Consider the following 226,579-nt stretch of genomic DNA (forward strand, 5'->3'; position numbering starts at 1 on the left):
CCGGACTCAGCGGGGCGTCATTCGTCGAGGTCACGGAGGAGCTCCTCGCCGGAGATCACTGTGTCGGCGAAGTGCCGGTGCATCCAGGCCAGGTGGTCGGCCCGGGACCGGACCAGGCGCAGGGTGTCCCAGTTGGGGAAGGTCTGCTGCGTCACATGCTCGGCCATGAGGCCGGGCTCGACCTCGTAGACGTGCTCGAACCGGGTGATCGCCACGTCGCTCACCCGCTGGGCCGGCGGAGGCGACATTTCCTCTTGATAGCGATATTTCATGATTTCTCCGCGTACGCCTGGTCCAGCAGGTACTTGCCGGGATTCATGATGTTGTTCGGATCGATGGCCCGTTTGATGGCGAGCATCACGTCGTACCCGCCGCCGAGTTCGGCGGGGACCAGGTCCACCTCGCCCTCGCGGCACGAGCCATGACACGCGCTGATCGAGCCGCCGTAGGCCAGCGACACGGCGGCGAGGTCGCGCTTGGCCCGCACCCACGCCGCCCAGGCGGCGTCGTCGAGCCGCTGCTCCCAGATGCCGATGTCGATCTCGGTGAGGTAGTCGGCGCCGGTCGCGCCGTTGGTGTAGGCGAACATGCCCCAGTCGTCGAACACGTCGCTCTCACGCCGCAGCCGGTCGGCGATCTCGTGCCAGGCCAGTCGTACGGCGGGCAGGTTCGTGTAGTTGATCGAGGCGTCCTCGCAGTGCCAGCTCATCGGGGCGACCTGGCCCGATCGGGTGCGGCCGTGCAGCGGCGTGGCGTACCTGTCGTGCCTGGCCGCCCAGTCGCCCTGCGAGATCTCGTCGCCCAGGTAGCGGGCGCCGAGCGAGCGGGCGATGCGCAGCAGCCTCCTGCCGCCGGCTCGGACCTCGTCCTCGTAGCCGTACATCGCGGCGCACACCAGCGCCTTCACCGACGACGGCTGCGGGATGTAGGCCTCGTCGTCGCGCCGCAGGTAGTCGACCTTCCACTCGTCGAACAGCACCGCGCCGGCGAACGTGGCCACGCCCGCCCGCGCCAGCGCGCCGACCGCACGGTAGGCGCTGTCGTAGTCCTCGAACGCCCAGAACGGCGAGAACTCCGCCTCCGGCTTGGGGAACAGCTTGAGCGTCGCCTCGGTGGCGATGCCGAGGGTGCCCTGATGGCCCATGAACAGGTGCTTGAGCTGGTATCCGCTGGAGCTCTTGGTGATCTTGCGGCCGATGCCGTCGCCGACGTGGATGACGCGGCCGGACGGCAGGACGTGGTCGAAGCTGAGCACCAGGTCGCGGCTGTGGCCGTAGCGGGAGCCGATCAGTGACCAGCCGCTGGTGCCGATCCGGCCGCCGACGAGTGAGCACGGATAGGACGCCGGATCGTCCGGATATATCAGGCCATGTTTGGCTAACACCTCGTTGAGCTTGAGCGCATTGATGCCGGTGCCGACCGTACAGGTGCGGTTGTCGAGGTCGATCTCCCTGATCTGGTCGATCCGCTTGACGTCCACCACGATGCCGCCGCGCAGCGGCACCGCGCCGTCGGTCAGCCCGGTGCCGCCGTCGCGCGGCACCACCGGGATCCGCAGGCTGTCGGCCAGCCTGAGCACCTCCGCGACCTCTTCCGTGGAGCCCGGCAGCACGACCAGGTCGGGCATCCGCTCCGCCCACCGGTGCACCGGGAACGGCGCGGGCACGCGCGCCCGGTTGAGCCGGTCGGCCTTGCCGGTCAGCACATGCTCGCCGCCGAGGATCCCCCGCAGCTCCGCCAGCACGGGATCCCCGATCACGACGCTCATGACGCCGCCTCCGGCCCGCGACCGCCGAACCACCCGCTCATGGCGCCACCCCCAGCGACTCGGCCAGCAGCTCGTGCAGGTCCACGACGTCGATCGAGCGTGCCTCACCGGCCTCCGACAGCGGCCGCTCCGACCACGGGCAGGCGCTGACCAGCGTGTCCACGCCCAGCTCGGCGGCCTTGCCGATCCGCTGCTCGCTGATCTTCGCGGTCAGCTCCGGCTTCTCCACGGGCAGCCCGCCACCGCCGCCCGAGCAGTACGACCACTGCGTCACCCGGTCCACGTCATGGAAGGTCAGACCGGGAATCGCCCGCAGGATCTCCCGCGGCTCCCGCCAGACGCCCTTGCGCTTGTTGAGCCGGCACGGGTCGTGGTAGGTCACCGTACGCTCGACCGGCACGTGCGGCGTCAGCCTGCCCTCCCTGATCAGCTCCGCCAGCAGCTCCACGACCAGCACGATCTCGATGTCGTACGCGTCGCCGAAGTATTTCGGATAGTCCTCGGTGAACGTGATGTAGTCGTGCGGGTCCAGCACCAGCACCCGGCGCACCCCGGCCGCCCGCCAGTCGTCCAGGTTGTGCCGGGCGAACCGCCGCGCCTGCTCCTCATAGCCCATCTCGGCCGCCGGGCCGCCGCAGCACCACTGCTCGTTCATCAGCCCGAACTCATACCCGGCGAGCCGCAGGATCCGGGCCACCGAGCGCGGCACCGAGGTGCGGTAGAAGGCCGCCTCGCAGTCGACGAACAGGATGGTCTCCCCGCCGATCGGCAGGTCCAGCCCGTCGGCCCAGTCACGCACCCGCGCCTGGTCGACCGGTGTGCCGTTGAGCACCGGCTCGTGCCCGCGCTCGTCGGTGAGCAGGTTCCAGCGCTGCCAGCCCGGCTGGTGCACGCCCTGCGAGACGGCCAACCCGCGCACGGCCTTGACCAGGTCGACCGTACGGGTGCGGAAGCGGTAGAAGTCGCCGGTGAACAGTGAGTTGGGGCAGCGCAGCTCGCACGCGCCGCATCCGGTGCAGTTGACGTAGTCGGCCGCGACGTCCGCGACCTCGAGCTCGCCCTTCTCCATCGCCACGACGTTGGCGTGGAAGGCGGTGGGACTCCAGGACTCGTTGCGCGTGACCTGCATGACGGGACAGACCTCGCGGCAGAACTTGTGGCCTGAGGAGAAACAGTTGTAGGCGGCATCGCGCCACTCCTCGGCGAACTCCTTCTCGGGATCCGGCATGTGGCCTCCCTAAGGCGGGTTGCGGTTAAAACTATGAGTTCATATTTCAAATGGCAATATGCTGGAGCGTGTGAGTCAGCTCCCCAAGGCGGCGATCTTCGCCCCGCTCGACGACGGTTCCGGCCGGGTGGAGGTCGTGGCGCGCCGGCTGGCCGAGGCGATCGCGCTCGGCCTGATCGCCGACGGTGACCAGCTCCCCGCCGAGCTGGAGCTGGCCAACGCGCTCAACGTCTCCACCGTGACGCTGCGCGCGGCCCTGGCCGCGCTGCGCGAGCGCGGGCTGGTCGAGACCCGCAGGGGGCGCGGCGGCGGCACGTTCGTGCTCGCGCCCGCCGCCCCGTCCACGGCCCGGCTGCGCCGCCGCCTGCGCGAGCTCAGCACCTCGGAGCTCCGCGAGATCGGCGACTACCGCTCCGCGATCGCAGGCACCGCCGCCCGGCTGGCCGCCCTGCGGGCCTCCGCCGACAACGTCACGCGGCTGCGTCAGATCCTCGGCCGCCTTGAGGCGGCCACCTCGGTGGACGAGCGCCGCCGCGCCGACGGCCGCTTCCACATCGAGGTCGCCGCCGCCGCCCAGTCCGTACGGCTGACGCGCGCCGAGATCGACATCCAGGCCGAGGTGGGCGAGCTGCTCTGGCTCCCGTACGGAGAGGCGGTCGACCCCCGGGACACGGCGCGCAGCCACGCCCAGGTGATCGACGCCATCGAGGCCCGCGACCCGGCGCGCGCCAGGTCGATCACCGAGGAACTCATCGACAAGGGGATAGAACGTCTGATGGAGTTCCATTGGCGGCTCGTCGCATCCGAGTGAGGAGGCCACGATGAGTGATCGGCACGTCGGTCAGGTGGCGGACCGGGTCCACACGATCGTCGCGGACATCTTCGGCTCGCTGGATCGCATCCTGGCGAGCGTCGTGACCTGTTATCGCGCCTCCGGGTCGTTCGCCTGCGCCGACCTGGCCACGGTCCGGCCGGAGATCTTCGCCTGCCTGAGCAGGACGAACGAGGTGGTGGCCGGGGCCGGCGTGATCGTCGCGCCCGGTGTGCTGGCCGACCGCAGGCGGTGGCTGGAGTGGTGGCAGGCGCCGCCCGAGCAGGATCCGATCTTCCTCGACGTGGACCTCGACCCGGACAGCCTCGGCTTCTACGACTACACGGCCGCCGCCTGGTTCGCGGTGCCGGAGCGCACCCGCCGCCGCCACATCGTCGGCCCGTACGTCGACTACGGCGGCACCGACACGTACATGCTGACCTTCACGGCGCCCGCCGAGGTGGACGGCCGCTTCCTCGGTGTGGTGGGCGCCGACGTGCGGGTGGCCAGGTTCGAGGCGCTGCTGCTCGGCGTGCTGGCGGCGAGCCCCACGCAGATCACGCTGGTGAACGGCGAGGGCAGGGTGGTGGCGACCAACTCCCCGCGCCTGCCCGCCGGCTCCCTGCTCCCGGACCCGGGATCGGATCGGCTTCCGTTACCGGAGTTGCCGTGGAGCATCGTCACGTCCGTCAGGGACCGCGCGATCAGCCCCCTGTGAACTGTTTCTGGTCCGGCTCCTACTTCGCCGGGTCGGTCGGCGGGGCCCCGCCGACCGTGGTCCAGGAGTACATCCAGCAGGTGCGTCGGCCAGGTGTCATGGAGTGAAGCGGTAGCCCATGCCCGGCTCGGTGATGAGGTGGGCCGGGCGTGCCGGGTCGCGTTCGAGTTTCTTGCGCAGCTGGGCCATGTACTGGCGCAGGTAGTGGGTCTCCTTGACGTGCTTACTGCCCCACACCTCGGCGAGCAGGTGGCTCCGGGGGATGAGTTTGCCGGGGTTGCGCAGCAGGATCTCCAGGATGTGCCATTCGGTGGGGGTGAGCCGCACGTCCCCCGAGACGGTCTTGCCGGTCAGGTCCACCGTGTGGTCGCCGATCCGCACGTCGGCCAGGCCGCCGGGCTCGTGGACGACGGTGCGGCGGGAGACGGCGCGGATGCGGGCCAGGAGCTCCTCGATGCTGAACGGCTTGGTCACGTAGTCGTCGGCGCCCGCGTCCAGAGCGTCGATCTTGTCCTGGTTCCCGGCCCGGCCGGACAGGACGACGATGGGGATCCGGGTCCAGCCGCGCAACCCCTGGATGACGTCGACGCCGTCGAGGTCGGGCAGGCCGAGGTCGAGGACGACCAGGTCGGGCTGCCACCGGGCGGCCTCGCGCAGCGCGGCGGCGCCGTCGGGGGCGACGGCGACCTCGTAGTGGCGGGCGGCCAGGTTGATGCGGAGCGCGCGCAGGATCTGCGGTTCGTCGTCGACGACGAGGATCTTGGTCATGGCGTGTGGATGGGCAGGTTGACGATCATGGTGAGGCCTCCTCCTGGTGTCTCCTCGGGTACGAGCGTGCCGCCCATGGCCTCGGTCAGCCCTCGCGACAGCGCGAGCCCGAGCCCGACGCCGGTGTCGTTGTCCCGGTCGCCGAGCCGCTGGAACGGCAGGAAGACCCGGTCGTGGGCCTCGCGCGGGATGCCGGGCCCACGGTCGATGACGCGGATCTCGACGTGGTCGTCATGCCAGCTCGCGGTGACGATGACCTTCCGCTCGGGCGGGCTGTGACGTACGGCGTTGCTCATCAGGTTGACCAGCACCCGCTCCAGCAGGGCCGGGTCGGCCAGGACCTCGGGCAGCTCGATGGAGACGTCGCCCTCGACGCGGTCGCGCAGCGGCCCGAGGTCGCCGATGGCGTGGGGGACGATCTCGTCCAGGGCGATGGGCTGGAGTGACAGGCCGAGCACGCCGGCCTGCAGGCGGCTCATGTCGAGCAGGTTCTCCACCAGCCGGTCCAGGCGGGCGAGCGACTCGTCGGCGGTGGCCAGCAGTTCGTCGCGGTCCTGCGGGGTCCAGTCGATCTCGCGGCTGCGCAGGCTCTCCACGGCGGCCTTGGCGGCCGACAGCGGGCTGCGCAGGTCGTGGCTGACGGCGGCGAGCAGCGCGGTGCGCATCCGGTCGGCCTCGGCCAGCGGCCTGGCCTGCTCGGCCTCCCGCTGAAGGCGTTCCTGGCGCAGCGCGACGGCCGCTTCGGCGGCGAACGCCTCCAGCACCCGCCGGTCGCTGGCGTCCAGCAGCCGGCCACGGGCGGCGAGCACCAGCCTGTCGTCGATCACGACGTCGGTGTCGGCGACGGCCGGGTTGGCGCACGGGGCCGTGCCGGAGGTGGAGACGATCCGCCAGGCGGCGGGCTCGGCCTGGTCGTCCGGGGCGGGCTCGCCGAGGCGTTCGAGCAGCGTGACCGAGTCCAGCGCGAAGGTCTCACGCAGTCGGCCGAGGAGCGACGGCAGCGCGGCCTCGCCGCGCAGGACGTGCCCGGCCAGGGTGGAGAGCACCTCCGCGTCGGCGCGGGCGCGGGCCGCCTCCCTGGTCCGGCGGGCGGCCAGGTCGACGATCGCGCTGACCGCGGCCGCGACCAGGACGAACACCGTCAAGGCGAAGAAGTTCTCCGGGTCGTGGATCGTCCAGGTGTACAGGGGCGGCGTGAAGAACCAGTTGAGCAGCAGGAACCCGCCCACGGCCGTGACGAGCGCGGGCCAGGTCCCGCCGACGAGCGCGACGGCGATCACCAGGCTCAGGAACAGCAGGATCTCGCTGGGCAGCGAGATCACGTCCCGGAACGGGGCGAGCGCCGTGGTCAGCAGCGGCAGGCCCGCCGCCGCCACCGCCCACCCGAACAGCCGGCGTTTCCTGGTCAGCGCCGCCCGGGAACGTTCGAGCCGGCGGCGGCCCTGCTTGGCCGCCTCGTGGGTGACGAGGTGGACGTCGATGGAGCCGGACCGCGCGGTGGTCTCCACGCCCACGCCCCGCGAGAGCAGCTGGGCGAACCGGCCCCGGCGGGAGGCGCCCAGCACCAGCTGGGTGGCGTTGACCCCCTGGGCGAAGTCGAGCAGGGCGCGCGGGATGTCGTCGCCGACCACCTGGTGGTAGGTGCCGCCCAGGCTCTCGGCCAGGGCGCGCTGGCGGGCCAGGTTGGCCGGGTCGGCTCCGGCCAGCCCGTCGGCGCTGGTCACGTGGACCGCCAGCAGGTCGGCGCCCTTGGTACGGGCGGCGATGCGGGCGGCCCGGCGTACCAGCGTTTCCCCCTCGGGGCCGCCGGTCAGGGCTACCACGATGCGTTCGCGGGCCTCCCAGGTGCCTTCGATGCCGTGGTCGGCGCGGTAGCGGTCGAGCTGCTCGTCCACCTTCCCCGCCACCCACAGCAGCGCCAGCTCGCGCAGCGCGGTCAGGTTGCCGACGCGGAAGTAGTTCGCCATCGCCGCGCTGACCTTCTCGGGCGCGTAGACGTTGCCGTGCGCCATCCGCCGCCGCAGCGCCTCGGGAGACATGTCGACGAGCTCGATCTGGTCGGCCCGCCGCACCACCTCGTCGGGGACCGTCTCCCGCTGTGGGATGCCGGTGATCTGATGGACGACGTCGTTGAGCGACTCCAGATGCTGGATGTTGACGGTGGAGACGACGTCGATGCCGGCGTCGAGGATCTCGTCGATGTCCTGCCAGCGCTTGACGTTGCGCGAGCCGGGCACGTTGGTGTGGGCCAGCTCGTCGATCAGCGCGACCTTGGGTGCGCGTTCGATGACCGCGTCGACGTCCAGCTCGGTGAAGGTGGCCCCGCGGTAGACCAGCGTCCTGCGCGAGATCACCTCCATGCCCTCCAGCAGGGCGGCGGTCCGCGGCCGGTCGTGGGTCTCGACGAGGCCCACGACCACGTCCCGGCCGCGGTCCCGGCCGCGGCGGCCCTCGCCGAGCATGGCGTAGGTCTTGCCGACCCCGGGGGCCGCGCCCAGGTAGACCCGTAGCCGCCCTCTCATGTCAGGCCTTGTCCAGGGCCAGGTTGAGTTCGAGTACGCGCACCGCCGGCTCGCCCATGAAGCCGAGCGCCCGGCCGGTGGTGTGCTCCTGGATGAGCCGCTCGACTGTGGCCGGGTCGAGGCCGCGCTCCCTGGCCACCCGCGGCGCCTGTAGCTCGGCGTAGGCGACGGAGATGTGCGGGTCCAGGCCGGAGCCGCTCGCCGTGACCGCGTCGGCGGGCACCTGGACGGCGGTCACGGCTCCGCGCACGGGCACGGTCTCGCCCGCCGCGTGGTCCTCCCCCGGCTTGGCGCACTCCACCGTCCTGCCCTGGTAGGCGGCGATGAACGGGGTGGCGGGGCAGGCCTGGTTGACGCTGACCACGCGGTCGGGGAACACCTTGAGCACCGCGCCGACCCCGTCCGGGGTGCAGTACGGCCGGGCGCCGCTGACGCCCTCCAGCTCGCCGACCGCCTTGGAGCGGGCGCAGACCTGGGTGAGCAGCGACTGCCGGCCCTCCGGCAGGGCGTCCACGACGTCCTCGGGCCCGAGGTTGCTCGCGCTGGTCGAGGTCGGGTCGTAGCCGTCGCCGGCGGCCGACGGGCGGGACTGGAAGTACCCGCGTACGGGCTCCCCGTCGGCGTCGGTGAAGGACTGGCCGATGAGCGCGCTGCCCACCGCCTTGCCGTCCTTGTGCACGATCGAGCCGTTGGCGTTGGCGTTGAACAGCGCCTGGGCGACGCCGGTGGTGACCAGTGGGTAGATGACGCCGGTGACCACCGTGAGCACGAGCAGCGCGCGCAGCGCGGCGACATGCCGGCGGATCCAGCTTGGCATGCGGTCCATTTACGACATCCCCGGAAGGAACTGGATGATGAGATCGATGACTTTGATGCCGAGGAACGGGGCGATGATCCCGCCCAGGCCGTAGACGTACAGGTTGCGTGACAGCAGCTTGGCGGCGCCGGACGGCCGGTAGCGCACGCCGCGCAGGGCCAGGGGGATCAGCGCGACGATGACCAGGGCGTTGAAGATGACCGCCGCCAGGATCGCCGACTGGGGGCTGGCCAGGCGCATGATGTTCAGCGTGTCCAGGCCCGGGTAGACGGCCGCGAACATGGCCGGGATGATCGCGAAATACTTGGCGATGTCGTTCGCGATGGAGAACGTCGTCAGCGCGCCCCGGGTGATGAGCAGCTGCTTGCCGATCTCGACGATCTCGATGAGCTTGGTCGGGTCGGAGTCCAGGTCGACCATGTTCCCGGCCTCCTTGGCGGCGCTGGTGCCGGTGTTCATGGCCACCCCCACGTCCGCCTGGGCCAGGGCGGGGGCGTCGTTGGTGCCGTCGCCGGTCATCGCGACCAGCCGGCCGCCCGCCTGCTCCTTCCTGATCAGCGTGAGCTTGTCCTCGGGGGTGGCCTCGGCCAGGAAGTCGTCCACGCCGGCCTCGTCGGCGATGGCCTTGGCGGTCAGCGGGTTGTCGCCGGTGATCATGACGGTGCGGATGCCCATCCGGCGCATCTCGTCGAAGCGTTCGCGCATGCCTTCCTTGACGACGTCCTTGAGGTGGATGACGCCGAGCACCCTGCCCTTCTCGGCGACGACCAGCGGGGTGCCGCCGGAGCCGGAGATGCCGTCCACGATCTGGGCGGCGTCGTCGGCCGGGTGGCCGCCGTGCTCGCGTACCCATGTCAGCACCGCCGTCGCGGCGCCCTTGCGCACCTCACGGCCGGCGCCGTCCGCTGCAGCACCGAATACGCCCGGGTCCGGCGTATTCGATACGCCCGGGTCCGGCGTCAGGTTCACCCCGGACATGCGGGTCTGGGCGGTGAACGGCACCCATTCCGCGTGGGCCAGCTCGCCCGGCCGCCGCTCGCGCAGGCCGTAACGCTGCTTGGCGAACACCACGATCGAGCGGCCCTCGGGCGTCTCGTCGGCCAGGCTCGACAGCTGGGCGGCCTCGGCCAGCTCCTGCTCGGTGACACCGGCCACGGGCACGAACTCCGCCGCCTGCCGGTTGCCGAGCGTGATGGTGCCGGTCTTGTCCAGCAGCAGCGTGGACACGTCCCCGGCCGCCTCGACCGCGCGGCCGGACAGGGCCAGGACGTTGCGCTGGACGAGGCGGTCCATGCCGGCGATGCCGATGGCCGACAGCAGCGCGCCGATCGTGGTCGGGATCAGGCAGACGATCAGCGACACCAGGACGATGCCGGTGACGCCGTCGGAGGTGAGCGCGAGCGAGTCGGCCACGCCCGGATTGATGGACTTGGTGTAGATGGCCAGCGGCTGCATGGTGGCGGTGGCGATCAGGAAGATGATCGTCAGCGCGGCCAGCAGGATGTTGAGCGCGATCTCGTTCGGCGTCTTCTGCCGGTTCGCGCCCTCCACCAGAGCGATCATCCGGTCGACGAAGCTCTCGCCGGGCTTCTGCGTGATCTGGACGACGATCCGGTCGGACAGCACCTTCGTGCCGCCGGTCACCGCCGAGCGGTCGCCGCCGGACTCGCGGATCACCGGCGCGGACTCGCCGGTGATCGCCGACTCGTCCACCGAGGCGATGCCCTCCACCACGTCGCCGTCACCGGGGATGGTCTCCCCCGCCTCGACGATGACGAAGTCGCCCTGCCTGAGCTCGGGCGCGCCGACCGCGTCCCAGTCGGAGGAGTCCCAGTCGGAGGAGGTCCGGCTGCTGAGGCGGCGCGCGGTGGTGTCGTGCTTGGCCGCGCGCAGGGTGGCGGCCTGGGCCTTGCCCCGGCCTTCGGCGACGGCCTCGGCCAGGTTGGCGAAGACGACGGTCAGCCACAGCCACACGACGGTGGCCCAGGCGAACCACGAGGGGTCGCCGATCGCCAGCACGGTGGTGAACACCGCGCCGATCTCGACGATGAGCATGACCGGGTTGCGCCACATGGTGGCCGGGTTGAGCTTGCGCAGCGCGTCCGGCAGTGACCGGATCATCTGCTTGGGGTCGAGCAGGCCGCCGCCGACCTTGTCGTTCTTCGGGGCCGGCGCTTGGCTCGGTGTCTCGAGCACGTGCGTTGACATGTCTAGGAAAGTCCTTCTGCGAGCGGTCCGAGCGCCAGCGCCGGGAGGAAGGTGAGGGCGACCAGGATGATCGTCACGCCGACGACCATGCCGACGAACTGCGGCCGGTGGGTGGGCAGCGTGCCCACGCCGGCCGGCACGGGCGCCTGCTGGGCCAGCCCTCCGGCCAGCGCCAGGGCGAGCACGATCGGCAGGAACCGGCCGAAGGCCATGCACAGGCCCAGCGTGGTGTTGTGGAACGTGGTGTTCACGCTGACGCCGGCGAAGGCGGAGCCGTTGTTGTTGGACGCGCTGGTGTAGGCGTACAGGATCTCCGACAGTCCGTGCGGGCCGCCGTTGAGCATCGCCGCGCGGCCCGTCTCGGTGGCCATCGCCACCGCCGTGCCCACCAGCACCAGCGCCGGCGTGACCAGGAAGTACATCGAGGCGAGCTTGATCTCGCGGGCGCCGATCTTCTTGCCCAGGTATTCGGGCGTGCGGCCGACCATCAGGCCCGCCACGAACACCGTGATCACGGCCAGGATGAGCATGCCGTACAGGCCCGCGCCGACACCGCCGGGCGCCACCTCGCCGAGCAGCATGTTGAAGATCAGCATGCCGCCGCCGAGTGCCGTGTAGGAGTCGTGGAAGGAGTTGACCGCGCCCGTGGAGGTCAGGGTGGTGGCGGAGGCGAACAGGGCCGAGTTGGAGGTGCCGAAGCGGGCCTCGCGGCCCTCCATCGCCGCGCCGACGGCCTGCGGCACGGTGCCGCTCGCGCTCAGCTCGGCCCAGTTCGTCACACCGATGCTGATGACGGCGATGACGGCCATCACGCTCACGATGGCGTAGCCCTGGCGGTTGTCGCCCACCATGCGGCCGAACGTGCGCGGCAGGCAGGAGGCGATCACCGTCAGCAGGAAGATGGTCAGCCAGTTGGTCCAGGCGGTGGGGTTCTCGAACGGGTGGGCGGAGTTGACGTTGAAGATGCCGCCGCCGTTGGTGCCCAGGTCCTTGATGGCCTCCTGACTGGCCACCGTGCCCGGGGTGAACGTCTGCTCGCCGCCGGTCAGCGTCGTCCAGGTGCCGTGTCCGGCGAACGTCTGGACGGCGCCGCCCGCCACCAGCAGCACGGCCGCGACGAACGCGATCGGCAGCAGGATGCGCAGCGTGCCGCGGACCAGGTCCACCCAGAAGTTGCCCAGCGTGTCGCTCTTCGCGCGGGCGAACCCGCGCACCAGGGCCATGGCCACCGCCATGCCGACCGCCGCGGAGACGAAGTTCTGTACGGCCAGGCCCGCGGTCTGCACCACGTGGCCCATGGTCGACTCACCCGCGTACGCCTGCCAGTTGGTGTTGGTGACGAAGCTGACCGCGGTGTTCCAGGCCAGCGCGGGCTCGACCGGCGGCATGCCCAGGGACAGGAACAGGTGACTCTGCAGCCGCTGCAGGCCGTACAGGAACAGGATCGACAGCACCGAGAACGCCAGCACCGCGCGCGCGTAGACGCCCCAGCGCTGCTCGCTGTCCGGTCGTACGCCGAGCAGCCGGTAGACGACCCGCTCGACGCGGGAGTGCTTCGTGCCGGTGTAGACGCGGTACATGTAGTCGCCCAGCGGGCGGTAGCAGAGGGCCAGGGCCAGCAGTAGGGACGCGATGAACATGATCCCGGCCAGGGCCGGGGACATCAGAACCGCTCCGGGAACAGCAGTGCCGCGACCATGAGGACCACGAGGCCGGCGACCACGACGAGACCGGCGGCGTTGACGGCGCTCACAGTCTCTCCACCGCCTTCACGACCAGCCCCAGGACCACGAACACCGTGATCGTCAGGGCGACGAAGATGACGTCTGCCATCCCCACTCCTTAGCTCCGTTGTGCGGGTACGAGTCGCCCTCGCAGGGCGTCTGTGGGCCCAGCAAATCCCGGAAAATGAGTGGTTTTGTCGTTCTTGACGGGTTTCATACGGCTATGGCGTGAATATTGACGCCATCCCTACGCCGGCGACGCCATCCGGGTGGCGCGGGCGGGTCACGCGCCACCCGGATGTGTCGGTGCGGCCTGCTTTGCTGATCGCCATAGCCGGAAGGCAGACTCGGAAAGGCGGCGAACATGGCGGACCAGTGGCTCCCGGCGGGGGACGAGGATCGTTTCTGGGACCTGGTGGAGGCGGCCTGGGCGCCGCTCGGCCCGGAGGCCGGTCAGGCGCGCCAGGCGCTCGTCAGCCGCACCCCCGACCCGGACGTGGACCCCTGGGAGGATCCGGCGCTCAGCCTGGTGCAAGCCGCGCTGCCCCGCTTCCTGGACAGTCTCGCCGCCCTTGGCCGGGAGCTCTCCGCGGCAGAGCTGGCGAGCCACGACCGGGTGGCCGAGCGCAAGCTCTACGACATCGACCGGGCTGACGTCCATGCCGCGACCGGCGGCTCCGATGACGGCTTCCTCTACGCGCGCGGCTTCATCGTCGCGCTGGGCCGCGATTTCTACGAAGCGGTGGCCCGCGACCCGGAGATGGCGGTGTACGACGCCGAGTGCGAGGAGATGTGCTATTTCTTCGCCCACCTTCATGACAAGCACTTCGGCTACTTCCCCGACACGGGCTCGGCGATCTCCAGGGAGTCGTGCAACAACCCCGCCGGCTGGCCGTCCTGACCTCCCGGCCTTGCCGAACGGAAGTCCCGCGTCTCAGATCGTGAAGCGGGCTTACAAGTACCGCTTCCATCCGACTCCCGAGCAGGCGGTTTTGCTGAACCGCACGTTCGGGTGCGTCCGGCTGGTCTGGAACAAGGCGCTCGCCGAGCGCAATCGCCGCTACACCGACGAGCACGCCTCGACCTCGTACGTGGACACCGCCAAGTGGCTGACCGCGTGGAAGCGGGACCCGGAGCTGGAGTTCCTGCGCGAGGTGTCGAACGTCCCGTTGCAGCAGGCGCTCCGCCAGCAACAGGTGGTGTTCGGCAACTTCTTCGCCAAGCGGGCCAAGTACCCGCGCTTCAAGTCCAAGCACAAGTCGCGGGCGTCGGCGACTTTCCAGAACAACGCCTTCTCGTTGCGAGAGGGCGCGCTGAAGCTGGCGAAGATGGATGCTCCGCTGGCGATCGTGTGGTCGCGCCCGTTGCCCGAGGGTGCGGAGCCGTCCACGGTGACCGTGTCGAAGGACGCGGCCGGCCGCTGGTTCGTGTCCCTGCTGTGCGAGGAGAAGATCGCGCCGTTGCCGCCGGTCGCGGCGAATGTGGGGATCGACGCCGGACTGAACCACTTGCTGACCCTCTCGACCGGGGAGAAGATCTCCAACCCGCGCCACGAACGCCGCGACCGTCGCAAGCTGGCCGAAGCCCAGCGGGCGCTCGCCCGCAAGGAGAAGGGCTCGGCGAACCGGGTCAAGGCGAAGGCGAAGGTGGCCCGCGCCCATGCCCGCATCACGGACCGGCGGCGGGACTTCCTGCACAAGGTCACCACTCGATTGGTGCGCGAGAACCAAACGCTCGCGATCGAGGACCTGACCGTCCGCAACATGGTCAAGAACCACTCGCTGGCCCGCGCCATCTCCGACGCCTCCTGGCGGGAGATGCGCTCCATGCTGGAGTACAAGGCCCAGTGGTACGGGCGCAGGCTGGTGGCCGTGGACCGCTGGTTCCCCTCCTCCAAGCTGTGCTCGGCGCGGGGCTGCGGGCACATGAACGACACCATGCCGCTGAACGTCCGGACCTGGACCTGTCCCTCTTGCGGGACCGTCCACGACCGCGACGTGAACGCGGCGAGGAATATCCTCGCGGCCGGGCTGGCCGAGAGGTAAAACGCCTGCGGAGGGCTGGTAAGACCGGCCCCGGAGTCTTCCGGGGAGGCGCGGCCCGATGAAACAGGAAATCCCTGGGGCGACCCCGGGAATCCCCTCCCTTCGGGGAGGGGGGAAGTCAAGTGCTTGCTGACGGCCTTCTCGGTGACGGTCAGCAGGCCGGCGATCGCGCCGTTGGTCTTGCCCTGCGCCATCAGGGCCAGCACCTCCCACTCCCGTGGGGTCAGCCGGGCCAGCGGCTCGGCGTGGGCGGGCCGGGCCAGCAGCCTGCCGACCACCTGCGGGTCCATCACCATGCCGTCCGCGGCGACCTGCCGCACCGAGTCGACGAACTGCTCGACGTCCCCGACCCGGTCCTTGAGCAGGTAGCCCCTTCACGGCACCTTCAGTGTGCCGCACTTCTGCTCGGGGTCGATCTTCATGCCGGCCGGCCCGGCGGGACAGTCGCCCCACACGATCGGCCCGGATGTGCCCGATGGCACGTCCGCCCCGGCCGGGGACGCGTACCCGGCGGTGAGCACCGCCACGAGGGAGAGCGCAGCCGACGTGAGCGCCTGTCGTTTGATCATGTGATCACGCTATGCAGCGGCGCGGGTACGATCGATGGTGCTGCCATGTGGATCCGATGGTGGTGCAGGCACCACCTCGGATCCGGGGGCGTTTGTGCGATCCCCCCAACTCCGGCGGCGAAACACGCTTAGCCCCCGCCATTTCGGGAGCCAGGGCCACCCGAGAGTATGGATCGGGTCAGGGGCGGGACGACCGCCGTGTTCACCGACTTCGAAGGGCCCGCTCAGTGTTCAGTCGTGTCGCCATCGTCAACCGTGGTGAAGCCGCCATGCGGCTCATCCACGCCGTCCGTGACCTAGCCGCGGAGACGGGGACACAGATCGAGACCGTCGCTCTGTACACGGACTCCGACCGTACGGCCACGTTCGTGCGCGAGGCGGACATCGCCTACGATTTGGGGCCCGCCGCGAAGCGCCCGTACCTGGACCACGCGGTCCTCAGGAGGGCTCTGGTCGAGACGGGCGCGGACGCGGCCTGGGTCGGGTGGGGCTTCGTGGCGGAGGATCCGGCGTTCGCCGAGCTGTGCGCCGAGATCGGCGTGACGTTCGTCGGGCCGAGCGCCGAGGCCATGCGCAAGCTGGGCGACAAGATCGGCTCGAAGCTGATCGCCGAAGAGGTCGGCGTGCCCGTCGCGCCGTGGAGCCGCGGTCCGGTGGACACGCTGGCGGCGGCGAAGGCGGCGGCGGACCGGATCGGCTACCCACTGATGCTGAAGGCGACCGCGGGCGGCGGCGGCCGTGGCATCCGGATGGTCTCCGACGCCGACGAGCTGACCCACGCGTACGAGCTGACGCGTCAGGAGGCCGCGCGCGCGTTCGGCAGCGGCGTCGTGTTCCTGGAGCGCCTGGTGACGGGCGCCCGGCACGTCGAGGTGCAGGTCATCGCCGACGGGCAGGGCACGGCGTGGGCGCTGGGCGTACGCGACTGCTCGGTGCAGCGGCGCAACCAGAAGATCATCGAAGAGTCCGCCTCCCCCGTCCTCGACGCCGGGCAGGTCGCCGAGCTGAAGGCGTCGGCCGAGCGGCTCGTGCTCGCGGTCGGCTACCAGGGCGCGGGCACCGTCGAGTTCCTCTACCACCCCGGTGAGCGGCTGTTCGCCTTCCTTGAGGTGAACACCCGTCTGCAGGTCGAGCACCCGATCACCGAGATCACCACCGGCGTCGACCTGGTGAAGGCGCAGCTGCACGTCGCGGCGGGCGGCAAGCTCGAAGGGGACGCGCCCGAGGAGTGGGGGCACGCCGTCGAGGCGCGGCTCAACGGCGAGGACCCCGACCGGGACTTCGCCCCCTCCCCCGGCCGGATCGCCCGGCTGGCGCTGCCCAGCGGCCCCGGCATCCGGGTGGACACCGGGTTCAGCGAGGGTGACACGATCCCGGCGGACTTCGACTCGATGATCGCCAAGATCATCGCGCACGGCCGTGACCGCGCGGAGGCGCTGGCCCGGCTGCGCCGCGCGATGACGCAGACCACCGTCATCATCGAGGGCGGCGCGACGAACAAGGGCTTCGTCCGCATGCTGCTCGACGAGCCCGCGGTGATCGACGGGTCCGCCGACACCGGCTGGATCGACCGTGTGCGCGCCCAGGGCGCCCTCGTGTCGCACCAGCACTCCGCGATCGCGCTGATCGTCGCCGCCATCGAGGCGTACGAAGACGAGGAGGCCGTGACGCGGCAGCGTTTCCTGGCCACCGCGCACGGCGGCCGTCCGCAGTCGCAGCACGAGAGCGGCCGCGCGCTGGAGCTCAAGCTCCGCGACGTGGGCTACCGCGTCCAGGTCGCCCGCACCGGCGGCCACCGGTTCCGCGCCGGTATCTCGGCGGGCGGCCCGGAGCACGCGGTCGACGTCGACCTCGAGCGTTTCGACGAGCACACCGGTCAGATCACCGTGAACGGCGTCCGCTTCAAGGTCGTCACGAGCACGCACGGCCCGATCCACCTGGTCGAGGTCGACGGCGTCACCCACCGGGTCAGCCGTGACGAGGGCGGCATCGTGCGCTCGCCCGTGCCCGCGCTGGTGGTGGCCACGCCGCTGCAGGCGGGCGACGAGGTCGAGGCCGGGGCGCCGCTGCTCGTGGTGGAGAGCATGAAGATGGAGACGGTGCTGCGCGCGCCGTTCCGGGGCCGGGTGCGGGAGCTCGCGGTGTCGGTCGGCAGCCAGGTGGAGGCGGGCGCCCGCCTGCTCCGCCTGGAGCCGCTGGCCGACGGTGACGAGGCGGCCGGTCCCGCGGTCGCGGCGAAGGAGGTCGAGCTGGACCTGCCGGCCGAGCCGGCGAACGTGCCCGCGGCCGAGCGGGCGGCGCGTGGCCTGCAGGATCTGCGCAGCCTCCTGCTGGGCTTCGACATCGACTCTCAGGACGAGAAGCGCCTGCTCACCAACTACCTGGCCGCGCGGGCCGAGCTCGTCGCGGCGGGCGAGCACGAGCTGGCCGGCGAGGTCGAGCTGCTGCGCCTGTTCGCCGACCTGAGCGAGCTGAGCCGTAACCGGCCCGTCGGCGAGGACTCCAAGTCCGACTCCGCGGTACACAGCCCGCGCGAGTACTTCCACACCTACCTGCGGTTCCTCGATCCGGACCGGTCCGGGCTGTCGAAGGGCTTCCAGCAGCGGCTCACGCAGGTGCTGTCCCATTACGGCGTCGACGGCCTGGACCGCACGCCGGAGCTGGAGGACGCCGTCTTCCGGATCTTCCTGGCCCAGCGGCGCGCGTCCGCCGACGTCGCCGTGGTGACGACCCTGCTGCGCCAGTGGGTGGCGGAGGCCCCGCCCGCCGAGGCGGACCGCCTCACCGTCGGCCTGGCGCTGGAGCACCTGGTCGCCGCCACCCAGGTCCGCTTCCCGGCCGTCGCGGACCTGGCGCGCGGTGTCGTGTTCGCCTGGTTCGCCCAGCCGGTGCTGCGCCGCACCCGCGCCAAGGTCTACACGACCGTACGCAAGCACCTGCGCTACCTCGACGAGCACCCCGACGCGCCCGACCGGGCCGAGCGGATCTCCGCGATGGTCGCCAGCCCCGAGCCGCTCGTCCGGCTGGTCGGCCAGCGGATCGGCCGCGCAGGCGTGGACCCGCTGCCGCTGCTGGAGGTGCTGAGCCGCCGATACTACGGCAACCGCGCGCTGCACGACATCCGGGCGAGCAAGATGGTCGGCTGCACGTTCGTCGTCGCCGACCACCGCACCGCGGCCGGCGACGGCCGGGTCGTGACCACCGCGGTCGACTTCCAGGCGCTGCCCGAGGCGGTCAAGGCGGTCGACGAGTTCGCCCGTGACGGCGAGCTGGTGGCGGACGTCTACCTGTCCTGGCCGGACGGCCCGAGCGACCCCGACGAGATGGCCACGCGCCTGCGCGAGGTGCTGGTCGCGCAGCAGCCGTCGAACCGGGTCAGCCGCATCACCACGACCGTCGCGGGCAACAGCGGCGCCGTGATGCACCACCACTTCACCTTCCGCCCGTCCCCGGACGGCTTCGCGGAGGAACGGCTGCTGCGCGGCCTGCACCCGCGCATCGCCGAGCGGATGCAGCTGGAACGGTTGCGCGCCTTCGACCTCACCCGGCTGCCCTCGCCCGACGAGGAGGTCTACCTCTTCCGGGCCCAGGCACGGCAGAACCCGTCCGACGAGCGGCTCGTCGCCCTGGGCCAGGTCCGCGACCTGACCCCGTTGCGTGACGACGAGGGCAGGCTCGTCGCGCTGCCCGCCGCCGAGGACACCCTGACCACCTGCCTCGACGCCATCCGCCGGGCCAAGCAGCCCGGCGCGAAGACGTCCGCCACGAACCGGATCGTCATCTACGTGTGGCCGCCGACCGACTTCTCGCCTGACGACCTGAACACCGTGGCCAAGCGCGTGCTGCCGGCCACGGCGGGCGCGGGCCTGGAGGAGGTGCTGTTCCTCGGCAGGCGCCGCGACAGCGCCACCGGTGAGCTCGTCGACATCGCCGTCCGGATCGGCTACGACGTCGGCTCCGGCGTGCAGCTGTCCGTCGTGCCGCCGCCGACCGAGCCCATCGAGCCGCTGGACGACTACCGCCAGGAAGTGCTGCGCGCGCACAGCCGGGGCACCCACTACCCGTACGAGCTGACCGGCATGCTCGCCGGGCCGTTCGGCTCGTTCACCGAGTACGACCTGGACGAGCGGTCGACGCTGGTGCCGGTCAACCGGCCCAAGGGGCGCAACACCGCCGCGCTCGTCGCCGGTGTGATCAGCACGCCCACCCCGCGCCACCCGGAGGGCATGACCCGCGTCGTGCTGCTGGGCGACCCGACGAAGGCGCTCGGCGCGCTGTCCGAGCCCGAGTGCGCGCGGGTGATCGCCGCGCTCGACCTGGCCGAGCGGATGCGGGTGCCGCTGGAGTGGTTCGCGCTGTCAGCGGGCGCCCGTATCTCGATGTCGTCCGGCACCGAGAACATGGACTGGGTGGCGGCCGCGCTGAAGCGGATCGTGACCTTCACCCAGGACGGCGGCGAGATCAACATCGTGGTGGCGGGCATCAACGTCGGTGCCCAGCCCTACTGGAACGCCGAGGCCACGATGCTCATGCACACCAAGGGCATCCTGGTGATGACGCCGGACTCGGCGATGGTGCTGACCGGCAAGCAGTCGCTCGACTTCTCCGGCGGTGTGTCGGCCGAGGACAACCACGGCATCGGCGGCTACGACCGGATCATGGGCCCGAACGGCCAGGCGCAGTACTGGGCGCCGGACATCCGCGGCGCGCTGGACGTCCTGATGTCCCACTACGAGCACAGCTACGTCGCGCCGGGCGAGAGCCGGCCGCGTAAGACGGTCACCAGCGACCCGGTGGACCGGGACGTGTCGGCGTTCCCGCACGCCGTCCCGGACAGCGACTTCACCACGGTGGGGGAGATCTTCTCCGTGGAGTCCAACCCGGACCGCAAGAAGCCGTTCGACATCCGTACGGTCATGCGCGCGCTGTCCGATCAGGACCATCCGGTGCTGGAGCGGTGGGCGGGCATGGCCGACGCGGACACCGCCGCGGTCCAGGACGTCCACCTCGGCGGGCAGCCGGTGTGCCTGCTCGGCATCGAGTCCCGGTCGGTGCCGAGGCGCGGGTTCCCGCCCACCGACGGGCCGGACACCTACACCGCGGGCACCCTGTTCCCGCAGTCGTCCAAGAAGGCCGCCCGTGCCATCAACGCCGCCAGCGGCAATCGTCCGCTGGTCGTGCTGGCCAACTTGTCAGGGTTCGACGGGTCTCCCGAGTCGATGCGCAAGCTGCAGCTGGAGTACGGCGCGGAGATCGGCCGCGCGGTGGTGAACTTCAAGGGCCCCATCGTGTTCTGCGTGATCTCGCGCTACCACGGCGGCGCCTTCGTGGTGTTCTCCAAGGCGCTCAACCCGAACATGACCGTGCTCGCGGTCGAGGGCTCGTTCGCCTCGGTGCTCGGCGGCGCGCCGGCCGCCGCGGTGGTCTTCGCGCGCGACGTCGACAAGCGGACCGGCAACGACCCCCGCGTGCTGGCGCTCGCCGCCCGGCTGGCGGAGGCGCCGGCCGCCACGCGCGCCGCGCTGGCCGCCGAGCTGGCCGAGCTCCGGTCGTCCGTACGGTCGGAGAAGCTCACCGAGGTGGCCACCGAGTTCGACCGCGTGCACAGCATCCAGCGAGCGGTCGACGTGGGCTCGGTGGACGCGATCATCAGCTGCGCCGAGCTGCGGCCCCGGATCATCGAGGCGGTCGAGAAGGGCCTCGCCCGGGACGGTCAGTCGGCGATGTAGCTGATCGAGCGCACCTCGTAGCCGGCGGCCTTGGAGCCGCGTACGTGCATGAACATCGCGCCGCCGTCGTAGGAGTAGGCGCAGGAGTAGCCCTTGGGTTCCTTGCCGCAGCCCTGGAAGTGGTGGGTGACGCCGTGCGGGTCGTACCTGACCTTGAACAGCGTCCGCACCGCGCCCGTGCCGCCGACCTCCAGGGCGCCGTACCTGTCCGCCCGCTTCCAGGCGGCGAGCAGGTGCGCGGCCACGGCGGACGGCTTGGCGAGGTGCCGCGACAGGTGGACCTTGGTGACCTTCGAGCCGGTCACCACCATCGCGATGCCGTCGAGCCCGCCGGGCACCCGCACGCTGGTGTGGACGTACCGGCACACGTTGCCGGCGCAGCCGGCGAAGCGGTCGGGCGCGCGGTAGGCGTAGGTGAAGATCGCGCGGGCCGCGGCGGGGGTGGCCACCTTGGCGGCGGCCGTGCGGTCGCCGGCCAGCCAGGCGCGGAACAACCTGCCCGCCACCTCGCCGGGAGCGGCGGCGGCGGAGATCGGGGAAGCGGAGGCGGTGGGGGCGAGCGTCAGCGTCGCGGCCACCGCGAGGGCGGTGCCGCCCAGAGCCAGTCGTTGGAACACACTCCGACGCTAGGCGCGGCCCCTTGCGCGGTGATTGCCCCCGGCTTGCACTGCTCTGACGTCCTCGTAAGCCCTCGAAGTGGGCCGGTGAAAACGCGGTCAAGGGTCGGGCCGAAACCTGCGAAGAGAGGATTCCGAGAAAGTCGCCGTGGGGAGGGTGGAGCGGACGAAGCAGAGGAGGGAACACCATGTCAGTACTGCGCTATCTGTACCCAGCGACGCTTCGGTCACCGGACCCGTTCGATGACCTGAACCCCGAGAACACCAGCACCTCGCGGCGCCGTAGACGCAGCCGTCGCCGCTGAGGGGAGGTCGAACACGAAGGTCAGCTCGGCGAGCACGCTCGCCGAGCCGCCCGTTCTGTGGGCCGCCGTTGCCGGTGCTCCCGGTCAGGAGCCCGCGTCGACGAGATTGAAGATCGTGTACGGATCGCGCCCGCCGAACAGCAGGGAGATCACGATCGCGGCCATTTTCAGACGAGCGCGTGGTGCCGCGTGGACGGCGGGGACGATTCGCTCACCGAGCCGCGGCCGGTTCATGAATCCGTGGCCGCCGTCGTCGCACGGGCGTGTCGCGCAGGCGGTGGCGAGATCGATGGCACGTATTCGCCACATATTTGTGGTCGAACAGCATGCATAGCAAGAGAATTGTAGGTATTTTCCCCTATAGTCAGCGCCTAATCTAGAGCGAATTTCCTTATAAACTTGGATATTGCAGTAAATGACACCGGACTGGACGAAATTGCGAAGGGAATGCGAAAGTCAGCAATGTGCCGTAGCAAGCCAACCGAAAGGAAACACATGAAAAGCTATGAGAAGCCCCGGCTGATGGCGGCCGGGTCCTTCCGCAAGGTCACCGGTCTCCTGGGGCATCACGGCAACGACCGCCTGATTCTCAGCAAGAACTGAAAGCCGCGATCCTTGGCCCGGCACATGCCCGACGGCATGCTGAGCCGGCCCCGCCACGGCGAGGCGTACTTCGTGGTCCTTCCGGATCGCGAGCCCGCGCCCGCCGTGGCGGTGGCTCTGCGTACTGCGACTGCCCGCGTCATCACGCACGCCTCCGGACTGCCCTGGGTGGTCGGGCACTGGTCCGACGAGGAGATGGCGGTGGCCGAGGCGGGCGCCACCAGGCTGGCGCTGATCGGCTGCTGCTCGATCGACGCCGAGCGGCTGGCCGCCGAAGCGGGCCGGCTGCGTGATCTGACGCACCTGGACCGGCTGGTCCGCGACCTACCCGGCAGCTTCCACCTGATCGCCGCGCTGGACGGCCGGTCGCGTGTCCAGGGCACCGCGTCCGGGCTCCGGCTGGTGTTTCACGCGCGGGTGAACGGACTCACCGTCGCCTCCGACCGCGCCGACGTGCTGGCCGCCGCCACCGGCGCGACGCCGGACCGGCGGCGCCTGGCCATGCGGCTGCTCTGGCCGATGCCACACCCCGTGCCGCACCTCCCGCTCTGGACAGAGGTGACCGCCGTCGAACCCGGCCATCATCTGATCATCGAGGCGGACGGGGCGACCGTCAGGCATCGCCGCTGGTGGACGCACCCTGAACCCGTCCGTTCTCTGTCCGACGCCGCCGAGGACGTCCGGCGGACGCTCGACGACTCCGTCGGCGCGCGTACCAGGGCCGGCGGTACGGTGAGTTTCGACCTGTCCGGCGGGCTGGACTCCACGTCCCTGTGCTTCCTGGGCGCCGCCCGCCAGGAAGCACATCTCATCGCCTCCACCTGGCCGGGGCGCGACCCCGCCGACGACGACCTGGTGTGGGCCCAGCGCGCCGCCGCCCATCTGCCCGGAATCGACCACCAGGTCTGGCCGGCCGAGGAGTCCCCGCTGGTCTATGAGGACCTGCTGGAGATCGACGACACTCTGGACGAGCCCACCATCGGCGTCATGGACCGCGCCCGGGTGCTGTCACACCTGCCGCGACTGGCCGCCATGGGCAGCAGGCTGCACGTGACCGGTATCGGCGGTGATCACGTCACCTGGTGCTCGGAGGCGAGCTACCACGGGCTGCTGCGCAGGCGTCCGCTGCTGGCGATCGGGCGGTTACGTGGGTTCCGGGCGCTGTTCCACTGGCCGTACGGACCGATGCTCCGGACGTTGGCCAACCGTCACTCCTATCGTCGCTGGCTGACCGGCTCGCTCACCGACCTGCGCGCCCCGGTGCCGCCGCCGGTGGTCAACGCACTGGGCTGGGGGGCGCCGCCACGACTCTTCCCGTGGATCACTCCAGACGCGGCCCGCATGGTCGCCGAGGCGCTCGCCGAAATCGTCCCGTACGCCGAGCCGCTGGGGCCCGATCGGGGACGGCACGCAGACCTGCGCGCCATCCATGACACCTGCCGGATCATCCGGCAGTGGGACCAGATGAGCGCCCGCGCGGGCCTGCCGATGACCTCCCCCTTCCTCGATGACCGGGTGATCGAGGCGTGCCTGTCGGTGCGTCCAGAGGACCGGGTCACGCCGTGGCACTACAAACCCCTCCTGACGGCCGCGATGCGTGGCGTCGTGCCCGACGAGTGCCTGCGACGGACCAGCAAGGCGGAGGCCGCGCTCGACGCCGCCGAAGGACTTCGCCGCCACAACTCCGACCTGCACGCGCTCTGGGCGGACTCCCGGCTGGCCGAGCTCGGGTTGGTGGACACCGCCCTGCTCAAGGACATCACCGCCCGCCCCGACAGCCCGGACCTACGCGAAGCGGTCCTGTACTCGACCATCGGCTGCGAGGTCTGGCTACGGACCCTGGAGCCACCCGGGAAGGAGACCCGCCCATGAGCCTACGGCTGCGCGCCGATGTGTCCACCGCCGAAACCGACTACGGAACCGTGCTGCTCGACCAGCGCAACGGCGCCTACTGGCAGCTCAATCCCAGCGGGGCACTGGCCGTACGCCGGCTGTTGGACGGGGACACTCCCGCCCAGGCCGCCACGGTCCTGGCCGGGGAGTTCGAGGTCGGATACGACGACGCGCTGGAGGACGTGCGAGCACTGCTGGAGCAGCTGCGGGATGCCGGGCTGGTGGCGTCGTGACCGTTCCGAGTGCGCTGAACCGGCCGCAAGGGGTTCCGTGGCGCGCCAGGCTGGCGGCGCGGATCGCGGTAGGAGCGGCGTTTCCTCTGGCCCTGCTGCCGCCCCGACGTCTGCGCACCGTACTCACCCTGCTGAGCCGGCGCGCGAAGCCCGCTACGTACGCCGAGGCCAAGGCGGCCAAGGACGCGGTGCTGGCGGTGAGCCTGACCTGCCTGGGCGTGCACGGCTGCCTTCCTCGGTCGCTGGCCACCGCCCTGCTGTGCCGGATGCGGGGTGCGTGGCCGACGTGGCGAACCGGTGCCCGGGTGCGGCCTCCGTTCGGGGCGCACGCCTGGGTCGAGGCGGAGGGGAGACCGGTGGAGGAGCCCACGCCGGAGGGGTACCTCGCCCCCTTGATCACCGTTCCGGCACACCGATCGATGGAATGACGTACCTCGACCACGGGCCGCCGGCGATGCCGTACCCCAACGACGACAATCAGCTATGCGGCATAGGTCGCCCTTATGGCCGATCACGCCATGTGCGCAGATCGGTGGTCAACGTCAAGCTAAGTAAGCCGGTAACGCACGCGTTTGTCAGGTGTTCGCCTGACACGCCCGCGTTCCGCTGTCTGTAGGCTCGCCACCGGGCTGCGTGCATGCACAGGGGCCATGCATGCCTCGCCGCGCCGGCGAACCGTTCTGAGGGGTCACTGAATGTCCAACCCATTCCCGCCACCGCACGGGCAGGTTCCCGGCCCGCAGCCGCACGGACATGGTTGGATCCCGGCGCAGGCGCCCAACGGTCCCGGAGGGCAGCCGAACGGTCCAGGAGGGCAGTGGCCGCCTCCTGGTCCCGGAGGGCAGTGGCCGCCTCCTCCCCCGCGCAGGCGCGGCGGCGGCGGGAAGGGCCCGCTGATCGCCGTCGTCGCCGTCGTCGGCGTCATCGTCCTGATCGGCGCACTGGCCGGGGGCTGGCTGCTGCTCCGCCCCGGCGGTGACGAACCGGCGCTGTCGCTGAGCCCCATCGAGGACCGGCGCGGTTCGGCGGGGTCGCGGTCGCCTGTCGCCAAGGCGGTGAAGCTGCGGCCGATCACCGGCGACCAGCTCTGCGCCGCCGTTCCGGACGCCTTCCGCAAGAGTCTGGTCACCGACGGCAGGTACGGCGGCAAGGAAGCGGCCACCGGGGCCGCCACCGAGAGCGAGAAGCGGGCGAACTGCTCGTGGGACAACAACAAGATGGACGTCGGCGGCGGCGTCATCGGCCATCGCGGCCTCAGCATCTCGGTGGAGGCCCGGAGCACCGAGAGGCAGAACGCGCTCGCGCACGCGAAGGAGCGGTTCGACAGCGACAAGAAGCAGCATGAGCGGCGGATCAACGTACGCGGCGGCAAGCGGATCGACGGGAGGACCTCCGGCTCGGCGTTCGGCGAGCTCAGGGAGCTGAAGTACGGCGACGCGTCGTACAGTCAGAGCTCGGTCGGGCACAGCGGGCTCAAGGCGAGTGTGTTCGTGCGGCAGGGGCCGTGGCTGATCGAGATCGTGTACGGCGGCAGCAACCGGACCGGCGTCAAGTATCCCTCCGGCGACGAGGTACGGGCCGCGGCCGGCAAGGTCGCCGAGCACATCACCGCGGAGATGGCCCAGAGCGCCGGCAAGGTGAAGCTCGACGGGCCGTGCGCGACGCTCACCGTCAAGGACATCCAGTCGGCGTTCTTCCCCGCCGTCCAGGGGCCGTCCGTCGACGGCAGGGACGGCCGGATCCAGCAGACCACCTGCACCTGGACCATCCGCGAGCCGGTCGAGCACGAGCCCGGCCAGGAGTTCACCGCGCGGGGCGGCGAACTGCGCGCGCACCTGGTCGACTGGGGCAGCGACGGGCTCGGATCGAAGTTCCAGTTCGACCGGGACGCCAAGAAGTACGACCGCTACCGCGCCAAGGGCGGCATCGGCGACGACGTCACCCACACCGCGTACGAGCCGCGCCAGGAGCTGTCCGGGCTCGGTGAGAAGGCGTTCGCCGTGGTCTCCACCACGACCAGGCCGAACCGGCCGGACGACGCGCCCATGCGGGAGATTCTGATCAAGGTCCTGATCGGCGACCGGACGGTCGACTTCACTTTCAGGGGGACGACGGCCGGCGGCGGCATCGTCGGCGCCGGCGACTACCAGGAGCCGGTCTTCAAGTCCTCAGCCGCGCGACCGGCCGTGGAGAAGCTGGCCAGGACCTTCCTCGCCGGCCTGAAATGATCGCCCACCGCCTGCTCATCGCCTGACTTCACCGCCTTTCTTGCCAGAGCCGCGACGACCGGCCGGTGCGAGTCGTTAAGCTGCCTCACAGCAAGATCACGGGCGGCTGGATGAGGTGACGGGGTGGCTGCGGAGGCGGCACGGCTGCCGGTGCGGCCCCTGCCGCGACTCCCGGCCCGGCTGCCGTCAATGGTCGGCGTCGCGGCGGCCTGGACCTGCAGCTACGCGTGGTGGCTGAGCACGGGCCAAGGGGCCGTAGAGCCAAGCGGCCGTACCCAGACTCGGGACCGTACCCAGACGCGGGGCCGTACCGGGCGCCTTCGACGTGCCCGGCCTGCTGGGGCTGTCCGCGAGCTTCTTCTGGACCGGCGCGCCCGAGGACACCGACACCGGGTGGTCACGGCCGCTGATCGCCTTCGCCTGTGTGACGTGCCAGTGGCACACCTCGCCGCTGGCGGGCGGCATCGCGGCGTCGCCCATGCGCTCCAGGCGGCCCGCATGCCGGGGTGCATTCCCGTCTGCTTTGGCCGGAGGCTGCCCGGTCGTCATCATCGCCGTGGCCGAGGCCCACGCCGTAGAGGCCGACGAGGGGCAGTGGTGAGGTGGTGCGGCCGTGCTCGGCGGCATCGGGTGTGCATGTCGAGATGGTGAACAGCGACGCTACGGTACGGAAGGAGGCTCCATGGCAGCCGACAAGCTGATCACCGCGGTGATCGTCGACGATCACGCGGCCATCACCGCGGGCGTCCGGTTCTGGTGCGAGCAGGCGGTCCCGCCGATCGAGCTCATCGACGCGGGAGAGCGGCTCGCCGACGTCTGGACCGGGCCGGGCGCCGCCGCCGATGTGGTGATCTTCGATTTGGAGCTGGTGGCGCGCAGGCCGGACTTCGGCGAGTTGCGCAGGCTGGTGGACAGCGGCCGGCGCGTGATCGTCTACTCCCAGCACACCGAGGACGCGACCGTGATCAAATGCATCGACCTCGGCGCGCTGGCGTACCTGACCAAGCGCGAGGGGCCCGAGCATCTGGTGCCCGCCATCCGGGCGGCCGCGCGGGGCGAGCCCTACACCGCGCCGTCGCTGTCCGGAGTGCTCGTCGCCAACGACTCCCCCGGCTGGCCACGCCTGTCCCAGCGTGAGACCGAGGTGCTGCGTGCGTGGTTCGTGTCCTCGTCCAAGGACCTCGTCGCCGCCAAGCTCAACATCACCGTCAAGACCGTCGACACCTACATCGCACGCGTACGGGTGAAGTACGCCAACGTGGGGCGGGCCGCCCGTACCAAGAGCGAGCTCGTCGGCCGTGCGCTCGACGACGGGCTCATCACGCTCGCCGAGCTCAACCAGCCGGAGACCTTGCAGTGAGGACGTGCCGACGGCGCTGTTGACAACGATCCTGACAAGTCAGGCAAACCGCGATATGCCCTGCTGTACTCTCGGGCGGTGATCTACGACGCCCGTGTCCGGCCGTCTGGTTGTGGAGGCGTGTATGTCGGCCCACGATGACGGGGGCCGACGGGGGGCGGCCGCTCGGTGGAACGTGTCGGCCCGTGCCCGCACCACCGTGGACGCGCTGGAGCATCTGGTCGGCGGGTTCGGCACCGGGATCCTGGCGATGGTGGCGCTGCTGTCGTTGCTCGTCACGGCGGTGGCCTGCCTGATCGGGGTGGGGTTGGTGCTGGTGCCCACCGTCCTGCGGGCGGTGCGCGCCATCGCCGACCGGGAACGCGCCCGGCTCTCGTCCTGGAGCCCGGAGACCACAAGCCCGGAGTTCGAAGGCCCGGAGTGCAAAGGCCCGGTGAGCATCAGCCCGAAGTTCATCAGCCCGGAGTTCATCAGCCCGGAGCCGGTGCCGGACGAGGTGCGCGCCGCGCTCGCCGACCGGTCCGTGCGGCGGGAGCTGGCCTGGGTGGCGACCCACGCCAGTTTCGGGCTGCTCCTCGGCGCGCTCGGTCTCACGCTGCCCGTGCACGCCGTACAGGACGCCACGTTCTGGTCGTGGTGGTGGTTGTTGCCGCCGGAGGAGGCCGCGACCGGGGCCTTGGGGCTCTGGGCCGTGCAGGACCTCCCCACCGCTCTAGGCGTCGCCCTGTTCGCCCCGGTGTGGCTCGCCCTCACCTGTCTCCTCGCCCCGGTCATGGCCTGGCTGCAGGCGTGGCCCGGACGGCGGCTCCTCGCGCCCGCCGCTGACAGCGACCTGACCCTGCGGGTGGCGCAGCTGACCGCGACCCGCGCCGCCGCACTCGACGCGCATGCCACCGAGTTACGGCGGATCGAGCGGTCACTGCATGACGGGACGCAGAACCGGCTGGTGGCGGTCAACGTGCTCGTCGGGGCGGCGCGGCGCGCGCTGGCCCGCGATCCGTCCACCGCCGAGGAGATCCTCGATCGGGCGCAGGGCGCCACCGAGCAGGCGCTGAGTGAGCTGCGCGGGGTCGTTCGCAGCATTCTGCCGCCGGTGCTGACCGACCGGAGCCTCGCCGACGCGCTCACCGGCCTGGCCACGGACTGCCCGGTGCCCTGCCGGGTCGACACCGACATCCCGGTCAGGGGCGCCGCGTCCGTCGAGGCCACCGCCTACTTCGTGGTGGCCGAGGCGCTGACCAACATCACCAAGCACAGCCAGGCCCGGCACGCCGCCGTCAAGGTCCGCAGGCACGCCGACCGCCTCCAGGTCCAGGTCACCGACGACGGCCGGGGCGGGGCGGACGAGTGCGGCGGATCCGGGCTGGTCGGCATCCGCCGCCGCATCGAGGCGCACGACGGGACGTTCACCTTGCACAGCCCACCCGGCGGCCCGACCACCCTGTACGTGAGCCTGCCCTGCGGATGACGGTCGCCGCACCCGAGCCGTTACGGCCCTCCTGCGGTCGCGACGGGAATCCCCGCAGGAGAGCCGCGCGCGTGGCAGGCGCAGGCGATGGAGCCGGTGCGACAGCGACACGGATCCGGGCTTCGGCACGAGGGTGGTCCGGGGCCGGGCCGCCGACGTGTCCTTCGTCCTCGACCGGCTGCCCGGAGGTCAAGGTGTGCGCCCCGGGCAGCGGGACCTGCGCCTAGCGCATCGTCGACCTGGTCAGCGTGGCCGCCTGCCGCGCGTGTCGCGCTCGCGGCGGACGGTCGGCCGCCTGCCCTTGATCGTGGCTCGCCGGAGGGCCTCGATCACCTCGTCGGCCGCCTCCTGCGGCACCTCCACCAGCGAGAACCGGTCGGCGATCTCGATCGCGCCGATGTCGCGCCCGCTCAGGCTCGACTCGCCGGCGATCGCGCCGACCAGGTCCTGCGGCCGGATTCCGGCGCTGCGCCCCACGCTGAAGAACAGGCGCGCCATGCCGCTCGCCGGGCCGCGGCCGTACCGCTCGCGGTCCGGGCCGCCCTCCCGCTGCCCGCGCCGCTGGTCCACCGAACGCGGGGCCACCTCGGGGATCTCCTGCTCGTCGAGCGCGGCCCCGCTGGCCTCGTGCGCCAGCTTGACCGCGGCGAGCGCCACCTCCATGAGGTCGAACTCGTCGGCGAGCGACTCCACCACGACGTGGAAGGGCTCCAGGTCGTCCTGGAGGAGGCATTCCTCCAGCGCGGCCCTGGTCAGCTCCATCCGGCGCGCGTGCAGGTCGGCGACGCTCGGCAGCCTCTCCACCTGGATCCGCTGCTTGGTCACCCGCTCGATCGCCTTGAGCATGCGGTGCTCGCGCGGTTCCACCAGGGTCAGGGCGACCCCTTCGCGGCCGGCTCGGCCCACCCTGCCGATGCGGTGCACGTACGCCTCGGGCGCGGACGGGACGTTGTAGTTGACGACGTGGGTGAGCTGCTCGATGTCCAGGCCGCGCGCCGCCACGTCGGTCGCGATGAGCAGGTCGGCGGTGCCGCCGCGCAGCCGCGACATCACCCGGTCGCGCTGCTCCTGCTCCATCCCGCCGTGCAGTGCCTCGGCACGGTAGCCGCGCCCGTTCATCGCCTCGGTGAGCTGGTCGACCTCGTCTCGGGTGCGGCAGAAGATGATCGCCGCCGTCGGCGCCTCGATGTCGAGGAGGCGGCCGAGCGCCGCGGGCTTGTGCGCCCTGGCGACCAGGTACGCGCTCTGCTCCACCAGCGGCGTCGACTCGCGCTCCGCCGCCGTGCGCCCCATCTCGATCCGTACCGGATCGCGCAGGTGACGGCGGGCGATCCCGTCGATGCGCGGCGGCAGCGTCGCGGAGAACAGCACGGTCTGCCGGTCCTCGGGGGTCGCCGCGAGGATGGCCTCGATGTCGTCGGCGAAGCCCATGTCGAGCATCTCGTCCGCCTCGTCCAGCACGACGGTGCGCAGGCCCACCAGGTCCAGCGTCCCCCGGCCGATGTGATCGAGGGCCCGGCCCGGTGTCGCCACCACGACGTCCACCCCGCGCTTGAGCGCCTGCAACTGCCGGCCGATGGGCGCGCCGCCGTAGATCGGCAGGACGCGGGCGCCCATGATGCGGCCGTACCGGTGGAACGCCTCCGACACCTGGATGGCCAGCTCGCGCGTGGGCACGAGCACCAGCGTCGTGGGCCCGCCGTCGCCGCCGGCGTGGAGCATGCGCTGCAGCACGGGCAGCGCGAACGCCGCCGTCTTGCCGGTGCCCGTCGCCGCCTGCCCGAGCAGGTCGTGCCCCTCGATCAGCGGGGGGATCGTCTCTCTCTGGATCGGGGTGGGCTCTTCGTACCCCAGCCCGGACAGCACGTCCAGGATCTCGGCTCGGAGCCCCAGATCGGCGAAGCTGAGCTCACCGCCGGTCGCGTTCATCGCCATCGCCGACTCATCAGGAACTCCCATACCTACGTCCATACTCCCTGCTACCGGTTCTACTTCTGGGAAGGACTCCCCGTACGGCCCGGTGCGGGGAGCGTCATCGTGCGAACTCACCCGGCACGGCGGTCGTCGCCGTCCCACCGTGCGCACCGCAGCTCTACCCTTGCACAGAGCCGGGGAACGTCTCGCCCCAGCCCGCGACGGTGGCGTCGCCCTGCGCTGGGTGCGAGCCCGAATCGCCGGACCCATTCCGGCGAACTACAACGATCTCACGAACGGACGACCCGCCGCGACGCGAGCGCTCAGCCGACCACGACGCCGCCGCTCGGCAGACCCGCGCGGTCGGGCACCACCTTGGGCAGGCCGCGCAGCCACGCCTCCAGGTCGGCGGGCCACCAGCGGCCCGCCGCCAGCCGTCCCAGCACCTCCGTGACGGCGGCCGCGGAGGCGTGCACCGGCACGACCCGGACGGGCGCGGCCCCCGCCAGCACGCCGAGCCACCAGTGCCGCCAGGTCTCCGTCATGCCGTCGGGATCGAGCACCAGGTAGTAGTCGGGCAGCACCAGCCGGTCGACGCGCAGCTCGCCCAGCGCGGCCTCGATGGCCACCTCCAGGCCGCCGACGACGCCGGTGCCGTCGAAGAAGCGCGTCCACGCCGTGGCCACGCCGGCCAGCGGGTCGGCGTCGTGCACCGTGTACGTCGCCGCCGACCGGCCCACGGCCGCCATCACCTCGGCAGGGTCGCGCTCGCCGCGCGGGATCGCCCGTACGTTGTGCAGCCCGTCCAGGCCCGCGACCACGTCTCCGGCGTCATCCCCCGCCACCACGACCACCGTACTGGTCAATCGCCGCATACCGGACAGTCTAGAACGCGAGCGGCCCACAGGACGCCCGCGCTCGCCCCGGGGGCGACCTCACCCGGCGGGGCGGCGCCGGAGGATGCGGACCTGGCCGGGGGTCAAGGTCGTGTGCTGGGCCAGGGAAGGGCCGGGGAGGGGGTCGCCGGAGACGGCGGAGAGGTCGGCGTCGTGGTCGCCGCGGTTGGTCAGGAACCAGTAGTCGTCCGTCCCGTCGGTGCGGACGGCCAGGTCGACCAGGCCACGGACCTCGGCCGGCAGCTCCGAGGCGACCCCGCTGACGTTCAGGAGATCAGGGAGGACGGCGGCCAGGCCGTCCGGGCCGAGCCGGGTGGAGACGTACGACGCCGAGCCCGCGGGGGTGCGGCGCAGGGTGATGGCGGGGCGGCCCGCGTGGTCCCCCGTCTTGTAGACGGCCAGGGCCTCGGTCGCCGGGTCGGTGAGGTCGATCCGGTCGGTCCAGAGGGTGCCGGTGACGCCGATGTCCAGGTCGACGGTGTCGCCGTCCAGGAGGGGGCCGAACTCCTCGATGCGGATGCCGAGCAGGTCGCGCAGGGCTCCGGGGTAGCCGCCGAGCCACACGTGGTCGTTCTCGTCGACGATTCCGGAGAAGTAGGTGGTGACGAGATGACCGCCGGAGGCCACGTACTCCTCCAGCCGTCGTGCCAGCTCGCCGGGCACGACGTGCAGGATCGGCGCCACCAGCAGGTCGTAGCCGGTGAGGTCGTCGGCCACCCCGATCACGTCGGCGCGGACGCCGGCGGCCAGGAAGGCGGAATACCAGTCGAGGGCCTCCTGCCGGTAGCGCAGCCGGGAGGAGGGGTGGGAGTCGAGCTCGCCGGCCCACCACGACTCCCAGTCGAACACGATCGCGGCGGCGGCGCGCCGCCGGACCGTGCCGGCGATCGGCGCGAGGGCCGCCAGGGTCGCGCCCAGCTCGGTGACCGACCGGAACACGTCGCTGTCCTCGCCCGCGTGCGGGACCATCGCCGAGTGGTACTTCTCGGCGCCGCCCGCCGACTGCCGCCACTGGAAGAAGCAGACCGCGTCCGCGCCGTACGCGACGTGCGTGAGGGAGTCACGGGCCAGGCCGCCGGGCTTCTTGGCCAGGTTGACCGGCTGCCAGTTGACGGCGCTGGTCGAGTGCTCCATCAGGTACCACGGCCGGCCACCTGCGAGCGAGCCGGTGAGGTTGGCCGAGAACGACAGCTCGTCCTGGGCCTGGGGGCCGGTCAGCAGATAGTGGTCGTTGGAGACGAAGTCAACCTCGCCGGCCCAGTCGGCGTAGTTCATGCCCTTGGTCTCACCCATGACCATGAAGTTGGTGGTGATGGGGATGCCGGGGGTGAGCTCGCGCAGAATGTCGCTTTCGGCGCGCAGATGGTCCTTGAGCGCGTCGGAGGAGAACCGTTTGAAGTCCAGTTGCTGGGTCGGGTTGGGGTAGGACGCCGCCAGGCGCGGCGGCAGGATCTGCGCCCAGTCGCCGTACCGCTGGGACCAGAACGTCGTCGCCCAGGCGCGGTTCAGCTCCGCCACGGTGCCGTAGCGCGAGCGCAGCCACTCCCGGAAGGCGGCTGCCGCGTCGTCGGAGTAGTCGTAGACGTTGTGGCAGCCGAGCTCGTTGGAGACGTGCCAGGCGGCGAGGGCCGGGTGGCTGCCGTAGCGCTCCGCCAGCGCCCGGGTCAGGCGCAGCGCGTGCGCGCGGAAGACCGGGGAGGTGGGCCGCCAGTGCTGCCGCGCGCCGGGCCACACCGTGTGGCCGTCCGCGTCGACGGGCAGGATCTCCGGGTGCTTCGTCGTCAGCCAGGGCGGTGGCGAGGCGGTCGCGGTGGCCAGGTTGACCGCGACGCCGTGGGCGTGCAGGAGGTCCATCGCCTCGTCGAGCCAGTCGAAGTCCCAGACGTCCTCGCGCGGCTGGATCCGCGCCCAGGAGAAGATCGCCAGCGCGACGATGTTGACCCCGGCCGCCCGCATCGCGCGCACGTCCTCGTCCCACACCTCGCGGGGCCACTGCTCGGGGTTGTAGTCGGCGCCGAACGCCAGCCGCGCCCGCTCCGGCTCGGACGGCCAGCGCAGCCACCGGCGACCGTTCTCAGCTTCCACCATGATTCCTGCTCTCAGACGTCGCCCCCGCCCTCCCCGAGGGCGGGGGCGTCCGGACCGCTACTTGATGGTGAAGCCCTGCTCCTGGCCGTACTTGACGGAGACGTCCTGCCAGGCCTTCAGTCCGTCCTGCAGCGGAGTGGAGGTGGAGGTGTAGGCCTTGCCGACGGTGTCGTTGAAGACGCTGTTGGCGTACACCTGGAAGGGCAGGTACGACCAGCCGCCGACGACCTGGGCGGCGGACTCGGCGAGCACCTGGTTGGCCTTCTGGCCGTCGAAGTAGGGAAACTCCTTGTCCAGGAACGCGGAGTCCTGCAGCTGGGCGGTCGTGGCGGGGAAGGCTCCGGCGTCGATCCGGGTCCGCACCCCTTCGTCGACGTTGGCGTACTTGAGGAAGGCGTAGGCGAGGTTCTTGCCGGCGGCGGCCTCGGGGATCGCCAGGGAGCTGCCGCCGTTCTCGGCGGTCGCCTTGCCGCCGGCCTCCCACTGCGGCATGGGGGCGACCCGCCACTTGCCGGCGCCCGCCTTGACGCCGGATTCGAGGTTGGCGGGCATCCAGGCGCCGATGACCAGGGTCGCGATGGTGCCGTCGCCGAGGCCCTTGTACCAGGCGTCGCTCCAGCTCCCGACGGGCGCCAGCAGCTTGCCGTCGATGAGCTTCTGCCAGGTGGCGGCGAACTTCTGGGTGCCCGGGTCGGCGAAGTTCACGCTGACCGTGGTGCCGTCGACCGTGTAGGGCTTGCCGCCCGCCTGCCAGATCATGCTGGTGGCGAAGCCGGCGTCGCCGATGTCGTTGGTGATGTACGCCTTCGGGTTCGCCTCGTGCAGCTTCGCGGCGGCGGCGATGTACTCGTCCCAGGTGGCCGGAACCTTGAGGTCGTACTTGTCGAAGACCTCCTTGTTGTAGAACAGCGCCATCGGCCCGGAGTCCATGGGCAGCCCGTAGATGGCCTGGCCGGCGTGGACGGAGTTCCACGGGCCGGGGGTGAAGGTGCCCTCCAGCTTCCCGGCGCCGAAGGCGGTCAGGTCGGTGACGGACTTGGCCAGGGCGAACTGCGGCAGGGCGTAGTACTCCACCTGGGCGACGTCCGGGACGCCGGAGCCCGCCTTGATCGCGTTCTGCAGGGCGGTGTACTGGTCGTTGCCGGTGCCGGCGTTGACCAGGTTCACCTTCACCTTGGGGTACTTCGCCTGGAAGTCGGCGGCCACCTGCTTGAGGGTCGGCTCCCAGGCCCAGACGGTGATGCTGCCGCCGGCGTCCAGGGCCTTCTGCAGGTCGGCGTCAGAGACGGCCGCCGACGTGGGCGCGGCCGACTCGCCGGCGGGCTCGGGGCCGGCGGGTGAGCCGCACCCGGCGGCCACGAGCGACACGGACAGGGCGGCGGCGCCCAGCAGGAGGGCGCGACGACGGGTTATCGCCATGGGGACACGGCCTTTCTGATCTTCATGGTGGGTCATTCCTTGACGCTTCCGGCGGCCAGGCCCGACTGCCAGTACCGCTGGAGCAGCAGGAACGCCGCGATCAGCGGGATGATCGTGAGCAGTGATCCGGTGATCACGAGGTTGAAGACGGCGTCGCCGCCCGCGCTGGCCGCCTGCTCGTTCCAGCTGTAGAGGCCGAGGGTGAGCGGATACCAGTCGGGGTCCTTCAGCATGATCAGCGGCAGGAAGAAGTTGTTCCAGGTGGCGACCACGTTGAACAGCAGGACCGTGACGAAGCCGGGCGCCAGCAGCGGCAGGCTGATCCGGAAGAAGGTGCGGAACTCGCCGGCCCCGTCCACCCGCGCCGACTCCAGGATCTCCCTCGGGACGGCGTCGGCGGAGTAGGTCCACATCAGGTAGAGGCCGAACGGGGAGACCAGCGACGGGATGATGATCGCCCACGGGGTGTTGGTCAGGCCCATGCCGGCGAACATCAGGAAGGTGGGGACGGCCAGCGCGGTGCCGGGCACCGCCACGGCGCCGATCACGGTGGCGAACACCGCCTTCTTGCCGGGGAAGTCGAACTTCGCCAGCCCGTAACCGCCGAGCGTGGCCAGCAGGGTCGCGCCGCCCGCGCCCACGACCACGTACAGCAGCGTGTTCAGCAGCCAGCGGGTGAAGGCGCCGTCGGCGTAGGCGAAGGTCTGGGCGATGTTGTCGAACAGGGCGAAGTCGCCGGCGAACCACAGGCCGAAGGAGCCCAGCAGCCCTTCCTGCGTCTTGGTGGCGTTGATCACCAGCCAGGCCAGGGGCAGCAGGGTGTAGACCAGCATGAGCGTGGTCAGGAGGGTCAGCAGCGAGCTGCGCCGGCGGCGCTTGATCACCAGAGGGCGGGCGGCCATCGTTCAGCTCCCCTTCCGCATGCCGCGAAGCTGGACCACGTAGGCGATGATCATGGTGATGACGCCCATGACGATGGCGACGGTCGCGGAGTAGTTGTACTGCTGGCCCTCGAAGGACAGCGAGTAGGCGTACAGGTTCGGCGTGAAGTAGGTGGTGATCGCGTTGGGCGCCAGGGTCTTGAGGACGTTCGGCTCGTTGAACAGCTGGAAGCTGCCGATGATCGAGAAGATCGTCGCGATGACGAGCGCGCCGCGCAACGCCGGGAGCTTGATCGCCCAGATGATCCGCAGCTGGCCGGCGCCGTCGATCTCCGCGGCCTCGTACAGCGAGGGGTTCACCACCCGGAGCGCCGAGTAGATGATCAGCATGTTGTAGCCCACGAACTCCCAGGTCACGATGTTGCCGATGGAGGCGAGGACGAGGTCGGCCGACAGCGGATCGGGCAGTGACACGCCGAATGCCTCGTTGATGTTGCCGATGAGGCCGAACTGCGTCCCGTACATGAAGCCCCACATCAGCGTGGCGACGACGGCGGGCACCGCGTAGGGCAGGAAGACCGCGATCCGGAAGAACGCCGCCCCGTACAGCCGCCCGCTGTCGATCGCGAGCGCGACCAGCAGCGCGAGAAACAGCATGATCGGCACCTGGACGGCGAGGAAGACCGCCACCCGCCCGAACGCCGCCCAGAACTGCGGGTCCTGCAGCGCCTTCAGGTAGTTCTCGGCGCCGACGAAGGCCGTCCCGCCGATCAGGCGGGTGCGGAAGAGGCTCAGGTAGATCGAGTAGGCGATCGGCGCCAGGAAGACGAGCGCGAACACCACCATGAACGGACCGACGAACCGCCAGCCGAGCCAGGACCGCCCATGCCCATGACGTCGCGAGACCACTGGGCCACCCCTCTCCGCGACCAACAATGTTAACGTAAACATCAGCTGCTGGATGTTTACGTAAACTTCTGCTGCGGATGGTGGCAGCCGGTGCACCCCGAGGTCAAGAGCCGCCTGTCACGTTGACAGCCGATCACGGCTCAGCGCAGGATTCGCGACGACGGGGAACAAAGCAGACAGGAGCGACACCACCATGGATCTGGACCGCCCGGCTCAGCAGGCTCCGGCGTCGATCGGCGGCGCGCAACGGGGCGGCTCGGGCATTCCGGGCGGGCGCCGCAAGCAGCGGGTCTCCATGGCCGACGTGGCCAAGCTCGCGGGCGTCTCCTCCCAGACGGTCTCCAGAGTCGCCAACGGGCACGCCGGCGTCATCGGCACGACCCGCGAGCAGGTGCTCGCCGCCATGCGCGAGCTGGGCTACCGGCCCAACAGCGCCGCGCGGGCCCTGCGGTACGGGCAGTTCAACACGATCGGCGTGATCCTCTTCAGCCTGGCCTCGACCGGCAACAGCCGCACCGTGGAGGCCATCGCCACCCACGCCGCCTCCGAGGGCTACGCGATCACCCTGATCCCCATCGACGTCCCGACCCAGGACAACGTCCTGGGTGCCTTCACCCGGATGGGCGAGCTGGCCGTCGACGCCGTCATCGTCATCATGGAGGTCCACCTCCTGGACGCCGGCACGGTGACCCTGCCGCCCGGCGTCCACGTCGTCGTCGTGGACTCCGACGCCGGGGACCGCTACAGCGTCGTCGACACCGACCAGGCCGAGGGCACCCGCCTCGCCGTCCGCCACCTGCTCGACCTGGGGCACCGCACCGTCTGGCACGTCACCGGCCCGCGCACCTCCTTCGCGAGCCAGCGCCGCGCCCAGGCCTGGCGGCTGGAGCTGGAGCAGGACGGCCGGCCGGTCCCGCCGCCGCTGCACGGCGACTGGTCCGCCGAGTCGGGCTACACCGCCGGGCTGACCCTCGCCGACCTGCCGGACTGCACCGCGGTGTTCGCCTCCAACGACCAGATGGCCCTCGGCCTGCTCCGCGCCTTCCACGAGCGGGGGCGCGCGGTGCCGGCCGAGATCAGCGTCGTCGGCTTCGACGACATCCCCGACGCCGCCTGCTTCGTCCCCCCGCTGACGACCGTCCACCAGGACTTCGCCGAGGTCGGCCGCCGCTGCGTCCAGGGCGCCCTGCGGCAGATCCGCGAAGGCGGATCCCACGGCCCCGGCACCGACCTGGTCCCCACCCGCCTGGTCGTCCGCGCCAGCACGGCCCCACCACACTGAGCGACGGATCGGCAACTCAGAGTAAAGTGTGGGCAGACATCCCCCCATGTCATGGAGCTCGCATGGAACGAACGGTCCTCGCCGCGGTCACGGAACGCCCCGACGCCGACACGGCACTCGCCGAGCAACTCCGCCGCGTCGCCGCGGCCCTGGACGACCTCGGCGTCCAGCTGCGCTGGACGCACCGCACGCAGGACGCGCTCGCCGTGATCGGCTCCGACGCCTCGCTGGCCGGGATGCTGGCCGACTGGGACGCGCCCGGCGCCGAGCAGGTGCTGAGCGCGGTCACCCACCGCTTCCGCGGCCTGCCGGTCTTCCTCATGACCACCGAGCAGGAGCTCCCCCTGTGGGTGTACGAAGTCATCCAGGGCTATGTGTTCCCCCTGGAGGACACCCCCGACTTCATCGCCGGCCGCATCGAGCACGCCACCGAGGAATACTCCGAGCGCATCCTCCCGCCGTTCTTCCGCGCGCTGCGCAAGCTGCAGGACCACCACCAGTACTCCTGGCACACCCCCGCGCACGCCGGCGGCGTCGCGTTCCTCAAGTCGCCGGTCGGGCGGGCGTTCTTCGACTTCTACGGCGAGCGCCTGCTCCGCACCGACCTGTCCATCTCCGTCCCCGAGCTCGGCTCGCCGCTGGACCACACCGGCCCCATCGGCGACGCCGAACGCAACGCCGCCCGCGTCTTCGGCGCCGACCGCACCTTCTTCGTGATGAACGGCAACGCCACCGCCAACCGCATCGTCGGCCACCACGCCATCGCCCGCGACGAGACCGCCCTGGTGGACCGCAACTGCCACAAGTCGCTCCAGCACGCGGTGACCATCAGCGGCGCACGCCCCGTCTACCTGGTGCCCGAGCGCAACGGCCTCGGCCTGGCGGGCCCCATCCCACCCGCCGCGCTGCGGGCCGACACCCTGCGCGCCCGCCTGTCCGGCCACCCCCTGGCGAAGACCGAGCCGACCTACGCCGTGATCACCAACTCCACCTACGACGGGCTCTGCTACGACGCCGTACGCGTCGCCGAGCTGCTCAGCGAGAGCGTCCCCCGGGTGCACTTCGACGAGGCGTGGTTCGCCTACGCCTGCTTCAACCCGCTCTACGCCCGCCGCTACGGCATGGCCGTGGACGAGCGGACGCTGCCGGGGCCGGAGCGCCCCACCGTGTTCGCCACCCAGTCCACGCACAAGCTCCTGGCGGCGTTGTCGCAGGCGGCGATGCTGCACGTCCGGTCGGCCGAGCGCGCCCCGGTGGACTACGAGCGGCTCAACGAGACCTACCTGATGCACTGCTCCACCTCGCCCCTCTACCCGATGATCGCCTCGCTGGACGTGGCGGCCGGGATGATGGACGGCCCGTCCGGGCCCCACCTGACGGGCGAGGCGGTCATCGAGGCCGTACGGTTCCGCCAGGCCATGGTCAGGCTGGCCGCCCGCATCCGGGAGGACGACCGGCGGCCCGACTGGTACTTCGGCGTCTGGCAGCCCACGCATGTCCCGGACCCCGCCACCGGCCTGCCCATCCCCTTCGCCGACGCCGACCCGGCGCTGCTGAGCACCGACCCGGCCTGCTGGACCCTGGAGCCCGGCGCCGCCTGGCACGGCTTCCATGGTCTGGCCGACGGCTACTGCCTGCTCGACCCGATCAAGGTGACGATCACCTGCCCCGGCGCCGACGCCACCGAAGGCACGCTGGAGTGGGGCATCCCCGCCCGCGTCGTCGCCGCCTACCTGCGGCGGCGCGGCATCGCCGTGGAGAAGACCGGCGACCACACGCTGCTGGTGCTGTTCTCCATGGGCATCACCAAGGGCAAGTGGGGAACGCTGATCGACGCGCTCACCGACTTCAAGCGCGCCTACGACGACGACCTGCCCCTGGCCGAGGTGCTGCCAGGCTTCGGCCCGCCGGCCACCACGCTGCGCCGCTTCTGCACCGACGTGCACGACAAGCTCCACGCCCTGGGCCTGGGCGCGCTCCTCGACGAGATCTTCACCACCCTGCCCGAGCCCGTCCACACCCCCGCCGACACCTACCAGGCCCTGATCCGCTCCCGCACCGAACGCGTCCCGCTCGCCGACCTGCCCGGCCGCATCTCCGCCGCCACCGTCGTCGTCACCCCGCCGGGGATCCCGATGCTCATGCCGGGGGAGGCGACGGGCCCCGCCGACGGCCCGCTGATGACGTACCTGCACGGCCTGGAGGACTTCGACCGCACCTTCCCCGACCTGGCCACCGACATCCACGGCGCCCACCGCGACGCCGACGGCGGCTACCACGTCGAGGTCGAACGCTGAGGAGCATCGGCGCGCGGACCCCGCCGGGCGGCTAGCGGCACGCCGGCTCGGCGGGCGTCCCGGGGAAGTACTGGGACCACTCCTCGTCACTGACCGGCGGCCCGGCGAGCGCGCAGATCCGGGCCGCCACCCGCTCCGGGCCCGTCTCCCACAGCTTGGCCGTCCAGTCCTCCCCCGCCGTGGCCAGCGTGTGACCGTCAGGGGCGTAGGCGACGGCGTCGACCGGCTTGCCGTGGCCGGTCAGCGTCGCCAGCCTGCTCCGGCCGGCCACGTCCCACAGCACGGCGGTCTTGTCCGAGCTCGCGGTGGCGAGCGTACGGCCGTCCGAGCTGAACGCGACCGACTTCACCGCGTCGGTGTAGCCGTCGAACACCGCGACGCGGGCGGGTTCGGCCGGTTCGGAGACGTCCCACAGGACGACGCTGCGGTCGGAGCCCGCGCTGGCCAGCAGGCGGCCGTCGGGGCTGAAGGCCACCGACTTCACCGCGTCGGTGTGACCGGCGGCGACCGCGAGCGGCCGGCCGCCGGCGTCCCACAGCCGCACGGTGTGGTCGGCGCTCGCCGTGGCGACGACGCGGCCGGTCAGCGCCACGTCATTGATCGGCCCGGTGTGCCCGCGCAGCGTGACCAGCCTGGTGCGGGTCGGCACGTCCCACAGGACGGCGGTCCGGTCGGCGCTCGCGGTGGCCAGGGTGCCGCCGTTGAACGCCACCGACTCGACCGTGTCACCGTGCTCGGCGAGGACGGTCGAGGTGCGGTCCCTGACGTTCCACAGCCGGGCCGTCCCGTCCGCGCTCGCGCTGGCCAGCGTGGCGCCGTCGGCGCTGAAGGCCACCGCGTTGACCGGGCCGGCGTGCCCGTCCAAGACCGTCGAGGTGTGATCCGCCAGTTTCCACAGCCGGATGTCGCGGTCGTAGCCGGACGTCGCCAGTGATCGGCCGTCCGGGCTGAACGCCGCCCCGTAGATGGAGCTGCGATGGCCGATGAGCGTGTCGCCCGGCACGTCCCACAACCGGGTCGTGTGGTCGGCGCCGGCCGTGGCCAGCGTGCGCCCGGCGAACACGGCGGCGTTGACCGTGCCGGTGTGCCCGGCGAACGCGGCCAGCTCGTGGAGTTCGTGCGCGTCGTCCACGTCCCACACCCGCACCGACGCGTCGGCGCCGCCGGAGACGAGCGCGCCGCCCATGAACGTCAGCGCGCGCACGGCGTCGGTGTGGCCCTCCCCCACCGACAACCGGTCGCCCTCCAGATCCCAGAGCCGGACGGTACGGTCCTCCCCCGCGGTGGCGAGCACCGACGTGCCGAACACCGCCGCGTTCACCGCGCCGGTGTGCCCGGCCAGCACCTTCGACGTCCGGCTCGTGAGGTCCCACAGCCTGGCCGTGCCGTCGGCGCTCGCGGACACCAGGGAGCGCCCGTCCGCGCTGAACGCCACCGACCTCACTCCGCCCGTGTGCCCGGTGAGCAGGATGGATCCCTCACCGTCCAGGTCCCAGAGCCGGATCGTGTGGTCCGCGCCCGCGCTCGCCAGCGTGCGGCCGTCGGGGCTGAAGGCGACCGCGTCGACCACGCCCGTGTGCCCGGCGCGGCGCGGCAGCCGTACGGGATGGGCGGGGTCGGCGACGTCCCACAGCAGCACCGCACCATCCGCACCATCAGCGCCACCCGCACCGTCTCCGTCTGCGCCGGCGGCCAGCGTGCGGCCGTCCGGGCTCAGCGCCGCCGAGCGGGCGTCCACCGTCACCGTCCCCAGCGCACGCGGGTGGTGCGGGTCGGCGACGCCGGTCAGCGCGAGCGTGCCGTCCGCGCTCGCCGTTGCGAGCAGCCGTCCGTCGCGGCTGAGCGCCGCGGCGACCACGTCGTCACGGTGGCCCGTCAGGCGGGTGGCGTACGGCGTGCCGAACGCGCTGAGCAGACCGCCCCGGGCCACCTCGTTGCCGGACAGCCGGTAGGCGGCCAGGCTGAGCCGGGCGGCGAGGGCGGGGTCGGTGACCCGTAGCGCTGCCGCGCGTTCGGCGACGCGCTGCGAGGTGGCGGTGTTGCGCGCCCGGGTCGCCTGGCGCTCGGCGTGCACCGCGACGGCGCTCGCGGCGACGGCCAGCGCCAGCAGCACGCTCAGCAGCGCGACCAACCGGCGCAGGCGCCGGGTGCCGCGCCGCGCCGCCTCCTCCTCGGCGGCCTCGGCGGCCTCACTGGCGGCCAGGAACTCCCGCTCCAGACCGCTCAGCCTGCCCGTCAGCTCGCGTGCCATCGCCAGCCGGACGCCCCGGTAGAGAGCGCTGTCGTCCCGCTCCAGCTCCTGCCACGCCTGCGCGGCCTCGGTGAGCCGGCGGTGGGTGCGCAGCGCCTCGCGGTCCTCGGTCAGCCACCCGTGCAGGCGGGGCCAGGAGCGGATCAACGCCTCATGAGTGAGCTGTACGGTGTCGCCGTCGACGGTGATCAGCCGTCGCGCGGCGAGGCGTTCGAGCACCACCTCGGTGTCGGGGTCGGCGGTGTCCAGCTCGGCGCGGGAGATGCGGCGCTTGGTGTCCTCGGTGCCCTCACCGAGCGCGGTGAGCCGCTGGAACAGGTCCCTGGCCAGCCGCTGCCGCGCCGGCCCGAGGTCGGCGTGAACTCGTTCGGCGGTGTGCGCGAGCGCGCCGTCGATCCCGCCCGCCGCCTGGAAGCCGGACAGCGTGAGGGTGTTGCCGCGTCTGCGCCGCCACGTCTCCAGCAGCGCGTGCGACAGCAGCGGCAGGACGCCCGCCCGGCCGGCGGCGTGGGCCACCAGCTCGACCAGCAGCGCCTGCTCGACCGCGCAGCCGGCGCGCGCGGCGGGTGCGCCGATGGCGCGCCGCAGCTCGTCGGTGGTCATCGGGCCGACCACGAGCCGGTCGGTCAGCTCGTCGCGCAGCTGCGGGTGCCCGGCGCAGTGGGCGTAGAAGTCGGAGCGGACGCCCAGCACGACGTGGCACCGGGAGTTCTCCGCCCGCGCCGCCGTGACCAGCGCCTCGGCGAACCGGCTGCGCTCGGCGTCGTCGCGGCACAGCGCGAAGACCTCCTCGAACTGGTCCACCACGACCAGCAGACCGCCCGGCGCGTCCCCGGCCACCTGGCGCGCGAACAGGTGCAGCGAGCGCGGGTCGGCGGCCAGCTCGGCCCGGACCCGCCCCGGCGGCATGCCGGTCAGGCGGGCCAGCTGGACACCGCACTCCTCCAGCGGATGCGCGCCCGGCGTGAAGATCAGGGCCGGGTACGGCCAGCGCGCGAGCAGTCCGGCCCGCAGCAGCGAGGACTTCCCCGCGCCCGAGGCGCCGAAGACCGCGACGAGCCGGTCGGCCGCCAGCCGTTCGACCAGCTCGTCGGCCAGGCGTTCGCGGCCGAAGAACAGGTCGGCGTCCTCCTGCCGGAACGCCGACAGGCCGACGTACGGCGCCCGCCCGTCCGGTTCGGGGTCACCGCCGGCGGCCAGCTCGGCCGCGACGGCGTGCCAGCGCTTCTCCCACTCCTCGGTGTCACCGCCGCACACCTTCACATACGCCAAGGTGACCGCGAGGCTGGGCAGCTTCTGCCCGCTCGCCGCCCCTGACAGCGTCGCCAGGGAGTAGTGGGCCCGTTTCACCATTTCCCTATAGGTCGGGCTGCCCGCGCCCCGCCGCAGCTCCCGGAGGTCCGCGGCGAACCTGGTCAGCGGGTCATCACCGGGAGGAAGCGGTAACTCCCGTCTTGACAACGCATGCACCCCCACAGTTGCCGGTCCCACCATTTTGCCCGGCGAACGTATGTTCGTCATCTGTTTGTTCACCGCCGCGCTCCGACAGCGAACAAGCGAACGTGAGATAGACAGGCTGCCGAACACGCCATCAGCAGGAGGAATCATGCGAATCGGCAGGTCCGTCATTTCCACATCGGCGATCGCGGTCCTTTCGGCCGCCGCCCTGACATTGAGCGCACTACCAGCGTCGGCAGCGGCCGACCCGGAGCCAAAGGCGCAGTTCAAGTGCGGCTTCCACGTAGGCGACAACCTCGACGCCCTTTACGGGCACTGCGACGCACCCCCTCGGACGGACATCGTCATCAACGTCGAACTCGGCTGGGGCGGTGACGGCGGCAATTACGACATGTGCGTGAAACCCGGCGTGACCCGGCTCGGGACATACCCCTCGGTCTGGGACGCGACCTACACCGGCAGGCTGTGCTCGGCCGGGTGAACACCGGCGAGAACTTCGCGCCGAAAGAACGGGATCGAATGATACGGCGTATCGGGACGGCGCTCGCGGCGACAGTGACGGCGACGGCGGCCGGATTCGCCCTCGCCCCGCCGGCGCAGGCCGGACGGTAGCGGCGGCGGGCTCCCGGTCGCCGACTTCATCGCCGCCGCCCCCGCCCAGGCGTCGGCCGCCGTACTGGCCGATTACTGCGGCGGGAACCCGCCGGGAGCCGGCTCGGTGCCCGGCGACAGGTTCGCGGGCACGCGATCGGTCGCCTGCAACAAGTGCCGTGAAATGGGGCTTTATATGCGGGCGAAGGGGCAGATCTCGCAATTCTGGTGTGAGTATTAAGCTCCCCTCGGATACGCGAGGATGTACGTGAAGTAACGCGCGCCCCGGGTCCGGGTCCTTCGATCCGGGCCCCAGCGCATGGGGATCGCCTGAGCCACTGAATGCCCGCACGTCCTGACATTTGCCGACCGGCAGGGTCGGCGCCGTGTATGGTCGCGATCATGAAAAATTCTTTCATCCTGCGGATCGGCCGGTCGGCGCTGGTGACGGCGATGGCCGGAGGGGTGGCGCTGGCCGCCGTCACACCCGCGGCGTCCGCCACTTCGACCGCCACCGAACAGAGGATGACGATAGGGCCGTCAGGGTACGGAAACCTGAGGCTCGGGATGTCCGCCACCAAGGCCAGAGCCACCGGGAAGATCGTCCGCAAGTCCATCGGCGCCCCTCGCACCTGCACGACCTGGGACCTCAAGGAGAAGCGCTACGGCGGCGACCGCGCCGGGGTCTTCATCTCGAAGAGACACGGCCTGGCCGTGATCGTCGCCCCCGGCCAGACCCGGACTCCTCAGGGCATCGGCCGAGGCTCCAGCAACGCCCGACTGCAGGCCGCCTACCCCAGGCTGAAGAGGAGCCCGCTCGGGCTCACCACCAGCGTGCCGGGCAACCGGCAGGCGTCCTACGTCTTCAACGTGACCAAGAACGGGGTCATCGCGGTGATCCTCGTGATGAACAAGCAGGACTGCCTCAGGTAGCGGCCCCACCCACCCCGGCGAAATGTCCGGGTGGCCGTAGCGCCTCCCATCCACCATCATGACAGTCGGCGATCACCCGATCGCGGATCGTCATGGACGAGAGGGAGTGGGCGCGTGGCGCTTGAGCCGACCGTCAAGCATGAAAGCCAGCCGGGCGCGTCCCCCGACGCACGCATGGACGACCTGCCAGATCAGGACGGTCGGGGTGCGTACGATCTGCCGCGGCTGGACTGCGGCCACGACGCGTGGCGGTTCGTCACCGGGCTGTGCGACGGGGGTGGGGTGGAGCGTCGGCTGATGATCGAGTTCGTCGCCCACCGCACCACCAGGCCGGACGGCGGCCGGTTGGTCTCCCATGGCTGCGGCTGGACGTACAGCGTGCCGGAGAGCTCGACGTACCGGGAACAGACGTGGCGCGACGCCGGCGCGGTGGAGCTGATCTGTCTCGACACCTCCAGAGGATGGGACCCGTCGGTCGGTGAGGCGGTGCGGGAGGCGTGCGCGAGCGGGAGGCCGATCGGTCCCGACCGGCTGCTGCCCGGACCGGTCGCCCTGGCGGCCGATCGGCTGTGCCTCGACTTCGGCGGCGTCGCGGAGCTGTCCGCGCCCGCCGAGGGCGCCTACCACGTCGTGCTGCGCGGCGACGACGAGACATGGGAGCTACGGCTGCGGGCGCTGAAACCCGCCGTGCGGGAGTCGCTGTACCAGGGGGCGCCGCTCGGCGTCGACGAGTCGCGCTGCTCCTTCCTCATGCCCCGCCTGGCGGCCGACGCCACCTGGAGCAGGCCGGGGCACCCGCCGGTCCGGATGAGCGGCCTGGCGCTCTACCAGCGGGCCTTCGGCGCCGCCGAGCTGCCGCAGGACGGCGGCCGGCCACCGGTCGACCGCGAACGAACCTGGATCGCGCTGCACCTGGACAACGGCTGGGACGTGGTGGCCTGCCAGTCCGGCTCCGTCGACGTCGCGAGCGGGATGACGGCCAGGCGGCCCGCGTCCGTGGTGCTGGTGGCACCGGACGGCACCCGCCAGGAAGCCCCGGCCCGGCTCGACCCCGGCGAGTCCTGGACGTCCATCGTCACGCTCGCCTCCTACCCCACCGTCTGGCGCGTCGACGCACCCGAGGCGGGTCTGTCGCTGCGGGTGGCCGCTCGCTTCGCCGAGCAGGAGCGGCCCACGGTCATCGGGCCGGGAGCCCTGCTGGCGGCCGCCGCCACCGCCGAGGGAGAGCTGCACGGCAGGCCGGTTCACGGCGACGGCCTGTTGGAGGTGCTGCCGGTAAACCGGATCCTCGACTTCGAGGGCCACCTGGAGGGCTTGCGCGCGATCACCCATGCCGAGGTCGTACGCCTCTACCCCGACGCCCCCGAGCCTGAGGCCATCACCGTGCTCGCCGGACTCGCCCCCGGCTCTCGCTGGCCGGTCGACGTCGTCGCAGAGTCGTTGCACCGTTCGCTGGTGGCGCCGGTCCGGCACCTGGCCGACGCCATGGGCAGGGGCTGGCGCAGCTACGCGGCGATCGCCGCGATGGAGATGCAGGGCGTCAGCAGCCGCCCGTACCGGGCGCTGACGGCGCTGGCCGAGCTGCTGCACACGGCCAGCCTCATCGTCGACGACGTCGAGGACAACGCGCCGACGCGCCGGGGACGGCCCGCCGTCCACCAGGTGTTCGGCCAGGCCACCGCCATCAACACCGGCACGCACGCCTACCTCGTCTTCGACCAGGTCGTACGGCACCTGCTGCCCGACGACCCGGAGCGGCGGCTACGCCTCTACCAGGCGTATCTGGACGGCATGCGCCGCAATCACGCCGGCCAGGCGCTCGACATCCTCGGTCACCACGAGGCCATGGAGGCCGCCGTGGTCTCGGGCGACGCCGCCGCCGTGCTGGAGCGGGTGCGCACCACGCACCGGCTCAAGACCGGCGGCGTGGTGCGCGGAATCGGCGAGTTCGGGGCGATACTCGCTGGCGCCAACGGCGAACTGCTGGCCGCGATCAGCGCCTACTACGAGACCGTGGGGCTGGCGTACCAGATCAGTGACGACGTCGCCGACCTGCGCGCCCTGCTGGCCCGTCCCGGAGATCCCGGCTCCCGCGTCGCCAAACTGCCCGGCGAGGACATCCGCGAGGGCAAGGTCACCTACCCCCTGGCGCACGCCGTCCCGCTCCTGCCGCGGGCCCGGCTGCGGGAGGTCTGGGACGTCGTCCGCGCGGGAAACGCCGCCCCGGCCGCCGCGCGGGAGATCGTCGGCGCCCTGGAGGACTGCGGCGCCACCGCGGCCTCGCTGGCGGACGCCCGCCAGGCCATCGACCAGGCATGGCGGCCCCTGCAGGAGCTCCTGCCCGTCAACCGGCACACGGTCATGGTCCGTGCCCTCGGCCTTTACGCCGCCCAGCGCCATCTGGACGAATGACCCCGCAGCAGGCGGGCCAGCGGCTTGGGAAGCCACCAGTTGCGGGTGCCGAGCAGGCGCATCAGCGCCGGGACGAGCGCGAGCCTGATGACCGTCGCGTCCAGGGTGATCGCGATGGCGACGGCGAGGCCGAGCTGGACCAGGTGGTAGCGGTGCGCGGTGAGCAACGCGGCGAACGTGACGACCATGACGGCGGCGGCCATGGTAATGGGGCGAGCGGTGTGCCGCAGGCCGTGGACGACGGCGGCGGTGTTGTCCCCGATGGCGTGGTAGTGCTCGCCGATGCGGTGGATGAGGAAGATCTCGTAGTCGATCGACAGGCCGAAGACCAGGGTGAACGCCAGCAGCGGGATCAGCGTGTTGACCTGGCTGCCGACCAGGTGCGGCAGGTGGCGGGTGGCCAGGGTCAGCAGGCCGAACGCGGCGGTGACGGCCAGCACGTTCATCAGCACGGCCTTGATCGGCAGCAGGATGCTGCGGAAGGTCACCAGGAGGAAGATCAGCGAGCAGCCCAGCACCAGCAGGACCACCGTGCCGAGCTGGGTGGTGGTCTCCTCCATGAGGTCGGAAAAGATCACGTTCGGTCCGGTCACGAAAGCGTCCTGGCCGGGGGGCAGCGCCGCCGGGACGAGCTCCCGGGTGATCTGCCTGGCCAGCGCCGTGGTGGCGGGCTCGTCGATGTGCGTACGGATGATGACGACGACGATGGTCAGGTCCCTGCCGTTGTCGACCGAGGTCGTGAAGGCCACCCTGGCGTCCCGTTCGAGCGCGGCGACCAGGGCGGTGGTGTCGGCGGGCGGCGCGCCCGCCGGGTGGGGCAGCACCACGCCCAGGGCCGAGGAGATCTGGTCGGCCTCCATGTACGCCAGGCCCCGGCCGAAGTCGGTCTCGGCGATCGAGGCGCGGTCCAGGTCGAAGCCCAGCCGTAGCTCGGTCACCGGCGCGGCGGCGACGAGCAGCGTCCCGGCGCAGGCCAGCGTGTAGGCGACGGGATGCCGCATGAGGTGCCGCGCCCACCGGCCCCACCCCCCGGCCTGCCCCCGGCGCCGGGCCCAGGGGCGCGGACCTGATCGCCGGGCTTCCGCGCGCAAGCGCGAGGGCCGGGCTTCCGCGCGCGGGTGGGGGCCCCGGCGGAGGAGCCAGCGGTCGGCGGCGACGAGGACGGCCGGGAGCAGCGTGACGGCCGCCGCCGCGGCGACCACGGCCGACAGGCTCGCCGCCGCGCCCATGGCGCGGATCATGGGGGTGCGCACCACCAGCAACGTCGCCGCCGTCAGCGCGACGCCCACGGCGCACCAGCTCGCGGTCCGTCCGGCCGTGGTCACGGCGATGGCGGCGGCCTGGTGCGGGGCATGCCCGGCGGTCCGGGAGTGGCGGTAGCGGAAGAGGGTCAGCAGGGCGTAGTCCAGGCCCAGCGCCAGCCCGACGGTGGCCGCCACGGCCAGCATGAACGTGTCGGCCGGCATGCCGAGCAGGCTCCCCAGCGCCAGCACGCCGAGGGTGGTCACGGTGACCGTCCCGGCCACGCCCATGACGGCCAGGGCGGCCCCGGCCGATCTGAGCCCGACCAGCAGCACCAGCAGGGACAGGGGGACGGCCAGGAGCTCGGCGCGGCGCAGGTCGGCCAGGTCGGTGCGCTTCTCCTCGGCCAGCAGGGCGCTCTCGCCGACCAGATGGACGTCCACGCGCGAGCCTGACGCCCGGCTCGCGGCCTGCTTCGCGGCGCTGAGCAGCAGCGGCAGCGTCGCCTGACGGGCCCGCTGGTCGCCGTTGACCCCCACGATCGCGTACGCGTGCCGCCGGTCCTGGCCCGGCAGGACGGGCAGCAATCGCACGCCGCCCACCTGAGGCACGGCGGACGCGGCCCGCACCGTGTCGTGGAGCGCTCGCTGGTAGGGCTCGTCGGCGTCGGAGAGCGTCGCCGAGGCGAAGATCATCATCATCTGCTCGGCGCCCAGCTGCGGGAACCCCTGCTCCACCAGGCGCGCCCCCGCGAGGGAGGTGGCGCCCTCGACCCGTACGGCAGGGGCGATGGCGCGCTCGACCAGGCCGGGGATCAAGACGGCCGATCCGGCCGCCAGCGCCAGCCACACGGCGAGGACCGCCCGATGACGGCGCGCGGCCAGGTCACCGAGGCGCCACCAGAGGGGGCGGCGGCCCGCGCCGGGAAGTGGCCGCAGCCCGCCGGCCGACGTGCGCGATGACAGCGTCATGCGGCCGCCTCCTGTTCAAAGGTCAGGCAATCATGTTACAAAGAGTCGCCAACCGCTGACCCATGGTAATCGCTTCTCGGAGGACTCGATGATTCGTCAGTCATGTCTCAGCCGCACCCGTGGGCTCGCCCTCGCCGCCGTGACGGCCGCTCTCGCGGTGCCGTTCCTGGCGTCCACGGGCTCTGCTCAGTCCACGCCCGGCGCGACGGCAGCGGTGTCGGCGTTCGTCGCCCCGGCGCCGGCTCCGGCCAGGCTGACCTGCGCCGCGCGCACCGCCCCCAACCACCCCATCACCCTCACCCCGGCGCTGCGCGACGCGGCGCCGCAGCAGACCAACGGGCAGGGGGTCATCCTGCTGGAGAACTGCACCTCGCCCAACGGGGCGATCACCGACATCGCCTCGGGCAGGGCGGAGGTCAGCGGCACGGCCCTGGCCAGCTGCCGGAGTATCGCCGACCTGAAGGCCAGCGCCACGATCACCTGGCGCAACGCGCAGGGCCAGGCGGTCGGCACCTCAAACCTCTCCGCCCAGCACGCGGGCAGCGCCACCCTGGCCGACAACCTGCTGCAGGGCGACGTCGTCTCCGGCCGGCTCAACGGCCGTCAGTTCAGCGGCACCGGGACCCTGACGTCCGACCTGCGGCAGTGCACCGCGCCCTCCGGTTTCACCCAGGTGACCGGATCGGGCCGGATCTCCTTCACCTGAGCGCCCGGGGTGGCGTGGCGGTGACGCCACCCCAGGGGGAGCCGGTCGCCCCCTCCCATCGCCTGGGAGGGGGCGACCGGTGTCTCACTGGGGGTCGTTGGAGGCCATCTGCTCGGCCCTGAGCTCCGCGTGCATCTCCCACGGCGCCTGCGGGAGGACGTGGCCGGTCTCCAGGAGGGACTTGAGGTTGGCCAGGATGGCCGGCCATCCGGCGGAGATCACGTCGTAGTCCTCCTGGGTGGCGAGATTCTCGTGGGTGACGGTGAGCCTGACGATCTGACCGTGGGGCTCGATGTCGAAGGTGACCTGGGACGGCTCGCCGAAGGTGATCACCAGCCGCTTGGGCGGCACGGTCTCCAGAACCGTGCCGACGACATCGGCGATCCCCGAGCCGTCGGTGCGCAGGTGCTGCCAGGTGGAGCCGACCTGCCAGTCCGAGACGTTGCTGTGGCCCCAGTATTCGGCGGAGAGGTCGGCGTCGGTCAGCGCGTGCCAGACCTTCTCCGGTGTGCTCTCGATATAGGTGACGTACACGAAAGTCGGCTTGTCGGCCATGTTCTGCTCCTCTGCTCGTCGCTTCAGGTCGCTCAGCGCCCGGAGACGCGGCGTCTCGTACTTGTCGATCCAGCGTTCCTGGATCTCGTGCAGGGGGACGGGATTGAGGTAGTGCAGCTTCTCCCGCCCCCGCCGGACCGTGCTGATCAGGTTGGCGGCCTCCAGGACGGCCACATGCTGGGTCACCGATTGGCGCGCCATGTCCACGTGCGCGCACAACTCGCCCAGCGTCTGCCCGTTGCGCTCGTGCAGTCTGTCCAGGAGGTGGCGCCGGGTCCGGTCGGCCAGCGCCTTGAAGACCTTGTCCGTGTCTGCGGCCACGGCCTCATTATGCAGGTATTTGCCTGCATAATGTCAACACGGACTTCCGAAACGCGGCCGAATGTTTCGGTGAAGACTTGAAAGTTTCATCCGCATCGCCCGCCCAGATCGATCCAGTCGGTGTGCCGACCAGGGCGGACAGCGAAGCCGAAAATTTCTCACACAGAAGATCTTCGCGTTCGCACGGGCGTCGTTGACAGCCTGTCAAAGCCGGACGAACACTGGCGCCATCGACAGCCCACCCACTGTCGAACCGGGTCGTATCCCGCTTCCTGGCCCGCCAGCCTTCACCGAGGAGGAAGCACGCACATGAACCCCGCCCACCCGAGGAGTCGCAGACGCGGCCGCACGTGGCTGTTCCTCGCCCGTGCCTGCGTCGTGGCGCTGGCCGCCGCCCTCGCGATGCTGCCCGGCATCGCGCACGCGGCCATCACCACGAACCAGACCGGCACCAACAACGGCTACTTCTACTCCTTCTGGACCGACAGCCAGGGCACGGTCTCCATGGAACTGGGGTCCGGAGGCAACTACAGCACCTCATGGAGGAACACCGGGAATTTCGTCGCCGGTAAAGGCTGGAGCACCGGCGGACGCCGGTCGGTGAATTACTCGGGCAGCTTCAATCCGTCCGGCAACGCGTATCTGACCCTCTACGGCTGGACGCGCAACCCGCTCGTCGAGTATTACATCGTCGACAACTGGGGCACCTATCGTCCCACCGGCACGTACAAGGGCACGGTCACCAGCGACGGCGGGACGTACGACATCTACCAGACGATGCGGTACGACGCTCCCTCCATTGAAGGCACCCGGACATTCCCCCAGTTCTGGAGCGTTCGCCAGTCAAAGAAAACGGGCGGCACGATAACGTCCGGCAACCATTTCGACGCATGGGCCAGAAATGGCATGAATCTCGGCAACCATGACTACATGATCCTCGCCACCGAGGGTTACCAGAGCAGCGGGAACTCCAACATCACGGTGGGCGGCACCCCCGGCGGCGGCGACCCCGGCAACCCGGGGAACCCCGGTGGCGGCTGCACCGCCTCCCTGTCCGCGGGTTCGCAGTGGAGCGACCGGTACAACCTGAACGTCTCGGTGAGCGGTTCCAGCAACTGGACCGTGACGATGAACGTGCCGTCCCCAGCGCGGGTCCTGTCCACGTGGAACATCAGCGCCAGCTATCCCAGCTCGCAGGTGCTGACCGCCAGGCCCAACGGCAACGGCAACAACTGGGGCGTGACGATCGAGCACAACGGCAACTGGACCTGGCCGACGGTCTCCTGCAGCGCGGGCTGACCTCGGCGAACCCCACCCGGACACTCCGGACACCCGGTGGCGCGGCGGCCCCTGACCGCCGCGCCACACTGCCGCACTCGGTCCATATGCGGATTCGTACGGGAATCTCCCTGGATTATGGTGAACGCATCCCGGCGTGATCCTCTGGATTCCGGGGTGTGCATGTCCAGACGGGTGGGCCGGTCGCTGAGGGTGCGGCTGGCACTGTTCGCCAGCATCGCCATGCTGCTGCTGAGCATCGTGGTCAATGCCATCGTGCTGTACAGCATCCACAACCAGGCCATCAGCATCCGGGCGCACGAATCGTTCGGCAAGGCCGTGCCGGTGCTCCTCACGATCAAGCGTGATCGGTTGCCCAAGGTGCTGGACGCCCGCGGCCTCGACGGCGTCCAGGTGGTGGACGCCGCCGGGCGGGTGGCCGCCTCGACGCCGAACCTCGCGGGCCTGCCCCGGCTGACCTCGGCGATCCCCCTTCCGGGCCAGGCCAACGGAGTCGCCGAGCTCTGCGACCTGCCCGGGCTGCCCGGCCGGTGTCACGTCGTGACCGTCATGACGGCGTACCAGCCCGACGGCACCTGGCTCGTCTACGCCCTCGCCCCGGACGTGCCCTGGTACGTCAGCCCCGAGGTGCTGATGTTCCAGATCGGCGTGACGGCGGCGCTGATCGCCCTGACCTGGTTGGGGGTGTCGCATGTGGTGGCCGAGACCCTCGCGCCCGTCAACAGCATCACCAGGCACCTGGCCGAGATCACCGCGGACGGAGGCGGGATGCGCCTGCCCGTCCCGGAGAACCTGGACGACGAGATCAGGACCCTGGCCGAGACCGCCAACCAGACACTGGAACGGCTGGAAGCCGCGAGGGCGAAGCAGGAGGCGGCGATGGAGCAGCAGCGCAGGTTCGCCGGGGACGCCTCGCACGACCTGCGCAGCCCCATCACGGCGATGCGCACCCAGGTCGAGGAGGCCATGCTCCACCCCGACCAAGCCGACTGGCCGGCGACCGCCACCGCGCTGATGGCCAGCCTGGACCGGCTCCAGGCCATCGTCACCGACCTGCTCACGCTGACCAAACTGGACACGGGCGCCCCGTCCCACCGTGAGCCCGTGAACCTGGGCGAGCTGGTCGCCGCCGAGACCCACCGGCCGGGCACCAAGCACATCATCACCCGGGTGCACACGGGCGTGGTCGTCATGGGCGACCGGCTGCGCCTGGCCAGGCTCCTGACGAACCTGCTGGACAACGCCGAGCGGCACGCCGAGTCGCAGATCACGGTGACCGTGCGGCGGCAGGACGACCGGGCCGTGCTGGAGGTCCTCGACGACGGCGCCGGCATCGCGCCCGACCAGCGGGAAACGGTGTTCCAGCGCTTCGCCCGCCTCGACGCCTCACGCAACATCGACGCCGGGGGCACCGGGCTCGGGCTCACCATCGCCCGCGAGATCGCGGAGAACCACGGAGGCACGCTCACCATCGAGGATTCCGACGTCGGCGCGCGGTTCGTGCTGCGCATGCCGCTGCTGGAGAGCTGAGTTCCCCCGATCACCCATCGGTGTTCCGTTATCGCTCGCCGCAGGTCGTGGTGTCGGAGATGGACGCGTTCGGCGGCACCGGCTACGACCGGCGGGGCGCGCTGGAGTCCATGGTGCGGACCCCGTCGTGGCGACCTCCAGGGTGCTCGAATACGCCGTCGACGACTTCGCCATCGCGCTGGCCCGCCGCCTCGGGGACGAGGCCGACCACGCGGTTGGGGCCCCGGCACGCCCGTAGGGCCGGGCGGCCCCGTGCCACCCGGCCCGCCATCATCATCCGGCGTCCGCTCGCCAACCCCCCGATAAGCGAGCGGTCGCCCGGTCATCGCCGTCAGCCTCCGGGCTGGCGTTGACCTGGTGTGTTGCTACCCGGAATGACGTAATGCCCCGTTCAAGAGGAGACCGCTTTTGGGGCAGTATCGCGGCCGGCGTCCTCAGCCGCCGGAGCCGAGGCGACGGGGCGTCCGATGGACGAGAGGGATCACCATGGACGGCGCCAGGAGCAGCACCAGGGAGTAGGGGCCGAAGGTCGCCCACAGGCCGGCGGTGAACAGCCCGAGGACTCCGCAGCCCAGGTAGGCGACGGCGAACCGGGACAGGCCGCCGAGCTGTGCCGTGGTCAGGATGCCCGGCCCGGAGGCGAGCCTGATCATCACCAGGGTGAACATCAGGTTGACCGCGATGAAGACCGCGGTGGCCGCGGCGTAAGGCGTGACGAAGCCGTACAGATCGTTGAGCCGTGGCATGCCGGTGCCGCCGCCCAGCGCTTGGTACACCCAGCCCGCCGCATAGCCCCCGATGGCGAACTGGGCGCCGTTGAACAGGCGTTTCCGCAGCGGGTGTCCGTGGCGGACCTTCAGCGCGCCGGTCAGTCCGACCAGGGCGGCGCCCTCGGGACCCACGAGGGTCACGGTGATCAGCACGGCCAGGAAGCTCAGGGAGGCCAGGAACTCCTGCGTCCTGAACCAGGTCGGGATCGAGTCGCACACGACGAAGAGCAGTCCGAGGACCAGCAGCAGGCCCCAGCTGCCCGTCACGGACGCGAGGCCGGACAGCACGATGTGGCCGACGAGCGCGCCGGAGCTCACCAGGACGACGGCCAGGTAGAGGCCGGCCTGCCATGGCATCGCCGACGCGGCCCGCCGGTCCGTGCGCCGGCCGGCCACCGCGACGACGGCCGAGGCCGCGAAGGACATGCCCGTGACCAGCTTGAAGAGCTTGCCGGGCCGGTGGTCGATCAGCGCGGTGAGCTCTTCGGCGCGCAGGGCCGCTCGCTCCGGGTCCTCGTACCGGTGATGCGCGGACCAGGTGACGAGCCTGCGCGCCAGCCAGGGAGACATCTCGGTCAGCTCATTGACGACCAGGCCCGCGACGACGCCGAGGACGATCTCCCAGCCGCTCATCGGGCCTCACGCGGCAACCGGCCGAAGCCGAGCGCGGGGCGTGCCTTGAGTGCGGCGGGCCGGCGTTGCGCCAGAAGGGCCTGAGCCGCCGGAGCGCCCTCACCGGTCAGCCGGTAGAAGCGGCGCCGGGGCCCGGCCTGATCGGGGGCGAGCTGCTCCCATTCGCCGGTGATCCAGCCGGCCTTCTCCAGCCGGTCGAGCACCTTGTAGACGGTCGGCCCGGCCCGGCCCGTCCATTTCATGATCGCCCAGCCGTGGACCCGCGCGTCCTCCTCGAAGGCGCGCACCAACACCTCGAGCACGTCCAGCGTGGGCTGCGTTATGCGTTCGAGACCCGCCATGTTCTTACAGTACCTAGATGAAATAAGAGATGTGCGAGATTTTCTGTTCGGATTCGTCCGAACAATGCGATAGATTCGACGCATGAGCATCGATCATTTCGTGGAGGACGCCGGGCTCTTCTACGAGCGGCTCGGCCTGAGCCGCACGTCCGGGCGGGTCATGGGCTGGCTGCTCACCGCCGACGCCGACAGCGCGGACGCGCCCCAGCTCGCCGAGGCGCTGGCGGTGGCCAAGAGCAGCATGAGCATCGCCCTGCGCCAGCTGGAGCAGGCGGGCATGGTCGAGCGCTTCCGGGTGCGGGGCGAGCGGCGGGACCGCTACCGCCTGGCCGAGGACGTCTTCGCCCGCGCCTTCCGCGCGAAGATGGCCGAGTTCGAGAGCTTCCGCAAGCTGGCCGACCAGGGCCTGCGCGCGGTCGGCGACGATCCGGGGCGCAGGAGGCGGTTGGAGCTGATGCGCGACATGTACGCGTTCATGATGGAGCGCTTCCCCAGCCTCCTGGACGACTGGGACCGCCTGAAGGACGAGCGATGAGACCGTTGCTCATCACCGTGGGCAGCCGTGGGGACGTGCAGCCGTACCTCGCGCTGGCCGCCGGCCTGCGCGCCGCCGGGCACCGGCCGGTCGTGGCGGCCCCGCGCCGGTTCGGCTCCCTGGCCACGCGGCACGGGATCGACTACGTGCCGCTCAACGACGAGATGCTCGACCTGCAGGACGCGGCCAGAGGCGGCGTCAGGGCGGCCGTCACCGCCGCCCGCTCTGTCAAGCCGATGCTCCGCCGCCTGCTCGACGACCAGGCCACGCTGGTCGACCAACATCCCGATGTGGTCATTTATCACCCGAAGTCCCTCGGCGGGCCGTACATCGCCGAGAAGCTCGGCGTGCCGGCCCTCGCCGGCCTGCTCCTCCCCCTCTACGTGCCGACGGACGAGTTCACCTCCCCCATCGTTCCCGTACGGCTCCCGCGTGCGCTCAACCGGGCCGGCTGGCGGATCGCGGCGGCGGTGGAGGCGCCCTACCGGGGGACGGTGCGCAGGTGGCGCGAGGAAGCCCTCGGCCTGCGAGCCGGGTTCCGTCCCGTGGCCGACCTGGTCAAGGCGGGCAGGGTGCTGCACGGCTGGAGCCGGCACCTCCTGCCGGCGCCCGACGACTGGCCCGCCACCGCCCGGCCCACCGGCTTCTGGACGCTGCCCGCCGGCGACGCCTGGACTCCGCCCGACCGGCTGGTCGCGTTCCTGGAGGCGGGCGATCCGCCGGTCTACGTCGGCTTCGGCAGCATGGTCCCCCGCGACCCCGCCGCCCTGACCCGTACCGTGCTCGACGCGGTCCGCGCGGCCGGTCGGCGGGCCGTGCTGGCCACCGGCTGGGGCGGCCTGCGGCCGGACCCGCAGGCCGAGGGGGTGCTGGTGATCGACGAGGCGCCGCACGACTGGCTGCTGCCCCGGATGGCGGCGGTGGTGCACCACGGCGGCGTGGGCACGGTCGCGGCGGCCCTGCGCGCGGGCGTCCCGCAGGTCGTCCGCCCGTTCGTGGGCGACCAGCCGTTCTGGGCCGACCGCCTGCACCGCCTGGGCGTCGCACCCGCGCCGCTCACCGGCCGCCTCACCACCGCCCGGCTGGCCACGGCCATCACCGCCGCCTCGGACTCGACCGCCGAGGCGCGAGCGCTGGCCGACCGCATGGCCACCGAGGACGGCATCGCCGACGCCGTGGCGGCGATCGAGCACACGCTCGCGAACCGGTGACAGGTCCCCGCGAAGGACCGCCGCACGAGAGACGCGCCACACGGAGGACGCGCCGCACGAGCACGGGCCTGTACGGCGCGTGATCCAGGCTGCCGGGCTGGTTACCAGTCGCCCTTGTAGAGCTGGCCACGGACCGCGCCGCCGGGGAACTGGGCGGTGTGCAGGTTCACGTACCAGTTCTTCGGGGTGGTCCAGATGCGGCGGGCCAGCGCTTCGTCGGTCTTCACGCTGCCGGCGAGGCCGTTGACGCCGGGCGGCAGGCCCTTCTTCGCCTCGAAGAAGGGCACCGTCACCGGACCGTTCTTCCCCTTGCGGGCGCGGTGGATGTGCGCGGCGACCGGCGCGCCGACCCGCTTCCACGCGCTGGCGAACCACACCCGGTCGCCCTCCGGCTGCACCAGCCATCCGGCGCGGCCGTTGTCGTCGCCGACCTTGACGCCGGGCGCGGGCACCTCCTGCCGCCCGTCGGCCTGCGTGGTCAGCGTGGTGCCGAACCCGTGCGACAGCACCGTGTCCAGATGTACCGGGCGGATCCGGTACAGCTGAGCCCGTACGGCGCCGGGGGCGAACTCGGCGTTGTGCAGGTTGGCGTACCAGTTGCCGGGGTTGGTGATGATGCGGCGGAGCAGGTCGAGGTCCTTGACCAGGACGGTGCCCTTGACGGCGTGCAGTGAGTTGGGCAGCGCCTCGCCGAAGAACGGGACCTTGACGTCGCCGTTCTCGCCTGATCGGCCCCGGTGGATGTGGAACCCGCTGGGCGCTGCGATCTTGGCCCACCGGACGGCGTAGTCGACCCGGTGGCCATGGATGCGGAACACGGCGAGCGCGCTGCCGTCCAGATCACCCGCCTTGGCCCCTTGGGGGGACACCTCGTTCGCGCCTTTGAGTCCTGCGGCCAGATAGATGGGCGTGCCGGCCTGCGCCGAGATCGGGCTGAGCGAGGTGACGAGCATGACGGCGGCAACGGACAGGCCAGGGACGGTGAGGGTGCGCATGTTCATGATTACCCCTTCGGTTCTCTCTCGCCGTGGTACGGCTCCCTACCGTCAGGGGTTCAACTATTGGAATGTGGATAAATACGCACTCACCTATGCGGGCGCGGAGAACCCGCGCCCGCCAGGTCCACTAGTCGGTGCCGGACTCCATCGCGGCCAGGTCGAGCAGCGCCTCGTCCTCGGGGACCTCGCCACGGGAGGCGATCGCCTCGGCTCCGCCCTCGGGCATCTCGCCGATCAGCTCGGTCGGGGCCGGCTGCGCGGCGCCGATCAACGCCGGGTGCGCGCTGCCGACCAGACCGAGCCTCGCGTACTGCTCAAGCCTGGAGCGGGAGTCGGCGATGTCCAGGTTGCGCATGGTCAGCTGGCCGATGCGGTCCACCGGGCCGAAGGCGGAGTCCTCGGTGCGCTCCATGGACAGCTTGTCCGGGTGGTAGCTGAACGCCGTGCCGGAGGTGTCCAGGATGGAGTAGTCCTCGCCACGCCGCAGCCGCAGCGTCACCTCGCCGGTGACCGCCGTCCCGACCCAGCGCTGCAGCGCCTCGCGGACCATCAGCGCCTGGGGGTCCAGCCAGCGGCCTTCGTACAGCAGCCTGCCCAGCCGCCGCCCGTCGTTGTGGTAGCTGGCGAGGGTGTCCTCGTTGTGGATCGCGTTGACCAGCCGCTCGTAGGCGGCGTGCAGCAGCGCCATGCCGGGAGCCTCGTAGATGCCCCGGCTCTTGGCCTCGATGATCCGGTTCTCGATCTGGTCGGACATGCCCATGCCGTGCCGGCCGCCGATGGCGTTGGCCTCCAGCACCAGGTCGACGTCGGAGGCGAACTCCTTGCCGTTGATGGTCACCGGCCGGCCCTGCTCGAAGCCGACGGTGACGTCCTCGGCGGCGATCTCGACGTCGGGGTCCCAGAACCGCACGCCCATGATGGGGTTGACGATCTCGATGCCCGCGTCGAGGTGCTCCAGCGCCTTGGCCTCGTGGGTCGCGCCCCAGATGTTCGCGTCGGTGGAGTAGGCCTTCTCGGTGCTGTCACGGTAGGGCAGGTCGCGGTCGAGCAGCCACTCCGACATCTCCCTGCGGCCGCCGAGCTCGCTGACGAAGTCGGCGTCCAGCCACGGCTTGTAGATCCGCAGCGAGGGGTTGGCGAGCAGGCCGTAGCGGTAGAACCGCTCGATGTCGTTGCCCTTGAAGGTGGAGCCGTCTCCCCAGATCTGCACGCCGTCCTCGAGCATGGCGCGCACCAGCAGGGTGCCCGTGACGGCCCGGCCGAGCGGGGTGGTGTTGAAGTAGGTGCGGCCGCCGGAGCGGATGTGGAAGGCCCCGCAGGCCAACGCCGCGAGCCCCTCCTCCACCAGAGCCGCCCGGCAGTCGACCAGCCGGGCGACTTCCGCGCCGTAGGCCGTGGCCCGGCCGGGGACGGAGGCGATGTCGGGCTCGTCGTACTGGCCGATGTCAGCGGTGTAGGTGCACGGGACCGCGCCCTTCTCGCGCATCCACGCGACCGCTACGGAGGTGTCGAGGCCGCCGGAGAAGGCGATCCCGACACGCTCGCCGACAGGCAGAGAGGTGAGTACCTTGGACACGAGCAGAAGTATATACACAGGACTGCATGACCATGCAAGAGTGTCCTGACGAGCGGTTTCGCGGCGCGTCCGGCGGATGATCGAGGAACATTTCGCGGCGCATCGGCGGATGATCGGCCAGCGGCCGTCACCGGGGCCGATCGTGCCGGTGGGCGGCGAGGCGGGACGGGCTCGGCCAGCGCACCGCGTAGGCCCAGCCCGCCCGCTCGAACCAGCGGATCAGCCGGGCGCTGGCGTCGAACTGGCCCTTGAGCACGCCGTGACGGGCGCAGGTCGGCTCCACGTGGTGCCAGTTGTGCCAGCCCTCGCCGAGCGTCAGCATCGCCACCCACCACACGTTCGAGGAGCGGTCCCGGGTGCGGAACGGGCGGTCGCCGAAGGTGTGCGCGATGGAGTTGACCGACCAGGTGACGTGGTGGACCACGGCGTAACGGACCAGGCCGCCCCAGAAGAGCGCGCTCCACATGCCCGCCCACGACATCGACCACAGCCCGCCGACTGCGGCGGGCAGCGCGAACGACGCGAACACGACCGCCGGATAGGCGGCGTCGAACCGCCGGACGTCCGGATCGGCCAGCAGGTCCGGCACCCAGTGCTGGGCGTTGGAGCGGCGGCGGGCGGTGTAGAACCAGCCGACGTGGGCGTGCAGCATGCCGCGCAGCAACGCCAGGCCGCTGTCGCCGTAGCGCCACGGCGAGTGCGGGTCGCCCTCGCGGTCGGCGTACTTGTGGTGCCTGCGGTGCTCGGCGGCCCACAGCATGACCGGCCCCTCGACGGCCATCCCGCCGGCCAGCATGAGCGCGATCCGCAGCCCCCGGCGGCACTTGAAGGCCCGATGGGTGAAGAGCCGGTGGTAGCCGATGGCGATCCCGAAGATGCTGACCAGGTACATCACCAGCGCGATGACCAGGTCGCGCGGCCCGACGCCCCACCCCCAGGCGGCGGGCACCGCGAGGGCCAGCAGCAGCACAGGCAGCACGACCAGCACGACCAGGTAGACGGCGCGGCGGCCGGTGGTGACCGCCACCGTCTCCACCAGGGCCGAGCCCGGCCGGGGCGTGGATGACGAGGTCACACTGCCTCCTCAGGAGCCAGACGATGGGGCACCTATTCAATGGCCGGATCCCCGCCATGCGGCTATGACCTGACAGTGACGACTTCGTCACTCAATGGAAGCAAAACAATGCGCTCCGTAGCCATGAAGAAATACCTGACACGTCCCTAGATTGTGGTTGCACAGCGTGATCATCGCTGTTCGCTCCGAAATCAGGCGGAAGGGGTGCCACGGCATGGGTGCTGTCGGCCAAGCGACCACGGGTGGCCATCTGGAGAGATACGAGGAGGCGCTCGCCCGTGATCCTCTGGCCGCGTTCGGCCTGGTCCAGGAGTGGATGCGCACGGAGTGGCGGACCCTGTTCGCCGAGCTCCGGGAGCGGCGGCCCATCTTCGTCACCCCCGCCTTCACGGTCGTGACCCGCTACGCCGACGTCACCGAGGTGCTCTCCCGTGAGGAGGTCTTCTCCGTGCGCGCCTTCGGGCCGCGTCTGGACGCCGCGCTGGGCGGCCCGTTCATGCTGGGCAGGGACGCCACGGCGATGAACTGGCGGGAGAAGGGCCTGATGCAGGTCATGCTCGACCCGCGTGACGTGGCCGACGTGCGCGAGCTGGCCGGGAGCCTCGCCGACGAGCTGCTGGACATCGCCTGGCCCGACGGGCGCGTGGAGGCGGTCCACGAGCTGTTCCGGCCCGTCGCCCTGGGCGTGTGCGCGCGTTACTTCGGCTTTCCCGGCCCCGACCAGCAGACGCTGTCGCGCTGGACGCGGGCCGTCGTCACCGACGGCTTCGCCAACTTCCTGGGAGACCCGGGCATCCAGGCCGCGTCGGTCCGCGCGGGCACGGAGATGATCGGCTACCTGCGCGACCGGCTCGCCGAATACCGGGCGAGGCACGACCGGCCCGACGACGTCTTCGCCCGGCTGGCCCGCTCCGACCTGCCCGACGACCGCATCGTGATCAACATGGCCGGCCTGCCCCTGGGCTTCGTGGAGAGCGCGCCCGGCGCCATGGTGGAGGCGGTCGAGCAGCTTCTGCTCCGCCCCGAGACGCTGGCCCAGGCCACCGCCTCCGCCGGCGACCCGGAGCGCTTCGACCGCTACGTCTGGGAGGCGCTGCGGTTCAACCCGTTCTTCAAGCTGCTCCCCCGGCTCTGCGAGCGCGACCACGTCCTGGCCGCCGGCACCGCGCGCAGCACGGTGATCCCGGCGGGCACGTTCGTGCTGGCGTCACCGGCGTCGGCCATGTTCGACGCGGACGTGGTGCCGGAGCCCGAGGAGTTCCGGCTCGACCGGCCGGGCCACCATCAGCTGTTCTTCGGCTACGGCCATCACGCCTGTCTCGGCGTCCATCCGGCCAGGGTGGTGGTCGCCGAGACCGTACGCCGTCTGCTGCTGCGTCCCGGGGTGCGCCTGCTGCCGCCGCCCGAGGGGCGGATCGAGCGCACCCAGGGGATCTTCCCCGACCGGTTCGTCCTCGGGCTCGGCGTCGAGGGGCGGGAGAGCTGACGATGGCGGCGAGCAGAGCGCGCGGCATCGCCACGGACGGGCTCGTCAACCGGCTCAGGTTCCTGGCCTTGATCAACGGCCGGCCGTTCTGGGACCTCGTGCAGACGATCGAGCCGGTCCGGCGCCGGGTCAACGCCTCGCTGATCGACCACGCGGTCCGCGAGATGCCGCCCCGGCCGGAGCCGCTGAGCACGATGGCCGCCTACACCTCGTGGGCCTCGCTGACCGACCGCACCTACAGCGGCAGGCACCTGCCCCCCGTCACGGCCCCCGAGGGGAGCCGGCCCACCCCTGAGCGCGCGGCCGACCTGTTCACCCGTGGCGAGACGATCCTCTGCCCGCGCTCCACGGTGCTGTTCGCCTACTTCGCCCAGTGGTTCACCGACGGCTTCCTACGCGGCGACACCAACATCCCGCGCGACCCGCGTAAGAACAGCTCCAACCACCACATCGACCTCAACCAGCTGTACGGCCTCGACGAGGCGGCGACGGCGGCGCTGCGCGCGTTCGACGGCGGGCTGCTGAAGAGCCAGCTCATCAACGGCGGGGAGTTCCCGCCCTACCTGTGCGAGGACGGCAAGATCAAGCCGGAGTTCGACCCGCTGAGCGTCATCCGCTTCGACGAGCTCACCGACGCCCAGCGCGACACGCTGTTCGCCACCGGGAGCGACCGGGGCAACATCCAGCTCGGCTTCACCATGCTCACGGTGTTGTTCCTGCGCGAGCACAACCGGGTCGCCCGGCTGCTCGCCCGGCACTACCCGCGCTGGGACGACGAGCGGCTGTTCCAGACGACGCGCAACATCCTCATCGTGCTGCTGATCAAGCTGGTGGTCGAGGAGTACATCAACCACATCACCCCCTACCATTTCCGGTTCACCCTGGACCGGCGGCTGTCGGCGATGCTGGCCGGCGCGCCCTGGCACCGGCAGAACTGGGCCTCGGTGGAGTTCAACCTCGTCTACCGCTGGCACAGCCTGATCCCGTCGCACCTGTCGGTGGGCGGGAGCGACCTGCCGATGGCGCGGACCCTGCTCGGCGGCTCGCTCATCCCCGGCCCCGGGCTCGGCAAGCTCTTCGAGGACGCCTCGCTCCAGCGGGCCGGCCGCATCTGCCTGTTCAACACCGATCCCCTGCTGCGGGAGGTCGACGTGGCCAGCATCGCCGACTCCCGCGCGCTCGGCCTGGCCCCGTACAACAGCTACCGCGAGCACTGCCGCTTCCCCAGGGTGCGCACGTTCGCGCAGATCTCCGGCAACGAGCGGGTGACCGGCGCGCTGCGCGAGCTCTACCACGGCGTCGACGACCTCGACCTGTACGTCGGGTTGTTCGCCGAGGAGCCCGGATCCCCCGGCGCGATCCTGCCACCGCTGCTCACCAAGATCATCGCCATCGACGCCTTCTCCCAGGCGCTCACCAACCCCCTGCTGGCGCCACGGGTGTTCAACGCCGCCACCTTCTCCCCGTACGGCATGCGGATCATCACGACCACCCGCACGCTCTCGGATGTGCTGCACCGCAACACGCCGGAGGACCCGAGCCCCCGCTACGTCAGCATGTCCCGGCGGTCGCGGCCATGAGCGGGAAGGGCGATCCCGCCGCCGGGGCGTTGCGTGCGGCGGCACGTGAGCTGGTCGACGTCGCGGTCACGGTTCAGGAGGCGGCGGCGCACGCGACGGCCGCGCTCACCGACGGCGCGCTGCTGCGCGCCCTGCCGCGCACCCCGGCCGCGGGCCATCCGGCCTACCGCGCGCTGCTGCGGGCGACCACCAACGACCAGGGGCTCGGGTACGCGTTCACCGGCGGCCGGCTGGCCACCGTCGCGGCCAAGGCCGGCGCCGTGGCCGGGGCGGAGAGCCTGGCGGTGCGCGTGCTGGCCACCTCACTGCGGCTGCGCATCGCCGCCGTCGCCGTCGACCATCCCGAGCTGGCCGACGATCGCATGCTGGCCCGGCTCATCGACGCGGCCGCCGCCGACCGTGACCTGGAGGCCGTCCGCGCGCTGCGCGCCCTGCTCAAGGACCGTGGCGCGGTGCACGCGCTCAGCCAGCTCGCCCCGGTCTTCGGCGAGGTTCTGGCCCTGCGCGCGCTGCTGGACGAGAACCCGCTCAACGACGCCGCCGCCTGGCTCATCGCGACCGGGAAGGGCTACGCCACCGCCGACCCCCTCACCGGCCTGAGCAACAGGGCCGTGGCCGTCCTCGACACGGGCGAGGGCGCCGCGCGCCGGACCGAGCTGACCGGCGCCGAAGCCGCGCGGCTGAGCCGGCGGGGGTCGCTGCTCGGCTTCCTGCGCAACATCAGCACGGTCGGCACCACGGGCCGGATCCTCATCCAGAGCGTCGAGGGCCCTGACGGAGTGGTCCGCCACGTCCTCCAGGCGCCGGGCATGCGGGCCGGACGGCCCAGCAGCGACTCGCCCCAGGACCTGCTCGGCGCGTTCAGCAGCGCCGTGCTGGACAGCAGCCCCTTCAGCCGGGCGCTGGCCAGGGCCGTCGCCGACTACGGGCTGCCGGACGGCGCCGAGCTGGCGCTCGTGGGACACAGCGCGGGCGGCGCGGCGATCATGAACCTGGCGCAGGACGCCGAGTTCTGCGCCCGCTACACGGTCACCCACGCCATCGCCATCGGCTCGCCCGTCGACTTCAAGCGGCCCGCCGACCCGCGCACCTTCGTCGCCAGCGTCACCAACCAGCACGACATCATCCCCACCCTCGACGGGCAGGGCGCGGGCGGCTGCTTCGACCTGCATCCCGACTGGTACGTGGTCGACTACTTCGACGCCACCCACCTGTTCCCGCTCTGCCACAGCGTCGAGCACTATCTGGCCAACCTCACCGACGACCTGCCCGACGCCCGTGCGCACCTCGACCAGCGACTCACGCCCTTCGCCGGGCCGGTCGTGCGCTCGCAGGCCTACCAGCTGTTCGACCGCGTCCCCGACCTGTCGGATTTCCCCTTCCTGACCGTGCCGACCTACTCGGTGGACGGCCCGGCGGGAGCGGTCGAGCTGCCGATCAGGTGCCGGGACGGCAGCGCGCTCACGGCGTACTTCACCGTGGATCCGGCGGCGGCGGGCCGGCTGCTGGAGGGCACCGGCACGGGCTCCGCGCTGCGGGTCGGGGGCCGCGCCCTGGTCGCCGTGCACGCCGCCTGGAACCGGCGCACCAGCGCGGGCGGCTACCGCGAGCTGCACCTCGGCGTCGTCGTGCCGGGGCCGGTCGGCGGCAGGCTCCGGCGGTCCATCCTGGCCTGGCCCGACCTGCTGCGCGGCGCGGGCCGGCGGCGCTCGGGCAACCATCTGGTCGGCTCGGTGGTCGACACGGCCGCCGCCCTCGCGGTCGCGCCCCGGCTGTGGGGTGGCGAGCCGCACCAGACGCCGCTGGAGTTCAGGCTGACCAGGCGGTGCGCGCGCGTCACCGTCGGGTCTCCCGGCGACCACGTTCTCACCCTGCGGGGGCGGCTCGGTCCCTGGCTGCCCGTGCCGGACCGCGACCTGGTCGGCTACGCGGGCGGGGCCGGCGCCACGCTGCGCTCGTCCGTACGGACCCGCGGGCCGGCCCGGTTGCACCCCATGCCGCTGCTGCGGCTGACCGTCGACCCGGAGTCCGCGCACCCGCTGGCCGACCGGCTGCGCGAACTGGGGCTCGACGGCGCCCGGCCCCTGCTGTGCCTGGCGTCCACCCGTCGTCAGGCGCTCCGCGACGCCGCCGTCCCGGTGGCCGCCCGCTGCCCGGAGGCGTGATGTCAGCCGACCTCGCGGCGATCGCCGCCCACGCCGAAGCCCTCCGCGCGGACGCCGACGCCCTCACCGCCTGCGCCGACCGCCTCCGGGAGATCGAAGCCGGCCTGGCGGCCAGCGGCATCGCCCCCTCCTGGCTACGCGCATCGGTGAGCGCCCACCGCGCCGCCTGCACCGCCGCCGCCGCCGACCTGAACGCGGCAGCGGCCCGCCTGCACCAGTACAGCAACGCCCCTCGCCCCACCGCCCAGCCCTGAGGGGCTGAACGGCGGGGAGCTTGAGCAATGAGGGGCTGAACGGCGAGGGGCTTGAGCGGTGAAGGGCTGAACGGCGAGCAGCTGGGCGGCGGACCGCCCAGCCTTACCGCCGCACGGGTTTCCCCCTGTTCAGTCTGCTTGGTGTACGGCGCGGGCGGCGCTCAGGCCGGATTCCAGGGCGCCCTCTATCCAGGCGTGCCACAGTGAGCAGTGCTCGCCGGCGAAGTGCACGCGGCCCTCCGGGGCGATGATCGCGTCGTGCAGGTTGCTCTGCTGGTGTGGCTCGAACAGGGCGAAGGCCCCGGCCGCGTAGGGGTCGTTGTACCAGGCGTGGGTGACGCCGATCTCGAAGTGGTCGTGGATCTCGGGGTGGATCTTGGCGACGTCCTCCAGCGCCTGCTCGATCCGCTTCTGCGCGGACATCGCCCCCCACCGCAGCGCGTCCTGCCCCCAGGTGTAGCTCGCCAGCAGGATCGAGCGCTCGTCTCCGGCGGCGGGGTGCGAGGGGTAGCAGATGCGCCGGATCGGCAGGTCGGTGACCGTGGTGCCGCCGACGATGCCGTCGGTCTGCTCCCAGAAGGCCCGGCGTACCTGCAGGAGGATCTTGGTGGAGGCGTTGTAGTTGAGCTCGCGGATGGCGCGCTGCTTGCGCCGGGAGAAGGCGGGCCTGGTCTCGACGTCGCGCAGCACCGAGAACGGGATGGTGCAGATGGCGTAGTCGCCGGTGATCGTCGTCCGGCCGGAGCCCGTCCTGACGTGCAGGCTGACCGTGTGGTCGCCCTGTTCGATGGCCGTGACCTCGTGGCCGAACCGGATGTGCCGCCTGAGCTCGTGGTAGAAGGCGGTGGGCAGCAGGTCGGAGCCGCCCTCGATCTCCTGCATGTCCTCGAAGGCCCGCCCGATGATCTCGCGGAACTGCTCGATGACGGCGGCGTTGAGGTTGGACTCCCGGAAGCTCATGACGCCGTAAAGCTCGATGGCCCCTTCGGAGAACCCTCGCTCACGCAGGAAGCTGCGGATGGAGTAGCGGTCGTATTCGGCGCAGATGCGGTCGAGCGCGTTCTCTCCTTCCTGGGCGTACAGGTCGTGGATCTCCTGGGTGGCGGCGCGCCACAGGTCTTCGTAGGAGCGGCCGCGCTCGTGCTCGGCCAGCTCGAAGTCGATGATCTGCGGGTCGGCGTTGAGGGTGCCGATCGTGGTCCTGACGCCCTGGATGTACGCCAGCGTCCTGGGGTTGCCCATGACGAAGGGGCGCAGCTTCAGCCCGAACCGCGCGCAGTAGGCGAGGGTGAGGTCGTGCACGCGGGGGATGCGCATGGCGCCCGCCTCGGCGTACAGGCCGGGGGCGAAGTCTCGCAGGGTGAGCACCCGCCCGCCGACCCGCTGCTGGGCCTCCAGGACGACGGGGTCGTGGCCCTGGCGCATCAGCTCGTAGGCGGCGACCAGGCCGGCCATCCCGGCTCCGATGATCAGCACGCGCTTGCGCGGGCGTCCGCCGGGGCCGAGGCCGCGCTCGGCCGTCGCGATCAGGTCGGCCGGCACCCGGAGGTCGTGGTGGGGCCGGGGCACCCCGGTGGCGGGTGCGGCCGGCATCGCCTGGTTCTCGTCCAGAGGGTCACGCTCCTCGTGTAGTGATAACGGAAAGCGTTCCTAGTATCACTTTAAGTTAAAGCTTTGGCGAGGAGAAGGGCAAAACGATCAGATGAACGGCGGCAGCGCGCGGGAGATGGCGCGGGCGCTGGTGAGCACCAGCGGGGCGAGCGCGTGGGGTGAGGCGCTGCCGTGGTGCACGACGAGGGACACGGCGGCGACCACCTCGCCCTGGGCGTTCTGGATGGGCGCGGCGACCGAGAGGGCGTCCGTGGTGACCTGCCGGTCGCTGATCGCGTAACCGCGGGCGCGGGTGTCGGCGAGCGTGGCGCGCAGCTGGTGGGGTGTGGTCAGCGTACGGTCCGTGTAGCGCTTGATGGGCCGGGCCAGGACCTGTTCCAGCACGTCGGCGGGGGCGTAGGCGAGCAGGACGAGCCCGACGCCGGTGGCGGTGAGCGCGAATCGGCCGCCGACGCGGGTGAGCACCGGCACGGCCTTGCTGCCGGCGATGCGCTCGACGAAGACGACCTCGGGCCCTTCCCGTACGGCCATCTGCACGTTCTCGCGGGTCACCTGGGACAGGTCCTCCAGGAAGGGCAGGGCGCATTCGCGCAGGCCCTGGCCGCGCGGGGCGAGCGAGCCGATCTCCCACAGGCGCAGGCCGATGTGGTAGCAGCCGGAGACGTCACGTTCGAGCGCGCCCCAGGCGACCAGCTCGGAGGCCAGCCGGTGCGCGGTGGAGACGGGCAGGTGGGAGTAGCGGGATAGCTCGCTGAGGGTGAGCGAGCGCCGGTCGGGCGTGAACGCGCCGAGGAGCTGCAGCGCGCGTGCGACGACCGGGCCGGTGCGTTCGGCCGGGTGCCGGGGCGCGGGCACCTGCATGGGCGGCTCCTGGGGCGGGGTCAGAGGTCGAGGACCAGCTTGGGGCAGGCGGCGCGGGAGACGCAGATGAGCATGGTGTCGCCCACCGCCTGCTCCTCGGGGGTGAGGAGGGAGTCCCGATGGTCCACGGTACCTGCGAGTACGCCCGTCTCGCAGGTGCCGCAGGTCCCTTCGCGGCAGGAGGTGAGGACCTGGACGCCCGCCTCTTCCAGGACTTCGAGGATCGACCGGTCGGGTGGCACGGTGCAGGTGAGCCCGGTGCCGGCGAGCTCGACCTCGAAGGACCCCGTCAGCAGGGGGTCGCCCGCGTCCTTGGGGGTGAACCGCTCGACGTGCAGGGTGCCGGGGGGCCGTCCGGCGCAGTGTTTCTCGACGGCGTCCAGCAGCGGGGCGGGCCCGCAACAGTAGACGAGGGTGTCCGGTGTCACCTCCGCCAGGAGGCTCTCCAGGTCGAGCAGGCCGTGTTCGTCCTGGGGGCGCAGGTCGACCCGGTCGCCGTGGGTGGCGCGCAGCTCGCGGGTGAAGGCCATCGACGCCGCCGTGCGGCCTCCGTACAGCAGCCGCCATTCGGCGCCGGCGGCGTCGGCGGCGGCGATCATCGGCAGGATGGGGGTGATCCCGATCCCGCCCGCGATGAACAGGTAGCGGGGCGCCGGCTGGAGGGGGAAGTGGTTGCGCGGCCCCCGGACCGTGACCGTCGTCCCCGGGATGAGCTCGTGCACGAGCGCCGAGCCGCCCCGGCCGCCGGGCTCGCGCAGGACGGCGATCCGCCAGGCCGTGCGCTCGGCCGGATCGCCGCACAGCGAGTACTGGCGGACCACGTCGCCGGGCAGCACCAGGTCGATGTGCGCGCCGGGCGTCCAGGCGGGCAGCGCGCCGCCGGCCGGGTCGCGCAGGCCGAGGACCAGGACGCCCTCGGCCGCCCACTCGCGGGAGTGCACGACGAGTTCGAGGCTCATCGCCGGGCTCCCGTGCCCGACAGCTCCGCCGCGCCGTCCAGGGCGGGGGCGTCATGCCCGACGGGGTGGCCGAGCAGCCAGTCCCACACCTCGACGGGGCCTTCCGCGATGTACGCCGCGCCGCAGTGGCAGGTGCCGCGCAGCAGGTCGCTGCCCGGCAGCCACACCACGCGCAGCACGCCGGGGCCGGTGAGCATGCGGGTGGGTTCGACGTTCATCACGCCGTCCGGGCCGGGGCCGTGCTCGGCTCGACCAGCTTGGCCAGCATCCGCCGGGCGGCCAGCCCGCCGGTGTCGATGTTGATCGACAGCTCCTGGTAGCCCGCGGGCTCGCTCGCGATCACCTGCTCCAGCACGTCGAGCGCGGCGACGTCCTGCAGCACGACCGTACGGTTCTGCTCGGCGAGGAAGTCCGAGACGCCCTGGTCGTCGAGGGCGAAGTCCCGGGCGACGGCCCAGAAGTCGTGCGTGCTGTGCTCGGTCTCGGGGGTGATGGCGTAGACGACCTCGACGTGGAAGGCGTCCGGGTCGCTGCCGTCCGGGCGGGGCAGCACGCCGAGCGGCGCGATCCGCGAGTGCAGCTTGTACAGGCACGGCGGGGTGTACTCGATGTCCTGCCAGCGCATGATGCGGCCGGTCAGGCCGGTGGACTTGGCGTAGAAGGGCGGGCATTCGGCGTCGTCCATGTGCCTGCTGACGTAGACGATGCCGGCCTCGTCGTCGACCTCGGTGGTCGTCGGGGTGGCGGCCACCTCCGGGGTGCCGATGTAGCCGCCGTGCAGGTACGTCTCGTGCGACAGGTCGAGCAGGTTGTCCACCAGCAGCCCGAAGCGCGCCTTGAGCGGCTCCATGCCGGACACGGTGGTGTAGTCGGGCGCGGCCAGCCAGGGCGCCCTCGGCACGGCGGCGGCGTCGGCCTTGGCGGGGTCGCCGATCCACACCCAGACGAACGAGTCCTGCTCCACGACCGGGTAGCTCTTCAGCCGGGCGGTGCGCGGCACCCGGGTCTGGCCGGGGACGGCGACGCAACGGCCGTCGGCGCCGTAGGTGAAGCCGTGGTAGCCGCACACCACCTGGTCGTCGACCAGCCGGCTCGGCGCCTCGGACAGCGGGAAGCGTCGGTGCACGCAGCGGTCCGACATGGCGGTGACCTGCCCCCCGGTGGTGCGCCAGAACAGGATCGACTCGCCGCAGATGGTGCGGCTGAACAGCTCCTGGCCGATCTCGCGCCCGTACGCCGCGACGTACCACTGGTCGGTGGGAATAGACGACACAGGCGACTCCTTCGTACTCGTGACAGCCCTGGCGGGGAAGCCCTGCCACCTCGATGGTGACCTCGGTCACCCACGCGGCGGAACATCGCTTCCCGCATGCCGGAAAGCGAAAGCTGTCAGCAGGCCGGACACACCCCCTTTGGGAGACGAACATGACCGATCGTGCCGACCAGATCATCGACGCCCTGCGCAGCGGCCACGACCGGCTGGCGACCGTGGTGCGCGGCCTGTCAGCAGGCGACCTGACCCGGCGGTCCGGAGCGTCGGGCTGGGACGTGTCGCAGGTGCTCAGCCACCTCGGCAGCGGCGCGGAGATCTCGCTCGCCGCCCTGGAGTCCTCGCTGGCCGGCGGCGCCGCGCCGGACGGGGACTTCAACAAGGGGGTCTGGGCACGCTGGGACGCGATGTCCCCGGCCGAGCGGGCCGCGGGCTACCTGACCGCCGACGAGGCGCTGGTCGCACGCTTCGAGGGCCTCGACGCGCGGACGCGGAAGGAGCTGCGGATCGATCTCGGCTTCATGCCCGTGCCCTTGGACGTCGCGGCCGCGGCGCGCATGCGGCTCAGCGAGGCCGCCCTGCACGCCTGGGACGTCGACGTCACCTTCGACCCGGCGGCGACCCTCGCCCCCGCCGCGACGGAGCCGCTCCTCGACCAGGTGGGCATGCTCGTGAGCTTCGCCGCCAAGGCCGACGCCCTCGACGGCCGCCCGGTCGCCATCGCCGTCCGCCTCACCTCCCCCGACCGCTCCTTCGGGCTCGGCGTGGCCGACGCGGTGGCGCTCACCGACGTGCCCGGCCGGCCCGACGCCGTGCTCAGCGCCCCGGCCGAGTGGTGGGTGCGGCTCGTCTCCGGACGCCACTCCCCCGAGCACACGCCGGCCACGGTGACGCTCACGGGCGGCAAGCTCACCCTGGACGACCTGCGCGGAGTCTTTCCCGGCTACTGAGCACGACTTGACCTGGAGTGCGCTCCAGCGGGGAGGCTGTCCTCATGCACAACGCCATGACAACTCGCGCCATCGGAAGCCGCCAGGTGTCCGTCATCGGGCTCGGCGCCATGCCCATGTCCGTGGCCGGGCACATGCCCGATGCGGACCAGTCGATCCGCACCCTCCTCGCGGCCCTGGACGCGGGCGTGACCCTGATAGACACAGCTGACGCCTACACGCCCTCGCATGACGACGTCGGCCACAACGAGCGCCTGGTCGCCCAGGCCCTGGCCCAGTGGGACGGCGACGCCGCCACCGTGCTCGTCGCCACCAAGGGCGGGCACACCCGCACGCCCGGCGGCGGCTGGGACGTCGACGGCAGCCCGTCCTACCTCAAGCAGGCCTGTGACCGGTCGCTGAAGGCCCTCGGCGTGGAGAGCATCGGCCTCTACCAGCACCACCGTCCCGACCCGAAGGTGCCCTACGAGGAGACCATGGGCGCGCTCAAGGACCTGCACGACGCCGGCAAGATCGAGATGGCGGGCATCTCGAACGCCGACCCGGCGCAGATCCGGCTCGCCCACGACATCCTCGGCGACCGGCTGGTGAGCGTGCAGAACGAGTACTCTCCCCGGTTCCGGTCCAGCGAGCCCGAGATCGACGTCTGCGCCGAGCTGGGCCTGGCCTTCCTGCCCTGGTCCCCGCTCGGCGGCATCACCCGTGGCGGGGAGCTGCTGGAGCGGGTGGCCTTCACCGAGATCGCCGCCGCGCGCGGCGTGTCCCCGCAGCAGGTCTGCCTCGCCTGGGAGCTCGCCCGCAGCCCTGTGGTCATCCCCATCCCCGGCGCCAGCCGCCCGGAGTCCATCCTCGACTCCATCGGCGCCGCGACCCTGCGGCTCACCGAGGAGGAGCTCGCCCGCCTCGGCTGAGCGCTGATCAGCTGAGCGCTTCCTGGCCTCGGGGCTTCCCGGCCAGGAAGCGCTCCGGTCACGTGGTGGCCCAGTGCACGTGGCCGTCGGGGCGGATCAGGAGCGCGCGGATCTCGCGCCACCACTCGTCCGCGTCGTCGGCGAGGGCTCCCTTGTGTACGGTCGCGCCCAGGTCGCGGGCGTGGCCGGCGACCGCGCGGGGCATGCTGCCGGGGCCCGCGCCCAGGTCGAGCAGGACGTGGCGGGCCTCGTACAGGAGCTCGTAGACCGTGCCGCCGTCGCGGAGCGGCAGGTCGGGGACGCGGGCGCCGGTGAGCGGATGGGCGGCCGGGTCGGCCGGCGGGTAGGCGACGTTCAGCGCGGCCAGCCGGGCGGCGAGGTCCAGGGAGAGGGCCGGGTGCGCGGCGATCAGCTTGCCGAGCAGGGCGCGCAACGCCTGGCCCGCGGGGGTGAAAGCCGTCATCAGCGCCGTCTGCGCCTGGCTGCTCTCCAGCAGGTCCGCACCCACGGGGTGGCGTTCGGCGTGGTAGTCGTCGAGCAGGCTCTCCGGGGCGCGGCCCGAGACCACGGCGGCGAGCCGCCAGCCGAGGTTCATCGCGTCCTGGACGCCCACGTTGAGGCCGACGCCGCCGGCCGGGAAGTGCATGTGGGCGGCGTCGCCCGCGAGCACGACCCGGCCCGCCCGGTACGTCGCCGCCTGCCGGGAGGCGTTGCCGAACCTGGACAGCCAGAGCGGGTCCCGCATGCCCAGGTCGCGCCCGATCACCCGGACGACGGCGGCGCGCAGTTCGTCCAGGGTGAGCTCGGCGGCGGCGTCGACCGGGCCGGGCAGGAGGCCGACGATGCGGTGGTGACCGCCGGGCATCCCGACGACCATCACACCACCATCGGCGGTGTGGGCGGACAGCGGCCCTTGCGGCGGATCGTCCAGGGTCACGTCCCCGAGGAAGCCGTACACGGTGGCGTCGGTGCCGGGGAAGCCGATGCCCGCGGCCTGGCGTACGGTGCTGCCGGCCCCGTCACAGCCGGCGACGTAGCGGGCGCGGACCTCGTACGGGCCGTCGGGGCCGGTCACGGTCAGCTCGACGCCCTCGCCGTCCTGTGCCAGCGCGGTCACGGTGTGCCCGCGCCGCACCCGCGCGCCCAGCTCGGCCGCGCGCCGCTCCAGCAGCTCCTCGGTGCGCCGCTGCGGGAAGAACAGCGTGTACGGATGCCGCGTCGGCAGGGGGCGGAAGTCCAGTCGCGACTCCAGCAGCCCGAAGTGCCCGCTCGGCAGCATGACGCCCTCGTCCAGGAAGTCCCGCGCCATGCCGCGCATGGCCAGCACCTCGATCATGCGCGGGTGCAGGGTCAGCGCCTTGGAGTGCGGGCTGGGCGCCTCGGCGCGTTCGAGCACGAGCACGGGCACGCCCGCGCGGCGCAGCTCGGCCGCCAGCCACAGGCCCGCCGGACCGGCTCCGACGACGATCACATCTTCCATCGCGACCTCCGCGTTCTTGGTCAGTGACCAACAGTGTGTCCCAGATACTCTTGGTCGGCAACCAAGAGGAGGTTTTCCGGTGGCGAACGCGCGACGCCAGGGTGAGATCGTCACGACGGCGCTCGACCTGCTCGGTGAGAAGGGCGCGGACGGGGTGAGCCTGCGCGCGGTGGCCGAGCGGATGGGCGTGCGGCTGAACACCGTGTCCTGGCACGTCAAGACCAAGGGGCGGCTGCTGGAGCTGATGGCCGACGCGATCCTCGCCCGGGTGCCGCTGGAGGACCTGCCGCCCGGCCCGGCCGACCGGTTCCGCGAGCTGCTGCGCCGCTACCGGCGGGCGTTGCTGGGCTTCCGCGACGGCGCGCGGGTGGTGGCGGGGACGTACGCGGCGGAGCCGAACACGCTGCGCACAGGGGAGGCGATCGTGAGCGCCCTGCTGGAGTGCGGGCTCGACGAGCGGGAGGCGGCGTGGACGGCGTGGACCGCGGTCTACTTCACGCTCGGCCTGACGCAGGAGGAGCAGGGCGCGCCGGCCTCGGTCGGCGAGGTCCTGGACGCGGCGGTGACGCCCGCGGCCCATCCGGCGCTGTCCAGGGCGCTCGGCCACCTGGCCGGGGGGACGTTCGAGGAGCGCTTCGACTTCGGGCTGGACCTGATCACGCGGCGATCGGGCTAGGCCGAACCCGCGCTGTGCGGCGGACGGCCCGGCGGGGGCGCGACGGAGACGATGAGGACGGTGGCGGGCTCCTCGCGGGACCACAGCGAGTGCCGGGCCGCCGCGTCGAAGTGCAGCGCGTCCCCGGCGACCAGGGACACCTCCTCCTCGCCGATCCGGGCGACGATCCGGCCGCGCACGACGTACACCCACTCCTCGCCCGCGTGCACGGCGACGCGCTCGGGGCGGTCGGCGGTCAGCTCCAGCCGGACCGCCTCCAGCGCGGAGCGGGGGCCGAGGCCGGTCATCATCGCGTAGGGCCCGTCGGGGCCCTCGTGCACGGGCGCGGCGGCGCCGCGCACCACGTGGTGCTCACGCGGGCGCTCGTCGCCGACCAGCTCGCCCAGCGAGACGCCGTACGCGCGGGCGAGCTGGATCAGTGAGCCGATGGACGGCTGGCGCTCGCCCTTCTCCATCCGGGACAGGTGCGCGGCGGAGATGCCGGTCCAGTCGGCGAGCGTGGCCAGCGTCACCCCGCGCTCGCGGCGCAGCTCGCGCAGCCGGGCCGCGACCCGCTTCTCGGGGTCGTCCTGGTCCGCCTGCGCGCGAGTGGTCACGGGGCGATCCTAGTGGATGATCGTTGCCTCTGAGGCAAACAGATTCGCCTCAGAGGTTGACGGAATGGTGGTCCGGGTCACATCCTGGGCACACGTCGAAGGGAACGACACCATGACGATCTCCACCCCGCCTCCTGAGCTGGATCTCGACGAGGCCCCCACGTACGCATCGGCTCCCGTCGAGGAGCAGCGGCTGCACCGCAAGCGGCAGCTCGCCGCCGCCTTCCGGATCTTCGCCAGATACGGCTACGACGAGGGCGTCGCCGGGCACATCACCGCCCGCGACCCGGAGCTGACCGACCACTTCTGGGTGAACCCGTACTCCGTGCACTTCTCCAAGATCAAGGTGAGCGATCTGCTGCTCGTCGACGCTCAGGGCCGGATCGCGCACGGCGCCCGGCGCACGAACAAGGCGGCGTTCTGGATCCACTCCTCCGTCCACGACGCCCGCCCCGACGTGGTGGCCGTCGCGCACGCCCACACCATCCACGGCCGGGCCTGGGCGGCGCTGGACCGGCCGCTGGACCCGATCGTGCAGGAGGCGTGCGCGTTCTGGCGTGACCACGTGCTCTTCGACGAGTACCGGGGGCTGGTGCTGGAGCGCGACGAGGGCGAGCGGATCGCCGTCCGGCTCGGCTCCGCGCGGGCCGCCATCCTGCGGCACCACGGCCTGCTGACCGTCGGCCGCAGCGTGGAGGAGGCCGCCTGGTGGTTCATCTCGATGAACCGCGCCTGCGAGATGCAGCTCCTGGCCGAGGCGGCGGGCACCCCACGGATCATGACCGAGGAGGAGGCCGAGGTGGCGCACCGCCAGTTCGGCAGCGCCAACATGGCTCGCAACAACTTCCGGCTCCTGTCGTCGCTGATCTTCGAGGAGGAGCCCGATGTCCTCGACTGAGACATACGTGCTCGTACACGGCTCATGGGCCGGCGGCTGGATCTGGTCACGCCTGACCCCGCTGCTCGAAGCGGCCGGCCATCAGGTGCACGCGCCCACGCTGCCCGGCCTCGGAGAACGTGCCGGCGACCCGCGAGGCGCCGGGATCGGCCTGTCCGCGCACGTCGACGACCTGCTCGACCACCTGCGGCGCGAGAACCTGGAGCGGGTGACGCTGGTCGGCCACAGCTACGGCGGCATGGTGATCACCGGAGCGGCCGGGCGTGCTCCCGAGCGCGTGGCCGGGCTGGTCTACCTCGACGCCTTCGTGCCCGAGCCCGGCCAGTCCTGCTTCGACCTGATGCCCTGGCTGGCCGGGGTCTTCACCGAGCTGGCCGGGGACGGTGAACACGCCCAGCCGCTCGACCCCGCCGGGCTGGGCGTGGACGACCCCGACGACGCCGCGTGGCTGCGCGCCCACAGCACCCCGATGCCGCTGCGCACCCATCAGGAGCCGCTGCCCGGCCCGGGGCGTCCCGGCAACATGCCCGCCCTGTTCGTCCGCTGCCTGCGCTTCGAGGCGTTCGCCGAGACCGCCGGCACGTTCCGCGCCCTCGGCCTGCCCGTCGCCGAGCTGGACTCCCACCACTTCGCCCAGCTGAGCAGCCCGGCCGAGCTGGCGGACCTGCTGCTCGCCCGATCGGAGGCCCCGGCATGACCGCGCTGGACCGGGTCGACCCGCCCGCGCTCTGCCCGCCGGTGCAGGGCCTCTACGCCCACGTGGTGATCGCCCCCGCCGGGCGCACCGCGTACTTCTCCGGGCAGATCGCGCTGGACGCCGCCGGCGAGCTGGTCGGTCCTGGCGACCACGCCGCGCAGGCCCTGCAGGCGTTCCTGAACGTCAAGCTGGCCCTGGAGGGCGTCGGCGCCACCCCCGCCGACCTCGTCCGCCACAACATCTACGTCGTCGGCCACACCCCGGAGCTGGTGCCGGTCATCTTCGGCGCCGCCCAGCAGGCTTACGGCGACCCCTGGCCGCGGACCTCCAGCACCCTGCTCGGCGTGCAGACGCTCGGCCTGCCGGGCTGGCTCATCGAGGTGGAGGCCACCGCCCTGCTGCCGTGACCGTTTCCCCTCCGGGCCACCGGGTAGCCGGAGGAGGAGCAGCCGGTTCGCCCCTCAAGCCGGTCCCGCCGGGCATGGGGAGAGGGTGTGGGCGAGGTCCACGGGTGGTGCGAGCCGCGCTTCGGCGAGGTCCGCGACGCCTTCGCGCGCAACTTCGCCGACGGCCGGGAGCTCGGCGCGTCGGTGGCCGTCTACCAGGCGGGACGACCGGTCGTGGACCTGTGGGGAGGGCTGGCGGGCGACGGCGCCTGGCGGCGCGACACCATCGCCCTCCTGGCCTCGGCCACCAAGGGGCTGGTCGCCGCCGCGGCGATGGTGCTGGTCGACCGCGGCCTGCTCGACCTCGACACCCCGGTCGCGGAGTACTGGCCGGAGTTCGCCGCCGAGGGGAAGGCGGAGATCCCGCTGCGCTGGGTGCTCGGACACCGGTCCGGCGTGGTGGCCGTCGACCCGCCGCTCACCCTGGCCGACATCCAGCGACGCACCCCGGTGCGGGACGCCCTGGCCGCCGCCCGGCCGGCCTGGCAGCCGGGGCGGGGACACGGATATCACTGCCTGACCATGGGCTGGCTGGTCTGCGAAGTCATCCGGCGCGTCACGGGCCGGACCGTCGGGGAGTTCTTCGCCGAGGAGATCGCCCGCCCGCTCGGGCTCGACCTGCACATCAGCCTGCCACCCGGCAAGGACGGGCGACTGGCGGGACTCGTGCCGCCCACCGAACGGCAGCTCCTGCGAGGGCGCGGCCACCCGCAGCTGGAGGCGCTCAACCGGGCCATCGGCGATCCCGCCTCCCTGTTCCACCGCTCGACCTTCGGCAGCGTGGCGTTGACGGCGGAGCTGCTGACCAGCGCCGGAGCCTGCCAGGTGGAGATCCCCTCCTGCGGCGGGGCCGGGAACGCGGCCGGTCTCGCCCACCTTTACGCCGCGCTCGCCAGCGAGGTCGGCGGCGTCCGGCTGCTCCGCCCGGAGACCACGGCCGCCGCCGGCACGGTCGAAGCGGGCGGGACGGATCTCGTGCTCGGCTGTGACACCTACTACGGCACCGGGTTCATGCTGCCGGGCGGCCCGATGTGGCCCGGCGCGGACTCCCCCGCCGCCTTCGGCCACGCCGGCGTCACCGGGGCCTTCGCCTTCGCCGATCCCGGCAGCGGCCTCGCCTTCGCGTACGTGCCCAACCGGATGGCGGAGCTGATCGAGGGGGGCGGCGACCGGGTCCGCCGCCTCGTCGAGGCCACCTACCGCGCTCATTCGTAGACGGTCGGCTTCTTTCCTTCGCCGGGGAAGACCATGATCAGCAGCTGTACGGCTCCGTCCGGCGGATCGGAAACCTGGTGGACGAGCTCGCGGCCGCGCAGGTGGACCCGAACCCGGTAGGAACCAGGGCCGGCGGTCGTGAGTCCGGGCAGCGTGTTCCCGTCGGCGTCGATGAGGGCGAGCGTACCGGTCGGACTCTCGTAGCCGACTGCCGCCGCAGCCCCTCCGCCTCCTGCTCTCTGGCCACCGCCGGGCACAGCCGGGCCAGCGCCCCCGCCAGGGACGCGTGCGGCGCCTCCCGCACGGCAGGCGCGCCGACGTCGCCGCCATCGCGTACGGCCAGGCCGCACAGATGGTGTCCGAGCGCCAAAACCACCTGGTCAGGCACCCCGTCCCACTCCCGGATCCGGGCGTCGTGAACGACGGTGTGGCCGCGGACCTCGCACAGGAAGTCCTTCTCCGCCTCGGTCAGTCCGGTGACCGTGCCGTGTCCGAAGCCGGCGCAGTCGAGCTCGTGTTCCGCGCTCAGCTTGCCGGTGGGCGCCGATCGCACCGTGGCGAGCAGGAGCGCCGTCACCGTCAGGACCACCGCCGGCCGGCGGGCCGGGCCGCCTCGCCTGACGGGTGCGCGCCGGGGAGCGCGTGCGGCGAGCAGGATCAGGATCGGGGGCGCCAGGAAGTAGAGGTCCCACCCCATGCGCCCCGGCGATCGAGTTCGGGAGCCAGTGCCAGCAGCACCGCCGTACCCCAGAAAATCCGTGATCGTCTAGACACGACAGCGAACACTATGTCATCACATAGACGAAACTCACCGGATTAGCGATGAAAGAAGCGAGCGGCCATCGGACGATGGCCGCTCGCTGGGAGGGTGTCACATATCGCGGTTGGTGATTCGCACGCTGTCGGACGCGGCCGAGGCCTGTCCTTGCTGGTCGGCGGCAGCGGCAGTGGCGAAAGCCGACGCGAACCCAGCGCCCAGCACCCCCGCCGTCACCAACACCACGGCAATATGTCGCATTGTTCCTCCATTTATCCCCGTTAATGCTTAACAAGCGTGACATGACCGACCGGCTGGCAATGAGAGGCTGGGCTGCCACTTTTCACCGCATTCCTGCCACCGTCACCAGCGAACTCGGCAGGAGCGGCCACCGGCTGCGAGACGGCACCCGATACGCTCCTGAAAGTCCGATTTGGGAGGCCAGGAGCGTGTCGGGGGTTGTCGCGGCGTTCGGTGCTGTCGTGTCCGTGGTCGTTCTCGGCTACCTCATCGGGGTGGCGGGAGTGCTGCGAACCGCCGACGAACTGGTGCTCTCACGGCTGGCGTTCTACGTCGCGGCTCCCGCGCTGATGTTCGCCACCGTGTCGAGGGCCGACCTGGGCGTGCTGTTCTCCCCCGTGCTGGTGACCCAGGTGGTCGCGGTGGCCTGTGCCCAGCTGGTGTTCGTCCTGGTGGCCAGGCTGGTCTGGCGGCGGGACCTGCGGGAGACCACGATCGGCGCCCTCGCCTCCTCCTACGTCAACGCCGGCAACCTCGGCCTGCCCCTGTCGCTGTACGTGCTCGGCGACGGCGCCCTGATCGCCCCGATCCTGCTGTTCCAGCTGGTGCTGGTCACGCCCATCGGCCTGCTGATCCTGGACGAGGGCTCCCGGTCGGTGCGGACGGCGCTGACGAGTGCCGTCCGCAACCCGCTCTCCCTCGGCACCCTGCTCGGGCTCGCGTTCGCGCTCGGCGGGGTGAGCCTGCCGGTGGCGATCATGCGGCCGATCGACCTGCTCGGCGGCGCGGCCGTACCCGTCGCGCTGCTGGCGTACGGCCTCAGCCTGTACGGCTCCCGCCGGTCGCCCGCACCGCCCGAGGGGACCGGCGCAAGCCGGGAGATCGCCCTCGTGGTGCTGCTCAAGGCCGTCGTCCAGCCGGTGATCGCGTACGTGACCGCCCGCTTCGTCCTGGGCCTCGACGGGACGGTGCTGCTGGCCGCCACCCTCTTCGCCGCCCTGCCCACCGCGCAGAACGTCTATGTGTACGCGGTCACCTACGACACCGGCCGGCGGCTGGCGCGCAGCAGCGTCCTGCTGACCACGCTGCTGTCCATCCCGATCATGACGGCCATCGGCGCCCTCCTGGGATGAGCCCGTTCGTCCACATACCGGAAGGTGCGCCTGGGGGTCAGGCGGGTCGGTCACGAGCCGCGATGGCCAGGGCGATGAACTTCTGGAACTCCGCGAACCGCTCCTGGCTCATGGTCAGCCGGATCCCGTCGACGATCGTGTCCTCGCCGTACCTGCGGCCGAGGCGGACCTTGAACCCGTCACCGTGCGGCGTCGCGTGCACCCCGAGAAACGCCACGTGGAAGCGGCTGCTGTCCGACACGTCGCGGTGGAAGATCTCCAGGGTCCTGCCGTCCTGCACGAGGATGTGGTCGCCATGCTCGAATTCCGCTGCCATGCTGCCTCTTCCGCCGCTGATTCCTGCGCGCCCAGTGGCGGCACGATCCGTCGACGATTGTATTTCGGTACGGTCGTCCGGAGTCAGGTGGTGAAGACCTGAGCCAGCAGCAGGCCGATCATGGCGGCGGTGAGCCCGGCGGCGATGCTGCTGACGACGTTGACGGCGGCGAGGAAGCGGGGGCCTTCCTGGGTCAGGCGCAGGGTCTCGTAGCTGAAGGTGGAGTAGGTGGTGAGCGCCCCGCACAGGCCCGTGCCCAGCAGGGCGGTCAGGGCGGGGTCGGCCGGCAGGCCGATCAGGAACCCCAGCAGCAGCGACCCGGCCGCGTTCACCGCCAGCGTCCCCCACGGGAACGCCGAGTCGTGACGGGAGCGGATGAGCCGGTCGGTCAGATAGCGCAGCGGCGCGCCGACCGCGGCGCCCAGAGCGACGAGCAGCAGGGTCATTCGCCCTCCTGCTCCGCGGCCCGCAGCACCGCGCTCGCCCGGACGACGGCGACGGCCCTGCCGGTGAGGGCCGCTCCCGCCCACACCGCCAGCATCGCGGCGAGCAGCGTGGCGACCAGGTAGACCAGCGCGGTCCCGGCCCGGCCTGCGGCCATCGCCAGGTGGATGTCGACGACGTAGGTGGAGAAGGTGGTGTAACCGCCCAGCACGCCCACGCCCAGGAACGGGCGCAGCAGCCGCCGCCCGCTCCACAGCTCACCGACCAGCACCATGAGCACGCCGATCAGCAGGCATCCCGACACGTTGACCAGGAAGGTCGGCCAGGCGAACGTGCCGGGTGGATACGGCAGCGCCGTCGAGATCCCGTACCTGGCCAGCGAGCCGAGCACGCCACCGGCGGAGACGGCCGCGAGCACCGGCCAGGGGCTGGGCCGCTGCTCGGCCCGGTCGGCCGGCGGTCGCGGGTCAACCCCGGAATCCCGCATATGACCCCCTACCAGGATGAACTCCACACATCTGGCAGGGACCGTCGTCGGCGCACGACCGAGGTTCGCCCCGGCGAGCCGGGGAACGGCGGGCCCCACCGCCGCGCCCTCGTCCAGCACGAGAGCATCGCCTTTCACCCTACCGGCAGCATCCAACCCTCCGACCGGCCGGTTCTCACAAGCGGCGATCAGTCCTGTGCGGGCCCTATACACTTAACCAAGCGCTTGCTACGCTCCGCCCATGACGTCCACGGTTGTCTGGGGCACCGGCAACATCGGCCGCGCGGCCATCCGGGCCGTCGACGCCCACCCGGCGCTGAAACTCGCCGCTGTGCTCGTCCACGACCCCCGCAAGCTCGGCCGCGACGCGGGCGAGCTCGGCGAGCTCGGCCGCGATCTGGGGATCGCGGCCACCGGCGACGTGGACGCCGTGCTGGCCACGCGCCCGCGCGCCGTCGTGTACGCCGCGTCCGGCGACATCCGCCCCGACGACGCGCTCGCCGACATCGTCAGGGCGATCCGGGCCGGCGCCGTGGTCGTCACCCCTTCCCTGTACGCGCTCTACGACCAGCGCAACGCCCCGCCGCAGACGCGGGAGGCGGTGCTGGCCGCCGTCGCGGACGGCGGCGGCGCGCTGTTCGTCTCCGGCGTCGACCCCGGCTGGGGCAACGACGTGCTGCCCCTGCTGATCAGCGGGCTCGGCACCACCGTGGACGCGATCCGCTGCCAGGAGATCTTCGACTACACCACCTACGACCAGCCGGACTCCGTCCGCTACCTGGTCGGCATGGGTCAGCCGATGGACTACGAGCCGCCGATGATCGCGCCGACGGTGCCCACCATGGTGTGGGGCGGGCAGGTGCGGCTGATCGCCAGGGGGCTCGGCGTGGAGCTGGAGGAGCTGCGCGAGAGCGTGCACCGGCGCCCGCTCGACGCCACGGTGAGCACGCCGGCGATGGGCGAGTTCGAGGCGGGCACCCAGGGCGCGGTGCGGTTCGAGGTGCAGGGGATCGTCGCGGGCGAGCCCCGTATCGTCATCGAGCACGTCACCCGCATCCACCCCTCCTGCGCCCCCGACTGGCCGACGCCGCCGGACGGCGCGGGCGCGCACCGGGTGATCATCGAGGGCAACCCGCGCATCGAGGTCACCGTCGAGGCGGTCGACGAGGCCGGGAACCGATCCGCGGGCGGGAACGCGACCGCGGTCGCCCGGCTGGTGAGCGCCATCGACTGGCTCGTGGACGCCGAACCGGGGCTCTACGACGCGCTCGACGTCCCCCTGCGTCCCGGCAGGCTCGGAAGGAGACCGGCGTGAACATCGACATCCCCGAGGGCAAGGACGCGATCGAGTACGTGTGGGGCGAGATGATCCCCGGCATCGGGATCGCCGCCTCGAAGTTCTCCCTGTCGGTGTACGCCCACACGACCCTCGGGCTGCGCGAGTTCGAGGCGGCGCGGCTGCGGATCGCGCAGATCAACGGGTGCGAGTTCTGCCTCGACTGGCGGACCGAGCGGGACGGGCGGAAGGTCGAAGAGGGGTTCGCCGACGCGGTGACGCACTGGCGCACCACCGACGCCTTCGACGAGCGCACCCGGCTGGCCGCCGAGTACGCCGAGCGGTACGCCCTCGACCACCACGGGCTCGACGACGAGTTCTGGACGCGGATGACCACGCACTACACCCAGCGGGAGATCGTGGAGCTGAGCATGAGCCTCGGCTCCTGGCTGGCCTTCGGCCGGCTCAACCACGTACTGGGCCTCGACACGGTGTGCAGGCTGCCCAGCGGCGTCAACCGATAGCACGCGCCCGCGGCGGGGGCGGGCGATCGACACTTCACCAGTGAACCAAGGCGCGAGCACCAGGCACGACCCGTTCTCCTTCGCCGAGAGTGAGGAACACCATGAGGGACCAGCCCCCCGTCTCCAGAGCCGTCTCGCGCCGTGGGTTCATCGCCGGAACCGGCTCCGTCCTGGGCCTGGCGGCCCTCGCGGGGCCCGCCGCCGCCCAGGCCAGGAGGGCCGCCGCGGCCCCGCCGATCGCCAACGGGGCGCACGTCGCCGCGCTGGTGATCGGCACCGGTTACGGCGGCTCCGTCGCCGCCCTGCGTCTCGCCCAGGCGGGCGTGGACGTGCACATGATCGAGATGGGCATGGCCTGGGACACGCCCGGCTCCGACGGCAAGATCTTCTGCAACACACGCGAGCCGGACTACCGGTCCTACTGGCTGCGCACCAGGACCAAGGCGCCGCTCAACTACTTCCTCGGCTTCCCGATCGACAGGGACATCCCGCGCTACACCGGCATCCTGGACGCCGAGGACTTCAGCGGCATCACGGTCTACCAGGGCCGGGGCGTCGGCGGCGGCTCGCTGGTCAACGGCGGCATGGCGGTCACGCCCAAGCGGGAGAACTTCGCCTCCGTCCTGCCGTCGGTCGACGCCGAGGAGATGTACCGCGTCTACTACCCGCGCGCCAACGCCGGGCTGGGGGTCGGCGGCATCGACCCGGCGTGGTTCGACTCCACCGAGTGCTACCAGTACTCGCGGGTCGGGCGTAAGCACGCGGAGCGTTCGGGCTTCCCGTTCGTCTTCGTGCCCGACGTGTACGACTGGGACTACATGGAGCAGGAGGCGGCCGGGACCGTCACCCGGTCGGCCCTGGCCGGCGAGATCCTCTACGGCAACAACCACGGCAAGAAGTCCCTGCAGAGGACCTACCTCGCCCAGGCCAGGGCCACCGGCAAGGTGACCATCTCGGCCCTGCACCAGGTGACCTCGGTCGCCCCGGCGAGTGGCGGCGGTTACACGGTCGTCATCGGCCAGCTGAACACCACCGGCGACACCACGGCCACCAAGACCGTGACCGCGGACCGGGTGTTCTTCGCCGCCGGCAGCGTCGGGACCAGCAAGCTGCTGGTCAAGCTGCGGGCCACCGGCGCGCTGCCGGGCCTGAACAACGAGGTCGGCAAGGGCTGGGGCGACAACGGCAACGTCATGTGCGGCCGGGCCAACCACCTGTGGGACCCGACCGGCAGCCTCCAGTCGGCCATTCCCTGCTCCGGCATCGACAACTGGGCGGCCGGTGGCGCGTTCGCCGAGGTCGCGCCGCTGCCCACCGGCATCGAGACCTTCGCCTCGTTCTACCTGTCGATCACCAACAACCCGCACCGGGCCCAGTTCTCCTGGAACGCCTCGACGGGCAAGGTCGACCTGAACTGGCAGCTCGCCTGGAAGCAGCCGTCGATCGACATGGCCAGGACGATCTTCGACAAGATCAACGCGAAGGAGTGGACGATCTACCGGACGGACCTGTTCGGCGTCTACAAGATCTGGGGCGACCACCTCACCTATCACCCGCTCGGCGGCGCGGTGCTGAACAAGGCCACCGACAACTACGGCCGGCTGGCCGGCTATCCCGGCCTGTACGTCATCGACGGCTCGCTGATCCCCGGCAACACCACGGTCAACCCGTTCGTCACCATCACGGCGCTCGCCGAACGCAACATCGAGGAGATCATCGCCACCGATCTGTGACGGCGGCCAGGAGGGCGAGGGCTATTTGTCAGGAAATGAACGAAATTTTCTGACCCTCGCCTTCCTGTTCGGTTTTTCAGGGTACGTGGGTTGGCCGAGACAGGCCGCGGCACCGCGCCGCGACCGGAGACGAGGGGTAAATGGCTGACTCACGACAGGCGGCTCATCAGGAGCGGGCGGCCTCCGTGCCGCGGGTCACGGTGGCGTTGACCGTCAACGGCGTCGACCATGTGATCGACGTCGACTCACGGGTGACCCTGCTGGACGCACTGCGCGACACACTGGCTCTCACGGGCACCAAGAAAGGCTGTGACCAGGGCGCCTGCGGCGCCTGCACGGTGCTGTCGGACGGCAAGCGGATCCTGGCGTGCCTGACCCTGGCCGCGCAGTGCGCGGGCCGCTCGATCACCACCATCGAGGGCCTCTCCACCGGCGACGGCCCGCATCCGATGCAGGAGGCGTTCCTCCGCCACGACGCCTTCCAGTGCGGTTACTGCACCTCCGGGCAGATCATGTCGGCGGTGTGCCTGCAGGCCGAGGGGCGGGCGGGGTCGGACGCCGACATCCGCGAGTTCATGAGCGGCAACCTGTGCCGGTGCGGCGCCTATCCGCACATCGTCGCGGCGATCCGCGAGGTGGCGCAGGGCGCGGCGATCCGCGAGGTGGCGGCGGAGGCGGGTGGCGGCGATGCGTGAGTTCGCCTACGTCCGGGCCGACGACGTGGGGCAGGCGGTGGCGGTGATGACCGCCGATCCCGCCGCGGCCTATCTCGCGGGCGGCACCACCCAGCTGGATCTCATGAAGGACGGCGTGCTGGCGCCCGACCAGCTGATCGACATCACCCGGCTGCCGCTGGGCGGCATCAGCGCGGCCGACGGCACGCTCCGGGTGGGCGCGCTGACCACGATGGAGGAGCTGGCCGCCGACCGGACGGTGGCGGAGCGCCTGCCCTTCCTTCGTGAGGCGCTGCTGCTGGGCGCCTCCGTGCAGCTGCGGAACATGGCGACCATCGGCGGCAACCTGCTCCAGCGCACCCGCTGCCGCTACTTCCGCGACCCGACGGTCCCGGCGTGCAACAAACGCCGTCCGGGCACCGGCTGCGCCGCGGTGACAGGGGCCGCGCGCATGCACGCGATCCTGGGCGCGAGCGAGCACTGCATCGCCACGCACGCCTCCGACATGGCCGTGCCGCTGGTCGCGCTGGACGCGGTCGTGCACCTGCGGGGCCGGTCGGGCGAGCGCGCCGTCCCGCTGCGGGAGTTCTACCGTACGCCCGGCGACACCCCGGACGTGGAGAACGTGCTCGCGCACGGCGAGCTGATCACCGCCGTGGAGATCCCGCTGCTCCCGCCCGGCACCCGCTCCACCTACCTCAAGGTCCGCGATCGGGTCTCCTACGAGTTCGCCCTGGTGTCGGCGGGGGTGGCCCTGCGGCTGGAGGGCGAGGTGATCCAGGAGGCACGCGTCGCGCTCGGCGGCGTCGGGACGGTCCCGTGGCGAGCCCTCGATGCCGAGGAAATCCTGCGCGGCGCGCCGGCCGGCCCGGACGCCTTCGCGGCGGCGGCCGAGGCCACGGTGCGGGATCCGTTCACGGTGCCGGGCACCGTCTTCAAGGTCGAACTGGCCAAGCGCACCCTGGTGCGCGCACTGCGCGACGCGACAGGAGGAACGTCATGACGATGGTCGGGCGAGCCAGGCTGGTCGGCGCGGGAGTGAACCGGGTGGACGGCCCGATGAAGGTCACCGGCGCCGCGCACTATCCGAACGACGTGAGTTTCCCGAACCTGGCGCACGCCGCGCTCGTACGCAGCACCATCTCCGCGGGGCGGGTCCGCCGGCTGGACACCGGCGCGGCCCTGTCCGCGCCCGGCGTGCTGACCGTCATCACGCACGAGAACGCGCCGTCGCTCGATCCGGCCCAGGACACCTTCCTGTCCGCGCCGCCGCCGCCCCTGCAGGGGGACAGGATCCTGCACTACGGCCAGTACCTCGCGGTCGTGGTGGCCGACACCGCCGAGCAGGCGACGGCCGCGGCCGGGCTGATCTCGGCGGAGTACGAACGGGCCGAGCCGGTGACCGACATGGAGGACCCCCGGGCGGAGTGGATCGACGACCCGTGGGGCGCCGACACCCGGCGTGGCGACGCGCGGGCCGCGCTGGCCACCGCCGACGTCACCTTCGAGGCGACCTACACCACGGCGGAGAACACCAACAACCCGCTGGGCCTGTTCGCCACGGTGGCCGCCTGGGACGGCGACACCCTCACCGTGCACGACGCCACCCAGTGGCCCACCTCGCTCCGCACGGCCCTGTCCCGGGTCTTCCGGATCCCGGAGGGAGCGGTACGCGTCCTCGCGCCGTACGTAGGCGGCGGCTTCGGCGCCGGGCTGCGCCCCTGGCCGCACGTCATGCTGGCGGCGCTGGCCGCGCGCATGGTGCACCGGCCGGTGAAGCTGGTGCTGACCCGCCCGGAGATGTTCACCGGCATCGGCCACCGTCCGGCCACGGTGCAGCACGTCGCCATCGGGGCCACCCGTGACGGCCGGCTGGTCGCGATCGACCACGACAGCGTCTCCACGCTGCAGATGGAGGGCGACAACCTCGAAATGTGCGCCGCCGGCACGGCGGCGGCGTACGCGTGCCCGAACGTCTCCACCCGCGACCGGCAGGTGCGGCTGAACATCCCGTGGGTCAACTCGATGCGCGCGCCCGGCGAGGCGCAGGGGAACTTCGCGCTGGAGTCGGCCATGGACGAGCTGTCCTACGCTCTCGGTGTCGACCCACTCGACCTGCGGCTGCGCAACTACGCCGAGAACCACCCGGGGCTCGGCCTGCCGTGGTCGAGCAAGGCGCTGCGCGAGTGCTTCGAGGTGGGCGCCGAGCTGTTCGGCTGGTCGCGCCGCTCGCCCCGGCCGGGTACGACGCGCGACGGCGACTGGCTGGTCGGCTACGGCCTCGCCGGCATCTCCTACTTCTGGTATCAAGCGCCCTGCCAGGCGCGGGCGACCGTACGGAAGGACGGGACGGCGTGGGTGCGCAGCGCCGTGACCGACATCGGCACGGGCACCTACACCGTGATGACCCAGCTGTCGGCCGAACTGCTCGGCCTGGACCTGGAACGCGTCACCTTCGACCTCGGTGACACCGACCTGCCGCCGGGGGCTCAGGCGGGCGGGTCCGGCCTCACCGCGGCGCTGGGCAGCGCGGTGCACGCGGCCTGCCGCAACCTCCTGCGGGCGGTCCTGGAAACGGTCGCCCACGACCCCACCTCACCCCTCGCGGGGTGCGGCGTCGACGAGGTCACCGTCTCCGGCGGCCGTATCCATCGGATCGGGACGCCCGGGCGCGGCGAGTCCTACGCCGACATCCTCGCCGCGCACGGGCTGACGGAGCTGACCGCCGACGGCGCCAGCACCCCGGCCGACCCGCAGGAGCTCGGCCTGGCGCCCGCGGGCCCGTTCGGCGCCAGGTTCGTGGAGGTCCGCATCGATCCCGACCTCGGCCTGCTGCGGGTGGCCAGGGTGGTGTCGGTGATCGACGCGGGCCGGATCCTGAACGAGAAGACCGCCACCAGTCAGATCGTCGGCGGCACGGTCGGCGGCATCGGGATGGCCATGTTCGAGGAGACGGTCACCGACGCGGACACCGGGCGGATCGCCAACGCCACGTTCGGCGACTATCTGATCCCTGTGAACGCCGACATCCCCGACATGGAGGTGGTGTTCGTCGGCGAGCCTGACCGGTTCAACCCGATCGGGGTGAAGGGCGTCGGCGAGATCGGCCTCGTCGGCATGGCGGCGGCCATCGCCAACGCGGTCCATCACGCCACGGGCAGGCGGATCCGCTCGCTGCCCATCACGATCGACCAGCTCCTCTAGCCGCCTCTGGCCGGTCGGACGGTGGTGGGTGTCAGCTCCTTCCGGCGGGCGCGGGGGCGTCGAACAGCGCGGCGCTGGCCTCGACCAGCATGGCGCGGCCCTTGACCTCGGCCGCGACGTCGGGTCCGACGATGGCGTCCTGGCCGGGGAGCTGGCCGGCGCCGCCCTCGGGGCCGAGCGGGACGACGATCAGGGTAGGCCACCGCTCGTAGGCGGTGGGCTCACCCTCGCCGGTGATCAGCGCACGCAGGTTCGCGGCGAGGAGCTCGGCCTGCGCGCCGGCGAAGGCCGCCATGTTGCGGTCGGCGTCGGCGATGTCGCCGATGGCGTACACACGCTCCTGGCCCTTGACGCGCAGGTGCTCGTCGACCTGGACGTAGCCCTGCGGATCGCGGGCCTCGGCGAGCGAGCCGCGCAGGTAGTCGGTGTGGGGCTTGACGCCGAAGCAGCGGAACCAGACGTCGGCGGTCAGCTTGTCGCCTCCCTCGGTGGCGATCGCGATCGGAGCGGCGGTGGCCGGCGGAGCGCTCGGCAGCTCGCGCAGCGCGCTGCCGAGCTTGAGCTCGACACCGAGCTCGTCGAGCTGGCGGCGGAGCTCGTCCCGCAGGGCCTGGTCGTAGGGGCCGGGCAGGATGTCGGACGCCCTGTCGGCGATGGTGACGTGCTTGCCGGGGAAGGACGCCTTGATCTCACCGGCGAGTTCGAGCCCGACCGGGCCCGCGCCGATCAGCAGCACCCGCTGAGCGTCCACGATGCTCTGGTGTGCGTCCCGGAACTTGGCCTGGGCCGTCCCGGTGTCCGGGTCGTCGGTCTTGGCGGGGAAGGGATAGAACGACCCGGTGGCCAGGATCAGGTAGTCGGGCTCCAGCTCACGGCCCGAGGCCAGGGTGACCTTCAGCCCGTCGACCGCCACGGCCCGATCGCGCAGGAAGCGCCCTTCGGTCAGGAGCCGGTCGTAGGGCATGAAGATTCGATCGAGCCACTCGGGCTCCACCAGGGCACGCAACGCCGCGACGTTGTGCATGAAGGCCTCGGATGGGTCGACGAGCGTCACGTCGGCGACGTCGTCGAGCCCCTTGGCCAGCTTGAACCCGCCGTATCCGCCGCCCAGCACCACGACGCTCGGGCGGTGTCCAGCATGCTTCGCCATCAGTTTCTCCTCGCTAGTAATGAACGCGCCGCTAGGCTAATCCTACTTACTAGGAAAAACAAAGTGGCAGCGCTGCGGCTAGCATAGAGCCATGGCCACGCAGATCGAGACGGGCGCCTGCATACGCGCCGAGGAAGGGCTGACGCGCGCTTTCTCCCTGCTCGGCAAGCGCTGGAGCGGCGTCGTGCTCGGCACCCTCGGGCCCGGACCCGCCGGCTTCCGCGAGCTGTCCCGGGCGGTCGACGGGGTGAGCGACTCGGTGCTGTCGGACCGCCTGTCTGAGCTGACCAGAGCAGGCCTGATCGCTCGGACCGTGGACGAAGGACCTCCGGTCTCGGTCTCCTACGAGCTGACCGAGGCGGGCCGGGCCCTCATTCCGGCGCTGCACCAGCTCTCGGCCTGGGCCGAGGAGCACCTGCCCGCGCAGAGCTAGGCACCGCGGAGGCGGTGCCGCCGAAACGCTGGAGGAGCGGCCGGGTGCGGCGTATGGTCGCGCATGTGACGCCCTCACCTGTGCGCGGCGACGGAAGCGGCGCATGATCGACCCAGGCCCCCGCGTCGTCCTGGTGCCTGACCTGGGCGAGGACCTGGCCCGCGCCATGGCGCGGCTGGAGGAGTCGCTGCTGATCCTGCGGGCCGCCGAGGCGGACGGGGCGGTGCTGCCCGGTCCCCTGGCCGGCGGCGCGGCCCTGGGCGCGCTGCGGCGGCTGTGGCAGGCGCTGGCTCCCACCCAGGGCCGGCGCGCGGCGGCCGCCTGGCACGCGGGGCGGCTCTACTCCCCCGGCCGGGACGAGCTCGTCCCACTACGCCTGGTCGACGGGGGCGCGGTGCGCGAGGCCCTGGAGCCGGACGGCGCCGAGCTCGTCGCCGTGGCCGCCGGCATCAGCGGCCTGCTGGACCTGGCCGACACCGGCGACACCATCCTGCTGCGCGAGCGCCTGGCCGCCGCCGGCCTGGGCGCCGACGTCGTGCTCACCCCCGTGGAGGAGCGGGCCTACCGGGCCACGACGGACCGGTTCAACGCGATGTGGCCTCGTCCCTGACCTCCGCGGCCAGAGAGGTGTAGACGGTCACCTCGTCGGGGCTGATGAGACCGTCCTGGATGGCGCAGACGAGCAGCTTCTCCTTGGTGGGCGCGGGCCGGCCCGCCGCCGCGTACTTGATCCGGGCCCGGTCGATGTACTGCCGGACCGTGCGCTCCTTGATCCCCATCCGGGCCGCCACCGACGCCTTCGACATCGACTGGAACCAGAACAGCAGCGCGGCCCGCTCCTTGTCCGACAGCTGCGGCCGGTGCGGGCTCTCGTCCGTCGCGATCGCCTGCGCCATCGGCGGCGTCACGCTCGGCCTGTCGGCCGCCACCTCCAGGAGCGTCTCCAGGCAGGACTCCCGCGTGGCCCGCCCCTTGCCGATGAACGCCGAGGCCCCGGCGTCCAGCACCACGCGCACCGTCTCCGGCTCCTCGTGCTCAGAGAAGACGACCACCCGCTGCCCGCCCCCGCACAGCTCGGCGATCCGGTCGATGACCATGGTTCCGTTCAGGTTCAGGTCGAGCAGCAGCACATCGGCGTCCGTGCCCTGGACGGACTCGATGGTGGGCCCCTGGGCGACCAGCTCCACCGGCCCCGGCTGCCGGAACCACGACCTGACCCCGTCCACCACCACCTGGTGGTCCTCCACCAGGGCTACCGTCACCCGCCCTGCCAGATGCTGTTGACCCATACCTCCCCTTCCTGCCGCTGATAGGTGACGACGACCCCGCTGGACTCGTGCACGGGGCCCGCGCTGATGGGCAGGTCGTCGCTGTCGGCCACGACGGCCACGCTCACCATGGCGGACATCGCGGACACGGTGACCCGGGCCCGCGACCTGGCGCCGTCCAGTGCCTGGATCGGCGCTCTGAGCAGATCCTCCCGCACGCCCGCCGGCAGGGCCGGCAGGTTCGCGCCGAACGGCGGCGCCGTCACCAGGACCTTGCGCCGCTCGGCCGCGTCGATCCGCCGGCGCAACGTCGACACCAGTTCGTCGGGCAGGTCCTCCCGCTCGGTGATGAGGCGGCGCAGCCGCATGGCCCCGGCCGTGCAGTCCTCGCGTACGCGGGGATCGCCCGGATCGGCGCCGTCGGCGAGCTGCTCCAGCAGCGACTCCGCGACCTCGCGGATCGCGGCGTAGCGGCGTAGCCGGTCGGCGTGGATGGTCCGCGCCGAGGTGCGCCAGGCGTCGTCGGCGGCGAGCCTGCGGGCCAGCAGCACGGCGTCCTCCGCGCGGGAGCGCAGGGTGTGGCTGCCCGCCATGTAGCCGAGCTGCAGGGTGGCACTGCCGGCCATCACCACCAGGTACTTGGCGATCGAGACCCGGTCGAGCGTCCCGGTCACGGCCATCGCCGCCAGCATGATGCCCGCGTTCGCGCACAGGAACGCGATCACCTCGGCCCGCCAGCGCGGCCGGTTCCACAGCAGCACGACGCCGAGCCAGCCCACCGATCCCCAGCCCCAGTCGATCGGGCCGAGCAGATCCGCGGGACGGCAGGCCAGGATCACCGCGACGTCCACGGCCAGGGCGGCGACGACGAGCTCGCGTACTCTCGCCGGGCCGCGGGAGGAGCGCGTCAGCGCGAGCGCGGCGATCACCGCGATCGCGGTGTGGACGATCCAGGCGAGGGCCGCCAGCTCCGGCAGGCGGTAGTCCTGCCAGCCGGTGATCGTCATGGTGAGGTCGTAGCCGAGGTGCCAGGCCATGGTGATCACCAGGGCGCCGATGGCGGTGTAGCGGATGTAGCGCCGCGCCACCTGCTCGATGTCGTCGGTCATGGCCGCCACCACAGGCTCACTTTCGTGCCCTGGCAGCCGGAGGAGATCTCCGCGCCGCCGTTGGGCAGGGAGCGCATCGTGTCGAGGATGGAGCCGCGTACGCCGAACCTGTCGGGCGGTAACCGGTCCTGGTCGAACCCGCCGCCCTCGTCGGCGACCTCCACGCGGATCTCGCCGGCGTGGTGGCACGAGACCAGCTCGGCCTCGCGCACCCCGGCGTGCCGGGCGATGTTCGCCAGCGCCTCGGTGACGGCACGGGCGAACCGCTCGGCCACGTCGCCGGGCACCGTCGCCGGGATCAGGCTCCGGTGGACCTCCAGGCCCGTCGCGCGGCCGGCCACCTCCTCCAGCAGGGCGTCCAGGGCGATGGGGGCGGAGTCGGCGCGCGGCCTGTCGCGCAGCCGATCCAGCGCCGACAGGTCCGTGACCGCCTGGGCGCGCAGGGTCGCCGAGGGCCCGTCGTAGGTGCCGAGGCCGACCATCGTCAGCGTGTGCAGCGAGGTCTCATGGACGCTGCTGACCTGCCTCAGCTCGTCCTCGCGGCGCAGCCGTTCGACCATGAGCGCGATCTGGGCGCGCGCGCTGCTGTGGAGGAAGGCGTCGGCGGACGCGGCCGAGCGGCGCAGGAGCGTCATCAGCAGCACGATCGAGACGATCTGCACGAGATGGATCACCAGGGTGCCGTAGACGTCCTGCGCGGGCGAGGCGAGCCGCATCCCCACCAGGTACGCCCCCGCGACGGTCAGCGCGGCGGGGATCGCCACCCTGGGCGTCCAGGCGACCACGGCCAGGATGATGCTCATCGTGACCAGCCCCGCGATCCAGCTGGCCCCGCCTTCGAGCGCCTCCGCCGCCACCAGGTGGCGCTGCGCGAGGCAGAGCGCGACGGTGGTGACCACATCACCGGCCACCTGCCATCCGCGCAGCGGCCGCCGCCGCCAGGCCAGGCGCAGGAACAGGGCGGTCCACCCGAGTTCGAGCGCCAGCAGGGGCGCCAGCCACAGGACGGAGACCGGCGCGGCGGCGCCGAGGATCGCGGCGACGGCCATCACCAGGCCCGTCACACCGCGCACGCCCGTGGCGGTGCGCGTGACGGCCGACTCCACCTGCCTGGCCGCCGAGTCGTATCGGGTGGATCCGAGGTGCGTCACGTGCCGCCCGCCCGTGATGAGAGCACAGGAAGGGCCTCACGATAGCGCACCGGGTGAGAGTGAGCCCGCAGAAAGCTCCGGGCAAGTCGGCGGATGGAGTCATGGGGCGCATGGCGTATCCCTCGGGCCGTCTTTCGTACGGCATTCGCCGCATTTCTCACCCTGGCCGCCTCGACGGCCGCCCGGCATGACGGTCGATCGGCCGTCAGTCGCATCACCCCGGGGAAGCGTTCAATGGGCCCGTGTCGCGACGACGCGATACGGGCCCAGTGTCGTGACGACGCGACGAAAGGGGACCTCATGACCTTCATCGTGGTCACGATCCTGGCCAGCTGCCTGTCCGCGATGGCGGTGCACGGCCGGCGCAGGAGCTGGCCTCCCGGTCTGCCGGCCACGCGGCCCCGGCTGGTGGCGGTGGGCGGCACGTACGAGGGCTCGCACGGCCACCCTTCCGACGCGTACGTCATCCAGGAGCGGCTGATCGCGGCGGCCGCCGGCGTCGGCGGCGCGGAGCTCTCTCAGAGCGCCGCGGCCCTGGCGCTGGGCGCCGTGGTCGCCGCCCGGCCGCAGCACCCGGGCAGGCGGGAGGAGGACCTGACCGACTGCGCCCAGGTGGCGCACCACGCCGTGCGGACCGCCGCCATGAGCACGCCGGCCATGTCCGGCCTGGCCAGCACCCTGGACCTGATCATCCTCGATCCGGGTGAGCGCCCGTGCCTGCGCTACGCGCACGTCGGCGACGGCGCCATCTGGCACTGCGCCAAGGGCGCAGAGCCCCGGCTGCTCACCACGGCGCACCCCGCCGGCGACGGCTCGCCGCCGCACGCGGCCGGCCCGGCGTCCGGCCCCGGCCCCCAGGCCGGCACCGTGCCCCAGGTCGCCGTGCCCCAGGTCGGCACCGTGCCGCTGCGGCCGGGTGACCGCGTCGTCATCGTCACCGACGGCGTGATCCAGGCCCTCGGCCTCCCGCGGCTGACGGCGCTGGTCGCCGCGGGGGCCTCCCCCGCCGTCTGCCTGGACAGGTTGTACGACGAGATGGCGGCCGTCGAGCCGAAGGACGACGCCACGGTGATCATCGCGGACTTCGTGACCGTCTGACCCGTCAGCCGGTCACCAGGTCGAGCCGCTGGTACAGGCCGTACACGAAACGGGCGCGGTAGGCGGCGCCCTCGTGCGTGAAGTCGACCGCCCAGTGGTGCGGGGCCTGGCCTTCGCGGTGGGCGGCTCCGGGGAAACTCGCCTGGACGTCGGCGACGACGCACCGCCAGGCGGTCAGCTCCTCGAAGGTCACGGCGGCCGGGGCTCCGGGGCGGACGAACCACTGGTTCCACAGCCCGCCATCGGGGCCGAGCAAGGCTTCGTACTCCAACCCCGGCCAGGACGGCAGCGCCCAGCGAAGCACCTCGCAGGTCAGGCTGCCGAACGGCTGCGGCCCCCGGTGGGCCGGCGGGCCGAGGGCGGCCCGCAGCGGAGCCGCGCCCTTGCGGACGTGGATCATCCTGGTCCACTGGGTGTGCGAGGCGCGCAGCTCGGCCCGCGAGGCACCCATGGCCTCGATGCCGGCCGCCACCCTCTCGGCGTTGAGGTCGCGCATCCGATGCATCAAGGCCAGCTCGAACTGGCGAACCCCGAACTCCATGCCCACCAGCCTGCCAGTAACCCAGCGCCGGTCAGCCCGCCCGGCCGTGCGTGACGGGCAGCCCTGTGCCGGTCAGGCGCTCGGCCAGCTCCTCGGGAGCAGCCGTGGGGTCGCCGGGCAGGCGGTAGAACTCCTCCAGGACGGCACGGGCGAGGTCGTCGTCGGCCACGGCGGCGTCCCAGAGCACCTCGTCGCCGTCGGTCGTGACGGCGAAGGCGAAGAACGCGCAGCAGGCCTTCTCCCGGACGGTCAGGTCGCGGACCCACGCCTCGACGCCCTCGTCGGCGCGCAGCCGGAACCGGATGCCGTGCGCGGTCCGCTCCCGGCCGATGTAGGCGGTGTCGAAGAGCCGCCGGTATTCGGCCAGTCGCTCCGGCATGGTGTCGAGGGCGCTGCTCAGGTCGCACGCGATGGGGGTGGATGACGCTGGGATGTCCACGGCCGCTCTCCTCCTGGTCGGGCTTGTGGTGCCTGCACCCAGACCCTAAAGTCTGGACTCAGGTCAAGAGTCAAGGGATATGGCGAGTCTGGATCCGTTCAAGAGCCGAGGAGTGTGGCGCGTGAAGATCGGGCAGGTGGCCAGGGCGGCCGGGGTGAGCGTTGACACGGTCCGCTTCTACGAGCGGCGCGGCGTGCTGCCCGCCGCGCCGCGCAGGCCGTCGGGTTATCGCGTCTTCGACGGGTCCGCCGTGGACCGGATCCGCTCCGCCAAGGCCATGCAGGAGCTCGGCTTCACCTTGGAGGAGGTCGTCGACGCCCTGCGCGCGCACGACGCCGGCGACGCCACCTGTGACAGTGAGCGGTGGCGCCTGGAGGCGGTGGTGGACCGGCTCGACGCCAGGATCGCCGAGTTGACCAGCGCCCGCCGGGGCGCGCTGGAGAGCCTGGAGGACTGCCGGTCCGGCCGGTGCCGGCTCGTCGGCGGGTAGGCCGCCGTCTCAGTGGTGGTAGGCGTGGATGACGGCGTGGCCCTTGCCCCGGCCGATGATCCACTTGTTGACCGGGGTGGTGACCACGAACGCCACCGCGAAGGCGACGGCCAGCGCCCCCCAGAACAGGGCCGAGGTCAGCCCGGCCGTCATCGCGCCGGGGATGACCAGCATCACGCCGTTGTCCACGATCTCCATCACGATGATCGACACTGTGTCGGCGGCCAGCGCCAGCTTGACCGCCGAGCCCCAGCCGACCCCAGCCCTGCGCAGCGGGATCAGCGTGAGCAGATAGCCGAACATGAAGGCCAGGACGACGGCCAGGGCGATGGAGGGGGCGACGGACCAGCCCAGGGCCGTCGCGATCACCAGGCCGAGGACCTCGCCGATGGCGCACCCGGTGAGGCAGTGCAGGGTCGCCGAGGCGGCCATCCCCCACGTCGCCTTGCCGATGGTGTGCTGCTCGGCATGGCCACCATGGTGCTCGGACATGTCGCTTCCTCTCATGGACATAGCCCGAACTTATACCCATGGGGGGTATCTTGCAACGGACGCCCTACGAGGCGGCCCGGTCCGGCCGCACGCGGGCCAGTCGCGCGCGGAGGTAGCCGGTGACCGAGACGCCGCCGGTGAGACACCAGAGGGCGATCACCGGATCGCAGATCGCGCAGCCGAAGGAGGAGTGCTCCGCGAAGGGGATGATCGGGCTGCCCTTCAGGTGGTGCAGCACGTCCCAGCCGGTGTGCAGCAGCCAGCCGATCCCGATGAACGTCCACGACTCCAGGCCGCGATAGGCGCAGTAGGTGACGACGGCCGTGAAGGCGAACTCCCAGAGGCCGAGGCCCCCGCTGCTGAGGTAGGCCGCCCCCGCTCCGGCCACCATGACGGCGTTGAGGCGACGCCGGTGCGGCTCGCGGATGAGGGACATCAGTGACACGTAGGCGATGCCGATCAGAATCGGCGCGATGACGGTCATCGTCGGGACACGTCCTCAGAGTGGGGTGACAGCGTGCGGAAGGCGGCCTGTCCGGAAGGCCGCCTAGAGGCTAGCCAGCGCTCACGCCCTGCTCCTAGTGGCAGGATTGACAACTTCCCACGGGATCTCGCCATCAGCCTCCGAACAGGTGGAAGACCTTGATGTAGGGCCATCACCCGGTGGCGTGAACCCGGTGGCACGGTAGGTTCCGGCCATGCACACCGTCGCCGTCCTGGCGCTGGACCAGGTGATCCCCTTCGACCTGGCCACGCCCATCGAGGTCTTCACCCGCACCCGGCTCCCCGACGGCCGCCCCGGCTACCAGGTCCGCGTCTGCGCCGAGCGGCCGGAGGTCGACGCCGGTGCGTTCGCCCTGCGCGCGCCGTGGGACCTGGACGGCCTCAAGGACGCCGACACGATCATCGTGCCGGGGACCGCCGGCCCCATGTCCCCCCTGTCACCCGCCGTCGGCGACGCGCTCAGGGCGGCGGCCGCGCACGGCACCAGGATCGCCTCGATCTGCACGGGCACGTTCGTCCTGGCGGCCACCGGGCTGCTCACCGGCCTGCGCGCCACCACCCACTGGGCCGCCGCCGACCGGCTCGCCGCCGCCCACCCCGATCTCGACGTCGACCCCGACGTGCTGTACGTCGACAACGGGCAGTTCCTCACCTCCGCCGGCGCCGCGGCCGGGCTGGATCTGTGCCTGCACCTGATCCGCCGCGACTACGGCTCGGCCGTCGCCGCCGACGCGGCCCGCCTGTCGGTCATGCCGCTGGAGCGCGAGGGCGGCCAGGCCCAGTTCATCGTCCAGCGGCACCCGCCCACCCCCCGAGGCTCCACCCTCGAACCACTGCTCACCTGGATGAGGGAGAACCTGGCCCGCGACCTCACCCTCGCCGATCTCGCCGCGCACGCGGGCATGAGCACCCGCACCCTGATCCGCCGCTTCCGTGAGCAGACCGGCACGACGCCGCTGCGCTGGCTGCACCTGGCCCGGGTCCGCCAGGCGCAGCACCTGCTGGAGACCACCCGGCACTCCGTCGAGCGCGTCGGCGCCCAGGTGGGTTTCGGCTCGCTCACCACCTTCCGTGACCACTTCAAACGCACCACCGGCGTCAGCCCGCAGACCTATCGCCGCGCCTTCCGCCCGGCGGACGGCGCCTCCGCTGAGTGACGACGCGTTTACCCGGCCACCCCACTCGGCGCCGGAGCGTACCCGGCGGGCCGGGTGGTGAAGGTCCCGCGGCCCTGAGTGCGGCTACGCAGGCGGGTCGCGTAACCGAACAGCTCCGCGAGCGGCACGGTGGCGGTGATCACCACCATGCCGCCGGGCCCGGTCCGCGCGGCCGAGCCCGACACCCGGCCCCGCCGCGCCGCCAGGTCGCCCAGCACCCCGCCGACGGCGTCCTCCGGCACCGTGGCCGTGACCTCGACCACCGGTTCCAGCAGCACCATCGCGCAGGCGCGCAGTGCCTCACGCAGCGCGAACCGGCCGGCCGTCCGGAACGCCAGCTCCGAGGAGTCCTTGGCATGGGTCGCCCCGTCGGTCAGCGTGACGCGCAGCCCCGTCACCGGGTGGCCGCCCAGCGGGCCGTCGGCCAGCGCGTCCCGGCATCCGGCCTCCACCGCCCGGACGTACTCCCGGGGTACCCGGCCGCCGACGACGGTGGAGCCGAACGCGAAGCCCGTCGCGCCGTCTCCGTCCAGCGGCCGCACGTCGAGGACGACATGGGCGTACTGCCCGGCTCCGCCGTCCTGCTTGACGTGCCGGTACAGCAGCCCGCTCACCCCACGGACCACGGTCTCCCGCAGCGCGACCTGTGGCCGCCCCACGCCGACGTCGAGTCCGCGGTCGCGGCGGATCTTCTCCACCGCCACCTCCAGATGCAGCTCGCCCATCCCCGACAGCACCGTCTGACCGGTCTCGGAGTCCGTCCGGACGGCGAGCGACGGATCCTCCTCGACCAGCCGCGCCAGCGCCGTCGCCAGCCGCTCGGCGTCGGTGCTCCGGCGCGCCTCGACCGCCACGGACACCACCGGGTCGGCGACGACCGGCGGTTCGAGGAGCAGCGGCGCCGCCGGCGCGCACAGGGTGGCGCCGGGCCGGGCCGCCTTCAGCCCGACCACGGCGACGATGTCACCGGCCACCGCCCGCTCGACCTCGGTGTGCCGCTCCGCCCGCACGCGCAGGATCCGGCCGATCCGCTCGGTGCGCCCCGCGCCCGCGTCCAGCACCGTGTCTCCCTTCCGCGCCGTTCCCGAATACACCCGCAGGTACGTCAACCGCCCGGTCGCGGTGGCGTTGACCTTGACCACGAGCGCGGCGAACGGCGCCTCCGGATCGGCCGCCCGAGCCACCTCCACGCCGTCCTGGAGACCGCGTACAGGCGGCACGTCAAGCGGTGAGGGCAGGTAGGCCACGATCGCGTCGAGCAGCGGCTCGATGCCGCGGTCGCGGTAGGCGGAGCCGCACAGCACCACCACGCCCTCGCCCGTGCGAGTGAGGTCGCGCAGCGCGGCGGTGAGCGTCGGCGCGGAGATCTCCGGCTCCGCGCAGAACTCCTCCAGCGCCGCCGGGTGCAGCTCGGCGACCGTCTCCTCCAGCAGCCGGCGGCGCCGCCGGGCCTCCTCCAGCAGCGCGGCGGGCACCGGCCCCTCGGTCATGGAGTCGCCGGCCCAGACCAGCGACCGCATGGTCAGCAGGTCCACCACGCCGGTGAAGCCGTCCTCCCTGCCGATCGGGAGCTGGACCACCAGCGGCGTCACGTTCAGCCGCTCGCGGATGGACTCCACGGCCGTGTCGAGGTCGGCGCCGGCGCGGTCGAGCTTGTTGACGAAGGCGATCCGGGGCACCCCGTGCCGGTCGGCCCGCCGCCACACCGACTCACTCTGCGGCTCGACGCCCGCCACGGCGTCGAACACCGCGACGGCGCCGTCGAGCACCCGCAGCGAGCGCTCGACCTCGTCGGAGAAGTCGACGTGGCCGGGCGTGTCGATGAGGTTGATCCGGTGGCCGTCCCAGGCGCAGCTGACGACCGCGGCGAAGATGGTGATGCCGCGATCCCGCTCCTGGGAGTCGAAGTCGGTGACGGTCGTCCCCTCGTGGACCTCGCCGCGCTTGTAGGTGGCGCCGGTGAGGTAGAGGATCCGTTCGGTGACGGTGGTCTTACCCGCGTCGACGTGGGCGAGGATGCCCAGGTTGCGGAGGCCGGTCAGCGGTTCGGCGAGGTGATGGTGCGGGTTGGTGCGCATGGCCCGGAGCCCTTTCAAGGACGAGCTGAGGTCAGGACAGCGCGATTCCCGGACGTGACGGCCTGCTCGGCCCACGCGGAACGACCGCGTGGGGCATGCCGCGGGCAGGGGTCAGGCGTTCGCCGGGGACGTCCGGTGCCGGCCGCGCAGCGGGCACCGGGACGGCGAAGACACCAGGATCACCTCGAAGCGTGACCGGGGAACGGCGGCGGTGATGTCACGCACGGCTCGCTCCCCTCGCTCGTCATGGCGCGCGGGCTGCGCGCCGGTTCGGGGCGAGTGTACTGAAATGATCGCGGCCGGAGAACTGGTTTTATCAGATCCGCAACGCCCCCAGCAGGCGGTCCGCCTCCGCCGCGAGGCTGGGCAGCTCGGCCACCGGATCGTCGGCACGGGCCAGGAGCATTCCCCCTTCGCACAGGGCGCCGAAGACGAGCTGGGCGCGGGCCGGCAGGTTCCCCTCCGCGATCAGGCCGTCCGCCCGGGCCAGCCGCATGCCGTCGAGCAGCACCCGCAGCGTGTGGCCGTACTCGATCTCCCGGACCGTCTCCCAGCCCAGCACGGACGGCCCGTCCAGGATCACGATCTGCCGGAAGCCGGGGTCCAGGCAGTGCTCCAGGAAGGTGCGGCAGCCGTGGCGCAGGGCGGCCCAGGCGTCGCTCTGCTGGAAGGCGACCCGTTCCAGGGTGGCGGCGATCTCCTCCTGCTCCCGGACGAAGGCCGCCCGGAACAGCGCCGTCTTGCCGCCGAAGTGGTGGTAGACGGCTCCCTTGGTCACGCCGGCCGCCGCGGCGACCGCGTCGATCGAGGTGGCGGCGTAGCCGTCGGCGCCGAACAGCCGCTGCGCGGTGGTGATCAGCTGGGCCGTGGTCGTGTCGGAGCGCTCGGCCTGGGTGCGGCGGGTCATCGATCCCCCATTGACTTGCATACTCGCGGTATGTAACTTCGGAGACAAGTTACATACCATCAGTATGAAACCTTGAGGTGAGTCGTGTCATCACCACCCATCGCCATCTACGGGGCCACCGGCCACACCGGACGCCTGGTCGCCGCCGAGTTACGGGCCCGCGGCCGGGACGTCATCCTGGCCGGTCGGGACGGCGGAGCGCTCAAGGCGCTGGCCGACGAGCTCGGCGGGGTCCCGGCCCACCAGGCCGCCCTGGACGACCCGGACGCGCTACGGGCCCTGGCGGCGCGGGCGGCCGTGCTGGTCCACTGCGCCGGCCCCTTCACCGAGACCGGCCGGCCCGTCGCCCGCGCCGCCGCCGAGGCCGGCTGCCACTACGTCGACCACGGCCTGGAGCAGCACCACACCGCCTGGATGTTCGACGTCATGCGCGAGCCGGCCGAGAGCGCGGGCATCACCATGATCACGGCGATGAGCTTCTACGGCGGGCTGGGCGACCTGCTCGCCTCCGCCGTGGCCGGCGGCCTGACCGGCGTCGACCGGCTCGTCGTCGCCTACGCGGTGACCGGCTGGCGGCTGACCACCGGCGCCAGGAAGACCGCGGAGCTGCTGTTCGCCGACACCCGCCGGATCTCCTACACACAGGGCGGCTTCCAGGTCGGTTACGTCGAGCCGCGCAACGTCGTCTTCCCCTTCCCGCCGCCCCTCGGCCCGCGCACGATGATCGCCCCCCTGCCCTCCTCCGACGTCGTGACCATCCCCCGGCACGTGGCCGCCCGCGAGGTGGAGGCCCAGCTCACCTCGCGCACCTTCGAGGAGGAGCAGGCGTTCACCAGCGAGCACGTCGACGCCGGCACTCGGGCCGGGTCCGACTTCACCGTCGCCGTCCAGGCCATCACCGCGGACGGCAACCGCGCCGGGCAGGTCAGCGGGCACGATCTCTGGCGGGCCAGCGCCGTCGCGTCCGTGGAGGCCGCCGTCCGCCTGGCCGACGGCCAGGGCCCCGCGAGCGGCGGCGTCCTGAGCCCGGCTGAGGCCTTCCCCGCCGAGCCGTACCTGCGCGAGCTGGAACGGCTCGGGCTCTTCACCGTCAGACTCCCGGACGGGGCGCCGCGATGATCCTCGTCACGGGCGCGGCCGGCGGGCCGCAGGGGTCGACCGGCCGCGCGGTCGCGGGCCACCTGCTGGAGCGCGGCGAGGCGGTGCGGGCCTTCGTGCACGCCGACGACCACCGCGCCGAGGAGCTGCGGAAGCTCGGGGCCGAGGTGGTCGTGGGCGATCTGCGCGAGATCTCCTCTGTACGGCCGGCCGTACGCGGGGTGAGCCGGGCCTTCTTCACCTATCCGGTGACGGCCGGCCTGCTGGACGCCACGGGCGCCTTCGCGGCGGCGGCGCGGGAGGAGGGGGTGGCGCGCGTGGTCGAGGTGTCGCAGCTGGACGCCTCCCCCGACGCGCTCACCCCCCGGATGCGCCGGCACTGGGTGGCCGAGCAGGTCTTCGACTGGGCCGGGGTGGGCGCGGTGCACCTGCGGGCCGCGGTGTTCTTCGAGAACCTGGCCGCGGTGGCGGCCGCCGCGGGAGACCGCCGCGAGCTGGCCCTCCCGCTGGGCTCCAGGGACACGCTGATCCCGCTCGTCGCGGCGGCCGACGTCGCCAGGGTGGCGGCCGGGCTGCTGCTGGACCCCGGGCCCGCCGAGCCGGTGTGCCTGGTGACCGGGCAGATGGCGACCGTCGGCGAGGCGGCCGACGCCATGGGGGTGGCGTACGTCGATCTGCCGCCCGAGGAGTGGGAGGCGCGGGCGATGGAGATCTACCGCGACCCGTACACGGTGGAGCACCTGACCCACCTGTGGGCGATCTTCCGCCTCATCGGCGCCGGCCACCACCCGCTCTACGGGGTCACCGAGAGCATCGAACGCATCGGCGGACGGCCGCCGACGACCCTGCGGGAGTTCGTCCTCAGCCGGTAGACGCCTGGCTCTCCCGGCCCTGCGGCGGCGGGTCGCCCGCGCCGAGCTCCACGCAGCACGCGCCCGGCCTCGGCGCCAGGGTGGCGTCGAGCGTGGTGGCGCCCAGGCCGTCGAGGACGCCGGTCAGGAAGGCGTGGTTGATCGCGCAGACCAGGCCGGGATCCCTGGCGGCCATCGGATGGAACGGGCAGTTCTGCAGCCGCATCAGGGTCGGGGTGGCGCGCTCGGGCTCGAAGCCGTGCCGTTCGAGCAGCTGCCCGGCGCAGGTCAGGGCCCGCTCCGCGCCGAGCCGTCCGGGCTTGAGCCGGCCCCGCTCGGCCCGGCCGAGGTCGCGGCCGCGCTCGGCGGCCACCCGCAGCGCGGCGTCCCGGCCGCTCTCCGTGGCGTCCTGATCGCGTACGGCCTGCAGCAGGATGTCGGCGAGAAGGCCGTGCTCGCGCGGCGGGATGCTCACCTGGACGTCCAGGTCGGTCGGTTCGTACACCTTGGGAGCGCGCCCCACCCTGCGCAGCCCGGCCGGCTGGGCGTAGCCCGCCGACAGCAGGCCCACGTCGACCAGCTTGTCGAGGTGGAAGGCGGCGAGCTTGCGGGAGATGCCGACGCTCTGTGCCGCCTCGTCCCGCGTCACGGGCCGGCCCGAGCGCCGGATGAAGTCGTACATGCGGCGCCGCAGGTCGTCGCTGAGCGTCGCGACGGCTTCGATCGGAGAGGCGTCGTCCTGGGCCATACAGAGAGGTTAACACCTATTGTCATGGGCTGAACGAGCTTTCCTCCCCGGAGTATTGACGGGCTTCTCGTATTTCACTAAGACTTGTTAGCGAAATAGGAGGTGGCCCTTGTCCGGTCCGCTGCATCAGGCCAAGCGTCCGTCGACGATCCTCGCCGGGACGTACGGCCATCCGCTGCATCCCGTCCTGGTGACGGTGCCGATCGGCGCCTGGGTGACCAGCCTGGTCTTCGACGTCGCCTCCCATGTCGTCGACGACCCGGGTTTCCTGGTCAAGGGCTCGGTGTGGCTGATCGCGGTGGGCGTGGTCGGGGCCACCGCGGCGGCCATGCTCGGCTTCCTCGACTTCCTCGGCATCCAGCCCGGCACCGTGGCGTTCCGCACCGGGCTGGCGCACCTGAGCCTGAGCCTGCTGATCACCGTCGCGTACGGCGCGGCCTGGGCCTGGCGCGCCGCCGGCGGCCCGGGGTCCGAGCCCGTCGGCGCGGCCCAGCTCGCCCTGTCCGCGATCAGCCTGGCCGCGCTGGCGGTCTCGGGGTCGCTGGGCGGGAGACTCGCCTACCGCTTCGGCGTACGCGTCGCCGACGAGAAGACCCAGGCCGAGGGTTTCACCCCCTGACCGACCACCATCGCGTCATCAAGAGAGGCACTTCCATGGCCATCGCCGCACTCGTCACCTGGGTGCTCGCCGCACTCGGCGGGTTCTACATGCTGGGCGTCTGGATCTCCAAGGGCGGGCTCCGCCGCGAGGGGCGCGCCCCCACCCGCTTCCCCGCTCCGGTGCTCTTCGGGCACTTCCTGCTCGCCGCCACCGGCCTGATCGTCTGGATCGTCTACCTGGCCGTCGGCGCCCCCGCGCTGGCCTGGGCCGCGCTGGTCATCCTGTTGCCGGTCGCCCTGCTGGGCTTCGTCATGCTGGCCCGCTGGATCCCCGTCCACCGCGCCCGCGCCACGACGGCCGCGCCCGCCGAGCAGAGCATCCCCGTCGCGGTCGTCGTGGGCCACGGCCTGCTCGCCGTCGTCACGCTCGTCCTCGTCCTGCTCACCGCCCTCGGCATGGGCTGACGTAAGGAAGCATGGAGTCCATGGAGATCTGGATCAACCCGGACTGCTCGAAATGCCGCTCCGCCCTGTCGATCCTCGACGCCGAGGCCGCCGCCTACACCGTGCGCCGCTACCTCGACGACCCGCCTACCGGGAGCGAGATCCGCGAGGTGCTGGCCAGGCTCGGCCTCGAACCGTGGGACATCACCCGCACCGGCGAGCCGCGAGCCGTCGAGCTGGGCATCGACACCTGGCCGCGCGAGGACCGTGACCGCTGGATCGACGCGCTGGCGGCCGACCCGATCCTGATCCAGCGGCCGATCATCACGGCCGACGACGGGAGTGCGGTGGTCGGCCGCAGCGAGCAGGCCGTGCGCTCCCTGCTCCCCTGACCCCGGCGTCGCCCCGCCGGGCCAGGACGAGCAGGCCCTACGCCCCCTCGCCCCTGCGCCGCCTTACCGGGTCAGCGCCCTGAGGTCGGCGATGGCGGACCGCTCCTCGTCGTAGACGGCCTCCACGCGCTTACCGAGGTCGGCCAGGAGCGCGGTCGCGTCGCCGCCGGGGAAGGAGGCGTCGGCGGCGGCGCGTGCCCGCCAGAGCGTGGCGGCCGCTTCCGCCGTCCGCTCGGCGCCCGCGCTGCCCTCCTCCATGACGCTCTGCTTGATCCCCGCCGTCAGGTCGCGGATCCGGGCGAACTCCGGGACAGTCGCGCAGCCCCTCCCGCACGGCGCCCGCGAGCGCCGCCTCACCCAGCACGGCCTCACCCAGCACGTGCGTCACGTTCTTGTACGATCCGACCCGCGCCCGAGCGGCGTCGAGCCGATCCCGTGGGACGTGGATCCGCGGCGAGCTTGGCCCCGGCCGCCCGGACGCCGTCGGCGGTGTGCTGCTCGTACGGCACGCCGAGGCGGGTGAGGGTCTTGTCCATCCAGCTTTGGTAATACTGCCACTGGTTGCGGAACGCCAGGACCACGTGGCGGCTGTCGTGCTCCTGCTGGAACTCCCAGAGGATTTGACCTGCTCCCCGCCCCGAAGGGATGGGGATTTCCGTGCCGCTATGCGGCAGCTCGTGCCGCTTGCGTGGCCCGTGCTGTGGAACGGGGTGCTTGACGTTTCGCGGACCCGGGTGGGTCTCCACGCCCTGAGACGACCAGCCCGGCCGCCTGTCCTTTGGTCTTGATGTTCCTCGCCCCGACGATGTCGGCGTGCTCGGTGTGCCCGCAAGAAGTGCAGGAGAAGATCGCTTGGCTCTTGCGGCTCTTCTCCTCCACCTTCCCGCACGCAGGTTTCGGGCACGTCTGGGACGTGTACGCGGGGTTGATCTTATGGATGGTGCTGCCGGTGTAGCGGGCCTTGGCGCGCAGGGCGACTTCCAGGCCGTACCAGCCCTTGTCGAGAATCGCCTTGTTGAGCCCGGATTTCGCCGCCGCGCCGGTGCGGAGGAACCTGCCCGGCAGGTCGGGGTCGGGTTTCGGTTTGACGGCCGCGCTCATGCCTATGGTGTTCAGGTCTTCGATGACCACGTGCCCGTACCTGCGGGTGAGTCGGTGCGCGGCCTGGGCGTTGAAGTCAGCGCGCCGCCACCGGACCCGCCGCATGATCTCACCCATCGCGGACACGATCGTCTTGCGGCGCTTCGATCCCTTCTTCGTGCGGGCGAGCCGGCGTTGCAGCCGTAGATACCGTTGCGCTTCGCCGGGCGTGAGATACCCGAGGTCGTCGGCCCGGTCCTGTTTCGTCTCCGGTGGCGGCTCGCTGGAGGACACCCCGCCGGTTCCGGCGTGGCGGCGGTCGAAGAACTCTCCGTCCGATGTCACGGCGGCCGTGACGACCCCCCGGTCCACGCCCGCCCATTGAGGGCTCGCGTGTTCCGCATGCTCGGTGATCCCATCGTCGATGAGGAAGCTGATGAACCAGTGCTCGCCGTCCCGGGACACGGTCGCGGACTTGACGGTTCCCCCGAGCGGGCGCGACATCCGAAACCGCGCCCACCCGAACTTGGGCAGGAACACCCGCCCCCACCTACGGCCGATCCGCTCTACGGGGAGCTGTTTGGCGGTGGGGAACCGAAACGAGGGCCGCCACTTCGCCTTCGACTTCCAGCGCACCTTCCACGTGCCATGCTCGCGGCACGCCGCATCCAGGTCCTTGAGGGTCTGCTGGATCACCTGGGCGGGGGCGTCGGCGAGCCAGCCGCAGTACGGGTCCTTCTTGGCATCGGCGAGTTGTGCGCACTGCTCGGCATAGTTGATCCACTCCCCGCGCCTCAGGTATTCCCGGCGTTGTTCGAGACCGGTGTTCCACACGGCCCGGCAGATCCCGCCCAGCCTGTCGGCGAACGCCCGCTGCCCGAAGTCGAGCTCCAGGCGGTACTTCCGGCCCGCCAGCATGCATGAACACCCCCTCTCCCACGGGACGCTCACGTCTCACGGACTCGAACAAATTATCATCTGGTCTATAAGCCTGGAAGTGGAATATCGACGAGGCAGGCACGTGGTTTCCGCGATGCACGTCCATCTGGTCTTTGTCACCAGATATCGCACAAATGTATTCAACGACGCGATGCTGCACCGCTGCGAAGACATCATGATCGAGGTGTGTGACAGTTTCGAGGCCGAGCTCCGCGAGTTCATCGGCGAACACGACCACGTCCACCTGCTCGTCCACTACCCGCCCAAGGTCGCGATCAGCAAACTCGTCAACTCGCTGAAAGGCGTCTCCTCGCACTACCTTCGCAAGGAGTTCAGTGGCCACCTCAACCGCGCCATCATGCATGATCGCTTCTGGTCACCCAGCTACCTCGCCGCCTCCTGTGGCGAAGCGCCACCATCGATCATCAAGGCGTACATCGAACAGCAGCGCCGCCCCACCTGAGGTTCCGGATCCGCGCTCCGGGACACCCCGACAGCGGGCCAGCTATCCCCCAAAGGGAGACCGCATTCATCCCCGACCTGAAGCTGAAGGCCGAGGCCTTCTGCGGACCTTCGGTAACTCTCGCCCGTCTTGGCCATCCGCTCACGGATGCAAGCTTTAATACACAGCGGCGGCTGCCGGAAGGCAGCCGCCGCTGGTGATGGGCAGGTCAGGCTTAGTAGATGCGGTACTTCTTGCCGCAGTTGTCGAACTTGCCGGCCCAGCAGGTGTAGGTGTAGACCTTGCCGATCCCGTGGCCGCTCCAGGAGCCGACCTTCTTGCCGTCCCAGGCGTGGTTGAACTTGTGCCAGGAGCCGTTCTTGTAGACCTGGAACCAGACCCAGCCCTTCTTACCGCCGAACTTGTCCACCCCGTACCACTTCGTGAACACCTTGCCGTGGCTCTTCCACGTCTTGCCGTAGGTGTAGGCCTTGCGGTCGCTGGAGAAGAACTTCCCCCACTTGACGACGGTGGCGGTGCCTGCGGTGCTGGCGGTGGTGGTGGTGACGCCGGCCGTCTGCGTGGCGGCCTGAGCGGCGGGAGCGACGGCGAGGCCGGTGACGGCCATCGAACCGGCCAGAGCGGCGATCGCGAGAGTCTTGCGCATTTCGGGTTCCTCCCCCAGTGGGTGCTGCCGGTTTGTCCGACACCACGGAGATTACGAGCGTTCGGCCCGGCGATCTGCGCACTAGTCCACACACCGGATGTGCACTACTGCACACACCGGCGCCAAGGCGTTTTCCCCGCTACCAGCGGTGGCACAGTCCCTGCCATGGATGACTCCAGAGGTGGCGGCAGCGCTCAGGACCGAGGCGTAAGAGACCAAGGCGTGTGGGATCTGGTGGTCGTGGGTGGGGGGCCGGCGGGGGCGGCGGCGGCGCTCGGGGCGGTGCGGACGCGGCCCGGCCTGCGGGTGCTTCTGCTGGACAAGGCGGACTTCCCGCGTGACAAGGCCTGCGGTGACGGCATCGCCGCGCACGGGCGTGACGAGCTGGCCAGGTTGGGCGTTCCCGACCTGATCGACGACTACCGGCCCACGCCCCGCCTGTCGGTCGTCTCCCCCAGCGGAGTCCGGGTCTCGGCCGACGTGTCGCGGCCCAACCACGTGGTGCCCCGGATGGTGTTCGACGCCCGGCTGATCGAGGCCGCGCGGGCCGGCGGCGTTGAGGTGCGGCGGCACCGCGTCAAGGCGCTCGACCCGCACGGGCCGGAGGTCGTCGTCGACGGCCGGTTCAGGGCCCGTGCCGTGGTCGCCGCCGACGGCGCGAACTCGGCCGTGCGGCGGCTGATCGGCCTGCCCGTCACCGCCTCCCGGCACACCGCCATCGCCGTCCGGGGCTACGCCGACGTGCCGGAGGCCGACGACGTGCAGCTGATCGCCATGCAGAAGGCCGGCTGGCCGGCGTACGCGTGGTCGTTCCCCATCGGGGACGGCACCGCCAACGTCGGCTTCGGCATGCTGCTGCCCCGACTGCACGCCACCGGTTCACCCGGACGGCAGGTGCTGCACGGCAGGCTCGCCGAGCTGCTGCCCGACCGGCCCGCCCGCGACCTGCGCGCCCATCACCTGCCGCTCTCCACGGGCCGGCCGACGCCGGGCGCGGGACGGGTGATGCTCGCGGGCGACGCGGCGAGCCTGATCAACCCGCTGACCGGCGAGGGCATCTACTACGCGCTGCTGTCGGGGCGGCTCGCCGGGGAGTCCGCCGTCGAGGCCCCCGACGACCCGCTGCCGCTCTACCGGCGCAGGCTCCGCCGGGCGCTCGGCCGGCATCTGCGCACCACCGACGTGCTCGCCCGCCTGGCCCAGTCGACCGGCTTCATCGACGCGGCGATCGGCACCGCCGTACACCGCAAGGAGGTCTTCGACCTGCTGGTGGAGGTGGGGCTGGGCGCCGGCACGGTCCCCCCGCCGCTGGCGCTCGCGGTGGGCGCGCGATGGCTGCGCGACACGCTGGGCGGCACCAGGCGGTGAACGCGGCACCGCATCCGACACCGCTCCCAGCACCGCTCCCAGCACCGCGTCACGCGGTGAGGGAGGCGCCGTTGGCCAGGAGGAGGATCACGTCCACGCCTGCCACGGCGATGGCCGTACCGAACGGCAGCCGTGACGACCCGCGCGCCTGGAGCCCCGCGGCCGTGAGCGTGCAGGCGACGGCCAGGGCCGTCCAGCCGGCGAGGCCGGGCGGCGCGTGGCCGAAGACGAGCAGGCAGGTCGCGGCCAGCAGCGGCACGGGGATCAGCGCGCGCACGGTGGCCGCGCCGAGCCGCTGCGGCAGTCCGCGCACGCCGGTGGCCAGGTCCCCGTCGATGTCGGGCAGCACGTTGGCCAGGTGCGCGCCGACCCCCAGCAGCGCGGCGGCCAGGACCGCCCACCACGCGGGCCACGGCGCGCCCGGCAGCCCGAGCGTCACGAAGGCGGGCAGGCTGCCGAACCCGATCGCGTACGGCGCCCACGACAGGAGGGTGCCCTTCAGCCCGTAGTCGTAGGCCCAGGCCGCCAGCACCCCCACGAGGTGAACGGCGCCCGCCATCGGGCCGGAGGCGAGGGACAGCGGCACGCAGCACGCCAGCGCCACCACCGCGGCGACCCGGACGGCGCGCGCGCTCACCGTGCCGTCCACGATCGGCTTGCCGGCGCGGCCCGCCGTCGCGTCGCGGCGCGCGTCGACGGCGTCGTTGCACCAGCCGATCGACAACTGCCCGGCCAGGACGGCGGCGGCCACCAGGACGCACCCGGCGGCGTCCCGTCCGGCGGCGACGGCAAGGGCGGTGACCAGGGCGGTGACGGCCACGGTCGGGCCCGGGTGGCAGGCGCGCGCCAGCCCGGCGAGGGCGCGGGCCGACGCGGCGGGCGGCTGTCCGATGTCGGTCACAGGCTCGATCGTAGGCGGGGCAGGGGTTGCCGCGAATTACTCGCCATGCCGCCATGGCTTAACCGACCTTGCCGATGGGAAGCGTGCGGGGAGTGAGAGTTATCGGCTGAATGCACCGGGAGCCTCCATGACCCACATCGCCGCAGTCCGCTGCGCGTTCCCTCCTAACAGATACGCGCAGTCCGAGCTCACCGACCTGGCTGCGCGCGTGTGCCTCCCGGAGAACGCCGACCGGCGGCTGCTGGACCGTTTGCACGAAAGCGCCCGCGTCGACCACCGCAACCTGGCCCTGCCGATCGAGGAGTACGAGAAGCTGACCGGCTTCGGCGCGGCCAACGACGCCTTCGTCTCCACCGCGGTCGAGCTGGGCCGGGAGAGCGTCAGCGCCGCGCTGAAGGCCGCCGGGCTGACCCCGGGGGATGTCGACCTGATCATGTTCACCTCGGTGACGGGCATCGCCGCGCCGTCGATCGAGGCCCGGCTGGCGGCGGAGCTGGGCCTGCGGCCGGACGTGAAACGGCTGCCGATCTTCGGCCTGGGCTGCGTGGCGGGCGCGGCGGGGATCGCCCGGGTCCACGACTATCTACGCGGCTGGCCCGATCATGTGGCGGTGCTGCTGTCGGTGGAGCTGTGCTCGCTGACCGTGCAGCGCGGCGACTCCTCACCGGCCGGGCTGGTCGCCAGCGCGCTGTTCGGCGACGGCTCCGCGGCCGTGGTGTGCCACGGCGACGGCCGTGCTCCGGCGGACGAGGCGGAGCCGGCGGGCCCGGCGGTGGTGGCCACCCGCAGCCATCTCTATCCCGGCTCCGAGCACGTCATGGGCTGGCAGGTCGGTGACGGCGGATTCCGGGTGCTGCTGGATGCGAGCGTTCCCTCGGTCGTGCGACAGTATCTCGCGCAGGACGTGCACGACTTCCTGGCCGACCAGGGCCTGACGATCGAGGAGGTGGCGGCGTGGGTGTGCCATCCGGGCGGTCCGAAGGTCCTCGAAGCCGTGTCGGAGGTGCTGGACCTGCCGGCCGGGGCGCTGGACGTGACCTGGCGGTCGCTGGCCGACCACGGCAACCTGTCCTCGTCGTCCGTCCTGCATGTGCTGGGCGAGACGCTGGCCACGCGCATGCCGGAGCCCGGCGCCTGGGGGCTTCTCATCGCGATGGGCCCCGGTTTCTGTTCCGAACTCGTCCTGCTGCGCTGGTGACCGCCTCATGACCTGGTATCTCGTCCTCATCCTGCTCGTCGGCCTCGAACGCCTGGCCGAGCTCGTCGTCGCCCGCCGTAACGCCGCGTGGAGCATGGCGCGCGGCGGCGTGCTGACCGGCCAGGGCCACTATCCGTGGATGGTGGCGCTGCACACCGGCCTGCTGATCTGCGCGCCGCTGGAGGTGGCGCTCGCCGACCGGCCGTTCCTGCCCGCGCTCGGCTGGCCGATGCTCGTCCTGGTCGTCGCCGCCCAGGCGCTGCGCTGGTGGTGCATCACCACCCTCGGGCCACGCTGGAACACGCAGGTGATCGTGGTGCCCGGCCTGCCGCTGGTGACCGGCGGCCCCTACAAGCTGACCTGGCTGCGCCACCCCAACTACGTGGCGGTGGCCGTGGAGGGGATCGCGCTGCCGCTGACCCACACGGCCTGGATCACCGCACTGGCGTTCACGGTGCTGAACGCCGCGCTGATGGTGGTGCGCATCCGCTGCGAGAACGAGGCGCTCACCCTGGCCGCGGAACGACCGTGATCGACGTGCTCGTCGCGGGAGGCGGGCCCGCCGGCCTGGCGACCGCCATCCACGCGGCGCTGATCGGGATGGAGGCGGTCGTCGTCGAGCCGCGCGCCACCCCCGTGGACAAGGCGTGCGGCGAAGGCGTCATGCCCGGCGGCGTCGCGGCGCTGGCGGCGATGGGGGTGACGGTGCCGGGCCGCCCGCTGCGCGGCATCCACTATCTCGACGGCGAACGCGAAGCGCGGGCCACCTTCAGCCGCGCCACCGGCCTGGGCGTGCGGCGCACGCTCCTGCACGCCGCACTCGCCCGGCGCGCCGCCGAGCTCGGGGTCAAGACCGTCATCGGCCGGATCACCCAGGTGGCGCAGGACGGCGACGGCGTGCGAGCCGCCGGGCTGCGCGCGCGCTGGCTGGTCGCCGCCGACGGCCTGCACTCGCCGCTGCGCCGATCACTCGGGCTCGACCTGCCCGCGCGGGGAGTGCGCCGGTACGGCCAGCGCAGGCACTATCGGATGACGCCGTGGACCGACTTCGTCGAGGTGCACTGGTCGGGCGGCGGCGAGGCGTACGTCACGCCGGTCGGCCACGACCTGGTCGGGGTGGCGATCCTGAGCTCGGTGCGGCGCGGTTTCGAGGAGCACCTGGGCGCCTTCCACGGCCTGACGGAGCGGCTGCGCGGCCCGGCCGTCACCCCCGTGCGGGGCGCCGGGCCGCTGCGGCAGCACGTCCGGGCCCGCCGCTCGGGGCGGGTCCTGCTGGTGGGGGACGCCGCGGGGTACGTCGACGCGCTCACCGGTGAGGGCATCTCGCTCGCGGTGCGTTCGGCGGAGATCCTGGCCCGGTGCCTGCACGAGGACCGGCCGCAGGACTACGAGAGCGCCTGGCTGCGGCTGTCGCGGACGCACCGGCTGCTGACGGGCGCGCTGGTGCAGGCCGCCCGCCGTCCCGGCACGGCGCGGCTGGTGGTGCCCGCGGCGCGCACCCTGCCCCGGCTGTTCACCTCCATCGTCAGAATGCTGGCCTGACCGGCGTGCGGTCAGCCTCGATCCCGTGCGGCTCCGTCGACGATCTGGTCGATGTGCGCGGCCAGCTCGACGTCCTTGGCCGTCACCCCGCCCGCGCTGTGCGTGGACAGCCGGAAGCGGATGCCCGCGTCGGTGCGCTCGATGTCGGGATGGTGGTCGAGGGCGTTCGCCTCGTTCCGCACCGCCTTGCTCAGCCAGTCGAAGTTGGCCGGAATGATCGGGATGTCCCTGAGCAGGGTGTCGCCGTCGCGGCGCCAGCCCTCCAGGGCCACCAGCGCGGTGTCGATCTCGTCGTCGGTCAGCAGCTCGGCCATGGCGTCCCCCTCCCCTGCGTCGGTGTCGTGGTCCTCGCTGACGGCTACCACCACCGGCGGGTTTCACACGCGCGGCCCGCCCGGGTATGGCCATGGTCAACGGCGGCGCGCCACCGCATAGGAAAGGCGCAGGTGGGAAAGGAGCCTGGTCTGGGGCTCGAACGGGGTGATCGGAGGCTGTGATGGCTTCGACTCGGGGGATCTTCCGCCGCAAGCCGGTGGAGCAGATCGCGACGGAGCACGAGGGCGAGCTGTCACGGACCCTGGGGCTGTGGCAGCTCACCGCGATCGGCGTCGGCGGCATCATCGGCGCGGGCATCTTCGCCCTGGCCGGCGCGGTGGCCAACGAGACGGCGGGGCCGGCCGTGCTGGTGTCGTTCCTGATCGCCGGGGTGGCGAGCGCGGCGGCGGCGCTGTCGTACGCCGAGTTCGCCGGCATGATCCCGAAGGCCGGGTCCGCCTACACCTACGGCTACGCGGTGCTCGGCGAGATCGTGGGCTGGTTCATCGGCTGGGACCTCCTGCTGGAGTACACCGCCATCGTCGCGGTCGTGGCCATCGGCATCTCCGGCTATTTCGGCTTCCTCGTCCAGGAGCTGGGCTTCTCCCTGCCCGCCTGGATGCTCGGCGCGCCGGGCACCGGCGAGGGGCGGGTGGTGGACCTGTTCGCGGTGCTGTTGTGCCTGCTGATCGCCTTCCTGCTGAACCTGGGCATCCGGACGGCGGCCAGGTTCGAGACCATCGTGGTCGCCATCAAGGTAGCGGTGGTGCTGCTGGTCATCGTGGTGGGTTTCTTCTTCATCGACACGGCCAACTACACGCCGTTCTTCCCCTTCGGCATCGGCGGGGCGATCACCGGCGCGGCCACGGTGTTCTTCGCCGTCTTCGGCTACGACGCGATGAGCACCGCCGCCGAGGAGTCCAAGGACGCCATGCGGCACATGCCCAGGGCGATCATCTACTCGCTGGTCATCTCGATGATCCTGTACGTGCTCGCCACGCTGGTGCTCACCGGCATGCAGAACTACCGGGAGATCGACCCTGAGAGCGGGTTCTCCTCGGCGTTCGCGTCGGTCGGGCTGTCCGGGCTGGCCTCGGTGATCGCCGTGGGCGCCATCATCGGCATCCTGACCGTGATGTTCACGTTCATGCTCGGGGTGACCCGGGTCTGGTTCTCCATGAGCCGGGACGGGCTGCTGCCGCAGTGGTTCGCCAAGCTGCACCCCGTACGGCGGGTGCCCACCCGCGTCACCTGGATCGTCGGGGTCGCCTCGGCGGTGATCGCCGGGTTCCTGCCCATCCGGGAGGCCGCCGAGCTGACCAACATCGGGATCCTGCTGGCGTTCGTGGTGGTGTGCGTGGCCGTGATCGTGCTCCGCTACCGGCAGCCGGACGTCCCCCGGCAGTTCCGCCTGCCGGGGATGCCGGTGGTGCCCGGCATCGGAGTGATCTTCTCGCTCTGGCTGATCTCCTTCCTGTCGCCGAACACCTGGTTCCGCTTCGGCGTCTGGTTCCTGCTCGGCCTGATCGTCTACTTCGCCTACAGCCGCCGCCGCTCGCTGCTCAACACGTGACCTCGGCGGAACCGCTGCACGAGGCGAGCCCGGACGGATAGTGTCACTCCGGACACGAGGAGTGATGATGAGCAAGTTTGCGCGGGCCGTGGAGCTCAAGGCAGAGCTGGTCCACTTCGCCACGTCGGGCAGGTTCGGCGCCGAGCTGACCACGGTGCTGGACCGGTTCTACGCCGGCGACCACCCGGCCGACGAGGCCGCCGCGTTCCTGCCGGTCGACTACTTCGCCCACCAGCATCGGCTGCCCTCCGGCGAGACGGTCGTGGACCGGTTCGTGGCGGAGCGGGCGGGGCTCGACCGGGCGGACATCGAGCTGCTGCTGAGCTGGAAGACCGTGGTGGAGGGCGTCTTCGAGGCGCGGGCGGTCGACGGCGCGGCGGCGCTGCTGTTCAACCTCGTCGACGAGCTGGTCTACCGGGTGTTCTCCAACCTCGGCGACCGGGCCTTCGACACGCTCGCGCCGGGCATGCACGTCGTGGGCCGGCTGATCCCGCTCGGCGCGGACTGGCTGATCAGCGGCACCCCGGCGGTGCACCCCGCCGAGGCGCGCGACACGCTGGTGCCGGTGGCCGCGCAGGTCGCGCTGGAGCATCCGGCCTGGGTGTTCCGCAACCCCGTGCTGCTGGACGAGGCCAGGGCGCTGCAACGGGAGCAGCGGCGGTGCTTCATCGGCTACTTCGGCGCCGATCTGGCCGTCCTGATGGGCGACGACGTCGCCATGGCGATGCGGGGGTACCTGAGCCACCAGGCGGCCCGGCTCGGCGGCCCGCCGGCGGGTGACGCGCTGGAGCCGCCGGAGACGATGACGTCGGCCGAGACGGTGGCGCTCATCTTCGACGAGGTGGGCGGGCTCGGCTTCTACGCCGACTTCGGCAAGCTGGAGGAGCTGTTCGCCGATCCACGGCTGATCGTCAGGCGCGACTACCGCGAGCTGCTGTCCACCTACCTCCGGGGCGACGAGGTCTCCCCCGTGCCGATCCAGCGGCTGGTCGAGCGGCACCCCGGCGGCGCCGACGAGGTCTTCGCCGGGCTGCTCAACAGGAAGGGCTTCCGGTGGGAGCGCAGCGGCGAACTGCTGCTGCGCTCCCACAAGCCCGGCCATTACGACGCGCCGCCGCTGCCCACGGTGATCCCGATGACCGGCGCGATCACCGAGCACCTGGGCGCGCCGGCCGGTCAGCGGTCCCGGTAGTCGGCGGCGACGCCGATCAGCGAGATGAGGCCGGAGGCGTACTCCATCGCTTCGTCGTGTCCTTCGCTGAACGGCGGCTGGAAGCCCACTCCCTCCCACGCCCGGGTCTGCGGGTTCCACAGGTCGCCGCCGACCTCGAAGTCCCACCCGAAGACGCCGAAGTCGTACCAGAGCTCGTCGGCGGAGTTGCCCGCGGCCGAGTAGAGGACGTCGGTCACCGGGCCTGTCTGCTGCGGCCAGGTGACGGTGCCGCGCTCGGCGGCGATGGCCTCCTCGATGGTGCGGGCCGAGCGCAGGAAGTACGCCTCCTGCTGGGCCGTGGGGCGGGGCAGGGTGGCGCGGCCGTCGAGCTTGTAGGCGCCGGGAGGCCACATGAAGTAGCCGCCGTAGCTGTGCACGTTCATCGCGAACTTGATGTTGCGGTGGGTCTGCGCCAGCCAGATGACGTTGCGGCTCTCCGGCTCGGAGTGCTCGGCGGGGCCGGCGTAGGTGCCGCTCTGGCAGTTGGCGGAGGCGCCGAAGTAGCCGTCGTGCAGGGATCCGACGGCGTAGTTGCGGTTGACGTCCACGCCCCAGGTGTTGCGCAGCGCCGGGTCGGCCTGCTGGGCGGGGCAGTGGTTGGTCATGTTCTTACGCTGGGCGTTGAAGTCGTAGAAGCTGTAGTTGGCGCCGTCGGGGTTGACGGTCGGCACGATGAAGATGTCGGTGCGCTGCAGCAGCCTGCGCGTCGCCGGGTCGTGCCGGTAGTTGCGCAGCAGCCGCTCGGCGGCCTCGATGGTGACCAGCGGCGTCACCCACTCCCTGGCGTGCTCCTGGGCGTAGGCGAGCACGCCGGTGCGTGAGCCGTCGCGGTGCACGCCGACGCGCAGGGCCAGCACGCGCATCGGCTCGCGGGAGACGTCGGCCGGTGCCGAGAGGAAGTCGCTGAGCTGGGTGAGGGACACGGGCGCCAGGACGCCGGCTCCCGCGTCGCCCCGGTAGGTGGAGGCCGTGACGCCGGCCCCGGCGGTCGCGTTGATCGCCGCGACGACCTGGGCGGCGGTGCTGACCGGGGCGCCGGAGGCGTCGGTGGCCAGGCTGACGGTGATCTGCTTGCCGTTCACCGTGACCTGGAGCGCCCGGCCGGGCGTGCCGGGGGTGACGAGCTCGATGGCCAGGTCGTTGCCGCCTTCGGAGCCGTAGGCGGTGGAGGTGACGACGACGGCTGCGGCGGGCGGGGCGCCGAGGAGGGCTTGGGCGTGCCGCCGGTAGCCGTTGGTGAGGTTCGGCAGCTCGATGATGTCGGTGAGGGTGGGGAAGCGCTGGTGCAGGGCCTTGACGCGCTCGTTGAGCTGCGCCGGGGGCATGTACTGGCTGACGAAGTCCTTCTGGTAGCCGGGACGCCGATGGTCGGGCCGCTCACCGTCGGGCCACTCCTTGACGCGCGCCTCCGCCTTGCCGCCGCCGGCCGAGGTGATGGTGACCCATCCCGGCCGGCTCTCCGCCGGCACCGGCGTGCTGAGCTGGTGGCCAAGGTACGCCCCCGCGTCGACGTACGGCACCATCGCGGCCTGGCCGGTGGAGCCGCGGCCGCCCTTCCAGGTCACGTTGAGCGTGGCCGCCTCTCCGGCGCTGCTGGTCGCCTCGACGGACAGGAAGTAGCCCGAGCGTGACTTGAACCAGACGGCTCGTTCGACGACGATCCGGTCCTTCGTGGTGGTGCCCCGGGGCGTCTGCCGCTGCTGCGGCGTCTCGGACGCCAGGGTCGCGCCCAGCGGCCGGAGCGCGGCGAGCTGGCTGGGGGTGACGACCGCGTCGACCTGGATGCTCCCGTCCGGCTGTGTACGGACCCGCTCGGTGAGGTCGGCGCCGGCGGCCACCAGGCGTTCCAGCGCCGCCTGGTCGGGCACGGAGAGCGTGACCAGCGAGGCCGGCTCGGGGTCGGTCGGCCCGGAGGTTTCCGGGATGGACGGCTCTGCCATCAGGAACGTCGTGAGAATCAGCGTCAGGACCACTACACCCGCACGAAAGCCTCGCATCGGCTCCTCCTAGGGCACCGGTATGGAGATCATTGAAAGCCGACTCGACCCGACAAGCAAGGACCCGGGTCAAAAGACCTCACCGGTGCGGGCGGGCGGGCGCGGCGCCTCGGAAGGGGACACGCGCACCACCGAACCGCTGATCTGTCGCGGGTGGCGGATCAGGTTGAGGATCGGGCACACCCGCTACCGGTCCGCTGCCGGGCGCCTCGCGACGGGCCGGCAGGGCGGCGCGCTTGTGGGACGGATACTCGCGAAGGGTGCTCATGGCTTCTCTCTCATCGCAGGGTGACGGTGCCGCGCGGGGTGTCGAGGACGGCCCGCAGCTCCACCTCGGGGCCCTCCACGACGTCGAGCAGGACGCCGAGCGCGGTCAGCTCTCGCCGGAGCGCCTCCGGCTCCGGGTGGACGGCGGTGAGGGAGGTCAGGCCGAGACGCGGCAGCGGGGAGGCCGCCGGGTGGGCGGTGGCGCCCCAGTCGATGAGGAACGGCACCGGCCTGACGGCCGCCGGGTCCTCCCGCCGGGTGAGCCGCCACTCCAGCAGGGTGCCCGCGGGCGTGCGCCGTGACAGCGGCTGTACGTCGCCGGGGTCGTAGCCCTGCTCGCGGGCTCGCCGTACGGACTCGTCGAGGTCGTCCGGCCGCACCGCCCACGCGGCCAGCCGGGGGGTGTCGAGCGTCTCCAGCCCGAAGGCGCGCGGCCGGTTGCCCGGCTCCGCCGCCGGGTCCGGGCCGATGATCTCCAGGTAGGCGGCGGGCCCGAACCCCACCAGGTAGTTGGCCGTACCACCCGGATGGCTGCCACCGGCGACCGGGGTGACCCCGGTACGCTCCGCGAACTCGGCGACCCCCGCGAGGAGATCGGGGACCGCGTGGACGAGGTGGTCGAGACGCGCGTCGGTCATCGGGCTCCCTCAGTGCCGGGCTTACGGTTGATCATCGGGCTTCCTTCGTGTCGGGTTCGCCGAGGGAGAGCATGAGCCGGTTGGCCCAGTTGAAGAACGCGGCGGCGTGGATGGTGTCGCTGATGGCCAGGTCGTCGAGCCCTGCGGCGCGCAGAGCCGTGACGTGCTCGGCGCCGAACTCGGCCGGGGTGGCGGCGAGCGCCTGCGAGGCGTCGATGACGGCCCGCCACCTGCCGTCCTGCGGCGCGTCGACGCCCTCGTCCAGCAGCCGCTGTACGTCGTCGGGCCGCTTGGAGTAGTGGGCGGTGAAGCGCGCGTGCACCGAGGCGCAGAACACGCACCCGTTGCGCCGCGAGGTGGCGGTCGCGGCCAGCTCGCGCTCCGCGCGCGGCAGCCCGCCCGCGGTGTTGTGGAAGATGTCGTTGTCGGTCTGCGTCCGCGCGTGCAGGATCCGCGGGTCGCGGGCCAGCAGCAGGAAGTACGGCGAGGCGGCGCGGGCCTTGTCGACCAGCGCCTCGTAGTGCTCGTCCGTCAGCTCCTCCTCGGCCAGCGGCGTCAGCCACGGCCGCCAGCCGAGCCGGTCCTGGGTGAAGCCGCTCATGACGTGGATCCCTTCGGGGTCGCGCCGAGCACCCGCAGGCCGGCGACGAGTCGTACCTGAAAGCTGAGAAAGGCGATGAGCTGTGCGAGCGTCACGATCCCGGTGGTGCTCCAGCCCGCGTCGGCCAGCGCCGTCAGCGCCTTCCGGCTGGCCTCGCGTGGCCGGAACACGAGCAGGTGCGCGTGCTCGAACGCGGCGGCGAGCCGGACGCCCAGCAGGTCCGCGTGCCGCGCCTGGTAGCGCATGCCCTCGTCGCTCTCACCGGCGGGCGCCGCTTCGGGGTGGACCCCGTACGGCCCGGTGGTGCGGCCCGCCGCGATCTCGGCCTGGACCGGCTCGGCCAGGTGCGGCGCGAGCTGGGCCAGCCGATCGGCGTAGAAGGCCGCGACCGTGGCGTCCCCGTGCAAACCGGCGACGAAGGCCGCGACGGCGTCGCGCTCGACCAGGGTGACCTCGTCGTCGGAGTCGGGGGCGAAGAGCGCGTCGTAGCTGCGCTGGGCCTGTTCGCGGGTGTCGGGCCGCCGGTCGCGGAGCCGGTCGAGTGGCGAGTCCTGGGCGATGTCCGCCAGATGGTCGATGACGTCGATGATCATGTGGTGCTCCATTCGGTGGAGGGGGCGGGCCGTGGGGTCCAGCCGAGCGCGGGCGCGACCTCGGTCGCCAGCAGTTCGATCGAGCGGAGGACGAGCGGGTGCGGCGGGTCGACGGAGTGCGCCTGGAAGACCAGGTCGGTCACCCGTTCCAGCGTCGGGTCGGCCCGCAGGCTGTCGATGACGTCCTGTGGCGTGCCCACGTGCACGTCGAACGCGGCGATCCGCTGGTCGAGGCCGCTGTCGGGCAGCTCGAACGGCAGCCTGCCCCGGCCCAGGCCGAGCTCGGCGTACCGCAGCGCCTCGGCCCGGCTGTCGGCCACGAACGCGGTGCGCGAGGCCATGATCCGCGGGGTGGCGCCCGGCGGCAGGTTCTCGTGGTAGGCGTCCACGATGGGGCGCTGGATCCGCGCCAGCGTCGCCTGCGGGTCGTCCACGGGTCGCGGCTGGGTGCGCGACAGCATCAGCCCGTTGCCCGCCCGGCCCGCGCGGGCGCCGCCGCTGACCGAGAACGTCGCCTCCCAGATGGCGCCCAGCAGCCGGGGCGCCGACGGGTAGAGGCGGTTGCCCGCGCCCAGGTCCGCCCCGGACCAGGCCTTGACCAGCACGGCCAGGTGCTCGGCGTAGACGGCCGAGCGGTTCGCGCTGTCGTGGCCGAAGGGGGCGAACGACGCCGGCGTGCCGCCGCTGCCGACGCCCACCTCCAGCCGGCCCCCGGTCAGCAGGTCGAGCACCGCGGCGTCCTCGGCCACCCGCACCGGGTGTTCGAGGGGCAGCGTGATGATGCCGGTGCCGAGGCGGATGCGGGTGGTCGTGGCCGCGACGTGGGCGAGGAACACCAGGGGCGCGGGCAGGCCGCCCTCGGTGCCGTCGAAGTGGTGCTGCGCGACCCACGCCGAGTCGAACCCGGCGGCCTCCGCGTGCCGGATCTGCTCGGCGGCCAGCCGGTAGCGCTCCCCCGGCGGCACGTCGTCGAGCAGCCGGGTGAAGAAGCCCAGCCTCATCGCACCGGCTCCGGGATCGCCGCCAGCAGCTCGCGGGTGTAGTCGTGCTCTGGGGCGGTGAAGACTTGTGCTGTCGTTCCGGATTCCACGATTCGTCCTTCGCTCATGACGGAGACGGTGTGCGCGATCTGGCGGACCACCGCCAGATCGTGCGAGATGAACAGGTAGGTCAGCCCCAGGTCGCGCTGGAGCTGTTCGAGCAGGTCAAGGATCTGTGCCTGCACGGTGACGTCGAGGGCGGAGACCGCCTCGTCGAGCACCACCACCTCTGGTCCGGCGGCCAGGGCACGGGCGATGGCCACCCGCTGCCGCTGCCCGCCGGACAGCTCCCGCGGCTTGCGCGTGAGCAGGTCCTTCGGCAGCGCCACCCGGTCCATCAGGTCGCCGACGCGGGCGCGGCGCGCGGCCTGGTCGCCGAGCCGGAAGTTGCGCAGCGGTTCCTCCACGATCTCCGCGACGGACTGGCGGGGATCCAGCGATCCGTACGGGTTCTGGTAGACGAGTTGCACGTGGCGGCGGAACCACCGGCCGGTGCCGGCTCCGGCGATCTCCACCGTCCCCGACGTGGGCCGGGCGAGGCGCACCACCATCCGCGCCGTGGTGGTCTTACCCGATCCGGACTCGCCCACCAGCGCGTGCGTGGTGCCGTGCGCGACCTCGAAGGTGACGCCGTCCACGGCACGGTGCCCGCCCCGGAACTCCTTGACCAGGTCGCGCACCACGATCGCGGGTTCGCGGGCAGGCGGCTCGGCCGTCCTGAACGCGCGCACCGACAGGGCGGGCGCGTCGTGCAGCAGCCGTCTGGTGTAGGCGGCCTGCGGATCGGCCAGCACGGCCGCGCTCCGCCCCTGCTCCTCGATCCGGCCGTCCTTCATGACGACCAGCCGGTCCGAGCGGTCGGCGGCCACGCCCAGGTCGTGGGTCACCAGCAGCACGGCCGTGCCGAACTCGGCGCGCAGGTCGTCGATGAGGTCCAGGATGCGCCGCTGCACGGTGACGTCCAGGGCGCTGGTGGGCTCGTCCGCGATGATGAGGCTGGGCTCCAGGGCGATCGCGATGGCGATGAGCACCCGCTGGCGCATCCCGCCGGACAGCTCGTGCGGGTACCTGCGGGCCAGCGCCTCCGCCCCGGGCAGGCCGACGCGGGTGAGCAGGTCGGCGACCCGGCGGGAGATCGTCCGGCGGTCACCGCGCCGGTGGATGCGCAGCACCTCGCCGACCTGGGCGCCGATGGTCTGGACCGGGTCGAGCGAGTTCGCCGGGTCCTGCGGGACCAGGCCGATCCTGGCCCCTCGCACCGACTCCATCCGCCGCGAGGACCAGGTGGCCAGGTCGGTGTCGCCGAGCAGGATCCGGCCACGGTCGAGGGTCGCGTTCGGGGGCAGCAGCCCGATGAGGGCGTGCGCGGTGGTCGACTTTCCGGAGCCGGACTCGCCGACGACGGCGACGGTCTCCCCCGGCTCCACCGTGAAGGAGATCCCTTCGACCGCGCGCCTGCCGTCGTAGGAGACCGCGAGATCGCGTACGTCGAGCAGGCTCATGCCCTGTCCCTTCCGAGGCCGGCGCCGATCGACCGGCTGACGCGACCGGCCGCGAGCACCACCGAGACCACCACCGCGCCCGGCAGCGAGGTCAGCCACCAGGACGTGGCCAGATAGTCGCGTCCTTCGGAGATGAGCAGCCCCCATTCCGGGGTGGGCGGCTCCGCGCCGTACCCGAGGAAGCCGAGCGTCGAGATGGCCAGGATGGCCAGTCCGAACTGCAGGGCGGCGAGCGCGACGACGGGGCCGAGCGAGTTCGGCAGGACGTGCCGGCGCAGGACGGTCACGTACCGGCCGCCGCTGCCGAACGCGGCCTCGACGTAGTCGGTGCGCCGTACCCGCACCACTTCGGAGCGCGACAGCCTGGCGAACGCCGCGACCGAGCCGATCCCGACGGCGACGGCCACGTTGACCGTGCCGGGACCGAGCAGGATGATCACGGTCAGCGCCAGGAGCAGCCCGGGGACCGACAGCAGCACATCGACGAACCGCATGATCGCGTCGTCGAGCAGCCCGCCGGCGGACCCGGCCAGCAGCCCGAGCAGGGTGCCGAGGACCAGGCCCACCGCGACGGCGACGAACGCCCCCGACAGCGAGTGCACGGCCCCGTGCACGACCCTGGCGAACAGGTCGCGCCCCACGGCGTCGGTGCCGAACAGGTGCTGCCCGCTCGGCGCCTGGAGCTTCTCGGCCGGGACGCCGGCGATCGGGTCGTGGCCGGTGAACACGCCCGGCACGACGGCCCAGAGCAGGACGACGCCGATCACCAGCCAGGCGAGGACCAGCCCGGTCCCCGGCCTGTTCACGCCGCCGCCCGAAGGCGTGGGTCGAGCACCGGGAACAGCACGTCGACGATGAGGTTGACCAGCACGAACACGGTCGTGGCGAGCACCACCACGGCGAGCATCACCGGCGTGTCCTGCGCGTTGACGGCCTGCTCGGTCAGCCTGCCGACGCCGTTGCGGCCGAACACCGTCTCGGTCACGACGGAGCCCGCGATCAGCTCGCCGAACGTCAGCCCCGCCATGGTCAGCGTCGGCAGCACCGCGTTCCTGGCCACGTGCCGCCACAGGATCCACCACCGGGACGCGCCCTTGGCCGCGACCACCGGCACGAACGGCTGGGTGTGGACCTGGTCGATGCTGCGGGCGAGCACCTGGGCGATCGGCGCCGAGATGGGCACCGCGAGCGTCAGCACGGGCAGGATGAGCTGCTGCGTCCGGCTGCCCCCGATGACGGGCACCAGGCCGAGCCGGAACGAGAACACCTGGATCAGCAGGATGCCCAGCCAGAACACCGGCACGGACACGAACAGCGACGGCATGGACAGCAGGACGCCTCTGATCCACGAGGTCCTGCTGTAACCGGCCGCGAACGCGATCACCATCGCGATCAGCACCGCCAGCAGGAATCCGGCCGAGGCCAGCTCGGCCGTCTCCGGCAGTGCCTCGGCCAGCCGTTCGACCACGGGCGTGCCGGTGTCGATCGAGTAGCCGAAGCTGCCGCGGGCGAAGCCGAGCAGGGTGTGCAGGTAGGCCACGACGGGCGGGTCCCCGCCCGAGTAGTACGCGCGGATCTCCGCGATCTGCTGCGGCGACAGGCCGAGCTCGGGGTCCTGGAACTTGATCAGCACCGAGTCGCCCGGCAGCGACTGCAGCAGGACGTAGCCGACCGTGAAGGCGGCCCACAGGACGAGCGCCGCCTGCCCCACCCTGGACAGGAGATATCTGGTCATCGCGAGCCCTGCTGCGACTTCCAGGCCGAGTAGAACGCCGGCCTGGCCACCGCCTCGAACGCGACCCCGTGCACGTGCGGCGCCCCGCCGTAGACCTGCGGCTCCTCGAACAGCGGGATGGCGTACCCCTGCTCGATCACGTACCGCTGGATCTCGGCGACCTTGGCGTTGCGCGCGGCGGTGTCGGGCTCGGCCGACTCCTCCTCCAGCAGCCGGTCCAGCTTCTCGTCGTCGGAGAGGATGACGTCGCGGTTCTCGCTGTGGAAGTGGCTCTTGATCACGTCCTGGTCGGTACGGCCGACCATGGCGTGCGCGAGGGCGGTCTTCTCGGCGTCCTTGATGTCCACGGCCTGGGTGCCCGCGTCGGCGGGCCGGATCTCCAGCTTCACGCCGAGCTCGGCCCACTGCTGGCCAATCAGCTCCAGGGTCTGCTTCGACAGCGGCTGCGGGCCCGCGACGAACACGCCCAGCCGCAGTTGCGTGCCGTCCTTGACGCGGACGCCGTCGGCGCCACGCGCCCAACCGGCCTTGTCGAGCAGCGCGTTGGCCTTGGCCGGGTCGTAGGCGAGCTCCTTCGACAGGTCGACATAGCCCTGCGCGAGGTGGCTGAGCACCGAGGTGGCGAGGGGATAGCTGGGCGTGAACAGGGTGTCGACGACCTGTTTGGCGTCGGTCCCGGCCTGCAGCGCCTTGCGGACGTCGAGGTCCTTCAGGATGCTGTTGCCCGGCCGAAGGTACAGGCCGTTGTTGACGCCTCTGGTCGGCTCGGCGTAGATCGCGAAGCCGGCGCTCTTGACCGTCTCCTCGTCGTAGGCCTGCACGTAGCGCACGAAGTCGGCCTGGCCGGAGGTCAGCGCGCCGACGCGCACGTTGTCCTCGGGCGTCACGATGACCTTGATCTCGTCGAGGTAGGCGCGCCCCTGGTGCGCGGACGACGGCGGCGCCCAGTCGTAGTCCTCGCGGGCGGCCAGGTCGATCTGCTTGTCGATGACCTGGTTCTTGACCGTGAACGGCCCGGACCCGACGATGTTCTTCACCTGGCACTGCTGTTCGTACGGCAGCGAGATCGTCTTCTTCGAGACCAGGCCGGCGCCGATGACCGACGTCCCCTGGAGGAAGCCGGGCGAGGGCTTGTCGAAGAAGAACTTCACGGTCAGCCGGTCGACCACCTGACTGCGCTCGTAGTTGTTGACGAACTCGGCGACGGGCAGCTTCAGCTCGTCGTCGCCGAGGCCGTACACGTCGAAGTTGGCCGCCACGGCCTCGGCGTCGAGCGGGGTGCCGTCGCTGAAGGTGACGCCGTCACGCAGGTGGAAGGTGTACTCGGTGGCGTCCTCGTCGATCTCCCACTCGGTGGCGATCCATGGCTCGATCTCCAGCGTCTTCGGGTTCTGCCAGGTGAGCTTGTCGGTGATCTGGTTGAGGATGCCGCCGTTGGGATAGAAGCCGGCGGCCGGCAGGTAGAGGCAGGTCGGGGGCTGATGCTCCAGGTAGGTGAGCGTGCCGCCGTACACCGGTTTCCCGTCGGCGCTCGCCTGCCCGGCGACGGCCCCGCCGCCACCGCAGGCACCGAGGAGCCCCACGACGGCGAGCATGGCGACGCTCACCACGATCGGTGACCGCGGTCTGGAGGAAGACATGGGGAATGGCCCTTCTTGAAACGAGTGGAGGCGGACGTGCGGATATCCCGACACGTCACGCTGGAGAAAAGGTCAGCCGCGGGCGGTCCACCGGAAGCGCCACCAGCAGGCGGCCTCCTCCGGCTCGGCGTCGTCGTCGGGCAGGTCGTACCAGTGGGTGTCACCCGGGAACGGATCCGCTTCCGCGGCGGCGGGCTCGACGGGATCGACGGGCGGAACGCGCCGGAAAGCGGTCACGAGGACGGTCCTCACGGGTCGGCGACGTACGCGGGCGGCGGCGGTCGGGGAGAGCGTGAGCGGCATCGATCACGCCAGGCGGTGCGTCTTCCTGATCAACGACATCGCGCGCCGGCGACGTGACCGAAGTCCACGTGCGCGCGCCTGATGAGGTTGCGACCCTGGCTCATGCCGGAAACCTACTCCTCATGCCGCCATGAAGTCAACTTTTCCTACTGGCTTTGCATGGAATTGGGTGACCGGGAGGCATCACTTCCGGATAGTTACCGGGTGGATCTTTCGTACCCCGGACCCGGTGGCCGATAATCAGGGCCGTCTACTGTCGACGAATTGCTGAGACAATGGCCAATATCGTCCCTCTTCAGCCTTCCGACCCGACGGAGATCGGGGGGTTCTCACTGCTGGGAGTGCTGCGGGAGGGCGAACGCGCCCGCGTGTTCCTGGCCCGGGGCGCGGACGACGCCCAGGTGGAGATCGCCTGGATGCGTGCCGCATCGGCCGGATTCGAGACGACCGCGACCTCGCTGACCGACGTCAGCGCCCCCTCCCTGGCCCGGGTGATCGCCACCGGCGTGCTGGCGGACCGGCCGTACCTGGTGAGCGAGCACGTCACCGGCTCGCCACTGGAGGAGGTGGTGGCGCGGGCCGGCCCCTGGCACGGGCCCGCGCTGCACCGGCTGGGCATCGCGATGGCGTCGGCCCTGGTGGGGCTGCACCAGAGAGGCGTCACGCACGGCGACCTGCGTCCCGGCACCGTCCTCGTGGACGCGGACGGGATCACCGTGACCGGCTACGGCCTGTCCGGCCTCGGCACGGACGAGTCTGCGGACATGGAGACCCGGGAGCTCGGCCGGCTCGCCTACGCGGCTCCCGAACATCTGACCGGACAGACCTCGGGGCCGGCGGCGGACGTGTTCGCCTGGGCGGCCACGTTGCTGTTCGCCGCCACCGGCGTGCACGCCTTCGAGGGCGAGTCGATGGCCGCCACCGTCAACCGCCTCGCCCAGCACCAGCCCGGACTGGAGACGCTCGAAGCGCACCTGCGCCCGGTCGTGGCGGCCTGCCTGGCCAAGGAGCCCGCCCAGCGGCCCGAGGCCGGCGAGGTGCTGCTGCGGCTCGTCGGGCACTCGACCCAGACGGTCATGGGCGACCAGGCGCCGGCCGCGCCCCCGAAGCGGGCGGCCTGGCCCATGCTGGCCACCCTGGCCGCCGGAGGCGTGGCGGTGGCGGTGGCCGCCGCCGTGACCGGCCACCTCGTCGCCGACCGGGTGGTCGTGGCGCCCGCCGCCGTCGCCGTGGCGCCGTCGGTCTCGCTGCCCGACCTGTCGGTGACCGCGAGCGGCCCCGCCACCCTGCCCACGGCGACCGAGACGGTCCCGGCGACCGGCATCGGCCTGACGCTCCACGAGCACCCCGGCGACCCACTGCGGATCGTGGCCTACGGCAACGAGCGCGGCACCTGGCTGCGCATGGGCAAGGACGGCGAGTTCGCCGACGCGGGAGTGCAGGCCGAGGACGTGGCCGCGTCCCCCAATGGCGCCTGGTTCGCGCTGCTGACGAAGACCGAGGTGACACTGATCGCCCGCGTGAGCGGCGAGCGGTTCACCGTCCGGGTGCCGGAGCGGTCGGTCTCGCCGGTCTGGGACCGCGGATCGTCGCGGCTGCTGCTCACGCTGACCGGACCCGGCAAGGACCGCCCGCCGACCGGGTTCGCGGTGGTGGACGCGGTCACCCGCGACGTCCGCACGGTCGACACCGACGAGCGGCGGCACAAGGGCTCCGGCACGTTCGGCTGGATGCCGGCGGGCGACCAGGTGGCCGTCTCCTACGCGAGCGACTCGGGCAGCGGCCTGCGCATACGTGATCTGGAAGGACGACAGGTGCGAACGATGCCCTGGACCGGGGCGAGCATAGGCCGGGGCCTGCTCTCGCCGTCGGGCCGGCTGCTGATGACGGACTGCCCGAGCGGCGGGTCCCAGTGCGCGTGGGACGCCGCGACGGGCGCGCGGGTGGCCACGTACGTGAACTCGATCAAGAACGCCGAGAACTGGGGCTGGTACGACGACGACCACCTGATCATCCTTGACCCGAACAAGGAGCCGGTCGAGTTGCTCGCCGTGGACTTCCGTGACGGCCACCGCCGGCTCCTGGCCACGCTGACGACCGAGGACAACACCCCCGACCTGCGCCTCGCCCGAGCGGCCCGATGAACGCCACCCGCCCGGACGGGGAGACCGCCGAGCCGGAGACCGTGAACGTCCGATCCGCCGAATCCGAGACCGTGGACGTCCGATCGACCGGCCCGGAGAGCGTGGGCGGCTACCGGCTGACCGGCAGGCTGCGGGTGAGCTGCTGTGGGGTGGTCGACCATCTGGCGGTGGCGCCCTCCGGCAGGAAGGTGGTCCTGCGCCGCTACGGCAGGCCCGCCGACCGGCGACCCGCCGACCCGGACTGGGCCGAGCGGATGCGGCAGGCGGCCCCCGTGGGAACGGTCGCCGTGCTCGACTCGGGCGCCGACTTCGTGGTCACCGAGTACGTCGAAGGCGGCTCACTGGCCGACCAGTCCGCAGCACGGCCACCGACCGAGGGCGTAGGCGGGTCGATGGCCGAGCCGGCGCTGCGCCGCCTGGCGATCGCCACCGTGACGGCCCTGGCCGCCGTGCACCGTGCCGGGCTGGCGCCCGCCGGGATCCGGCCGAGCCGGGTCCTGCTGGGGCCGGACGGCCCGCGCTTACTGTGCGCGGTGCCCGAGGCGCACGACCAGGCCGGCGCATCGCACGACACCTCGCCCGAACCGGCCTGGACCGCCCCCGAGCAGCTACGCCCCGATGCCCACCCGGCCATCGATCCCACCCCCAGCCACCCGTCCCCCCAAGCCCGGACCACCGCCCAACGGACCACCGCGCAAGCCGAGGCCGCTCAAGCCAGGGCTGCCGCCCAGGCCGAGGCTGCCGGTCGGGCGGTCATGGCCGTGGACGTGTACCGCTGGGCCGTCACGGTCGCCTACGCCGCGGCGGGGCGTGACCCGTTCGCCGCTGACAGCGAAGGCCGGCGGCTGGCGCGGATGGCCGAGGGGGCCGCCAGCCTGGCCGCGGTGCCCCAGGGCGGGCTGCGCGACCTGCTGGCCGACTGCCTGGCGGACGACCCCGCCGCCCGGCCGACCGCCGAGGAGGCGCTGCTGCGCCTGGTCGAGGAGACCGGCCTGGCGGCCCCGCCGCCGGACCTCGCCGCCCCGCCGAAGCCGCCCGGGCGGCACCGGCGGGCGCTGCTGATCGCCGCGGCGGGCGTCACGATCGCCCTGGTCGCGGGCGGTACGTCCGCCGCGCTGACGTTGGCCTCGGCCCCCGAGCCCGCCGCCCGGCCCGCTCCCCGGCCCGCCGCCGCGGCCTCCCCCACGGCCGCGTGGACGCCTCGCTCTGCCTCGCCTCTGCCCACCCCGCCGGTCCAGGGCACCGAGCTGGCTCTGCCCGGCGGGCTCGGCACCGCCTACGAGCATCCCGCCGATCCGGTCCGGCTGACCTCGATCAGAGTGGCGGAGAGCCGCCGTTACGTACGCGATCCACGCACCGGCGCGTTCGCCGACATCGGCCCACACACCGTGATGGCCGAGCAGTCTCCCGACGGGCGCTGGCTGGCCTCCTTCAACACCATGTACGCGGCGACCGGCGATCACCTGGCCGTGTCCTTCGCCGACCGCCTGACCGGCGAGCGCTTCAGTGTGCCGGTCCTGCGCCCGCCGTACCAGAGCGTGGCGCTGTCCTGGTCCCGCGACAGCGGCCGGGTGCTGCTGACGGCGCAGCGGTTCGCCGAGGTGAACGGCGAGGACGCGCCGTTCACGGCCGGGTACGTGATCGTGGACGTGGCGGCGCGGACCGCGCGGTTCGTCCCGACCACCGACGGCGACGAGGTGGAGCAGGCCGCTCGGGCGTCGGAGGGCCGGCTGAAGCCCATCGAGTTCCACGCGGAGTACCGCTGGACACCGGACGGGCGGTCGGTGATCTCCAGCTTCCTGACCGCCGAGTGGGGGCAGGGGGTGCGCGTCCGCGACGCGAACTCCGGCCGGGTGACCCGCATGATGCACTGGACCGGGGAGGTCCAGGGCGTGGCCGACTGGTACTCCCCCTCGGGTGACAAGCTCATCACCGGCGGTTGCTCCAAGACCCTCGCCGCCTGCGTCTGGAAGGCGGCCGACGCCTCCCGCCTGCACACCGTGCCGCTCCTCAAGGGCGCGGGATTCGTCGGCTGGTACGACGAGAACCACCTGATCGTGGTCGTCTCGGTGGAGAAGGGGCAGCGCGGCGTGTTCGTGACGGACATGGCGGGCAAGCCCGTCCGGGTGCTGGCCATGCTCAAGGCGGCCGACGACGTGGTGGTCGACGTGCGCTACACCAGGGGATAGAAGTCGTGCCCGCCACCGAGCCGCGGCCCGAGGACCCCGGCACGATCGGCGGCTACCGGGTGCGCGGCAGGCTCGGCGCCGGCGGGCAGGGCGTGGTCTACCTGGCCGAGGCGCCGGACGGCCGGCCGGTGGCGGTCAAGGTGCTGCTCGCGGCCGACGAGGAGGCCGCGGCGCTGCTGCGCCGCGAGGCCGAGATCCTGCCGAAGATCGCCACCTTCTGCACGGCACAGGTGTTGGAGGTCGGTACGGCCGGCGACGCGCCGTACGTGGTCAGCGAGTACGTGGAGGGGCCCACCCTGCAGCAGGCGGTGGCCGCCCGTGGGCCGCTGCGCGGGCGCGAGCTGCACCGGCTGGCCGTGGGCACCATCACCGCGCTCGCCGCCATCCACCGCGCCGGGGTCGTGCACCGCGACTTCAAGCCGGGCAACGTGCTGCTCAGCCCGGAAGGGCCGCGCGTCATCGACTTCGGCATCGCCCGTCCCGCCGGCGTCGCCGACGTCCCCGGCGAGGACCTGATGGGCACCCCGCCGTACATGGCGCCCGAGCAGTTCCGTCTCGGGGTGGGCGGGCCCGCCGCCGACCTGTTCGCGTGGGGCTCCACCATGGTGTTCGCGGCCACGGGGACGCCCGCTTTCGGCACCGGCGCGCTGCCCGCGATCGTCAACCGGATCGTGAACTCCGAGCCCGACCTCGGCCCCCTCGACGACGACCTGCGCGAGGCGGTCGCCGCCTGCCTGGCCAAGGACCCGGCCGACCGGCCCGCCGCCCGGCAGGTGCTCCTGCGCCTGCTCGGCCGCCCGGCCGAGGCCGCCACCGACGCCACCTCCCCGCAGGAGCTGACCGCCGGAGTCACCCGGGCGTCCACCACCCGGCCCGGCCGGTGGCCGTCCACCCTCGTGCCGTTCGGCGAGCCGGGCCCGCGCAGGCGCCGCCTGGTGGTGATGGCCGCCGCCGTGGCGGCCGTGATCGTCGCGGCATCCGTCGCGCTCGCCGTGCTCAGGCCGTGGGCGGTCACCCTCGCCACCAGCGGGCCGCTGGCCACCGACACCCACGTGGTCAAGGTCCCGGAGCTGGGCGCGACGCTGCACGAGCATCCCTCCGACCCGCTGCGGGTGACCTCCTTCCTGCGCGGCAGCACGGAGCTGACCGACGGGCTGGCCTTCAGGGCCGGCCTGCGTGCCGTCGGCGGCGACACCTTCCGGCCGTTGACCAGCCGCATGCTGCCGCTGGTCTCCCCCAGCGGTGAGCGGACCGCCGCCATCCACGAGTCCCCCGGTCTGGCCGTGGAGAACGCGGGCGGGGTCCGGTTCACCGACCGTGACCTCGGCGGCGAGTTCTGGGTGCACGTGGTCGACCCGCCGCTCGCCCTGCGGCGGGCGACCTGGAGCGAGGAAGGCGATCGGCTGCTGGTGACCGTCTTCGACACCGCGGCCGAGGACCGCACGGTGGGCTTCGCCGTGGTGGACCCCGCCGAGCGCACCGCCACCGTGACCCGGCGGGGCGCGCCGGAGTCCGGCAAGGCCGACTACACGTGGGGGCCCGACGAGGACACCGTCGCCCGCGCCTCGGGCCCCGACCGGATCAGCGTGCACGCCCTGGACGGCGCTGTGCGCCGTACCATCGGCCAGGTCGCTCTGGCGGAGGACGAGGTCCCGCGCTTCTCCGGAGACGGCCGGCTGATCGCCCGGTGCCCCGGCAGGACCGACACCGCGTGCGTCCTCGACGCCGCCACCGGCCGGCGGCTGGCCACCGTGCCCCTCCCCGAGGGTGGGAAGGTCTGGTTCTGGTACGGCAGGGACCACCTGGCCGTCTACACCGAGAAGAGCGTCCCGCCCCGGACCCAGGCCATCGACCTCACCGGCAGGCCGGTGCGCGTCCTGGCCGAGTTCACCGGTGGCACGTCGTGGACCGTCCACTACGGCGTCCGCTGACTCCTTTTTTGGGTCTTGTTGCCGCGATGAGTCAGGGCTATCCTCAGGCACCAATCTCTTAGGAAACTTTCCTAAGAGATTCAGAGAGGGTGATCGGGTGTACAAACAACGCATCTTCGCCGCCATGTCCGCCACGGCGATGGCCGGCGCGCTGACCTTCGCACTGCCGATGTCCAGCGCCTCCGCCGAGGCGTGTGCCGCCGCGTGGAACTCCGGCGCCGTCTACACCAGTGGCGCCTCCGTCTCCCACAACGGCCGCAACTACTCGGCCCTGTGGTGGACGCAGGGCGAGGCTCCCGGAAGCGCGGCGGTCTGGTCGGACAAGGGCGGCTGCACCGGCGGCTCGACCTCGCCCACGTGCAACCACCCGAACTGGGCGGCGGGCACCTGGTATCCCGCCGGCTCCATCGTCCGCTTCACCGACGGCCGCTACTACCGGGCCGAACATGAGAACCCCGGCTACGACCCCACGATCAGCACCTGGTTCTGGGAGCCGTACACCTGCGGCGGGACCACCCCCACCGACCCGCCGGACCCGTCCGGGTTTCTGGTGAGCCAGGCGCAGTTCAACCAGATGTTCCCGAGCAGGAACGGCTTCTACACCTACAGCGGGCTGACCGCCGCCCTCAGCGCCTATCCCGGCTTCACCAAGACCGGCAGCGACACCGTACGCAAGCGGGAGGCCGCGGCCTTCCTCGCCAACGTCAGCCACGAGACCGGCGGCCTGGTCCACATCGTCGAGCAGAACACCGCCAACTACTCGCACTACTGCGACGCCGGCCAGCCCTTCGGCTGCCCCGCCGGCCAGTCCGCCTACTACGGTCGCGGGCCGATGCAGCTCAGCTGGAACTACAACTACAAGGCCGCCGGTGACGCCCTCGGCCTCGACCTGCTCCGCAACCCCTCCCTGGTGCAGAACGACGCCTCCGTGGCCTGGAAGACCGGCCTGTGGTACTGGAACACCCAGAGCGGCCCCGGCACCATGACCCCGCACAACGCCATGGTCAACGGCCCCGGCTTCGGTGAGACCATCCGCAGCATCAACGGCCGCATCGAGTGCAACGGTGGAAACCCCGCCCAGGTGCAGAGCCGCATCAACACCTACCAGCGGTTCGTGCAGATCCTCGGCACCACGCCGGGCGACAACCTGTCCTGCTGACGGGCCTGCCGGCAGGCCGGTGAGCCGAAGGCGCCGCGCGAGCTCACGCCCGCGCGGCGTCACCCCGCCGGGCGCCCGTGAAAGGCGAGCAGCCCGGCGGCGGCGTCACCGCTCGCGGGCTGCGGCGCGGGCGGTGGCGAGCGCGCCGTCGGCGGTCAGCCGGGAGAGCCAGTCCACCAGCAGCGCCCGTGACTCCGCCGGTTCACGGCCCATCAGCCGGTCCACCACCTCTTCCGGCCCCGCCTCAGGCATGCGCAGCCGCTCGGCCGACGGGTCCGCGACGGTCAGCGGGGCGCCGTCGTCGGCGCGCCCGGCAGCGACGCACCGCATCCAGGCCGCCACCCCGAGCGTCGCCCAGCGGGCCTCCGCGCCGTGGGCGAGGCGGTCGCGGATCACCGGGAGCAGCCGCTGGGGCAGCTTGTGCGTGCCGTCGGCGGCGATCTGCGTGATCGGGTGGCGCAGCGCCGGGTTGGCCAGGCGCGTCAGCAGCCGGGCGCCGTACTCGGCCAGGTCGACGCCGGGCGGCGGGGTGAGGGTGGGCGCGGCGTCGTGCTCCAGGTAGCGGCGGGCCACCTCGACCAGGTCGGGGCGGGCCATCGCCTGGTCGACGGTGCCGAGCCCGGCGAGCGCGCCGAGGTAGGCCAGCAGCGAGTGGACGCCGTTGAGCATGCGCAGCTTCATGGTCTCGTACGGCGCGACATCGGGGGTGACGATCGCCCCCGCCCGCTCCCAGGGCGGCCGGCCGGCAGCGAACCTGTCCTCGATCACCCACTGCCGGAACGGCTCGGTGCCCAGCGCCGCCCGGTCCTCCACACCGAGCAGCCGCGAGGCGGCAGCCCGGTCGGCGGCGGTGGCGGCGGGCACGATCCGGTCCACCATCGAGGACGGGAAGGCGACGTTCGGCTCGATCCAGGCGAGCAGGTCCTCCTCGCGGCCGAGGCGGCAGTGCTCCGCCACCAGCCCGGCCAGCAGCCGGCCGCCGCCCACCAGGTTGTCGCAGCTCATCACGGTCACCGGCCCCGCGTCGGCGGCGCGGCGGGCGCGCAGCCCGGCGACCAGCCGTCCCACGGCGGTGACCGGCGGCCGTCCCGCCAGGTCGGCGGCCACCTCGGGGTCGTCCGCGCGCAGCCGTCCCGTCGCGGGGTCGTGACGGTAGCCGGGCTCGGTCACCGTCATGGTGATCACCCGTACGTCCGGGTCGGCGATCCTGGCGATCCCCGCCTCCGGCCCGACCACGGCGGTCAGCACGCCGACCACCCGGATCGAGGCGTGCGCGCCGTCCCGTTCGAGCACCGAGTAGAGGTGGTCCTGCGGCGCGAGCGCCTCGGCGGCGGCCATGCTGCGCATGGTCACCCCGCACACGCCGAAGGCCGGGTCGCCGGCGTCCTCGGTGTAGACGGCCTGGTGGGCGCGGTGGAAGGCGCCGAGGCCCAGGTGGACGAGGCCGGTACGCAGGCCGTCCGGGCCGAGCGCGGGCCTGGCCTCCTCGGGCACGGCGGCCAGGGTCCGGCGCGAGAGCCGCATCAGTAGACCAGGTGCTTGCCGCCGTCGCCGATGAGGGTCTCCCCCGTCACCATGTCGGCCTCCAGCAGCGCGGTCACCATCCGGGCGATGTCCTCGGGCCGGGCGGTGCGCCGCAGCGGCACCCTGGCCTGCTCCTTGGCGGTCATCTCGGCGAAACCCTGCTCGCCCAGGCGGTCGACGTGCCAGCGGGTCTCCACCGTGCCCGGCGACACGGCGTTGACCCTGACCTCGGGCGCGAGCGCGACGGCCAGGCCGCGGGTGAGCTGGAGCAGAGCCGCCTTGCTCACGCCGTAGGCGAGTGAGGAGCCGAGGGCGCGGTGCCCGGAGATGGAGGCGACGTTGACGATCGCGCCGCGCGCGGCCCTCAGGTCGGGGGCGAAGGCGCGGGCGCAGTAGAAGGCGCCCATCAGATTGACGCCCATGACGTGCTCCCACACCTCGTCGGTGAGCGCCTCCAGGTCGGGGAAGGGCACCCAGCGGGTCGTCCCCGCGTTGCAGACCAGCAGGTCGGCCCGGCCGTAGCCGGCGCGTACCCGCTCGGCCAGGCGGCGGACGGCGGCGTCGTCGGACACGTCGGCGGCGACCGCCTCGGACGCGCAGCCCGAACTCCTCAGGCGGGCGGCGGTCGCCTCCGCCTCGTCGGCCGAGCGCGAGTAGTTGACCACGACCGCCGCCGCGCCCTTCCTGGCCAGCCGCTCCGCGACGGCGGCGCCGATGCCGGTGCCGCCGCCGGTGACCACGGCGACCGTCCCCTGGATGTCCATCTGTGCACGTCTCCTCAGGTCGCGATGTCCAGATCCTTGCTCTCGCGGGAGGCGTAGAACGCCACGAACGAGATCGCCGCGGTGCCGATCAGGAACGCCGCGACCAGCCACGGCTCGCCGCCCGACCGGGCCGCGAGCGTCGCCCCGATCAGCGGGGAGAACCCGGCGATGGCCGCGCCCACCTCGCGGGAGGCGGCGAACCCCGTGTACCGGACCCGCGCCCCGAACAACTCGGCGTAGAACACCGGCTGCACGGCCACCTGCGGCGCGAACCCGCCCGCGCCCATGATCATCATGGCCAGCCACACGACCCAGGGGACGCCGGTGTCGACCATGAGAAAGTACGGGTAGGCGAACGCGGCCACGAAGAGCACACTGAAGAGGTTGAGCGGGCGACGGCCCACCCGGTCCGACAGCGCGCCGTACACCGGCTGCAGCACGATCACGGTCAGCCCGAAGAAGATCACCCCGAGCAGCGCCGTGCGGTTGGTCAGCCCCAGCTCGGCGGTGGCGTACGCGACGCTAAACGTGGCGAGGATGTAGACCACGGCGGTGTCGCAGATGTGCGCGCCGACGCCGACGAGGAAGCTGCGCGGGTAGCGCGCGATCGTGTCCCTGATCGGCAGCTTGACGATCTCGCGACTGCGCTCCATCTCCAGGAACACCGGCGACTCGGCGACCCGCAGCCGCACGTACAGCGCGACCCCGATCAGCGCGAAGCTCACCAGGAACGGCACCCGCCAGCCCCAGGAGGTGACGTCCGGCTGGGGCAGCAGCTGGACGAGCAGGAACGCCGAGGTGCCGAGCACCAGGCCGATCTGCACGCCGGTCTGGGCGAAGGAGGCGTAGTAGCCGCGCCGGTTCTGCGGGGCGTGCTCGGCCAGCAGCGTCGCCGCGCCGCCGAACTCCGCGCCCGCCCCGAGTCCCTGGCAGACCCGCAGCAGCGTGAGCAGGATCGGCGCCCACACCCCGATCGCCGGGTAGGTGGGCAGCAGGCCGATCAGCCCCGTGGACACTCCCATGATCACCGTGGTGATGATCAGGGTGGAGCGGCGGCCGATCCTGTCTCCCAGGTGGCCGAACAGGACGCCGCCGAACGGCCGGACCACGAAACCGACGCCGAAGGTGGCGAAGGCGGCGATCGTGCCCGCGGCCGGATCGGCGTCGGTGAAGAAGAGCTGGTTGAAGACGAGAGCGGCGGCGGTTCCGTAGATGAAGAAGTCGTACCACTCCAGGGCGGTGCCGACGAGGGCGCCCGCGACGACGCGCTTGAGTTGGGGGGTGGCGGCCATCTAACCTCCTGGGGACGAATCGGCCCACGGAACGCCGAGCCGCGCGGCCAGCCCGCCCAACTCCGCCCACACCGCGTGCGGCACCGGGATCCCCTCCGCCAGCCGGGTGCGGCGCGCCTCCGCTTCGGGCTCCCCGGGCACGACCACGCCGGGGCCGGACTCGCGCAACGCCCGGCAGAAGGATTCGGCCTGGTCGACGTAGGCGTCCAGGGGGACGAACGCCGCCACGTCGAGCGCGGTGATCACGGTGCCGAACGTGCCGTCGTAGGCCGCGGAGCAGGACACGCCGGTGCCTGTGAGCAGCCCGCCGACCAGCTCGACGAGCACGCTCAGGCCGTAGCCCTTGTGCCCGCCGAACGGCAGCAGCGCCCCGCCCCGGTAGAAGTCGCCCGGGTCGGTCGAGGGGCGCCCGCCGGCGTCGACGAGCACTCCTTCGGGCGCGGCCTCGCCGGCGGCGCTCAGCAGGGCCAGCTTGCCCTCGGCCATGGCGGCGCTCGCCCAGTCCATGACCACCGCCTCGCCGCCGGCGCGCGGCGCGGCCCAGGCGATCGGGTTGGTGCCGAGCATCCTGCGGTGGGCGCCGCCGTAGGGGGCCACGGTGGGGTCCGCGTTGCCGACGATCTGCGCGATGAGACCCTGCCGGGCGAGCGTCTCGGCGTACTCGCCGAGCCTGCCGACGTGGTTGCACTCGCCGATGGCCACCACGCCCACGCCGTGGGCGCCCGCCAGCTCGGCCGCCTCGGCGGCGGCCAGCCGGGCGGCGGCCTGCCCGAAGCCGCGCCGCCCGGACACGACGGCGGTCCCGCCACGGCGGGACACCACCTGCGGGCGGGCGGCCGGCACGATCATCCCGGCCTCGATCATGTCGAGGTACGGCACCAGCCGCCGGACACCGTGGGAGCCGTGCCCGGCCAGGTCGGCGTCCACCAGGGACGCGGCGACCACCGCGGCCGTCTCAGGGGGCGTACCGGCCGCCTGGAGGATGTCGCGGGCCAGGTCACGTAGGTGGTCGGCGGTGCTGACGTGGGATGTCGAGGCCATGGCGAGCTGTCTCGTTAGGCGGTAACTGTCGCTCCGTGTGGGCGCATATGCCCGCTGCTTCTCCACTGAAACCAGGGCGTACCAGGTGGAACGGTCCTATCGAGCTCGGTCACGGGAGTGGACCGCCGGAGGCCATGACGTCGGCGAGGGTGATCTCGCGCAACAGGGTGTGCTCATGGTCGTGCAGCCGCGCCCAGATCTCTTCGAGGGGCGCGGCCGCCTTGGGGAACGGCCTGGCGGCCTGCTCGGCTCCCTCGGTGACGCGGATGACGTCGGCCAGGGAGATCTGCCCGGCCGGGCGGGCGAGCCAGTAGCCGCCCTCGGGACCGCGCTGACTGTGGATGAGCCCGGCCCGGCGGAGCTGGAGCAGGATGTTGTCGCAGAAGCGGCGCGGGATGTCCTGCGAGGTGGCGACCCATTCCGCGTGGACCGGGCCGCCTGCCTCCGCCAGGGCGAGCATGGCTCCCAGGGCGTACTGGGTGCGTGCGGAGATCCTCACAGGTGTCAGGCGGGGGTGGTCTCTTCCTCGGGCTTGCGGAGATCGGCCTCGACCGCCTCGACGGTCTCGTTGGCCTTGTCCCGGCGGTACTCGCGGATCGAGTAGGCCAGGGCGGCGGCCCACAGGACCGCGATGGCGAGGTAGGCAACGGTCTGGACGTTGCCGGGGGCGTCGATCCAGTCGCTGCGCAGCAGGGTGCGGACGTTGGTCAGGATGATGAGGCCGCCCACGGCCGAGCCGAGGATGCGCGGCGGGATGTGGCGCACCAGCCAGGCGGCGATCGGCGCGGCGATGACGCCGCCGACCAGCAGCACGGCGACCCAGGAGAAGTTGATGTTCTCCGAGCCGATGCCGACGAAGAAGCCGATGCTGGCCGCGATGGCGACGATGAACTCGCTGGCGTCGATGGAGCCGATCACCTTGCGCGGCGCCAGGCGGCCGCTGGCCAGGATGGCGGGGGTGCCGACCGGCCCCCAGCCGCCTCCGCCGGTGGCGTCGACGAAGCCGGCCACCAGTCCCAGCGGGCCGAGGAAGCGGCGGCGCAGCGGCTTGCCCAGGTTGCCGCGCGGCAGGCCGAAGGCGGTGAAGCGGACGAGGATGTAGACGCCCAGCGACAGCAGGATGATCGACATGACCGGGGCGGCGACCTCGGTCGACAGGTTGGACAGGAACGTCGCCCCGGCGAAGGCGCCGATCGCGCCCGGCACGCCGATCCTGGCGACCACCTTCCAGTCGATGTTGCCGAAGCGCCAGTGTGAGATGCCCGAGGCCAGCGTGGTGCCGATCTCGGCCAGGTGAACGGTGGCCGACGCGGCCGCGGCGTTGGTGCCGACGGCCAGCAGCAGCGTGGTCGAGGTGACGCCGTAGGCCATGCCTAGGCTGCCGTCGACGAGCTGGGCCACGAAGCCGACCAGCCCGAGCAGGATGAGCGCTCGCACGACCTCCCCTTTCCTATGATTCCTACTGTACAAGTAGGAATCTAATGGATACATACTGACAGTCAAGTCACGTTTACGTCTCGCGGCCCGGCAGCCGGGGCACGGCGGCCACCAGCGCCCGCGCGTAGGGGTGCCTCGGGTGGGCGAACACCTGCTCCACCTCGCCCTCCTCGACCACCCGGCCGTCCTTCATGACCAGCACCCGGTCGCTGACATGCCGTACGACGCCCAGGTCGTGGGAGATGAACAGCATGGCGGTGCCGTACTCGGCCTGGATGTCGGCGAGCAGGTCGAGCACCTGGGCCTGGATGGAGACGTCGAGCGCGGAGACCGGCTCGTCGCAGACGAGCACGTCCGGGCGGGGGCCGAGGGCCCTGGCGATGGCGACGCGCTGACGCTGCCCGCCGGACAGCTCCCTCGGACGCCGGGCGGCCGTCTCGGGGCCGAGCCCGACGCGGCCCAGCAGGTCGAGCACCCGGGCCCGGCGCTCGCCCCGAGGCAGGAACAGCGGCTCGGCGACCAGGCGGCCGACGGTGTGGCGGGGGTCGAAGGAGTCGAGCGGGTTCTGCGAGATGAGCTGGATCCTGGGCCGCAGCGGCCGGCGCCCGCGCTCCGGCACGCCGCTCCACGGGCGCCGGTGCAGGCTGACCCGGCCGACGTCCGGTTCGAGCAGCCCCAGGGCCAGCCTGGCCAGGGTGGTCTTGCCGGAGCCGGACTCGCCGACGACGCCGAGTGTCTCCCCCTCGTGCAGTGCGAAGGAGACGCCGTCCACCACCGCGCGCGGCCCGTACGACTTGGACAGCCCGGCACCGGCGAGCACCGGAGCGGACCCCCTCACCGGCCGCGCGGCACCCCCGACCAGGGGCGGACCGCCGGACAGGCGGGTGCCGCGGGAGGCGGCCGACGGGACGGCGGCCAGCAATGAGCGGGTGTACGGGTGCTCGGGCGCGGACAGCACCCGGCCGGTGGGCCCCTCCTCCACGATCCGGCCGTCCTTCATGACCAGGACGCGGTCGGCGATCGAGGCGACCACCGCGAGGTCATGGCTGATCAGTAGCAGCGCGGTCCCAGCGGCCTTGCGCTCCGCGAGCAGCCGCAGGATCTGCGCCTGTACGGTGACGTCCAGGGCCGTGGTGGGCTCGTCGGCGATGATCAGCTCGGGCTGGGCCGCGATGGCCGAGGCGATCAGCACCCGCTGCCGCAGCCCGCCGGACAGCTGGTGCGGATACTGCCGGACGCGGGCCGCCGGATCGGGCACGCCGACCGACTCCAGCAGCTCCAGCGTCCTTTCCGTACGGCGAGCGCGGGGCACCACGTCGTGCACCGCGAGCACCTCGCCGATCTCGGCGCCCACGGTCCGCAGCGGATCGAGCGAGACCAGCGCGTCCTGCAGCACCAGCCCGGCGAACCGGCCCCGCACCCGCCGCCAGTCCCCCGGCCCGAACCGGAGCGCGTCCCGCCCGCCGACCCGGAACGCCCCGGCCCGTACGGCCGAGCCGGGACCGGCGAGCCCGAGCAGCGACCGGGCGGTGACGCTCTTGCCCGACCCGGACTCCCCCACGATCGCCACACACTCCCCCGGCGCGACCGACAGCGAGACGCCGCGCACCACCTCGGTCCCGCCGAAGCTCACTCGCAGGTCCCGCACGGCCAGCAGCGTCCTGACGACGGGCGGCGCGGCGTGGACGGTCATGGCGTCCTTCCTTCGAAACGGCGCTGCAGCCGCCGCCCGGCCACGGTCAGGCAGACGACGGTCAGCGTGATCGCGATCCCCGGGAACAGCGCCTGCCACCAGGCGACCCGCAGGTAGTTGCGGGCCTCGGAGAGCATCGCGCCCCATTCGGCGGCCGGCGGCTGCGGCCCCATGCCGAGGAAGCTGAGCCCGGAGGCGGCGATGACGGCCGTGCCGAGCCCGATCGTCGCCAGCACCGGGATCGGCCCGAGCACGTTGGGCAGCACGTGCCCGGCGGTGATCGCAAGCCGGGAGCGGCCGAACGTGACGGCCTGCTCGACGTAGCCGGCGTGACGGACCACGAAGGTCTGGGCGCGGATCACCCGGGCGTAGTTCGGGATCTGCGCGACGGCGATGGCCAGGACGACGTTGACCGTGCCGGGCCCGGTGACGGCGATGACCAGCAGCGCGAGCAGCAGCTCCGGCAGGGTGGACAGCACGTCGAACGAGCGGGCCAGCGTCTCGTCCAGCCACTTGGGCGACAGCCCGGCGGCCAGGCCGAGCAGCACGCCCGCGGTCACGGCCAGCGCGGTGGCGGTGACGCCGATGGTGAGCGAGTGCCGGGCGCCGTGCACCACTCTGGACAGCACGTCCCGGCCGAGATGGTCGCTGCCGAACCAGTGGTCCGCGCCGGGCGGCGCGAGCGCGCGCAGCGGATCGGCCGCCAGCGGGTCCACGCCGGTGATCAGGCCGGGGGCAGCGACGGCCAGCGCGAGCAGTGCGAGGAAGGCCACGGGGACCAGGATTCGCACGTCAGCCCCCGATCCTCGGGTCGATGACGCGGTAGGCGAGGTCCAGCAGGGTGCTGATCGTGACGTACACGGCCGCCGACAGCAGCACGACGGCCATCACCACCGGCATGTCCCTGCCCGTCACAGCCTGCATCGCCACCTGTCCGAGTCCGGGCCGGCCGAACAGCACCTCGGTGATCACCGCGCCGCCGAGCAGCGCCCCGGTGAACCAGCCCGCCAGCGTGACGGCCGGGAGCAGGGCGTGCCGGAGCGCGTGCCGGGCGACCAGCGCCCGCTCGGTCAGCCCGCGCGCCCTGCCGGTGACGGCGAACGGCTGCTCCAGGGCCCGTTCCAGCCCGCCGCGCAGCACCTGCCCGAGCACTCCCGCGATGGGCAGGCCCAGCGCGAGCGCGGGCAGCACGAGTGCCTGCGGCCCGGCCGCGCCGGAGACCGGGAACCAGCCGAGCGTGAACGAGAACACCGTCAGCAGCAGGATGCCGATCAGGAAGGGCGGCACCGACACCGACACCAGCTCGGCCGCCGAGGCCACGCCGCGCAGCCACCGTCCTCGGCCCGCCGTGGCCAGCGCGATGACGCCGGCCAGGGTGACCCCGACGGCCGCCGCCGCGAGCGTGAGCTGGGCGGTCGGGCCCGCCTGGGAGGCCATGATCTCGCCCACCCCTCGGTCGAGCTGGTAGGAGCGGCCGAGATCACCGTGCAGCAGCCGCCAGAGATAGTCCAGGTACTGGACCACCTCCGGCCGGTCGAGCCCCCACTCGGCGATGATCTCCGCCCGGATGTCCGGGGTGTCGGCGCCGTCGCCCACCAGGATGTCGACGGTGTCGCCAGGAGCCAGCAACAGCGCCAGGTAGGACGCGGTGGCGGCCGCCCACATGACGGCCAGCCCGGCCCCCGCTCTCTTGGACAGTCGCTTGATCACGTGCCGATCCGGACGTCATAGGCGCTCGCCGGGGTGCCGGAGCCGGGGTCGAAGCCGAGCCCCTGGACGCTCTTCCTGGCGGCGATCTGGTCGGCGGGGACGTAGATCGGGAACACGATCGCCCGCTCGGTCACCACCGCCCGCTGGACCTTGGTGTAGAGCTCCGTCCGCCTGGCCTGGTCGGAGGTGGCGGCCGCCTGGCCGAGCCATTTCTCCACCTGAGGGTCGGAGAAGCGGGTGCGGTTGATCGCGCCGTCGCGCGGCAGGATGAGGTTGAGCGCCGCCCCGACGTCGGAGTCGCCGCGCGAGTTCTCGAAGATCTCGTACGCGTTGTCGTCCACGGCCTTCTGCGCCGTTCCCTGGTCCACGATCCGGACCTGGAAGTCGATCCCGGCGCGCTGCTTGACCTGGGCCTGGATGGCCTGGGCGAGGACGTCGCGGCGGTCCCTGACGAAGGGCGCGGCCGAGACGCTGCGCACGGTGAGCCGCCGGCCGTCCTTGACCCGGAAGCCCTCGGCGTCACGCTCCTGCCAGCCGGCCTCGTCGAGCAGGGCGTTGGCCTTGGCCGCGTCGCCGCCGAAGGTCTTCTCCAGCGAGGCGTCGTAGAACGGGCTCGCCTCACCGACCACACTCCACGCCCTGGTGGCGGTGCCCTGGTAGACGGCCTTGAGCACGGCGTCCAGGTCCACGGCCTCCCGGAACGCCTGCCGTACCCGCTGGTCGTCGAAGGGGGCGTGCTCGGTGTTGAAGTAGTAGGAGAAGGCGGTGCCGGAGTTGAGCGCGGTGGTGAGGGTCAGGCCGGGGTCCTGCTCGATCAGGTTGACCTCGGTGGCCGGGACGCCCTCGATGACCTGCACCTGGCCGGAGGTGAGCGCGCCCACGCGGACGGCGGCCTCGGGCAGGAACCGGTAGGTGATCTCGGACAGGTGCGCCGGGCCCTGGTGGCGGGAGCCGGCGGGCGGCCACGCGTAGGCGGGGTTACGGCGGTAGTGGATCTCCTGGCCCTGCACGTACCTGTCGAGGATGAACGGCCCGGTACCGACCAGGTCGGGGCCGCCGAACCTGACGTCCTCGGCCTCGCGCAGCGACTTCGGCGACACCTGCCCCGCCAGGGGCGAGGCGAGAAAGTCGAGGAACAGCCCGTCCGGCTCCTTCAGCGTGATCCGCACCGTGGTCGGCGACACCACCTCGGCCCGGTCGAACGCCCTCAGCTGGATGGCGGCCACCGCCGGGTTGTAGCCGGGCTCGCGGAACCGGTCGAGGTTGGCCTTGACCGCCGCCGCGTCGAACCTGGTTCCGTCGTGGAACGTCACGTCGTCGCGTAACGCGAAGGTGTAGGTGAGCTCGTCGTCCGAGACCTTCCAGGAGGTGGCGAGCCAGGGCCGGAACGAGCCGTCCCCGGCGCGGGACAGCAGCGCGTCGAACTGGTTGAAGACCAGCAGCCTGGCCTTGTTCTGGGCCCACTGGTGCGGGTTCAGGGTGATCGGCTGGGTCTCGATCGCCCAGGTGAGCGAGGTGCCGGCGGCCTGCTGGACGGGCTGCGCGCCGCAGGCCGCCGTCAGGAGCAGGGCGAGCAGGAGGACGCGTCTCATCGCCGGCCGTCCCAGGCCTTGGCCAGCAGTTCGTAGGAGCGCACCCGGTCGGCGTGGCGGTGCGTGATGGTGGTGATCAGCAGCTCGTCGGCGCCGGTCACCCGGCGCAGCACCCCGAGCCGCTCGGCCACGTCCTCGGGCGAGCCGACGAACTGCGTGTCGGTCCTGTCCCGCACCAGCTCCAGGTCCTCCTCGCTCCAGACGTGCGCGTCGGCCTCCGCCGGGCTGGGGTAGGGCGGGGCGCCCGCGCCGGTCCTGATGCCGCGCACCCACAGCCCGTACGGCTTGGCCAGATCGAGGGCCGTCGCCTCGTCCTCCGCCACCACCACGTCCGCCGACACGATCACGTACGGCTCCGCCAGCGTGCTCGACGGCTTGAACGCCTGGCGGTAGGCCTCGACCGCCTCCAGCACGCCGGCCGGGCTGACGTGGTAGTTCGCCGCGAAGGGCAGCCCGCGCTCGCCCGCGACCCGGGCGCTCTGCCCGCCGCTGCTGCCGAGGATCCATACGTCCACGTCGGCCCCTTCGCCGGGCACGGCGTGCGCCTGGTGGGTGCCGTGCAGGAAGGCGAGGACGTCGTCGATCTGCTCGGCGAAGTCCGGTGTCACCGCCCCCGGCTGCTGGAGCAGGCCGGCCTGGTAGGCCAGGTGGGGGCTCTTCAGGAGCCGCGACCAGTCGAACGCCTTGGGAATGAGCAGGCCGTCCACGATCCTCGGCGGCCGGGCGGGCGGCGGGGCGGCCTGCTGGGCGAGCTCGTTCCTGCGCTGCCCCGAGCGGCCGAGGCCGAGGTCCAGCCGCCCCGGATGGAGCGCGTCGACGATCCCGAACTGCTCGACCACCGACAGCGGCGTCTGATGCCCGAGCTGTACGGCGCCCGAGCCGACCCGGATCGTGCCGGTGGCCGCCGCCACCAGCGCGATCAGCACGGCGGGGGCCGAGCTCGCCACACCGGGGGTGAAGTGGTGCTCGGCCAGCCAGTAGCGGCGGTAGCCGTACTCCTCGGCCCGCTGGGCGAGGTCGACGGTGTTGCGGAGCGCGTCGGCCGCGGTGCCTCCGGAGGTGATGGGGGCGAGGTCGAGAACGGACAGCGTCATGAGGTTCCTCCGGGGAACGGCCTGCTGGGGATCTCCGCGCGCAGCACGGGCGCGATCTCGGCCTGGAACAGCTCCAGGGCGTCCCGGTGCTGTCCGGGAGTGAGCCCGTCGGCGTCGGCGTGCAGGTGCATCGCCTCATGCCCGAACCGCTTGTGGTAGCGCAGCACCTTGTCGATGATCTGCTGGGGGCTGCCGACCAGGAGGGAGCTGCGTTCGATGGCGTCCTCCAGGGTGGGGAACTCCGGCCGCAGCCCGAGCCTGGCGAACAGCGCCAGGCGGGCCTCGTGGATCGGGCGGTAGGTCTCGATCGCCTCCTGCGAGGAGCGGGTGGCGTAGTAGCCGGCGCTGCCCGCGCCGACCAGCGCCTCGGCGGGGTCGTGGCCGTGGTGGGCCCACCGCTCGCGGTAGTGCTCGATCAGCTCGGCGTACGGCTCGATGGGGTTGCTGACGTTGGCCGAGAACAGCGGGTCGCCGTACTTGGCGGCCAGCTCCACCGAGTCCTTGCTGGTGGCGCTGCCGTGCCAGACCCTGATCGGCCTCTGCAGCGGTCGCGGCCAGGTCTCCGCCTCGGTCAGCGACGGCCGGAACCGGCCCTCCCAGGTGACCCTGTCCTCCCGCCAGAGGCGCCGGAACAGCTCGTACCCCTCGCGGTTGCGCTCCCACTGGTCCTCGGCGGTGACGTGGAAGAGCTGCGCCTGGGCGGCGCCGTTGCCCTTGCCGATGATCAGCTCCAGCCTGCCGCCGGAGAGGTTGTCGAGCGTCGCGTAGTCCTCGAACGCGCGCACCGGGTCGAGCAGGCTCAGTGTGGTGACGGCGGTGAACAGGCGGATCCTGGACGTCCGGGCCGCGATGTGGCTGAGCACCACCGGCGGCGAGGAGGACAGGAACGGCCGCTCGTGCCGCTCCCCCACCCCGAACCCGTCGAAGCCCAGCTCCTCGGCCAGGACCGCGTTGTCGACGACCTCCCGCAGACGCTCGGCGTGCGGCCTCGCGTCATGATGCGCGATCAGGGTGATGGCCAGAAATTTCATCGAACCTCCGCATACCGACCGGCCGGGCGCGGCAGGCCGAGCAGCCCGCGCAACGTGCCGGACTCGTACGCGCTCCTGAACACGCCGCGCCTGCGCAGCTCGGCGGTCAGCCCTCGGGTGATCTGCTTCAGGTCGTACGGCACCGCGCCCGGCCGCAGCCGGTAGCCCTGGATGCCCGCCCGGCGCCACTCGATCAGCAGGTCGGCCAGCTCCTCCACGGTGCCGGTGAAGATCGCCGCGTCGGAGGCCAGTTCGGCGCCGTCCAGCTCGTCGAGCCGGGCCTTGCGCTCCGCCGCGTCCCCGCCGAGGAGGACCAGCAGGTCGGCGAAGATCTTCACCTCGCCGGACAGCTCCCTGACCTCGGCCACGATGCTCGCGGCCTGCTCGGCCGAGTGCGGCGTGACGTAGACCACGTCGGCGGCGTTCGCGGCGAACTCGTACGGGATCCTGGCGTGCGCGAGCGCCGTGACCACCGGCTGGCCCTGCGGCGGGCGCGGGGTGATCGACGGCCCCTTCACCGAGAAGAACCGCCCGGCGAAGTCGATGGAGTGGAGTCTGTCCCGGTCGATGAACCGGCCGGTGGGCACGTCGCGGATCTCCGCGTCGTCGTCCCAGCTGTCCCAGAGCCGCCGGGCCACCTCGACCGCGTCGGCGGCCTCCTCGAACAGCGCCCTGAAGTGCTCGCCGTCGACGCGGTCCAGGGGCGGGAACGGTCTGCGCCCGACGTGCTCGTCGTCCAGGCGGTCCAGGGGCGGGAAGTCTCTGCGCCCGAAGTGCCGCGCCTCGGTGCTTCTGGCCGAGACCTGCGGCCGCCAACCGGCCCGGCCGCCGCTGACGTGGTCGAGCGTGGCGATGCCGATCGCCACGTGGAACGGCTCGGTGTGCGTGACGGTGGCGGTCGGCACCAGCCCGATCGAGGTGGTGAGGGGCGCGAGCCGCGCCGCCAGCAGGACCGCGTCGAACCGGCCGCGCACCTGATCGAGGCGCTCGTCCGGCCCGTCGAGCAGCGTGGACTGCGGGCCCAGCGCGTCCTCGATGGTGACGAAATCGAGGAGGCCGCGCTCGGCCTCGGTGACCAGCCCCGCCCAGTAACGGGCGCTGAAGAGCCGCGCCGGCCGCGCGGCCGGCTCTCGCCACGCCGCCGGATGCCAGCCCGCGCCGTCCAGCGCGACGGCCAGGTGCAGCGGACGTTCACTCATGTCAGCTCCAGGTGCTCGCGTAGCGTGCGGCCGGTGTACTCGGTGCGGAAGACGCCGCGCTCTCGCAGCAGCGGCACCACCCGGTCGACGAACTCGTCCAGGCCGCCGGGTGTCAGGTGCGGCACGAGGATGAAGCCGTCCGCGGCGTCCGCCTGCACGTGCTCGTCGATCTGCCGCGCCACGCTCGCGGGGGTGCCGACGAACGTCTGCCGCCCGGTCACCTCGATCACCAGCTCGCGGACGGACAGGTGCTTCTCCTCGGCCAGCGCCCGCCACTTCGCGGCCACGGCCGCCCGGTCGCCGAGCGCGACCCGCCCCTGCGAGATCCCGTCGGACAGGTCCGGCTCGATGTCCGGCAGCGGGCCGTCCGGATCGACGGCCGACATGTCGCGCCCCCACACCTGCTCCAGGAAGGCGATCGCGGTCTGCGGCCCGACCTGCAGGCGGCGGATCTCCGCCGCCCGCTCGGCGGCCTCCTCCTCGGTGTCGCCCAGCGCGTACGTGGCCGCCGGCATGATCTTCAGCGTGGACGGCTCGCGGTCGTACCGGGCCAGGCGGCGCTTGACGTCGGCGTAGAAGGCCCGGCCGTCCTCCAGGGTGCCGTGCCGGCTGAAGATCACGTCCGCTGCGGAGGCGGCGAACTCCCGGCCCTCGTCGGAGTCACCGGCCTGGATGATCACCGGATGGCGCTGGGGGCTGCGGGGCAGGGTGAACCGGCCTTCGACGGTGAACTGCTCGCCCCGGTGCCGGAACGCGCCGACGTCACCCGTCCGTACGAACCGGCCGGAATCCTGGTCGGCGACCAGCGCGTCCGGCTGCCAGGAGTCCCACAGCGTCCGCGAGAGCCGGACGAACTCGCCGGCGCGCCGGTAGCGGTCGGCGCGGTCGAGGTAGCCGCCACGGCGGAAGTTCTCGCCGGTGAAGGCGTCGGAGCTGGTCACCACGTTCCACGCGGCCCGCCCCTCGCTCAGGTGGTCGAGCGTGGACAGCCGCCTGGCCAGCTCGTACGGCTCGTTGAAGGTGGCGTTGACCGTGCCGGCGAGGCCGAGCCGGTCGGTCACGGCGGCCAGCGCGCTCAGCACGGTGAGCGCCTCCGGCCGGCCCACCACGTCGAGGTCGTGGATGCGCCCTTTCAGCTCGCGCAGCCGCAGCCCTTCGGCCAGGAAGAAGAAGTCGAACGTGCCCCGCTCGGCCGTCCTGGCGAGATGGACGAACGAGGCGAAGTCGATCTGGCTGCCGGAGCGCGGGTCGGCCCAGACCGTGGTGTTGTTCACCCCTGGGAAGTGCGCGGCCAGGTGTACGCGCTTACGCGGCCGGGTCATCGGTCCCGCCGGGTCGTTGAGAGGTCTGATCGAGTGGGCGGCTGAAAACAGGCATGCCGAAATGAACGGACACCGAAGCTCCCTGGGAGAAGTCAGGCTTGGGCGACGAACCGGCCGAAGCGGCCGCTGTGGTAGAGGAGGGGGCGGGCCGGGCCGCGCACGTTCGCCTCGGCGACCAGCCCCACCACGAGGATGTGGTCACCCACCTCGCGGGTCTCGTACGGCAGGCAGACCAGGTGCGCCGACACGTCCTGTAGCAGCGGCGCGCCCAGCGGGCCGGGCCGCCACCGGGTGGGCTCGGCGAACCGGTCGATGCCCTTGCGGGCGAATCGCGCCGCCACGTCGGCCTGGTCGCCGGCCAGCATGTTGACCGCGAAATGGTCCGCCGCCCGCAGTGACGGCCAGGTGCTGGAGGAGCGGTCCACGTAGAAGGAGACCAGCGGCGGGTCCAGGCTGACGGAGCAGAACGACGTCGCGGTCAGCCCCACGGGAAGGCCCTCGCTGCGGGCGGTGATCACCACCACCCCGGCGGGATGGACGGCCAGCGCCCGCCGGAAGCCGTCGGCGTCCACCGTGCGGTCGGGCGCCAGGGGATCGGAAACCGTGTCCGTCATGACTCCGTCGCCTCCGGCTCGGCGTCGTCGTCGGGGAGGTCGTACCAGTGCGTCTCGGCGGGGAATGGGTCAGAGGTCATGATCACGAGATTGCTCCTCACAGGAGAGACACCTCGCCCGCGGTCAGCGCACGCGGGAGGGAGGACGTCGGTGAGAGCGTGAGCGCCGTCGGCCACGCCAGGAGAAGTCGGAGGGAAGGAACGTCTTCGTGATCAACGACACTGCGCGCTGACGACGTGACCGAAGTCCACGTGCGCGCGCTTGGTCAGGTTGATGCCCTGGCTCATACCTGGAACGTACGCTCCGCTCCCCTTAAAGTCAACATTTCCTACTGGCTTTACATGAAAAGCTCACGACTGGGCCGCGGGCACCGGAATCGCGGGGAAGGGGTTGTCCGGCAGCAGGATGCACCTGCGCGCCTGCTCCGGCTTCATCGCGGCGTCGAAGTGGAGCAGTGCCGCGCCGATCCCGGCGGCCCCGACCAGGTAACCGGTGTCCGCCGACACCTCGCCGGGCCGTAGCCGGCGGTAGGCCTGGTACCAGCGCATGCCCCGCCCGTCGTAACCGGTGGCGCGGCCGATGAGGTGGGTGGCGAGGGTCTCGGCGTAGGTCGCGTACAGGGGACGCCCGGTCGCCGCCCACAGCCCGACGAACAGCTCCAGCAGGCCCGCGGCGCCACAGCACTGGCAGGCCACGTTCCAGAACCCGGCCGTCTGCCGGTGCGGGGCGCCGCTCTCCATGATGCCGCGCGCCAGCCGCTCCACCCAGTCGAGGTGACCGGGGTCGCCGGTCGCCCGGTGCAGCTCGTAGAACATCCGGGCCACCCCGGCCGAACCGGAGCAGAACCCCAGATAGTGCAGTCCTCTGCCCTGCGGCACGTGGTGCGGGACGACGGCGCACCGGCCGGCCACGACGCCGACCTCACGGACGAAGCCCGCCCCCCGCAGCGCGGCGTTGAGGAAACGCCCCTCACCCGTGCGCGCGTACAGGCGGGCCAGCAGGAAGGCGGTGCCCGCCGTGCCGGACAGGAACCCGGGCGTGACGGCGTCCTCGGGCAGCCCCGGGCAGTCGCCGAAGCGGTGGCCGGGCACCGCGAGGTCGGCGATCCGCTCCCCCGCGGCCAGCGCGACCTCCTCGTAGGCGGGCACGCCGAGCACCGTGGCGGCCCGCAGCAGGCCGAGCACGATCCCGCCGTCACCGCTCTGCGCGGGGTCGCCGGTCCAGCCGGGACCGCCCCCGAACGGGCGGGCCGCCTGGACGATCCGGTCCGCGGCGGCCACCGCCGCCTGCTCGAACCGCTCGTCGCCGAGGGCCCAGCCCGCCTCGGTGAGCGCGACGACGACGCCGGAGAGGCCGTGGTAGAGGGACAGGTCCGTCTGGTCCTGCCAGGTGGCGGCGAGGTAGCGGGCCCCGGCGCGGGCGTCCTCCAGGTAGGCCTCGTGGCCGGTCGCGGCGGCGAGGTCGAGGAAGAACAGCACGATGCCGGCCGCCCCGGCGTACAGGGAGGCGGGTTCGGTGTCGACGGCCGCCCTCCCCCTGGGGTCGGGGTTGGCTCGCCAGTGCCGCCCGCGTTCGTCGTCGGCCGCGGCGGAACGAATCCATCGCCCGGCCATGATCGCGGCGGTCATCGGTGTCTCGACGTGGTCGCTCGGTGAGCGGGTTCTGTCCAAACCCATGCTTTGAAGCATCCCACATAGTTGGTAGGTAATGAGGTGATACTTGCCAGTCCTTAGGAGGGATGATCGTGCCCCTGCCGGACTTCCTCATCGCAGGCGCGCCCAAAGCCGGGACGACGGCCCTGCACGCCGCTCTGCACCGCCATCCGCAGCTGTACATGTCACCGGTCAAGGAGCCCAAGTTCTTCCTCACCGACGGCCCGCCGCCGGCCAGAGGCGGGCCGGGCGACGCCAGGACCTACCGCGAGCACGTCTGGCGGCGCGAGGACTACGAGGCGCTGTTCGCCGCCGCGCCCGCCCGCACCCTGAAGGGCGAGGCGACCCCCTTCTACCTGTACGACCTGAACGCGCAACGCCGTATCCGGACGACGATACCGGAGGTGAGGATCATCGCGATCCTGCGTGACCCGGTCGAGCGGGCCCACTCGAACTGGACCCACCTGTGGTCGGCCGGGCTGGAGCCGATCGACGACATGGTGCGGGCCTGCGCCGAGGAGAGCGAGCGGATCTCCGCCGGCTGGGCGCACTTCTGGCACTACACGGCCCTGGGCCGCTACGGCGGGCAGCTCGCTCACCTGTTCACGCTGTTCCCCCGGGAGCAGGTGCTGATCTTCCGCTACCGCGACCTGGTGGACCGGCCGGCCGAGACGCTGGACCGGATCTGCGCGTTCCTCGGCGTACGGCAGGGCCTGGTCACCCAGGTGCCGAGGGAGAACGTGACGGCCCACCCGGACGCGAGCCCGCGCCACGCCCTGCTGTCGTCGTTCCGGCGGCGCCTGCCCGCCACGCTGGCCGCGCCCATCGAGACGCTGCTCCAGCACCGGGGCGAGTCGCGCCGGCCGCTGACCTGGGAGCAGCGCAGCCGGCTGCTGCCCTACTTCGCCGACGACATCGCCCTGCTGGGGCAGGTCACCGGCGACGACTTCGGCGACTGGCTCGGGCCCAAGTCCCGCTCCGGCGGACTGGTCGGCACCCGGCCGCCGAGCCAGCGCCAGTCCAGGAACGGCCGGGCGGCGTCGCTCTGATCAGCGCAGCCCGGGTGCGGACTCAGGTGCGGAGTTCGGTGCGGAGCTCGTGGGTCCCGTCGGCGCGGGTGTACTCGTAGTAGAGCCGGGTGCCGCCCGCCGGCAGGTCGACGAGGTCGAGATAGCGCAGGCCGCCGCCCTGGTGCGGCGACGCCGCCGCCGGGGCGTCGCCGTACGGGGTGAGCGAGCCGGGCTCGGCTCCCACCGCGACGCCGGTGCGCTCCTCGTAGTTCTCCGCCGCGCTGGCCCGCCCGTCGTAGAACGCCAGCACGCGTTCGCCGTCGAACCGGACGGCGCTGACGCGGGTGCCCCGCGCGTCCCACTGGCCGGGGCGGCCGCTCAGCGCCGTGCCCTGCCAGGTCCACTCCAGGCCGTCGGCGCTGGTGGCGTAGTCGGTCACCATCTGGTCGGCCTCGTCGGGGTCGTCCAGCGGATGGCAGGAGGCCCACAGGTGCCAGACCTCGCCGCGCCGTACGATCACCGGATCCTTCACCCCCGTCTTCGGGGCGCCGGGCAGGACGATCCGGCGCGCGGCCGGATCGAACCCGGCGGGGTCGCCGGCCTCCAGCACCTCCACCCGCCAGTGCTTGGTGCCCGGGGTGGCGCAGCTGAGGTAGAGCCGCCAGCGGCCCTGCGGCAGGCGCACCAGCGCGGGGCGCTCCAGGGACTCGGCGTCCATCTGCTCGCGGGTGATCGTGGCCAGCGTCTCGAAGCGCTCGCCGTCGCGGGAGCGGGCGATCACCACCGCGTAGCCCCGCCCCTCCCCCACCGGGCGGCGCAACCGGTAGGCGAGGTGGATCCACCCGTCCCCGGCGACGGCACTGGGCGCGCCCGCCCAGTGCCCCTCCCCGGTGACCGGGGGCAGGACCGCGACGGCCGCACGGTCGGGATCGGGCAGCAGGCCGCCGAGAACGTCCTCATTGATCGACATGGACGCGAGATTAGGCCACGACGGGGAGCCAGGCATGCCTGGTCACCTTCCTTTTAGAATTCCATGTAATGCCTATGGACATTACCGGAAATCCGTGGCCGGCACGGCTAGCCGGCGTCCTGCCCCTGCTCTTGCTCTCGCTCCTGCTCCTGCTCTTGCTCCTGCGCCTGTTCGCCGCCCCCGGCGACGTCCAGGAGGTACGCCCCCGCGTCGGGCAGGGTGATGCCGAAGCTGTCCTCGGCGACCGGCTCGCCTTCGGCCGTGACCGCCTTGAACCGGGTCTCGCGGGTCGGGCCGTCACCCGTGATGTGGCCGCACAGGTGGCCGGTCCGGTCGTACACCGCCCAGCGGCCCGGCCCCACCTGGGGCAGCGCCGAGGGATTGTCCTTGAGCCACTGCGCGTTGGCGCCGTGCCCGACCCGCACATCGTCGTTGTTGCGGACACTGCTCATGTCGCCTGTCACTCTCGGATAGGGAGTGTTCCCCGGCAGGGGACCACATCTCCGAGCCTATCCGCTCGCCGGTCCCCTGCTAGTCGGACAGCCCGTTGCGCAGCTTGGTGAGCACGGCGCGCAGGATCCGCGACACGTGCATCTGGGAGATGCCGAACTCGGCGGCGATCTCGGCCTGGGTCATGTTGCCGTAGAAGCGCATCAGCAGGATGTTCTTCTCCCTGGTCGGCAGGGCGTCGATGAGCGGCTTGACGGAGTGCTTGTCGAGCAGCACGTCGAGCGAGCCGTCCTGCGCCGGGAGGAAGTCACCCAGCTCGGCCGCGTCCTCGCCGTCGCCGACGGGCGCGTCCAGGGACAGCGCGCTGTAGGCCGTGGACGCCTCCAGTGTGAGCAGCACCTCCTCTTCCGAGATGCCCATCTTGGCCGCCAGCTCGGCGACGGTCGGCGAGTGGCCAAGCGTCTGGGTCAGCTCGGCGGTGGCCTTGTTGAGCTCGATCCGCCGCTCCTGGTAGACGCGCGGCACCCTGATGGCCCACGTACGGTCCCTGAAGTGACGCTTGACCTCGCCGATCATGGTGATCATCGCGTAGCCGCGGAACTCGTGGCCGAGCTCGGCGTCGAAGCCGTTGACGGCCTTCATCAGCCCGACGTACGCGGCCTGGCGCAGGTCCTCGACGGGCTCGCCACGGTAGCGGTAGCGGCGGGTGACGTCGGACACGAGCCCGTCGTACATCTCCACCAGGCGTTCACGGATACGTGCCTTCAGAAGCTCGGAGGTCTGCGGCTTGACCATCTCGGCCAGAAGCTCTTCGGCGTTCATCTGCTCGAGTGCGATATCCAGGACGGCCATGTGATGCTCCAAAATTCGCCGGCGGCCCGCCCATGGAAAAAGCCCAGGCAGAGGCACGCCACGTACACGTGAGGCAAGAAGCCCTCTGCTGGACTTCGAGATCAATTTTGCCCCACAGAACGGCCAACGAACCTGCAAAAGGTCACAAAAAAGTCACGGACCCTCTTCGCGCTGGTCAGCGCACCGCCCTTGTACCGGAACCAAGCGCTGGACATGGTTCCCACCCGTGACCGTCAAGGGCGGCGCGCCCCGAGCGGCGGCGGGCGGACCGGCTGCGACGTTGCCGCTGGCAGATCTTCACCCGCCCGACAGGTGCAGGAGCTCAGCATGGTGGATCTCGGATTCGTCGGCCCCAGCCGCCCGGCCCAGGACTACCGTTTCGTCAAGGTGACCGACGGCGACACCCCTACGATCGAGATGTCGATCCGCATGGTGTCCATCGACACCCCGGAAAGTCAGCTCGGCGGCAGCCCGCCCACCGCCCAGGCCACCCTCGACCGGGCCAGGACCCGCCTGAGCGACGGCACGTACGACGCGCTGCCGGAGGACCTGCGCGAGCATCTCATCGCCCGCCTCACCCCTGACGCCGCCCAGCGGCACCTGACCGCCGGCAAGCTGGCCGCCGAAGCCCACAAGAGCATGGTCAGCACCCGGCTCACCCGCCGGGACGGCTCACAGCGCAAGATGGCGGTCATCGCCACCGGCGAACTGGTGGAACGGAACGGCCGGCTGCTCGCCTACACCGCGCCCTGGTTCACCGGCTCGGACGCCGACCCGCTGCCGCCGCGCGACCACCCCGACCGCAGGACGTTCAACCTCGACATGGTCGCCCTCGGCTGGGCCGCCACCTTCGTCATCTACCCCTCCATCCCGCGCGCCTCGGACCTGAACCTGCTCATCGACGAGGCCGACACGGCGTGGCGGGAGCAGCGCGGCGCCTGGCACCAGTTCGGCTCCGACCTGCTGCTCGGCTATGAGTACCGGGCCTGCCTCAAGCTCGGCGACCGGACCCTGGACGATCCCGCGGACGCCATCGCGGCCGCCTACCAGCGGGTGTGCGTGGACATGCGCACGCTGACCGAGGTCGGCCTGTTCGGCTACCACCAGGTGCCTCCGGCGCAGCGGCTGTGGATCTGGGCCACCGACCTGGAACAGGCCCGCAAGGACCTGCCGCTCACCTGACCCCGCGCCGCGAGCGGCGGCTCACACCGCTCGCGGCGCACGCAGGGTCGCGGCCTGGGCCGTCACCTGGACGCGAGCGTGCCGTGCGGGTCGAGCACGTACTTGCGCGCCGCGCCCTCGTCGAACTCGTGGTAGCCGCGCGGAGCGTCGTCCAGCGAGATCGGCGTGGCGTTGACCGCCTTGGCGATCTGCACCCGGTCATGCAGGATCGCCTGCATGAGCTGACGGTTGTACCGCATGACCGGGCACTGGCCGGTGACGAAACTGAGCGACTTGGCCCAGCCGAGGCCGATCTTGATCGACAGCGAGCCGTGCTGGGCCGCCTCGTCCGCCGCGCCGGGGTCGCCGGTCACGTACAGGCCCGGAATGCCGAGCCCGCCACCCGCCCGGGTGACGTCCATCACCGTGTTGAGCACGGTCGCGGGCCGCTCCGTCTCCGCCTCCTTGCCGTGGCCACGGGCCTCGAAGCCGACGGCGTCCACGGCGCAGTCCACCTCGGGTTCGCCGAGGATCTGCTCGATCTGGTCCTTCGGCTCGCCCAGGGCCACGTTGACGGTCTCGCAGCCGAAGCTGTGGGCCTGGTCCAGGCGTTCCTTGTTCAGGTCGCCGACGATCACGACGGCGGCGCCGAGCAGGAACGCCGAGCACGCCGCGGCGAGCCCGACCGGGCCGGCCCCGGCGATGTAGACGGTCGAGCCCGGCTTCACCCCGGCGCTCACACAGCCGTGGAACCCCGTCGGGAAGATGTCCGCGAGCATGGCCAGGTCGAGGATCTTCTCCATCGCCCGGTCCCTGTCCGGGAACTTCAGCAGATTCCAGTCGGCGTACGGCACCAGGACGTAATCGGCCTGGCCGCCTACCCAGCCGCCCATGTCGACGTAACCGTAGGCCGAGCCGGGCCGGTCCGGGTTGACGTTCTCGCAGACGCCGGTCTTGCCCTCCTTGCAGTTGCGGCAGCGGCCGCAGGCGATGTTGAACGGCACGGACACGAGGTCGCCGGTCTTGATGTACTCCACGTCGGGACCGGTGTCGACCACCTCGCCGGTGATCTCGTGACCGAGGACGAGGCCCGTCGGGGCCGTGGTGCGGCCGCGGACCATGTGCTGGTCGCTGCCGCAGATGTTGGTCGCGACCGATTTGAGGATCGCCGCGTGGGGCAGTTTGCGGCCCACGTTGGCCGGGTTCACGCCCGGGCCGTCCTTGAGCTCGTAGTCGGGGTAGTCGGTCTCGCGTACCTCGACTCTGCCTGGACCCTCGTAGGAGACTCCTCTGTTACCGGGCATGACGGTGCCCTCTCCCTTGTACGCGGTGTGAATGCTGGGTCGTCACGTGGTCATCGATCACCTCCCGTGTCCGGGGCGCCAGCGGCGGACGCCGTGCCCCAGACGCTCCCGGAGCTCGTCGTGGTGCGGACGCCGGGCCGCCGGCACCTCCCCCGCCGCCGCCTCCTCGGCCGTCTCGCCGCGCGACTCGCGGGCGCCGGCGATCTCACCGGCGGTGCCCTGCTCGGCCTCCTCCGGCACCTCGCGCGCCGGGCGCGCCACCAGGTCGTACACGAATACGGCCAGCACGGCGCCGACGACGGGACCGATGATGTAGACGCCGAACTGCGCCCACGGCGTGTCACCGCCGAACACGCTGGTCGTCAGGTACGGGCCGAAGGTGCGGGCCGGGTTGACCGCGCCGCCCGTCATCGGGCCGATCACGAAGATCTCACCCGCGACGGCGATGCCGATCATCCACCCCGCCCAGCCGGTCGGCGCCCGGCGGTCCACCGCCATCGCCATGATCGTGAGCATCAGCAGGAACGTTCCCATCACCTCCAGCAGGATGCCCTGCCCATAACTCACGCCCTCGCCGAGAGCGGTGAGCCCGGTGCCGAGGTCCGCCGCCCGGCGGCCGAAGCCGCCCACGATGAGCAGACCGCCGGCGAACGCGCCGACAAGCTGCGCCACGATGTACGGCAGCACCTCCGACCACGGGAACCTGCGGCCCGCCGCCAGCGCGATGGTGACGGCCGGATTGATGTGCGCGCCCGAGGTGGTGCCGAAGGCGTAGATGACGATCGCGACGACCACGGCGAACGACAGCGAGATGAAGCCGAGCCCGGCGTAGGTGAGCTCACCGTCGCCCATGAGCAACGCGGCCACCACGGAGCCGGCTCCGAAGATCACCAGCAGCATTGTTCCGATGGCTTCCGCGACGAGACGCCGCGGAAGGTCTCCGACCATCGCTACCCCCAGATGACGATGGTTCCCAATACCCCAACCTCTGTACCTACCCACCTTTTTGGACGGTTCACCCGCAACGCCGGTGAACCTCATCCAGCCGCTGGGTGAGACCGGCCCTGTCGAGGTGTTCGAGCAGCGGAACGGCGACCCTGCGGGTGGTGTCGAGCGCGCGTCTGGCCTGGCTGACCGTGAACGGTTGCGGCAACCGGCGCAACAGCTCGGCCGCCCGCGCGTCGGCCCCCGGCAGCAGCACGATCCCCTCGCCCACCCGCAGCAGACTCCCGGCCCGCACCGCGGCGGCCAGCTCCCTCGGCCCCAGCCCCAGCTCCGCCAGCCGCCCCGCCTCCGGCGCCTGGAACGGCCGCGCCGCGAGCTCCTGTCTCACCCGCTCCACCGCTCGCCTCACCGACGCCGGCAACCCCGCCGCCCCCGCCACGATCCGCCCGCCGACGAGCGCCAGCGGCGGCCGCACCAACGCCCCGACCAGCCGCCGATCAGGCAGCCCCAGCTCATGCCGAGCCGCCTCGACCGGCATCCCGGGCTCCAGCGGATGACCGCCCCCGTACTCCCGCACCACCTCCACCAGCCGCCGGCCCAGTTCCTCCCAGTACGCCGGATCGGCGTACCACTCCCCTGCCACCCCGGGCCCCCCGGGCGCCACCCCCATGGCCCGCAGATCAGCGGCACGCAACAGCCGATGAACACGCAACGCGAACGCCACGTCCGGCCCACCCGGCGTGGCAGCGGGGGCAGAGGACGCGGCGGGCGTGAGGGGTGCGGCAGGTGCGGGGGGTGCGGCGGGCTTCGGCAGGGCTGTTTCGAGCAGCGCGGCTCGCTCCCTGGCGGCGCCCCGACGGCGGAGAGCCGGTGGGTGAACGTCGAGGACGAGCGCACCGGCGAGGACGCGGACCTCGGAGCGGTCGCGGCCGGGGTCACGACCGGGGTCGCGCAGCAGCAGCACGTCGCCGAGGTGCAGCGGCACCGGCCGGCCCAGGCGCAGCCGTACGACGCGCCCGCCGAGCGGCCGTGCCTCGGCCGTCACCGCCGCCGACCCCACGTGGACGGTCAACCGCCGAGGCAACCCGGCGGCCTCCTGAAGCGCCCCGACGGGCTGGACGCGTACGTCCACCAGGTCCGTGTACGTCCACCCGCCTGGCGTGACAAGCGCCTGCCCCCGGTCGGGGAGGTCGTGGCCGCGCAGGTTGACCGCCACCCGGGCGACCCCGGACACCGTGTCCCGCGCCTCCTTCAGCGACTCCAGGCCCCTCACCCGCACCGGCTCACCGGCGAGCAGCAGCTCATCACCCACCGAGACCGTCCCGGCGGGCAATGTGCCGGTCACCACCGTCCCGCTGCCGGTCACACTGAACGCCCGGTCGATCCACAGCCGGACCGCCGCCCCCGGATCCGGCCGAGGCAGCCCAGCCACCAGTCCGTCCAACGCCCGCCGCAGCTCAGGCAGCCCCTGACCGGTACGCCCGCTGACGGCAACCGCCACCACCCCACCGACCTCCCCACCAAGGACGGCATCCGGACGGCTGCGAGCCCGCCCACCGAGGGCCGTGGTCAGGCGGGTGCGGGACCGCTCGATCGCTGGGGCCGGGTCGGCGAGGTCGGATCGGGTCACCACCAGCAGGCAGTGGCGTACGCCGAGGGCCTCCAGGGCCACCAGGTGCTCCTCCGACTGCGGCATCCACCCCTCGTCGGCCGCCACCACGAACATCACGGCCGGCACCGGCCCGACCCCCGCCAGCATCGTGCCGAGGAAGCGCTCATGTCCTGGTACGTCCACGAACGCGAGCCGTTCCCCCGATGGCAGCACCGTCCACGCGTACCCGAGCTCGATGGTGAGGCCGCGCCGGCGTTCCTCCTCCAGCCGGTCGGGCTCCATGCCGGTGAGTGCCCGTACCAGGGTGGACTTGCCGTGGTCGACGTGACCCGCGGTGGCCACGACGTGCATCAGCCCGGCACCTCCGCGACCCGCAGCACGGCGCGTGCCACGTCGTCGTCGCGTTCGGGCGGGACGGTGCGCAGGTCCAGCAGCAGGCGGGCGCCCTCGATCCGGCCGGCGACCGGCGGGTCGCCCGTCCGCAGCGGGACGGCGAACCGTTCGGGCAGGCTCACGGCGGCGCTCGGCAGCCGCACGCCGGGCGCGCCGCCGCCCCCGACGGCGGCCTCGCTCGGCACCCCCAGCGCGTCGACCCCGGCGCGGGCCAGTCGACCGGCCAGGGCGGCGGCGCGCTCCGACAGTGCGGCCGGATCGGCGTGCAGCGCCTGCCGGACCGGCGGGACGGGGCCGCGCAGCGTCGCCTCCAGCGCGGCGAGCGTGAGCTTGTCGACCCGCAGCGCGCGGGCGAGCGGGTGCCGGCGGCAGCGTTCGACCAGGTCGCCCCGGCCCAGGAGGAGTCCCGCCTGCGGCCCGCCGAGCAGCTTGTCGCCGCTGGCCGTCACCAGGTCAGCGCCCGCCTCGATCATGGAGGTGGCGTCGGGTTCGGCGGGCAGCAGCGGCTCACGGGCCAGCAGGCCGGAGCCGATGTCCACGACGACGGGCACGCCGAGCCCGATCAGCTCCGGAACCTCGGCCGAGCCGGTGAAGCCCTCGATCCGGAAGTTCGACGGGTGGACCTTGAGCACGAACCCGGTCTCCGGCCCGACCGCGCCGGCGTAGTCGCGGACGGAGGTGCGGTTGGTGGTGCCCACCTCGCGCAGCCGCGCCCCGGTAGAGGCGAGCAGGTCGGGGATGCGGAACCCGTCACCGATCTCCACCAGCTCGCCCCGGCTGATCACGATCTCCCGCCCGGCGGCGAGGGCGGTGGCGATCAGGACGAGAGCGGCGGCGTTGTTGTTGACGACGTGCACGTCCTCGGCGGCGGGCACGGCACCGGCGAGCGCCTCCAGCGTGCCCCGGCCCCGCCGCGCCCTGGCGCCCGTCACGAGGTCGAACTCCACGTCGGCGGGCCCGGCGGCGGCGGTGATCGCCTCGACGGCCGCCGCCGACAGCGGTGCCCGGCCGAGGTTGGTGTGGATCAGCACGCCCGTGGCGTTGACGACCGGACGCAGGCTCGCCGCGCGGGCCGGGAGCGCCGTCACCGCCGCGTCGGCCACCTCCTCGGGGCCTATCTCGCCCTGCCGTGCCCGCTCCTGCGCCGCTGCCACCGCTGCCTTGACCACCGACCTGCCCAGCCGCCCGCCCGCCTCGACCAGGCGCGCGTCGGCGAGCACGGCGTCGGTGCGGGGCACCAGCCTGCGTCGGTCCTCCATATTCCGAACGTAACCGGAGGCGGACGGGAATCGAACCCGCCAGGCCGAGGACCTCGGCCTCGTCGGTTTTGAAGACCGCGGGGGCCACCAGGCGCCCAGACACCTCCACGGCAGAACCTACCCACCACCGGGTGGGTGACCCGCCGTCATGGGCGCGGGAGCCGGTGAGTGGGTGACCTGCCGTCATGGGCGCGGGAGCCGGTGGGTAGATGGCCCGCCGTCATGGGAGAGAAGCCACCCAACGCTGGGTAGGTGGCCCACCGTGATGAGCGCCACGGCACCCGCGAATCCGGTCAGGCTGACGCAGTACGCCCACGGAGGCGGCTGCGCCTGCAAGATCCCGCCCGGCGAGCTGGAGTCCATCGTCGCCGACCTCATCACCGGGGCCGATCCCCCCATATCTCCGTACCCCCGTTCTCCTGGCGAGTTGGTGGTGGGTCTGGAGGATGGGGACGACGCCGCCGTGGTGCGGATCGACGGGGGCCGGGCGGTCGTGCTCACCGCCGACTTCTTCACGCCGGTGGTGGACGACCCGTACGACTGGGGGCGGATCGCGGCGGCCAACGCCCTGTCCGACGTGTACGCGGTCGGCGGGGAGCCCTTGGTGGCGGTGAACCTGCTCGGGTGGCCCCGCGAGCGGCTGCCGCTCGAACTGGTGAGGGAGGTGCTGCGCGGTGGCCTGGACGTGGCGCGGGAGGCGGGCTGCCACGTCTCCGGCGGTCACAGCGTGGACGACCCGGAGCCGAAGTACGGCATGGCGGTCACCGGGCTGGCCGACCCGGCACGGCTGCTGCGCATCGACGCCGCCCGGCCGGGGCTGCCGATCTCGCTGACGAAGCCGCTGGGCATCGGGGTGCTGAACTCGCGGCACAAGGCCACGGGCCAGGTCTTCCCGCAGGCGGTGACGGCGATGACCACGCTGAACCGCGACGCCTCGCGCGCCGCGCTGGCCGCCGGGGTGGCGTGCGCGACGGACGTGACCGGGTTCGGCCTGCTCGGCCACCTGTACAAGCTCGCCCGTGCCGGTGGGGTGACGGCGGTGGTGGACGTGGCGGCGGTGCCGTACCTGGAGGGCGCCCGGGAAGCGCTGCGCGACGGCTACGTGAGCGGCGGCACTCGCCGTAACCTCGGCTGGGTGCGGCCCTGGCTCGACCCGGGCGGCTTCGGCGAGGACGAGCAGCTGCTGCTCGCCGACGCCCAGACCTCGGGCGGCCTCCTGATCGCCGGCGAGCTCCCGGGCGCGCCGGTCATCGGCGAACTGATCCCCCTGAACGGCCCCCGCCTACTCCTTCGCTGACGCCTCTTCGAGGCGCCGTCGCTGGGGGACGACGGTGTACTTGGGGTCGGCGGCCGAGGCGCGCCCCGCTTCGAGGATGCCGAAGCGGGTGCACAGCGAGCCCGCCGTGAGGGCGAGGCCGGACAGGGCGGTGAGCGCGCGGCTGCGCCCGGCGACCACCGCGAGCAGCCCGCCGCCCGCCGTCAGGACGCGCGCGGCCCGCATGAGCCGACCGGCCCGTCCCATCCTGTACGGCTCGCCGACGAACCCGAGCCGGCGTTCCATCGCCTGGCCCGCGACCGTCTCCATGCCCGCCCCGAGCGCGGCCACGGCGCGGGCGGGACCGGCGTGGGCCCGGGGCGTGCCGAGCATGCCGACCGCCCCGGCGGCGGCCATGGCGCTGCCCGCGAACAGGAACGGCAGCTCCCGGTACCCCTCGTGCCAGGCGGGCACGGCGGTGTCGGCGACCAGGACGGCGGTGTAGGTGGCGGTCAGCGGCCCGGTCACCCCGGTGACCAGAAGCGCCGCGTCGCCGGCGGCCGGCAGGACGCCGCTCAGGTGCCCGACCGGCAGCGTGCCGCTCAGGTCCCCGGCCAGCGCGGCGGCCGACAGCCCGCCCTGGGCGGCCAGGATCCACGAGCCGACGCTCATCGGCGAGGTGGGCTTGAAGACCCGCAGCATGTTGAGGAACCGTTCGGGCCTGCCCAGTTCGGCGGCGAGCAACGCGGTTCCGAAGACCGCCCCGGCCGCCGCCGCGACGCGGGCGGTGCGGGCCAGGCGGTCGTGGCCGGTCAGCCGGGCCATGACGGCCATCGAGGACGAGACTCCCGACAAACCCCCCAGATACAGATATGTCGGCATATGCGGTTCGTGCCAGATGGGAGCCTTGATCACCGGGCGGCCATAGTAGGACCGGAACTCCGCCTCCGGCACCATCGCCCGTTCCCGCGTCACCGCCCCTCCCCCGTGCCCAGAAAGGCGAGGGCCACGGCGCCCACCGCCGACAGCGCGGCCGCGCCCGCCCAGCGCCACATGGCGGGCAGGTCGCGGGTGGTCACCACGGGATCCGGTGGCAGGCCGTACACCTCGGGCTCGTCCAGCAGCAGGAAGAACGCCCCCGCCCCGCCCACGCCGTCGCCGGGACTCTCGCCGTACAGGCGGGCCTCGTCGTTGCCGTCGGCGCGCAGCCGGGTGACCCGCTCCTCGGCGCGCTCCCGCAGCTCGTCGAGCGGCCCGAACTGGATCGAGTCGGTGGGGCACGCCTTGGCGCAGGCCGGTTCGAGGCCGCCGAGCTGCCGGTCGTAGCACATCGTGCACTTCCAGGCCCGCCCGTCGTCCTCCCGCCGGTCGATGACGCCGTACGGGCAGGCGGGCACGCAGTAGCCGCACCCGTTGCAGACGTCGGGCTGCACCACCACCGTGTCGAACTCGGTCCGGAACAGCGCACCGGTCGGGCAGACGTCCAGGCAGGCGGCGTGCGTACAGTGCTTGCAGACGTCGGAGGACATCAGCCACCTATCCACGCCGTCGTCACCGCCGGCGGCCACCGGCCGGGACTGCTCGATGAACGCGACGTGCCGCCAGGTGCTCGCCCCCAGCATGCCGGTGTTGTCGTAGGAGGTCGCCTCGAAGACGAAACCGTCGTCGGGGAGCCCGTTCCACTCCTTGCAGGCCACCTCGCACGCCTTGCACCCGATGCAGACGCTCGTGTCGGTGAAGAAGCCCATCCGCTCAGCCATGGCGGTACCTCTCCAGCAGGTCGAGCGCCGCCCGGCCCCTCGGCCGGCGGCCCGGCCGCACGTCACAGGTCATTGCCTTGCCCTCCTGGATGTAGACGTTCGGGTCGAGCACCAGCGGCATCAGGTCGTTGGCGACGTCGCCGGTGACCAGGCCGCCGCCGCCCCACCCCCAGTGGTACGGCAGGCCGACCTGGTGCACGATCCCGCCCCCGACGCGCAGCGGCCGCATCCGCCCGGTGACCAGCACCCTGGCCTCCACCACGGCACGGCTGGTCACGATCGTGGCCCAGCCGCCGTTGTCCAGCCCCAGCTCGCCGGCGAGCTGCGGCGACACCTCGCAGAACAGCTCGGGCTGCAACTCGGCAAGGTAGGCGAGCGGCCGGCTCATCGCGCCCGCCGTGTGGTGCTCGGTCAGCCTGTACGTCGTCAGCACGTACGGGAAGCGTCCCCCGGGCTCGTTGTACGGACTCTCCGGCCGGTGGTAGGTGCGGCGCGCGGGGTTGGCCTGCTGGGCGTACAGGGGATTGCCGACCGGGGACTCGTGCGGCTCGTAGTGGGCGGGCAGCGGGCCGTCGACGAGCCCCGCCGGGACGTACAGCCAGCCCTTGCCGTCGGACTGCATGATGAACGGGTCGGTGCCGGCGAGCGCGTCCTGGGCGCGGGCGCCCTCGGGCGGCACGTAACCGGGCGGCTTGCCGAGCTCGCAGTCGGGCACGTCTTGCCCGGTCCACTCGCCGCGCTCGGCGTCCCACCACACGTACGCCTTGCGCTCGCTCCACGGGCGGCCCTCGGGGTCGGCGGAGGCCCGGTTGTAGAGGATGCGCCGGTTGGCCGGCCACGCCCAGCCCCATTCGGGCGCCACTGCGCTCTGCTCGCGGCCGGGGCGGCGGCGGGCGGCCTGGTTGACCTCGTCGGCGTACACCCCGCAGTAGATCCAGCAGCCGCAGGTCGTGGAGCCGTCGGGCCGGAGCTGGGTGGAGGTGGACAGGGCCCGCCCGTCCGGGCCGACGCCGTTGATCTCGCGGAGCACGGCCTCGGCCGAGGGCTCCCGGTGCACGCCGTGCTCCGGGTAGTCCCAGGTCAGCTCGCGCACCGGCCGGTCGATCTCGTCGTCGGCCAGCCGCCGCCTGATCAGCTTGCCGAGGTGGTAGTAGAACCACAGCTCGCTGCGGCACTCGCCGGGCGGGTCGAGCGCCTTCTCCCGCCACTGGAGCAGCCGCTGGGTGTTGGTGAACGTGCCTTCCTTCTCCACGTGGCTCGCGGCGGGCAGGAAGAACACCTCGGTGCCGATGTCCTCGGTGCGCAGCTCGCCCGTCTCCAGCTCCGGGCCGTCCTGCCAGAACGTGGCGGTCTCCACCAGGGTCAGGTCGCGGACGACGAGCCAGTCGAGGTTCGCCAGGCCGAGGCGCTGCGCCCGGCCGCCGGAGGAGCCGACGGCGGGGTTCTCCCCCACCACGAAGTAGCCCTTCACGGTGCCGTCGATCTGGCCCATCACGGTGGTGTAGTGGCCGTGGTCGCCGGTCAGGCGTGGCAGGTGGCCGAAGCAGAAGTCGTTCGCCTCGGTGGCGGCCTCGCCCCACCACGCCTTGAGCAGGCTCACCAGGTAGGCGCGCCGGTTGCCCCAGAAGCCCGTGGTGCCGCCCTCCAGCTCCAGGTAGTGGTCCAGGCCGCCGTGCCGCTCGGCGTGCGGCATGTCCAGGTAGCCCGGCAGGATGTTGAACAGCGTCGGGATGTCGGTCGAGCCCTGGATGCTGGCGTGGCCGCGCAGCGCCAGGATGCCGCCGCCGGGCCGCCCCATGTTGCCGAGCAGGAGCTGAAGGATCGAGGCGGTGCGGATGTACTGCGCGCCCACGGTGTGCTGGGTCCAGCCGACCGAGTAGACCCAGGCGGTGGTGCGCTCGCGGCCGGAGTTCGCGGTGACGGCGTCGGCCAGCTCGGCGAAGCCGTCGCGCGGGATGCCGCAGAGCCGCTCGACCAGCTCCGGGGTGTAGCGGGCGAAGTGCCGCTTCAGGATCTGGTAGACACAGCGCGGGTGGGTCAGCGTCGGGTCCGTGCGCGGGCTGGGGTGCGCGGCGGGCCCGCCCGCCCCGTACGTGTCCGATCCGGCCACCGCGGCATCCTGGCGGCCTCCCTCGGCCTGCTCGGCCGACGGCTGCTCGCCCGTGGACTCGTACGCCCAGCTCCGCGGATCGTAGGTGGCCGTCTCCGGGTCCCAGCCGGAGAACAGGCCGTCGAGGTCCTCGGTGTCGCGGAAGTCCGCGGACACGATCGTGGCGGCGTTCGTGTAGGCCAGCACGTACTCACGGAAGTCCAGCTCGTTCGCCAGCACGTGATTGATCAGCGCGCCGAGCAGCACGATGTCACTGCCCGCGCGGATCGGCAGGTGCCGGTCGGCCATCGCGCTGGTGCGGGTGAACCGCGGGTCGACGTGGAACACCCTGGCCCCGCGCGCCTTCGCCTCCATCACCCACTGGAACCCCACCGGGTGGCATTCGGCCATGTTGGAGCCCTGGATGACGATGCAGTCCGCCCCTGCCAGGTCCTGCTGGAAGGTCGTCGCGCCGCCACGCCCGAAGCTGGTCCCCAGACCGGGGACGGTGGAGGAGTGTCAAATACGCGCCTGGTTCTCCACCTGGATGGCGCCGAGGGCGGTGTAGAGCTTCTTCATCAGGTAGTTCTCTTCGTCGTCGAGCGTCGCCCCGCCCAGACTGGCGATGCCCATCGTGCGGCGCACGACCTTGCCCTCGTGGGTCTCCTCCCAGGTGTCCCGCCGGGTGCGCACCACCCGGTCGGCGATCATCTCCATCGCGGTGTCCAGGTCGAGCCGCTCCCAGCCGGTGCCGTACGGCCTGCGGTAGAGCACCTGGGTCTGGCGGCCCGGATGGGTGACGAGCTGCTTGCTCGCCGAGCCCTTGGGACACAGCCGCCCCCGGGAGATCGGCGAGTCGGGGTCGCCCTCGATCTGGGTGACCTTGCCGTCCTGGACGTAGACGAGCTGCCCGCAGCCGACCGCGCAGTAGGGGCAGATGGAGCGGGCCACGGTGGCGGCGTCCTCGGTACGGGGGCGCAGCGCGTCGGTGCGGGCCGACCGTGCGGCGTCGCTCCTGCCGTCCTCGCCCCTGAGCTGCCGAATCACCGGCCAGCGGGCCAGCCATCCCCTTCCTGGCATAGTGCGACCTCTGCCCCGTTCTGGGCGCTCTACTCACCACCGGCAAGCGCTCGGCTAGATTCGCCGACCGGGTCCGAACCCTGAGCGAAGAAGGAGACCATGAAACACGAGTACGAGGCCACGTTCCTGTCCGTCGACGTCGTCGATCTCCGGGCCAGGCTGACCGCCCTGGGCGCCGTCCAGGCATTCCCCCGCACTCTCCTCACCCGCAGGATCTTCGAGAACGACGCCCTCCGCAGCGGCCGGTGGCTCCGCCTGCGCGACGAAGGAACCCGTACCACTCTCACGCTCAAGCACGTCACGGACGCCACCGTCATCGACGGCACCACCGAGATCGAGACCGAGGTCGGCGACCCGCACGCCATGGCCGAGATCCTCCACGGTCTCGGCCTGCGCGAGGTCCGCTACCAGGAGAACTACCGCGAGGAGTGGCGCCTCGGCGACATCGCCTTCGACATCGACACCTGGCCCGGCCTGCCGACCTTCGTCGAGATCGAAGGCCCGGACGAGGCGGCGGTCCGCCGGGCCGCGTCGCTCCTCGGCTTCGACTACTCCGAGGCCCGGTTCGGCAGCGTCGACGAGATCTACAAGAGCGAGATGGGCCGCGACATCCTCGCCGAACCCACCCTCCTCTTCTCCCCTCGCGAACGCGGCGGAGCCGGGTGAGCGGTCATCGTGGCGCGATCGGGGCCTGGCGGTAGCGGCCCCAGGCGACGACGAGCGAGAGCGCCACGAGCACGAAGTTGAACGGCGTGTCCGCCGCCTCCCCGCGTGAGACATGGAAGACGATCGCGGAGCCCTGCAGCGCGACCAGCCCGAGCGCCGCCAGGACGGTCAGGCCGGGCCTGATGCGCGTGAGCGAGGGAAGCAGGACGCCGAGCCCGCCGAGGACGTCGAACACCGAGGTCCCGTAGAACAAGATCGGCGGGACCTCGCCCACCCAGGCGAACGACTCGGCGACCTGCGCGAGAGGCGTGGCCATCTTCCACACGCCGCCACCGACCAAGGTCAGTGCCAGTAACGCCTGGATGACCCAGAGTCCGATGTTGAGGCCCTTACGCGTGGCCTGGGGTTGTGAGACAGCAGCCATGACGCCCTTTCTCGCCGGCCCGGCGGCCGGCCACCGCCACGAATATAGCCAAATTGACCACTAATGAACAGCCTGACCAGAAGTAGACGCTTAGCTTATTACCGCGAAGCGAGGGCCAACTTTTCGGGTAGGGTTGGCAGGCGTGGAGGAGCCAGAGGCAGGCAACGTCGACCCGCGAGTCCAGCGGACCCGCCGCGATGTCGTCGATGCCGCCACGTCGCTGTTCAAGTCCGAGGGCTGGGCGGCGGTGACCCACGCGGAGGTCGCTCGCCGCGCGGGCTACTCCAAAGCGACCGTCTACACGCACTGGCCGACCCGCCTGGACCTCGTCCGCGCCTCGGTCGGCCAGATCTGCGGCACCGCCGAGCACCCCCGGCCGACCGGCGACCTGCGCGCCGACCTGGTCCGGGAGCTGCTCGACTTCGCCGACGACCTGTCCCAGGGCCACCTGACCCGGGTCCTCGGCGGGGTCCTCGAACGCGCCGGGAACGATCCGGCGGTGGGCGAGATGCGTCAGCAGCTCTGGGCGGAGGGGACGCGTTCCATGGAGGCGATCCTGCGTTCCCACCTGCCGGCGGAGTCGGTCGAGCCCTGCCTGGCGCTGCTCACCGGCGGCGTGTTCGTCCGGGTCGCCCTGCAGGCCTGCCCGGCGACCGAGGAGTTCGTCGAAGACCTCGTCGAAAGGGCTCTGGCCGCATCCGGGCCGTGACATCCGGCGGAAGGCCCTGGCCGGCATCCTCGATCTGTCGCTCCATGCCCAGGATGCTGGACATGTCCGAGTATGCAGGGACATATCCGCAGACGCGGCTTGACATGATCGCGCCGTGAGCGATAGACGCATCACTGGTGTCGTCGAAAAGCACCGTGCCCGCCTTATCCACTCTGGCGATCCTGCTGCCGCTGGCTCCCACCGCCATCGTGCCCAAGCCCGCGAACGTCGTCGCCGGCGTTGTCATCGCCGCGCTGCTGGTGGCGCCCGTCGTGGTGCTGCGCCGCCGCCGGTGGACGTCGCGGCTGGGCGCCGCCCTGCTCACCATGCTCGCCGTGGCCGCCGCCACGCCGCCGGTCACCGGGCTCGGCAGCCCGAGCGAGACGGAGATTCAGATTCAGCTCGCGCTCCAGTACGCCTCCGGCGGACCGCCCGGCTTCGACGCCGGGGCCTACGGCGGAGCGCTGCGCTTCCTGCCCTGGGACGGCAACGACCTGCTGCTGATCGCCGTCGCCTGCCTCGCCACGGCGGCGCTGCTGCTGGCGCTCGGCCGGGCCACCCACCCGAAGGAGCGGCCCGAGCCTCTCCCGCTGCGCTGGCGGTGGCCGCTGCTCATGTGGGGCATCGCCCTGGCACTGGTGAGCGTTCCTCACGTGACGCTCCTGGCGGCCCTCGCCGACGGGACAGCCGGGCAGTCCATCATGATCATCGACGGCAACTGCTTCCGCGGCCTGGGGGCCATCCTGTTCGGTCCTGTGATGGCGTTCCAGATCCTGGTCCCACAGCCGATCACGGTCGCGGTGGGCTTCGGGCTGTGGGCACTGCTGGCCCGCACCGGCCACCGGCCGCTGGGCAGGGTGGTGGGCTGGCTGACGGTGGTGCCCCTGGTGCTCGGGGACATGATGATGAACTGGATGCCGGTGCTCGGATGCGCACGATCCTCGGACGAGACGGCCAGTCCGATCACGCTCCCGTGGGCCCTGCACACACTCCTCCCCATCGTCCTGATCGTGCTGGCAGTACGGCTACGCCGAGCCATCGCCTCAAAGAAGGAAATAACACCTATCAGGGCCTGAGGCTGACACGCCTATCTGCACCGTTCCTGCAGATAGGCGTGGGGTACGCGGGTGGTTGGTCGGTTAACTGAGCAAGCCTCGTCGATACCCCTCGCCGACGGCGGCGGCGCGGTCGCGGACGCCGAGCTTGTCGTAGATGTGCAGCAGGTGGGTCTTGATGCTGGCCTCGCTGATGAAGAGTTTGGCGGCCGCCTGGCGATTGGAGGCGCCGTCAGCGACGAGGGCGAGGACCTGCAGTTCGCGATCGGTGAGGGCAGCCTTGACCGGTCGGCGTACCTGGCCCATCAGGCGGCCGGCGACCGAGGGGGACAGGACCGGCTCGCCCGCGGCGGCGGCGCGGACGGCGCGCAGGAGTTCGTCGGTGGGGGCGTCTTTGAGGAGGTAGCCGGTGGCACCGGCTTCGATGGCGGGCAGGACGTCGGAGTCGCCGTCGAAGGTGGTCAGGACGAGGACCTTGATGTGCGGGTGAGAGTGGCGCAGGGCGGTGATGGCGGTGACGCCGTCCATTTCGGGCATGCGCAGGTCCATGAGGACAATGTCGACCTTGAGTGCGGCGGCGCGGTCGATGCCTTCGCGGCCGTTGGCGGCTTCGCCGGCGACCTCGATGTCGGGTTCGGCGTCGAAGGCGGCGCGCAGGCCGTCGCGGACGATGGGGTGGTCGTCGACGAGGAGGAGGCGGATCACCGGGGGTTTCCTTGGAGCGCGGGGACGGTGGCGCTGACGGCGGTGCCCTCGCCGGGCGTGCTCTCGATTTCGAGGGAGCCGCGGGCGCCGCGCAGGCGTTGTCTCATGCTGCTGAGGCCGAATCCTTTGCCGTCGGGGTTGTGGATGCCGGTGCCGTTGTCGCGGATGTCGAGCAGGACGACAGGTCCGGTGTAGGAGAGGGTGAGGCCGGCGCGAGTGGCGCCCGCGTGTTTGGCGACGTTGGCGAGGGCTTCCTGGGCGACGCGGAAGAGGGTGACCTCGATGGCGGGGCTGAGGGGGATGCGGTCGCCGGTCACTTCGACGTGGAGATCGACGCCGGTGCTCTGGCTCCAGTTGCGGGCCAGGGTGGTCATGGCTTCGGGGAGGTGGGCGTCTTCGAGCTGGTGGGGCTGGAGGGCGGCGACGGAGCGACGGGCTTCGGTGAGGCTTTCCTGGGCGAGGGTGAGCGCGAGTTCGAGGTGGGTGTCGGAGTCCTCGACGCGTTGGGCGGCACGTAGCTGGGTGATGATGCCGGTGAGGCCTTGGGCGAGGGTGTCGTGGATCTCGCGTGCCATGCGCTGGCGTTCGTCGAGGATGCCGGCCTGGTGGGCCTGGGTGAGGAGCTGGGCGTGGAGGTCGGCGTTCTCCTCCAGGGCGGTCTGGAGGTCGTTGACTACTTTGCGGTATTTGCGCTGCCGGTCCTCGATCTTGATGCCTGCGATGGAGCCGCCGCCGATGGCCACGGTCTGCACGGCGATGATCGCCAGGTAGAAGACGATGAGTTGGGTGGTGGCCTGGGCCCAGTCGAGCGTCGAGCCGTACAGGACGAAGGAGGTGGTGGCGACGGCGGCGAAGGTCCACTTGGAGGGAGCGAAGTTGGCGGCGAGGAAGAAGCCGGAGATGCAGTAGATGATGAAGATGGGGTCGTGGAAGGCGAGCAGCGCGGCGGTGGCCAGGACGCCGGCAAAGTGAACGGTGACGACGACCCGGCGTCCGCGCAGGACCGCAGGCAGAAGGGTGTGGGCGCCGAGAATCCAGGCGAGGGCCAGGGCGGTGAGCGCGAGAGTACGGGGGATCCCGCCTTCGGGCTGGTCGGGTGAGGCCAGGCTGATGGCCAGGGAAGCGGCGAGGGTGATGTAGGGGACGATCTCGACGGCGCGCTCGAAGCGTTGCTCCCAGGCCGAAGGCGGAAAGGGATCGTTCATCCGGAGCGTGCTCCTCCTCGCGGGGTATGGACAGCTTTCACCTGGTGGCGGCCAATGAGGGCGAGTTTAGGCGCATGGGGATCAGGATGGCGTAGCCGTACATGAGCAGCCCTAGGGCGATCATGAAGATGACGGTGGGCCATTGCCAGACCGGCGGGAGATGAAGGGCGAGGAACCAGCCGCGGTCCTCGATGCCGACGATCTTCATGACCATGGGCACGACTCCTTGGGGGAACAGAGGCAGCCAGGCGATGGTGTAGCTGATCGTGACGCCGATGCGGTGCTGGATGGGCAGGTCTGCGGTGGTGGGCTTGTCAGCCTGGGGTGCCGGGCCGTGCTTCATGAGGTTGAGCAGATCGATCCCATGGTTCTCGAGTCTGCGGTAGGCGATCCGGCCCAGTCCCCAGACACTGAGGGCGCCGGTCAGCACGCCGGTGGCGATGCCGGCCCAGGGGTTGAGGAGGATGGCGCCGGCGGCGGGCAGGGCGGTGGCGGGGACCGCGAGGAGCACGAGCCAGGCAAGGCTGGTTTCGGCGCTTTCGTCGGCGCCGGTGCTGAGCGGGTTGCCGCCGCGCTTGTGGGGGTCGGTGCCGGGGACGAGCGAGGTGACGGCGAGCAGGACGATGACCCCGGCGCCGCCGCCGAGGAGGGCGGGGAGCAGGCCGAGTACCCACGGCCAGGCCCAGGTCTGGCCGCTGACGAGGGTGCCGGCCAGGGAGAGGAGCACTGCGGCTGGGCCGACGACGAGGAACCAGGCCAGTTGGCGTCCGCGTACGTCGGCGCGTTCCGCGCCGGGGGTCATGAGGGTGAGCCAGAGGGCGGTCCCGTCGGCGCCGTAGAGGTTGGCCGAGGACGCGGCGGCCATCACGATCACGATGAGTCCCGTGAAGGGAACCATGATCCAGGCGTCGATGGTGAGGAGCAGGAGGGGGGTGACGATGGCGTAGGAGAAGGCAGTGGCGAGCAGCTGGATGCGGACGAGGTCGCGCCACCAGGCGCGCAGTTCCTTGGCGGCGGCGACGCGGACGCCGCTGGTGCTGGGGAAGGGGCGGGGCGTGCCGCGGCGGAGCGGCACACCGCCGCGTGCGGCCGAGACGACGCGCCGCGCCAGCAGGCCGGACCATGCGGCCAGGAGGAGGGCGATCACGCCGGCGTTGGCGGCGAGGATGGCGAGGGCGAGAGGCCAGGGGGCTTCGATGGCGGCCACGCCCCATCCGGAGGGCAGGACTCGGACGAGGACCTGGGACCAGCCGGCGGTGTCGGTGCCGCCCAGAGCCACGACGGGTGCCCAGCCGTTGCTGCACAGCGCGATGGCGGTGCCGGTCACGATGCCGACGGCGGCCGCGGTGGCGCGGGATCTGACGAACAGCCCGATGAGGGCCACGATGACGCGGGAGATCATCACCATGGTGATGAGCGTGATGACGGCCGCCACCAGGCCGATGAGCACCCCGGCCGGGCCGAAACGCCAGCCGTACACGGGCAGGGACAGCAGGGCGATGAGATTGACCACAGGTGCGGGACCCGCGAAGGCGCCGGCGAGCAGTGCCGCCGCGATCCGGCCTGGCGCGGCTGGGATCATGGAGAAGTATTCGGGGCGCAGGGCCTCGCTGCCGCCCCCGATCAAGATGGGGCCGAAGATCCAGCCGGACAGCCACACGGCCAGGGTGAGGGGCAGGTAGGCGGGCCACAGGACGGCAACGGCGATCGTTGCGAAGGCCAGGATCAGCCCGAACGAGACGCCGGCGTAGAGGTTGGAGGCGTTGTCGCCACGCAGGGAGTTGCGCGTGAGCGCCAGCCGCATGCGAATCATGGGGTGCGCTAGGCCGTGAGCCATGCCAGCCCCTCCGTTCCTCCGGTGCGGGCGCCGACGAGGTCGACGAAGGCATCCTCCAGGGTTCCGGCTCCGCGGACGTCGGCCAGCGTCCCGGCGGCCACGACGCGGCCGTCGGAGATGACGCCCACGTGGTCGCAGAGCTGCTCGACGAGGGCCATGACGTGACTGGAGATGATCACGGAGCCGCCACTGCCCGCGAACCTGCGCAGGATGGTCCTGATCGTGGCCGCGGAGACGGGGTCGACGGCCTCGAAGGGCTCGTCCAGGACGAGCAGGCGGGGCGCGTGCAGGAGAGCGACGGCCAGCCCGATCTTCTTACGCATGCCAGTGGAGTATTCGATGACCAGGGTCCGCTCCGCGGAGTCGAGTTCGAGGATCTGGAGGAGTTCGTCGGTACGCTCGGCGACGACGGCGGGCCGCATGCCGCGCAGCAGGCCGAGGTAGGTGAGGACCTCGCGGCCGGTGAGCCGTTCCGGCATGGCGTTGCCGTCGGGCAGCACGCCGATCAGTCCCTTGGCCTGGACGGTGTCACGCCAGACGTCCACGCCGAAGATCTCGGCGCTGCCGGCGTCAGGGCGGAGCAGGCCGACGGCCATGGCCAGAGTGGTGGTCTTGCCGGCGCCGTTGGGGCCGACCAGGCCGTAGAAGGACCCGGCGGGGACGGTGAGGTGGATGTCGTCGACGGCCAGGTGGTCGCCGAAGGCTTTGCGGAGTCCGATGGTGCGGAGGGCGGGCTCCCGGTGTGTTGGCATGCCTTGAGAATCGCGCGAGGACGGGCATGGCGGATCGGCCGGCCGGAGAGCAGGATGGTGGATTCCGGCATCAACCGATCGGTTGATGCCGGGAGAGCGACTGGTCCCTGGTGCGGGTCCCAGCGCCCCTGTCCACCTGCACATGGTCGGCGGCCGACCGCCCGTACGGCCAGGGTCGTACACACCGCGGCGGACCCGGTGCTGTGGGGACCTTTCCGAGCGGTGCCCTGCGACGTAGACTTCGTGAAGTACGTACTTGATGATCCTTGCGGAGTTGACGCCCGTGAAGTCTTCGGAGAGCGAGTTCGTCGATCGGATGGGGCTGGTCATGGAGCGCCTGGGCGCCACGCGCTCCATGGGCCGCCTCTGGGCGTGGCTGATGATCTGCGACCCTCCCGACCCCTCGCTCACCGACCTGGCGGCGGAGCTCGGCCTGAGCAAGACCGCCGTCAGCACGGTCGCCAGGCAGCTGGAGGCGGCCGGCATCATCGAACGTGTTCCCACGGCCACCCGCGAGCACCGCTACCGCGAGATCGGCGGCGGGTGGGCTCAGATCCTGCAGGTCCAGCTCGGGCTGCTGAAGCAGAGCCTGGATACGCTGGAGTACGGGCTGTCGCTCCTCGGCGAGGACCGCGTCCACCAGCGCGTCCGGCTGGAGGAGACCCGGGACTTCTTCGCCTTCACCGTGCAGGACGGGGACGAGATGCTCCACCGCTGGCAGGAGTACCGCGAAAGATCATCCTGACGTACGTTTCCATCAAGGGATCTACGACAAGGAGAGGCGATGGCCGACATCGTCGAAATGTACGACATCCCCGTACAACACTTCTGGCTGCACGGACCCCGATCGGGCCCTGCGGTGGAGTTCGCGGCCGACGCCGGAATGTGGAACGTCTACGGTTACCCGGAGCTGCACGAGGTGCTCGGTGACCCGGCGACATTCTCCTCCGACACCATGCGGGTGGTTCCCGAGTCCATGATGCCCCCCAAGGACGAGTTCTCCCTGGACGGCTTCATCACCCAGATCGACCCGCCGGAGCACGGCAAGCTACGCAAGCTGGTCAGCGCCGCCTTCACCCGCAGGGTCGTCGCGGATCTCGAGCCCAGAATCGCCGCGGTCACCCACGAACTGCTCGACGCGGCGCGTGACCGGGAGCGGTTCGAGCTCGTCAGCGACCTGGCCTATCCTCTGCCCGTCATCGTCATCGCCGAGCTGCTGGGGATCCCCAGCAGCGACCGCGCCCTGTTCAAGCGGTGGGCCGACGCGCTGTTCCAGCGGGACGCCAAGGTCTCGATCAAGCAGTCGGCGGAGGAGCGGGAGGCGGAGACCCAGGCGGTGATGAAGCCGTGGAAGGAGATGTCCGACTACCTCGCGCATCATGCCACGGAGCGCCGCCGGCAGCCGCGCGCCGACCTGCTCACCCGGCTGGTCGAGGCCGAGGTGGACGGTGACCACCTGCCCGAGGGCCAGGTGGTCAACTTCGCGATCCTGCTGCTGCTCGCGGGGCACATCACCACGACGATGCTGCTCGGCAACACGGTGTTGTGCCTCGACGCCTATCCCGAGCAGCAGGACCGGGCGCGTGCCGACCGCGCCTCGATCCCGGCCGTCATCGAGGAGTCGCTGCGGCTGTTCACGCCGTTCGCCGCGCTGGGCCGCGCCACCACGCGCGAGGTCGAGCTGGGCGGTGTGACCATTCCGGCCGATCAGCTGGTCATGTGCTGGGTGGCGGCGGCCAACCGGGATCCCCGGCAGTTCCCCGACCCCGAGGCCTTCGACCCGCATCGCGACCCCAACCCGCATCTCGCCTTCGGGCGCGGCATCCACTTCTGCCTGGGCGCCCCCTTGGCCCGGCTGGAGGGACGGGTCGCGCTGAACATCCTGCTCGACCGCTTCGATCGCCTCCGTACGGATCCGGAGGACCCGGTGCAGTTCATCCCCACGCCGACCCTGAGCGGCGTACGGCGACTCTCACTCATCCAGAGCTGAGACGGGCGGGGCGCTGCGGAACCTCACAGCGCCCCGCTCCGCATGCGGCGTACCGCTGCCCATCGCGGTCATTCGCGCACTCGGCCGGTGACTGGCCTACCCTGACCGTATGGCTCATGCGAAGACGTCCTTCGTCTGCTTGCCTTGCCGCGCCTCGTACAAGCAGGCTTACCCCGGCCTTGGTCACCACGACCGGATCTGCCCGCGCTGCGCCGAGCCGCTGATCCATGTCGGGTCCGCCTTCGCGGCCCCACCTCGGCGCGACACCGCGGCCTGGCGGGTGCTCTCCCTGTTGCTGCACGCGGGTATTCGCTTCCACAAGAGTTGTTGTGACGGGCCCGGCTACCGTCCGCGCACCCTCAGTGAGGTACGCGCCCGGATGGCGTACGCTCGCACGACCGGAGAGCCGTTCGCCAAGGCTCTGGTCCGTTACGAACTGCCCGCTTAGGCGGCGAGCCGTCACCCTGGCCCCGCCACCCGTCGACACCGGCCGGCGCTTCGCGTCCGAGGCGACCCTGACGGGATTCGCCCGATGGGAGACGATCATCGTGTCCCAGATCGCCGACCTGGAGGATTTCGCCCGCCGGCCGCCCGGCGAGTTCGCCTACTTCGGGGTGACGGCCCCGCGAACCGCAGAGGGCAGGGCAACAGACAGCGGCTGGTACAACTTCGACCCGGCCACCTACCAGGAATGCGGCCTGGCCGGGACGTTCGGCGGCTGGGACAAGTCCGATCGCGACAGCCCACGCGTCAAGTAACAGCAAGATCGTGATCGGTAGCATCCATCGGGCATCCCGGCGTCACCTTCCATAGAGGGCGGGCAGGTCGACCAGGAGGAGGTCGTCGCGATGGCCGGCAAGCTGCACCAGGTCCGGGTAGAAGCCGTGCAGGGAGTACAGGGCCAGGGTGGTGGTGGCGGTGTCGTACCCCTGATCAGTGAGCAGGTCGCGGATGCGCTCCAGACGTTCGAGGTCACCGGTCCCCCGGCGGGCGACGGTCGCCTTGGCCTCCCCCAGGAGCGCGATCCTCGCCCGGGGGGCCTGCGGGCGCTCGCCAGCGGCCAGGGCGATGACATCGACCTCGTGCTTCGTCCGAGCGACCGGGTCGGCGACCTCGGTGGTGCCGACCGGGCCGGGCAGTCCACCGGGCAGCAAGGTATGGGCGTAACGGCGGGTGAAGTCGCGGGCCAGGTCCTCGAAGTGCGGCCCGAGGATCTTGGAGTTGAAGGTCGGGGCGGCCTGCTGCCACACCTGCTCGGCGAAGCCCTGCTCCACGGCGGCGGCCTGCGGGAGGGTGATGAGCTGGTTGAAGCGGATGACCGGGTCGGCGAGGGTGATGACCGGATGCCGGGCGCGCAGGATGTCCTGCTCTCGCCGGATGTAGCCGGTCGACTCCAGCACACCCAGCGGATGGGCGACGGCGTTGCGCGGGCGTTCCAGGGCGGCGCCGATCTTGCTGGGGGTGGTGGCGCCCTGCGCGATCGCGGTGAGGATGTCGTAGTAGAGAGTGTGCTGCGTGATCCTCGGGTCCTCGCGCAGCAGGTACTCGGTCTCGGTACGCGAGTACACCGCTCTGCCCGGGTCGAGCAGCGTCCGGGTGAGCCAGGTGTCGAACCCGTCGTCCGGATGCGGCCGGCCGGCCACCGGCCGGTAGCCGGGCGCCCCGCCGAGGACCGCGTGCACCTTAAGCGCGGTCAGCGGATCGCTGATCTGCCAGAAGGCCCGGCTGTTCCGGTAGTCGAAGGCCCCGAGCCGTAGATCCACCACGGCACGGCCGCGCAGCGGCTTGGTCCCCGAGAGCAGTTCGTGCATGACACTCATCGCGGAGCCGCACAGGATCAGCCGCGGCCCCGGCCCGGTAGCAGTGCGGGTACCGCGCTGGCGCTCGTCGTAGAGCTGCTGGAGCAGTCCCGGGATCTCGGGCGAGTGCTGGAGCAGGTACGGCAGCTCGTCGATCACCAGGAGCGGGTGAGGCGAACGGGCGGCCACCTCAAGGGCGTTGGACAGGACGTCACGCCAGTCCGTCAGGCGCAGGCTCCCCGGCCGCAGACCGGCGTGAGTGGCGACCGCGTCACTGAACCGCCGAATCGCGGGCAGCCGCCCCTCCTCCCGGACCGCGGTCACGTACAGGCCGCCGACCTGCTCGGAGAGAGCCTGGAGGAGGTACGACTTCCCGTGCCGCCGACGACCGGACACGATCCCGAGCCGCATCGCGGGATCCGGGTCGGTGAGGAACTCCGCGAGCAGACCCCACTCCCGGTCGCGGTCGACCACGTCGTCCGGCTTGGCCAGCAGACTCGTCTTCATCAGGTCTCCACACATCCACTACGACGGAATGTGTCTAACTCTACTTCGACGGAATCCGTACAACAGGGCCTGGCACATCAGCGCCGCCGCAGTACCGTCCTCTTCTAGCGATCTACGGCTTCCGGTGGCTCGGCGGCAGCTCGTGCAGGGAGGAAGTTCTGCCGACCGGCCCTCCGACGGACGCGCTGTTCGCTCCTACCGTTTCCTCGCTCAGCCGGCTGTGTGGGCGGTGCCCGGCCCCGGCTGCTGTTGCCAGGGCTCTCCGGTGCCATCGGCGGCGAGGTGTCGTTCGTAGGCGGCCACCTTGCCGTTGATGAGATCGAGACAGTCGTGCAGTTGCGCGAGTTGCGCGATGACGTGGCGCTGATGCTCGCGCAGCATCTCGAGCCGTTCCGCTTCGTTGCCGCTGCCCTCGCGGACGAGCTCGGCCAGCCGGCTGATCGTCGCCAGCGGCATGCCGGAGGCCCCGAACTTCACGCAGTTGCCCAGCCACTCGACATCCCAGGGGGTGTACACCCGCCGGCCGCTCTCGTCGCGCCGCACCTCACCGGCGAGCAGCCCCGCACGCTCGTACAACCGCAGCGCGTGCACGCTCAACCCGGTGCGCCTGGCCACCTCGCCGATACGCAGAACTTCAGCCGTCATCGGCGAATCGTAACCGGTTGACCTAGACCTCGGTCTAGCACCTAGCGTCTGCGACATGACCAGCGACACGACACAGGGCACCGGGCAGAGCGCATTCGGCACGGGCAGGACCGCCACCGAAGTCCTCGCCGGGAGCGATCTCACCGGCAGGACCGCGGTTGTCACCGGTGGCTACTCCGGCCTGGGTCTTGCGGCCACCCGCGCGCTCGCCGGCGCCGGGGCGCGAGTCGTCGTCCCGGCTCGCCGTCCCGATTCGGCGGAACACGTACTCGCCGATATCCCAGGTGTGGAGGTCGACCGGCTCGACCTCGCCGACTTGAATTCCGTACGAGCGTTCGCCGAACGGTTCCGGCATCGGCACGCCACCCTCGACATCCTGATCGCCAACGCCGGGATCATGGCCTGCCCCGAAACTCGGGTGGGGCCCGGCTGGGAGGCACAGTTCGCCACCAACCACCTCGGCCACTACGCGCTGACGCAACTGCTGTGGCCCACCCTCACGGCCGCCGGTGCGGCCCGCGTCGTCTCGGTCGCCTCCGGGTACGGCGCGGACCAGCGCATCCGGTGGAACGACCCGCAGTTCAGCCGCGGCTATGACAAGTGGGCCGCTTACGCCCAGTCCAAGCTCGCCAATATCCTGTTCGCCCGCCACCTGGATCGACTGGGCGGGCCGTACGGGGTCCGCGCTTTCTCGGTCAACCCCGGCTACATCCTCACCCCGCTGCAGCGGCACCTCACCGTCGATGAGATGGTCGCTGCCGGCTGGATCGACGCTGAGGGCAACCCGGCGCCCGGTCTGTTCACGACACCCGAGCAAGGGGCGGCGACGCTGGTCTGGGCCGCCACATCGCGGGAGCTCGACGGGCGCGGTGGCGACTACTGCGCTGACTGTCGCATCCTCGACGGCGGCCCGGCAGACGATCGCGAGGCCTCCCGTCTCTGGACGCTCTCGGCCAACCTGACGGGCCTCGACCTCGTCCACTGATCCCCGGGCAGCGGGTCACCTCCGGTCAGGGTTCCGCATGCCGCCGATGGTCCGGGGAGCGGCGGAGCTCGCCCCCGATGCCGCGTAGTACACGCGCCGGTCAGAAACCCAGCGTTGCGCGCTCTGAGGGATCTTCGTAGTGTGAGCCTCCTCACCGATGATCGGAGTCTCGATGTACGAGCCGGAGCGACGCGTACCGACCAGTGGTCCGGGTGGAAAATGAGTCCCGAGATCGGACCTTGGCCGGGGCCTGGTGACACGGCGGGGGCGAACGGATCCGGAAATGACGGGTTCGACATCGACCGCAGGGGCGTGCGGGCCGTTTCCGGCAAGCTCATCGAACTAGCGCACGACGGACTCGAAAAACCCCTGCACACGTATGCTCAACTCCCCGTGGGCTTCCCCTGGAAGTTTCCTCACGAACTCGCCAGGTGTCTCTACGAAGCCGGCCTGTCGGCGGTCGGGTTCTGGAAAAATCTGAACGAGGAGATCGGTACGGCCGGAGTCCTGATCGAACGAGCCTGTACCAGATATGATCTTGTAGATAATCCCCGGCTCGGCGACATGCCCTTCATGGAAGCGGGCTCCCGAGGGGTGCGGCCTCCCGACCGGCTCGGCGAGCGGCCTCCCATTCTTTGGAATGGTTATGGTGCGGGAAATCACTACCCCAACGGTACTTTCCCGCTGCCGTCGGTGGTCAATGACGGCGTCGATCGGGTGAGCGCGGAAATGGCGGCGACGAGCTTCTATCGGCCCTCTGCCGAGTGGGATCAAGGTATCCCGACGTTCCTCGATCTGCTGACCGGCTCTCTGGTCGAATTGGCGAACACCCTGCCGCTGCGGGCGCAGGACCTGCACGACGCTCCTTGGCGCGGTGAGGCAGCCGACCTGGCGCAGCGCGCACTGCGGCAGACCTACGAGAATTTCCACTATCTGGCCACCTGGGCTGACACCCTGGATGCCGCGTGCAAGCGGTTCCTGGAAGTCGTCGACTGGTACGCCAAGAACTTCCACGAGGTCGTGGACCCGTATCGTCCCTATGGGGATGAGCTCCTTGCTTTCGGCGCCACGGCGGACAGCTGGACCAAGAACTTCTACGCTACGGCGGACCCGCATCGTCCCTACGGGGTTGAGCTCCTTACCACGGCGGACAGCCGGGCCAGGGCCTTTCTCGGGACGGCGAACTCCCTGTTCCTCGAGGTTCTTGACATGATTCCCCAGCCCCTCACGCAGAACCTGCCGGGCCTGATGGTGGTCGACGAGGATCTCACATCGGTCCGCTGGGAGATCAAGTATGACAAGGAGCACGGCCCAGTTCTCTGGCATGAGCGCGGGCGCTTGGAGGAGAACGAACGGCTCCTCCAAGACCTGAAGGCGGCGGAGCGGACGTACGGCTAGGTTCATCCACCACCTGGCCTCACCCTGCGGGTCGCGCTTCCGTGGACGGATCGGTGCGCGGGGCCCTCAGTACTGATCTCGCAGTCGGCGAGCGGATGCCGCGATTCACCCCCTGAGGCTCAGGCAGGACGTGGACTCCGCCGCCCGGCCGGCATCCCTCGTGCTCGACCCCATCGACCTCCTCGCGCTCACGTCCGGTCGGCGAGCAGCCGGTCGGCGTGGTGGGTGATCGGTTACGGACGTTCGAAAATTCATATAACGGTGCTACTTCATTCTCGTCAACGCTGATGATCACTGGCTACTCTTGATCTCCGATCACCGTACATGAGGATTTTTCGGATTCTTCCGGCTTCCTCAGCCGTCCAGCTCAGGACGGTTCGTTCCCCGGAGGACCAGTGAGACCACGGTCTTCAATGGCGGGCACTGTTGTACTCGCCATCACCGCGACGGCCATGCTCGCCGTCGGGTCACCAGCTCAAGCCGCCACCGATGACCCCGCCGTGGCCAAGAACCTCACAGCCGAGGTACAGCAGGGTGAGAAGGTGCGCGCGATCATCGAGATCGAGCGTGGCCAGAACCTGGCGGACGTGGCCAAGACCGCCGAAGCGGCCTCGAGCAAGACCAAGGTCATCAGCAAGGCCGGCTCCGACGGGTTCATCGTCGCCACCGTGGACAAGCCGACCCTGGCCGAGCTCCGGACCGACAGCCGGGTCAAGGCCATCTACAAGGACGAGGTGAGCAAGCCGACGCTCGACGTCAGCACCAGGCTGATCGGATCGGACAGGGCCAACCGAATGGGCTGGACCGGCAAGGGATCCACCATCGCCATCCTCGACACCGGCATCGACCGGGATCACCCGTTCTTCGCCGGCCGGATCGTGGGCGAGGCCTGCTTCTCCAGCTCCGACCCCGACCCGGACTACCTGGGCGAGGTGGTGTGCCCCAACGGCCAGCCGTCCCAGATCGGCGCCGGCGCTGCCGACGCCGAGACGGCGAAGTGCGTCGTGAACGGCGTGAACAAGTGCTACCACGGCAGCCACGTCGCCGGCATCGCGGCCGGGAAGAAGGCCGGAACCGCGCCCTCCAACGGCGTCGCGCCCGAAGCGGGCATCCTGCCGATCCAGGTGTCCACCCGCTTCAACGGCGCCGTCTGCGAACAGCAGGAGCTTCCCGCGCCCTGCATTCTCAGCTTCACGTCCGACCAGATGCGCGCGCTGCAACATGTCGAAGAGGTGCGCGCGGGGCTGAACGTCGTGGCGGTCAACATGAGCATCGGCGGCGGTCCGAGGTACCAGGTCCACTGTAACGGTGCTCCTCTCGAGGCGGAGATCCTCCGGCTCAAGAGCGCCGGCGTGGCCACCGTCATCTCCTCGGGCAACGACGGGCACGACAACGGCATCGTCCGCCCCGCCTGCATCTCAGCGGCGGTCGCCGTCGGCGCGACCGACGACCACGACGCCCCCGCCGTGTTCGGCAACCGCGGCCCCCTGATCGACCTGTTCGCGCCCGGCGTGGCCATCAACTCCGCCCTGACCGGCAATACCTTCGGCGTCCTGAACGGCACCTCCATGGCCGCCCCCCACGTCGCGGGAGCCCTGGCACTGCTCCGGCAGGCCTACCCGGACCTGACGGGCGACCAGCTCGTCGAGAAGCTGCAGACCACCGGCAAGGGCATCGCCTACGCCAGCGGCGACACCACGGTGACCACCAAGCGCATCGACCTTCTCGCCGCCCTCCCGCCCGTGCCGACCGCCTCTCCCAGGCCGACCGGCACCCCGGCCACGACCCCGGCGGCCACCCCCACGCCCACCCCGACCCCGACTCCGACCCGGACGCACCGTACGGATGAGCGCTTCGACCCCCAGCCTGTCCCGGACACCTGCAAGCGGGGCAAGGCCACCAAGCCGCTGAGCGCCAAGCAGTGGGCTGCCGAGATGCACCGTAAGAAGGGGTCGCTCAGCGACAAGACCCTGCTGTGCTACCTGTCGCTCGCCCAGAACGGCAGCAAGGTCTTCCCCGAGCTGACCGACGCCGGTTCGCTCGGCAAGGCGTACAAGGTCCTCGCTCCCAAGAGCAAGACCGCCAAGGCGCTGCTCGACCGTGAGCTGCTGGGCGCCTGGCTCAACTACGCCCACGGCGTCTACAACAGCTCCGCCAAGGTCCACGGCAGCACCACGCTGAAGCAGGCCGTCGGCACCGCCGAGAAGCACCGCACCAAGAAGGGCACCTCCGCCCAGCTCAAGAAGGTTGCCGTCTACCTGTACAGGCACGTCAACAAGTGATCAGGTACGCGTAGTACCGCGGCAGCCGGCCGCGCATACCGGTGAGACACGGAGGACCCCGGGCAGTCGCCCGGGGTCCTTTGTCAGCTGCCCCCGGCACCTGGCGACCTGTGGGGGCTCTTCCGCACGTGGATACGGACGGCGAGGGACGCCCAGACCGGCCGGTCGATCGGTAGGCGTGCCTCCAAGGGCGGCGGAAGGCGACGCGGGTGAGGAGGTCCGCCAGGGTCTTCTGCTCGTCGGGGCTGAGATCGCCGAAGCTCTCGGGTCGCTGGGATCACCTCAGTGATCGCTGAGAACCTCGGCCCCAAGGAAGCGAGCCCCGCCTACGACGACCGGCAGGCGAGGTTTCCGCATGTCAGAGAGCTATTTAGAGCGACCGGCAGTAGGCGTCACTTGAGGCGTCGGGTAGTGGGGCGGCTATCCCAGCGGTACTGCTGCGTGGTCGCGCGGCGAATGAGCATGCGGAGCGTGACGATGGCAGCGGCGAGGTAGGGGTAGAAGTCCACCACCGCGCCGTCCTTCTCGGTGCACCGCAGCAGCTTGCCGTAGTCGTTCATCCACGCGTGCGTGCGCTCCACCACCCAGCGCTTGCCGGCCTGGATCGGGGCGGGAACGCCCTTGCGGGCGATCTCGCCGGTGAAGCCGAGGGAGCCGCGGTCGAGGTTGACCTTGACATCCTCCGGGAGCGATCCGACCTGGGCTTTCGCTGCTTCGAGTGTCGGGGTGAGCAGGGGCGAATTGTGCCGGCCGGCCTTCTGGCCACCGCAGGGGGCCTTGGTGATACAGCCGTCCACCGAGAGTTCATTGCGCGCGAGGCCGATCATGCGGTCGTACGCCTGAAGCGCCAGGGCGTGCAGTTGCTCGGCTGGCCCCAGCTGAGTTCAGTGTTTGACGCGGCGTCGGATGGCGCGGTCCGAGCACTGGGCGCTGGCGATCCGCTCGTAGCCGGAGCCGTGCACGAGGGTGGCGATGACGTGCTCAAGACAATCCGGTCGGGGATGCGCGGGTTGTGGCAGCCCAGCGGGTGGGTGTCCACGTGCTCGGGCAGCAGCGCCGCGAATTGGTCCCACAGGGGTTCGAGCAGGCATGATGGCAGGACAGGCACGAGACCTCCGGTGATCACTGAGCGTAGAGAACTCCATGATCATTCGGGCTCGTGCCTGCTCTTCATCCGGGGCACCTTCCGAGCCACACGGTCGGAGAGCTCGCATGGCGTCTCAGCCCGCTGGGCATAATGCTTGAAGCTGGGAGGTGAGCACCATGACCGGAAGGCACAGCTCCAACAGCGACACGCCGATGGGGATGGGAGGCCAGCGCAGTGGGGCGGCTGACGTTCCGAGCCCCCTCGTGGACGAGTTCGCCCCAAGGTTGCGAGGGCAGCTCATCCGGTCCGGGGACCCGGGCTATGAGTCGGCACGAAGGCTCTGGAACGGTGTGATCGACAGGCGCCCGGCACTGGTGGCGCGGTGCGACGGCGACGAAGACGTGGTCGCCGCAGTGAACTTCGCCCGCGACAACAAGCTGTTGCTCGCGGTGCGCGGGGGCGGGCACGGTGTGGCCGGCCATGCGCTCTGCGACGGCGGACTGGTCATCGATCTGTCGGAGATGACAGGGGTCGATGTCGACCCCGAGGCATGCACGGTGCGTGCACAGGGTGGCTGCACGCTGGGAGACCTCGACCGCGAGACCCAGCGCCATGGGCTCGCCACTCCCATGGGGGTGGTATCGGCGACGGGGATCGCCGGTCTCACCCTCTCAGGGGGGATGGGCTGGCTTCGGCGCAAGTACGGGCTGAGCTGCGACAACCTCGTGTCCGCGAAGGTGGTCACCGCCGACGGGAACCTGCTGGCCGTCAGCGCGAGCGAGAACGAAGATCTGTTCTGGGCGATCCGCGGCGGCGGCGGCAACTTCGGCGTCGTGACATCCTTCGAGTACCGCCTGCATCCCGTAGGCCCGGAGGTTTTCTTCTGCAACGTGTACTACCCGGCGAACCGCGCCAGAGAAGTACTGCAGTCCTGCGAACGATACGTGTCCGGGGCGCCCGATCAGGTGGGTCCGCTCGGAGTGCTCGGCCAGGTTCCAGAAACCGAGGAGTTTCCGCCGGAGTCGCACGGAGAGCCCTACGTGGCACTTCTCGCCCTGTTCCCCGGCAACCCGGCGGAGGGGGAGCGAGCCCTGCAGCCGCTCCGGGAAGTCACCGAGCCGATCTGCGACCTCAGCGGCGCCACCACCTACACGGAGGCGCAGAAAGTCCTGGACGACGACTACCCGGACGGCGGGCGCTACTACTGGACGTCCGTGAACGCGCCCGGGCTCAGCGACGAGCTGATCGAGCGTCTGGCCGAACACGCCGCTGCGGCGCCGTCACCGGACTCGACCATCGACGTCTGGTATCAGGGCGGCGCGATGGCACAGGTGGGCGAGGAGGAGACCGCCTTCGCCAACCGCAGCGCTTCCTACCTGCTCGGAATCGAGGGGAACTGGGAGGAGGAGACCGACTCGGCCGAGAACGTGACCTGGGTACGCGACACCTTCGCCGACCTGCGCTCCTTCTCCGCCGGGGGCATCTACCTCAACTTCCCCGGCTTCCTCGAGGAGGGCGAGCCGCTCCTGCGTGAGGGCTACGGCGGGAATTACGAACGGCTCTCGGCAGTCAAGGCGAAATACGACCCCGCAAACCTCTTCCACCTCAATGCGAACATCAAGCCGAAGAGCTGACGGGCACAGCTGTCCTGCACAGCCGCCGAGTATAGAGAACTCCATGGTCGCGTAGGCCTTTGCCCGTTCTGCCGCCACTCCCGAGCGCACCCGCGCGCACGCCCTACTGCCGGTCACTCTTAGCCAGGTGCCGGCTGACGACCAGGCGCTGGATCTGGTTCGCGCCCTCGAAGATCTGCATGATCTCCGGCGCCCTGCCCGTCTACCTGAGGACGTGCTTGCTGCTCAACGTCGTGAGCGCGCCCGCGTCCGCAGTGAGAAGGGCGTCCGCTGGGGCGGACGGCCTCTCGAACCCGCAGCCTGAAACTTCACCCAACCCGGTGATCGTTTCCGGTAACAGCCTGCCCCTCACGCAGTAACATCCCCGCCGGCGTCCCGTGGGCTGTGATGGCCGGCTTCCGACGCGATCCCCGGCACCTTTTGCATGAGCTTCGACATAAGCCCTGAATTGCTGCACAACGGGATCGGAGCGGCTGGGCGCTGGGTTCGGCCCCTGCGAGTCCTCGGCATCCCACGCAATCCGCCCGGAGGCCAGGGCGCATGGGTCACAGCCGGTGAGCAAGCCAGGTGGCGGGGTGCAGCGTGACGGCGAGGGACGAGCCGATGGCCGGCACAGGCGGTGACGGACCGTCAGCGGGAGGGTCGGCGAGAGGCGGCGGCAGGGGCTATGGGGCGGGGCACGGACGTGGGGGATGCGGTGAAGTTCGATCTTGGGTCACGGTAACAGCCACATCCACCTTTGACCAGATATAAGCGGAAGCTCTGACTCTTTCGACGATACTTCTTGACATTTTACCGAAAATGGCGCGTACTTCGATCGAATGTCGATCTCACTACCCCCCACCGCATCACCGATCATGACGCGACCGGCCCGGGTCCAGACCCACGTCGCGCGCGCAAGCACTGTCCCGAGCACCCGCAAGTCGCCCTCACGCAAGCGTCACCGATTGGGGAACCATGACCGAGGTAGGCAGAGGCATGGCGAAAAGCCTGCTCTCCCGGCGTGTCTTCACCACGTCCGCGACGGCTGCCGCGCTGGCAGCATTGGTCACAGCGAATCAAACCGCGGCGTCGACCCATGCCGGTACGGCCGGCACGACCATGGGCTCGGTCCGCCGCATCACCCTGTACGCCGAGCGGCTGGAGAACGGCCAGCTGGGCTACGGCCTGGAGCCCGGCGAGGCCACGATTCCCGGGCCGCTCATCGAGATGGTCGAGGGCGACACGCTTGAGATCGAGCTGGTCAACAACCTGGACGTGACGGCGAGCCTGCACGCCCACGGGGTGAACTACGACGTGGCCAGCGACGGTACGAGACTGAACGACAGCGTGGTCGAGCCCGGGGGCCGGCGCACCTACATCTGGCGCACCCACGCGCAGGGCAGGCGCGGGGGCGGCGCCGGCATCGAGCCCGGCAGCGCGGGCTACTGGCACTACCACGATCACGTGGTGGGGACCGCTCACGGCACGATCGGCATCCGGCAGGGGCTGTACGGCCCGCTGGTGGTCCGGCGGAAGAAGGACGTCAGGCCGGACAAGACGTTCACCGTCGTCTTCAACGACATGATGATCAACAATCGCCCCGCGCACGACGCGCCGGAGTTCGTCGCCAAGGTCGGCGAGCGGGTGGAGTGGATCGTGATCACCCACGGCGATTTCTACCACACGTTCCACATCCACGGGCACCGCTGGGCCGACAACCGCACCGGCATGCTGGAGAGCCTCGAGGACCCGAGCCGGATCATCGACACCAAGATCACCGGGCCCGCCGAGTCGTTCGGCTTCCAGCTGATCGCGGGCGAGCGTGTCGGCCCGGGGGCGTGGATGTACCACTGCCACGTCCAGAGCCACTCCGACATGGGGATGGCCGGCATCTTCACGGTGACGGACGCGGACGGGAACGTGCCGGGTCGACCGGGTGGCGGTCACTCGGGCGGTGCCCACTCGGGCCACTGACGGCCCGGCCCCCGCCCTCCGAGACCGGATCCGGTCGCCCCATGCCGTACGAGCACGGCCCCACGCAGACGTCGACACCCCTGGCTGCAGCCGACCTCCGAACTCACCCGCATATGGTCCGCACCCCCCTCGATCCCAAGGAGCAATGATGGGTCGAACAGGCTATTTACCGCCCCGACCACCCGCCTGGCGACGCGTACTGATCATGATGTCGAGTGCCGTCTTGATCCTCGGACTGGCGACCCCGACCGCCGTGTCGGCCCAGGCACAGGCCCCCGCCCCGGCCGCCAAGAAGCCCGCCGTCAACGTGCTGGTCTTCAGCGGTCAGGCCGCGCAGCAGGACGACCCGGTGCGGGCGGCCGCGACGGCGATCAGGGAGCTGAGCAAGAAGAACGGGTTCTCCGTCGAGGAGGCACAGGATCCGGCGGTCTTCACCGCCGACAACCTGGCTCGGTTCCGCGGCGTGGTGTTCCTGTCCGCCAAGGGCGTGAGTCTGGACGAATCGCAGCTCGCCGCCTTCCAGGCGTACATCAGGGGCGGCGGCGGGTTCGTCGGCATCCGCGACGCCGCCCGCGCGCAGGTGGACTCGGCCTGGTTCACCGAACTGATCGGCACCCGTCCCGTCGGCGCCCTCCCCATCGCGGAGAAGGTGACGGAGAGCGCGGCGAGCGCGGAGAACCCGCCGAACGAGACCAAGGACAAGGTCTTCGACGGGGACAACGACACCAAGTGGCTGGCCCGGACACCGACCGCGTGGGTGCAGGGCAAGCTGGACAAGCCCGTCGCGGTGGCGCACTACGCGCTGACGTCGGCCAACGACTTCGCCGGCCGGGACCCGAAGGACTGGACCCTCCAGGGCTCGCAGAACGGGACGACCTGGACGGATCTCGACACACGCAGCGGGGAGACCTTCCCCCAGCGATTCCAGAGCAAGGAATACAAGTTCGAGAACACCACGGCGTACCAGTACTACCGGCTCAACGTCACCGCGAACAGCGGTGAGCCCCTGACCCAGCTCGCCGAGCTGCGGCTGTTCGGGCCCGACTCCGCGCCTCCCCCCGCGGCGAAGGAGCAGAAGGCCGTCGTGGACATCCTCGACCGCCGGCATCCGGCGAACGAGGGACTTCCGCTCACCCTGTCGCGGACCGACAAGTGGCTGAGCTGGAACCCCAATCCGGTGGGCAAGGTCCACACGATCGCGCAGGTCGAGGAGTGGACCTACAACCCGAGCATGAACGGCAACGGCCCGTTCCATCCGGTCTCCTGGTGCCGTGACTACGACGGCGGCCGGTCCTTCTACACCGGCATGGGCGGCACCGCGGCGAGCTACAGCGACAAGCAGTTCCGCACGCACCTCGCCGGCGCCATCCGGTGGGCGACCGGCATCGTCCGGGGCGACTGCCAGGCGACCATCGCGGCCAACTACACCACGGAACGGCTGACCGCGCCGAACACGCAGGGCCAGCTCGACCAGATCGGCGAGCCGCACGGCCTGACCATCGCACCGAACGGCAAGGTGTTCTACATCGGCAAGGCGGCCTGCGCCACCGGCCCGATCCCCGACTGGAACGACCCGAAGGTGGGCCTCGGCTGCGGCACCATCCACCAGTGGGACCCGAGGACCAAGCAGGTCAAGCTGCTGACCACGCTGCCTGTCATGGGCAACCGCGGCAGCAGCAGCGACGAGCTGGTCAAGAACGAGGAGGGCCTGGTCGGCATCACCCTCGACCCGGACTTCGCGGAGAACGGCTGGATCTATGCGTACTGGATGCCGCACGCGTCGATCGACCGGAACAGGCGCATCGGCAAGCGGACGGTCTCCCGGTTCGACTACGACTCGCGGACCCAGACGATCGACCAGAGCAGCCGCAAGGACCTCCTGCAGTGGGACACCCAGATCCACAGCTGCTGCCACGCGGGCGGCGGCATGACCTTCGACGAGGACGGCAACCTCTACATCGGCACCGGTGACAGCAACTCCTCCGGCGGATCCGGCGGTTACTCCGGGAACAACTGGACCCAGGACTACAAGGGCACCTCGTTCCAGGACGCCCGCCGCACCTCGGGCAACACCAACGACCTCAACGGCAAGATCCTCCGCATCCACCCGGAGCCCGACGGCACCTACACGATCCCCAAGGGCAACCTGTTCACCGGTGAGGAAGAGGGCGGCGGCAAGACCCGCGCGGAGATCTGGGTGATGGGCGTCCGCAACATCGCGCGGCTGGAGTGGGACAAGAAAAACGACTGGATCACGGCCGGCTGGGTCGGTCCGGACGCCGGCGGACCGAGCGAGACATGGGGACCGGCGAAATACGAGACCGTGACGGTTCTCACCTCCGCCGGCAACCAGGGCTGGCCGTACTGCATGGGCGACAAGCAGCCCTACCGCGACCGCAGCAACGGCGACGCCACCCAGCCCGCCGAGTGGTACGACTGCGACAACCTGAAGAACACCTCGCCGCGCAACACCGGCCTCGTCGACATCCCGCCGGCGCGCGACAACATGATCTGGTACTCGCCGCAGGGCGGCGGCCCGGTCTACCCGAAGCGGCAGGACGGCAGCGGTCTCCCGACGTACAAGCAGGGCGAGGAGACCTTCACCATGCCCTACCTCAAGGGCGGCGGCCAGGCGGTCATGTCGGGCCCGACCTACCACCGCTCCCAGACCGACACCGCCAGCGGGGTCGCGTGGCCGGAGTACTGGGACAACAAGTGGTTCATCGGTGACGAGTCCAACAGCAACAACCGCATCGCCGTGACCGTGAACCCGGAGACCGCCCGGGACGCGGGCCGGCCGGCGTTCGCCGAGGACCTGCGGAACATCATCCCGGGCGGCGGCGGCGCCAACCAGCTCCAGTCGTGGATGGACGCGAAGTTCGGCCCCGACGGCGCGCTCTACATGCTCGACTACGGCAGCGGCTTCTTCAGCCTGCACGCGAACCAGAAGCTGGTCCGCGTCACCTACAAGGGCGGCCCGGCGACGCCGAACCCGGAGGCCGCCGTGGCGCGTCCCGCCCGGCAGAACGCCGAGCCCAGGACGATGACGTTCTCCAGCGCCAAGGCCGGCGGCATGGCGTGGGAGTGGGACTTCGGCGACGGCAGCGAGCCGTCGAAGGAGGCCGCCCCGACGCACACCTACGCCGCCTTCGGCACCTACCAGGCGACGCTGAAGGTCACCTACGCCGACGGCGAGCAGGTCACCGGGAAGATCCCGGTCACGGTCGGCTGCGCCGCGCCCGACGCCCGGCCGACGGTGCAGCTGCTCGACGCCTTCACCGGCGTGCGTAACAAGGCGACCGGCGGCGGCTGCACGATCAACGACCTGATCGACGACGAGCGCGGCTGGAAGAACCACAACAAGTTCGTCAAGCACCTCGACACCGTCGTGAGTCAGCTCCTGGAGGACGGCGTCATCACCGCCCAGGAGGCGGAGGCGCTGCGCACCGCCGGCGCCGAGTCGGAGATCGGGAAGGTGAACGGGTACCAGCCCATCTTCGACGGCACGGCGTCGTCGCTGCAGGGCTGGAGCCAGGCCCCGTCCGGGCAGTTCACCCTCCAGCCGGACGGCACGATCCGCAGCTCCGGCGGCCTGGGCATGCTGTGGTACTCCGACAAGGCGTACGCGGACTTCTCGGTCCGGCTGCAGTTCCGTGACAGCTCGCCCGACCCGCATCGCGCCAACAGCGGCGTCTTCGTCCGGTTCCCCGACCCGAGGACCCCGCTGGAGCAGCGTCCCGCCGGAAGCTGCGGCACGGTCGGCGCAGCGCGCACGTCACCCGCGTGGGTCGCGATCTTCTGTGGCCACGAGATCCAGATCTACGACGGCGACACGGGCGAGCCGCAGAAGACGGGCTCCGTCTACAACTTCTCGCCCAACGGCCTGAGCCGGGCCGGGGTGACCCCGAAGGGCCGGTGGAACGACTACGAGGTCCGGGTGGTCGGCCAGCACTACACGATCATCCGCAACGGCACCGTGATCCACGAGTTCGACAACACGCCGGGCAAGGCGTCGTCGCGCGCCGGTGACCCGCCCACGGACCTGCGCCAGTTCATCAGCGGGTTCGTCGGGCTGCAGAACCACGGCGGCAACGACGTGATCGACTTCCGCAACATCCGCGTGCGCGAACTCTAGGACGGTACGCCGGCCGGGTGCCGGGCCGGGGAGCGTTCCCCGTGCCCGGCACTCCACCCCAGCTCGGAAAGGTGCAGACACATGCATGTCGGATCTCTCCCCTCCCTCGTGATCAGAGTCTTACGGCGGGCGTCCGGAGCGGTGACGGCGCCGCGCCTCGCCATGGCGCTGCTCGCCGTGGCGCTTCCCGCGCTCTTCCTGTCGTCGGTCCAGGCCACCGCGCAGCCCCGTACGCAGCTCACCGCCGCGCAGGCGGCGGACCAGGTGCTCACCTGGACCGCCGACAACAGCATGACCGCGTACAAGTCGGCGCCGGAATCGGCGACGGCGGGTCCCGCCACCATCGTCTTCGAGAACAGCGCGGCCACCGGCAACACCAGCGGCATGACACACACGCTGACGTTCGACACCTCCACCCCCGGCTACAACCACGACGTCAGCCTCAACATCGTCGCCAGCCCCTTCGACGCCGACGGCGGCCGGCACATCGCCCAGGTGAACCTCACGCCGGGCAAGTACCGCTATTCCTGCGCGATCCCCGGGCACCCCGAGATGACCGGAGAACTCGTCGTCACCGAAGGCGAGGGCGAGGACACGACCGCACCGCAGGTCTCCGCGCAGGTGGCGGGCGACCAGGACGCGGACGGCAACTACGTGGGCGCGGCGACGGTCACGATCACGGCGAGCGACACCGAGTCCGGGGTGGACACCGTGGAGTACGCGCTCGACGGCGGGGAGTTCGCGGCCTACTCGGCCCCGGTGTCGGTCAACCGGCCCGGCGCGCACACGGTGAGCTTCCGGGCCACCGACAAGGCGGGCAACACCTCGCCCGTGGACTCGGTGGAGTTCACGGTGGCGGCTCCGCAGGAGGAGGACACCACCCCGCCCGAGATCACCGGGAAGGTGACCGGTGACCAGGACGAGGACGGCAGCTACGTGGGCGCGGCGACGGTCACGGTCACCGCGAGCGACGCCGGCTCCGGGGTGGACACCGTGGAGTACTCGCTCGACGGCCAGCCATTCGCGGCGTACACGCAGCCGCTGTCGGTCGACCAGCCCGGCGCGCACACGGTGAGCTTCCGGGCCACCGACAAGGCGGGCAACACCTCGCCCGTGGACTCGGTGGAGTTCACGGTGGCGGCCTCGCAGGGGAAGGACAAGACCCCTCCGCAGGTCTCGGCGCAGCTGTCGGGCCAGCAGGACTCGGCGGGCAACTACGTCGGCTCGGCGACCGTCATGATCTCGGTGAGCGACACCGAGTCGGGGGTCGACACGGTGGAGTACTCACTCGACGGCGGGGCCTACACCGAGTACCCGTCCCCCGTGTCGGTCAACCAGGCGGGCGCGCACACCCTGTCGTACCGGGCCACCGACAAGGCCGGGAACACCTCGCCCGTGGCGACGCTGAGGTTCACCGTGGTGGCTCCGGAGGACGACACCACGCTGCCGCAGGTGTCGGCCGCGATCACCGGCACCCAGGACTGGGCCTGGAACTACGTCGGCTCGGCAACGGTGAAGCTGACGGCGAGCGACGTCGGCTCAGGTCTGGACACCGTGGAGTACTCCCTCGACGGCCAGCCGTTCGCGGCGTACACGAAGCCGCTGTCGGTCAACCAGCCCGGCGCGCACACCCTGTCGTACCGGGCCACCGACAAGGCCGGGAACATGTCGGTGGGCACGGCCAAGTTCATGATCGTGGAAGCCGGCGGCGAGTAGCACCCGCCGCCGGGCAGGGGTGACGGCCACCCCGAGAGGCGAGTTCGTCAGCGGCCTCCGTCCCAGGACGGGGGCCGCTCACGCGTCAGGCCGCCCGGGTTCTCGCACGTCAGAGGTCACTTGGCCAGATGCCGGCTGATCACCAGCCGCTGGATCTGGTTCGTGCCCTCGAAGATCTGCATGATCTTCGCCTCGCGCATGTACCGCTCGACCCGGAACTCCCGCGTGTACCCGTACCCCCCGAAGACCTGCACCGCGTCCGTGGTCACCTTCATCGCGGTGTCCGTGGCCACCAGCTTCGCCACACTGGCCTGCCGGCTGTAAGGCAGCCCAGCATCCCGCCGTCGAGCCGCATCCACATAGGTAGCCCGCGCACAGTCCACCCCAGCCGCCATATCAGCCAGCAGAAACCCCAGCCCCTGATGGTCGATGATCTTCTTCCCGAAGGTCTGCCGCTCCATGGCATAAGCGACGGCCTCGTCCAAAGCAGCCTGAGCCAACCCGGTAGCACAAGCGGCGATCCCCAACCGCCCGGAGTCCAGAGCGCTGAACGCGATCTGCAACCCCTGCCCTTCCTCCCCCAGCAGCCGATCATCCTCCAGCACGACCCCGTCATAGTGTGCACTGGTAGTGGGCACCCCGTGCAGCCCCATCTTCTCCTCAGGCCGCCCAAAGGTCAGCCCTTCAGCCGCCCCAGGCCCCAAGAAGCAGGAGATCCCCCGGCTCCCGTCCCCAGTCCGCACGAACAAGGCATAGAAGTCAGCCTTCCCCCCATGGGTGATCCACGCCTTGTTCCCCGTGACCCGGTAACCCCCCTCGACCTTCGAAGCCTTACAGGTCAGAGCAGCGGCGTCCGACCCGGCCTGCGGCTCCGACAGGCTGTACCCCCCGACAAACTCCCCGGCCAGCATGGCAGGCAGCCACCGCTCCCGCTGCGAAGGGCTCCCATAGGTGGCCACCGGAAAACAGGCCAGCGTATGCACACTGGTAGCCACCGCCACGGCCGCCCACCGCGCCGCCAGCTCCTCGATCACCTGCAGGTACACCTCGTACGGCTGCCCACCCCCGCCGAACTCCTCCGGATACGGCAACCCGAGCAGCCCAGCCTGCCCCAAGGTCGCGAACAGCCCCTCAGGATAGGTCTCGGCCCGCTCGTGCTCATCGACCCGCCGCCCCAGCTCCTTGTCGGCGATCTCGCGGGTCAGCTCGATGAGGTCCTCGGCGTCCTGGCCGGGCAGCAGGCGGTCAACGGTCACGTTCGCTCCTCAGGAGGCGGGGTGCACGGCGGGCTCGTCCAGCCGGGCCAGCGAAGCCCGGCACTGCTCACGCCACTCGGCGACGCGCGCCAGCTTGATGTCCTCGTACCCCCGGATCATCTCCGGCAGCGAGGCCAGCGAGCCGACGGCATCGGCGGTGTCAGGATCCAGCCGGACCAGCGCGTCACGCATCAACTCACGATATTCGGTGATCAAAGCCCGTTCGACCCGCCGTACCCCCGCGTACCCGAACACGTCGAGCGCCGTGCCGCGCAGCACGCGAGCCGCACGCAACCCACGAAAGAGCACCCCCGCCGACCGGCGCAGCTTGATCTTGCGCTTCATCCCCAGCGCCCGCAGCACCGGCGGGTGCAGCAGCACCGACACCACGGCGTCCGCGCCGAACTCCCGCTCCCGCACGGCCTTTTCCTGCGGGTCCAGGTGCAGCCGCGCGACCTCGTACTCGTCCTTGTACGCCATCAGCCGGTGCAGGCTCCTGGCGTAGGCGAGCGCGATCCGCTCCCCGGCCTCCTGGCCGGCGCGCGACGTGGCGACCGCCGTCACGTGGTTCACCTCTTCAGCGTACGTGCGCGCGTACGCGGCGTTCTGGTAGCCGGTCAGGTCGGCGACCCGGAGGGCCACCGCCTCCTCCAACCCAGCGGGTTCGAGATGCGCCGGGGCAGGAGTCGCCGTAGAGAGCACAGCGGCGAGGTCCACCACGGCGGCGCGCCCCCAGCGGAAGGCGGCGAGGTTCCGCTCGACGGCGGCCTGGTTGAGCCGGATCGCCCGCTCGATGGCGTCGGCCGAGATCGGCAGGCAGCCGTGCTGGTAAGCGGCGCCGACGAGCAGCATGTTGGCGGGCATGTGGTCGGCGAACAGCGCCTCGGACAGGCCGTGGGCGTCGAGGTAGAGGTTCTCGCCGGAACGGGTGGCGGACTCGACCCGGACGATCGCGTCGGCGGGCGAGCCGGGCAGGGCGGCGCGGCCGGTCACCATCGCGGCGGTGGGCACGATCGAGGTGTTGACGACGGCGACCGTCCGGCCAGGCGAGGCGACGGCCAGGTTCCCGTCGGCGGCGGCCCCGAGCACGTCGAACCCGATCAGCACGTCGGCGGTGCCGCGCGAGGCCCGCACCGAGCCGTCGACCGGCCGCCGCGAGACGCGTACGTCGCTGACCACCGGCCCGCCCTTCTGCGCGAGCCCCGTCTGCTCCAGCCCGGCCACATGCAGGCCGTCGAGGTGGGCGGCCATCTGCAGGATCTGCGAGACGGTGACGACGCCGGTGCCGCCGATGCCGGGCATCCTGATGAGCACCGACTCGCCGCCGACCCGGCTGACCGGCTCGGGCAGCGCGACGGTCAACTCCATGGGCAGCTCGGGCACCGGCCGCACCTGCCGGGTGCCGGGCTCGACGAGCAGGAACGACGGGCAGTCGCCCTTGAGGCAGCTCAGGTCGGTGTTGCAGGACGCCTGGTGGATCCGGGTCTTGCGCCCGAACTCGGTCTCCACCGGCTGCACCGACAGACACGTGGACTTCTCCCCGCAATCGCCGCAGCCCTCGCAGACCCGCTCGTTCACCACGACCTTGGCCACCGGCGTGGGCAGTTTGCCGCGCTTGCGCAGCCGTCGCTCCTCGGCGGCGCAGCGGTCGTCGTGGATGAGCACGGTGACGCCGTCCAGCGCGGCGAGGTCCCGCTCGGCTTCGGCGAGGTCGTCGCGGTGCCGCACGGTGGCGATCTCCGCGAGCCTGACCCCTCGGTACGTCTCCGGCTCCGGCGTCGTGACGATGATCCGCCGTACTCCCTCCACCTCCACCGCCCGCGTCAGCGCGGGCACGTCCAGGCGGCCCTCGGCGCGCTGGCCGCCGGTCATCGCGACCGCGTCGTTGTAGAGCAGCTTGTACGTCATCCGCACGCCGGCGGCGACGGCGGCCCGGATGGCGAGGGAGCCGGAGTGGTGGAAGGTGCCGTCGCCGAGGTTCTGCACGAAGTGGCGGTCCTCGGTGAAGCTCGCCAGGCCGATCCACTGGGCTCCCTCGCCGCCCATCTGAGTGATGCCGACCTGGGTGCCGCGCCCGCCGCCGTCCAGCGCGATCATCGCATGGCAGCCGATCCCGACGCCGACCAGCGTGCTGTCGTCGGCGCGGGTGGAGGCGTTGTGCGGGCAGCCGGAACAGAAGTACGGGGTCCGCGCGGCGACCATCGGCAGCATGCGGCGGGCGGGCCTGACAGCTGACTCGGCGGACGACAGATGGACGGCCTGGCGGGGCAGGCGGTCGGCGCCGACGCAGGCGGCCAGCGCCGTGGCCACGTCCTCGGCGCCGAGGGTGCCGCGTGCGGTGAGCAGCTCGCGGCCCGTCACGACGGGGGTGTGCGCGCGGCCGTACAGGGCCTGCTTGAGCTGCCCTTCGAGGAAGGGCACCTTGTCCTCCACGACGAGCACCCGCTCCAGGTCGCCGGTCATGGCGGCCAGCTCGGCGGGGTCGAGCGGGAACGGCATGGCGAGCTTGATCAGCCGCAGCCCGAGCGCGTTCATCGCGGCCTCGTCCACGCCGAGGTCGGCCAGCGCCCGCTGGACCACGGCGAAGCCGGTGCCGGAGGCGAGGATGCCCAGAGTGGCCTCCGGCGCGGTGGAGACCACCCGGTTGAGCCCGTGCGCGCGGGCGTAGGCGCGGGCCAGGTCGAGCCTGCGGGTGAGCATGTCGTGCTCGGCGTCCAGCGAGGCCGGGCCGACCAGCACGGGGGACTTGCCCCGGTCGGCGCGGCCGGGGACCGGGACGCCGTCGGACAGCGGGCCGAGGTCCACGGTGGCGGACGCGTCGGCGATGTCGGCGACGATCTTCAGGCCGGTCCACAGGCCGGTGGCGCGGGACAGGGCCACCGCGTGCAGCCCGTACTCGATGATCTCCGCCACCGAGCCGGGCGCCAGCAGCGGCATGGACAGGCTCTGCACCATCGGCTCGCACGAGCTCGGCACGGTGGAGGACTTGCTGCCGGGGTCGTCGCCGATCCAGGCCACGGCGCCGCCGAGGGCGGAGGTGCCGGCCACGTTGCCGTGCCGGATGGCGTCGGCGGCCCGGTCCAGGCCCGGATTCTTGCCGTACCAGAAGCCCGTCACCCCCTCGTGGCGCTTGCCGGGAAGCTGACCGAGCAGCTGGGTGCCGGCCACGGCGGTGGCGGCGAGCTCCTCGTTCAGACCGGGCCGGAACACGACTCCCGCCGGGTCGAGGAAGCGCGCGGCCCGGCCCATCTCCATGTCGACCCCGCCCAGCGGGGAGCCCTGGTAGCCACTGACGAAGACGCGGGTGTCGAGTCCGCGTCGCTCGTCGAGGCGGCGCTGCTCCAAGGTCAGGCGGACCAGGGCCTGGATGCCGGACATCAGCACGCGGCCGTCGGCGGCGGTGTACCTGTCGTCCAGCGACACGGGGGTCGTGCTCACGCCGGAACCTCCTGGGCTTCGTGGTGTGACCCATAGCACAGCAACGTCGGACGATGGTGCGCAAGTATCCGACGACCAGATCGGACAAAGACGCAAAAAGTTATAGTTACGACTAGGAATAGCCGAGGTTGTTTGCGTCTGATGGGATGGTTCCGGCATGCCCGAGGTGGATGAGATCGATCATCATGTGCTGCGTCTGCTGCGTGAGGACGGGCGCAGGACCTTCTCCGAGATGGCCGACAAGGTGGGGCTGTCCGTGGCCGCCGTCAAACGGCGGGTCGACCGGTTGCGCGACATCGGCGTGATCACCGGCTTCACGGTCCAGATCGACTACGCCAGGCTCGGCTGGGGCATCGAGGCCTTCACCGAGCTGCGCTATCCCGGCACCACGCCGGTCAGCGACATCGTCCGCACCACGGTCGGCGTGCCGGAGGTGCAGGAGGTGTTCACCATCGCGGGCGATCCGGACGCGATGATCCACGTACGGGCGCGCGACCTCGGCCATCTGCAGCAGGTCATCGACCGGCTGCGCCGCGCCGGGGACGTCACGGGCACCAAGACGCTCCTGGTGCTCGGCTCCTGGACCCACGAGACGGTGCCGGAGGCCTGAACGGCACGTTCGGACTCCGTGATGCAACAGAGACATCCCTCCCTCTCCTGCATTTCCGGATTTATCCGTACGTTCAGGGAACGCGCGCACTTTGACCCGGGTCACCCCCCAATGGTTCCGAGGAGCAATCATGCGTTCCCGCTTCCGCAAGGGCGTGCTCGGCGTGGTCGTCGCCGCCATGACGCTGTCCTGCGTCGCCTTCACCGGCACGGCCAACGCCCACCCGCGCCACCACAAGGACCCCGTCCGGGACCTGGTCCAGGCCGTCTCGGGCAAGAACGTCAACAAGCACCTCAAGGTGTTACAGGCGATCGCGAAGGTCAACGACGACACCCGGGTGTCCGGCACCCGGGGCTTCGACCTCTCCCGCGACTACGTGGCCTGGAAACTGCGGGCGGCCGGTTACCAGGTGACCGTCCAGCCGTTCGAGTTCCTGTTCGAGGGCTATCGGACCCCGCCGGTGCTCCAGAGCGCCGGTGCCGACCCGAAGACGTACACCTACGGGTTCTTCAGCGACTACGTGGCCATGGGCGACTCACCGGCCGGCTCGGTGAGCGGTCAGACGCAGGCCGTGGACGTGGTGCTGCCGCCCGGCGTGCCCAACAGCTCCACCTCCGGCTGCGAGGCGAGCGACTTCGACGGCTTCGTCGCCGGCCGCATCGCCCTCATGCAGCGCGGCACCTGCAACTTCCGCGTCAAGGTGGACAACGCCATGGCGGCGGGAGCCGCGGGCGCGATCGTGTTCAACGAGGGCCAGGAGGGCCGCACCGAGGTCGACCTGAACCCGGTGCTCGGCGGCCCCGGCGTGACGATCCCGTCGTTCTTCACCAGCTTCGCCGTCGGCCAGGAGCTCGCCGCCACGGCGGGCGGCTCCGTCACGATGAACTGGGACCCGGTCTCCGAGACCAGGACCACGTACAACGTGATCGCCGAGACCAGGAGGGGCGACCCGGGGAACGTCGTCATGGTCGGCGCGCACCTGGACAGCGTCCAGGAGGGGCCGGGCATCAACGACAACGGCTCGGGCAGCGCCGGCATCCTGGAGGTCGCGCTCAAGTTCGCCAAGGCCAAGCCGAAGAACCAGGTGCGTTTCGCCTTCTGGGGCGCCGAGGAGTTCGGCCTGCTGGGCTCGCAGCACTACGTGGACGCGCTGCCGGCCGAGGAGCGGGAGAAGATCACCCTCTACCTCAACTTCGACATGATCGCCTCGCCGAACTACACCTTCGGCGTCTACGACGGCGACGGTGACGCCTTCGGCACGGCGGGGCCGGAGGGGTCGGCGCAGATCGAGGAGGACTTCGAGAAGTTCTACGCCGGGCGCGGCCTGCCGTTCACCGCGACCGCGTTCACCGGCCGCTCGGACTACGGGCCGTTCATCGCCGCCGGCATCCCGGCGGGCGGCCTGTTCACCGGCGCCGAGGTGCTCAAGACCGAGGAGGAGGCCGCGATCTTCGGCGGCACCGCGGGCATCCCCCTCGACCCGTGCTACCACAGCGCCTGCGACACCATCGAGAACGTCAGCGCCCAGGCACTGGACGTGAACTCCGACGCCATCGCGACCCTGGTGGCGACGTACGCCTTCGACACCGGCACGATCGGCGCCACCGCCCCCACCCCGGCCGCCGCCCGCACGGCGGCCCCCCACCGGCACGGCCCCGCCGAGTCCCGCAACTAGCCGGCCCACCGGCGCCCGCCCCTCACGGCGCGGGCGCCCCGGCCTGCCGGGGCACGGGCGGGCGTCTTGGGCGGGGTGGCTTGGTGCGGGGGCCGGGGTTCTTGGGCAAGGTGGAAGGATGCGCCTGGCTACCTGGAACGTGAATTCGGTGAAGGCCCGGCTGCCCCGGCTGCTCGCCTGGCTGGCCGAGGCGGAGCCGGACGTCGTCTGCCTGCAGGAGACCAAGTGCGCCGCCGCGAGCTTCCCCGCCCAGGAGGTCGGCGAGCTCGGCTACGCCACGGCGGCCCACGGCGACGGCCGCTGGAACGGCGTCGCGGTGCTGTCGAGGGTGGGACTGAGCGAGGTGTCGCGGGGCTTCCCCGGCGAGCCGGCGTTCGACGCGGTGCTGGGCGCGGTGCCCGGCACGGTGGGCGACGCGGCGGGCGGCGCGGTGCGCGGCGCGGTGCGCGGCGCGGTGGGCGCGGCCGATGCCTCCCCCGAGGCGCGTGCGATCGGGGCGAGCTGCGGCGGGCTCAGGGTGTGGTCGCTGTACGCGCCGAACGGGCGGACCGTCGACTCGCCGCACTACGGCTACAAGCTCGCCTGGTTCGCGGCGTTCACCCGGGCGGTGGAGGCGGAGCTGAGGCAGGGGCGGGCGCTGGTGGCCTGCGGCGACTACAACGTGGCGCCGACCGACGCGGACGTGTGGGACCCGAGCCTGTTCGCCGGGTCCACCCACGTCACGCCCGCCGAACGCCAGGCGCTGGCCGACCTGCGGGCGCTGGGATTGCGCGACGTGGTGCCCACGCCGATGAAGGGGCCGCACCCGTTCACCTACTGGGACTACCGCGCGGGCATGTTCCACCAGAACATGGGGATGCGGATCGACCTGGTGTACGCCGGCGCGGGCGTCGCGGACCGCGTACGGTCGGCGTACGTGGACCGCGAGGCCCGCAAGGGAAAGGGCCCGTCGGACCACGCCCCGATCGTCGTGGATCTCGGCCCGGAAAGCTGACGCCGCACGCCGGGCGGTCGACTTGCGGCGCGACGTCCGTACGCGACCTCGGTCTTGGCGCCGCACGCCGGGTCGCGGCGTGCGGCGCGACGTCCTTACGCCTCCTTGGCCTTCGCGTAGTCGGCGGCGCCGCCCGCGAAGTCGAACACCAGGGCCGCCTCGTCGCCCACCACCCAGGCGTCGTGTCCGGGCGGAGCGACGAAGACCTCACCCGGGCCGATCTCCGCTTCGGTGCCGTCGTTCATCCGGATGTGCAGCCGCCCCTTGACGACCATCCCGTTGTGGTGGACCTCGCAGGACTCGGTGCCCGCGATCGGCTTGACCGACTCCGACCAGCGCCAGCCCGGCTCGAACGTGGCGACGCCGAAGTGCAGCCCGCTGAGCTCGCACACGTCGAGGTGGCCCATCGGGAAGTCTCTGCGCTCATCCGGCTTGTCGATGCTCTTGACTTCGATCATGACGTCCCCCCTCCGTCAGCTCAGTCTCTCACCGGGGAGAATGCCTCACAAGGAAAGAACGCCCAAGTCAGGACCGGTGCGATGGACATCGCGATGATCAGTGACGACGTGACCGGAACTTGTCCAGGAAGCGCCTGGCCTTCTGCTTGTTCTGTGGGTCGCGGGCCATCCGCTTGGCCTTCTCGACCGTCTGCCTGCCTTGAGGGCTGCGCATGTACGCGCGCACCCGATCCATGAGCTTCATGTGGCTCCCCTACCCAGGACAGTGACAAGAACGCGGCCTTGTCGTGAGGCCCTGAGGCAAGACCTGTGGCAAATGGGGAGCATACTAGAAGGAGTGAAACCCAGAAAAGCCGCGGCCCGGCGTCCCCTGCCCGGAAGTCCCTTCAACGTTCCCGAGGTGCCACCCCCACCATTGCCAATTTTCGTCGTGCAGGACAAGGTCAGCCACGACAAGTACGGGCTCGGCCATGTCGTAGGAGTCGAGGAGGACATCGCGGTGCTCGTCGACTTCGGCACCGAGATCCACCGCATCATCGCGCCGTACCCCAGGCTCTTCAAGCTTTGAAGGCCTGGCGGTCCTGGGCCCCGAGACCTCGGCGGGCGCGCACGCGGGAGTGACGGCGAGCATCCGTCAGGAGCTCGTCGGCCCCTTCGCGGTCCCGGGTCCCGTCATGACACCGGGAACGCGGGCGTGCGCGCCGGCCCGGTCATGGGCTGCGCCCTGTGCAGGATGAGGACGGCGACGTCGTCCGGCGGGGCCGCTCCGGTGAACGCGCGCAGGTCAGCGTGGAGCGTGTCAGCCAGCCGCGTGGGCGGGACGCCGACCCACTCGTGCAACCGCTCCTCCAGCGGATAGAAGGATCTGCCCGGTCCACGGGCCTCGGTGACGCCGTCGGTGCACAGCAGCAGCGTCGCCCTCGGCGGGAAGGCGAACCACGCGCTGGTCCGCGGCTCGGGAGTCAGCCTGGCCAGACCCAGCGGCACTCCGGGCTCTCCGAGGCTCACCTGTCCGGCGCGGCCGTCGTAGATGAGATACGGCTCGATGTGCCCGCAGTTGACCGCCTGGACGCCCTGGCCCTGGCCGATGTGGAGAACGAGCGCGGTGACGAAGCGCTCGGGCTCACCGGTGTGCCGGGCGTAGGTGTTGTGCCTGATGACGGCATTCTCCAGGGCGTCCACGACGCCCATGAGGGTCCTCTCCCGGTAGGCCGCCTCCCTGAACGCGCCGACGACGGCGAGGGCCTCCCCGATCGCGGGCAGTCCTTTGCCCTGCACGTCGGCGATGAGCACCCTGGTGCCGTACGGAGAGGCGGCCACCTCGTACATGTCGCCGCCGACCATGGTGTCCTCCTCCACCGGCTGGTAGATGCCGTCCACGATCACCTGCCCGGTGCGCAGCGGCAGCGGGCTCATGATCGCGCGTTGCAGCGCCGCGGCGGCGGAGCGCAGCCGGTGGACCTCCTCCTCGCGGTTGATCCGGTAGCGGCAGCCGAGGACGCTCAGCGCTCCGAACGCGGCGGTGAAGCCGACCGCGCCCAGGTTCTCGCCGAGTCCGCCGCCGAGGAAGACGGCGGAGGCGGACACCGTCAGGAGCACCCAGACCGAGGCGACGGCCGTCTGCGGCGTCGTGCCCAGCGCCGCGACGATCGCCGGCAGGAAGATCAGCAGTGGCACCAGTCCCACGGCCGTGCCCAGCAGGGCGTCGAACCCGGCCACGAGCGCGGTGACGGCGACGAGCGTGACGGCGAACAGCCAGGTCGGCAGGATGACCCGCCCGCGTTCGCGCTGCCTACTCCGCCACACCGCTACCTCCGGAATCCACCTTCTACCGGGGGGTTCGCGTAGCCGGAACCGGACACGCCCACTTGACGGCACTTTGCCCTGGACGCTTCGCCTTGACACTCATTGACGCTGGCGCAGGCAGCGGCTACGGTCGTCGTACAACTAAAAGGAAACTTTCCTAAGAGTTGAACCGCACGTCCTCCCATCCCACCCCCCACCCACCGGATGCCGGAGCAGCCATGAAGAGAACCATCCTGAGCAAGGCCCTCGCAGGACTGGCGGCGTTACTGCTGCCCCTCACCGCGGCGGTCGCCATCCCAGCCGGCGCGTACGGCGCCACCTCCACCTCGAGCAGCACCGTGGCGGCCCTCGCCGACTGGGCGCCGAACACCGCCTACACGGTGGGCACGCGCGTCACCTACCAAGGCATCGAGTACGAATGCCGCCAGAGCCACACCTCGCTGACCGGCTGGGAGCCGCCGAACGTCCTGGCGCTCTGGCTGCCCACGAGCGGCGGCGGCGTCGACACGACCGCGCCCTCGGTGCCGGGCAACCTGCGCTCGACCGGCGTCACCTCCGGCAGCGTCTCTCTGGCCTGGAACGCCTCGACCGACAACGTCGGCGTCACCGGCTACGAGATCTACCGCGGCGCCACCCTCGTCACCACGGTCACCGGCACCACCCACACCGACACCGGCCTGAGCGCGAGCACCGCCTACACCTACACGGTCCGCGCCCGCGACGCCGCCGGCAACCGCTCCGCCAACAGCGCCGAGGTCAGGGCCACCACCTCGGGCGGCGGCGGGAACGACACCGCCGCGCCGTCGGTGCCCGGCAACCTGCGCTCGACCGGCGTCACCTCCAGCAGTGTCTCCCTCGCCTGGAACGCCTCCACCGACAACATCGGCGTCACCGGCTACGAGATCTACCGCGGCGGCACCCTCATCGAGACCGTCACCGGCACCACCCACACCGACACCGGTCTGAGCGCGAGCACCGCCTACACCTACACGGTCCGCGCCCGCGACGCCGCCGGCAACCGCTCCGCCAACAGCGCCGAGGTCAGGGCCACCACCTCGGGCGGCGGCGGTGGCGGCGGTGACAAGGTCCTGGGCTACTTCGTCCAGTGGGGCGTCTACCAGCGCGGCTACCACGTCAAGAACATCGACACCAGCGGCTCCGCGGCCAAGCTGACCCACATCAACTACGCCTTCGGCAACGTGACGAACGGCCAGTGCGCGATCGGCGACAGCTACGCCGACTACGACCGCTTCTACAGCGCGGCCGAGAGCGTGGACGGCGTCGCCGACACCTGGGACGCGGGCGCGCTGCGCGGCACCTTCAACCAGCTCCGCAAGCTCAAGCAGAAGCACCCGCACATCAAGGTGCTGTTCTCCTTCGGCGGCTGGACCTGGTCCGGCGGCTTCGGCCAGGCCGCGCAGAACCCGGCCGCCTTCGCCGAGTCCTGCTACCGCCTGGTGGAGGACCCGCGCTGGGCGGACGTGTTCGACGGCATCGACATCGACTGGGAGTACCCGAACGCCTGTGGTCTGAGCTGCGACAGCAGCGGCCCGGCGGCGTACCGGAACCTGATGTCGGCGCTGCGTTCCCGCTTCGGCTCCGGCAACCTGGTCACCTCGGCCATCACCGCCGACGGCACCAACGGCGGCAAGATCGACGCGGCCGACTACGCCGGCGCCGCGCAGTATCTCGACTGGTACAACGTCATGACGTACGACTACTTCGGCGCCTTCGCGGCGCAGGGCCCCACCGCCCCGCACTCGCCGCTCACCAGCTACAACGGCATCCCGACGCCGGGCTTCTACTCCGACAACGCCATCCAGAAACTCAAGAGCAAGGGCGTCCCGGCGAGCAAGCTGCTGCTCGGCATCGGCTTCTACGGCCGCGGCTGGACCGGCGTGTCCCAGTCCGCGCCGGGCGGCACGGCGACGGGGGCGGCGCCCGGCACCTACGAGGCGGGCATCGAGGACTACAAGGTGCTCAAGACCCGCTGCCCCGCCACCGGCACCGTCGCGGGCACCGCCTATGCCCACTGCGGCAACCAGTGGTGGAGCTATGACACGCCGAGCACGATCGGCGGCAAGATGGGCTACTCGAAGAACCAGGGCCTCGGCGGCGCGTTCTTCTGGGAGCTCAGCGGTGACACCTCCAATGGAGAGTTGATCACCGCGATGAGGAACGGCCTGGGATGACCTCCCGGTAGCAGCCTCGACGGCCGCCCTGCCCGCGCATCCGCGGGCAGGGCGGCCGTTATCATGCACACTGAGTACGTTCGGGCTGGATAAGGCCTTGGGTCCGCTATAACCTTGAGAATGCCTTTCTATTAATATCTATGCGTATTCTTCCCTTATGGGTATTTTTGGGCATTCACCCCGATCCCGTGCCAGAAGCGAGGAGACCTAGGGCGTGCGGCGCGACACCGTCGCCGCCACCACCCCAGGACGCGACGTCGCCGATGACCTGCACACCCTGCTGATCGAGGCCATCAACGACTCCGGGGCGCACATCGGCTCCCTCTACCTGCTCGACGAGGAGGGGAGGGTGCTGTTGATGGACGCCTCCCTGGGCTTTCCGACCATGATCGCCCGAGCGTGGGCCAGGATCAGGCTGACCGGCCCGGTCCCGGCGGCCGTCGCGGTGCGTGAGCGGCGCCTGGTGTGGCTGGCCAACCAGGAGGAGCTGGCACGCACGTTCCCCGGCGCCGCGCTGGCGCTGCCGTACCACTTCTCCGTCGCGGCGGCCCCGATCCACAGCGGTCCCACCGACTGGGGAGCGCTGCTGCTGCTGTGGCCTCCCGAGAAGACCTCCGAGCTCACCCAGCACAAGCTCGACATCATTCAGCGAACCTGTCGCCAGATGAGCCTGGTCCTGGGGGAGGCGGCCAGGGAAGGGAAACCGATGACACCCCGCCACCGACCGCGCATACTGTCGCCCTATCGCGGCGCGCAGGAGGACCTCGACGCGGGCATGGCCGCGCTCGACTGCCTCAACGGCCTGCCCGAGGGCTACTTCGCGATGGACATCGACGGCCGCATCACCTTCCTCACCCCGCCGGCGGCGGACCTTCTCGACGGCGAGGCGTCCGAGCTGCTGGGCAAGCGCCCCTGGGAATGGCTGCCCTGGCTGAACCGGCCGGTCTGCGAGGACCGCTACCGCGCCGCGGTCATCAGCCACGAGACCACCTCGTTCATGGCGGAACGCCCCGACGGGCAGTGGCTGGCCTTCCAGCTCTATCCCGCCCCTTTCGGGGTCAGCGTCCGCGTCACCCCCAGCACCATGGCCAGGGACCCGGACCATCTGATGCCGGACGTGCCCATAAACGCGGGCCGGCCCGCGACCGGGCCCGCGCTGTACGACATGCTGCATCTCACCACCTCCCTCAGCCAGGCGGCCACCGTCCAGGACGTGGTCGACCTGGTCGCCGACCATGTGATGCCCGTCTTCAACGTCCAGGCGATGGCGGTCCTGCGGGCCGAGGGCGGGCGCATGCGGATCATCGGCTCACGCAACTACGCGCAGGAGACCATCGACGACTTCGACGGCCGGCCGGTGACCTCACCGACGCCCAGCGCGCACGCCCTCCAATCCGGCGTGCCGATGTTCTTCGCCACCTGGCACGAGCTCGAACAGGTCTATCCCGAGACCATCCGCTACGACAACATGTCCGCCTGGGCGTTCATGCCGCTGATCGCCTCCGGCCGGCCCGTGGGCGCATGGGTGCTCGCCTTCGACCATCCTCACCACTTCACCCTCGACGAGCGCGCCCACCTCACCGGACTGGCGGGGCTGCTCGCCCAGGCGCTCGAACGCGCCCGTCTGTACGACGCCAAGCACCAGCTCGCGCAGTGCCTGCAGAGCAGCCTGCTCCCTCGCCGGCTGCCCGAGTTGCCCGGCCTGGACGTGGCCGCCCGCTACCTGCCCGCCACGCGCGGCATGGACATCGGCGGCGACTTCTACGACCTCATCGACCTGGGCGACTCCATGGCCGCGGCCGTCATCGGCGACGTCCAGGGGCACGACACGACGGCCGCCGCCCTCATGGGGCAGGTGCGTTCGGCCATCCACGCCTACGCCAGGGCGGGCGCGTCGCCCGGTGACGTCCTCCGGCACACCAACCGGCTGCTCATCGACCTGTCCCCGAACCGGTTCACCAGCTGCCTGTACGTCAGCCTGGACCTGCGCCGGGGTGTCGCCTGCATGGCCAGCGCCGGCCACCTCCCTCCCCTGCTGCACCCACCCGGCGCGCCCGCCCGCATCGTCGAGTCACCCTCGGGCCTGCTGCTCGGCATCGACCCCGACGCCGAGTACCTCACCACGGAGCACACCCTGGCTCCCGGCAGCGTCCTGGCCCTCTACACCGACGGGCTCATCGAGACCCCGGGCATCGATCTCGGCGACGCCATCGTCGCGCTCGCCGCCGAGCTCGGCCGGCACGCGGACCAGCCACTGCAGTCGATGGCCGAGGCCCTCATCGCCCCCTCGGCTGCCGTCCACCACCGCACGGACGACATCGCCATGCTCCTGCTGCGCACATCCCTCCTGCCGGAGGACTGACCCCCTGCTTCCGGACGACTGACCCCTACTTCACCTTCTCGCCGTAGACCTCCGCATGAACGGCCCGGCAGGCCGGGTCCTCCTCCGCCGCGCGTTCCAGGCGCTCGGTCAGGAGGTCGGCGGCTTCGGCGAGCAGAGCCAGGCGCTCCGGCCCCAGGGTCTCCAGGACGAGGCGGCGTACGGACTCCTCCCGGACCGCCCGCGCGCGGGCGGCGGCCTCGCGGCCCTCGGCGGTGAGCGAGAGGTCCCAGCCGCGCGCGTCCTCGCTGCAGGCCACGCGTTCGAGCAGCCCGCGCGCGCTCATCCGGGCCACCTGGTGGGACAGGCGGCTCTTCTCCCACTGCAGCGCATAGCGCAGCTCCAGCGCGCGCATGCGGGTGCCGGGCGCGTCCAGGAGCGCGTCCAGGATCTGGTGGTCGGCCTCGGACAGGCCGGTGGCGCGGGTGAGCTCGCGGGCGAGGTGGGCGGCGAGCTGCCCGTGGACAGTGGTGTGGCGCCGCCACGCGTCCAGCTCTGCGTGGCGTCCTCGCGCGTCCAACTCTGCGTGGCGTTCTCCCGCGTCCAGCTCTGCGTGGCGTGGGCTCGCCGGTCGCTGCTCGGTCATCTTCGCAGCGTACGTCACGAAAGGTTGATACGTCACCCAAGAGGTTGACATGTCATCCAAAATGGCTATGGTTGACACATCTACCAGTTGTCTGGAAGGCCCCCTCATGCCTGACTATGGTCACGATCTACGCTTCGGGTCGTTCATCACCCCGCAGAACGAACGGCCCCAGCTGGCCGTCGAGCTCGCCGTCCTGAGCGAGCAGGCCGGCCTGGATCTCGTCACCTTCCAGGACCATCCGTACCAGCCCGGCTTCCTGGACACCTGGACGCTCCTGAGCTGGGTCGCGGCCCGGACCGAGCGCGTCCACCTGTCCGGCAATGTGATCAACCTGCCGCTGCGTCCTCCCGCCGTGCTGGCCCGGTCGGTGGCCAGTCTCGACCTGCTGTCGGGCGGGCGGATCGAGCTCGGCCTGGGAGCGGGCGCGTTCTGGGACGCGGTCGAGGCGATGGGCGGTCGCCGGCTCACCCCCGGCCAGGCGGTGGAGGCGCTGAGCGAGGCCATGGACGTGATCCGCGGGGTGTGGGACGCCGATGAGCGCGGCGTGCTGAAGGTCGACGGGACCTACTACTCCGTCCATGGCGCCAAGCGCGGGCCCTCCCCCGCGCACGACGTACCCATCTGGCTCGGCGCCTACAAGCCGCGCATGCTGCGCCTGATCGGCACGAAGGCCGACGGCTGGCTGCCCAGCCTCGGCTATGCCCAGCCGGAGGACATCGGCGCGGGTAACAAGATCATCGACGAGGCGGCCGTGGCGGCGGGGCGCGATCCGCGCGACATCCGCCGGCTGCTCAACGTCACCGGCGGCGCGCTCCAGGGTCCGGTCGCCACCTGGGCGGAGCAGTTGCTGCCGCTCGCGCTGGAGGACGGCGTCTCCACCTTCATCATCGGCTCGGACGGCCCGCGGGTCATCCAGGCCTTCGCCCAGGAGGTCGCCCCGGCGCTGCGCGAACTCGTCGCCGCCGAACGCGGCACCACCAGCGACACGACCGGCACCCCGACCGGCACCCCGGCCGGCACCCCGGCCGGCGCCGGGACCGGCACTGGGACCGGCGCTGCGCGCTCGCCCCGCGCGCTCGCGTTGCGCAGTCCCGGCATCGACTACGACGCGCTGCCCGCGTCGCTGGCCGCCGTCGCGGTCGAGCCCGGCGACCGGGCGTACGACAGCGTGGCCTCGTCGTACATCTGGGCCGGCTCCCCCGGTCTGGTGCTGCGCGTCACCACGCCGGAGCAGGTGGCCGAGGCCGTGACGTTCGCCCGCGCGCAGGACGTGCCGCTGGCGGTGCGCAGCGGCGGGCACGGCATCAGCGGGCGCTCCACCAACGACGGCGGGATCGTCATCGACGTCGGCGCGATCAACGGCGTCGAGGTGATCGACCGCGAGCGGCGGCTGGTCCGCGTCGGCGCGGGCGCCCGCTGGGGCGACGTCGCGCAGGCGCTCGCACCGCACGGGCTGGCGATCAGCTCCGGCGACTACGGGGACGTGGGCGTCGGCGGCCTGGCGACGGCGGGCGGGCAGGGCTTCCTGGCCCGCTCCTACGGGCTGACCCTCGACCACGTACGGGCCGCCGAGGTGGTCCTGGCCGACGGCCGGATCGTGCACGCCGACGCCGGCGAGCATCCGGACCTGTTCTGGGCCCTGCGCGGCGCGGGCGGCAACATGGGCGTCGTCACCTCCTTCGACATCGAGGCCGCGGAGGTGGGCGACGTCGTGTTCGCCGCCTTCGTGCACGACGCCGCCGACACCGCCGGGTTCCTGGAGAAGTGGGGACGCCTGGTCGAGGAGAGCCCGAGGAAGCTGACCGCCTTCCTGACGGTCTTCCCGGGCCAGGCGGACGCCGCCGTCCTGGCGCAGACGCTCGTCACCTGGGCGGGCGACGACACCGACGCCGCTGTGTCGGCGCTGGAGCCGTTCCTGGAGCTGGGCCCGGTGCTGCAGCAGCAGGCCCAGCTCACCCCCTACGCGGCGCTCGTCGAGCCGCACCGCAACCAGCATCACGGCCAGTCACGGATGTACACCCACTCCGCGCTGGTCGAGCACCTCGACAGCGCCACCACGACACTGGTGGCCGACATGTTCGCCAGGGGCGAGATCAGCATGTTCCAGGTGCGCTCGGTCGGTGGCGCGGTCAACGACACCGCCCCGGACGCCACCGCCTACGCCCACCGCACCCAGAACTTCTCCCTGAACGTGCTGCTGCGCGCCTCCCGCCGGGCCGACGCCCAGCGGTCGTGGGAGCGGCTCGACGTGGCCGCCATCTACCTCAGCTTCGAGTCCTACCCCGACGACACGCTGCTGACCAAGGCGTTCCCGCCGCGCACACTGGACCGGCTGCGGCGGATCAAGGGCGTCTACGACCCGCACAACGTCTTCCGGCACAACTTCCCGATCGCCCCAGTTGTAGGACAACAAGCGATTTCGGATGATGGCACCCATGACCAAGCCTCTTGACCGTATTGCCGGAATCCGTCTGTCGTCCGTACGCCTGCCGCTGAGCACCCCCGTCAGCGACGCGAAGGTGCTCACCGGGCGGCAGCGGCCGATGACCGAGATCGTGTTCCTGTTCGCCGAGATCGGCACCGAGGGCGGCCTGGAGGGCATCGGCTTCGCCTACTCCAAGCGGGCCGGCGGTCCCGGTCAGTACGCGCACGCCTGTGAGATCGCCCGTGAACTCATCGGCGAGGACGTCAACGACATCCCCCGGTTGTGGGAGAAGCTGGTCTGGGCGGGCGCGTCCGTCGGCCGCAGCGGGCTGGCCGTCCAGGCGATCGCCGCCTTCGACACGGCGCTGTGGGACCTGAAGGCCAAGCGGGCGGGGTTGCCGCTGGCCAAGCTGCTGGGCGCGCACCGCGACTCGGTGCGCTGTTACAACACCTCGGGCGGGTTCCTGCACGCGCCGATCGGTGAGGTGCTGGAGAACGCCTCGGCGGCGCTGGAGCGGGGCATCGGCGGCGTCAAGATCAAGGTCGGCCAGCCGGACACCCGGGCGGACCTGGCCCGCGTCCGCGCGGTGCGCGAGCACCTGGGCGACGGGGTGCCGCTGATGGTGGACGCCAACCAGCAGTGGGACCGGCCCACCGCGGCGCGGATGGGCCGGGCCCTGGAGGAGTACGGGCTGACCTGGATCGAGGAGCCGCTGGACGCCTACGACAGCGCCGGGCACGCCGAGCTGGCCGCCGCCCTGGACACGCCGGTGGCCACCGGCGAGATGCTGACCAGCGTGGCCGAGCACGCCGAGCTGATCCGGGCGGGCGGCGCGGACATCATCCAGCCCGACGCGCCCCGGATCGGCGGCATCACGCCGTTCCTGCGGCTGGCGGCGCTGGCCGAGCACCACCGGTTGCAGCTCGCCCCGCACTTCGCCATGGAGATCCACCTGCACCTGGCGGCGGCGTACGGGCTGGAGCCCTGGGTGGAGCACTTCGAGTGGCTGGAGCCGCTGTTCCAGGAGCGGCTGGAGATCCGCGACGGCCGGATGCTGGTGCCGGACCGGCCCGGTCTCGGCTTCACGCTGAGCGAGCAGGCCGCTCAGTGGACCGTCGAGCGGCGCGAGCTGACCGGCTGACCTCGCCTCACCAGGCGACCTCCAGCGACGCCAGGCCGTACACGATGCTGAACGAGCGGAACTCGGGCTCGGCGCCGGTCGTGCGCAGGCCGGGGAAGCGGTCGAGCAGCGCGGGGAAGGCGATGCGCATCTCCATGCGGGCCAGCGGCGCGCCCAGGCAGTGGTGCACGCCGTGCCCGAAGGCCACGTGACCGGGCTCGCCCCGGGTAATGTCGAGCCTCTCCGGGTCGGGCAGCAGCGCCGGGTCCCGGTTGGCGGCGGGCAGCGCGCAGGCCACCAGGTCTCCGGCCGCCAGCTTCTGACCGCCGAGCTCCACCTCGGTGGTGGTCACCTTGAAGGTGCCGGAGTGGACGATGCTGAGCCAGCGCAGGAGCTCCTCCAGCGCGGCGTCGATCCGCTCGGGCTCCTTCCTGAGCAGCTCCAGCTGCTCGGGGTGGCGCAACAGGGCCAGCGTGCCCAGCGAGAGCATGTTGGAGGTGGTCTCGTGCCCGGCGAGCAGCAGCAGGGAGCCGATACCGACGAGCTCGTCGGCCGACACGTCGTCGCGGTGCTCGCGGACCAGCATGCCGAGCAGGTCGTCGCCGGGCTCGACCAGCTGGCGGGCGACCAGCTCACCCATGTAGGCGCGCGACTCCAGCTGCGTCCGCACGCGCTCCTCGATCGGCACCGACATGTCGATCATGCGGGAGGTGCGGTGCTGGAAGCCGGCCCGATCCTCGTACGGCACGCCCAGCAGCTCGCAGATGACCAGCGACGGGATCGGCAGCGCGAAGGAGCTGACCAGGTCCGCGGGCGAGCCGGCGGACTGCATCGCGTCCAGGTGATCGGTCACGATGTCCCTGATCCGGGGCTCCAGCCGGCGCATCCGGCGGATCGTGAACTCGGGCGTCAGCAGCCGGCGCAGCCGGGTGTGCTCGGGCGGGTCGGTGGAGAGCAGATTGCCCGCCCGCATGGCGGCGACCTCCTTCTCTGTCATCTTCGGCGCCCCGGGCAGCGCCATCATGTCCCGCCTGGCGATCTTGAACCGTTCGGCGTCGCCCAGCACCTCGCGCACGTCGGCGTGGCGGGTGACCAGCCACGCGTCGACCCCGAACGGCGTGCTGATGCGGCGGACTCGCTCCTCGTCCCGCATGGCCGCCAGCTCGGGTACGGGGTCGAATCCGTCCCTGCGCATGTAGATCGGGTACATCGATGACTCGCTCACGTGACCCCCTGGATGGCTTCGTCGTCCACCTCCACTCTGATCCATGGACCGGCGGCCCGCCAGGGGCGGTGATCTTTTCGGCCCTCAGCCGGCGCTGTAACGGGCGTGCCTGGCGGCGGCGGTCAGCGCCGCCGCCCTGGCGGCCTCGGTGGGCGTGAAGGGCAGTCCGGGCCGCCTGATCAACAGGGCGCGGTCCGGGTTCACGGAGATCACCATGGTGGTGTTGAGCTCGGCGCCCTCGTCCACGGTGTCACCGGGACGCCGCCATTCGATCTCGGAGACGCGCAGCAGCTCGGCCAGGGCCTCGGGCAGCCGGTCAGGGTCCGCGCCGACCCGCTGCGCCAGCACCAGCGCCTGCACCGCAGGGTCGGTCAGGTCCTTGACCTGCGCGGGCACGATGATGACGTCATACCCGCCCGCCTCGGACAGGGCGGCGCTCAGCACGCCGGGCGCCAGGTCTCGTGGGGCCTCGACGACGAACTCGTCCAGGGCGTCGCAACCGGCCGGGGTGATGGCGCTGCTCCCGGTCGGCGCGATGTGCAGCGCCAGGATGTCGCAGCGCAGCCGGCCGAACGCGGCGGCCACCGCGGCCAGGCGGCCGGGACGCTCCACCACCCGCATCCGGACGCGCCACAGGGCCATCGGAGACCCGGCGTCGTCCGCGACCGGAAGAGCCGGCCCCTGCCGGGACTTCCTCCCGGGCAGGCCGAGCCGCTTGTGGATCGCGGTGCCGGTGATCAGGGCCACCCCGAGCCCGACCAGCACCAGCGGGCCCGGCTGCTGGTGCCCGAGAAGGGTGGCCAGGAGATGGGCCACGCCCACCGCGAAGAACAGCGCGGCCAGCTCCAGGATCTCCCTGCGCCAGGACCGCGCGTGATGCTGGAGGTGCCGCCCGCCGGTACGTTCGTGAACCGTCCTGTGTGCATCGCTCATGCGACCACCTTGGCTACGGAGTGTTACCGGAAGGCGGCGGATGTGATTGCGGCGGCATTAAACGGTCCGCACCATCCGGCCACCCGTGACGGTCAGCCGGCCGGCACGATGACGCGCCAGGCCGCCGGGTGCCGGGTCCAGGTGCGGCGGGGCGCGGGCGGGGAGAGTTCGCCGTCGGCGTTGGCCGGGACCGGCTCGCCCTCGACGGTGATCGTGCTGCCCCGGACGGTGAGGACATCGGCGCGTTCGGGGTGTTCGCCACGCCGCAGCAGCATCCCGAAGCCCAGCCGCGCCAGCGGGGACACCGCGTAGGAGACGAAGACGTCGGCCAGGCCGTCGTCCGGGCGGGCGTGCGGGGCCAGCGGGGTCCCGCCGCCGATGGAGACTCCGTTGCCGACGCCCACCATGAGCACGCGCCTGCGGCCGTCACTGATGAGCTCGTTGTCCACCCGCACGCGCAGCCGCCAGCCCTTGGTGCGCGCCCCCGCGAGCATGGCGCCCACCGCGTACGCGGCCCGGCGCAGCACGGGCTTGAGCGCTGCGGCCTGCTCCGAGGCTCGGGCGCCGACGCCGACGTGCACGGCGTTGACGACGATCCCGCCCTCGCCGTCCACGAGGAGGTCCAGCGCCCGCTCCCGGCCACGGGCGACGACCTGAGCCGCCTCGCGGGGGTCGAGCGGGATGCCGAGAGCGCGCGCCAGGTCGTTGCCGGTGCCCAGCGGCACCAGCCCGATCGGACGGGTGGTGAGCTCGTCCCTGGCCAGCAGCGCCGCCGCCACGGCGTGCACCGTGCCGTCACCGCCGAGGACCACCGGGATCCGATCGGGGTGGTCGCCGAGGATCCGGCCGAGGTCGCCGGGCTCCCCCACGTCACGGGACAGCACGTCGGCTTCGTCGGCCAGGGTGGCCAGGACCGTTTCGCGGGTCTGCCCGTCGGCACCGCCCGCCGCCGGGTTGCCGATCACCAGAAGCCTGCGCGCCGCGCCGGGAGGAGTCATGGCCGCTAGGTGCCCTGGATCACGCCGCCCTAACGGACCGGCGGGCTCACTCCGTGAAGCCGAAACGTTCGAGTATCGGCCTGGGGTCGGGGTACACGCACAGCCGCGCGGTGCCGGACGCCCCCTCGATGATCTTCCGGATGCCGAGGCTGTCGAGCAGTGGCCAGTCCGGCGACCAGCCCGGCCTGATCATGCGCGTGACGCAGCCCGGCCAGTCGTCGTCCACGGGGTCGGCGGCCACGGGCCCGGCCGGCAGAAACACGCCGGTGGCGGCGATGGCGAATGCGGCGATGGCATGTTTGTACATGGCGTTCTCCTGCTGGAGTCGATCATCTCGGGCAGGTTGATCGATACCCCGAGTGACGTATCGATTACGCCAAGCTTTTGATAATGGTTACTGAGGTAGAGTAGAGGGACCGAGGATCTCTTGTGCGCCGGCATTCGGCCGGCGTCGCCCCCGGCGATAGACGCTCTGGCTCCGGTTTCCGTGAGCCTCGACAGGCCGGCGATCACGATACTGTCTCTCATTCCCGCCCCGACGTCCCGCCAGCTCCCGACCACGGTTCACCTGGCGGGCGAGATCGACATCTTCTCCAGCCACGCCCTGCGCCGACGCCTTCTGCGCACGCTGAAGCACAGCACGGACCAGCTGGTGCTGGACCTGTCCAGCCTGTCGTTCTGTGACACCGCCGGGCTCGGTGTGCTGGTCGGCATCCAGAGCCGGGCCAGGTCGCAGGGCATCACCGTCACCCTCGCCGCGCCGCGTCCGTACATGTCGCGACTGCTGCGCGTGACCGGGCTGGACCGCAGCTTCACGATGGCGTGACAGACCATGAGATAATGGGGTGCGTACCTCGCCCTCTCGGCCGTCCGGCCGAGAGGGTTTTTTCATGCCCGGATTCCTGAGGAGCGCTCGATGAGACTCGGTCTGACCTGCCCCAGCTTCACCTGGCCCGGGGGCGACGCCGCCATCGCCGGCCGGTTCGCGGACGTCGCCCGCGGTGCCGACGAGGCGGGGCTGCACAGCCTGTGGGTGATGGACCACTTCTTCCAGATCCCCAACTTCGGCGCCGCCGAGGAGCCGATGCTGGAGGCGTACGGCGCGCTGTCCTACGCCGCCGCCCTGACCAGCCGGGTGCGGCTGGGCGCCCTGGTGACCGGGGCCGTCCACCGTCCGCCCGGCCTGCTGGTGAAGCAGGTGAGCACGCTGGACGCACTCTCCGGCGGCCGCGCGGTGCTCGGTCTCGGCGCCGCCTGGCACGAGGAGGAGGCCCGTGGCCTGGGGTTGCCGTTCCCGCCGCTGGCCGAGCGGTTCGAGCGACTGGAGGAGACGCTGCGGATCGCCGTGCGGATGTTCGGCCAGCAGGACGGGCCGTACGAAGGCCGGCACTACAGATTGTCGCGCACGCTCAACTCGCCGCAGGCCCGCCCGCCGATCCTGATCGGCGGCAGCGGGGAGACCAAGACGCTCCGGCTGGTCGCCCAGTACGCCGACGCCTGCAACCTGCTGCACGGCGCCGACGTCACGCGCAAGCTGGGCGTGCTGCGGGCCCACTGCGAACGGCTCGGCAGGCCGTACGAGGAGATCGAGAAGACGCTGCACCTGCGCGTCCCCGACGGGCAGAGCGTCGACGAGAGCGTCCAGATCTGCGGCGAGCTCGCCACGGAGGGCATCGACCACGTCATCGCCGCCGTCCCGGACGCCTCCTCCGGCGCCGCGCTCGCGCACCTGGCCGCGCTCGCCGAGCAGATCTCCGGCATCACCCCGGCGGGGCGGTGAACCCTGGAGGCGGCCAGGGCTCTCGACTTCACCGCCCCGGACGTCGTGCAATCAACGAGCAAGCCGCGTGCAATGACCGATCGCTACAACTGCCTTCTGAGATCCGTCGAGCCGGAGAGCGGGAGCAGCGGTGAGCGTGGGGCAGAGCATGCTGATGGCATTGCTGATCACCGGCGGCACGACGCTGATCCTGGCGTGCGTCGGACTGCCGTTCCTGATCCGGTCGCGGAACGCGCGACGGCTGCTGGTCACCGGCCTGCCGGCGCAGGCGGTGATCGAGACGATGACCGACACCGGCATGACCGTCAACGGCCGGCCGATCGTCGGCTTCGGCCTCACCGTGCGCATCGCCGACACCCCGCCCTACCACGTCTTCCACCGCCAGTCCCGGCCCCGCGTCCCGATGGGGACGGTGGCGCCCGGAGCCGTGGTGCCGGTCAAGGTCGACCCCGCACACCACGACCGGGTCCGCATCGACTGGGCAGCCTGCCGCCCGGTCCGCAGGTGACCAGGCTCCAGGGGCGGGCTGTCGGAGTTCACGGCCAGCTCCTCTCTGGTGGATCGTGAACGGCGTATGAATTCTGCCGTACGGTCACCGTACTGACGCTCTTGACCGCCCTTTTACGTCCGATAATCCAAATCCTGGGATATTTGGCGAAATGGGGTGCAATGAAGCGGTGGATCGGCGTCGCTCTGGCAGCTGTTCTGGTCGGGGTGGTGGTGGTCGCCGTCCTCGCCGGGACCCGGGGGGCCGAGACCGTCCAGCCGACGGTGGTGCGGGGGGTCATCGGGTCGGAGAAGGAACCGTTCTTCGACGATCCGCGCGTGCGGGCCGCCTTCGCCGCGCATGGACTGCGGGTCGAGGTGGACACCGCGGGGTCGCGGCAGATCGCCACCGGCGTGGACCTGAGCCGGTACGGGTTCGCCTTCCCCTCCAGCGTGCCCGCGGCGGAGAAGATCAAGCGCGACCGCAAGGCCACCACGACGTACTCGCCGTTCTACTCACCGATGGCCGTGGCCACCTTCGAGCCGATCGCCGAACTGCTCACCAAGGCCGGCGTGCTGAACGATTCCGGCAAAGGGTATAAAACCCTCGATATAAAGAAATATCTGGAATTGGTGGCTAAGGGCACTCGCTGGGATCAACTTCCTGGTAATTCGTCTTATCCCGCTAGAAAGCGGGTCCTGCTCACCACCACCGACATCCGTACCTCCAACTCCGCCGCGATGTACCTGTCCGCCATCGCGTACGTCGCCAACCGCGAGAACGTGATCGGCTCCGACGCGGAGATCGCCGAGATCGCGCCCACCCTCGCCCCGGCCGTGCTGGACCAGGGCTTCGCCGAGTCCACCAGCGAGGCGTCGTTCGAGGACTATCTGGCGCTGGGCGCGGGCAAGACGCCGATGCTCGTCGTCTACGAGGCGCAGTACCTGTCCCGCGTCTTCGCCGGCGACGGCGCGATCCGGCCGGACATGCGGCTGGTCTACCCCTCGCCGACCGTGCACAGCAAGCACACGCTGGTCCCGCTCACCGACGCCGGCACCCGGGTCGGCGAGCTGCTCACCAAGGACCCCGAGCTGCTCGGACTCGCGGCACAGCACGGCTTCCGCACCACCGACCCGCGCGCGTTCGCCGACCTGGTCGCCAGGACCAAGGCGCCGGCGGCGGCCGACCTGGTCGACGTCATCGAACCACCCACCTACGAGCGGCTGGAGAAGCTGATCACCACGATCGGCTCCGAGCCCTGAACACCAAGGAGTTCCCACCGTGTCAGATCCGGTGCTGCCGCCACCTGTGTCAGATCCGGCGCCGCCTGTGTCCGATCTGGTGCTGACGCCACCCGCGCCGGTCACGCCGGTGCCCGCCGAGAAGGCGGCCACCATGATGCCGCTGTCCGACGAGCGCGCGGCCGAGCTGGCCGCCACGGCGCAGGGCTTCGCCGGTGAGCTGGGCGCGCTCGATCCGCGCTCGCCGGAGTTCGCGCGCAAGGTGCACGACATCTCCTCGATGGGCGACACCGAGATCAAGGCCGCCTCCCAGGTGGCCAACCGCATGCTCAAGCGACCGGTCGCCGCCCTGCACGCGGCCACGGGCGACGGCGCGGACGCGCAGGCCAAGGTGGCCGGCGACCTCGTGGCGCTGCGCCGTACCGTGGTGGACCTGGACCCGAAGCAGGCCGCGAGCGGGACCCGCAAGCTGCTGGGGCTCATCCCCTTCGGCGACCGGCTGCGCGACTACTTCGCCCGCTACCGGTCGGCGCAGCAGCACCTCGACGACATCATCCGCTCGCTCAGGTCCGGCCAGGACGAGCTGCTGCGCGACAACGCGGCCATCGAGGGCGAGAAGGCCGGGCTGTGGGAGACGATGACCCGCCTGCAGGAGTACGCGGTGATGGCGCAGGCGATCGACGCGGCCCTGGAGGAGCGGATCGCGCTGGCCGACGAGGAGCGGGCGACCGCGCTGCGCTCCGACGCGCTGTTCACGGTACGGCAGAAGCACCAGGACATCCTCACCCAGCTCGCGGTGTCGGCCCAGGGCTATCTGGCGCTCGACCTCGTACGCAAGAACAACCTGGAGCTGAGCAAGGGCGTGGACCGGGCCACCACGACCACGGTGGCGGCGCTGCGCACGGCGGTGACGGTGGCGCAGGCGCTGGCCAACCAGAAGCTGGTGCTCGACCAGATCACCGCCCTGAACGCCACCACCAGCGACCTGATCCTGGCCACCAGCGAGATGCTGCGCACCCAGGCCGGAACGATCCAGAACCAGGCGGCCACCACCACCGTCGACATGGACACGCTGCGCAAGGCGTTCGACAACGTCTACGCCACCATGGACATGATCGACACGTTCAAGGCCAAGGCCGTGGAGAGCATGGCGATCACCGTCGACAGCCTGACGGCCGAGCTCGACCATGCGAAGACCTATCTGGAGCGAGCCCAGGAGCCGCAGCGATGAGGCGGGTGCTGGCGGTCCTCTCGCTGCTGCTGGTCGCCGCCTGCGGGGCGGAGGCCGAGCCGGTCGACGCCCCGGACCTGCTCAGGGTGCTGGCGGGCAGCGAGATCAAGGACCTGGAGCCGCTGCTGCGGCGGGCCGAGACCGAGGCCGGGGTGAAGGTGAAGCTCACCTACACCGGCACGCTCGACGGCGCGGAGCAGGTGGCGAGCGGCAGGGCGGACGGCGAGCTGGACGCGATCTGGTTCTCCTCCAACCGTTACCTGTCGCTGATCGACGGCGCCCAGGCCAAGCTGTCCACCCAGACCAAGGTGATGATCTCCCCCGTGGTGCTCGGCCTCAAGCCGGCCAAGGCCGCCGAGCTCGGCTGGGACCAAGGGCCGGTGTCCTGGTCGGACATCGCGGCCGCCGCTCGGGCGGGCACGTTCACGTTCGGCATGACCAACCCCGCCTCCTCCAACTCGGGCTTCTCCGCGCTGGTCGGGGTGGCCGCGGCACTGTCCAAGGCGGACCGGGCGCTCAGCGCCGAGCAGGTCGGCGCGGTGACGCCGGCGCTCAAGGGCTTCTTCTCCGCGCAGCGGCTGACGGCGGGCTCGTCGGGCTGGCTGGCCGACGCCTACGCCCGCGACCCGGCCGTGGACGGCCTGATCAACTACGAGTCGGTGCTGCTGGGCCTG

At 71.5% G+C, this 226,579-nt stretch carries 202 protein-coding genes, 1 tRNA gene and 2 pseudogenes (2 of these 205 only partly in view); 93 read left to right on the top strand and 112 right to left on the bottom strand.

The features are described from left to right. The 4 genes in view from ACTMTF_RS08385 to ACTMTF_RS08400 are tightly spaced (at most 37 nt apart) and all read right to left on the bottom strand, a layout consistent with a single transcriptional unit that may run on beyond the window. Window positions 1-34: the beginning of an APC family permease gene (locus ACTMTF_RS08385; protein ID WP_441110057.1), read on the bottom strand. The gene continues 1,451 nt to the left of window position 1, outside the view; 34 of the gene's 1,485 nt are visible here — the first part of the coding sequence; it begins with the start codon at window positions 32-34; the stop codon falls past the left edge of the window. Beyond that, the gene (locus tag ACTMTF_RS08390) at window positions 18-248 is read right to left on the bottom strand and encodes a hypothetical protein (protein WP_397015987.1); all 231 of its coding nucleotides are present in this window, start codon (window positions 246-248) and stop codon (window positions 18-20) included. Before ACTMTF_RS08390 ends, ACTMTF_RS08385 begins: the two co-directional genes overlap by 17 nt. 20 nt (window positions 249-268) lie before the next feature. Next, entirely contained in the window at window positions 269-1,768 is a 1,500-nt protein-coding gene (locus tag ACTMTF_RS08395; RefSeq protein ID WP_441110058.1) for an FAD-binding oxidoreductase, read from the bottom strand. A gap of 37 nt (window positions 1,769-1,805) precedes the next feature. Beyond that, window positions 1,806-2,996, bottom strand: coding sequence for a (Fe-S)-binding protein (locus ACTMTF_RS08400; protein WP_441110059.1), 1,191 nt, complete (start codon window positions 2,994-2,996; stop codon window positions 1,806-1,808). 70 nt (window positions 2,997-3,066) lie between these two features. On the opposite strand from ACTMTF_RS08400, the gene ACTMTF_RS08405 reads away from it, so the two are divergent. Both ACTMTF_RS08405 and ACTMTF_RS08410 read left to right on the top strand, forming a co-directional pair. Then, window positions 3,067-3,807, top strand: a complete 741-nt coding sequence (locus ACTMTF_RS08405) for a FadR/GntR family transcriptional regulator (protein ID WP_441110060.1) — start codon at window positions 3,067-3,069, stop codon at window positions 3,805-3,807. A 10-nt stretch (window positions 3,808-3,817) separates the two neighbouring features. Then, window positions 3,818-4,525 carry a PDC sensor domain-containing protein gene (locus tag ACTMTF_RS08410; RefSeq protein WP_441110061.1) on the top strand — a complete coding sequence of 236 codons (708 nt, stop codon included), beginning with the start codon at window positions 3,818-3,820 and terminating at the stop codon, window positions 4,523-4,525. Between the two features lie 96 nt (window positions 4,526-4,621). Here ACTMTF_RS08410 and ACTMTF_RS08415 read toward each other — a convergent pair whose 3' ends face one another. Genes ACTMTF_RS08415 through ACTMTF_RS08440 form a run of 6 tightly spaced genes read right to left on the bottom strand, consistent with a single transcriptional unit; the run spans window position 4,622 to window position 12,593 of the window. Next, window positions 4,622-5,293: a response regulator gene (locus ACTMTF_RS08415; protein ID WP_441110062.1), complete on the bottom strand. Its 672-nt coding sequence runs from the start codon at window positions 5,291-5,293 to the stop codon at window positions 4,622-4,624. After that, complete coding sequence (locus tag ACTMTF_RS08420) at window positions 5,290-7,815, bottom strand: DUF4118 domain-containing protein (protein ID WP_441110063.1); 2,526 nt, start codon at window positions 7,813-7,815, stop codon at window positions 5,290-5,292. Before ACTMTF_RS08420 ends, ACTMTF_RS08415 begins: the two co-directional genes overlap by 4 nt. A 1-nt stretch (window position 7,816) precedes the next feature. Beyond that, the gene (locus ACTMTF_RS08425) at window positions 7,817-8,641 is read right to left on the bottom strand and encodes a potassium-transporting ATPase subunit C (protein ID WP_441110064.1); all 825 of its coding nucleotides are present in this window, start codon (window positions 8,639-8,641) and stop codon (window positions 7,817-7,819) included. After that, window positions 8,642-10,840, bottom strand: a complete 2,199-nt coding sequence (gene kdpB / locus ACTMTF_RS08430; RefSeq protein ID WP_441110065.1) for a potassium-transporting ATPase subunit KdpB — start codon at window positions 10,838-10,840, stop codon at window positions 8,642-8,644. It lies immediately after the preceding gene. Between the two features lie 2 nt (window positions 10,841-10,842). After that, window positions 10,843-12,504 carry a potassium-transporting ATPase subunit KdpA gene (gene kdpA, locus ACTMTF_RS08435; protein WP_441110066.1) on the bottom strand — a complete coding sequence of 554 codons (1,662 nt, stop codon included), beginning with the start codon at window positions 12,502-12,504 and terminating at the stop codon, window positions 10,843-10,845. Next, the gene (locus ACTMTF_RS08440) at window positions 12,504-12,593 is read right to left on the bottom strand and encodes a K(+)-transporting ATPase subunit F (protein ID WP_441110067.1); all 90 of its coding nucleotides are present in this window, start codon (window positions 12,591-12,593) and stop codon (window positions 12,504-12,506) included. Before ACTMTF_RS08440 ends, kdpA begins: the two co-directional genes overlap by 1 nt. Before the next feature lie 335 nt (window positions 12,594-12,928). On the opposite strand from ACTMTF_RS08440, the gene ACTMTF_RS08445 reads away from it, so the two are divergent. Both ACTMTF_RS08445 and ACTMTF_RS08450 read left to right on the top strand, forming a co-directional pair. After that, on the top strand, window positions 12,929-13,465 hold the full coding sequence (locus ACTMTF_RS08445) for a DUF4240 domain-containing protein (RefSeq protein WP_441110068.1): 537 nt from the start codon (window positions 12,929-12,931) through the stop codon (window positions 13,463-13,465). Window positions 13,466-13,505: 40 nt separating this feature from the next. After that, window positions 13,506-14,609, top strand: coding sequence for an RNA-guided endonuclease InsQ/TnpB family protein (locus ACTMTF_RS08450; RefSeq protein WP_441110069.1), 1,104 nt, complete (start codon window positions 13,506-13,508; stop codon window positions 14,607-14,609). Between the two features lie 113 nt (window positions 14,610-14,722). On the opposite strand, the pseudogene ACTMTF_RS08455 reads toward ACTMTF_RS08450, so the two are convergent. Next, a pseudogene (locus ACTMTF_RS08455) lies at window positions 14,723-14,980 on the bottom strand (LuxR C-terminal-related transcriptional regulator); the annotation flags it as partial. 3 nt (window positions 14,981-14,983) lie between these two features. Next, on the bottom strand, window positions 14,984-15,178 hold the full coding sequence (locus tag ACTMTF_RS08460; RefSeq protein WP_441110070.1) for a hypothetical protein: 195 nt from the start codon (window positions 15,176-15,178) through the stop codon (window positions 14,984-14,986). A 227-nt stretch (window positions 15,179-15,405) separates the two neighbouring features. Between ACTMTF_RS08460 and ACTMTF_RS08465 the strand changes: the two genes are divergently transcribed. After that, window positions 15,406-20,907 (top strand): ATP-binding protein, encoded by a 5,502-nt coding sequence (locus ACTMTF_RS08465; protein ID WP_441110071.1) that lies wholly within the window; start codon window positions 15,406-15,408, stop codon window positions 20,905-20,907. Here the strand turns inward: ACTMTF_RS08465 and ACTMTF_RS08470 are convergent. Together ACTMTF_RS08470 and ACTMTF_RS08475 are read right to left on the bottom strand one after the other, a co-directional pair. Beyond that, window positions 20,892-21,524: a hypothetical protein gene (locus tag ACTMTF_RS08470; protein WP_441110072.1), complete on the bottom strand. Its 633-nt coding sequence runs from the start codon at window positions 21,522-21,524 to the stop codon at window positions 20,892-20,894. The genes ACTMTF_RS08465 and ACTMTF_RS08470 overlap by 16 nt on opposite strands. 389 nt (window positions 21,525-21,913) lie before the next feature. Then, on the bottom strand, window positions 21,914-22,138 hold the full coding sequence (locus ACTMTF_RS08475) for a hypothetical protein (protein ID WP_441110073.1): 225 nt from the start codon (window positions 22,136-22,138) through the stop codon (window positions 21,914-21,916). A gap of 186 nt (window positions 22,139-22,324) precedes the next feature. On the opposite strand from ACTMTF_RS08475, the gene ACTMTF_RS08480 reads away from it, so the two are divergent. The 8 genes from ACTMTF_RS08480 to ACTMTF_RS08515 all read left to right on the top strand — a co-directional run bounded on the left by ACTMTF_RS08480 (window position 22,325) and on the right by ACTMTF_RS08515 (window position 29,614). After that, window positions 22,325-22,432 (top strand): keywimysin-related RiPP, encoded by a 108-nt coding sequence (locus ACTMTF_RS08480; RefSeq protein ID WP_441110074.1) that lies wholly within the window; start codon window positions 22,325-22,327, stop codon window positions 22,430-22,432. A 36-nt stretch (window positions 22,433-22,468) separates the two neighbouring features. Further along, window positions 22,469-24,304 (top strand): lasso peptide isopeptide bond-forming cyclase, encoded by a 1,836-nt coding sequence (locus ACTMTF_RS08485; protein ID WP_441110075.1) that lies wholly within the window; start codon window positions 22,469-22,471, stop codon window positions 24,302-24,304. After that, the gene (locus ACTMTF_RS08490; protein WP_441110076.1) at window positions 24,301-24,558 is read left to right on the top strand and encodes a lasso peptide biosynthesis PqqD family chaperone; all 258 of its coding nucleotides are present in this window, start codon (window positions 24,301-24,303) and stop codon (window positions 24,556-24,558) included. The genes ACTMTF_RS08485 and ACTMTF_RS08490 overlap by 4 nt, the downstream gene beginning before the upstream one ends. Then, window positions 24,555-24,986: a lasso peptide biosynthesis B2 protein gene (locus ACTMTF_RS08495; RefSeq protein ID WP_441110077.1), complete on the top strand. Its 432-nt coding sequence runs from the start codon at window positions 24,555-24,557 to the stop codon at window positions 24,984-24,986. The genes ACTMTF_RS08490 and ACTMTF_RS08495 overlap by 4 nt, the downstream gene beginning before the upstream one ends. A 267-nt stretch (window positions 24,987-25,253) precedes the next feature. Continuing rightward, window positions 25,254-26,786 (top strand): hypothetical protein, encoded by a 1,533-nt coding sequence (locus ACTMTF_RS08500; RefSeq protein ID WP_441110078.1) that lies wholly within the window; start codon window positions 25,254-25,256, stop codon window positions 26,784-26,786. A 325-nt stretch (window positions 26,787-27,111) separates the two neighbouring features. Then, a complete protein-coding gene (locus ACTMTF_RS08505; RefSeq protein WP_441110079.1) occupies window positions 27,112-27,387 on the top strand; it encodes a hypothetical protein in 276 nt (91 codons plus the stop codon). 81 nt (window positions 27,388-27,468) lie between these two features. Next, window positions 27,469-28,146, top strand: coding sequence for a response regulator (locus ACTMTF_RS08510; protein WP_441110080.1), 678 nt, complete (start codon window positions 27,469-27,471; stop codon window positions 28,144-28,146). A 124-nt stretch (window positions 28,147-28,270) separates the two neighbouring features. Next, window positions 28,271-29,614: a sensor histidine kinase gene (locus ACTMTF_RS08515; protein ID WP_441110081.1), complete on the top strand. Its 1,344-nt coding sequence runs from the start codon at window positions 28,271-28,273 to the stop codon at window positions 29,612-29,614. A gap of 243 nt (window positions 29,615-29,857) precedes the next feature. On the opposite strand, the gene ACTMTF_RS08520 is transcribed toward ACTMTF_RS08515, so the two are convergent. The 6 genes from ACTMTF_RS08520 to ACTMTF_RS08545 all read right to left on the bottom strand — a co-directional run bounded on the left by ACTMTF_RS08520 (window position 29,858) and on the right by ACTMTF_RS08545 (window position 37,721). Continuing rightward, window positions 29,858-31,573, bottom strand: a complete 1,716-nt coding sequence (locus ACTMTF_RS08520) for a DEAD/DEAH box helicase (protein WP_441110082.1) — start codon at window positions 31,571-31,573, stop codon at window positions 29,858-29,860. A gap of 278 nt (window positions 31,574-31,851) precedes the next feature. Beyond that, complete coding sequence (locus tag ACTMTF_RS08525) at window positions 31,852-32,403, bottom strand: hypothetical protein (RefSeq protein ID WP_441110083.1); 552 nt, start codon at window positions 32,401-32,403, stop codon at window positions 31,852-31,854. Window positions 32,404-32,463: 60 nt separating this feature from the next. After that, window positions 32,464-34,512 carry a beta-galactosidase gene (locus ACTMTF_RS08530; protein ID WP_441110084.1) on the bottom strand — a complete coding sequence of 683 codons (2,049 nt, stop codon included), beginning with the start codon at window positions 34,510-34,512 and terminating at the stop codon, window positions 32,464-32,466. A gap of 57 nt (window positions 34,513-34,569) precedes the next feature. Beyond that, entirely contained in the window at window positions 34,570-35,931 is a 1,362-nt protein-coding gene (locus ACTMTF_RS08535; protein WP_441110085.1) for an ABC transporter substrate-binding protein, read from the bottom strand. Between the two features lie 32 nt (window positions 35,932-35,963). Further along, window positions 35,964-36,833 carry a carbohydrate ABC transporter permease gene (locus tag ACTMTF_RS08540; RefSeq protein ID WP_397016063.1) on the bottom strand — a complete coding sequence of 290 codons (870 nt, stop codon included), beginning with the start codon at window positions 36,831-36,833 and terminating at the stop codon, window positions 35,964-35,966. Window positions 36,834-36,836: 3 nt separating this feature from the next. Next, window positions 36,837-37,721 (bottom strand): carbohydrate ABC transporter permease, encoded by an 885-nt coding sequence (locus ACTMTF_RS08545; protein WP_441110086.1) that lies wholly within the window; start codon window positions 37,719-37,721, stop codon window positions 36,837-36,839. 193 nt (window positions 37,722-37,914) lie between these two features. Between ACTMTF_RS08545 and ACTMTF_RS08550 the strand changes: the two genes are divergently transcribed. Both ACTMTF_RS08550 and ACTMTF_RS08555 read left to right on the top strand, forming a co-directional pair. After that, window positions 37,915-39,003, top strand: coding sequence for a LacI family DNA-binding transcriptional regulator (locus ACTMTF_RS08550; protein ID WP_441110087.1), 1,089 nt, complete (start codon window positions 37,915-37,917; stop codon window positions 39,001-39,003). Between the two features lie 62 nt (window positions 39,004-39,065). Continuing rightward, on the top strand, window positions 39,066-41,300 hold the full coding sequence (locus ACTMTF_RS08555) for an Orn/Lys/Arg decarboxylase N-terminal domain-containing protein (protein ID WP_441110088.1): 2,235 nt from the start codon (window positions 39,066-39,068) through the stop codon (window positions 41,298-41,300). A gap of 31 nt (window positions 41,301-41,331) precedes the next feature. Here ACTMTF_RS08555 and ACTMTF_RS08560 read toward each other — a convergent pair whose 3' ends face one another. Beyond that, complete coding sequence (locus ACTMTF_RS08560; RefSeq protein ID WP_441110089.1) at window positions 41,332-44,904, bottom strand: nSTAND1 domain-containing NTPase; 3,573 nt, start codon at window positions 44,902-44,904, stop codon at window positions 41,332-41,334. Between the two features lie 253 nt (window positions 44,905-45,157). On the opposite strand from ACTMTF_RS08560, the gene ACTMTF_RS08565 reads away from it, so the two are divergent. The 3 genes from ACTMTF_RS08565 to ACTMTF_RS08575 all read left to right on the top strand — a co-directional run bounded on the left by ACTMTF_RS08565 (window position 45,158) and on the right by ACTMTF_RS08575 (window position 48,945). Beyond that, window positions 45,158-45,490 carry a DUF6355 family natural product biosynthesis protein gene (locus tag ACTMTF_RS08565; RefSeq protein ID WP_441110090.1) on the top strand — a complete coding sequence of 111 codons (333 nt, stop codon included), beginning with the start codon at window positions 45,158-45,160 and terminating at the stop codon, window positions 45,488-45,490. Window positions 45,491-46,002: 512 nt separating this feature from the next. Beyond that, the gene (locus ACTMTF_RS08570; RefSeq protein WP_441110091.1) at window positions 46,003-46,533 is read left to right on the top strand and encodes a hypothetical protein; all 531 of its coding nucleotides are present in this window, start codon (window positions 46,003-46,005) and stop codon (window positions 46,531-46,533) included. A gap of 114 nt (window positions 46,534-46,647) precedes the next feature. Continuing rightward, window positions 46,648-48,945 carry a polyprenyl synthetase family protein gene (locus ACTMTF_RS08575; protein ID WP_441110092.1) on the top strand — a complete coding sequence of 766 codons (2,298 nt, stop codon included), beginning with the start codon at window positions 46,648-46,650 and terminating at the stop codon, window positions 48,943-48,945. Here ACTMTF_RS08575 and ACTMTF_RS08580 read toward each other — a convergent pair. Beyond that, a complete protein-coding gene (locus ACTMTF_RS08580; protein WP_441110093.1) occupies window positions 48,915-51,158 on the bottom strand; it encodes an MMPL family transporter in 2,244 nt (747 codons plus the stop codon). The genes ACTMTF_RS08575 and ACTMTF_RS08580 overlap by 31 nt on opposite strands. Window positions 51,159-51,246: 88 nt before the next feature. On the opposite strand from ACTMTF_RS08580, the gene ACTMTF_RS08585 reads away from it, so the two are divergent. After that, window positions 51,247-51,864, top strand: a complete 618-nt coding sequence (locus ACTMTF_RS08585; protein ID WP_441110094.1) for a hypothetical protein — start codon at window positions 51,247-51,249, stop codon at window positions 51,862-51,864. An 84-nt stretch (window positions 51,865-51,948) separates the two neighbouring features. On the opposite strand, the gene ACTMTF_RS08590 is transcribed toward ACTMTF_RS08585, so the two are convergent. Continuing rightward, window positions 51,949-52,740: an ArsR/SmtB family transcription factor gene (locus ACTMTF_RS08590; RefSeq protein ID WP_441110095.1), complete on the bottom strand. Its 792-nt coding sequence runs from the start codon at window positions 52,738-52,740 to the stop codon at window positions 51,949-51,951. Between the two features lie 309 nt (window positions 52,741-53,049). Between ACTMTF_RS08590 and ACTMTF_RS08595 the strand changes: the two genes are divergently transcribed. Together ACTMTF_RS08595 and ACTMTF_RS08600 are read left to right on the top strand one after the other, a co-directional pair. Continuing rightward, window positions 53,050-54,039 carry a glycoside hydrolase family 11 protein gene (locus tag ACTMTF_RS08595; protein ID WP_441110096.1) on the top strand — a complete coding sequence of 330 codons (990 nt, stop codon included), beginning with the start codon at window positions 53,050-53,052 and terminating at the stop codon, window positions 54,037-54,039. Between the two features lie 162 nt (window positions 54,040-54,201). After that, window positions 54,202-55,569: a HAMP domain-containing sensor histidine kinase gene (locus ACTMTF_RS08600; protein ID WP_441110097.1), complete on the top strand. Its 1,368-nt coding sequence runs from the start codon at window positions 54,202-54,204 to the stop codon at window positions 55,567-55,569. A gap of 434 nt (window positions 55,570-56,003) precedes the next feature. Here the strand turns inward: ACTMTF_RS08600 and ACTMTF_RS08605 are convergent, their stop codons facing one another. Both ACTMTF_RS08605 and ACTMTF_RS08610 read right to left on the bottom strand, forming a co-directional pair. After that, entirely contained in the window at window positions 56,004-56,972 is a 969-nt protein-coding gene (locus tag ACTMTF_RS08605; protein ID WP_441110098.1) for a hypothetical protein, read from the bottom strand. Continuing rightward, window positions 56,969-57,313, bottom strand: a complete 345-nt coding sequence (locus ACTMTF_RS08610; protein ID WP_441110099.1) for a PadR family transcriptional regulator — start codon at window positions 57,311-57,313, stop codon at window positions 56,969-56,971. The genes ACTMTF_RS08605 and ACTMTF_RS08610 overlap by 4 nt, the downstream gene beginning before the upstream one ends. Before the next feature lie 82 nt (window positions 57,314-57,395). Here ACTMTF_RS08610 and ACTMTF_RS08615 point away from each other — a divergent pair, with 82 nt between their 5' ends. Beyond that, window positions 57,396-57,848, top strand: a complete 453-nt coding sequence (locus ACTMTF_RS08615; protein WP_441110100.1) for a GbsR/MarR family transcriptional regulator — start codon at window positions 57,396-57,398, stop codon at window positions 57,846-57,848. Next, a complete protein-coding gene (locus ACTMTF_RS08620) occupies window positions 57,845-59,059 on the top strand; it encodes a glycosyltransferase (protein WP_441110101.1) in 1,215 nt (404 codons plus the stop codon). Before ACTMTF_RS08615 ends, ACTMTF_RS08620 begins: the two co-directional genes overlap by 4 nt. A gap of 101 nt (window positions 59,060-59,160) precedes the next feature. Here the strand turns inward: ACTMTF_RS08620 and ACTMTF_RS08625 are convergent, their stop codons facing one another. From ACTMTF_RS08625 to ACTMTF_RS08635, 3 genes are all read right to left on the bottom strand, one after another. Beyond that, entirely contained in the window at window positions 59,161-60,060 is a 900-nt protein-coding gene (locus tag ACTMTF_RS08625; protein ID WP_441110102.1) for a CHRD domain-containing protein, read from the bottom strand. A 124-nt stretch (window positions 60,061-60,184) separates the two neighbouring features. Next, a complete protein-coding gene (gene argG, locus ACTMTF_RS08630; protein WP_397016100.1) occupies window positions 60,185-61,633 on the bottom strand; it encodes an argininosuccinate synthase in 1,449 nt (482 codons plus the stop codon). Between the two features lie 127 nt (window positions 61,634-61,760). Next, a complete protein-coding gene (locus ACTMTF_RS08635) occupies window positions 61,761-62,708 on the bottom strand; it encodes an acyl-CoA desaturase (protein ID WP_441110103.1) in 948 nt (315 codons plus the stop codon). A 214-nt stretch (window positions 62,709-62,922) separates the two neighbouring features. On the opposite strand from ACTMTF_RS08635, the gene ACTMTF_RS08640 reads away from it, so the two are divergent. From ACTMTF_RS08640 to ACTMTF_RS08655, 4 genes are read left to right on the top strand one after another with little or no spacing between them, the layout of a single operon-like run. After that, complete coding sequence (locus ACTMTF_RS08640; protein ID WP_441110104.1) at window positions 62,923-64,194, top strand: cytochrome P450; 1,272 nt, start codon at window positions 62,923-62,925, stop codon at window positions 64,192-64,194. 2 nt (window positions 64,195-64,196) lie between these two features. Further along, window positions 64,197-65,774: a peroxidase family protein gene (locus ACTMTF_RS08645; RefSeq protein WP_441110105.1), complete on the top strand. Its 1,578-nt coding sequence runs from the start codon at window positions 64,197-64,199 to the stop codon at window positions 65,772-65,774. Continuing rightward, window positions 65,771-67,939, top strand: coding sequence for a hypothetical protein (locus ACTMTF_RS08650; RefSeq protein ID WP_441110106.1), 2,169 nt, complete (start codon window positions 65,771-65,773; stop codon window positions 67,937-67,939). The genes ACTMTF_RS08645 and ACTMTF_RS08650 overlap by 4 nt, the downstream gene beginning before the upstream one ends. Further along, on the top strand, window positions 67,939-68,193 hold the full coding sequence (locus ACTMTF_RS08655; RefSeq protein ID WP_441110107.1) for a hypothetical protein: 255 nt from the start codon (window positions 67,939-67,941) through the stop codon (window positions 68,191-68,193). Before ACTMTF_RS08650 ends, ACTMTF_RS08655 begins: the two co-directional genes overlap by 1 nt. Window positions 68,194-68,322: 129 nt before the next feature. Here the strand turns inward: ACTMTF_RS08655 and ACTMTF_RS08660 are convergent, their stop codons facing one another. From ACTMTF_RS08660 to ACTMTF_RS08680, 5 genes are all read right to left on the bottom strand, one after another. Then, the gene (locus ACTMTF_RS08660; RefSeq protein WP_441110108.1) at window positions 68,323-69,786 is read right to left on the bottom strand and encodes a flavin monoamine oxidase family protein; all 1,464 of its coding nucleotides are present in this window, start codon (window positions 69,784-69,786) and stop codon (window positions 68,323-68,325) included. 105 nt (window positions 69,787-69,891) lie between these two features. Beyond that, window positions 69,892-70,665 carry an IclR family transcriptional regulator gene (locus ACTMTF_RS08665; RefSeq protein WP_441110109.1) on the bottom strand — a complete coding sequence of 258 codons (774 nt, stop codon included), beginning with the start codon at window positions 70,663-70,665 and terminating at the stop codon, window positions 69,892-69,894. A gap of 20 nt (window positions 70,666-70,685) precedes the next feature. Beyond that, window positions 70,686-71,624 (bottom strand): PDR/VanB family oxidoreductase, encoded by a 939-nt coding sequence (locus tag ACTMTF_RS08670; RefSeq protein WP_441110110.1) that lies wholly within the window; start codon window positions 71,622-71,624, stop codon window positions 70,686-70,688. Next, window positions 71,621-71,842: a hypothetical protein gene (locus ACTMTF_RS08675; protein ID WP_397016118.1), complete on the bottom strand. Its 222-nt coding sequence runs from the start codon at window positions 71,840-71,842 to the stop codon at window positions 71,621-71,623. The genes ACTMTF_RS08670 and ACTMTF_RS08675 overlap by 4 nt, the downstream gene beginning before the upstream one ends. Continuing rightward, window positions 71,842-72,897 (bottom strand): Rieske 2Fe-2S domain-containing protein, encoded by a 1,056-nt coding sequence (locus ACTMTF_RS08680; RefSeq protein WP_441110111.1) that lies wholly within the window; start codon window positions 72,895-72,897, stop codon window positions 71,842-71,844. Before ACTMTF_RS08680 ends, ACTMTF_RS08675 begins: the two co-directional genes overlap by 1 nt. A 152-nt stretch (window positions 72,898-73,049) precedes the next feature. Here ACTMTF_RS08680 and ACTMTF_RS08685 point away from each other — a divergent pair, with 152 nt between their 5' ends. Beyond that, window positions 73,050-73,844 carry a maleylpyruvate isomerase family mycothiol-dependent enzyme gene (locus ACTMTF_RS08685; protein WP_441110112.1) on the top strand — a complete coding sequence of 265 codons (795 nt, stop codon included), beginning with the start codon at window positions 73,050-73,052 and terminating at the stop codon, window positions 73,842-73,844. 56 nt (window positions 73,845-73,900) lie between these two features. Next, entirely contained in the window at window positions 73,901-74,755 is an 855-nt protein-coding gene (locus tag ACTMTF_RS08690) for an aldo/keto reductase (RefSeq protein WP_441110113.1), read from the top strand. Window positions 74,756-74,813: 58 nt separating this feature from the next. On the opposite strand, the gene ACTMTF_RS08695 is transcribed toward ACTMTF_RS08690, so the two are convergent. Further along, the gene (locus tag ACTMTF_RS08695; protein ID WP_441110114.1) at window positions 74,814-76,235 is read right to left on the bottom strand and encodes an FAD-dependent monooxygenase; all 1,422 of its coding nucleotides are present in this window, start codon (window positions 76,233-76,235) and stop codon (window positions 74,814-74,816) included. 79 nt (window positions 76,236-76,314) lie between these two features. On the opposite strand from ACTMTF_RS08695, the gene ACTMTF_RS08700 reads away from it, so the two are divergent. Further along, on the top strand, window positions 76,315-76,911 hold the full coding sequence (locus ACTMTF_RS08700) for a TetR/AcrR family transcriptional regulator C-terminal domain-containing protein (RefSeq protein WP_441110115.1): 597 nt from the start codon (window positions 76,315-76,317) through the stop codon (window positions 76,909-76,911). Here the strand turns inward: ACTMTF_RS08700 and ACTMTF_RS08705 are convergent. Next, window positions 76,908-77,507, bottom strand: coding sequence for a helix-turn-helix domain-containing protein (locus ACTMTF_RS08705; RefSeq protein WP_441110116.1), 600 nt, complete (start codon window positions 77,505-77,507; stop codon window positions 76,908-76,910). The two genes, ACTMTF_RS08700 and ACTMTF_RS08705, sit on opposite strands and share 4 nt — an antisense overlap. 112 nt (window positions 77,508-77,619) lie before the next feature. Here ACTMTF_RS08705 and ACTMTF_RS08710 point away from each other — a divergent pair, with 112 nt between their 5' ends. From ACTMTF_RS08710 to ACTMTF_RS08725, 4 genes are all read left to right on the top strand, one after another. Beyond that, window positions 77,620-78,405 (top strand): class II aldolase/adducin family protein, encoded by a 786-nt coding sequence (locus ACTMTF_RS08710; protein ID WP_441110117.1) that lies wholly within the window; start codon window positions 77,620-77,622, stop codon window positions 78,403-78,405. Further along, window positions 78,392-79,102, top strand: a complete 711-nt coding sequence (locus ACTMTF_RS08715; RefSeq protein ID WP_441110118.1) for an alpha/beta fold hydrolase — start codon at window positions 78,392-78,394, stop codon at window positions 79,100-79,102. Before ACTMTF_RS08710 ends, ACTMTF_RS08715 begins: the two co-directional genes overlap by 14 nt. Further along, entirely contained in the window at window positions 79,099-79,509 is a 411-nt protein-coding gene (locus ACTMTF_RS08720; RefSeq protein WP_441110119.1) for a RidA family protein, read from the top strand. The genes ACTMTF_RS08715 and ACTMTF_RS08720 overlap by 4 nt, the downstream gene beginning before the upstream one ends. Window positions 79,510-79,596: 87 nt before the next feature. Beyond that, on the top strand, window positions 79,597-80,763 hold the full coding sequence (locus ACTMTF_RS08725; RefSeq protein ID WP_441110120.1) for a serine hydrolase domain-containing protein: 1,167 nt from the start codon (window positions 79,597-79,599) through the stop codon (window positions 80,761-80,763). A 37-nt stretch (window positions 80,764-80,800) separates the two neighbouring features. Here ACTMTF_RS08725 and ACTMTF_RS08730 read toward each other — a convergent pair whose 3' ends face one another. Further along, complete coding sequence (locus ACTMTF_RS08730; protein ID WP_441110121.1) at window positions 80,801-81,460, bottom strand: hypothetical protein; 660 nt, start codon at window positions 81,458-81,460, stop codon at window positions 80,801-80,803. Window positions 81,461-81,634: 174 nt separating this feature from the next. Then, window positions 81,635-81,781: a hypothetical protein gene (locus ACTMTF_RS08735; RefSeq protein ID WP_441110122.1), complete on the bottom strand. Its 147-nt coding sequence runs from the start codon at window positions 81,779-81,781 to the stop codon at window positions 81,635-81,637. 221 nt (window positions 81,782-82,002) lie between these two features. On the opposite strand from ACTMTF_RS08735, the gene ACTMTF_RS08740 reads away from it, so the two are divergent. Then, entirely contained in the window at window positions 82,003-82,893 is an 891-nt protein-coding gene (locus ACTMTF_RS08740) for an AEC family transporter (protein WP_441110123.1), read from the top strand. A 37-nt stretch (window positions 82,894-82,930) separates the two neighbouring features. Here ACTMTF_RS08740 and ACTMTF_RS08745 read toward each other — a convergent pair whose 3' ends face one another. The 3 genes from ACTMTF_RS08745 to ACTMTF_RS08755 form a co-directional block, all read right to left on the bottom strand. Beyond that, window positions 82,931-83,209, bottom strand: a complete 279-nt coding sequence (locus ACTMTF_RS08745) for a hypothetical protein (protein WP_441110124.1) — start codon at window positions 83,207-83,209, stop codon at window positions 82,931-82,933. 83 nt (window positions 83,210-83,292) lie between these two features. Next, the gene (crcB, locus tag ACTMTF_RS08750) at window positions 83,293-83,655 is read right to left on the bottom strand and encodes a fluoride efflux transporter CrcB (RefSeq protein ID WP_441110125.1); all 363 of its coding nucleotides are present in this window, start codon (window positions 83,653-83,655) and stop codon (window positions 83,293-83,295) included. Then, window positions 83,652-84,278 (bottom strand): fluoride efflux transporter FluC, encoded by a 627-nt coding sequence (locus ACTMTF_RS08755; RefSeq protein ID WP_441110126.1) that lies wholly within the window; start codon window positions 84,276-84,278, stop codon window positions 83,652-83,654. The genes crcB and ACTMTF_RS08755 overlap by 4 nt, the downstream gene beginning before the upstream one ends. A 103-nt stretch (window positions 84,279-84,381) precedes the next feature. Here ACTMTF_RS08755 and ACTMTF_RS08760 point away from each other — a divergent pair, with 103 nt between their 5' ends. From ACTMTF_RS08760 to ACTMTF_RS08785, 6 genes are all read left to right on the top strand, one after another. Further along, entirely contained in the window at window positions 84,382-85,455 is a 1,074-nt protein-coding gene (locus tag ACTMTF_RS08760) for an NAD(P)H-dependent amine dehydrogenase family protein (protein ID WP_441110127.1), read from the top strand. Continuing rightward, window positions 85,452-85,940: a carboxymuconolactone decarboxylase family protein gene (locus ACTMTF_RS08765; RefSeq protein WP_441110128.1), complete on the top strand. Its 489-nt coding sequence runs from the start codon at window positions 85,452-85,454 to the stop codon at window positions 85,938-85,940. Before ACTMTF_RS08760 ends, ACTMTF_RS08765 begins: the two co-directional genes overlap by 4 nt. 101 nt (window positions 85,941-86,041) lie before the next feature. Then, a complete protein-coding gene (locus ACTMTF_RS08770) occupies window positions 86,042-87,673 on the top strand; it encodes a GMC oxidoreductase (RefSeq protein WP_441110129.1) in 1,632 nt (543 codons plus the stop codon). A gap of 140 nt (window positions 87,674-87,813) precedes the next feature. Continuing rightward, complete coding sequence (locus ACTMTF_RS08775; protein WP_441110130.1) at window positions 87,814-88,368, top strand: (2Fe-2S)-binding protein; 555 nt, start codon at window positions 87,814-87,816, stop codon at window positions 88,366-88,368. Further along, the gene (locus ACTMTF_RS08780) at window positions 88,361-89,350 is read left to right on the top strand and encodes an FAD binding domain-containing protein (RefSeq protein ID WP_441110131.1); all 990 of its coding nucleotides are present in this window, start codon (window positions 88,361-88,363) and stop codon (window positions 89,348-89,350) included. Before ACTMTF_RS08775 ends, ACTMTF_RS08780 begins: the two co-directional genes overlap by 8 nt. Continuing rightward, window positions 89,347-91,551, top strand: coding sequence for a xanthine dehydrogenase family protein molybdopterin-binding subunit (locus ACTMTF_RS08785; RefSeq protein ID WP_441110132.1), 2,205 nt, complete (start codon window positions 89,347-89,349; stop codon window positions 91,549-91,551). The genes ACTMTF_RS08780 and ACTMTF_RS08785 overlap by 4 nt, the downstream gene beginning before the upstream one ends. A gap of 31 nt (window positions 91,552-91,582) precedes the next feature. On the opposite strand, the gene ACTMTF_RS08790 is transcribed toward ACTMTF_RS08785, so the two are convergent. Next, the gene (locus ACTMTF_RS08790) at window positions 91,583-92,701 is read right to left on the bottom strand and encodes an NAD(P)/FAD-dependent oxidoreductase (RefSeq protein WP_441110133.1); all 1,119 of its coding nucleotides are present in this window, start codon (window positions 92,699-92,701) and stop codon (window positions 91,583-91,585) included. 91 nt (window positions 92,702-92,792) lie between these two features. Here ACTMTF_RS08790 and ACTMTF_RS08795 point away from each other — a divergent pair, with 91 nt between their 5' ends. Further along, complete coding sequence (locus ACTMTF_RS08795; protein WP_397016158.1) at window positions 92,793-93,134, top strand: winged helix-turn-helix transcriptional regulator; 342 nt, start codon at window positions 92,793-92,795, stop codon at window positions 93,132-93,134. A 103-nt stretch (window positions 93,135-93,237) separates the two neighbouring features. Further along, window positions 93,238-93,744, top strand: coding sequence for a hypothetical protein (locus tag ACTMTF_RS08800; protein WP_441110134.1), 507 nt, complete (start codon window positions 93,238-93,240; stop codon window positions 93,742-93,744). Here ACTMTF_RS08800 and ACTMTF_RS08805 read toward each other — a convergent pair. From ACTMTF_RS08805 to ACTMTF_RS08815, 3 genes are read right to left on the bottom strand one after another with little or no spacing between them, the layout of a single operon-like run. Next, entirely contained in the window at window positions 93,719-94,423 is a 705-nt protein-coding gene (locus tag ACTMTF_RS08805) for a DNA-binding response regulator (protein WP_397016162.1), read from the bottom strand. The two genes, ACTMTF_RS08800 and ACTMTF_RS08805, sit on opposite strands and share 26 nt — an antisense overlap. Beyond that, window positions 94,393-95,511, bottom strand: a complete 1,119-nt coding sequence (locus ACTMTF_RS08810; protein ID WP_441110135.1) for a hypothetical protein — start codon at window positions 95,509-95,511, stop codon at window positions 94,393-94,395. Before ACTMTF_RS08810 ends, ACTMTF_RS08805 begins: the two co-directional genes overlap by 31 nt. After that, on the bottom strand, window positions 95,508-96,662 hold the full coding sequence (locus tag ACTMTF_RS08815; RefSeq protein WP_441110136.1) for a sensor histidine kinase: 1,155 nt from the start codon (window positions 96,660-96,662) through the stop codon (window positions 95,508-95,510). The genes ACTMTF_RS08810 and ACTMTF_RS08815 overlap by 4 nt, the downstream gene beginning before the upstream one ends. 300 nt (window positions 96,663-96,962) lie before the next feature. Here ACTMTF_RS08815 and ACTMTF_RS08820 point away from each other — a divergent pair, with 300 nt between their 5' ends. Continuing rightward, complete coding sequence (locus tag ACTMTF_RS08820) at window positions 96,963-97,760, top strand: protein phosphatase 2C domain-containing protein (protein ID WP_441110137.1); 798 nt, start codon at window positions 96,963-96,965, stop codon at window positions 97,758-97,760. Between the two features lie 4 nt (window positions 97,761-97,764). Here the strand turns inward: ACTMTF_RS08820 and ACTMTF_RS08825 are convergent, their stop codons facing one another. Further along, entirely contained in the window at window positions 97,765-98,301 is a 537-nt protein-coding gene (locus ACTMTF_RS08825; protein ID WP_441110138.1) for a hypothetical protein, read from the bottom strand. A gap of 31 nt (window positions 98,302-98,332) precedes the next feature. Continuing rightward, a complete protein-coding gene (locus ACTMTF_RS08830) occupies window positions 98,333-98,740 on the bottom strand; it encodes a hypothetical protein (RefSeq protein WP_441110139.1) in 408 nt (135 codons plus the stop codon). 121 nt (window positions 98,741-98,861) lie between these two features. Between ACTMTF_RS08830 and ACTMTF_RS08835 the strand changes: the two genes are divergently transcribed. After that, window positions 98,862-99,230: a MerR family transcriptional regulator gene (locus ACTMTF_RS08835; protein ID WP_441110140.1), complete on the top strand. Its 369-nt coding sequence runs from the start codon at window positions 98,862-98,864 to the stop codon at window positions 99,228-99,230. A 9-nt stretch (window positions 99,231-99,239) separates the two neighbouring features. Here ACTMTF_RS08835 and ACTMTF_RS08840 read toward each other — a convergent pair whose 3' ends face one another. Continuing rightward, window positions 99,240-99,722 (bottom strand): DUF4396 domain-containing protein, encoded by a 483-nt coding sequence (locus tag ACTMTF_RS08840; protein WP_397016175.1) that lies wholly within the window; start codon window positions 99,720-99,722, stop codon window positions 99,240-99,242. A gap of 64 nt (window positions 99,723-99,786) precedes the next feature. Continuing rightward, a complete protein-coding gene (locus ACTMTF_RS08845) occupies window positions 99,787-100,206 on the bottom strand; it encodes a DUF6010 family protein (RefSeq protein WP_441110141.1) in 420 nt (139 codons plus the stop codon). Window positions 100,207-100,420: 214 nt separating this feature from the next. On the opposite strand from ACTMTF_RS08845, the gene ACTMTF_RS08850 reads away from it, so the two are divergent. Next, window positions 100,421-101,383, top strand: coding sequence for a GlxA family transcriptional regulator (locus tag ACTMTF_RS08850; RefSeq protein WP_441110142.1), 963 nt, complete (start codon window positions 100,421-100,423; stop codon window positions 101,381-101,383). A gap of 8 nt (window positions 101,384-101,391) precedes the next feature. Here ACTMTF_RS08850 and fusA read toward each other — a convergent pair whose 3' ends face one another. Together fusA and ACTMTF_RS08860 are read right to left on the bottom strand one after the other, a co-directional pair. Continuing rightward, complete coding sequence (gene fusA / locus ACTMTF_RS08855) at window positions 101,392-103,461, bottom strand: elongation factor G (RefSeq protein ID WP_441110143.1); 2,070 nt, start codon at window positions 103,459-103,461, stop codon at window positions 101,392-101,394. Window positions 103,462-103,777: 316 nt separating this feature from the next. Then, complete coding sequence (locus tag ACTMTF_RS08860) at window positions 103,778-104,368, bottom strand: TetR/AcrR family transcriptional regulator (protein WP_441110144.1); 591 nt, start codon at window positions 104,366-104,368, stop codon at window positions 103,778-103,780. A gap of 84 nt (window positions 104,369-104,452) precedes the next feature. Between ACTMTF_RS08860 and ACTMTF_RS08865 the strand changes: the two genes are divergently transcribed. Then, window positions 104,453-105,487, top strand: a complete 1,035-nt coding sequence (locus ACTMTF_RS08865) for a saccharopine dehydrogenase NADP-binding domain-containing protein (protein ID WP_441110145.1) — start codon at window positions 104,453-104,455, stop codon at window positions 105,485-105,487. Continuing rightward, entirely contained in the window at window positions 105,484-106,338 is an 855-nt protein-coding gene (locus ACTMTF_RS08870) for an NAD(P)H-binding protein (protein WP_441110146.1), read from the top strand. Before ACTMTF_RS08865 ends, ACTMTF_RS08870 begins: the two co-directional genes overlap by 4 nt. Here the strand turns inward: ACTMTF_RS08870 and ACTMTF_RS08875 are convergent. Further along, window positions 106,328-107,065, bottom strand: coding sequence for a helix-turn-helix transcriptional regulator (locus ACTMTF_RS08875; protein ID WP_441110147.1), 738 nt, complete (start codon window positions 107,063-107,065; stop codon window positions 106,328-106,330). The two genes, ACTMTF_RS08870 and ACTMTF_RS08875, sit on opposite strands and share 11 nt — an antisense overlap. Window positions 107,066-107,174: 109 nt before the next feature. On the opposite strand from ACTMTF_RS08875, the gene ACTMTF_RS08880 reads away from it, so the two are divergent. The 3 genes from ACTMTF_RS08880 to ACTMTF_RS08890 are packed head-to-tail and all read left to right on the top strand — an operon-like array spanning window position 107,175 to window position 108,501. Continuing rightward, window positions 107,175-107,684, top strand: coding sequence for a DUF2231 domain-containing protein (locus ACTMTF_RS08880; RefSeq protein WP_441110148.1), 510 nt, complete (start codon window positions 107,175-107,177; stop codon window positions 107,682-107,684). Window positions 107,685-107,719: 35 nt separating this feature from the next. Further along, window positions 107,720-108,130, top strand: a complete 411-nt coding sequence (locus ACTMTF_RS08885) for a hypothetical protein (protein ID WP_441110149.1) — start codon at window positions 107,720-107,722, stop codon at window positions 108,128-108,130. Window positions 108,131-108,141: 11 nt separating this feature from the next. Next, window positions 108,142-108,501 carry an arsenate reductase family protein gene (locus tag ACTMTF_RS08890; protein WP_441110150.1) on the top strand — a complete coding sequence of 120 codons (360 nt, stop codon included), beginning with the start codon at window positions 108,142-108,144 and terminating at the stop codon, window positions 108,499-108,501. Between the two features lie 63 nt (window positions 108,502-108,564). Here the strand turns inward: ACTMTF_RS08890 and ACTMTF_RS08895 are convergent, their stop codons facing one another. The 3 genes from ACTMTF_RS08895 to ACTMTF_RS08905 all read right to left on the bottom strand — a co-directional run bounded on the left by ACTMTF_RS08895 (window position 108,565) and on the right by ACTMTF_RS08905 (window position 110,499). Beyond that, window positions 108,565-108,858: a hypothetical protein gene (locus ACTMTF_RS08895; protein WP_441110151.1), complete on the bottom strand. Its 294-nt coding sequence runs from the start codon at window positions 108,856-108,858 to the stop codon at window positions 108,565-108,567. An 11-nt stretch (window positions 108,859-108,869) separates the two neighbouring features. Next, complete coding sequence (locus ACTMTF_RS08900) at window positions 108,870-109,037, bottom strand: hypothetical protein (RefSeq protein WP_441110152.1); 168 nt, start codon at window positions 109,035-109,037, stop codon at window positions 108,870-108,872. A 127-nt stretch (window positions 109,038-109,164) separates the two neighbouring features. After that, on the bottom strand, window positions 109,165-110,499 hold the full coding sequence (locus tag ACTMTF_RS08905; RefSeq protein ID WP_441110153.1) for an RNA-guided endonuclease InsQ/TnpB family protein: 1,335 nt from the start codon (window positions 110,497-110,499) through the stop codon (window positions 109,165-109,167). Window positions 110,500-110,566: 67 nt separating this feature from the next. Between ACTMTF_RS08905 and tnpA the strand changes: the two genes are divergently transcribed. Next, a complete protein-coding gene (gene tnpA, locus ACTMTF_RS08910) occupies window positions 110,567-110,983 on the top strand; it encodes an IS200/IS605 family transposase (protein WP_441110632.1) in 417 nt (138 codons plus the stop codon). 214 nt (window positions 110,984-111,197) lie between these two features. Here the strand turns inward: tnpA and ACTMTF_RS08915 are convergent, their stop codons facing one another. Beyond that, window positions 111,198-111,629: a hypothetical protein gene (locus ACTMTF_RS08915; protein ID WP_441110154.1), complete on the bottom strand. Its 432-nt coding sequence runs from the start codon at window positions 111,627-111,629 to the stop codon at window positions 111,198-111,200. A gap of 165 nt (window positions 111,630-111,794) precedes the next feature. Here ACTMTF_RS08915 and ACTMTF_RS08920 point away from each other — a divergent pair, with 165 nt between their 5' ends. Next, window positions 111,795-112,997 (top strand): NAD(P)/FAD-dependent oxidoreductase, encoded by a 1,203-nt coding sequence (locus tag ACTMTF_RS08920; RefSeq protein ID WP_441110155.1) that lies wholly within the window; start codon window positions 111,795-111,797, stop codon window positions 112,995-112,997. Window positions 112,998-113,046: 49 nt separating this feature from the next. Here the strand turns inward: ACTMTF_RS08920 and ACTMTF_RS08925 are convergent, their stop codons facing one another. Beyond that, window positions 113,047-113,898, bottom strand: coding sequence for a UbiA family prenyltransferase (locus tag ACTMTF_RS08925; protein ID WP_441110156.1), 852 nt, complete (start codon window positions 113,896-113,898; stop codon window positions 113,047-113,049). Between the two features lie 127 nt (window positions 113,899-114,025). Between ACTMTF_RS08925 and ACTMTF_RS08930 the strand changes: the two genes are divergently transcribed. From ACTMTF_RS08930 to ACTMTF_RS08940, 3 genes are read left to right on the top strand one after another with little or no spacing between them, the layout of a single operon-like run. Next, window positions 114,026-115,096, top strand: a complete 1,071-nt coding sequence (locus ACTMTF_RS08930) for a type III polyketide synthase (protein ID WP_441110157.1) — start codon at window positions 114,026-114,028, stop codon at window positions 115,094-115,096. Between the two features lie 7 nt (window positions 115,097-115,103). After that, window positions 115,104-115,628, top strand: a complete 525-nt coding sequence (locus ACTMTF_RS08935; protein ID WP_441110158.1) for an isoprenylcysteine carboxyl methyltransferase family protein — start codon at window positions 115,104-115,106, stop codon at window positions 115,626-115,628. Then, entirely contained in the window at window positions 115,625-116,638 is a 1,014-nt protein-coding gene (locus ACTMTF_RS08940; RefSeq protein WP_441110159.1) for an NAD(P)/FAD-dependent oxidoreductase, read from the top strand. Before ACTMTF_RS08935 ends, ACTMTF_RS08940 begins: the two co-directional genes overlap by 4 nt. 11 nt (window positions 116,639-116,649) lie before the next feature. Here ACTMTF_RS08940 and ACTMTF_RS08945 read toward each other — a convergent pair whose 3' ends face one another. Further along, window positions 116,650-117,006, bottom strand: coding sequence for a 4a-hydroxytetrahydrobiopterin dehydratase (locus tag ACTMTF_RS08945; RefSeq protein ID WP_441110160.1), 357 nt, complete (start codon window positions 117,004-117,006; stop codon window positions 116,650-116,652). A gap of 128 nt (window positions 117,007-117,134) precedes the next feature. On the opposite strand from ACTMTF_RS08945, the gene ACTMTF_RS08950 reads away from it, so the two are divergent. After that, the gene (locus tag ACTMTF_RS08950) at window positions 117,135-118,526 is read left to right on the top strand and encodes an amino acid permease (protein WP_441110161.1); all 1,392 of its coding nucleotides are present in this window, start codon (window positions 117,135-117,137) and stop codon (window positions 118,524-118,526) included. 64 nt (window positions 118,527-118,590) lie between these two features. Continuing rightward, a complete protein-coding gene (locus ACTMTF_RS08955) occupies window positions 118,591-119,718 on the top strand; it encodes a hypothetical protein (RefSeq protein ID WP_441110162.1) in 1,128 nt (375 codons plus the stop codon). On the opposite strand, the gene ACTMTF_RS08960 is transcribed toward ACTMTF_RS08955, so the two are convergent. From ACTMTF_RS08960 to ACTMTF_RS09005, 10 genes are all read right to left on the bottom strand, one after another. Then, window positions 119,703-121,736, bottom strand: a complete 2,034-nt coding sequence (locus ACTMTF_RS08960) for a M14 family zinc carboxypeptidase (protein ID WP_441110163.1) — start codon at window positions 121,734-121,736, stop codon at window positions 119,703-119,705. The two genes, ACTMTF_RS08955 and ACTMTF_RS08960, sit on opposite strands and share 16 nt — an antisense overlap. A gap of 278 nt (window positions 121,737-122,014) precedes the next feature. Continuing rightward, window positions 122,015-122,641, bottom strand: coding sequence for a VOC family protein (locus tag ACTMTF_RS08965; RefSeq protein ID WP_441110164.1), 627 nt, complete (start codon window positions 122,639-122,641; stop codon window positions 122,015-122,017). Window positions 122,642-122,672: 31 nt separating this feature from the next. After that, window positions 122,673-123,242, bottom strand: coding sequence for an alkylhydroperoxidase domain protein (locus ACTMTF_RS08970; protein ID WP_441110165.1), 570 nt, complete (start codon window positions 123,240-123,242; stop codon window positions 122,673-122,675). Continuing rightward, window positions 123,239-123,835, bottom strand: coding sequence for a CMD domain protein (locus ACTMTF_RS08975; protein ID WP_441110166.1), 597 nt, complete (start codon window positions 123,833-123,835; stop codon window positions 123,239-123,241). Before ACTMTF_RS08975 ends, ACTMTF_RS08970 begins: the two co-directional genes overlap by 4 nt. Beyond that, on the bottom strand, window positions 123,832-124,836 hold the full coding sequence (locus tag ACTMTF_RS08980; protein WP_441110167.1) for a putative FMN-dependent luciferase-like monooxygenase: 1,005 nt from the start codon (window positions 124,834-124,836) through the stop codon (window positions 123,832-123,834). The genes ACTMTF_RS08975 and ACTMTF_RS08980 overlap by 4 nt, the downstream gene beginning before the upstream one ends. Continuing rightward, window positions 124,833-126,377: a dipeptide ABC transporter ATP-binding protein gene (locus ACTMTF_RS08985; protein ID WP_441110168.1), complete on the bottom strand. Its 1,545-nt coding sequence runs from the start codon at window positions 126,375-126,377 to the stop codon at window positions 124,833-124,835. The genes ACTMTF_RS08980 and ACTMTF_RS08985 overlap by 4 nt, the downstream gene beginning before the upstream one ends. Beyond that, on the bottom strand, window positions 126,374-127,183 hold the full coding sequence (locus tag ACTMTF_RS08990; protein ID WP_441110169.1) for an ABC transporter permease: 810 nt from the start codon (window positions 127,181-127,183) through the stop codon (window positions 126,374-126,376). The genes ACTMTF_RS08985 and ACTMTF_RS08990 overlap by 4 nt, the downstream gene beginning before the upstream one ends. Continuing rightward, window positions 127,180-128,112 (bottom strand): ABC transporter permease, encoded by a 933-nt coding sequence (locus ACTMTF_RS08995; RefSeq protein ID WP_441110170.1) that lies wholly within the window; start codon window positions 128,110-128,112, stop codon window positions 127,180-127,182. Before ACTMTF_RS08995 ends, ACTMTF_RS08990 begins: the two co-directional genes overlap by 4 nt. After that, window positions 128,109-129,752, bottom strand: a complete 1,644-nt coding sequence (locus tag ACTMTF_RS09000) for a TIGR04028 family ABC transporter substrate-binding protein (protein ID WP_441110171.1) — start codon at window positions 129,750-129,752, stop codon at window positions 128,109-128,111. Before ACTMTF_RS09000 ends, ACTMTF_RS08995 begins: the two co-directional genes overlap by 4 nt. 72 nt (window positions 129,753-129,824) lie before the next feature. After that, window positions 129,825-129,989, bottom strand: a complete 165-nt coding sequence (locus tag ACTMTF_RS09005; protein ID WP_441110172.1) for a hypothetical protein — start codon at window positions 129,987-129,989, stop codon at window positions 129,825-129,827. A 341-nt stretch (window positions 129,990-130,330) separates the two neighbouring features. Between ACTMTF_RS09005 and ACTMTF_RS09010 the strand changes: the two genes are divergently transcribed. The 4 genes from ACTMTF_RS09010 to ACTMTF_RS09025 all read left to right on the top strand — a co-directional run bounded on the left by ACTMTF_RS09010 (window position 130,331) and on the right by ACTMTF_RS09025 (window position 137,478). Then, a complete protein-coding gene (locus ACTMTF_RS09010) occupies window positions 130,331-132,199 on the top strand; it encodes a serine/threonine protein kinase (protein ID WP_441110173.1) in 1,869 nt (622 codons plus the stop codon). Next, entirely contained in the window at window positions 132,196-134,388 is a 2,193-nt protein-coding gene (locus ACTMTF_RS09015) for a hypothetical protein (protein ID WP_441110174.1), read from the top strand. The genes ACTMTF_RS09010 and ACTMTF_RS09015 overlap by 4 nt, the downstream gene beginning before the upstream one ends. Before the next feature lie 5 nt (window positions 134,389-134,393). Then, a complete protein-coding gene (locus ACTMTF_RS09020; RefSeq protein ID WP_441110175.1) occupies window positions 134,394-136,319 on the top strand; it encodes a serine/threonine-protein kinase in 1,926 nt (641 codons plus the stop codon). Between the two features lie 97 nt (window positions 136,320-136,416). Then, complete coding sequence (locus ACTMTF_RS09025; protein ID WP_441110176.1) at window positions 136,417-137,478, top strand: glycoside hydrolase family 19 protein; 1,062 nt, start codon at window positions 136,417-136,419, stop codon at window positions 137,476-137,478. Between the two features lie 105 nt (window positions 137,479-137,583). Here the strand turns inward: ACTMTF_RS09025 and ACTMTF_RS09030 are convergent, their stop codons facing one another. From ACTMTF_RS09030 to ACTMTF_RS09105, 16 genes are all read right to left on the bottom strand, one after another. After that, window positions 137,584-139,002 carry a mannitol dehydrogenase family protein gene (locus tag ACTMTF_RS09030; protein ID WP_441110177.1) on the bottom strand — a complete coding sequence of 473 codons (1,419 nt, stop codon included), beginning with the start codon at window positions 139,000-139,002 and terminating at the stop codon, window positions 137,584-137,586. Then, window positions 139,002-139,766 (bottom strand): SDR family NAD(P)-dependent oxidoreductase, encoded by a 765-nt coding sequence (locus ACTMTF_RS09035; RefSeq protein WP_441110178.1) that lies wholly within the window; start codon window positions 139,764-139,766, stop codon window positions 139,002-139,004. The genes ACTMTF_RS09030 and ACTMTF_RS09035 overlap by 1 nt, the downstream gene beginning before the upstream one ends. Before the next feature lie 14 nt (window positions 139,767-139,780). Beyond that, window positions 139,781-141,058: an MFS transporter gene (locus ACTMTF_RS09040; RefSeq protein WP_441110179.1), complete on the bottom strand. Its 1,278-nt coding sequence runs from the start codon at window positions 141,056-141,058 to the stop codon at window positions 139,781-139,783. After that, window positions 141,059-142,099 (bottom strand): Ldh family oxidoreductase, encoded by a 1,041-nt coding sequence (locus ACTMTF_RS09045; protein ID WP_441110180.1) that lies wholly within the window; start codon window positions 142,097-142,099, stop codon window positions 141,059-141,061. A 109-nt stretch (window positions 142,100-142,208) separates the two neighbouring features. Then, a complete protein-coding gene (locus tag ACTMTF_RS09050) occupies window positions 142,209-142,598 on the bottom strand; it encodes an RrF2 family transcriptional regulator (RefSeq protein WP_441110181.1) in 390 nt (129 codons plus the stop codon). 5 nt (window positions 142,599-142,603) lie between these two features. Continuing rightward, window positions 142,604-143,536: a sulfite exporter TauE/SafE family protein gene (locus ACTMTF_RS09055; protein ID WP_441110182.1), complete on the bottom strand. Its 933-nt coding sequence runs from the start codon at window positions 143,534-143,536 to the stop codon at window positions 142,604-142,606. A gap of 73 nt (window positions 143,537-143,609) precedes the next feature. Then, complete coding sequence (locus tag ACTMTF_RS09060) at window positions 143,610-145,229, bottom strand: dipeptide ABC transporter ATP-binding protein (RefSeq protein WP_441110183.1); 1,620 nt, start codon at window positions 145,227-145,229, stop codon at window positions 143,610-143,612. Further along, a complete protein-coding gene (locus ACTMTF_RS09065) occupies window positions 145,226-146,020 on the bottom strand; it encodes an ABC transporter permease (RefSeq protein WP_441110184.1) in 795 nt (264 codons plus the stop codon). Before ACTMTF_RS09065 ends, ACTMTF_RS09060 begins: the two co-directional genes overlap by 4 nt. Before the next feature lies 1 nt (window position 146,021). Continuing rightward, complete coding sequence (locus tag ACTMTF_RS09070; protein ID WP_441110185.1) at window positions 146,022-146,939, bottom strand: ABC transporter permease; 918 nt, start codon at window positions 146,937-146,939, stop codon at window positions 146,022-146,024. Beyond that, on the bottom strand, window positions 146,936-148,531 hold the full coding sequence (locus ACTMTF_RS09075) for an ABC transporter substrate-binding protein (protein WP_441110186.1): 1,596 nt from the start codon (window positions 148,529-148,531) through the stop codon (window positions 146,936-146,938). Before ACTMTF_RS09075 ends, ACTMTF_RS09070 begins: the two co-directional genes overlap by 4 nt. Further along, a complete protein-coding gene (locus ACTMTF_RS09080) occupies window positions 148,528-149,625 on the bottom strand; it encodes an LLM class flavin-dependent oxidoreductase (protein ID WP_441110187.1) in 1,098 nt (365 codons plus the stop codon). Before ACTMTF_RS09080 ends, ACTMTF_RS09075 begins: the two co-directional genes overlap by 4 nt. Further along, entirely contained in the window at window positions 149,622-150,656 is a 1,035-nt protein-coding gene (locus ACTMTF_RS09085) for an LLM class flavin-dependent oxidoreductase (RefSeq protein WP_441110188.1), read from the bottom strand. Before ACTMTF_RS09085 ends, ACTMTF_RS09080 begins: the two co-directional genes overlap by 4 nt. Further along, window positions 150,653-151,855, bottom strand: a complete 1,203-nt coding sequence (locus tag ACTMTF_RS09090) for an LLM class flavin-dependent oxidoreductase (RefSeq protein ID WP_441110189.1) — start codon at window positions 151,853-151,855, stop codon at window positions 150,653-150,655. The genes ACTMTF_RS09085 and ACTMTF_RS09090 overlap by 4 nt, the downstream gene beginning before the upstream one ends. Next, window positions 151,852-153,177 carry an NtaA/DmoA family FMN-dependent monooxygenase gene (locus ACTMTF_RS09095; protein WP_441110190.1) on the bottom strand — a complete coding sequence of 442 codons (1,326 nt, stop codon included), beginning with the start codon at window positions 153,175-153,177 and terminating at the stop codon, window positions 151,852-151,854. Before ACTMTF_RS09095 ends, ACTMTF_RS09090 begins: the two co-directional genes overlap by 4 nt. Window positions 153,178-153,269: 92 nt before the next feature. Then, window positions 153,270-153,791, bottom strand: a complete 522-nt coding sequence (locus ACTMTF_RS09100; RefSeq protein ID WP_441110191.1) for a flavin reductase family protein — start codon at window positions 153,789-153,791, stop codon at window positions 153,270-153,272. 350 nt (window positions 153,792-154,141) lie between these two features. Next, window positions 154,142-155,467 (bottom strand): lanthionine synthetase LanC family protein, encoded by a 1,326-nt coding sequence (locus ACTMTF_RS09105; RefSeq protein WP_441110192.1) that lies wholly within the window; start codon window positions 155,465-155,467, stop codon window positions 154,142-154,144. A 62-nt stretch (window positions 155,468-155,529) separates the two neighbouring features. Between ACTMTF_RS09105 and ACTMTF_RS09110 the strand changes: the two genes are divergently transcribed. Further along, window positions 155,530-156,492 (top strand): sulfotransferase family protein, encoded by a 963-nt coding sequence (locus ACTMTF_RS09110; protein WP_441110193.1) that lies wholly within the window; start codon window positions 155,530-155,532, stop codon window positions 156,490-156,492. 22 nt (window positions 156,493-156,514) lie between these two features. On the opposite strand, the gene ACTMTF_RS09115 is transcribed toward ACTMTF_RS09110, so the two are convergent. The 3 genes from ACTMTF_RS09115 to ACTMTF_RS09125 all read right to left on the bottom strand — a co-directional run bounded on the left by ACTMTF_RS09115 (window position 156,515) and on the right by ACTMTF_RS09125 (window position 158,725). Further along, entirely contained in the window at window positions 156,515-157,423 is a 909-nt protein-coding gene (locus ACTMTF_RS09115) for a hypothetical protein (RefSeq protein ID WP_441110194.1), read from the bottom strand. Window positions 157,424-157,530: 107 nt separating this feature from the next. Next, window positions 157,531-157,875, bottom strand: coding sequence for a hypothetical protein (locus tag ACTMTF_RS09120; protein ID WP_441110195.1), 345 nt, complete (start codon window positions 157,873-157,875; stop codon window positions 157,531-157,533). A 79-nt stretch (window positions 157,876-157,954) separates the two neighbouring features. Next, window positions 157,955-158,725: a SigB/SigF/SigG family RNA polymerase sigma factor gene (locus ACTMTF_RS09125; RefSeq protein WP_397016273.1), complete on the bottom strand. Its 771-nt coding sequence runs from the start codon at window positions 158,723-158,725 to the stop codon at window positions 157,955-157,957. Window positions 158,726-159,052: 327 nt separating this feature from the next. Here ACTMTF_RS09125 and ACTMTF_RS09130 point away from each other — a divergent pair, with 327 nt between their 5' ends. Continuing rightward, a complete protein-coding gene (locus ACTMTF_RS09130; protein ID WP_441110196.1) occupies window positions 159,053-159,907 on the top strand; it encodes a hypothetical protein in 855 nt (284 codons plus the stop codon). Between the two features lie 62 nt (window positions 159,908-159,969). Here the strand turns inward: ACTMTF_RS09130 and fdhA are convergent, their stop codons facing one another. The 5 genes from fdhA to ACTMTF_RS09155 all read right to left on the bottom strand — a co-directional run bounded on the left by fdhA (window position 159,970) and on the right by ACTMTF_RS09155 (window position 165,506). Further along, window positions 159,970-161,190, bottom strand: coding sequence for a formaldehyde dehydrogenase, glutathione-independent (gene fdhA, locus ACTMTF_RS09135; RefSeq protein WP_441110197.1), 1,221 nt, complete (start codon window positions 161,188-161,190; stop codon window positions 159,970-159,972). Window positions 161,191-161,247: 57 nt separating this feature from the next. Continuing rightward, window positions 161,248-162,231 (bottom strand): MIP/aquaporin family protein, encoded by a 984-nt coding sequence (locus tag ACTMTF_RS09140; protein ID WP_441110198.1) that lies wholly within the window; start codon window positions 162,229-162,231, stop codon window positions 161,248-161,250. Further along, window positions 162,206-164,098, bottom strand: a complete 1,893-nt coding sequence (locus ACTMTF_RS09145; protein ID WP_441110199.1) for a SelB domain-containing protein — start codon at window positions 164,096-164,098, stop codon at window positions 162,206-162,208. The genes ACTMTF_RS09140 and ACTMTF_RS09145 overlap by 26 nt, the downstream gene beginning before the upstream one ends. Further along, a complete protein-coding gene (selA, locus tag ACTMTF_RS09150; protein ID WP_441110200.1) occupies window positions 164,098-165,399 on the bottom strand; it encodes an L-seryl-tRNA(Sec) selenium transferase in 1,302 nt (433 codons plus the stop codon). Before selA ends, ACTMTF_RS09145 begins: the two co-directional genes overlap by 1 nt. A gap of 14 nt (window positions 165,400-165,413) precedes the next feature. Then, window positions 165,414-165,506: transfer RNA gene (locus ACTMTF_RS09155), tRNA-Sec, on the bottom strand. 158 nt (window positions 165,507-165,664) lie between these two features. Between ACTMTF_RS09155 and selD the strand changes: the two genes are divergently transcribed. Next, window positions 165,665-166,696: a selenide, water dikinase SelD gene (gene selD / locus ACTMTF_RS09160; protein ID WP_441110201.1), complete on the top strand. Its 1,032-nt coding sequence runs from the start codon at window positions 165,665-165,667 to the stop codon at window positions 166,694-166,696. Here the strand turns inward: selD and nrfD are convergent. Genes nrfD through fdh form a run of 3 tightly spaced genes read right to left on the bottom strand, consistent with a single transcriptional unit; the run spans window position 166,682 to window position 171,583 of the window. Then, complete coding sequence (gene nrfD / locus ACTMTF_RS09165; RefSeq protein ID WP_441110202.1) at window positions 166,682-167,629, bottom strand: NrfD/PsrC family molybdoenzyme membrane anchor subunit; 948 nt, start codon at window positions 167,627-167,629, stop codon at window positions 166,682-166,684. The two genes, selD and nrfD, sit on opposite strands and share 15 nt — an antisense overlap. Next, on the bottom strand, window positions 167,626-168,414 hold the full coding sequence (locus tag ACTMTF_RS09170) for a 4Fe-4S dicluster domain-containing protein (protein WP_441110203.1): 789 nt from the start codon (window positions 168,412-168,414) through the stop codon (window positions 167,626-167,628). The genes nrfD and ACTMTF_RS09170 overlap by 4 nt, the downstream gene beginning before the upstream one ends. Next, window positions 168,407-171,583 carry a formate dehydrogenase gene (fdh, locus tag ACTMTF_RS09175; protein WP_441110204.1) on the bottom strand — a complete coding sequence of 1,059 codons (3,177 nt, stop codon included), beginning with the start codon at window positions 171,581-171,583 and terminating at the stop codon, window positions 168,407-168,409. The genes ACTMTF_RS09170 and fdh overlap by 8 nt, the downstream gene beginning before the upstream one ends. Before the next feature lie 99 nt (window positions 171,584-171,682). On the opposite strand from fdh, the gene ACTMTF_RS09180 reads away from it, so the two are divergent. Then, the gene (locus tag ACTMTF_RS09180) at window positions 171,683-172,249 is read left to right on the top strand and encodes a class IV adenylate cyclase (RefSeq protein ID WP_441110205.1); all 567 of its coding nucleotides are present in this window, start codon (window positions 171,683-171,685) and stop codon (window positions 172,247-172,249) included. A gap of 4 nt (window positions 172,250-172,253) precedes the next feature. Here the strand turns inward: ACTMTF_RS09180 and ACTMTF_RS09185 are convergent, their stop codons facing one another. Next, window positions 172,254-172,673, bottom strand: coding sequence for a DoxX family protein (locus tag ACTMTF_RS09185; RefSeq protein ID WP_441110206.1), 420 nt, complete (start codon window positions 172,671-172,673; stop codon window positions 172,254-172,256). A 142-nt stretch (window positions 172,674-172,815) separates the two neighbouring features. Between ACTMTF_RS09185 and ACTMTF_RS09190 the strand changes: the two genes are divergently transcribed. Both ACTMTF_RS09190 and ACTMTF_RS09195 read left to right on the top strand, forming a co-directional pair. Further along, window positions 172,816-173,382 (top strand): TetR/AcrR family transcriptional regulator, encoded by a 567-nt coding sequence (locus ACTMTF_RS09190; RefSeq protein WP_441110207.1) that lies wholly within the window; start codon window positions 172,816-172,818, stop codon window positions 173,380-173,382. A gap of 155 nt (window positions 173,383-173,537) precedes the next feature. After that, on the top strand, window positions 173,538-174,458 hold the full coding sequence (locus ACTMTF_RS09195) for a hypothetical protein (RefSeq protein ID WP_441110208.1): 921 nt from the start codon (window positions 173,538-173,540) through the stop codon (window positions 174,456-174,458). A 63-nt stretch (window positions 174,459-174,521) separates the two neighbouring features. Here ACTMTF_RS09195 and ACTMTF_RS09200 read toward each other — a convergent pair whose 3' ends face one another. From ACTMTF_RS09200 to ACTMTF_RS09215, 4 genes are read right to left on the bottom strand one after another with little or no spacing between them, the layout of a single operon-like run. Continuing rightward, a complete protein-coding gene (locus tag ACTMTF_RS09200) occupies window positions 174,522-175,142 on the bottom strand; it encodes a response regulator (RefSeq protein WP_397016301.1) in 621 nt (206 codons plus the stop codon). Then, window positions 175,139-176,347, bottom strand: coding sequence for a sensor histidine kinase (locus tag ACTMTF_RS09205; protein WP_441110209.1), 1,209 nt, complete (start codon window positions 176,345-176,347; stop codon window positions 175,139-175,141). The genes ACTMTF_RS09200 and ACTMTF_RS09205 overlap by 4 nt, the downstream gene beginning before the upstream one ends. 37 nt (window positions 176,348-176,384) lie before the next feature. After that, window positions 176,385-178,184, bottom strand: a complete 1,800-nt coding sequence (locus ACTMTF_RS09210; RefSeq protein WP_441110210.1) for a hypothetical protein — start codon at window positions 178,182-178,184, stop codon at window positions 176,385-176,387. Beyond that, window positions 178,169-178,936, bottom strand: a complete 768-nt coding sequence (locus tag ACTMTF_RS09215; RefSeq protein ID WP_441110211.1) for an ABC transporter ATP-binding protein — start codon at window positions 178,934-178,936, stop codon at window positions 178,169-178,171. Before ACTMTF_RS09215 ends, ACTMTF_RS09210 begins: the two co-directional genes overlap by 16 nt. Before the next feature lie 283 nt (window positions 178,937-179,219). On the opposite strand from ACTMTF_RS09215, the gene ACTMTF_RS09220 reads away from it, so the two are divergent. The 4 genes from ACTMTF_RS09220 (at window position 179,220) to ACTMTF_RS09235 (ending at window position 181,684) form a co-directional block, all read left to right on the top strand. Then, entirely contained in the window at window positions 179,220-179,681 is a 462-nt protein-coding gene (locus ACTMTF_RS09220; protein WP_441110212.1) for a GbsR/MarR family transcriptional regulator, read from the top strand. 39 nt (window positions 179,682-179,720) lie between these two features. Further along, the gene (locus tag ACTMTF_RS09225) at window positions 179,721-180,926 is read left to right on the top strand and encodes a cytochrome P450 (RefSeq protein ID WP_441110213.1); all 1,206 of its coding nucleotides are present in this window, start codon (window positions 179,721-179,723) and stop codon (window positions 180,924-180,926) included. A 109-nt stretch (window positions 180,927-181,035) separates the two neighbouring features. Then, entirely contained in the window at window positions 181,036-181,374 is a 339-nt protein-coding gene (locus tag ACTMTF_RS09230; RefSeq protein ID WP_441110214.1) for a hypothetical protein, read from the top strand. 100 nt (window positions 181,375-181,474) lie between these two features. Next, window positions 181,475-181,684 carry a hypothetical protein gene (locus ACTMTF_RS09235; RefSeq protein WP_441110215.1) on the top strand — a complete coding sequence of 70 codons (210 nt, stop codon included), beginning with the start codon at window positions 181,475-181,477 and terminating at the stop codon, window positions 181,682-181,684. A 42-nt stretch (window positions 181,685-181,726) separates the two neighbouring features. Here ACTMTF_RS09235 and ACTMTF_RS09240 read toward each other — a convergent pair whose 3' ends face one another. After that, window positions 181,727-183,232, bottom strand: a complete 1,506-nt coding sequence (locus tag ACTMTF_RS09240) for an AAA family ATPase (protein ID WP_441110216.1) — start codon at window positions 183,230-183,232, stop codon at window positions 181,727-181,729. A 210-nt stretch (window positions 183,233-183,442) separates the two neighbouring features. Beyond that, a complete protein-coding gene (locus ACTMTF_RS09245) occupies window positions 183,443-183,877 on the bottom strand; it encodes a MerR family transcriptional regulator (protein WP_441110217.1) in 435 nt (144 codons plus the stop codon). A 55-nt stretch (window positions 183,878-183,932) separates the two neighbouring features. On the opposite strand from ACTMTF_RS09245, the gene ACTMTF_RS09250 reads away from it, so the two are divergent. From ACTMTF_RS09250 to ACTMTF_RS09260, 3 genes are all read left to right on the top strand, one after another. Further along, window positions 183,933-184,862, top strand: coding sequence for an oxidoreductase (locus ACTMTF_RS09250; RefSeq protein ID WP_441110218.1), 930 nt, complete (start codon window positions 183,933-183,935; stop codon window positions 184,860-184,862). A gap of 141 nt (window positions 184,863-185,003) precedes the next feature. Next, window positions 185,004-186,260, top strand: a complete 1,257-nt coding sequence (locus tag ACTMTF_RS09255) for a hypothetical protein (protein ID WP_441110219.1) — start codon at window positions 185,004-185,006, stop codon at window positions 186,258-186,260. Window positions 186,261-186,673: 413 nt separating this feature from the next. Next, window positions 186,674-188,542, top strand: a complete 1,869-nt coding sequence (locus tag ACTMTF_RS09260) for a S8 family peptidase (RefSeq protein ID WP_441110220.1) — start codon at window positions 186,674-186,676, stop codon at window positions 188,540-188,542. A 392-nt stretch (window positions 188,543-188,934) separates the two neighbouring features. Here the strand turns inward: ACTMTF_RS09260 and ACTMTF_RS09265 are convergent. Continuing rightward, window positions 188,935-189,650 (bottom strand): annotated as a pseudogene (locus tag ACTMTF_RS09265) (IS5/IS1182 family transposase). Window positions 189,651-189,805: 155 nt separating this feature from the next. Between ACTMTF_RS09265 and ACTMTF_RS09270 the strand changes: the two are divergent. The 4 genes from ACTMTF_RS09270 to ACTMTF_RS09285 all read left to right on the top strand — a co-directional run bounded on the left by ACTMTF_RS09270 (window position 189,806) and on the right by ACTMTF_RS09285 (window position 199,070). Further along, window positions 189,806-191,263: an FAD-binding oxidoreductase gene (locus tag ACTMTF_RS09270; RefSeq protein ID WP_441110221.1), complete on the top strand. Its 1,458-nt coding sequence runs from the start codon at window positions 189,806-189,808 to the stop codon at window positions 191,261-191,263. A gap of 978 nt (window positions 191,264-192,241) precedes the next feature. Next, window positions 192,242-193,219 (top strand): multicopper oxidase domain-containing protein, encoded by a 978-nt coding sequence (locus ACTMTF_RS09275; RefSeq protein WP_441110222.1) that lies wholly within the window; start codon window positions 192,242-192,244, stop codon window positions 193,217-193,219. Window positions 193,220-193,442: 223 nt separating this feature from the next. Further along, a complete protein-coding gene (locus ACTMTF_RS09280) occupies window positions 193,443-197,354 on the top strand; it encodes a ThuA domain-containing protein (RefSeq protein ID WP_441110223.1) in 3,912 nt (1,303 codons plus the stop codon). Window positions 197,355-197,462: 108 nt separating this feature from the next. Further along, window positions 197,463-199,070: an OmpL47-type beta-barrel domain-containing protein gene (locus ACTMTF_RS09285; RefSeq protein WP_441110224.1), complete on the top strand. Its 1,608-nt coding sequence runs from the start codon at window positions 197,463-197,465 to the stop codon at window positions 199,068-199,070. Window positions 199,071-199,186: 116 nt separating this feature from the next. On the opposite strand, the gene ACTMTF_RS09290 is transcribed toward ACTMTF_RS09285, so the two are convergent. Next, window positions 199,187-200,326 (bottom strand): acyl-CoA dehydrogenase family protein, encoded by a 1,140-nt coding sequence (locus tag ACTMTF_RS09290; RefSeq protein WP_441110225.1) that lies wholly within the window; start codon window positions 200,324-200,326, stop codon window positions 199,187-199,189. Between the two features lie 9 nt (window positions 200,327-200,335). Next, the gene (locus tag ACTMTF_RS09295) at window positions 200,336-203,764 is read right to left on the bottom strand and encodes an indolepyruvate ferredoxin oxidoreductase family protein (protein WP_441110226.1); all 3,429 of its coding nucleotides are present in this window, start codon (window positions 203,762-203,764) and stop codon (window positions 200,336-200,338) included. A gap of 157 nt (window positions 203,765-203,921) precedes the next feature. On the opposite strand from ACTMTF_RS09295, the gene ACTMTF_RS09300 reads away from it, so the two are divergent. The 3 genes from ACTMTF_RS09300 (at window position 203,922) to ACTMTF_RS09310 (ending at window position 207,043) form a co-directional block, all read left to right on the top strand. Continuing rightward, window positions 203,922-204,374 (top strand): Lrp/AsnC family transcriptional regulator, encoded by a 453-nt coding sequence (locus tag ACTMTF_RS09300; protein ID WP_397017673.1) that lies wholly within the window; start codon window positions 203,922-203,924, stop codon window positions 204,372-204,374. A 130-nt stretch (window positions 204,375-204,504) separates the two neighbouring features. Next, on the top strand, window positions 204,505-206,049 hold the full coding sequence (locus ACTMTF_RS09305; protein WP_441110227.1) for a M28 family metallopeptidase: 1,545 nt from the start codon (window positions 204,505-204,507) through the stop codon (window positions 206,047-206,049). Between the two features lie 118 nt (window positions 206,050-206,167). Further along, on the top strand, window positions 206,168-207,043 hold the full coding sequence (locus ACTMTF_RS09310; RefSeq protein WP_441110228.1) for an exodeoxyribonuclease III: 876 nt from the start codon (window positions 206,168-206,170) through the stop codon (window positions 207,041-207,043). 95 nt (window positions 207,044-207,138) lie between these two features. On the opposite strand, the gene ACTMTF_RS09315 is transcribed toward ACTMTF_RS09310, so the two are convergent. Together ACTMTF_RS09315 and ACTMTF_RS09320 are read right to left on the bottom strand one after the other, a co-directional pair. After that, a complete protein-coding gene (locus tag ACTMTF_RS09315) occupies window positions 207,139-207,501 on the bottom strand; it encodes a cupin domain-containing protein (RefSeq protein ID WP_441110229.1) in 363 nt (120 codons plus the stop codon). A gap of 97 nt (window positions 207,502-207,598) precedes the next feature. After that, entirely contained in the window at window positions 207,599-207,745 is a 147-nt protein-coding gene (locus ACTMTF_RS09320) for a hypothetical protein (protein WP_441110230.1), read from the bottom strand. A gap of 171 nt (window positions 207,746-207,916) precedes the next feature. On the opposite strand from ACTMTF_RS09320, the gene ACTMTF_RS09325 reads away from it, so the two are divergent. Continuing rightward, window positions 207,917-208,069 (top strand): hypothetical protein, encoded by a 153-nt coding sequence (locus ACTMTF_RS09325; protein ID WP_397017662.1) that lies wholly within the window; start codon window positions 207,917-207,919, stop codon window positions 208,067-208,069. Window positions 208,070-208,173: 104 nt separating this feature from the next. Here ACTMTF_RS09325 and ACTMTF_RS09330 read toward each other — a convergent pair whose 3' ends face one another. Further along, window positions 208,174-209,307 (bottom strand): PP2C family protein-serine/threonine phosphatase, encoded by a 1,134-nt coding sequence (locus ACTMTF_RS09330; RefSeq protein WP_441110231.1) that lies wholly within the window; start codon window positions 209,305-209,307, stop codon window positions 208,174-208,176. 218 nt (window positions 209,308-209,525) lie between these two features. Between ACTMTF_RS09330 and ACTMTF_RS09335 the strand changes: the two genes are divergently transcribed. Both ACTMTF_RS09335 and ACTMTF_RS09340 read left to right on the top strand, forming a co-directional pair. Next, window positions 209,526-211,499 carry a glycosyl hydrolase family 18 protein gene (locus ACTMTF_RS09335; protein ID WP_441110232.1) on the top strand — a complete coding sequence of 658 codons (1,974 nt, stop codon included), beginning with the start codon at window positions 209,526-209,528 and terminating at the stop codon, window positions 211,497-211,499. A gap of 214 nt (window positions 211,500-211,713) precedes the next feature. After that, entirely contained in the window at window positions 211,714-213,861 is a 2,148-nt protein-coding gene (locus tag ACTMTF_RS09340; protein ID WP_441110233.1) for a SpoIIE family protein phosphatase, read from the top strand. A gap of 25 nt (window positions 213,862-213,886) precedes the next feature. On the opposite strand, the gene ACTMTF_RS09345 is transcribed toward ACTMTF_RS09340, so the two are convergent. After that, window positions 213,887-214,465 carry a MarR family transcriptional regulator gene (locus ACTMTF_RS09345; protein WP_441110234.1) on the bottom strand — a complete coding sequence of 193 codons (579 nt, stop codon included), beginning with the start codon at window positions 214,463-214,465 and terminating at the stop codon, window positions 213,887-213,889. A 106-nt stretch (window positions 214,466-214,571) separates the two neighbouring features. Here ACTMTF_RS09345 and ACTMTF_RS09350 point away from each other — a divergent pair, with 106 nt between their 5' ends. Then, window positions 214,572-216,917, top strand: a complete 2,346-nt coding sequence (locus tag ACTMTF_RS09350; RefSeq protein ID WP_441110235.1) for an LLM class flavin-dependent oxidoreductase — start codon at window positions 214,572-214,574, stop codon at window positions 216,915-216,917. Continuing rightward, entirely contained in the window at window positions 216,901-218,031 is a 1,131-nt protein-coding gene (locus ACTMTF_RS09355) for an L-talarate/galactarate dehydratase (RefSeq protein ID WP_441110236.1), read from the top strand. The genes ACTMTF_RS09350 and ACTMTF_RS09355 overlap by 17 nt, the downstream gene beginning before the upstream one ends. Before the next feature lie 7 nt (window positions 218,032-218,038). On the opposite strand, the gene ACTMTF_RS09360 is transcribed toward ACTMTF_RS09355, so the two are convergent. From ACTMTF_RS09360 to ACTMTF_RS09375, 4 genes are all read right to left on the bottom strand, one after another. Then, window positions 218,039-219,235, bottom strand: coding sequence for a cytochrome P450 (locus ACTMTF_RS09360; RefSeq protein ID WP_441110237.1), 1,197 nt, complete (start codon window positions 219,233-219,235; stop codon window positions 218,039-218,041). 84 nt (window positions 219,236-219,319) lie between these two features. After that, window positions 219,320-220,168: a hypothetical protein gene (locus ACTMTF_RS09365; protein ID WP_441110238.1), complete on the bottom strand. Its 849-nt coding sequence runs from the start codon at window positions 220,166-220,168 to the stop codon at window positions 219,320-219,322. A 92-nt stretch (window positions 220,169-220,260) separates the two neighbouring features. Next, window positions 220,261-221,166 carry a diacylglycerol/lipid kinase family protein gene (locus ACTMTF_RS09370; RefSeq protein WP_441110239.1) on the bottom strand — a complete coding sequence of 302 codons (906 nt, stop codon included), beginning with the start codon at window positions 221,164-221,166 and terminating at the stop codon, window positions 220,261-220,263. Between the two features lie 46 nt (window positions 221,167-221,212). Beyond that, entirely contained in the window at window positions 221,213-221,473 is a 261-nt protein-coding gene (locus ACTMTF_RS09375) for a hypothetical protein (RefSeq protein WP_441110240.1), read from the bottom strand. Window positions 221,474-221,653: 180 nt separating this feature from the next. Between ACTMTF_RS09375 and ACTMTF_RS09380 the strand changes: the two genes are divergently transcribed. From ACTMTF_RS09380 to ACTMTF_RS09405, 6 genes are all read left to right on the top strand, one after another. Next, window positions 221,654-221,992 carry an STAS domain-containing protein gene (locus tag ACTMTF_RS09380; RefSeq protein WP_397017638.1) on the top strand — a complete coding sequence of 113 codons (339 nt, stop codon included), beginning with the start codon at window positions 221,654-221,656 and terminating at the stop codon, window positions 221,990-221,992. A gap of 90 nt (window positions 221,993-222,082) precedes the next feature. Further along, window positions 222,083-222,946, top strand: a complete 864-nt coding sequence (locus ACTMTF_RS09385; protein WP_441110241.1) for an LLM class F420-dependent oxidoreductase — start codon at window positions 222,083-222,085, stop codon at window positions 222,944-222,946. Window positions 222,947-223,076: 130 nt separating this feature from the next. Beyond that, the gene (locus ACTMTF_RS09390; RefSeq protein ID WP_441110242.1) at window positions 223,077-223,454 is read left to right on the top strand and encodes a hypothetical protein; all 378 of its coding nucleotides are present in this window, start codon (window positions 223,077-223,079) and stop codon (window positions 223,452-223,454) included. Window positions 223,455-223,615: 161 nt separating this feature from the next. Next, window positions 223,616-224,695 (top strand): hypothetical protein, encoded by a 1,080-nt coding sequence (locus ACTMTF_RS09395; RefSeq protein WP_441110243.1) that lies wholly within the window; start codon window positions 223,616-223,618, stop codon window positions 224,693-224,695. 19 nt (window positions 224,696-224,714) lie between these two features. Continuing rightward, entirely contained in the window at window positions 224,715-225,905 is a 1,191-nt protein-coding gene (locus ACTMTF_RS09400; RefSeq protein ID WP_441110244.1) for a toxic anion resistance protein, read from the top strand. Beyond that, window positions 225,902-226,579, top strand: the beginning of a protein-coding gene (locus ACTMTF_RS09405) for a substrate-binding domain-containing protein (RefSeq protein ID WP_441110245.1). 867 nt of this gene lie beyond the right edge of the window; the window shows 678 of its 1,545 coding nt (coding positions 1-678); its start codon is at window positions 225,902-225,904; its stop codon lies off the right edge, out of view. The genes ACTMTF_RS09400 and ACTMTF_RS09405 overlap by 4 nt, the downstream gene beginning before the upstream one ends.

Origin of the sequence: Nonomuraea sp. ZG12 (genome assembly GCF_052068115.1) — a bacterium.
In the GTDB taxonomy this organism is placed as follows: Bacteria; Actinomycetota; Actinomycetes; order Streptosporangiales; family Streptosporangiaceae; genus Nonomuraea.

Bases quoted from the DNA above. Each gene is read 5' to 3' on its own strand.
- ACTMTF_RS09060 (WP_441110183.1), bottom strand. From the start codon at position 145,229: ATGACCGTCCACGCCGCGCCGCCCGTCGTCAGGACGCTGCTGGCCGTG.
- ACTMTF_RS08420 (WP_441110063.1), bottom strand. From the start codon at position 7,815: ATGAGAGGGCGGCTACGGGTCTACCTGGGCGCGGCCCCCGGGGTCGGC.
- ACTMTF_RS09040 (WP_441110179.1), bottom strand. From the start codon at position 141,058: ATGGCCGCCACCCCCCAACTCAAGCGCGTCGTCGCGGGCGCCCTCGTC.
- ACTMTF_RS08565 (WP_441110090.1), top strand. From the start codon at position 45,158: ATGCGAATCGGCAGGTCCGTCATTTCCACATCGGCGATCGCGGTCCTT.
- ACTMTF_RS09305 (WP_441110227.1), top strand. From the start codon at position 204,505: ATGCGTTCCCGCTTCCGCAAGGGCGTGCTCGGCGTGGTCGTCGCCGCC.
- ACTMTF_RS08820 (WP_441110137.1), top strand. From the start codon at position 96,963: ATGACCTTCATCGTGGTCACGATCCTGGCCAGCTGCCTGTCCGCGATG.
- ACTMTF_RS08480 (WP_441110074.1), top strand. From the start codon at position 22,325: ATGAAAAGCTATGAGAAGCCCCGGCTGATGGCGGCCGGGTCCTTCCGC.
- ACTMTF_RS08905 (WP_441110153.1), bottom strand. From the start codon at position 110,499: ATGCTGGCGGGCCGGAAGTACCGCCTGGAGCTCGACTTCGGGCAGCGG.
- crcB (WP_441110125.1), bottom strand. From the start codon at position 83,655: ATGACCCTGCTGCTCGTCGCTCTGGGCGCCGCGGTCGGCGCGCCGCTG.
- ACTMTF_RS08770 (WP_441110129.1), top strand. From the start codon at position 86,042: ATGAGGGACCAGCCCCCCGTCTCCAGAGCCGTCTCGCGCCGTGGGTTC.
- ACTMTF_RS09365 (WP_441110238.1), bottom strand. From the start codon at position 220,168: ATGAGCGATGCACACAGGACGGTTCACGAACGTACCGGCGGGCGGCAC.
- ACTMTF_RS08500 (WP_441110078.1), top strand. From the start codon at position 25,254: ATGTCCAACCCATTCCCGCCACCGCACGGGCAGGTTCCCGGCCCGCAG.
- ACTMTF_RS08515 (WP_441110081.1), top strand. From the start codon at position 28,271: ATGTCGGCCCACGATGACGGGGGCCGACGGGGGGCGGCCGCTCGGTGG.
- selA (WP_441110200.1), bottom strand. From the start codon at position 165,399: ATGGAGGACCGACGCAGGCTGGTGCCCCGCACCGACGCCGTGCTCGCC.
- ACTMTF_RS08970 (WP_441110165.1), bottom strand. From the start codon at position 123,242: ATGAGCGGCTTCACCCAGGACCGGCTCGGCTGGCGGCCGTGGCTGACG.
- ACTMTF_RS08950 (WP_441110161.1), top strand. From the start codon at position 117,135: ATGGCTTCGACTCGGGGGATCTTCCGCCGCAAGCCGGTGGAGCAGATC.
- ACTMTF_RS09385 (WP_441110241.1), top strand. From the start codon at position 222,083: ATGAGACTCGGTCTGACCTGCCCCAGCTTCACCTGGCCCGGGGGCGAC.
- ACTMTF_RS08790 (WP_441110133.1), bottom strand. From the start codon at position 92,701: ATGGCGAAGCATGCTGGACACCGCCCGAGCGTCGTGGTGCTGGGCGGC.
- ACTMTF_RS08570 (WP_441110091.1), top strand. From the start codon at position 46,003: ATGAAAAATTCTTTCATCCTGCGGATCGGCCGGTCGGCGCTGGTGACG.
- ACTMTF_RS08410 (WP_441110061.1), top strand. From the start codon at position 3,818: ATGAGTGATCGGCACGTCGGTCAGGTGGCGGACCGGGTCCACACGATC.
- ACTMTF_RS08875 (WP_441110147.1), bottom strand. From the start codon at position 107,065: ATGGCCCAGGACGACGCCTCTCCGATCGAAGCCGTCGCGACGCTCAGC.
- ACTMTF_RS08490 (WP_441110076.1), top strand. From the start codon at position 24,301: ATGAGCCTACGGCTGCGCGCCGATGTGTCCACCGCCGAAACCGACTAC.
- ACTMTF_RS09395 (WP_441110243.1), top strand. From the start codon at position 223,616: ATGAAGCGGTGGATCGGCGTCGCTCTGGCAGCTGTTCTGGTCGGGGTG.
- ACTMTF_RS08995 (WP_441110170.1), bottom strand. From the start codon at position 128,112: ATGACCAGATATCTCCTGTCCAGGGTGGGGCAGGCGGCGCTCGTCCTG.
- ACTMTF_RS09110 (WP_441110193.1), top strand. From the start codon at position 155,530: ATGATCGTGCCCCTGCCGGACTTCCTCATCGCAGGCGCGCCCAAAGCC.
- ACTMTF_RS09170 (WP_441110203.1), bottom strand. From the start codon at position 168,414: ATGGCTGAGCGGATGGGCTTCTTCACCGACACGAGCGTCTGCATCGGG.
- ACTMTF_RS08840 (WP_397016175.1), bottom strand. From the start codon at position 99,722: ATGTCCGAGCACCATGGTGGCCATGCCGAGCAGCACACCATCGGCAAG.
- ACTMTF_RS09130 (WP_441110196.1), top strand. From the start codon at position 159,053: ATGGTGGATCTCGGATTCGTCGGCCCCAGCCGCCCGGCCCAGGACTAC.
- ACTMTF_RS09345 (WP_441110234.1), bottom strand. From the start codon at position 214,465: ATGACCGAGCAGCGACCGGCGAGCCCACGCCACGCAGAGCTGGACGCG.
- ACTMTF_RS09350 (WP_441110235.1), top strand. From the start codon at position 214,572: ATGCCTGACTATGGTCACGATCTACGCTTCGGGTCGTTCATCACCCCG.
- ACTMTF_RS08890 (WP_441110150.1), top strand. From the start codon at position 108,142: ATGGAGTCCATGGAGATCTGGATCAACCCGGACTGCTCGAAATGCCGC.
- ACTMTF_RS09185 (WP_441110206.1), bottom strand. From the start codon at position 172,673: ATGGCTGCTGTCTCACAACCCCAGGCCACGCGTAAGGGCCTCAACATC.
- ACTMTF_RS09315 (WP_441110229.1), bottom strand. From the start codon at position 207,501: ATGATCGAAGTCAAGAGCATCGACAAGCCGGATGAGCGCAGAGACTTC.
- ACTMTF_RS08985 (WP_441110168.1), bottom strand. From the start codon at position 126,377: ATGAGCCTGCTCGACGTACGCGATCTCGCGGTCTCCTACGACGGCAGG.
- ACTMTF_RS09320 (WP_441110230.1), bottom strand. From the start codon at position 207,745: ATGAAGCTCATGGATCGGGTGCGCGCGTACATGCGCAGCCCTCAAGGC.
- ACTMTF_RS08720 (WP_441110119.1), top strand. From the start codon at position 79,099: ATGACCGCGCTGGACCGGGTCGACCCGCCCGCGCTCTGCCCGCCGGTG.
- kdpB (WP_441110065.1), bottom strand. From the start codon at position 10,840: ATGTCAACGCACGTGCTCGAGACACCGAGCCAAGCGCCGGCCCCGAAG.
- ACTMTF_RS08795 (WP_397016158.1), top strand. From the start codon at position 92,793: ATGGCCACGCAGATCGAGACGGGCGCCTGCATACGCGCCGAGGAAGGG.
- ACTMTF_RS09030 (WP_441110177.1), bottom strand. From the start codon at position 139,002: ATGCGGCTCTCGCGCCGGACCCTGGCCGCCGTGCCCGAGGAGGCCAGG.
- ACTMTF_RS09230 (WP_441110214.1), top strand. From the start codon at position 181,036: ATGGCTCATGCGAAGACGTCCTTCGTCTGCTTGCCTTGCCGCGCCTCG.
- ACTMTF_RS08860 (WP_441110144.1), bottom strand. From the start codon at position 104,368: ATGACCCGCCGCACCCAGGCCGAGCGCTCCGACACGACCACGGCCCAG.
- ACTMTF_RS08745 (WP_441110124.1), bottom strand. From the start codon at position 83,209: ATGGCAGCGGAATTCGAGCATGGCGACCACATCCTCGTGCAGGACGGC.
- ACTMTF_RS09375 (WP_441110240.1), bottom strand. From the start codon at position 221,473: ATGTACAAACATGCCATCGCCGCATTCGCCATCGCCGCCACCGGCGTG.
- ACTMTF_RS08670 (WP_441110110.1), bottom strand. From the start codon at position 71,624: ATGAGCCTCGAACTCGTCGTGCACTCCCGCGAGTGGGCGGCCGAGGGC.
- ACTMTF_RS09035 (WP_441110178.1), bottom strand. From the start codon at position 139,766: ATGGACATCCAGGGGACGGTCGCCGTGGTCACCGGCGGCGGCACCGGC.
- ACTMTF_RS09095 (WP_441110190.1), bottom strand. From the start codon at position 153,177: ATGACCCGGCCGCGTAAGCGCGTACACCTGGCCGCGCACTTCCCAGGG.
- ACTMTF_RS09100 (WP_441110191.1), bottom strand. From the start codon at position 153,791: ATGACGGACACGGTTTCCGATCCCCTGGCGCCCGACCGCACGGTGGAC.
- ACTMTF_RS08825 (WP_441110138.1), bottom strand. From the start codon at position 98,301: ATGGAGTTCGGGGTTCGCCAGTTCGAGCTGGCCTTGATGCATCGGATG.
- ACTMTF_RS08935 (WP_441110158.1), top strand. From the start codon at position 115,104: ATGACCTGGTATCTCGTCCTCATCCTGCTCGTCGGCCTCGAACGCCTG.
- ACTMTF_RS08625 (WP_441110102.1), bottom strand. From the start codon at position 60,060: ATGAACATGCGCACCCTCACCGTCCCTGGCCTGTCCGTTGCCGCCGTC.
- ACTMTF_RS08555 (WP_441110088.1), top strand. From the start codon at position 39,066: ATGGAACGAACGGTCCTCGCCGCGGTCACGGAACGCCCCGACGCCGAC.
- ACTMTF_RS08665 (WP_441110109.1), bottom strand. From the start codon at position 70,665: ATGCAGGTGCCCGCGCCCCGGCACCCGGCCGAACGCACCGGCCCGGTC.
- ACTMTF_RS09080 (WP_441110187.1), bottom strand. From the start codon at position 149,625: ATGACGCTGTCCGTTCTCGACCTCGCCCCCATCACCTCCGGAGGCACC.
- ACTMTF_RS09120 (WP_441110195.1), bottom strand. From the start codon at position 157,875: ATGAGCAGTGTCCGCAACAACGACGATGTGCGGGTCGGGCACGGCGCC.
- ACTMTF_RS09245 (WP_441110217.1), bottom strand. From the start codon at position 183,877: ATGACGGCTGAAGTTCTGCGTATCGGCGAGGTGGCCAGGCGCACCGGG.
- ACTMTF_RS08650 (WP_441110106.1), top strand. From the start codon at position 65,771: ATGAGCGGGAAGGGCGATCCCGCCGCCGGGGCGTTGCGTGCGGCGGCA.
- ACTMTF_RS09355 (WP_441110236.1), top strand. From the start codon at position 216,901: ATGACCAAGCCTCTTGACCGTATTGCCGGAATCCGTCTGTCGTCCGTA.
- ACTMTF_RS08615 (WP_441110100.1), top strand. From the start codon at position 57,396: ATGAGCATCGATCATTTCGTGGAGGACGCCGGGCTCTTCTACGAGCGG.
- ACTMTF_RS08885 (WP_441110149.1), top strand. From the start codon at position 107,720: ATGGCCATCGCCGCACTCGTCACCTGGGTGCTCGCCGCACTCGGCGGG.
- ACTMTF_RS09270 (WP_441110221.1), top strand. From the start codon at position 189,806: ATGACCGGAAGGCACAGCTCCAACAGCGACACGCCGATGGGGATGGGA.
- ACTMTF_RS08580 (WP_441110093.1), bottom strand. From the start codon at position 51,158: ATGACGCTGTCATCGCGCACGTCGGCCGGCGGGCTGCGGCCACTTCCC.
- ACTMTF_RS09300 (WP_397017673.1), top strand. From the start codon at position 203,922: ATGCCCGAGGTGGATGAGATCGATCATCATGTGCTGCGTCTGCTGCGT.
- ACTMTF_RS08805 (WP_397016162.1), bottom strand. From the start codon at position 94,423: ATGGGTCAACAGCATCTGGCAGGGCGGGTGACGGTAGCCCTGGTGGAG.
- ACTMTF_RS08560 (WP_441110089.1), bottom strand. From the start codon at position 44,904: ATGGTGAAACGGGCCCACTACTCCCTGGCGACGCTGTCAGGGGCGGCG.
- selD (WP_441110201.1), top strand. From the start codon at position 165,665: ATGAGCGCCACGGCACCCGCGAATCCGGTCAGGCTGACGCAGTACGCC.
- ACTMTF_RS08535 (WP_441110085.1), bottom strand. From the start codon at position 35,931: ATGGCGATAACCCGTCGTCGCGCCCTCCTGCTGGGCGCCGCCGCCCTG.
- ACTMTF_RS08395 (WP_441110058.1), bottom strand. From the start codon at position 1,768: ATGAGCGTCGTGATCGGGGATCCCGTGCTGGCGGAGCTGCGGGGGATC.
- ACTMTF_RS08600 (WP_441110097.1), top strand. From the start codon at position 54,202: ATGTCCAGACGGGTGGGCCGGTCGCTGAGGGTGCGGCTGGCACTGTTC.
- ACTMTF_RS08550 (WP_441110087.1), top strand. From the start codon at position 37,915: ATGGATCTGGACCGCCCGGCTCAGCAGGCTCCGGCGTCGATCGGCGGC.
- ACTMTF_RS08980 (WP_441110167.1), bottom strand. From the start codon at position 124,836: ATGAGGCTGGGCTTCTTCACCCGGCTGCTCGACGACGTGCCGCCGGGG.
- ACTMTF_RS08710 (WP_441110117.1), top strand. From the start codon at position 77,620: ATGACGATCTCCACCCCGCCTCCTGAGCTGGATCTCGACGAGGCCCCC.
- ACTMTF_RS08510 (WP_441110080.1), top strand. From the start codon at position 27,469: ATGGCAGCCGACAAGCTGATCACCGCGGTGATCGTCGACGATCACGCG.
- ACTMTF_RS08810 (WP_441110135.1), bottom strand. From the start codon at position 95,511: ATGACCGACGACATCGAGCAGGTGGCGCGGCGCTACATCCGCTACACC.
- ACTMTF_RS08785 (WP_441110132.1), top strand. From the start codon at position 89,347: ATGACGATGGTCGGGCGAGCCAGGCTGGTCGGCGCGGGAGTGAACCGG.
- ACTMTF_RS08730 (WP_441110121.1), bottom strand. From the start codon at position 81,460: ATGGGGTGGGACCTCTACTTCCTGGCGCCCCCGATCCTGATCCTGCTC.
- ACTMTF_RS09225 (WP_441110213.1), top strand. From the start codon at position 179,721: ATGGCCGACATCGTCGAAATGTACGACATCCCCGTACAACACTTCTGG.
- ACTMTF_RS09085 (WP_441110188.1), bottom strand. From the start codon at position 150,656: ATGAAATTTCTGGCCATCACCCTGATCGCGCATCATGACGCGAGGCCG.
- ACTMTF_RS09010 (WP_441110173.1), top strand. From the start codon at position 130,331: ATGGCCAATATCGTCCCTCTTCAGCCTTCCGACCCGACGGAGATCGGG.
- ACTMTF_RS08930 (WP_441110157.1), top strand. From the start codon at position 114,026: ATGACCCACATCGCCGCAGTCCGCTGCGCGTTCCCTCCTAACAGATAC.
- ACTMTF_RS08540 (WP_397016063.1), bottom strand. From the start codon at position 36,833: ATGGCCGCCCGCCCTCTGGTGATCAAGCGCCGCCGGCGCAGCTCGCTG.
- ACTMTF_RS08460 (WP_441110070.1), bottom strand. From the start codon at position 15,178: ATGATCAAACGACAGGCGCTCACGTCGGCTGCGCTCTCCCTCGTGGCG.
- ACTMTF_RS08780 (WP_441110131.1), top strand. From the start codon at position 88,361: ATGCGTGAGTTCGCCTACGTCCGGGCCGACGACGTGGGGCAGGCGGTG.
- ACTMTF_RS08390 (WP_397015987.1), bottom strand. From the start codon at position 248: ATGTCGCCTCCGCCGGCCCAGCGGGTGAGCGACGTGGCGATCACCCGG.
- ACTMTF_RS08690 (WP_441110113.1), top strand. From the start codon at position 73,901: ATGACAACTCGCGCCATCGGAAGCCGCCAGGTGTCCGTCATCGGGCTC.
- ACTMTF_RS08955 (WP_441110162.1), top strand. From the start codon at position 118,591: ATGATGAGCAAGTTTGCGCGGGCCGTGGAGCTCAAGGCAGAGCTGGTC.
- ACTMTF_RS09205 (WP_441110209.1), bottom strand. From the start codon at position 176,347: ATGAACGATCCCTTTCCGCCTTCGGCCTGGGAGCAACGCTTCGAGCGC.
- ACTMTF_RS09335 (WP_441110232.1), top strand. From the start codon at position 209,526: ATGAAGAGAACCATCCTGAGCAAGGCCCTCGCAGGACTGGCGGCGTTA.
- ACTMTF_RS08445 (WP_441110068.1), top strand. From the start codon at position 12,929: ATGGCGGACCAGTGGCTCCCGGCGGGGGACGAGGATCGTTTCTGGGAC.
- ACTMTF_RS08595 (WP_441110096.1), top strand. From the start codon at position 53,050: ATGAACCCCGCCCACCCGAGGAGTCGCAGACGCGGCCGCACGTGGCTG.
- ACTMTF_RS09115 (WP_441110194.1), bottom strand. From the start codon at position 157,423: ATGTCGATCAATGAGGACGTTCTCGGCGGCCTGCTGCCCGATCCCGAC.
- ACTMTF_RS09140 (WP_441110198.1), bottom strand. From the start codon at position 162,231: ATGAGGTTCACCGGCGTTGCGGGTGAACCGTCCAAAAAGGTGGGTAGG.
- ACTMTF_RS08870 (WP_441110146.1), top strand. From the start codon at position 105,484: ATGATCCTCGTCACGGGCGCGGCCGGCGGGCCGCAGGGGTCGACCGGC.
- ACTMTF_RS08660 (WP_441110108.1), bottom strand. From the start codon at position 69,786: ATGCCGGCCGCACCCGCCACCGGGGTGCCCCGGCCCCACCACGACCTC.
- ACTMTF_RS09260 (WP_441110220.1), top strand. From the start codon at position 186,674: ATGGCGGGCACTGTTGTACTCGCCATCACCGCGACGGCCATGCTCGCC.
- ACTMTF_RS09215 (WP_441110211.1), bottom strand. From the start codon at position 178,936: ATGCCAACACACCGGGAGCCCGCCCTCCGCACCATCGGACTCCGCAAA.
- ACTMTF_RS08800 (WP_441110134.1), top strand. From the start codon at position 93,238: ATGATCGACCCAGGCCCCCGCGTCGTCCTGGTGCCTGACCTGGGCGAG.
- ACTMTF_RS09090 (WP_441110189.1), bottom strand. From the start codon at position 151,855: ATGAGTGAACGTCCGCTGCACCTGGCCGTCGCGCTGGACGGCGCGGGC.
- ACTMTF_RS08775 (WP_441110130.1), top strand. From the start codon at position 87,814: ATGGCTGACTCACGACAGGCGGCTCATCAGGAGCGGGCGGCCTCCGTG.
- ACTMTF_RS09310 (WP_441110228.1), top strand. From the start codon at position 206,168: ATGCGCCTGGCTACCTGGAACGTGAATTCGGTGAAGGCCCGGCTGCCC.
- ACTMTF_RS09000 (WP_441110171.1), bottom strand. From the start codon at position 129,752: ATGTCTTCCTCCAGACCGCGGTCACCGATCGTGGTGAGCGTCGCCATG.
- ACTMTF_RS08610 (WP_441110099.1), bottom strand. From the start codon at position 57,313: ATGGCGGGTCTCGAACGCATAACGCAGCCCACGCTGGACGTGCTCGAG.
- ACTMTF_RS09180 (WP_441110205.1), top strand. From the start codon at position 171,683: ATGAAACACGAGTACGAGGCCACGTTCCTGTCCGTCGACGTCGTCGAT.
- ACTMTF_RS08845 (WP_441110141.1), bottom strand. From the start codon at position 100,206: ATGACCGTCATCGCGCCGATTCTGATCGGCATCGCCTACGTGTCACTG.
- ACTMTF_RS09075 (WP_441110186.1), bottom strand. From the start codon at position 148,531: ATGAGACGCGTCCTCCTGCTCGCCCTGCTCCTGACGGCGGCCTGCGGC.
- ACTMTF_RS08735 (WP_441110122.1), bottom strand. From the start codon at position 81,781: ATGCGACATATTGCCGTGGTGTTGGTGACGGCGGGGGTGCTGGGCGCT.
- ACTMTF_RS09045 (WP_441110180.1), bottom strand. From the start codon at position 142,099: ATGGCCTCGACATCCCACGTCAGCACCGCCGACCACCTACGTGACCTG.
- ACTMTF_RS09275 (WP_441110222.1), top strand. From the start codon at position 192,242: ATGGCGAAAAGCCTGCTCTCCCGGCGTGTCTTCACCACGTCCGCGACG.
- ACTMTF_RS08715 (WP_441110118.1), top strand. From the start codon at position 78,392: ATGTCCTCGACTGAGACATACGTGCTCGTACACGGCTCATGGGCCGGC.
- ACTMTF_RS08685 (WP_441110112.1), top strand. From the start codon at position 73,050: ATGACCGATCGTGCCGACCAGATCATCGACGCCCTGCGCAGCGGCCAC.
- ACTMTF_RS08655 (WP_441110107.1), top strand. From the start codon at position 67,939: ATGTCAGCCGACCTCGCGGCGATCGCCGCCCACGCCGAAGCCCTCCGC.
- ACTMTF_RS08425 (WP_441110064.1), bottom strand. From the start codon at position 8,641: ATGGACCGCATGCCAAGCTGGATCCGCCGGCATGTCGCCGCGCTGCGC.
- fusA (WP_441110143.1), bottom strand. From the start codon at position 103,461: ATGCGCACCAACCCGCACCATCACCTCGCCGAACCGCTGACCGGCCTC.
- ACTMTF_RS08640 (WP_441110104.1), top strand. From the start codon at position 62,923: ATGGGTGCTGTCGGCCAAGCGACCACGGGTGGCCATCTGGAGAGATAC.
- ACTMTF_RS09125 (WP_397016273.1), bottom strand. From the start codon at position 158,725: ATGGCCGTCCTGGATATCGCACTCGAGCAGATGAACGCCGAAGAGCTT.
- ACTMTF_RS08915 (WP_441110154.1), bottom strand. From the start codon at position 111,629: ATGCGCAAGACTCTCGCGATCGCCGCTCTGGCCGGTTCGATGGCCGTC.
- ACTMTF_RS09240 (WP_441110216.1), bottom strand. From the start codon at position 183,232: ATGAAGACGAGTCTGCTGGCCAAGCCGGACGACGTGGTCGACCGCGAC.
- ACTMTF_RS08920 (WP_441110155.1), top strand. From the start codon at position 111,795: ATGGATGACTCCAGAGGTGGCGGCAGCGCTCAGGACCGAGGCGTAAGA.
- ACTMTF_RS08850 (WP_441110142.1), top strand. From the start codon at position 100,421: ATGCACACCGTCGCCGTCCTGGCGCTGGACCAGGTGATCCCCTTCGAC.
- ACTMTF_RS08530 (WP_441110084.1), bottom strand. From the start codon at position 34,512: ATGGTGGAAGCTGAGAACGGTCGCCGGTGGCTGCGCTGGCCGTCCGAG.
- ACTMTF_RS08415 (WP_441110062.1), bottom strand. From the start codon at position 5,293: ATGACCAAGATCCTCGTCGTCGACGACGAACCGCAGATCCTGCGCGCG.
- ACTMTF_RS09210 (WP_441110210.1), bottom strand. From the start codon at position 178,184: ATGGCTCACGGCCTAGCGCACCCCATGATTCGCATGCGGCTGGCGCTC.
- ACTMTF_RS09015 (WP_441110174.1), top strand. From the start codon at position 132,196: ATGAACGCCACCCGCCCGGACGGGGAGACCGCCGAGCCGGAGACCGTG.
- ACTMTF_RS08975 (WP_441110166.1), bottom strand. From the start codon at position 123,835: ATGATCATCGACGTCATCGACCATCTGGCGGACATCGCCCAGGACTCG.
- ACTMTF_RS08960 (WP_441110163.1), bottom strand. From the start codon at position 121,736: ATGCGAGGCTTTCGTGCGGGTGTAGTGGTCCTGACGCTGATTCTCACG.
- ACTMTF_RS09370 (WP_441110239.1), bottom strand. From the start codon at position 221,166: ATGACTCCTCCCGGCGCGGCGCGCAGGCTTCTGGTGATCGGCAACCCG.
- ACTMTF_RS09105 (WP_441110192.1), bottom strand. From the start codon at position 155,467: ATGGGTTTGGACAGAACCCGCTCACCGAGCGACCACGTCGAGACACCG.
- kdpA (WP_441110066.1), bottom strand. From the start codon at position 12,504: ATGTCCCCGGCCCTGGCCGGGATCATGTTCATCGCGTCCCTACTGCTG.
- ACTMTF_RS08485 (WP_441110075.1), top strand. From the start codon at position 22,469: ATGCTGAGCCGGCCCCGCCACGGCGAGGCGTACTTCGTGGTCCTTCCG.
- ACTMTF_RS08400 (WP_441110059.1), bottom strand. From the start codon at position 2,996: ATGCCGGATCCCGAGAAGGAGTTCGCCGAGGAGTGGCGCGATGCCGCC.
- ACTMTF_RS08520 (WP_441110082.1), bottom strand. From the start codon at position 31,573: ATGGGAGTTCCTGATGAGTCGGCGATGGCGATGAACGCGACCGGCGGT.
- ACTMTF_RS08620 (WP_441110101.1), top strand. From the start codon at position 57,845: ATGAGACCGTTGCTCATCACCGTGGGCAGCCGTGGGGACGTGCAGCCG.
- ACTMTF_RS08585 (WP_441110094.1), top strand. From the start codon at position 51,247: ATGATTCGTCAGTCATGTCTCAGCCGCACCCGTGGGCTCGCCCTCGCC.
- fdhA (WP_441110197.1), bottom strand. From the start codon at position 161,190: ATGCCCGGTAACAGAGGAGTCTCCTACGAGGGTCCAGGCAGAGTCGAG.
- ACTMTF_RS08675 (WP_397016118.1), bottom strand. From the start codon at position 71,842: ATGAACGTCGAACCCACCCGCATGCTCACCGGCCCCGGCGTGCTGCGC.
- ACTMTF_RS09145 (WP_441110199.1), bottom strand. From the start codon at position 164,098: ATGCACGTCGTGGCCACCGCGGGTCACGTCGACCACGGCAAGTCCACC.
- ACTMTF_RS08760 (WP_441110127.1), top strand. From the start codon at position 84,382: ATGACGTCCACGGTTGTCTGGGGCACCGGCAACATCGGCCGCGCGGCC.
- ACTMTF_RS08525 (WP_441110083.1), bottom strand. From the start codon at position 32,403: ATGCGGCGATTGACCAGTACGGTGGTCGTGGTGGCGGGGGATGACGCC.
- ACTMTF_RS08965 (WP_441110164.1), bottom strand. From the start codon at position 122,641: ATGACCGACGCGCGTCTCGACCACCTCGTCCACGCGGTCCCCGATCTC.
- ACTMTF_RS08605 (WP_441110098.1), bottom strand. From the start codon at position 56,972: ATGAGCGGCTGGGAGATCGTCCTCGGCGTCGTCGCGGGCCTGGTCGTC.
- ACTMTF_RS08695 (WP_441110114.1), bottom strand. From the start codon at position 76,235: ATGGAAGATGTGATCGTCGTCGGAGCCGGTCCGGCGGGCCTGTGGCTG.
- ACTMTF_RS08475 (WP_441110073.1), bottom strand. From the start codon at position 22,138: ATGTGGCGAATACGTGCCATCGATCTCGCCACCGCCTGCGCGACACGC.
- ACTMTF_RS08645 (WP_441110105.1), top strand. From the start codon at position 64,197: ATGGCGGCGAGCAGAGCGCGCGGCATCGCCACGGACGGGCTCGTCAAC.
- ACTMTF_RS08900 (WP_441110152.1), bottom strand. From the start codon at position 109,037: ATGGACAAGACCCTCACCCGCCTCGGCGTGCCGTACGAGCAGCACACC.
- ACTMTF_RS09250 (WP_441110218.1), top strand. From the start codon at position 183,933: ATGACCAGCGACACGACACAGGGCACCGGGCAGAGCGCATTCGGCACG.